The 228180-nt window shown below is 66.6% G+C and carries 207 protein-coding genes and 1 tRNA gene (2 of these 208 only partly in view); 108 read left to right on the plus strand and 100 right to left on the minus strand.

Annotated features, from left to right (window positions below; genetic code table 11):
- Both G0A00_RS02760 and ilvA read left to right on the plus strand, forming a co-directional pair.
- Positions 1-172, plus strand: the 3' portion of a protein-coding gene (locus G0A00_RS02760) for a hypothetical protein (protein ID WP_164178488.1). 566 nt of this gene lie to the left of the window's left edge; 172 of the gene's 738 nt are visible here — the last part of the coding sequence; its start codon lies off the left edge, out of view; it ends in the stop codon at positions 170-172.
- A gap of 61 nt (positions 173-233) precedes the next feature.
- Positions 234-1460, plus strand: a complete 1227-nt coding sequence (gene ilvA, locus G0A00_RS02765) for a threonine ammonia-lyase IlvA (RefSeq protein ID WP_164178868.1) — start codon at positions 234-236, stop codon at positions 1458-1460.
- Between the two features lie 52 nt (positions 1461-1512).
- Here ilvA and G0A00_RS02770 read toward each other — a convergent pair whose 3' ends face one another.
- On the minus strand, positions 1513-1896 hold the full coding sequence (locus G0A00_RS02770) for an Hpt domain-containing protein (protein ID WP_235952858.1): 384 nt from the start codon (positions 1894-1896) through the stop codon (positions 1513-1515).
- A gap of 135 nt (positions 1897-2031) precedes the next feature.
- Between G0A00_RS02770 and G0A00_RS02775 the strand changes: the two genes are divergently transcribed.
- The gene (locus G0A00_RS02775; protein WP_368667653.1) at positions 2032-3273 is read left to right on the plus strand and encodes a PP2C family protein-serine/threonine phosphatase; all 1242 of its coding nucleotides are present in this window, start codon (positions 2032-2034) and stop codon (positions 3271-3273) included.
- A 45-nt stretch (positions 3274-3318) separates the two neighbouring features.
- Here G0A00_RS02775 and G0A00_RS02780 read toward each other — a convergent pair whose 3' ends face one another.
- The gene (locus tag G0A00_RS02780) at positions 3319-3756 is read right to left on the minus strand and encodes an NUDIX hydrolase (protein WP_164178490.1); all 438 of its coding nucleotides are present in this window, start codon (positions 3754-3756) and stop codon (positions 3319-3321) included.
- 76 nt (positions 3757-3832) lie between these two features.
- Between G0A00_RS02780 and G0A00_RS02785 the strand changes: the two genes are divergently transcribed.
- The 8 genes from G0A00_RS02785 to G0A00_RS02820 all read left to right on the plus strand — a co-directional run bounded on the left by G0A00_RS02785 (position 3833) and on the right by G0A00_RS02820 (position 12817).
- Positions 3833-4828 (plus strand): Hsp33 family molecular chaperone HslO, encoded by a 996-nt coding sequence (locus G0A00_RS02785; protein WP_066103395.1) that lies wholly within the window; start codon positions 3833-3835, stop codon positions 4826-4828.
- Entirely contained in the window at positions 4825-5427 is a 603-nt protein-coding gene (locus G0A00_RS02790) for a CoA pyrophosphatase (protein ID WP_164178492.1), read from the plus strand. The genes G0A00_RS02785 and G0A00_RS02790 overlap by 4 nt, the downstream gene beginning before the upstream one ends.
- The gene (locus tag G0A00_RS02795) at positions 5424-6587 is read left to right on the plus strand and encodes a CCA tRNA nucleotidyltransferase (RefSeq protein WP_235952859.1); all 1164 of its coding nucleotides are present in this window, start codon (positions 5424-5426) and stop codon (positions 6585-6587) included. The genes G0A00_RS02790 and G0A00_RS02795 overlap by 4 nt, the downstream gene beginning before the upstream one ends.
- 9 nt (positions 6588-6596) lie before the next feature.
- Entirely contained in the window at positions 6597-7178 is a 582-nt protein-coding gene (locus tag G0A00_RS02800; RefSeq protein WP_066103389.1) for a LysE family translocator, read from the plus strand.
- Positions 7179-7219: 41 nt separating this feature from the next.
- The gene (locus tag G0A00_RS02805; protein ID WP_164178494.1) at positions 7220-9064 is read left to right on the plus strand and encodes an ABC transporter ATP-binding protein; all 1845 of its coding nucleotides are present in this window, start codon (positions 7220-7222) and stop codon (positions 9062-9064) included.
- 34 nt (positions 9065-9098) lie between these two features.
- Complete coding sequence (locus G0A00_RS02810) at positions 9099-10931, plus strand: ABC transporter ATP-binding protein (RefSeq protein ID WP_164178496.1); 1833 nt, start codon at positions 9099-9101, stop codon at positions 10929-10931.
- Positions 10932-10972: 41 nt separating this feature from the next.
- A complete protein-coding gene (locus G0A00_RS02815) occupies positions 10973-12190 on the plus strand; it encodes a class I SAM-dependent RNA methyltransferase (RefSeq protein ID WP_164178498.1) in 1218 nt (405 codons plus the stop codon).
- A gap of 111 nt (positions 12191-12301) precedes the next feature.
- The gene (locus G0A00_RS02820) at positions 12302-12817 is read left to right on the plus strand and encodes a murein L,D-transpeptidase family protein (protein WP_164178500.1); all 516 of its coding nucleotides are present in this window, start codon (positions 12302-12304) and stop codon (positions 12815-12817) included.
- 166 nt (positions 12818-12983) lie between these two features.
- Here G0A00_RS02820 and G0A00_RS02825 read toward each other — a convergent pair whose 3' ends face one another.
- Positions 12984-13541 (minus strand): CAP domain-containing protein, encoded by a 558-nt coding sequence (locus G0A00_RS02825; RefSeq protein WP_164178502.1) that lies wholly within the window; start codon positions 13539-13541, stop codon positions 12984-12986.
- Positions 13542-13771: 230 nt separating this feature from the next.
- Between G0A00_RS02825 and G0A00_RS02830 the strand changes: the two genes are divergently transcribed.
- A complete protein-coding gene (locus G0A00_RS02830; RefSeq protein WP_164178504.1) occupies positions 13772-14371 on the plus strand; it encodes a L,D-transpeptidase in 600 nt (199 codons plus the stop codon).
- 150 nt (positions 14372-14521) lie between these two features.
- A complete protein-coding gene (locus G0A00_RS02835) occupies positions 14522-14716 on the plus strand; it encodes a ferrochelatase (RefSeq protein WP_066106836.1) in 195 nt (64 codons plus the stop codon).
- Positions 14717-14833: 117 nt separating this feature from the next.
- Here G0A00_RS02835 and hemH read toward each other — a convergent pair whose 3' ends face one another.
- Together hemH and G0A00_RS02845 are read right to left on the minus strand one after the other, a co-directional pair.
- Positions 14834-15898 carry a ferrochelatase gene (gene hemH / locus G0A00_RS02840; protein ID WP_164178506.1) on the minus strand — a complete coding sequence of 355 codons (1065 nt, stop codon included), beginning with the start codon at positions 15896-15898 and terminating at the stop codon, positions 14834-14836.
- A gap of 51 nt (positions 15899-15949) precedes the next feature.
- Positions 15950-16810: an SAM-dependent methyltransferase gene (locus G0A00_RS02845; RefSeq protein ID WP_164178508.1), complete on the minus strand. Its 861-nt coding sequence runs from the start codon at positions 16808-16810 to the stop codon at positions 15950-15952.
- Positions 16811-16851: 41 nt separating this feature from the next.
- Here G0A00_RS02845 and G0A00_RS02850 point away from each other — a divergent pair, with 41 nt between their 5' ends.
- The 4 genes from G0A00_RS02850 (at position 16852) to G0A00_RS02865 (ending at position 19935) form a co-directional block, all read left to right on the plus strand.
- Positions 16852-17565 (plus strand): ComF family protein, encoded by a 714-nt coding sequence (locus G0A00_RS02850; RefSeq protein ID WP_164178872.1) that lies wholly within the window; start codon positions 16852-16854, stop codon positions 17563-17565.
- Between the two features lie 45 nt (positions 17566-17610).
- Complete coding sequence (grxC, locus tag G0A00_RS02855; RefSeq protein WP_164178510.1) at positions 17611-17868, plus strand: glutaredoxin 3; 258 nt, start codon at positions 17611-17613, stop codon at positions 17866-17868.
- A 113-nt stretch (positions 17869-17981) separates the two neighbouring features.
- Positions 17982-18422 (plus strand): MarR family winged helix-turn-helix transcriptional regulator, encoded by a 441-nt coding sequence (locus tag G0A00_RS02860; RefSeq protein WP_066103357.1) that lies wholly within the window; start codon positions 17982-17984, stop codon positions 18420-18422.
- 169 nt (positions 18423-18591) lie between these two features.
- A complete protein-coding gene (locus G0A00_RS02865) occupies positions 18592-19935 on the plus strand; it encodes a dicarboxylate/amino acid:cation symporter (protein WP_235952860.1) in 1344 nt (447 codons plus the stop codon).
- A 99-nt stretch (positions 19936-20034) separates the two neighbouring features.
- Here G0A00_RS02865 and ubiG read toward each other — a convergent pair whose 3' ends face one another.
- Positions 20035-20775 (minus strand): bifunctional 2-polyprenyl-6-hydroxyphenol methylase/3-demethylubiquinol 3-O-methyltransferase UbiG, encoded by a 741-nt coding sequence (gene ubiG / locus G0A00_RS02870; RefSeq protein ID WP_164178513.1) that lies wholly within the window; start codon positions 20773-20775, stop codon positions 20035-20037.
- Positions 20776-20826: 51 nt separating this feature from the next.
- On the opposite strand from ubiG, the gene pip reads away from it, so the two are divergent.
- Positions 20827-21825 (plus strand): prolyl aminopeptidase, encoded by a 999-nt coding sequence (gene pip / locus G0A00_RS02875; protein ID WP_164178515.1) that lies wholly within the window; start codon positions 20827-20829, stop codon positions 21823-21825.
- Positions 21826-21970: 145 nt separating this feature from the next.
- Positions 21971-23509: an ABC transporter substrate-binding protein gene (locus G0A00_RS02880; RefSeq protein WP_164178517.1), complete on the plus strand. Its 1539-nt coding sequence runs from the start codon at positions 21971-21973 to the stop codon at positions 23507-23509.
- A 33-nt stretch (positions 23510-23542) separates the two neighbouring features.
- Here G0A00_RS02880 and G0A00_RS02885 read toward each other — a convergent pair whose 3' ends face one another.
- The 3 genes from G0A00_RS02885 to hslV form a co-directional block, all read right to left on the minus strand.
- Entirely contained in the window at positions 23543-24220 is a 678-nt protein-coding gene (locus tag G0A00_RS02885) for a D-lyxose/D-mannose family sugar isomerase (RefSeq protein ID WP_164178519.1), read from the minus strand.
- Between the two features lie 244 nt (positions 24221-24464).
- Positions 24465-25772, minus strand: coding sequence for an ATP-dependent protease ATPase subunit HslU (gene hslU / locus G0A00_RS02890; RefSeq protein ID WP_164178521.1), 1308 nt, complete (start codon positions 25770-25772; stop codon positions 24465-24467).
- Between the two features lie 34 nt (positions 25773-25806).
- Positions 25807-26364, minus strand: coding sequence for an ATP-dependent protease subunit HslV (gene hslV / locus G0A00_RS02895; protein ID WP_066103337.1), 558 nt, complete (start codon positions 26362-26364; stop codon positions 25807-25809).
- 94 nt (positions 26365-26458) lie between these two features.
- On the opposite strand from hslV, the gene G0A00_RS02900 reads away from it, so the two are divergent.
- The gene (locus tag G0A00_RS02900) at positions 26459-27439 is read left to right on the plus strand and encodes an aminoglycoside phosphotransferase family protein (protein WP_164178523.1); all 981 of its coding nucleotides are present in this window, start codon (positions 26459-26461) and stop codon (positions 27437-27439) included.
- 121 nt (positions 27440-27560) lie between these two features.
- Here G0A00_RS02900 and trxA read toward each other — a convergent pair whose 3' ends face one another.
- The 8 genes from trxA to regB all read right to left on the minus strand — a co-directional run bounded on the left by trxA (position 27561) and on the right by regB (position 39424).
- Positions 27561-27881, minus strand: coding sequence for a thioredoxin (trxA, locus tag G0A00_RS02905; RefSeq protein ID WP_066103331.1), 321 nt, complete (start codon positions 27879-27881; stop codon positions 27561-27563).
- Between the two features lie 69 nt (positions 27882-27950).
- Complete coding sequence (gene addA / locus G0A00_RS02910; RefSeq protein ID WP_164178524.1) at positions 27951-31322, minus strand: double-strand break repair helicase AddA; 3372 nt, start codon at positions 31320-31322, stop codon at positions 27951-27953.
- Complete coding sequence (addB, locus tag G0A00_RS02915) at positions 31319-34264, minus strand: double-strand break repair protein AddB (RefSeq protein WP_235952861.1); 2946 nt, start codon at positions 34262-34264, stop codon at positions 31319-31321. Before addB ends, addA begins: the two co-directional genes overlap by 4 nt.
- A gap of 7 nt (positions 34265-34271) precedes the next feature.
- A complete protein-coding gene (locus tag G0A00_RS02920; RefSeq protein WP_164178526.1) occupies positions 34272-34946 on the minus strand; it encodes a nucleotidyltransferase family protein in 675 nt (224 codons plus the stop codon).
- Positions 34946-35902 (minus strand): aminoglycoside phosphotransferase family protein, encoded by a 957-nt coding sequence (locus G0A00_RS02925; protein ID WP_164178528.1) that lies wholly within the window; start codon positions 35900-35902, stop codon positions 34946-34948. Before G0A00_RS02925 ends, G0A00_RS02920 begins: the two co-directional genes overlap by 1 nt.
- Complete coding sequence (gene tsaE, locus G0A00_RS02930; protein ID WP_164178530.1) at positions 35895-36359, minus strand: tRNA (adenosine(37)-N6)-threonylcarbamoyltransferase complex ATPase subunit type 1 TsaE; 465 nt, start codon at positions 36357-36359, stop codon at positions 35895-35897. Before tsaE ends, G0A00_RS02925 begins: the two co-directional genes overlap by 8 nt.
- A gap of 60 nt (positions 36360-36419) precedes the next feature.
- Positions 36420-37913 (minus strand): PAS-domain containing protein, encoded by a 1494-nt coding sequence (locus G0A00_RS02935; protein WP_164178532.1) that lies wholly within the window; start codon positions 37911-37913, stop codon positions 36420-36422.
- A gap of 107 nt (positions 37914-38020) precedes the next feature.
- On the minus strand, positions 38021-39424 hold the full coding sequence (gene regB, locus G0A00_RS02940; protein ID WP_066103312.1) for a sensor histidine kinase RegB: 1404 nt from the start codon (positions 39422-39424) through the stop codon (positions 38021-38023).
- Between the two features lie 118 nt (positions 39425-39542).
- Between regB and G0A00_RS02945 the strand changes: the two genes are divergently transcribed.
- Both G0A00_RS02945 and G0A00_RS02950 read left to right on the plus strand, forming a co-directional pair.
- Positions 39543-40160 carry an SCO family protein gene (locus tag G0A00_RS02945; protein ID WP_164178534.1) on the plus strand — a complete coding sequence of 206 codons (618 nt, stop codon included), beginning with the start codon at positions 39543-39545 and terminating at the stop codon, positions 40158-40160.
- 66 nt (positions 40161-40226) lie between these two features.
- Positions 40227-40802 (plus strand): ActR/PrrA/RegA family redox response regulator transcription factor, encoded by a 576-nt coding sequence (locus G0A00_RS02950; protein WP_164178536.1) that lies wholly within the window; start codon positions 40227-40229, stop codon positions 40800-40802.
- A 96-nt stretch (positions 40803-40898) separates the two neighbouring features.
- Here the strand turns inward: G0A00_RS02950 and G0A00_RS02955 are convergent, their stop codons facing one another.
- Genes G0A00_RS02955 through G0A00_RS02965 form a run of 3 tightly spaced genes read right to left on the minus strand, consistent with a single transcriptional unit; the run spans position 40899 to position 42669 of the window.
- Positions 40899-41336, minus strand: a complete 438-nt coding sequence (locus tag G0A00_RS02955; RefSeq protein ID WP_164178538.1) for a GNAT family N-acetyltransferase — start codon at positions 41334-41336, stop codon at positions 40899-40901.
- Positions 41337-41383: 47 nt separating this feature from the next.
- Positions 41384-41986 (minus strand): HD family hydrolase, encoded by a 603-nt coding sequence (locus tag G0A00_RS02960; protein ID WP_164178540.1) that lies wholly within the window; start codon positions 41984-41986, stop codon positions 41384-41386.
- Between the two features lie 2 nt (positions 41987-41988).
- Positions 41989-42669, minus strand: a complete 681-nt coding sequence (locus tag G0A00_RS02965) for an FkbM family methyltransferase (RefSeq protein ID WP_157374015.1) — start codon at positions 42667-42669, stop codon at positions 41989-41991.
- A 147-nt stretch (positions 42670-42816) separates the two neighbouring features.
- On the opposite strand from G0A00_RS02965, the gene ahcY reads away from it, so the two are divergent.
- Together ahcY and G0A00_RS02975 are read left to right on the plus strand one after the other, a co-directional pair.
- Positions 42817-44202 carry an adenosylhomocysteinase gene (gene ahcY / locus G0A00_RS02970; protein ID WP_164178542.1) on the plus strand — a complete coding sequence of 462 codons (1386 nt, stop codon included), beginning with the start codon at positions 42817-42819 and terminating at the stop codon, positions 44200-44202.
- Positions 44203-44449: 247 nt separating this feature from the next.
- Positions 44450-45799 (plus strand): esterase-like activity of phytase family protein, encoded by a 1350-nt coding sequence (locus G0A00_RS02975; protein WP_164178544.1) that lies wholly within the window; start codon positions 44450-44452, stop codon positions 45797-45799.
- A gap of 61 nt (positions 45800-45860) precedes the next feature.
- Here the strand turns inward: G0A00_RS02975 and G0A00_RS02980 are convergent, their stop codons facing one another.
- Complete coding sequence (locus G0A00_RS02980; RefSeq protein ID WP_164178874.1) at positions 45861-47420, minus strand: sodium:alanine symporter family protein; 1560 nt, start codon at positions 47418-47420, stop codon at positions 45861-45863.
- 23 nt (positions 47421-47443) lie between these two features.
- Positions 47444-47881, minus strand: a complete 438-nt coding sequence (locus G0A00_RS02985) for a universal stress protein (RefSeq protein WP_164178546.1) — start codon at positions 47879-47881, stop codon at positions 47444-47446.
- A 268-nt stretch (positions 47882-48149) separates the two neighbouring features.
- Between G0A00_RS02985 and G0A00_RS02990 the strand changes: the two genes are divergently transcribed.
- Positions 48150-48491, plus strand: a complete 342-nt coding sequence (locus G0A00_RS02990; protein ID WP_066103286.1) for a DUF2853 family protein — start codon at positions 48150-48152, stop codon at positions 48489-48491.
- Between the two features lie 239 nt (positions 48492-48730).
- Here the strand turns inward: G0A00_RS02990 and G0A00_RS02995 are convergent, their stop codons facing one another.
- From G0A00_RS02995 to tsaD, 5 genes are all read right to left on the minus strand, one after another.
- On the minus strand, positions 48731-49123 hold the full coding sequence (locus G0A00_RS02995) for a DUF1761 domain-containing protein (RefSeq protein ID WP_164178548.1): 393 nt from the start codon (positions 49121-49123) through the stop codon (positions 48731-48733).
- Positions 49124-49192: 69 nt separating this feature from the next.
- Positions 49193-49612 (minus strand): EVE domain-containing protein, encoded by a 420-nt coding sequence (locus tag G0A00_RS03000; protein WP_164178550.1) that lies wholly within the window; start codon positions 49610-49612, stop codon positions 49193-49195.
- A 10-nt stretch (positions 49613-49622) separates the two neighbouring features.
- Positions 49623-49895, minus strand: a complete 273-nt coding sequence (locus G0A00_RS03005) for a YciI family protein (RefSeq protein WP_066103279.1) — start codon at positions 49893-49895, stop codon at positions 49623-49625.
- 2 nt (positions 49896-49897) lie between these two features.
- Positions 49898-50857 carry an NAD(P)H-dependent glycerol-3-phosphate dehydrogenase gene (locus G0A00_RS03010; RefSeq protein WP_164178553.1) on the minus strand — a complete coding sequence of 320 codons (960 nt, stop codon included), beginning with the start codon at positions 50855-50857 and terminating at the stop codon, positions 49898-49900.
- Positions 50854-51933 (minus strand): tRNA (adenosine(37)-N6)-threonylcarbamoyltransferase complex transferase subunit TsaD, encoded by a 1080-nt coding sequence (tsaD, locus tag G0A00_RS03015; protein ID WP_203595255.1) that lies wholly within the window; start codon positions 51931-51933, stop codon positions 50854-50856. The genes G0A00_RS03010 and tsaD overlap by 4 nt, the downstream gene beginning before the upstream one ends.
- Before the next feature lie 88 nt (positions 51934-52021).
- Between tsaD and G0A00_RS03020 the strand changes: the two genes are divergently transcribed.
- From G0A00_RS03020 to G0A00_RS03045, 6 genes are all read left to right on the plus strand, one after another.
- A complete protein-coding gene (locus tag G0A00_RS03020; RefSeq protein ID WP_164178555.1) occupies positions 52022-52822 on the plus strand; it encodes a uroporphyrinogen-III synthase in 801 nt (266 codons plus the stop codon).
- A 13-nt stretch (positions 52823-52835) separates the two neighbouring features.
- A complete protein-coding gene (locus G0A00_RS03025; protein ID WP_164178557.1) occupies positions 52836-54362 on the plus strand; it encodes a flagellar FliJ family protein in 1527 nt (508 codons plus the stop codon).
- An 18-nt stretch (positions 54363-54380) separates the two neighbouring features.
- A complete protein-coding gene (locus tag G0A00_RS03030) occupies positions 54381-55958 on the plus strand; it encodes a heme biosynthesis protein HemY (protein WP_164178559.1) in 1578 nt (525 codons plus the stop codon).
- A gap of 45 nt (positions 55959-56003) precedes the next feature.
- Positions 56004-56079, plus strand: a tRNA-Thr gene (locus G0A00_RS03035).
- A gap of 265 nt (positions 56080-56344) precedes the next feature.
- Positions 56345-56719 carry a CidA/LrgA family protein gene (locus tag G0A00_RS03040; protein ID WP_318246643.1) on the plus strand — a complete coding sequence of 125 codons (375 nt, stop codon included), beginning with the start codon at positions 56345-56347 and terminating at the stop codon, positions 56717-56719.
- Positions 56716-57432 (plus strand): LrgB family protein, encoded by a 717-nt coding sequence (locus G0A00_RS03045; RefSeq protein WP_066103263.1) that lies wholly within the window; start codon positions 56716-56718, stop codon positions 57430-57432. The genes G0A00_RS03040 and G0A00_RS03045 overlap by 4 nt, the downstream gene beginning before the upstream one ends.
- Positions 57433-57476: 44 nt before the next feature.
- Here G0A00_RS03045 and G0A00_RS03050 read toward each other — a convergent pair whose 3' ends face one another.
- Entirely contained in the window at positions 57477-58430 is a 954-nt protein-coding gene (locus G0A00_RS03050; RefSeq protein ID WP_083191177.1) for an SIS domain-containing protein, read from the minus strand.
- Between the two features lie 469 nt (positions 58431-58899).
- On the opposite strand from G0A00_RS03050, the gene G0A00_RS03055 reads away from it, so the two are divergent.
- Complete coding sequence (locus G0A00_RS03055) at positions 58900-59856, plus strand: Hint domain-containing protein (RefSeq protein WP_368667654.1); 957 nt, start codon at positions 58900-58902, stop codon at positions 59854-59856.
- Positions 59857-59934: 78 nt separating this feature from the next.
- Here G0A00_RS03055 and G0A00_RS03060 read toward each other — a convergent pair whose 3' ends face one another.
- The 3 genes from G0A00_RS03060 to G0A00_RS03070 all read right to left on the minus strand — a co-directional run bounded on the left by G0A00_RS03060 (position 59935) and on the right by G0A00_RS03070 (position 62922).
- Positions 59935-60912 (minus strand): hypothetical protein, encoded by a 978-nt coding sequence (locus G0A00_RS03060; protein ID WP_164178563.1) that lies wholly within the window; start codon positions 60910-60912, stop codon positions 59935-59937.
- Between the two features lie 140 nt (positions 60913-61052).
- Positions 61053-61913 (minus strand): dTDP-4-dehydrorhamnose reductase, encoded by an 861-nt coding sequence (gene rfbD / locus G0A00_RS03065; protein WP_164178565.1) that lies wholly within the window; start codon positions 61911-61913, stop codon positions 61053-61055.
- 22 nt (positions 61914-61935) lie between these two features.
- The gene (locus G0A00_RS03070) at positions 61936-62922 is read right to left on the minus strand and encodes a D-glycerate dehydrogenase (protein WP_066103247.1); all 987 of its coding nucleotides are present in this window, start codon (positions 62920-62922) and stop codon (positions 61936-61938) included.
- Positions 62923-63028: 106 nt separating this feature from the next.
- Here G0A00_RS03070 and G0A00_RS03075 point away from each other — a divergent pair, with 106 nt between their 5' ends.
- On the plus strand, positions 63029-63541 hold the full coding sequence (locus tag G0A00_RS03075) for an SH3 domain-containing protein (RefSeq protein ID WP_164178567.1): 513 nt from the start codon (positions 63029-63031) through the stop codon (positions 63539-63541).
- A gap of 265 nt (positions 63542-63806) precedes the next feature.
- On the opposite strand, the gene G0A00_RS03080 is transcribed toward G0A00_RS03075, so the two are convergent.
- Complete coding sequence (locus tag G0A00_RS03080) at positions 63807-65372, minus strand: 2-isopropylmalate synthase (protein WP_164178570.1); 1566 nt, start codon at positions 65370-65372, stop codon at positions 63807-63809.
- Between the two features lie 335 nt (positions 65373-65707).
- On the opposite strand from G0A00_RS03080, the gene G0A00_RS03085 reads away from it, so the two are divergent.
- Complete coding sequence (locus tag G0A00_RS03085) at positions 65708-68707, plus strand: calcium-binding protein (protein WP_164178572.1); 3000 nt, start codon at positions 65708-65710, stop codon at positions 68705-68707.
- A 42-nt stretch (positions 68708-68749) separates the two neighbouring features.
- On the opposite strand, the gene epsE is transcribed toward G0A00_RS03085, so the two are convergent.
- Positions 68750-69964, minus strand: coding sequence for an exopolysaccharide biosynthesis GT4 family glycosyltransferase EpsE (gene epsE, locus G0A00_RS03090; RefSeq protein WP_368667655.1), 1215 nt, complete (start codon positions 69962-69964; stop codon positions 68750-68752).
- 148 nt (positions 69965-70112) lie between these two features.
- On the opposite strand from epsE, the gene G0A00_RS03095 reads away from it, so the two are divergent.
- The 7 genes from G0A00_RS03095 to G0A00_RS03125 all read left to right on the plus strand — a co-directional run bounded on the left by G0A00_RS03095 (position 70113) and on the right by G0A00_RS03125 (position 86984).
- Positions 70113-70976, plus strand: a complete 864-nt coding sequence (locus G0A00_RS03095) for a glycosyltransferase (RefSeq protein WP_164178576.1) — start codon at positions 70113-70115, stop codon at positions 70974-70976.
- The gene (locus G0A00_RS03100) at positions 70973-72340 is read left to right on the plus strand and encodes an oligosaccharide flippase family protein (RefSeq protein WP_164178578.1); all 1368 of its coding nucleotides are present in this window, start codon (positions 70973-70975) and stop codon (positions 72338-72340) included. Before G0A00_RS03095 ends, G0A00_RS03100 begins: the two co-directional genes overlap by 4 nt.
- A gap of 216 nt (positions 72341-72556) precedes the next feature.
- Entirely contained in the window at positions 72557-79033 is a 6477-nt protein-coding gene (locus G0A00_RS03105) for a type I polyketide synthase (RefSeq protein ID WP_255455328.1), read from the plus strand.
- Between the two features lie 8 nt (positions 79034-79041).
- The gene (locus G0A00_RS03110) at positions 79042-80067 is read left to right on the plus strand and encodes a glycosyltransferase family 2 protein (RefSeq protein WP_164178581.1); all 1026 of its coding nucleotides are present in this window, start codon (positions 79042-79044) and stop codon (positions 80065-80067) included.
- A gap of 5 nt (positions 80068-80072) precedes the next feature.
- Positions 80073-84794: a MupA/Atu3671 family FMN-dependent luciferase-like monooxygenase gene (locus G0A00_RS03115; RefSeq protein ID WP_164178583.1), complete on the plus strand. Its 4722-nt coding sequence runs from the start codon at positions 80073-80075 to the stop codon at positions 84792-84794.
- A 1-nt stretch (position 84795) separates the two neighbouring features.
- A complete protein-coding gene (locus G0A00_RS03120; protein ID WP_164178586.1) occupies positions 84796-85452 on the plus strand; it encodes a 4'-phosphopantetheinyl transferase in 657 nt (218 codons plus the stop codon).
- A gap of 221 nt (positions 85453-85673) precedes the next feature.
- Positions 85674-86984 (plus strand): Wzz/FepE/Etk N-terminal domain-containing protein, encoded by a 1311-nt coding sequence (locus tag G0A00_RS03125; RefSeq protein WP_164178588.1) that lies wholly within the window; start codon positions 85674-85676, stop codon positions 86982-86984.
- A 93-nt stretch (positions 86985-87077) separates the two neighbouring features.
- Here the strand turns inward: G0A00_RS03125 and G0A00_RS03130 are convergent, their stop codons facing one another.
- The 6 genes from G0A00_RS03130 to G0A00_RS03155 all read right to left on the minus strand — a co-directional run bounded on the left by G0A00_RS03130 (position 87078) and on the right by G0A00_RS03155 (position 94875).
- Complete coding sequence (locus G0A00_RS03130; RefSeq protein WP_164178590.1) at positions 87078-88220, minus strand: CpsD/CapB family tyrosine-protein kinase; 1143 nt, start codon at positions 88218-88220, stop codon at positions 87078-87080.
- A gap of 245 nt (positions 88221-88465) precedes the next feature.
- Positions 88466-90589: an NAD-dependent epimerase/dehydratase family protein gene (locus tag G0A00_RS03135; protein ID WP_164178592.1), complete on the minus strand. Its 2124-nt coding sequence runs from the start codon at positions 90587-90589 to the stop codon at positions 88466-88468.
- 11 nt (positions 90590-90600) lie between these two features.
- Complete coding sequence (locus tag G0A00_RS03140; protein ID WP_164178594.1) at positions 90601-91560, minus strand: glycosyltransferase family 2 protein; 960 nt, start codon at positions 91558-91560, stop codon at positions 90601-90603.
- Entirely contained in the window at positions 91557-92765 is a 1209-nt protein-coding gene (locus tag G0A00_RS03145) for a glycosyltransferase (RefSeq protein WP_164178596.1), read from the minus strand. Before G0A00_RS03145 ends, G0A00_RS03140 begins: the two co-directional genes overlap by 4 nt.
- Positions 92762-93760 (minus strand): NAD(P)-dependent oxidoreductase, encoded by a 999-nt coding sequence (locus G0A00_RS03150; protein ID WP_164178598.1) that lies wholly within the window; start codon positions 93758-93760, stop codon positions 92762-92764. The genes G0A00_RS03145 and G0A00_RS03150 overlap by 4 nt, the downstream gene beginning before the upstream one ends.
- The gene (locus tag G0A00_RS03155; protein ID WP_164178600.1) at positions 93748-94875 is read right to left on the minus strand and encodes a Gfo/Idh/MocA family protein; all 1128 of its coding nucleotides are present in this window, start codon (positions 94873-94875) and stop codon (positions 93748-93750) included. The genes G0A00_RS03150 and G0A00_RS03155 overlap by 13 nt, the downstream gene beginning before the upstream one ends.
- A gap of 337 nt (positions 94876-95212) precedes the next feature.
- Here G0A00_RS03155 and G0A00_RS03160 point away from each other — a divergent pair, with 337 nt between their 5' ends.
- Positions 95213-95977 (plus strand): WecB/TagA/CpsF family glycosyltransferase, encoded by a 765-nt coding sequence (locus G0A00_RS03160; protein WP_164178602.1) that lies wholly within the window; start codon positions 95213-95215, stop codon positions 95975-95977.
- Here G0A00_RS03160 and G0A00_RS03165 read toward each other — a convergent pair.
- The 3 genes from G0A00_RS03165 to G0A00_RS03175 are packed head-to-tail and all read right to left on the minus strand — an operon-like array spanning position 95974 to position 100315.
- Positions 95974-96747 carry an SDR family oxidoreductase gene (locus G0A00_RS03165; RefSeq protein WP_164178604.1) on the minus strand — a complete coding sequence of 258 codons (774 nt, stop codon included), beginning with the start codon at positions 96745-96747 and terminating at the stop codon, positions 95974-95976. The two genes, G0A00_RS03160 and G0A00_RS03165, sit on opposite strands and share 4 nt — an antisense overlap.
- Positions 96744-98312, minus strand: coding sequence for a GMC family oxidoreductase (locus G0A00_RS03170; RefSeq protein WP_164178606.1), 1569 nt, complete (start codon positions 98310-98312; stop codon positions 96744-96746). The genes G0A00_RS03165 and G0A00_RS03170 overlap by 4 nt, the downstream gene beginning before the upstream one ends.
- Positions 98309-100315 carry an acyltransferase family protein gene (locus G0A00_RS03175; RefSeq protein WP_164178877.1) on the minus strand — a complete coding sequence of 669 codons (2007 nt, stop codon included), beginning with the start codon at positions 100313-100315 and terminating at the stop codon, positions 98309-98311. Before G0A00_RS03175 ends, G0A00_RS03170 begins: the two co-directional genes overlap by 4 nt.
- A gap of 289 nt (positions 100316-100604) precedes the next feature.
- On the opposite strand from G0A00_RS03175, the gene G0A00_RS03180 reads away from it, so the two are divergent.
- A complete protein-coding gene (locus G0A00_RS03180; RefSeq protein WP_164178608.1) occupies positions 100605-101192 on the plus strand; it encodes a serine O-acetyltransferase in 588 nt (195 codons plus the stop codon).
- Here the strand turns inward: G0A00_RS03180 and G0A00_RS03185 are convergent.
- Positions 101104-102399: a glycosyltransferase family 4 protein gene (locus tag G0A00_RS03185; RefSeq protein WP_164178610.1), complete on the minus strand. Its 1296-nt coding sequence runs from the start codon at positions 102397-102399 to the stop codon at positions 101104-101106. The genes G0A00_RS03180 and G0A00_RS03185 overlap by 89 nt on opposite strands.
- A 22-nt stretch (positions 102400-102421) precedes the next feature.
- Positions 102422-103816, minus strand: a complete 1395-nt coding sequence (locus G0A00_RS03190) for a hypothetical protein (RefSeq protein WP_164178611.1) — start codon at positions 103814-103816, stop codon at positions 102422-102424.
- A 308-nt stretch (positions 103817-104124) separates the two neighbouring features.
- Here G0A00_RS03190 and G0A00_RS03195 point away from each other — a divergent pair, with 308 nt between their 5' ends.
- The 5 genes from G0A00_RS03195 (at position 104125) to G0A00_RS03215 (ending at position 110932) form a co-directional block, all read left to right on the plus strand.
- A complete protein-coding gene (locus G0A00_RS03195) occupies positions 104125-105345 on the plus strand; it encodes a glycosyltransferase family 4 protein (RefSeq protein WP_164178613.1) in 1221 nt (406 codons plus the stop codon).
- Between the two features lie 119 nt (positions 105346-105464).
- On the plus strand, positions 105465-108251 hold the full coding sequence (locus G0A00_RS03200; protein ID WP_164178615.1) for a molybdopterin oxidoreductase family protein: 2787 nt from the start codon (positions 105465-105467) through the stop codon (positions 108249-108251).
- 82 nt (positions 108252-108333) lie between these two features.
- Positions 108334-109083, plus strand: a complete 750-nt coding sequence (locus G0A00_RS03205; protein ID WP_164178617.1) for a 4Fe-4S dicluster domain-containing protein — start codon at positions 108334-108336, stop codon at positions 109081-109083.
- A 2-nt stretch (positions 109084-109085) separates the two neighbouring features.
- Positions 109086-109979: a DmsC/YnfH family molybdoenzyme membrane anchor subunit gene (locus G0A00_RS03210; protein WP_164178619.1), complete on the plus strand. Its 894-nt coding sequence runs from the start codon at positions 109086-109088 to the stop codon at positions 109977-109979.
- Positions 109980-109981: 2 nt separating this feature from the next.
- On the plus strand, positions 109982-110932 hold the full coding sequence (locus tag G0A00_RS03215; protein WP_164178621.1) for an ester cyclase: 951 nt from the start codon (positions 109982-109984) through the stop codon (positions 110930-110932).
- 34 nt (positions 110933-110966) lie between these two features.
- Here the strand turns inward: G0A00_RS03215 and G0A00_RS03220 are convergent, their stop codons facing one another.
- The 4 genes from G0A00_RS03220 to G0A00_RS03235 form a co-directional block, all read right to left on the minus strand.
- Positions 110967-111392: a DUF805 domain-containing protein gene (locus G0A00_RS03220; protein ID WP_164178623.1), complete on the minus strand. Its 426-nt coding sequence runs from the start codon at positions 111390-111392 to the stop codon at positions 110967-110969.
- 97 nt (positions 111393-111489) lie between these two features.
- Complete coding sequence (locus G0A00_RS03225; RefSeq protein WP_164178625.1) at positions 111490-112116, minus strand: DUF1523 family protein; 627 nt, start codon at positions 112114-112116, stop codon at positions 111490-111492.
- 204 nt (positions 112117-112320) lie between these two features.
- Positions 112321-113541, minus strand: a complete 1221-nt coding sequence (locus tag G0A00_RS03230) for an aminopeptidase P family protein (protein ID WP_164178627.1) — start codon at positions 113539-113541, stop codon at positions 112321-112323.
- 447 nt (positions 113542-113988) lie between these two features.
- Entirely contained in the window at positions 113989-115464 is a 1476-nt protein-coding gene (locus tag G0A00_RS03235) for an NAD-dependent succinate-semialdehyde dehydrogenase (protein WP_164178629.1), read from the minus strand.
- Between the two features lie 101 nt (positions 115465-115565).
- Here G0A00_RS03235 and G0A00_RS03240 point away from each other — a divergent pair, with 101 nt between their 5' ends.
- Complete coding sequence (locus G0A00_RS03240) at positions 115566-116363, plus strand: alpha/beta hydrolase (RefSeq protein WP_164178631.1); 798 nt, start codon at positions 115566-115568, stop codon at positions 116361-116363.
- Positions 116364-116405: 42 nt separating this feature from the next.
- On the opposite strand, the gene G0A00_RS03245 is transcribed toward G0A00_RS03240, so the two are convergent.
- On the minus strand, positions 116406-116954 hold the full coding sequence (locus G0A00_RS03245) for a molybdopterin-dependent oxidoreductase (RefSeq protein ID WP_164178633.1): 549 nt from the start codon (positions 116952-116954) through the stop codon (positions 116406-116408).
- Positions 116955-117203: 249 nt separating this feature from the next.
- On the opposite strand from G0A00_RS03245, the gene G0A00_RS03250 reads away from it, so the two are divergent.
- Entirely contained in the window at positions 117204-119363 is a 2160-nt protein-coding gene (locus G0A00_RS03250) for an esterase-like activity of phytase family protein (protein ID WP_164178635.1), read from the plus strand.
- Between the two features lie 114 nt (positions 119364-119477).
- Here G0A00_RS03250 and G0A00_RS03255 read toward each other — a convergent pair whose 3' ends face one another.
- On the minus strand, positions 119478-120377 hold the full coding sequence (locus G0A00_RS03255; protein WP_203595257.1) for a LysR family transcriptional regulator: 900 nt from the start codon (positions 120375-120377) through the stop codon (positions 119478-119480).
- A 109-nt stretch (positions 120378-120486) separates the two neighbouring features.
- Between G0A00_RS03255 and G0A00_RS03260 the strand changes: the two genes are divergently transcribed.
- Together G0A00_RS03260 and G0A00_RS03265 are read left to right on the plus strand one after the other, a co-directional pair.
- Positions 120487-121518, plus strand: coding sequence for an NAD(P)-dependent alcohol dehydrogenase (locus G0A00_RS03260; RefSeq protein ID WP_164178637.1), 1032 nt, complete (start codon positions 120487-120489; stop codon positions 121516-121518).
- An 80-nt stretch (positions 121519-121598) separates the two neighbouring features.
- Positions 121599-122603, plus strand: coding sequence for an endonuclease/exonuclease/phosphatase family protein (locus G0A00_RS03265; RefSeq protein WP_164178639.1), 1005 nt, complete (start codon positions 121599-121601; stop codon positions 122601-122603).
- An 85-nt stretch (positions 122604-122688) separates the two neighbouring features.
- Here the strand turns inward: G0A00_RS03265 and G0A00_RS03270 are convergent, their stop codons facing one another.
- The 6 genes from G0A00_RS03270 to G0A00_RS03295 all read right to left on the minus strand — a co-directional run bounded on the left by G0A00_RS03270 (position 122689) and on the right by G0A00_RS03295 (position 128984).
- The gene (locus G0A00_RS03270) at positions 122689-123165 is read right to left on the minus strand and encodes an Hsp20 family protein (protein ID WP_164178641.1); all 477 of its coding nucleotides are present in this window, start codon (positions 123163-123165) and stop codon (positions 122689-122691) included.
- Positions 123166-123323: 158 nt separating this feature from the next.
- Positions 123324-124154 carry a serine protease gene (locus tag G0A00_RS03275; protein WP_164178643.1) on the minus strand — a complete coding sequence of 277 codons (831 nt, stop codon included), beginning with the start codon at positions 124152-124154 and terminating at the stop codon, positions 123324-123326.
- Complete coding sequence (locus G0A00_RS03280; protein WP_237220206.1) at positions 124151-124930, minus strand: serine protease; 780 nt, start codon at positions 124928-124930, stop codon at positions 124151-124153. Before G0A00_RS03280 ends, G0A00_RS03275 begins: the two co-directional genes overlap by 4 nt.
- Before the next feature lie 93 nt (positions 124931-125023).
- Entirely contained in the window at positions 125024-126328 is a 1305-nt protein-coding gene (glcF, locus tag G0A00_RS03285) for a glycolate oxidase subunit GlcF (RefSeq protein ID WP_164178659.1), read from the minus strand.
- 14 nt (positions 126329-126342) lie between these two features.
- Positions 126343-127431, minus strand: coding sequence for an FAD-binding protein (locus G0A00_RS03290; protein WP_164178661.1), 1089 nt, complete (start codon positions 127429-127431; stop codon positions 126343-126345).
- Between the two features lie 104 nt (positions 127432-127535).
- Positions 127536-128984 (minus strand): FAD-linked oxidase C-terminal domain-containing protein, encoded by a 1449-nt coding sequence (locus G0A00_RS03295; protein ID WP_164178663.1) that lies wholly within the window; start codon positions 128982-128984, stop codon positions 127536-127538.
- A 131-nt stretch (positions 128985-129115) separates the two neighbouring features.
- On the opposite strand from G0A00_RS03295, the gene G0A00_RS03300 reads away from it, so the two are divergent.
- From G0A00_RS03300 to G0A00_RS03310, 3 genes are all read left to right on the plus strand, one after another.
- Positions 129116-129526 (plus strand): CopD family protein, encoded by a 411-nt coding sequence (locus tag G0A00_RS03300; protein WP_164178879.1) that lies wholly within the window; start codon positions 129116-129118, stop codon positions 129524-129526.
- 2 nt (positions 129527-129528) lie between these two features.
- On the plus strand, positions 129529-130233 hold the full coding sequence (locus tag G0A00_RS03305; protein ID WP_164178665.1) for a DUF599 domain-containing protein: 705 nt from the start codon (positions 129529-129531) through the stop codon (positions 130231-130233).
- Positions 130234-130294: 61 nt separating this feature from the next.
- Complete coding sequence (locus G0A00_RS03310) at positions 130295-130648, plus strand: hypothetical protein (RefSeq protein ID WP_164178667.1); 354 nt, start codon at positions 130295-130297, stop codon at positions 130646-130648.
- Here the strand turns inward: G0A00_RS03310 and G0A00_RS03315 are convergent, their stop codons facing one another.
- Genes G0A00_RS03315 through G0A00_RS03330 form a run of 4 tightly spaced genes read right to left on the minus strand, consistent with a single transcriptional unit; the run spans position 130649 to position 137403 of the window.
- Positions 130649-132691, minus strand: a complete 2043-nt coding sequence (locus tag G0A00_RS03315) for a glutamine amidotransferase (protein ID WP_164178669.1) — start codon at positions 132689-132691, stop codon at positions 130649-130651. It lies immediately after the preceding gene.
- A 37-nt stretch (positions 132692-132728) separates the two neighbouring features.
- A complete protein-coding gene (locus G0A00_RS03320; RefSeq protein ID WP_164178671.1) occupies positions 132729-135530 on the minus strand; it encodes a DUF4159 domain-containing protein in 2802 nt (933 codons plus the stop codon).
- Entirely contained in the window at positions 135527-136405 is an 879-nt protein-coding gene (locus G0A00_RS03325; protein ID WP_164178673.1) for a DUF58 domain-containing protein, read from the minus strand. The genes G0A00_RS03320 and G0A00_RS03325 overlap by 4 nt, the downstream gene beginning before the upstream one ends.
- Entirely contained in the window at positions 136402-137403 is a 1002-nt protein-coding gene (locus tag G0A00_RS03330) for a MoxR family ATPase (RefSeq protein WP_066103111.1), read from the minus strand. Before G0A00_RS03330 ends, G0A00_RS03325 begins: the two co-directional genes overlap by 4 nt.
- Positions 137404-137460: 57 nt before the next feature.
- Between G0A00_RS03330 and G0A00_RS03335 the strand changes: the two genes are divergently transcribed.
- The gene (locus G0A00_RS03335; protein ID WP_203595258.1) at positions 137461-138063 is read left to right on the plus strand and encodes a DUF1285 domain-containing protein; all 603 of its coding nucleotides are present in this window, start codon (positions 137461-137463) and stop codon (positions 138061-138063) included.
- A 3-nt stretch (positions 138064-138066) separates the two neighbouring features.
- Here the strand turns inward: G0A00_RS03335 and G0A00_RS03340 are convergent, their stop codons facing one another.
- Positions 138067-138822 carry an SDR family oxidoreductase gene (locus tag G0A00_RS03340; RefSeq protein ID WP_164178686.1) on the minus strand — a complete coding sequence of 252 codons (756 nt, stop codon included), beginning with the start codon at positions 138820-138822 and terminating at the stop codon, positions 138067-138069.
- Positions 138823-138899: 77 nt separating this feature from the next.
- On the opposite strand from G0A00_RS03340, the gene G0A00_RS03345 reads away from it, so the two are divergent.
- Positions 138900-139529 carry a TetR/AcrR family transcriptional regulator gene (locus G0A00_RS03345; protein ID WP_164178688.1) on the plus strand — a complete coding sequence of 210 codons (630 nt, stop codon included), beginning with the start codon at positions 138900-138902 and terminating at the stop codon, positions 139527-139529.
- 3 nt (positions 139530-139532) lie between these two features.
- Here G0A00_RS03345 and G0A00_RS03350 read toward each other — a convergent pair whose 3' ends face one another.
- Positions 139533-140351, minus strand: coding sequence for a sulfotransferase family protein (locus G0A00_RS03350; RefSeq protein WP_164178690.1), 819 nt, complete (start codon positions 140349-140351; stop codon positions 139533-139535).
- Positions 140352-140487: 136 nt separating this feature from the next.
- On the opposite strand from G0A00_RS03350, the gene G0A00_RS03355 reads away from it, so the two are divergent.
- Both G0A00_RS03355 and G0A00_RS03360 read left to right on the plus strand, forming a co-directional pair.
- Entirely contained in the window at positions 140488-142065 is a 1578-nt protein-coding gene (locus G0A00_RS03355; protein WP_164178692.1) for a DUF5928 domain-containing protein, read from the plus strand.
- 20 nt (positions 142066-142085) lie between these two features.
- Positions 142086-142454, plus strand: a complete 369-nt coding sequence (locus G0A00_RS03360) for a histidine triad nucleotide-binding protein (protein WP_164178694.1) — start codon at positions 142086-142088, stop codon at positions 142452-142454.
- A gap of 184 nt (positions 142455-142638) precedes the next feature.
- Here the strand turns inward: G0A00_RS03360 and G0A00_RS03365 are convergent, their stop codons facing one another.
- Positions 142639-143565: an ABC transporter ATP-binding protein gene (locus G0A00_RS03365; RefSeq protein WP_164178696.1), complete on the minus strand. Its 927-nt coding sequence runs from the start codon at positions 143563-143565 to the stop codon at positions 142639-142641.
- A gap of 71 nt (positions 143566-143636) precedes the next feature.
- On the opposite strand from G0A00_RS03365, the gene G0A00_RS03370 reads away from it, so the two are divergent.
- The 6 genes from G0A00_RS03370 (at position 143637) to G0A00_RS03395 (ending at position 147698) form a co-directional block, all read left to right on the plus strand.
- Positions 143637-143816, plus strand: a complete 180-nt coding sequence (locus G0A00_RS03370) for a zinc-finger domain-containing protein (RefSeq protein ID WP_066103086.1) — start codon at positions 143637-143639, stop codon at positions 143814-143816.
- Positions 143817-143845: 29 nt separating this feature from the next.
- Positions 143846-144772 carry an AEC family transporter gene (locus tag G0A00_RS03375; RefSeq protein ID WP_066103084.1) on the plus strand — a complete coding sequence of 309 codons (927 nt, stop codon included), beginning with the start codon at positions 143846-143848 and terminating at the stop codon, positions 144770-144772.
- Positions 144773-144859: 87 nt separating this feature from the next.
- On the plus strand, positions 144860-145690 hold the full coding sequence (fghA, locus tag G0A00_RS03380) for an S-formylglutathione hydrolase (RefSeq protein ID WP_164178698.1): 831 nt from the start codon (positions 144860-144862) through the stop codon (positions 145688-145690).
- Entirely contained in the window at positions 145687-146136 is a 450-nt protein-coding gene (locus G0A00_RS03385; protein WP_164178700.1) for a YaiI/YqxD family protein, read from the plus strand. Before fghA ends, G0A00_RS03385 begins: the two co-directional genes overlap by 4 nt.
- A gap of 3 nt (positions 146137-146139) precedes the next feature.
- Positions 146140-146760 carry an HAD family phosphatase gene (locus G0A00_RS03390; protein ID WP_066103076.1) on the plus strand — a complete coding sequence of 207 codons (621 nt, stop codon included), beginning with the start codon at positions 146140-146142 and terminating at the stop codon, positions 146758-146760.
- Positions 146757-147698 (plus strand): alpha/beta fold hydrolase, encoded by a 942-nt coding sequence (locus G0A00_RS03395; RefSeq protein ID WP_164178702.1) that lies wholly within the window; start codon positions 146757-146759, stop codon positions 147696-147698. Before G0A00_RS03390 ends, G0A00_RS03395 begins: the two co-directional genes overlap by 4 nt.
- 28 nt (positions 147699-147726) lie before the next feature.
- On the opposite strand, the gene G0A00_RS03400 is transcribed toward G0A00_RS03395, so the two are convergent.
- On the minus strand, positions 147727-148965 hold the full coding sequence (locus G0A00_RS03400; protein ID WP_164178704.1) for an MFS transporter: 1239 nt from the start codon (positions 148963-148965) through the stop codon (positions 147727-147729).
- 163 nt (positions 148966-149128) lie between these two features.
- Between G0A00_RS03400 and zapE the strand changes: the two genes are divergently transcribed.
- Entirely contained in the window at positions 149129-150196 is a 1068-nt protein-coding gene (gene zapE / locus G0A00_RS03405; protein WP_164178706.1) for a cell division protein ZapE, read from the plus strand.
- A gap of 385 nt (positions 150197-150581) precedes the next feature.
- Here zapE and G0A00_RS03410 read toward each other — a convergent pair whose 3' ends face one another.
- The 3 genes from G0A00_RS03410 to G0A00_RS03420 all read right to left on the minus strand — a co-directional run bounded on the left by G0A00_RS03410 (position 150582) and on the right by G0A00_RS03420 (position 153875).
- Positions 150582-151820, minus strand: a complete 1239-nt coding sequence (locus tag G0A00_RS03410) for a folylpolyglutamate synthase/dihydrofolate synthase family protein (protein WP_164178880.1) — start codon at positions 151818-151820, stop codon at positions 150582-150584.
- 44 nt (positions 151821-151864) lie between these two features.
- Positions 151865-152818 carry an acetyl-CoA carboxylase, carboxyltransferase subunit beta gene (accD, locus tag G0A00_RS03415; RefSeq protein WP_066103064.1) on the minus strand — a complete coding sequence of 318 codons (954 nt, stop codon included), beginning with the start codon at positions 152816-152818 and terminating at the stop codon, positions 151865-151867.
- A gap of 169 nt (positions 152819-152987) precedes the next feature.
- The gene (locus G0A00_RS03420; protein ID WP_164178708.1) at positions 152988-153875 is read right to left on the minus strand and encodes a CPBP family intramembrane glutamic endopeptidase; all 888 of its coding nucleotides are present in this window, start codon (positions 153873-153875) and stop codon (positions 152988-152990) included.
- Between the two features lie 233 nt (positions 153876-154108).
- Here G0A00_RS03420 and G0A00_RS03425 point away from each other — a divergent pair, with 233 nt between their 5' ends.
- The 4 genes from G0A00_RS03425 (at position 154109) to G0A00_RS03440 (ending at position 157011) form a co-directional block, all read left to right on the plus strand.
- Complete coding sequence (locus G0A00_RS03425; protein ID WP_235952863.1) at positions 154109-154711, plus strand: dihydroxy-acid dehydratase; 603 nt, start codon at positions 154109-154111, stop codon at positions 154709-154711.
- 112 nt (positions 154712-154823) lie between these two features.
- Positions 154824-155600: a DUF6478 family protein gene (locus G0A00_RS03430; protein ID WP_164178710.1), complete on the plus strand. Its 777-nt coding sequence runs from the start codon at positions 154824-154826 to the stop codon at positions 155598-155600.
- Between the two features lie 13 nt (positions 155601-155613).
- Positions 155614-155988 carry a hypothetical protein gene (locus tag G0A00_RS03435; RefSeq protein ID WP_164178711.1) on the plus strand — a complete coding sequence of 125 codons (375 nt, stop codon included), beginning with the start codon at positions 155614-155616 and terminating at the stop codon, positions 155986-155988.
- A 108-nt stretch (positions 155989-156096) separates the two neighbouring features.
- Positions 156097-157011, plus strand: a complete 915-nt coding sequence (locus G0A00_RS03440; RefSeq protein ID WP_164178712.1) for a DMT family transporter — start codon at positions 156097-156099, stop codon at positions 157009-157011.
- An 11-nt stretch (positions 157012-157022) separates the two neighbouring features.
- On the opposite strand, the gene G0A00_RS03445 is transcribed toward G0A00_RS03440, so the two are convergent.
- From G0A00_RS03445 to G0A00_RS03465, 5 genes are all read right to left on the minus strand, one after another.
- Positions 157023-157721 (minus strand): GntR family transcriptional regulator, encoded by a 699-nt coding sequence (locus tag G0A00_RS03445; RefSeq protein ID WP_164178714.1) that lies wholly within the window; start codon positions 157719-157721, stop codon positions 157023-157025.
- Positions 157722-157767: 46 nt separating this feature from the next.
- Entirely contained in the window at positions 157768-158877 is a 1110-nt protein-coding gene (modC, locus tag G0A00_RS03450; RefSeq protein WP_164178716.1) for a molybdenum ABC transporter ATP-binding protein, read from the minus strand.
- A complete protein-coding gene (gene modB, locus G0A00_RS03455; protein ID WP_164178718.1) occupies positions 158874-159566 on the minus strand; it encodes a molybdate ABC transporter permease subunit in 693 nt (230 codons plus the stop codon). Before modB ends, modC begins: the two co-directional genes overlap by 4 nt.
- Positions 159567-160355 carry a molybdate ABC transporter substrate-binding protein gene (modA, locus tag G0A00_RS03460; protein ID WP_164178720.1) on the minus strand — a complete coding sequence of 263 codons (789 nt, stop codon included), beginning with the start codon at positions 160353-160355 and terminating at the stop codon, positions 159567-159569. It abuts the gene before it with no gap.
- Between the two features lie 69 nt (positions 160356-160424).
- The gene (locus tag G0A00_RS03465) at positions 160425-160820 is read right to left on the minus strand and encodes a winged helix-turn-helix domain-containing protein (RefSeq protein WP_164178722.1); all 396 of its coding nucleotides are present in this window, start codon (positions 160818-160820) and stop codon (positions 160425-160427) included.
- 220 nt (positions 160821-161040) lie between these two features.
- On the opposite strand from G0A00_RS03465, the gene G0A00_RS03470 reads away from it, so the two are divergent.
- The 5 genes from G0A00_RS03470 (at position 161041) to G0A00_RS03490 (ending at position 165618) form a co-directional block, all read left to right on the plus strand.
- Positions 161041-162171: an ABC transporter substrate-binding protein gene (locus G0A00_RS03470; protein WP_203595259.1), complete on the plus strand. Its 1131-nt coding sequence runs from the start codon at positions 161041-161043 to the stop codon at positions 162169-162171.
- A 121-nt stretch (positions 162172-162292) separates the two neighbouring features.
- Positions 162293-163213 (plus strand): branched-chain amino acid ABC transporter permease, encoded by a 921-nt coding sequence (locus tag G0A00_RS03475; RefSeq protein ID WP_164178724.1) that lies wholly within the window; start codon positions 162293-162295, stop codon positions 163211-163213.
- On the plus strand, positions 163210-164193 hold the full coding sequence (locus G0A00_RS03480; RefSeq protein ID WP_164178726.1) for a branched-chain amino acid ABC transporter permease: 984 nt from the start codon (positions 163210-163212) through the stop codon (positions 164191-164193). The genes G0A00_RS03475 and G0A00_RS03480 overlap by 4 nt, the downstream gene beginning before the upstream one ends.
- Entirely contained in the window at positions 164186-164935 is a 750-nt protein-coding gene (locus G0A00_RS03485; protein ID WP_164178728.1) for an ABC transporter ATP-binding protein, read from the plus strand. Before G0A00_RS03480 ends, G0A00_RS03485 begins: the two co-directional genes overlap by 8 nt.
- Positions 164932-165618, plus strand: a complete 687-nt coding sequence (locus G0A00_RS03490; RefSeq protein WP_164178730.1) for an ABC transporter ATP-binding protein — start codon at positions 164932-164934, stop codon at positions 165616-165618. Before G0A00_RS03485 ends, G0A00_RS03490 begins: the two co-directional genes overlap by 4 nt.
- Positions 165619-165729: 111 nt before the next feature.
- Here the strand turns inward: G0A00_RS03490 and carB are convergent, their stop codons facing one another.
- Positions 165730-169062: a carbamoyl-phosphate synthase large subunit gene (gene carB, locus G0A00_RS03495; RefSeq protein ID WP_164178740.1), complete on the minus strand. Its 3333-nt coding sequence runs from the start codon at positions 169060-169062 to the stop codon at positions 165730-165732.
- 287 nt (positions 169063-169349) lie between these two features.
- On the minus strand, positions 169350-170582 hold the full coding sequence (locus G0A00_RS03500) for a cyclopropane-fatty-acyl-phospholipid synthase family protein (RefSeq protein ID WP_164178742.1): 1233 nt from the start codon (positions 170580-170582) through the stop codon (positions 169350-169352).
- Between the two features lie 183 nt (positions 170583-170765).
- Between G0A00_RS03500 and aspS the strand changes: the two genes are divergently transcribed.
- Positions 170766-172547 (plus strand): aspartate--tRNA ligase, encoded by a 1782-nt coding sequence (gene aspS / locus G0A00_RS03505; protein ID WP_164178745.1) that lies wholly within the window; start codon positions 170766-170768, stop codon positions 172545-172547.
- A gap of 5 nt (positions 172548-172552) precedes the next feature.
- Positions 172553-173284, plus strand: coding sequence for a BglII/BstYI family type II restriction endonuclease (locus G0A00_RS03510; RefSeq protein ID WP_066103011.1), 732 nt, complete (start codon positions 172553-172555; stop codon positions 173282-173284).
- Positions 173285-173499: 215 nt separating this feature from the next.
- Here the strand turns inward: G0A00_RS03510 and G0A00_RS03515 are convergent, their stop codons facing one another.
- The 3 genes from G0A00_RS03515 to G0A00_RS03525 form a co-directional block, all read right to left on the minus strand.
- The gene (locus G0A00_RS03515; RefSeq protein WP_164178747.1) at positions 173500-174132 is read right to left on the minus strand and encodes an MT-A70 family methyltransferase; all 633 of its coding nucleotides are present in this window, start codon (positions 174130-174132) and stop codon (positions 173500-173502) included.
- Between the two features lie 180 nt (positions 174133-174312).
- Complete coding sequence (locus G0A00_RS03520; protein WP_164178749.1) at positions 174313-174789, minus strand: hemerythrin domain-containing protein; 477 nt, start codon at positions 174787-174789, stop codon at positions 174313-174315.
- Positions 174790-174874: 85 nt separating this feature from the next.
- The gene (locus tag G0A00_RS03525; RefSeq protein WP_164178751.1) at positions 174875-175594 is read right to left on the minus strand and encodes a response regulator; all 720 of its coding nucleotides are present in this window, start codon (positions 175592-175594) and stop codon (positions 174875-174877) included.
- A 199-nt stretch (positions 175595-175793) separates the two neighbouring features.
- Between G0A00_RS03525 and mce the strand changes: the two genes are divergently transcribed.
- On the plus strand, positions 175794-176198 hold the full coding sequence (gene mce / locus G0A00_RS03530; protein WP_164178753.1) for a methylmalonyl-CoA epimerase: 405 nt from the start codon (positions 175794-175796) through the stop codon (positions 176196-176198).
- 9 nt (positions 176199-176207) lie between these two features.
- Positions 176208-176501 (plus strand): DUF1467 family protein, encoded by a 294-nt coding sequence (locus G0A00_RS03535; RefSeq protein WP_066102995.1) that lies wholly within the window; start codon positions 176208-176210, stop codon positions 176499-176501.
- A 24-nt stretch (positions 176502-176525) separates the two neighbouring features.
- Here G0A00_RS03535 and G0A00_RS03540 read toward each other — a convergent pair whose 3' ends face one another.
- Both G0A00_RS03540 and G0A00_RS03545 read right to left on the minus strand, forming a co-directional pair.
- Positions 176526-177227, minus strand: coding sequence for an EI24 domain-containing protein (locus G0A00_RS03540; protein WP_164178755.1), 702 nt, complete (start codon positions 177225-177227; stop codon positions 176526-176528).
- Positions 177224-177802, minus strand: coding sequence for a nitroreductase family protein (locus G0A00_RS03545; protein WP_164178757.1), 579 nt, complete (start codon positions 177800-177802; stop codon positions 177224-177226). Before G0A00_RS03545 ends, G0A00_RS03540 begins: the two co-directional genes overlap by 4 nt.
- Before the next feature lie 150 nt (positions 177803-177952).
- Here G0A00_RS03545 and G0A00_RS03550 point away from each other — a divergent pair, with 150 nt between their 5' ends.
- Positions 177953-178210: a DUF167 domain-containing protein gene (locus G0A00_RS03550; protein ID WP_164178759.1), complete on the plus strand. Its 258-nt coding sequence runs from the start codon at positions 177953-177955 to the stop codon at positions 178208-178210.
- Here G0A00_RS03550 and G0A00_RS03555 read toward each other — a convergent pair whose 3' ends face one another.
- Positions 178211-178456 carry a hypothetical protein gene (locus G0A00_RS03555; protein WP_164178761.1) on the minus strand — a complete coding sequence of 82 codons (246 nt, stop codon included), beginning with the start codon at positions 178454-178456 and terminating at the stop codon, positions 178211-178213.
- Between the two features lie 242 nt (positions 178457-178698).
- Between G0A00_RS03555 and G0A00_RS03560 the strand changes: the two genes are divergently transcribed.
- From G0A00_RS03560 to G0A00_RS03615, 12 genes are all read left to right on the plus strand, one after another.
- Positions 178699-179409 carry a M48 family metallopeptidase gene (locus G0A00_RS03560; protein ID WP_164178763.1) on the plus strand — a complete coding sequence of 237 codons (711 nt, stop codon included), beginning with the start codon at positions 178699-178701 and terminating at the stop codon, positions 179407-179409.
- Positions 179410-179500: 91 nt separating this feature from the next.
- Positions 179501-179758: a DUF6455 family protein gene (locus G0A00_RS03565; protein ID WP_164178765.1), complete on the plus strand. Its 258-nt coding sequence runs from the start codon at positions 179501-179503 to the stop codon at positions 179756-179758.
- A 4-nt stretch (positions 179759-179762) separates the two neighbouring features.
- A complete protein-coding gene (locus tag G0A00_RS03570) occupies positions 179763-180092 on the plus strand; it encodes a DUF6455 family protein (RefSeq protein WP_203595260.1) in 330 nt (109 codons plus the stop codon).
- A gap of 3 nt (positions 180093-180095) precedes the next feature.
- Positions 180096-180350, plus strand: coding sequence for a DUF6455 family protein (locus G0A00_RS03575; protein WP_203595261.1), 255 nt, complete (start codon positions 180096-180098; stop codon positions 180348-180350).
- A 238-nt stretch (positions 180351-180588) separates the two neighbouring features.
- A complete protein-coding gene (locus tag G0A00_RS03580) occupies positions 180589-181593 on the plus strand; it encodes a TRAP transporter substrate-binding protein (protein WP_164178766.1) in 1005 nt (334 codons plus the stop codon).
- A 101-nt stretch (positions 181594-181694) separates the two neighbouring features.
- Positions 181695-182192, plus strand: coding sequence for a TRAP transporter small permease (locus tag G0A00_RS03585; protein WP_164178768.1), 498 nt, complete (start codon positions 181695-181697; stop codon positions 182190-182192).
- Positions 182192-183472: a TRAP transporter large permease gene (locus G0A00_RS03590; RefSeq protein ID WP_164178770.1), complete on the plus strand. Its 1281-nt coding sequence runs from the start codon at positions 182192-182194 to the stop codon at positions 183470-183472. The genes G0A00_RS03585 and G0A00_RS03590 overlap by 1 nt, the downstream gene beginning before the upstream one ends.
- A gap of 83 nt (positions 183473-183555) precedes the next feature.
- Positions 183556-185073 (plus strand): 2,3-bisphosphoglycerate-independent phosphoglycerate mutase, encoded by a 1518-nt coding sequence (gene gpmI, locus G0A00_RS03595; RefSeq protein ID WP_164178772.1) that lies wholly within the window; start codon positions 183556-183558, stop codon positions 185071-185073.
- Entirely contained in the window at positions 185070-186182 is a 1113-nt protein-coding gene (locus G0A00_RS03600; RefSeq protein WP_164178774.1) for a murein hydrolase activator EnvC, read from the plus strand. Before gpmI ends, G0A00_RS03600 begins: the two co-directional genes overlap by 4 nt.
- Positions 186183-186189: 7 nt before the next feature.
- Positions 186190-187554, plus strand: a complete 1365-nt coding sequence (locus G0A00_RS03605) for a S41 family peptidase (RefSeq protein WP_066102962.1) — start codon at positions 186190-186192, stop codon at positions 187552-187554.
- A 151-nt stretch (positions 187555-187705) separates the two neighbouring features.
- A complete protein-coding gene (locus G0A00_RS03610; RefSeq protein WP_164178882.1) occupies positions 187706-188188 on the plus strand; it encodes an RNA pyrophosphohydrolase in 483 nt (160 codons plus the stop codon).
- Positions 188185-188622 carry a hypothetical protein gene (locus G0A00_RS03615; RefSeq protein WP_164178776.1) on the plus strand — a complete coding sequence of 146 codons (438 nt, stop codon included), beginning with the start codon at positions 188185-188187 and terminating at the stop codon, positions 188620-188622. Before G0A00_RS03610 ends, G0A00_RS03615 begins: the two co-directional genes overlap by 4 nt.
- Before the next feature lies 1 nt (position 188623).
- Here the strand turns inward: G0A00_RS03615 and G0A00_RS03620 are convergent, their stop codons facing one another.
- The 3 genes from G0A00_RS03620 to G0A00_RS03630 form a co-directional block, all read right to left on the minus strand.
- Positions 188624-189898 carry a lytic murein transglycosylase gene (locus tag G0A00_RS03620; protein ID WP_164178778.1) on the minus strand — a complete coding sequence of 425 codons (1275 nt, stop codon included), beginning with the start codon at positions 189896-189898 and terminating at the stop codon, positions 188624-188626.
- Positions 189899-190042: 144 nt separating this feature from the next.
- Positions 190043-192373, minus strand: a complete 2331-nt coding sequence (gene rnr / locus G0A00_RS03625; RefSeq protein ID WP_164178780.1) for a ribonuclease R — start codon at positions 192371-192373, stop codon at positions 190043-190045.
- A gap of 168 nt (positions 192374-192541) precedes the next feature.
- Positions 192542-193615, minus strand: a complete 1074-nt coding sequence (locus G0A00_RS03630; RefSeq protein ID WP_164178782.1) for a Hint domain-containing protein — start codon at positions 193613-193615, stop codon at positions 192542-192544.
- Between the two features lie 218 nt (positions 193616-193833).
- Here G0A00_RS03630 and dapE point away from each other — a divergent pair, with 218 nt between their 5' ends.
- The 4 genes from dapE (at position 193834) to G0A00_RS03650 (ending at position 200938) form a co-directional block, all read left to right on the plus strand.
- Entirely contained in the window at positions 193834-194991 is a 1158-nt protein-coding gene (gene dapE / locus G0A00_RS03635; protein WP_164178784.1) for a succinyl-diaminopimelate desuccinylase, read from the plus strand.
- 326 nt (positions 194992-195317) lie between these two features.
- Positions 195318-196499 carry an aminotransferase class I/II-fold pyridoxal phosphate-dependent enzyme gene (locus tag G0A00_RS03640; RefSeq protein WP_164178786.1) on the plus strand — a complete coding sequence of 394 codons (1182 nt, stop codon included), beginning with the start codon at positions 195318-195320 and terminating at the stop codon, positions 196497-196499.
- A 22-nt stretch (positions 196500-196521) separates the two neighbouring features.
- A complete protein-coding gene (locus G0A00_RS03645) occupies positions 196522-199986 on the plus strand; it encodes a DNA translocase FtsK 4TM domain-containing protein (protein WP_164178788.1) in 3465 nt (1154 codons plus the stop codon).
- 370 nt (positions 199987-200356) lie between these two features.
- Positions 200357-200938 carry an outer membrane lipoprotein carrier protein LolA gene (locus G0A00_RS03650; protein ID WP_164178790.1) on the plus strand — a complete coding sequence of 194 codons (582 nt, stop codon included), beginning with the start codon at positions 200357-200359 and terminating at the stop codon, positions 200936-200938.
- Between the two features lie 57 nt (positions 200939-200995).
- On the opposite strand, the gene G0A00_RS03655 is transcribed toward G0A00_RS03650, so the two are convergent.
- Entirely contained in the window at positions 200996-201592 is a 597-nt protein-coding gene (locus G0A00_RS03655) for a lytic transglycosylase (RefSeq protein WP_066102933.1), read from the minus strand.
- 251 nt (positions 201593-201843) lie between these two features.
- On the opposite strand from G0A00_RS03655, the gene hspQ reads away from it, so the two are divergent.
- Entirely contained in the window at positions 201844-202170 is a 327-nt protein-coding gene (hspQ, locus tag G0A00_RS03660; protein ID WP_066102928.1) for a heat shock protein HspQ, read from the plus strand.
- A 70-nt stretch (positions 202171-202240) separates the two neighbouring features.
- Here the strand turns inward: hspQ and G0A00_RS03665 are convergent, their stop codons facing one another.
- The 7 genes from G0A00_RS03665 to G0A00_RS03695 form a co-directional block, all read right to left on the minus strand.
- Entirely contained in the window at positions 202241-203284 is a 1044-nt protein-coding gene (locus G0A00_RS03665; RefSeq protein ID WP_164178792.1) for a low specificity L-threonine aldolase, read from the minus strand.
- A complete protein-coding gene (locus tag G0A00_RS03670; RefSeq protein ID WP_066102922.1) occupies positions 203285-203755 on the minus strand; it encodes a YcgN family cysteine cluster protein in 471 nt (156 codons plus the stop codon).
- Positions 203752-204684: a bifunctional riboflavin kinase/FAD synthetase gene (locus G0A00_RS03675; RefSeq protein ID WP_164178794.1), complete on the minus strand. Its 933-nt coding sequence runs from the start codon at positions 204682-204684 to the stop codon at positions 203752-203754. Before G0A00_RS03675 ends, G0A00_RS03670 begins: the two co-directional genes overlap by 4 nt.
- 11 nt (positions 204685-204695) lie before the next feature.
- Positions 204696-206165, minus strand: a complete 1470-nt coding sequence (locus G0A00_RS03680) for a PLP-dependent aminotransferase family protein (protein WP_164178796.1) — start codon at positions 206163-206165, stop codon at positions 204696-204698.
- Between the two features lie 195 nt (positions 206166-206360).
- Positions 206361-207014: a YggS family pyridoxal phosphate-dependent enzyme gene (locus G0A00_RS03685; RefSeq protein ID WP_066102915.1), complete on the minus strand. Its 654-nt coding sequence runs from the start codon at positions 207012-207014 to the stop codon at positions 206361-206363.
- On the minus strand, positions 207005-208471 hold the full coding sequence (locus G0A00_RS03690; RefSeq protein WP_164178798.1) for a sulfotransferase: 1467 nt from the start codon (positions 208469-208471) through the stop codon (positions 207005-207007). Before G0A00_RS03690 ends, G0A00_RS03685 begins: the two co-directional genes overlap by 10 nt.
- A 109-nt stretch (positions 208472-208580) precedes the next feature.
- Positions 208581-209561 carry a porin gene (locus G0A00_RS03695; protein ID WP_164178801.1) on the minus strand — a complete coding sequence of 327 codons (981 nt, stop codon included), beginning with the start codon at positions 209559-209561 and terminating at the stop codon, positions 208581-208583.
- 397 nt (positions 209562-209958) lie between these two features.
- Between G0A00_RS03695 and G0A00_RS03700 the strand changes: the two genes are divergently transcribed.
- Entirely contained in the window at positions 209959-210339 is a 381-nt protein-coding gene (locus G0A00_RS03700; RefSeq protein ID WP_235952880.1) for a DUF3576 domain-containing protein, read from the plus strand.
- 83 nt (positions 210340-210422) lie between these two features.
- On the opposite strand, the gene G0A00_RS03705 is transcribed toward G0A00_RS03700, so the two are convergent.
- The gene (locus tag G0A00_RS03705) at positions 210423-211682 is read right to left on the minus strand and encodes a glycosyltransferase (protein WP_164178805.1); all 1260 of its coding nucleotides are present in this window, start codon (positions 211680-211682) and stop codon (positions 210423-210425) included.
- A 224-nt stretch (positions 211683-211906) separates the two neighbouring features.
- Here G0A00_RS03705 and leuS point away from each other — a divergent pair, with 224 nt between their 5' ends.
- Genes leuS through holA form a run of 3 tightly spaced genes read left to right on the plus strand, consistent with a single transcriptional unit; the run spans position 211907 to position 215986 of the window.
- On the plus strand, positions 211907-214477 hold the full coding sequence (leuS, locus tag G0A00_RS03710; RefSeq protein ID WP_164178807.1) for a leucine--tRNA ligase: 2571 nt from the start codon (positions 211907-211909) through the stop codon (positions 214475-214477).
- Positions 214464-214961 (plus strand): LPS assembly lipoprotein LptE, encoded by a 498-nt coding sequence (lptE, locus tag G0A00_RS03715; protein ID WP_164178809.1) that lies wholly within the window; start codon positions 214464-214466, stop codon positions 214959-214961. The genes leuS and lptE overlap by 14 nt, the downstream gene beginning before the upstream one ends.
- Entirely contained in the window at positions 214958-215986 is a 1029-nt protein-coding gene (holA, locus tag G0A00_RS03720; RefSeq protein ID WP_164178811.1) for a DNA polymerase III subunit delta, read from the plus strand. Before lptE ends, holA begins: the two co-directional genes overlap by 4 nt.
- Here holA and G0A00_RS03725 read toward each other — a convergent pair.
- The 6 genes from G0A00_RS03725 to pyk form a co-directional block, all read right to left on the minus strand.
- Positions 215983-216267, minus strand: a complete 285-nt coding sequence (locus G0A00_RS03725) for a YrhK family protein (protein ID WP_066102890.1) — start codon at positions 216265-216267, stop codon at positions 215983-215985. The two genes, holA and G0A00_RS03725, sit on opposite strands and share 4 nt — an antisense overlap.
- Positions 216268-216351: 84 nt before the next feature.
- Entirely contained in the window at positions 216352-217422 is a 1071-nt protein-coding gene (pheS, locus tag G0A00_RS03730; RefSeq protein ID WP_164178814.1) for a phenylalanine--tRNA ligase subunit alpha, read from the minus strand.
- A 225-nt stretch (positions 217423-217647) separates the two neighbouring features.
- Entirely contained in the window at positions 217648-218013 is a 366-nt protein-coding gene (gene rplT / locus G0A00_RS03735; protein WP_066102884.1) for a 50S ribosomal protein L20, read from the minus strand.
- A gap of 17 nt (positions 218014-218030) precedes the next feature.
- Positions 218031-218231, minus strand: a complete 201-nt coding sequence (rpmI, locus tag G0A00_RS03740) for a 50S ribosomal protein L35 (RefSeq protein WP_009504408.1) — start codon at positions 218229-218231, stop codon at positions 218031-218033.
- A 134-nt stretch (positions 218232-218365) separates the two neighbouring features.
- Positions 218366-218590 carry a hypothetical protein gene (locus G0A00_RS03745; protein WP_164178815.1) on the minus strand — a complete coding sequence of 75 codons (225 nt, stop codon included), beginning with the start codon at positions 218588-218590 and terminating at the stop codon, positions 218366-218368.
- Between the two features lie 174 nt (positions 218591-218764).
- Complete coding sequence (gene pyk / locus G0A00_RS03750) at positions 218765-220210, minus strand: pyruvate kinase (RefSeq protein ID WP_066102881.1); 1446 nt, start codon at positions 220208-220210, stop codon at positions 218765-218767.
- Positions 220211-220424: 214 nt separating this feature from the next.
- Here pyk and G0A00_RS03755 point away from each other — a divergent pair, with 214 nt between their 5' ends.
- The gene (locus G0A00_RS03755) at positions 220425-221162 is read left to right on the plus strand and encodes an N-formylglutamate amidohydrolase (protein ID WP_164178817.1); all 738 of its coding nucleotides are present in this window, start codon (positions 220425-220427) and stop codon (positions 221160-221162) included.
- A gap of 17 nt (positions 221163-221179) precedes the next feature.
- Positions 221180-221491, plus strand: a complete 312-nt coding sequence (locus G0A00_RS03760) for a DUF1244 domain-containing protein (RefSeq protein ID WP_066102879.1) — start codon at positions 221180-221182, stop codon at positions 221489-221491.
- 76 nt (positions 221492-221567) lie between these two features.
- Here the strand turns inward: G0A00_RS03760 and G0A00_RS03765 are convergent, their stop codons facing one another.
- Positions 221568-222722 carry an SRPBCC family protein gene (locus G0A00_RS03765; RefSeq protein ID WP_164178819.1) on the minus strand — a complete coding sequence of 385 codons (1155 nt, stop codon included), beginning with the start codon at positions 222720-222722 and terminating at the stop codon, positions 221568-221570.
- A gap of 209 nt (positions 222723-222931) precedes the next feature.
- Between G0A00_RS03765 and G0A00_RS03770 the strand changes: the two genes are divergently transcribed.
- Positions 222932-223558, plus strand: coding sequence for a glutathione S-transferase family protein (locus G0A00_RS03770; protein WP_164178821.1), 627 nt, complete (start codon positions 222932-222934; stop codon positions 223556-223558).
- Here the strand turns inward: G0A00_RS03770 and G0A00_RS03775 are convergent.
- Positions 223555-224346, minus strand: coding sequence for a helix-turn-helix transcriptional regulator (locus tag G0A00_RS03775; RefSeq protein ID WP_235952865.1), 792 nt, complete (start codon positions 224344-224346; stop codon positions 223555-223557). The genes G0A00_RS03770 and G0A00_RS03775 overlap by 4 nt on opposite strands.
- 86 nt (positions 224347-224432) lie before the next feature.
- On the opposite strand from G0A00_RS03775, the gene G0A00_RS03780 reads away from it, so the two are divergent.
- From G0A00_RS03780 to G0A00_RS03795, 4 genes are all read left to right on the plus strand, one after another.
- Complete coding sequence (locus G0A00_RS03780) at positions 224433-225518, plus strand: ABC transporter ATP-binding protein (protein ID WP_164178826.1); 1086 nt, start codon at positions 224433-224435, stop codon at positions 225516-225518.
- Complete coding sequence (locus G0A00_RS03785) at positions 225518-226435, plus strand: ABC transporter permease (RefSeq protein ID WP_066102865.1); 918 nt, start codon at positions 225518-225520, stop codon at positions 226433-226435. The genes G0A00_RS03780 and G0A00_RS03785 overlap by 1 nt, the downstream gene beginning before the upstream one ends.
- 226 nt (positions 226436-226661) lie before the next feature.
- Positions 226662-227471 (plus strand): ABC transporter permease, encoded by an 810-nt coding sequence (locus G0A00_RS03790; RefSeq protein ID WP_203595263.1) that lies wholly within the window; start codon positions 226662-226664, stop codon positions 227469-227471.
- Positions 227472-227514: 43 nt separating this feature from the next.
- Positions 227515-228180 carry the 5' portion of an extracellular solute-binding protein gene (locus G0A00_RS03795; protein ID WP_164178828.1) on the plus strand. The gene runs 360 nt beyond the window's last position, so only the first 666 of its 1026 coding nucleotides appear in the window; the start codon lies at positions 227515-227517; the stop codon falls past the right edge of the window.

Consider the following 228180-nt stretch of genomic DNA (forward strand, 5'->3'; position numbering starts at 1 on the left):
GGTGATCGGCGGCTCGCTGCTGGTCGAACTGCCGGCGCTGATCGACGATACGGCGGGCTCGATCATCAATCTGGTCTATGGGCTGGTGATCAACTGGTTCGCCACGATGATCGGCATCTCGATCCTCACCTCGCTTTACGGCCATTTCATCGAGGGGCGGCCGATCGACTGACCGAAACTGCGGCGTGTGAGGAGGCTTGCGCAAACGCCTTCGATGCGCCAAGTCGGTGGGCATGGATGAGTTTCTCGATCACGCCCGCGCCGCCACAGAAGAAATGCGCTCGGTCTTTCCCGAGACGCCGCTTCTGCGCAACGATCACCTGTCGCAGCTTCACGGCGCCGACATCTGGCTGAAGCGCGAGGATCTGAGCCCGGTGCGCAGCTACAAGCTGCGCGGCGCGTTCAACGCCATGCGCAAGCGCCCCGATGTCGAGACCTTTGTGGCCGCAAGCGCGGGCAACCACGCGCAGGGCGTCGCCTATATGTGCCGCCAGTTCGACAAGCGCGGCGTGATCTTCATGCCGGTGACCACGCCGCAGCAAAAGATCCAGAAGACCCGGATGTTCGGTGGCGAGAATGTCGAGATCCGCCTCATCGGGGACTATTTCGACGAATGCCTGAAGGCGGCGCAGGGCTATTGTGCCGAGATCGGCGGGCATTTCCTGTCGCCCTTCGACGATCAGGACGTGATCGAGGGGCAGGCCACCGTCGCGGTCGAGATCGAACGGCAGTTGGGCCGCGTGCCCGATCATCTGGTGATCCCGGTCGGCGGTGGCGGGCTTGGCTCCGGCCTGCTGAGCTATTTCGGCACCGACACGCAATATACCTTTGTCGAGCCGCAGGGCGGGGCCTGCCTGCGCGCAGCGCTCGAGGCGGGCAAGCCGGTGCCGCTGGCGGCGGTCGACAATTTCGCCGATGGCGCGGCGGTGGCGCAGATCGGCAGCAAGACCTTCGAGGTGCTGAAGGGGGTCGGCGTTGCCAATACGCTGACCATCAACGAAGACCGGCTCTGCACCTCCATGCTCGAGATGCTGAACGTCGAGGGGGTGGTGCTCGAGCCTGCGGGGGCGCTTTCGGTCGATGCGCTGAAGGATCTGGGGCAGGCGATCCGCGGCAAGACCGTGGTCTGCATCACCTCGGGCGGCAATTTCGACTTCGAGCGTCTGCCGGAGGTCAAGGAACGGGCGCTGCGCTACTCGGGCGTGAAGAAATACTTCATTCTGCGCCTGCCGCAGCGTCCCGGTGCGCTGAAGGATTTCCTGAACTTCCTCGGCCCCGAGGATGATATCGCCCGCTTTGAATACCTGAAGAAATCGGCGCGCAACTTCGGTTCGGTGCTGATCGGGATCGAGACCGCCGATCCGAAGAATTTCGACGCGCTCTTCGGCAAGCTGGACGCGCATGGCTATGCCTATCGCGACATCACCGACGACGAGGTTCTGGCGCAATTTGTCATCTGACTCGTCGTCAGATGATGTGGGCGCGCTGGGCGTCTTGAGCTGGCCGCTCGTTTCAGGCGACCAGCCGCACGGCAAGCTGATCCAGAAATTCCGCGCGTGAGCGGGCAAAGCAGTCGCGCAGCGCCGATAGGTCGACAGTATCGCCTTTGCCGGTGGCGGCGGCCTGCTCGCCGCTTTCGCACAGGGCCGACATCCGCGCGAAGCCAAGGTTCAGGCTGCTGCCTTTGAGAAAATGCAGCCTGTCCGCAAGATCGGGCACTTCCGAGGCTTGGGCAGGCAGAGCGTCCAGAACGCGCTGCACCTCGCGCAGGAAAAGCGCGACGATCTCATCAAAGTCATCGCCCCCCACCTCGCTGCGCAACTCGGCAGCGCGGGTCCAGTCGATCAGGGTTGGCGCGGCCGCCTGTCGCGCGGCGCCCTCGGGTCTGTCGGTCATCCATGCACCTCCGTCCGCAGAGGCTCGCAGCAAAATCTGAACGAAGTGTTTCGATCTCGGCGGGTCAGGTGAAACAGGGCGTTAACACCGGGGCTTTAGGGTCTGCCGCGCAGGCGGGTCTACAAAGGAAATACGGTGTCTCCCTATCTGGCGGAAAACCTCGAGGATCGAAGTGGTGAGGCTCCGATCCGTCGGGTTCTTGTGGTGGATGACAGTCCGCTGCAGCTGAAGATCCTGTCCTCTATGCTTGAACGCTGGGGGCTTGAGGTCTGGCAGGCGCAGGATGGGGCCGAGGCGCTGCGCATCTGCGCCGAAAGCCGCCCAGATGCAGTGTTGTCGGATTGGATGATGCCGGGGATGGACGGGCTGGACCTCTGTCGCCACTTCCGAACGCAATGCGGGGATCGCTACGGCTATTTCATTCTGCTCACCTCAAAAAGCGACAAGGCCGAGATCGCGCGGGGCTTGGACGCCGGGGCGGATGATTTCCTGACCAAGCCGGTGAATGCCGCGGAATTGCGCGCCCGGATCAACGCCGGCGCGCGGATCCTGAAGATGCAGCGGCAGCTGTCGGCAACCTTGGGCCATCTGCAGGCCGCCTATGACGCTGTGGATCGCGATCTGCAGCAGGCAAGGTTGATCCAACAGGCGTTGGTGCCCCGGCGTGCAAGGCGCATCGGGGCCTCGCAAGTCAGCCTGCTGCTGAAACCCTGCGGGCATGTGGGCGGCGATCTGGTCGGCAGTTTCTCTCATTGCGAGCGCAGCGTCGGTCTCTACAGCATCGACGTGTCGGGCCATGGCATCACCTCGGCGCTGATGACCGCGCGGATTGCCGGACTGCTGGGCGGCGACTTTCCCGAGCAGAACATCGCGCTGGAACGCATCGTGCATGGCACGCTCTTTCGCGCCCCGGAAGAGGTGGCGCGGCGCATGAATGAGCGTCTGGCGGCGGATCCGGGGATCGCCGAGTATCTCACCATGGCTTATGCGGTGGCCGATCTCGACAAGGGTAGGGTCGATCTGGTGCAGGCGGGGCATCCGCCTCCGCTGCTGCTGCGCGCCGATGGCAGCGCCGAGTTCGTCGGTCATGGCGGTCTGCCGGTGGGGTTGATCCCCGGCGCGAGCTACGAGCGGCTGCAGCTGCAACTATCGCCCGGTGATCGCCTGCTGCTCTATTCCGACGGGTTCACCGAGGCGCTGCTGCCGGGCGGCGGGATGCTCGATCAGGAGGGGCTGCTTGCGTTGGTGCGCTCGGGGGGAGGTCGCGGCACCGAGTTTCTCGACGATCTCTTCTGGCGCCTGACCCAGCGCATCGTCGCGGGCGCGCGGCTCGACGACGATGTCTCGGCCGCGCTGCTGGAGTTTGAAATGCCCTGAAACAGGCTCTGATACAGGCACTAGTCCGGGCCGAACCCTTGGATTTCAGACCAGAACGCGGCGCAGGAAATCGCGGTCGCCGGGGTTGCCGAGGATCTCGGCGGCAAGCTCGGGATTCATCCAGACCGCCTCATGCCCCGGCTCGCTGGGCGGGCCGAGCGGGCGGACGGGATGCGCCGCATAGATGATGCACAGCTTCTCTGCCCAAAGGTCGTATTCGGGCATGAAGGTGAAACGGCGGAACGCCCCGAGGCGGCGCGGACGGGCGATGCGCCAGCCGGTTTCCTCGAAAACCTCGCGGTGCAGCGCGGCGATGGGCGACTCACCGGCGTCGATGCCGCCGCCCGGAAGCTGGTATTCGGGCCATGGCTCTGCCTGATGGGTGACCAGAACCGCCCCGTTGCGCGGCAGGATCGCATAAGCGCCGGGGCGCAGCGTGTAACGCCGACCGGATTCGGGCGGCTCGCCGTATCGTGCAGTCATCGGTCCCCCTTGGTTCCCGTGTTTTTGCTGCTTATATGGGGCCGATATGCCAAGATCCGGCAGATAAGGAAACCCCATGACCATCGGCAGCAAACTTGCCTGGGACGATACCGTCCTGCCATTCCAATTGGATCACGCCGACATCCGGGGCCGCGTGGCGCGGCTTGACGGGGTGCTGAGCGGAATCCTGAGCCAACATGACTATCCCGAGGCCGTCGAAGGGCTCATCGCCGAGATGACCCTGCTGACCGCGCTGATCGGCCAGACGATGAAGCTGCGCTGGAAGCTGTCGCTTCAGGTGCAGACCCGCGGCGCGGTGCGGATGATCGCCACGGATTACTACGCCCCCGAAAAAGAGGGCGAACCAGCCCGGCTGCGCGCCTACGCCAGCTTCGACCGCGAGCAGGTCACCAGCGCCCCCGCCTTCGAGCAGCTCGAGGACGGCTATTTCGCCGTGCTCATCGATCAGGGCAAGGGCACCACGCCCTATCAGGGCATCACCCCGCTGGCGGGCGGTGCACTGGCGCGCTGTGCCGAGAGCTATTTCGCCCAGTCCGAGCAGATCCCGACCCGCTTCGAGCTGAACTTCGGCAATGTGCCGCAGGCCGATGGCACGTCGAACTGGCGTGCTGGCGGCGTGATGCTGCAGCACATGCCCAAGGCGTCGCCCTTCGCCAAGCCGCTCGTCGATGGTGAGGGTGGCAGCGGTGACAAAGGCGTGCTGCGCCCCGAGGACCTGCTTGGCGACGATGACGACGGTGAAAACTGGCGCCGCGTGAACTTCCACCTCGACACGGTGGACGAGCTGGAACTGATCGGCCCCGACCTGCCGCCGACCGACCTGCTGGTGCGGCTCTATCACGAGGAAGGCCCGCGGGTGTTCGACGCACAGACCGTGCGCTTCGGCTGCACCTGCTCGGAAGATCGCGTGCGCCAGTCGCTGTCGATCTACTCGGCGCGGGACATCGAGAAGATGACCACCGACGACGGCATCGTCACCGCCGATTGCCAGTTCTGCGGCGCGCACTACGAGCTCGACCCGGAAACGGTCGGCTTCGAGGCCAAGAAGTGAGCCGCGTCCGGGATCAGATCGATCTGCTGAAACGGGCGCTGGAGGAAACCTCCGGCGCGTCCTCCGATTTCGATCTGAACCCGGGCACGGTTTTGCCGGAGGGGCGCAAGCTGCGTCCCGCCGGTGTCCTCGCAGGGTTTGTCGCCTGCGAGCAGGGGCTGGAACTGGTGCTGACCAAGCGCAGTTCGCGGCTCAAGCACCATCCCGGCCAGATCGCCTTTCCCGGTGGCAAGGTCGATCCCGGTGACGAAGACGCCGTGGCCGCCGCCCTGCGCGAGGCGCGCGAGGAAGTCGGGCTGGCCGAAGGGCGGGTGGATGTGCTGGGCAGCCTGCCCGCGCATGAAACCGTGACCGGCTTTGAGGTGACGCCTGTCTTGGGTCTCATCATGCGCGATTTCGACCCGGTGCCAGAGCCCGGCGAGGTCGCCGAAGTGTTCCGCGTGCCGTTCGAACATATCGCCAAGCTGGACAATTACGCCATTCAGGGGCGGCGCTGGCGCGGCACCACCCGGCATTATTGGACGGTGCCTTACGGTCCCTATTACATCTGGGGCGCTACGGCGCGGATGCTGCGCGGGCTGGCGGAGCGCATGGCATGACGCCCGCTGACACCACGGTAACCGGCGCGTGGCTGACCTGCGCCTCGACGCAGGCGGTGCTGCGGATGCTCGAGGCGGGTGGCCATCAGGCCTATGTGGTGGGCGGCTGCGTGCGCAACGCGCTGATGGGCGTGCCGGTGAGCGATGTGGACATCGCCAGCGACGCGCGCCCCGAACGTGTGGTGGAGTTGGCCGAGGCTGCCGGGCTGAAGCCGGTGCCCACCGGCATCGAGCATGGCACGGTCACCGTCGTGGCGGATGGCGTCGGGCATGAGATCACCACTTTCCGCGCCGACACGGAAACCGACGGCCGCCGCGCGGTGGTGCGGTTTTCGGACGATATCGCGGAAGACGCGGCGCGGCGCGACTTTACCATGAATGCGCTCTACGCCGATGCGCGCGGGCTGCTGATCGACCCTCTGCAAGGGCTTCCCGACCTGCGCGCCCGGCGTGTGAGATTCATCGGCGAGGCCTCGGACCGCATCCGCGAAGACTATCTGCGCACGCTGCGCTACTTCCGCTTTTCAGCTTGGTATGGCGATCCTGAACAGGGGTTCGACCCCGAGGCGCTGGCCGGGATCGCGGGCAATCTCGATGGTCTCGATACGCTCTCGCGCGAGCGCGTCGGTCAGGAAATGCTGCGCCTTCTGTCCGCGCCCGATCCGGTGGCGGCCGTGTCGGTGATGGCGCAGGTGGGTGTTCTGGCCCATGTGCTGCCGGGCGCGAGCGCGAAGGCTCTCGGCCCGCTGGTGGCCGAGGAACAAAGACTGCTTGTGGCCCCTGACGCGCTGCGGCGGCTGGCCTGCCTTGGTGCCGCAGAGCCTGATCTGCGCCTGTCGAAAGCGCAGCAAAAGCAGCTTCACACCCTACAAAGCCTGATCGGCGAGATGCAGGGCCCGGCAGAGCTTGCCTACAGGCATGGGGCCGAGACCGCGCAGGATGTGCTGCTGCTGCGCGCCGCAAGTTTCGAAATGCCCGTGTCAGAGCCGGATCTCCGCGCGCTGGGCGTCGGCGCGGCGGCGAAATTTCCGCTCACCGCACGCGATTTGATGCCCGCGCTCAAGGGCCCGGCGCTGGGCGAGGCGCTGCGTGCCGCCGAGAAACGCTGGATCGCATCGGGTTTCACGCTTACCAAGGCGGAACTTCTGTCTGACGAGTAAGCGCACTGCATGACCCTCGACCCGCTTTATGCCTTTGTCTTCTTCGGGCTGTTCTCGCCCGGGCCGAATGTCATCCTGCTGACCGCCTCGGGCGCGCGCTTTGGCGTGAAACGCACCTTGCCGCATCTCTTTGGCGTGGTTCTGGGGGTCGGCATCACCGCCGGTCTCACCGGGCTCGGCATTGCCGCGCTGCTTCAGCAGATGCCGCGGCTGGAGTTTGCGCTGCGCATCGCGGCCAGCGCATGGATGCTCTATATGGCGTGGGGCCTCTGGACCGCCGAGCGCCGCAAGAAGGCCGAGGCGGCGCGTCCGATGACGCTGATCGAGGGCGCGCTCTTTCAATGGGTGAACCCCAAGGTCTGGGCGGTGGCGCTGGCCGCGGCCTCGGCCTACCCATCGGCGCTGGGACCGGTGGGCGAGGCGTTGCGGCTGGGCTCGGCGTTTTCGGGTCTGAACCTCTTTTGCTGTCTCTTCTGGACCTCGGCGGGCGCGCTGCTGACCTATCTTCTGGCCACCCCGGCGGCTTGGCGCTGGTTCACAAGGGCGATGGCGCTCGCACTGGCAAGTTTTTCCGTCATGGTGTTCCTGTAAGGCCTGACCTAGACCTTTGGTCAAAGTACAGGACCTGACCCATGTTTCGCCGTTTCGAGAGCATGGTCGATCCCTATGTGGACCATCCGCAGACGGACCGGCCCCCGACCAAGCTGCTGCCCTTCATGCTGGAGTATGCGCGGCCCTTCCGCCGTGTCTTCGTCTGGACGGCGCTGCTCTCGGTGGTGGTGGCGGCGGTCGAGATCGGGCTGATCTGGGCCATGGGCTGGGTCGTCGACATCCTCGGTGGAGAGCCTGCCGAGGTCTGGGACGCCCACGGCGGGCAGCTGATCGCGCTGGCGCTGTTCATCCTGTTCCTGCGCCCGCTCATTCAGGCGCTGGACGTGCTGCTGCTGAACAATGCGATCATGCCGAACTTTGGCACTCTGGTGCGCTGGCGGGCGCATAAGCAGGTGCTGCGCCAGTCGATCGGCTGGTTCGAGAATGATTTCGCCGGGCGCATCGCCAACCGCATCATGCAGACCCCGCCCGCCGCCGGAGAGGCGGTGTTTCAGGTTTTCGACGCCATCACCTTCTCGGTCTCTTACGTCATCGGCGCGGTGATCCTGCTGGGCGATGCCGATTGGCGGCTGGTGATCCCGATGCTGATCTGGCTGGGGCTCTATGGCGTGCTGATGCGCTGGACGATCACCCGCGTCGGCCCCGCGTCCAAGGCCGCCTCGGATGCGCGCAGCTTCGTCACCGGGCGCGTGGTGGATGCCTATACCAACATCCACGCGGTGAAGATGTTCGCCCACGACCGGCAGGAGCTGGACTACGCCAAAGAGGCGATCGAGGAGGCGCGGCAGACGTTTCAGGCCGAGATGCGGCTCTATACCGTGATGGATCTGGGTCTGATGATCCTCAACGGTCTGCTGATCGTCGGGGTGGTCGGCTGGGCCGTGGCGCTGTGGATGCAGGGCGAGGCAAGCACCGGCGCGGTGGCGGCGGCAACGGCGCTGACCTTGCGGCTCAACGCGATGACCGGCTGGATCATGTGGGCGCTGACCACCTTCTTCCGCCAGCTTGGCGTGGTGGCCGAGGGGATGGAGACCATCGCCCAGCCGATCACGCTGGTGGATGACGCGGACGCAAAGCCGCTGCGACTGGAGCAGGGCGAGATCGCCGTGACCGATCTGTCGCATCACTATGGCCGAGGGCAGGGCGGGCTCGACCGCATCAGCCTGACCATCCATCCGGGCGAGAAGATCGGTCTGGTGGGCCGTTCGGGCACCGGCAAATCGACCCTCGTGAAGCTGCTTCTGCGGTTCTACGACCCTGAATCGGGGAAAATCGAGATCGACGGGCAGGATGTCACACGTGTGACGCAGGACAGCCTGCGGCGGCAGATCGGCATGGTGCAGCAGGACAGCGCGCTGATGCATCGCTCGGTGCGCGAGAACCTGCTTTATGGGCGGCCCGAAGCCAGCGAGGTCGAGATGATCGCCGCGGCGCGGCAGGCGCAGGCGCATGAGTTCATCCTCGAGCTTGAAGACGGGCAGGGGCGGCGCGGCTATGACGCCCATGTGGGCGAGCGCGGCGTGAAGCTTTCGGGCGGGCAGCGGCAGCGCATCGCGCTGGCGCGGGTGATCCTCAAGGACGCGCCGATCCTGATCCTAGACGAGGCGACCTCGGCGCTGGATTCAGAGGTCGAGGCCGCCATCCAAGACACGCTTTACGGCATGATGGAGGGCAAGACGGTGATCGCCATCGCGCACCGGCTCTCGACCATTGCCGCGATGGATCGCATTCTGGTGATGGACGGCGGGAAGATCGTCGAAGACGGTGCACATGACGCGCTTTTGGCCCAAGGTGGCCTATATGCTGGATTCTGGGCGCGCCAGTCGGGCGGATTTCTTGATCCCGACACGCAAGGCCCCGCCTGATCCACCAAAGACCCAAGCAAAGGAGAGGGCCCGCATGAGCCTTTCCGACATCATAGACCCGTTTTCCCGCGCCCATACGCCGCCGCCGCAGACGCTGGGGCGTTTCGTCATGTGGGCGCTGAAGGGCGCATGGCCGGTGCTGATCCCGGCGGCGCTGCTCTCGGCGCTTGGTGGGGCCTTCGAGGTGATCACCGCCAAGCTTTTGGGGGATGTGATCGACCGCGCGCTTGGCGGCTCGGCGCAGACGGTGTTTGCCGAGCACTGGCCGTTCCTGCTGTTCTGCGCGGTGTTCTTCATCGCGGTGCGGCCCGGCATCGCGGGGCTGTCGGCCTATGTGCAGTCGGTGCTGATGCAGCCCAATGTCTTCAACCTGATCCTCAGCCGGGTGCACCGCTACACGCTGGGCCATTCGGTCACCTTCTTCGACAATGATTTCGCCGGGCGCATCTCGCAAAAAGAGATGCAGACCGCGCGGGCGCTGAACGATGTGATCTCCGAGGTGGTGCAGGCGGTGCTCTTTGCGCTGGCCTCGGTGATCGGCTCGATCTGGCTGGTGGGCTCGATCGACTGGCGCATCGCCATCGGTCTGGTGGTCTGGGTGATCGCCTATGGGTTCCTGCTGCGCTTCTTCATGCCGCGCATCCGGGTGCGGTCGAAGGCACGGGCGGCAGCGCGGGCGATGGTCACAGGGCAGCTTGTCGACACGGTGACCAACATCAAGACGGTCAAACTCTTTGCCCATGACGATTTCGAGGATCAGGCCGCGCTCGATGCCATGTCGACCTACCGCGAGCGCTTCATCTCTTTCGGCACCGTCGCCTCGGCTTTCCGCTTCTGGCTGATGGCGCTGGCAGGCACGCTGCCGGTGGTGCTGATCGGCGGCGCGCTGCTGTTCTGGGCGCGCGGCTTCGTCACCGCGGGCGACATCGCGGCCACCGGTGCCGTGGCGATCCGGCTCAGCCAGATGACCGGCTGGGTCAGTTTCACGCTGATGGGCATCTACGCCAATATCGGCGAGATCGAGGACGGCATCCGCACCATCACCCCTGATCACACGCTGCTTGATGCGCCGGATGCGCAGCCGCTGGCGGTACCGCAGGGACGGATCGAGTTCCGCGACGCGGGCTTTGCCTATGGCCGCGAGGAGGGCGGTGTCGAGCATATCGAGCTGAACATCGCACCGGGCGAGAAGATCGGCATCGTCGGGGCCTCGGGGGCCGGGAAATCGACCCTCGTGGCGCTGCTTTTGCGGCTCTACGACACGGAAAAGGGCGGGATCTTCATCGACGGGCAGAACATCTCGCATGTCACGCAAGAGAGCCTGCGGCGGCAGATCGGCATGGTCACGCAAGAGACCGCCATGTTCAACCGCTCGGCGCTGGACAACATCCGCTATGGCCGTCCGGGCGCAACCATGGAGGAGGTGATCGCCGCCGCCGAGAAGGCCGAGGCGCATAGCTTTATCCAGAACCTGCGCGACCACATGGGGCGCACCGGCTATGACGCGCATCTGGGCGAGCGCGGCGTGAAGCTTTCCGGCGGGCAGCGGCAGCGCATCGCTTTGGCCCGCGCGATCCTCAAGGACGCGCCGATCCTGGTGATGGATGAGGCCACCTCGGCGCTTGATTCCGAGGTCGAAGCCTCGATCCAACGCGCGCTGGAGCGGGTGATGGAGGGCAAGACCGTACTCGCCATCGCACACCGCCTGTCGACCATCGCCAGCATGGACCGGATCGTGGTGCTGGACGAGGGCCGCATCGCCGAGCAGGGCACGCATGACGCTCTGCTGGCGCAGGATGGTCTTTATGCGCGCTACTGGAACCGGCAGAGCGGCGGGCTGATCGACCCGCAGGAAGCGGCGGAATAGCGTGCTTGCGCGGCGGCCCCGTTTGAGGGCATGACGCCGCTATGGAACAGGTCACAATCGAACGGCTCGGGCATCAGGGCGACGGCATTGCCGCCGGTCCCATCTTTGTGCCCGGCACTCTGCCCGGCGAGACCGTCGAGGGCGAGATCACCGGCGGCGTCATGGATGCGCCGCGCATCGTCACGCCCTCGGAGATGCGGGTCAGCCCGCCCTGCCGCCACGCGAAAAGCTGCGGCGGCTGCCAGCTGCAGCACGCGCGACCGGATTTCGTCGCCGACTGGAAGCAAGGCGTGGTGCGCCACGCGCTGGCCGCGCATGGGATCGAGACCGAGTTCCGCGAGATCGCCACATCGCCCGAGGCGACCCGCCGCCGCGCGGGATTTTCCGCCCGCCGCACCAAGAAGGGCGCGCAGGTCGGCTTTCACCGCAAGCGTTCGGACGTCATCGTCGAAGTGCCCGATTGCCGTGTGGTCGAACCGAAGCTCGCCGCGGCGCTGCCGATGGTCGAGGCGCTGGCGGTGCTCGGCGCCAGCCGCAAGGGGGAGCTTTCGGTGCTGGTGACCACAAGCCTCGGCGGGCTCGATGTGGTTGTGAAGGGCGGCAAGGAGGCCGACGCGCAGATGCAGCAGGCGCTTTCGGAGCTTGCCCGCGCCTATGATTGCGCCCGTATCGCATGGGGCGAGGACGTGGTGCTGACCCGCCGCCCGCCGAACCAGAAGATGGGCCGCGCCGAAGTGGCGCCGCCGCCGGGTGCCTTCCTGCAGGCCACGCCGCAGGGCGAGGCCGCGCTGCTCGAGGACGTGCGCGGTTACGTTGAGGGCGCGAGCCATGTGGTCGATCTCTTTGCCGGATGCGGCACCTTTGCGCTGCCGCTGGCCGAGGCCGCGCGGGTGCATGCGGTCGAAGGCGAAAAGGCGATGACGCAGGCGCTGGATCACGGCTGGCGTCACGCGCAGGGCCTGCGCCATGTGACCACCGAAGCGCGCGATCTGTTCCGCAACCCGCTGCTGCCGCAGGAACTGGCGCGATTCGACGCCGCCGTGATCGACCCGCCGCGCGCCGGGGCCGAAGCGCAGGTGGCGCAGCTTTGCGAGGCGCGGATTCCGCGGATCGCGTTCGTCTCGTGCAATCCGGTGACTTTCGCCCGCGATGCGGCGGCGCTCTTGCGCGCGGGCTATGCGCTCGACGGGCTGCGGGTGGTGGATCAGTTCCGCTGGTCGACCCATGTGGAACTCGTCGCCGGGTTCAGCCTGCGCTAAGTAAGGCGGCTATTTGTCGGGAACTTCGATCAATTCTTGCTAACTCCACCTATCGCGATGCCGCTGCGTGAGCTATCATTGCGGCATAAAAAGAACGAGTGGACAGGCAAGATGTATATTGGCAGGCACTTAATGGTGCTGGCGGCAGTGTTGCTGCTTGCTGCCTGTGGCGGTGGGCAGCCAGAATCGCGGTTCAAGACATACCGTGGTCCAGCAGTGACTCATGTCGTCGTGCATAAGGGCGCGCGGAAGATGTATCTTCTGCATCACGATCAGATCATGAAGGTCTATAACGTTGGCCTCGGGTTCAGCCCGGAGGGCGACAAGAAGGTAGAGGGCGACGGCAAGACGCCGGAGGGCCTTTATTTCATTGACCGGCGCAATCCCAATTCGCGATTCCACCTCAGTCTCGGGATCGATTATCCCAACGCTGCCGACCGCGCCGAGGCCCGGTATCTGGGCAAGAGTCCGGGCGGAGACATCTTCATCCACGGACGTCCGGCTGCCTATCAGAACGGCATCTGGGATTGGACGTGGGGCTGCATCGCCGTCACCGACAGCGAGATGGAAGACATCTATTCGATGATCCGCACCGACAATCCGACACCGATTCTCATCATGCCCTGACACGGGCAGGCGAGGACATCCGACGGGCCGCCCATTGGGGCGGCCTTTTTGCTTTCTGAAAAGCCCGGCGCCAAAGCGTCAGCCCTAAATGGCGCGCGCCAATGCAAAAGGCCGCCCCAAGGGACGGCCTGTTACTCAATGTGTCGTCAGGGTCAGAGGCTGCCGATCAAAGACCGGCGGTCAGGGTGCCCGGCGTCGGCGCGAGGTCCGGTGCGCCCATCACCATGGTCCACCAGATTTTGCCGCCCGGCTCTTGGAACCACGAAAAGCCCATCTCGCGGGCGCTCGGGTCGAGGATGACGTCGCGGGTCGGCGCGTCTTCCATCCATGCCGCGAGGGTCTCGAGCTCCGACTCGTAGGTCTCGGAGATGTTCTCGCCCAGCAGACGGCCCGCGTAACCGACGCGCTGCACGCGGTCGATCGGCGAGGAGCCGTCCGAGCCGAAGTGCCACGGGCGGTTCTGCACCGACATGTCGCGCGAATGGGTGGCGGCGGCGGCGTTGAGCTTGGAGTTCAGCTGCACCGCGGGCACACCACGCGCCTGACGCAGCGCGTTGACCGAATCGAGCATGTTGTACTCGATCTTGCCGGAGTCCTTGTCGTCGATGCGGTAGACGCGCGGCAGCGGCTTGCCATCCGGGCCGAGTTGCGGCGGTGCCACCGACGACGCACAGGCCGCCGCTAGAAATCCGGAGGAAAGCAGTAGAAACGTGCGTCTGTTCATGTTGGCTGGCCTTCGCGTCCCGCTTGTTTTGCTCTTGCGTTTCCCACATAGCCCGCCGAGCGTACCGGATCAAACCCACATGCATGTGATCGCCGATACACACTGCCGTTTGATTTGCGACTGCGGCCACGCCGCCATATCATGGGGAACCTGTAGCGGCTCTCGGACGTAGGTCTGGCGAGCTGTCAAAAGCATATTTCACTAACGTGGCTCGAGAGGACAATCACGCCATGGCAAAGACTCCATATTCGCGTCGCGCCTTCCTTGCCGGGTCGGCTGCGCTTGCGGGGGCGGCGGCGAGCCCGGCGCTCGCACAGAGCTACAACGGGTCCGGCACGGTTGAGATGGAAGGCGATATCTCGAAGATCATCCGCCACAACATCTCGAGCTTCCGCACGCTCGACTGGCAGCCCTACTTCAGCAACCTGAACAAGGGCGCTGTGCTGGTCGATATTTCGTCGCGGGCTCTGCACTTCTGGGAACAGAACGGCACCTATCACCTTTATCCGTCGTCGGTTCCGCTGACCGACGATCTGACCCGCAAGGGCCGGACGCAGGTGGTTCTGAAAGACCCGAGCCCCGATTGGCGCCCCACGCCGTCGATGAAAGAGCGCAACCCCGAGTGGCCCGATTACGTGCCGCCGGGCCCGGACAACCCCCTTGGCACCCGTGCGCTGCACCTGAGCTGGACCTACTACCGGATCCACGGCACGCATGACACGCGCAAGATCGGGCGTCGCTCGTCGAACGGCTGCATCGGCCTTTACAACGAGCACATCGAGGCACTTTACGAGATGGCTCAGGTCGGGACGCAAGTGTTGCTGATTTGACCACAGGGAAAGAAGCCGAAAAAACTGATCATTAACTTGGGTTTGCAATATCGGCGGATTACTGCTTAGACATTGTGCACGAGGTAAGTCTTGGAGCTTGCCGTGGACAATTTTCAGACGACCGCGGCAGGCGTTTATCTGGAGGATAATATGAAAAAACTCGCACTCGCCGCCGCGCTCGCAGCTTCCGCAACTTCGGCAATGGCCGGTTCCTACGCCAAGGATGACGTGGTCATGGAACCCGTCGTCGTGGTCGAAGAGACCCAGGCATCGTCCTCGTCGGCAGGCATCGTGATCCCGCTGATCCTGCTCGCCGTCGTGGCAGCCGCCGCGTCGACCGACTGACACTAAGTCGCGAACAGTACAGGAAAAGGCGGCGCATCTGCGCCGCCTTTTTCTTTGCCTAGGTTCGGGATGCGGGGCTGCGGCAGGCGACAATCCCGCCGCGCCGCACGCCGGCGCTTACTTCAGCCAGCCCTGCAGGTTCTCGTCGATCACCGTGCTCAGCGCTTCGATATGCGCGGCATCATCGTTGAGGCAGGGGATATAGGTGAACTCTTCGCCGCCCGCATGTTCGAAGCTCTCGCGAATCTCTTCGTTGATCTCTTCGAGCGTCTCGATGCAATCGGCGGAAAACGCCGGGGCGATCACGGCGATCCGCTTCTTGCCCTCGTCCTTGGCGATCCGCGCGACCTCTTCCACGGTGTAGGGCTTGAGCCATTCTTCGGGGCCGAAAACCGACTGGAAGGTGGTGCGGATCTCGGTCTTGTCCCAGCCGAGCCGCTCGCGCAGCAGCCGCGTCGATTTCTGGCACTGGCAGTGATAGGGATCGCCCTGCATCAGATAGCGTTTGGGCATCCCGTGGTAGGAGACCACGAGCATCTCGGGCTTTTGCTCTTTCGCGGCATAGGCAAGCTCGACCGATTGCGCCAGCGCCTCGATATAGGCCGGGTGCTCGAAATAGGGATCGACCACGCGGGCGGTGGGCTGCCACGGCTCGTCCATCAGCGCCTTGAAGAAGGCGTCATTGGCGGTGGCAGAGGTCGCGCCGGCGTATTGCGGGTAGAGCGGGAAGAACAGGATCTTGCGGCAGCCCGCCTCGGTCATCGCCTTGACCTTGGATTTGGTCGAAGGGTTGCCGTAGCGCATGCAGAAATCGACCATGACCTGATCGCCGTAGCGCGCCTTCATCGACTCGGCGATGGCTGCGGTCTGCGCCTTGGTGATCGTCATCAGTGGGCTCTCGCCCAGTTCTTCGTTCCAGATCGACTTGTAGTTTGCGCCCGAGGAGAAGGGCCGTTTGCTCAGGATGATCAACTGCAGCAGCGGCTGCCATTTCCACTTCGGATAGTCGATGACGCGCTGGTCCGAGAGGAACTCGGACAGGTAACGGCGCATCGGCCAATAGCTGTAGTGATCGGGGGTGCCGAGGTTGGCGAGCAGGATTCCGACTTTTTCGCGTGGGAGCGCCGGGTGGTCGGCGGGGGCCTGGGCGGGACGGATCGGGCCTGGGGTCATGTCGTTCATGCGTTCTGTTCCCTCAAAGTCACGCGCTAGGTAACGCGAATTTAGAATGATTCAATCCTTAAGCGGGGTTTCCCTCGCACCGAGCGCGTCGGCGAGACGATGCGCCGCACTTCCGGGCCGCAGCGGCTTTTGCTGGCTCTCGTCGGGGGCCCAGCCGGTCAGCGTGACAAGCTCGAAGGTGGCGCGCAGCCGACCGTCCTCGCGGGCGTAGGTTTCGGCGTAGATCTCGGCGGCGCGCAGCAGCACTGCGCGGCGGGTGGGGCGGCGCAGCCGGGCGCCAAGCGCGTTGCTCTCTCCCATGCTGCGCAGGTCGCGCATCAGGTGCAGCGCCGAAGAATAGCTGACGTCCAGCGGCAGGGAGTCGGCCACCGGCAGGGCAAGCCCCGCGCGCTGCAGCAGCGCGCCCAAATCGCGGATCTCGCCCATGGGCAGGACGCGGGGCGAAAGCCCGCCGCTGATCTCGATCTCGGCCTGACCAAGCGCGGCGCGCAGTTCCGCCAGCGTTTCGCCTCCGAAAGCCAGCGTGATGTTCAGCCCGTCGGCGCTGAGCGCGCGGCGGCATTGGATCAGCTGACCCACCGGGTCGTTGGCCCAATGCAGCGCCAGCGCGTGGATCACCAGATCATGCGCGCCGACCTCAAGATCGAGCACATCGTCATCGGGGATGATCTTGGCCTCCGGCAGCAGCCCCTGCCAGACCTCGGGGTAGGGGGTCACGATGGCCGGAGATTTGAACTCTCTATTAACCATCATGAGCCGATCCTGCGCTTCATCGCGCGCGGCCTCATGCAGGAACAGCGCCCTCTGCAGATCGTCCGAACGGCGCGCGCGGGCCCGGTGCTGCGCAAGCGCGGCGCGGTCGATGAGCTGCGGGGCCGGTCTGTCGGTCGGGCGATTGGGCTGGCTGGACATGAAAGGTTGATAGGATGCGGCGCGAGCACTTGCAAACCTTGATGCGCGGCGCGCTGGCGCTGGTTTATCCGCCGCGCTGCCTGCTCTGCGGCGGGCTGGTCGAAAGCGATCACGGGCTCTGCGGGCCGTGCTGGCGCGACACGCCCTTCCTTGGCGGGCTCTGCTGCGATCTTTGCGCCGCGCCGCTGCCGGGGCACTCGCAGCAGGCCGAGAACTGCGACAGTTGCCGCGCCGAGGGAAGGCCGTGGGCGCATGGCAGCGCGGCGCTGCTGTATCGGGACAATGGCCGCAAGCTGGTCCTGATGCTCAAACATGGCGACCGCCATGATATCGCGCGCCCCGCCGCGGTCTGGATGGCGCGCCGCCTGCAGGGGCGGTTGCCCAAGGATGCGCTGGTGGTGCCCGTGCCGCTGCATCTGCGCCGCCATCTGCGCAGGCGCTACAATCAATCCGCGCTGCTGGGCGTGGCTCTGGGTAGGCTGCTGGGGCTGCAGCACGTGCCGGACGCGCTTTTGCGCCGCCGCGCCACCCCGTCGCTCGATGGAAAGGGGCGCGACGCGCGTTTTGCCACGCTGGAAGGCGCGATCATCGCCGACCCGCGCAACCGTGTCCCGCTCAAGGGCCGCAACGTGCTGTTGGTCGACGATGTGATGACCTCCGGGGCGACGCTTTCCGCAGCGTCTCTGGCCTGCAAAGAGGCAGGGGCGGCACAGGTCGTGGTCTCGGTACTGGCGCGCGTTGCAAAGGATACCTAAATCCCTGAAAGATGGGCTGCCAGTCAGCCGGAAAGGGAAACGCGTATGAAACCGATCGAGATCTACACCACCCCCACTTGCGGCTTTTGCGTCGCCGCCAAGCGGCTGCTGAACCAGAAGGGCGCAGAGTTTACCGAAATCAACGTCGCCGCCGAACCCGAGCGCCGCGCCGAGATGACCCAACGCGCCAATGGCGGGCGTACCGTGCCGCAGATCTTCGTGGGCGAGACCCATGTGGGTGGCTGCGACGAACTTTACGCCATGGAACGCGCGGGCAAGCTCGATCCGCTGCTCGCTGGCTGATAGAGGCGGGAAATGACTCAGGCATCGCTGCATATCAGGCCGCCGGCCCTTCCGGCGCAGACCCCCGCAAGCGGGCGTGCGGTGCCGTGTAAGTCCGGCGTGGGGCGGGCAGTATGAGCTCGCCCGCCGACGCCCTCGCCATCTCGCTGTTCAGCGAGTTGCTGACCGCTGACCAGTTGCTGCGCAACCGGCTGACCCGCGTGCTGCCGAACCGGATGGAAATCTCGCATTTCTCGGTGCTCAACCACCTCGCAAGGGTGCAGGGGGAACGCAGCCCGGCGCAGCTGGCGCGCAGTTTCCATGTGACGCGCGGCGCGATGACCAACACGCTCACCAAGCTCGAGATCGCGGGCTATGTGCACATCAGGCCCGATTGGGACGACGCGCGGCGCAAGATGGTCTCGATCAGCCCCGCTGGCAACCGCGCCCGCGAGGCGGCGCTGGCGGCCATGGCGCCGGTGATCTCGGAAATGGTGCGCGATCTGGGGGCCGACAAAGTGCGCGCGGCGCTGCCTGTGCTGCGCGAATTGCGCCTCAAGCTCGAGGCCGACTGACCCGCTTCGCTGACCTTGGGTCATGGTTTATGTGGAAATTCGCCGAAAAACTATGCAATCTGAAGGTGACCCGGCAGTGCCTGTTCACCTTTTCTTAACCTAGCGTCAGATTTTTCGCCTCCGGGTCCGCCTATTCGAAAGAATAGAACAGCGACATATGGAGGCCGAAATGAGCACTGCCAGCAAGAAACTCTCTTTGACGACCAAGGTGATGATCGGCATGGGTGCCGGTTTCGCGCTGGGCGTCATCCTCAACCTTCTTCAGATCGGCTGGATCAACGAGCACGTCGTCGGCGGCTTCTTCGGCATGGTGGGGCGCATGTTCGTCAACGCCCTGCAGATGCTGGTGGTGCCGCTGGTGTTCTTCTCGCTGATCTGCGGCGTGGCCGGGATCGGCGACATCCGCATTCTTGGCCGCGTTGGCGGCAAGTCCTTCGGGCTCTACCTGCTGACCACCGGCACGGCCATCGCGGTGGCGATCATCATCGCGCTGGTGGTGGCACCGGGCAGCGGCTTTACCATCGAGGGCGTGGACACCTCGGGCGTGACCGGCAAGGACGCCCCGACCGTCTGGGAGACCTTCGCCGCCATCGTGCCGCGTAACCCGGTCGCGGCCTTCTCCAGCGGCGAGATGCTGCAGATCATCTTTTACACCATCATTCTGGGCATGGCCGCGCTGATGCTGGGCGAGCGTTCGACGGCTTTCGTCGACGCCTGCGAATACATGAACGAGCTGATGATGAAGGTGGTCGAGGTCGTCATGGCCTTTGCGCCCTATGGCGTCTTCTGCCTGATCGCGAAAACCTTCACCGAGCAGGGCATCGGCCTTTTCCTTCCGGTGATCACCTATGTGGGGGTTCTGGTGGGCGCGCTGCTGCTGCATCTCTTCGTGACGCTGATGCTCTACCTCAAGGTCTTCTCGGGCCTCGATCCGATCATGTTCATGAAGAAGATCCGTCCGGCGCAAATCTTCGCCTTCTCGACCGCATCGTCGAACGCGACGATTCCCGTGACCCTGCGCGCTGTGACCGAGCGGATGGGGGTGAACAACTCCGTCGCTTCCTTCACCGTGCCATTTGGCGCGACGATCAACATGGACGGCACGGCGATCATGCAGGGCGTGGCCACGGTGTTTCTGGCCAATGTCTATGGCATCGACCTTGGCGTTGGCGGCTATCTGACGGTGATCGGCATGGCGGTTCTGGCCTCCATCGGCACCGCGGGTGTGCCCGGCGTGGGCATGGTGATGCTGACCATGGTGCTGGGGCAGGTGGGTCTGCCGATCGAAGGCATCGCTCTGATCCTCGGCGTCGACCGTCTGATGGATATGATCCGCACCGCGGTGAACATCACTGGCGACGCGGTGGTCACCGCGATTGTCGCCAAGACCGAGGGTCAGATCGACATGGACGTCTACCGCGATCCGACGGCGGGTGTGGTGATCGACGATCTGCACATCGACCCCGAAGCCGAGGCCGAGCTTGCGGCCCACGCACGGCGCCCGGCGGAGTAAGGACCCGGCGGAGTAAGGAAACGTACAACACTAGCCGCACAGCGCCTGCCCGCCCCCCCGGGCAGGCGCTTTTCGCTTTCTTAGGGTCGAAGTCTGGCCTCAGCTCTCGGGCTTCAGCGCCGCCGTGACGTAGTTCACCGTCAGGTCCCGGTCCGAGATCGACCAGCGCCAGCTCACCGGGTTGAAGACATAGCCCTTGCGGTCCACCGGCGTCAGCCCGGCCTTGCGCATGAACTCGTAAAGCTCGTCCTGGGTGATGAACTTGTTCCACTCATGCGTGCCCTTGGGCAGCCAGCGCATCACCCATTCGGCACCGACGATGGCCATGGCAAAGCTCTTGGCGTTGCGGTTGATCGTCGAGCACAGATGCAGCCCGCCGGGCTTCAGCAGCGCGCAGCAGGCATCGAGATAGGCCTGCGGATCGGCCACATGCTCGACCACCTCCATGTTCAGCACCACGTCGAACTGCTCGCCCGCTTCGGCCAGCGCCTCGGCGGTGGAGAAGCGGTAGTCGATCTCCAGCCCCGACTGTTCGGCATGGGTCTGCGCCACCGGAATGTTGCGCTCGGCGGCATCGACGCCGACGATTTCGGCCCCAAGACGGGCCATCGGCTCGCACAGAAGCCCGCCGCCGCAGCCGATGTCGAGAATGCGCAGCCCTTCGAAGGGACGCGGCGCGGAAAGGTCGCGATCATACTCGCCCGCGATCTGCGTCGTGATATAATCGAGACGCACCGGGTTCATCATGTGCAACGGCTTGAACTTTCCGTTCGGGTCCCACCATTCTGCCGCCATGGCTTCGAACTTGGCGACTTCGGACGGATCGACGGTCAGGGTCATATTTTCGGTATCCCGTTTCCTTTTGGGCTCAACAGCCAATATAGAGGTTCCATGGACAAATACCCGGGCCAAAAGAGCGCAGTGCAACATCTCTATCCCGCGATCGACCCGTTCGACCAGCGCATGCTCGACGTGGGCGACGGGCACAAGCTCTATGTAGAGCAATGTGGCAATCCGGCAGGGATTCCCGTGGTCGTGCTGCATGGCGGCCCCGGCGGCGGCTGCAGCCCCGCCATGCGCCGCTATTTCGATCCCGATGTGTACCGCGTGGTGCTTTTCGATCAGCGCGGCTGCGGGCGCTCCACACCGCATGCCAGCGTCGAGAACAACACCACCTGGCACCTCGTGGCCGACATCGAGCGCATTCGTCAGCTGCTCGAGATCGACAAGTTCGTCGTCTTCGGCGGCAGCTGGGGGGCGACGCTCTCGCTGGTCTATGCGATCAGCCACCCCGAGCGGGTGCGCAACCTCGTGCTGCGCGGCGTCTTCATGATGACGCAGGCCGAGCTCGACTGGTTCTACGGCGGCGGCGCGGGGCATTTCTGGCCCGAGACGTGGGCACGTTTCGAGGGGCTGATCCCCGAAGCCGAACGCGGCGATCTCATCGGCGCCTATCACCGGCGGCTGTTTTCGGGCGACCTGCGCGAGGAAGTGCGCTTTGCCCGTGCGTGGTCAAGCTGGGAGAACGCGCTGGCTTCGGTCTATTCCAACGGCCACGGCGGCGAGGCTCCGGCGGAATACGCCCGCGCCTTCGCACGGCTGGAAAACCACTATTTCGTCAACGCGGGCTTCCTTGAGGAAGACGGCTGGATCCTCAACAACGCCGACCGCCTGCGCGGCATCCCCGGTGTCATCGTGCAGGGCCGCTACGACATGATCTGCCCGCCGCGCCGCGCGTGGGAACTGTCGCAGGCTTGGGCCGGGGGCGAGCTGCGGATGATCCGCAACGCCGGTCACGCGCTTTCCGAACCCGGCATCAGCGCCGAACTGGTGCGGGTCATGGACCAGATCGCCTCGCTCGACAGTCTCGCCAGCGGCTTTGGCTCCTGACGGGGGCGGCGCGCCCGCTCTGCCTGAAATCCGCGCGCGCCGCGTGCCGCTGTCGCAGGTTTGACCGCGGGACTGTTGCACCGGGGCAGGCAGAGGTGCAGAGTGCTGAGCGCAAGTTTCACCCGCCTCAGGAGCGCCGCCGCCCATGACCGTCATCCGCCGCCGCCGCGTGCTGCAATCGGCCCTCGCCGCCGCCGTCCTCGGCGCGTCGGGTCTGGCTGGCGCAGGGGCCGTTGCGGGGGCGTCGCGCGGCGGGTATTTCCGCGCCGCCCTCGGCGGGGCACGCGGCACAGACAGCTGGGACGCGCGCACCCACACCGGCAGCTTCATGGCCGCCGCGGCGCAGGGCGCGGTCTTTGACACGCTGACCGAAGTGGGCGCCGATGGTGCGCTGCGCGGCGAGCTGGCCACCGGCTGGCGCGCCTCTTCCGACGCCCGCGTCTGGACCTTCGACCTGCGCCCCGGCGTGCGCTTCCATAATGGCAAACCCTTCGGCGCCGAGGACGTGCTGGCCTCGCTCGCGCTGCACCGCGACGCCGCATCCCCGGCGCGGCCCATCGTGGCCGAGATCGACGAGATGCGCGCCACCGCACTGCATCAGGTCGAGTTCACGCTGGCCACCGGCAATGCCGATTTCCCCTACCTGATGGCCGACTACCACCTGCTGATCTACCCCGCCGGGCAGATCACCGAGGCGATGACGCGCGGCATTGGCACCGGCCTCTACCGGGTCGAGCGCTTCGAGCCCGGCCGCCGGTTCATCGGCCGCCGCGTGGCCGAGCACTATAAGGACGGTCGCGCGGGCTGGTTCGATGGCGTGGATTTCCTCGCGCTGAACGATCCGCAAGAGCGGCTGGACGCGCTGCGCTCAAGCCGTGTCGATGCCATCGACCGGCTGCCCGCCGCCGAGGTGGCCGCGCTGCAGGCCGAGCCGCGCTTCACGGTCCAGAGCCTTGCGGGCAACCAGCATTACGGCTTTGCCCTGCGCACCGATCTTGCGCCCTTTGCCGATCCGCACCTGCGGCAGGCGCTGAAGGCGGCGGTGGACCGCGAGGCGATGGTCGCCGAGGTGCTGCACGGCCACGGCCGCATCGGGCAGGACAGCCCGATCGGTCCCGCCAACCCCTATTTCGCCGCGCTCGAGCCGCAGGCGTTCGACCCCGAGCGCGCGCGCTGGCATCTGGCGCAGGCGGGGCACGAGGGCGCCGTGCTGCCGATGCTGGTGTCGGAGGCTGCCTTTGATGGCGCGGGCCGGGCCGCCGAGCTGTACCGCGACAGCGCCGCGCAGGCGGGCATCACGCTCGATCTGCGGGTGCTGCCCTCGGACACGCAATGGCCGCGCGACAGCGCCGGGTTCCGCGCCGGTGGCTGGTCGGGCCGCGCCACCGAGGATTGGGCGTTCTCCACCGTGCTTACCGAAGGCGCGCCGTGGAACGCGACGCGCGGCGGCAGCGGGCGCTTCGGGCAATTGCTGCGCGAGGCGCGGGCCGAGTTCGACAGCGCCCGCCGCGCCGAGCTTTACGCCGAGATGCAGCGGCTCAGCCGCGACGAAGGCGGGCTGATCCTGCCGATGTACGCCAATCACCTGCAGGCGCATTCGGCGCGTATCGCGACGCCTGCGCGCGTTGGCGCCATGCGCGCGATGGACGATTCGCGCATGGCTGAACGCTGGTGGATGGCCTGATTTAGGGCCTCTGGCGCGCGACCTGAGACTGGCTCAGAGCTTGTCGTCGTAATCCGACACCAGCAGGTGCAGCGGTGCCACGTCTTCCTCAATGTCCGAAAACCGTCCCAGCGGCTCGGCAAAGATATTGTCGGTCAGATCGTCGTTCACCGTCGAGACCTCGCCGATCAGCACGTCGCTGCCCTCGCCCCAGAAGGCATGCCAAGTGGTCGGAAAGAGCGTCACCGACTCCCCCGGCGCCAGCTTCAGAAGGCCGCCCGCGGGCAGGCTGCGCTCCATCCCGTCACAGAGCACCGTGACCTGCGCATCGCGGTCGATCTCGCCCTCCGGCGTGGCCGCGAAAAGCTCCAGCACCAGCGTGCCGCCGCCGCGGTTGATGATGTCCTCGACCTTGAGGTCATGGCGGTGCATCGGGCTCAGCTGGTTCTGGCGCGAGATCATGATCTTCTCGGCGTAGAGCATGGCGCTGCGCTGGCCGAGATCGCTGCTGAGCCCGTTGCGGGTGGTGAAGAGAAAGAGCCCAAGCTCATCGAATTTCCCGCCGCCGTAGTCGGTCACGTCCCAGCCCATGCGCCGACGCTTGATCTCGCCATGCTCCGACGCCTTCAGCCCTTCCGGGGTGAGATAGGCGAAGGGCGGCAGCGCATAGCCATGGCTGCGGATGAACGCCTCGCTGGCGCGCAGGATCTCATTAACGTGGGAGCGTTTCATCGCGGGTCTCCTCCTTGCGGTGTTGGCGCGAACATACCCGCCGCCGGGGAGATGCGGTAGAGGCCGGACGCCTCCGGCGGGCGTATTTGAGAAAGAGAAGAAGGAAGGACCGCGCCCTGCTTCTTCTCTTTGAAAATACGCCGGGGGGTGTGGGGGGCTGGCCCCCCACTTTGAGAGAGCGGTGTGGGGGGCTGGCCCCCCACTGAAAGGCGCGACGCGGAGGGCGGGCCCCCGCGCGCCTGTCTTACAGCACGTAGCGGCTGAGGTCGGTCGAGCGGGTCAGCTCGCCGAGGTGTTTCTCGACGAAGGCCTCGTCCACGGTCACTTCCGTGTCCGGCTGGTCGGGGGCGGCGAAGCTCAGCTCCTCGAACACCCGTTCCATCACCGTATAGAGCCGCCGCGCGCCGATGTTCTCGACGCTCTCGTTGACCTCCGCGGCGATCTTCGCCAGCGCGCTGATGCCGCCTTCGGTGAAGGTGACGGTGACCTTCTCGGTGGCCATGAGCGCGGTGTACTGGCGCGTGAGCGCGTTGTCGGTCTCGGTGAGGATGCGCACGAAGTCTTCCTCGGTGAGCGCCCGCAGGTTCACCCGGATCGGCAGGCGGCCCTGCAGTTCGGGCAGCAGGTCCGACGGCTTGGCGATGTGGAAGGCACCCGAGGCGATGAAGAGGATGTGGTCGGTCTTCACCGGGCCGTGCTTGGTGCTCACGGTGGTGCCCTCGATCAGTGGCAGCAGGTCGCGCTGCACGCCCTCGCGGCTGACGTCGCCGCCGCGGGCTTCCTGCCGCGCGGTGACCTTGTCGATCTCGTCGAGGAAGACGATGCCGTTCTGCTCCACCGCCTCCAGCGCGGCCAGCTTCACCTGCTCGTCGTCGAGCAGCTTGTCGGCCTCTTCGCTGAGCAGCACCTCGTAGCTTTCGGCCACGGTCATCTTCTTGCGGGTGGTGCGCCCGCCGAAGGCTTTGCCGAAGATGTCGCCGAGGTTCATCATCCCCATGTTCTGGCCGGGCTGGCCGGGGATCTCCATGCCGGAGAAGGGCGAGGCGGTCTCGGCCACGTCAAGCTCGATCACCGTGTCGTCGAGCTCGCCGGTCTTCAGCTTCTTGCGGAACATCTCGCGGGTGCCCTCGCGCGCGTCCTCACCGGCGATGGCCGACAGCACGCGCTCCTCGGCGTTCTTATGCGCCGCGGCCTTCACGTCCTCGCGCATCCATTCGCGGGTCTGGGCGATGGCGGCATCCATGAGATCACGGATGATCTGCTCGACGTCGCGGCCCACGTAGCCCACTTCGGTGAACTTCGTGGCCTCGACCTTGATGAAGGGCGCGCGCGCCAGCTTCGCGAGGCGGCGCGAGATCTCGGTCTTGCCGACACCGGTCGGCCCGATCATCAGGATGTTCTTGGGATAGACTTCGTCGCGCAGATCGGCCGAGAGCTGCTTGCGGCGCCAGCGGTTGCGCAGCGCCACGGCCACGGCGCGCTTGGCGTCCTTCTGGCCGATGATGAACCGGTCGAGTTCCGACACGATCTCGCGGGGGGTCAGGTCTGTCATGGTCGTCCTTTCAGGCTCTGCCTCAGGCTCTGTTTCAGGCCGAAATGGTTTCAACGGTCAGCTTGCCGTTGGTGTAGACGCAGATGTCGGAGGCAATGGCCATGGCGGTGCGGGCGATCGTCTCGGCGTCGTCTTCATAGGCGTAGAGCCCGCGCGCGGCGGCGAGCGCGAAATTGCCGCCCGAGCCGATGGCGGCGATGTCATGCTCGGGTTCGAGCACGTCGCCGGCGCCGGTGATCACGTAGAGATCCTTGCCGTCGGTGACGATCAGCATCGCTTCGAGCTTCTGCAGGTATTTGTCGGTGCGCCAGTCCTTGGCCAGTTCGACGCAGGCGCGCTGCATCTGGCCGGGCGACTGTTCGAGCTTGCCTTCCAGCCGCTCGAGCAGGGTGAAGGCGTCGGCGGTGGAGCCTGCAAAGCCGCAGACCACCTCGTGACCGCCGGGGGCGATGCGGCGCACCTTGCGCGCGGTGCCCTTGATGACGGTCTGGCCGAGGCTCACCTGCCCGTCACCCGCGACGACCACCTTGCCGCCCTTGCGGACGCCAATGATCGTGGTGCCGTGCCAGCCCGGAAATTCCTGATCGGACATTGTCTTTCCTTTCATGCTGGGCGCCATATGGGGGCTGGAACTTCCCCTCGCAAGGCGCTGCCGTTGTGGGGGCAGATAGCGCAGGGGGCAGGGAATGGGAATGATCGCGGGGGATTTGGCGGCTTCGGCGCTGGCGCAGTGGCCGTCTCTTGCCGAACAGATCGGGCTGTCTCCTGCTGCGTGGCGCGCGGTGCCGCTGGCCCGGCGCGAGGATGCGCGGGTGGCGCGGGTGCTGTTGCGGATGATCGGGCCGGACGGGCGGCAACTGGTGCTGAAACATCAGGCGCGGCCGGTCGATCCGGACAAATTCGAGACGCAGGTCGCCGCGCATCTGGCCGCGCAGGAGGGCTTTGCCGAGGGCGTGCCCGCGCTGCTGGCGGTCGATCTGGAGGCGCAGGCCAGCGTGATGGAGTATGTCGCCGCAGAGCCGCTCTCGACACTGCTGGAGGGCGCGCCGCTGGCGCGGCAGGCGGCGCTGTTGCGGCGGGCGGGGGCGTGGCTTGGCGGCTATCACCGTGCGCTGCCGGGCGAGGCGCGCGTGTTCCAGCCCAAGCACACGATCCGCTTTCTGGGTACGGTGATGCAGGAGGTCGCCACGGGTGCGCGGCAGCTGCCCGAACCGGAGCGCTTCCTTGCCTGCGCCGAGGCTCTCTGCGCAGAGCAGGCGCGTTTTGAGGGGCGGCAGACGCTGACCGCGCAGACCCATGGCGATCTGCACATGCGCAACCTTGTGCTGGACGAGACGCGCTGCTGGGGCCTCGACTTTGCTGGCGGGCGCGTGGTGCCGGTGGGCCATGACATCGCGCGGCTGCTGACCGATTACGCCATCCTGCATGCGCCCAAGGAGGCTATTGCGGCGGGCGACGTGCTGCCCGACGCAGCGCTAGAGGGGTTTTTTGAGGGATACGGGCTGGTGGGCTCAGATGACCCTTCGGTGCAGCTTTTGCTGCGCAACCGGGTGCTGGCGGAATGGTGGGGGCTTCCCGCGCGCGCCGAGGATCTCGGGGTGGCGCAGGCACGGCGGTGGGGCGGGGTACAGGCGCTGGCGGCGCGAGTGTTCGGGCCACTGAGGTAGGCGCGGGCTAGGGCCTCCGGCGGGAGTATTTGTCGAAAGATGAAAGCTGCTGGGGAGCGGCGCAAAGAAAAATGCGCCCCCGCTTGGGAGGCGCATCTCTGTCTTAGAGTGCTGGGAAGGCTCAGATCGACTCGTTGATCCAGCTCTGCAGCGAGGCCTTGGGGGCCGCGCCGGCGCGGTTCGAGATCACCTGACCGTCCTTGAAGATGAACAGCGCGGGGATGCCGCGCACGCCCATCATTGCGGCGGTGTTGGGGTTCTGGTCGACGTCGACCTTGGCAACCTTGATCTTGCCTTCATACTCGGCGGCGAGCTCTTCCAGAGCCGGGCCGATCTGCTTGCAGGGGCCGCACCACTCGGCCCAGAAATCCACCACAACGGGGATGTCGGAGTTCTTCACTTCTTCGTCGAAGGTCGCGTCGGTGACGGGGACGGTGGCCATTGGGGTCTCCTTGCGGGTTTGGCAGCTTTATCGCTCGGAGCGCGAAGGTAGGCACGCCCCGGGGAGTCGTCAAGTTGGCGTAGTTCTGGCGAGGGCGGCAGACACAAGATCGTGTGGCAGGACCATCAGCTCCTGCGTTGCGGTCCAGATCAGCCCGGTCTCGATGCTGCGCCCGGGAAAGACCTGCGTCAAGGCGGCGGCATAGGCGCCCATCTGGCGCAGCAGCCCATCGGGCACATCCGCCGCGGCGCCGGGCACGGTGCGGTTCGATTTGAAGTCGAGCGCGATCACCTTATCGGGTGTGACCAGCAACCGGTCGATGACGCCATGGATGCGGCCCACAGGCTCTATTTCGGCAGATATCGGCACTTCGGCCAGCGCCTCGCCTTCAAAGATCGCGCGCAGCGCCGGGGCGGCAAGCACGGCGAGCGCTTCTGCGGCGACGCTCTCGGTGTCTTCGGGCAGATCTTCGGCGAGGGTCAGCACATGCGGCAAGGCCTCGGCGCGGGCCGCCTCGGGCAGCGGCGCGAGATGTTCGAGCAGCAGGTGCAGCACGGTGCCGCGCAGCTTGGCCTCTTCCTCGTCGAGCCCATCCATGCCCGACAGCGCCTTGGCGCCGCCGAGGTCCGAGGGCGAGCGGCTTTCGGGCAGGGGATCGGGTTTCTGCGCCGGGACGCGCAGATGCGGCGGCAGATCCGGCAGCACGGGCACCTGCGCCTCGACCCGCTCGAAGGGCAGGTGGGACCAGTCGGCCTGACCCAGCCGCAGACCCTCGCCCGTGCCCCAGCGGCCAAAATCATAGCCGGTGGTCTCGGCCCCGGCGCGCTCCATGCCCTGTTGCACCTGATCGAACCACGCGCTGCCGTCCTTGCCGAGGTTGCCGGCGGCGGCGACCACCAGCCATTTCTCGGCGCGGGTGAGCGCGACGTAGAGCAGCCGATCCCGCTCGCGCTCGGCGGCGGCCTTGGCACGGTCGAGCGCCTCGGACTGCACCTGCGGCTGCGACGCGGCGCTGGATTGCCAGACCATGCCCGAAGCCTCGCCCTCGCCCGAGGGCAGCAGGCGCTCGCGGATGGTCTTGGTGGGCTGGGCGCAGTCGGGCAGGATGACGATCGGCGCCTCAAGGCCTTTGGAGCCATGCACCGTCATCACCCGGATGCGGGCCCCGGCGCTGTCGGGCGCGCGTTTGATCTCGAGATCGTCGGACTGCATCCATTCGAGAAACCCGGTGAGCGAGGGCACGGTGCTCTGCTCGAAGGCCAGCGCCTGTTGCAAAAGCGCGTTGATCCCGTCCTCGGCCTCTTCGCCCAAACGCCCGAGCAGTTTCTGCCGCCCGCGATGCCGGGTGAGGATGCGTTCGATCAGATCATAGGGGCGCAGGAAGTCGGTCTTGCCGAGCAGGTCGTCCATCACCTGCAGCACGGCGGGAAACTCCTCGCGCCGCTCACGCAGGGCGACCCAGAGGTAGCTGCCCGGCGTGCGAGTGTGGGCGAGGTCGAAAAGCGCCTTCTCGGTCAGCCCAAAGAGCGGCGAGCGCAGCGCGGTGGCGAGCGAGAGGTCATCCTCGGGCGTGGCGAGGAAGGCGAGCAGCGCGCCGATGTCCTTGACCGCCAGTTCCGACATGACCTTCAGCCGGTCAGCCCCGGCGATGGGCAGGCCGCGCGCCTTGATGGCGCGGATGATCTCGGTAAAGAGCGTGCCGCGGCGACGCACGAGGATCAGGAAATCGCCCGCATGGGCGGGGCGGGCCTTATATTCCCCGGAAAAGCCGATCTCGACGGGCAGCGGTGTGCCGATGGTGTCCGCGATGAACCCGGCGATGCGATTGGCCAGCACCACCGTGTGATGCTGCGCGCCGATGCGATCTACCGGTTCGAACCACTCGGTGTCGTCCTCTTCGTCCTTCACCGGCGAGATATGCGGCCAGAGATCGACCCGCCCCGGCATCTCGGATTTGAACGCCTTATGTCTCTGATCCGGGGAAAACCCCGACTCTTCGCGCCCCTCGAAGGTGGCATCCACCAGCTTCAGCACCGGACCGGCGGAGCGGAAGGAATATTCCAGCATCATGCGCGAGAGCGGCGCGTCGGTGTCCTTCAGCCGTTCAGCGAAATCGTCGCACATACGGTCGAACTCGCGCGGGTCGGCGCCCTGGAACGAGTAGATCGACTGTTTCTTGTCGCCCACCACAAAGATGGTGCGCCGCACGTCGCCGCGCGCGCCTTCGCCTGCGGTGAACTCGCGGGCGAGCCGCTCGATCACCTGCCATTGCACCGGGCTGGTGTCCTGCGCCTCGTCCACGAGGATATGGTCGATGCCGCCGTCGAGCCGGTAGAGCACCCAATCCGCGACCCGGTCGTCGGCCAGAAGGTCACGGGCGCGGATCACCAGATCGTCGAAATCGAGCCAGCCGCGCAGCATCTTCTCCTGCTCGTACTCGGGCAGGAAGACCTGCGCGAAACGGTGCAGGGTGATCTCGCGCTTCACCGCATCGAAGGCGAGGCGGCTCTCGCGTGCGCTTTCGACCCGCTCGGCGAGTTGTTCCAACTTTGGCCAGTCGGGGCCCATCGCGTCCTTGCTGGCCTTGGTGGCCATGCGGCTGCTGACCGTGCCCTTCTGCGTCAGAAGCGCGTCTTCCAGCGCCAGCATCCCCGGCACGTCAGGCCCGGTGAAACGCTCCAGCTTCTTCGCGGCGGTCTGGTCGGTGCTTTTGCCCGCTTTCAGGATCGGCAGTACGCGGGCGATCAGATCGCTTTCGCTGCCCAGAAAGACCTGCGACAGCACGTCATCCTCGTCCATCTCTTCGGGCAGGCCGTAGAGCGCGCGAATGTCCTGAGGCGTGCGCGGCGGCAGGAAGGCGGCTTTGCGCGAGCAGAGCTCGGCGAGCAGCGATTCAGGCTCTTCGCCAAGGAAAGGCGCCATGGCCTCGACCAGCGGCGCGTGCCGCTCGGCCATGCGTTCCAGCACCTCGGCGCGCAGCATCTCGGCCGAGCGGTCCTCCATCTCGGTGAACTGCGGCGAGACCCCGGCTTCGAGCGGAAAGCGCCGCAAAAGGCTCGCACAGAACGAGTGGATGGTCTGGATGCGCAAGCCGCCGGGCGTCTCGATGGCGCGGGCAAAGAGCGTGCGCGCCTGCCGCAGACGCTCGGGCGGCAGCGCGCCCTCGAGCCCCAATTGCCGCAGCTCGGCGATCAGCGCATCGTCGTCCAGCATCGCCCAAGCGCCGAGGCGGCGGAACAAGCGGTTCTGCATCTCGGTGGCGGCGGCCTTGGTGTAGGTCAGGCACAGGATGTGCTCGGGCAGCACCTCGTCGAGCAGCAGCCGCGCCACCCGGTCGGTGAGCACGCGGGTCTTGCCCGAGCCCGCGTTGGCGGCGAGCCATGTGGAGGCATCCGGGCGGGCCGCCTCAACCTGCTTTTCGCTGGCCTCGTTGCGGCTCATTCCAGCATCTCCCGTTCGGCGGCGTCGATCACATCCCATTCGCCGAAACGCGAGAGGTGGTCGTAGTTGGAAAAATCATTCTCGCTGAGCATGGCGGCGCGGGCGGTATAGCCGCGATCGGGCTCGAACCAGCGGCCCATCAGGGTCTCGAACTGCGCCCAGACCTTCTGCGGCGGCACGTCGTCCAGAGGCGCCTCCACCTCGTTCGGATTGGCCGAAACAGAGACGAACACAGCGCGTTCGGCGTGGCGCGGGTGCAGGTTCTCGAAGGCACCGCGCTCGACCATGGCGGCCTCGAGCAGCAACTGCTTGTCGAAGTTCTTTTGCTGCGCGGCGGTGGGGGCGGCGCCGGTCTTATAGTCGTAAAGATGCGCGTTGCCGCGCTCGTCGATGTCGATCCGGTCAGCGGTGCCCTTGAGCGTGAAGCCAAGCGCCGGGATGTCGCTGCTGCCGCGCACCTCGAAATGCACCGGGCGGGCGAGCGCCTGCCGGGCCTTTTCGGTGCGCACGAACCACTCGGCGATACGCCCGATGCGCGCCTGCCAGACGTGGCGGGTGACCGGGAAGGGCAGCACCTCGGGATCGCCGATCACCTCCGCCGCCTTTGTGCGCAGCGCCTCGGGGCTGAGAAGCCCCGGATCAGAGACGGTTTCGCGCACGTATTCCTCGAACACCTGGTGAATGAGGATGCCGCGCAGCAGCGCATCGGGCGCGCGTTGCAGCGGGTTGAGCGGGCGCAGCCGCAGCACGCGCTTGGCGTAGATCGAATAGGGATCGCGGATCAGCGTCTTGATCTCGGTGACGGACAGCTGGCGCGGACGTGCCGCGACCGGCGGCACCGGCGAGGGGCGGGCGGCGGAAGGCGTTCTGATCGGCGCTTCGACCTGCCGCGCCAGCGCCAGCCAGTGGCGACCGCGCTCTTGCATGTCTTCCAGCGCCTCGGGGCCGTGGCGGGCGGGCAGGCCGTTCATCAGGTTCATCATGCGGTTGACCCAGCGCGCGGGCACCGTCTCGGCATCGTCGGATTTCAGCGCACGGGTCAGCCAGACCTCTTGCGCCGCCACCGCCTGCTGGAAGTCATGCGCCGCCAGACCGATGCGCCGCTCGGGCAGCAAGAGACCTGCCTTGTGCCGCATGCGGCGGTTGAGCCAAGGGTCTGCGCCGGGGATTTCCGGCCAGCTGCCCTCGTTCAGCCCGCCGAGGATCAGCAGGTCGGCGCCCATCACGCGCGCCTCGAGCGTGCCCCAGATCAGGATGCGCGGGTGCGGCGCGTCGCGGTCGCGCAGCTCGCCCTGTCCCAGCACCGCGCCAAAGAGGTCGGCATAGTCGCGCGCCGACAGGTCGGTGCCATGGGCGGCCTCGCCCTCGAGCGTTTCGACCACCTGCCGCGCCTTGCGACCCGCACCTTCTTTCCAAAGCTCCGACTCGCCCATCTCTGGACCCGCCGCGATCGCCTCGGCGCGCGCGCGGTGATGCGCCAGCCAGTCAGCCAGCGCGCGTTTGCCGCTCACCGGCGGATGGCAGAAGGTTTCGGCGACCCAGGCGGCCCAGTCCGGAAAGCCCGCCGCCTCGCCCCATGCGGTGATCAGATGCGCCTGCGGGAAGGGCCAGCTCTGGTCGCGGATATGCAGTTCCAGCTCGCGCGTCGCGCGCAGGTGGTTGTTGCGTTCCGAGCCGCTGTGGGTCAGCGGGTGCTTGAGCAGCGACAGCAGGCTCTCGGCGGTGAGGTCGCGCTGGAACAGCGCCGCGACCTGCCGCAGGAAGCGCCCCGGTGGGGTCAGCTGCAGCGGGATGCCGGCGCTGTCGTCGGGCAGGATGTCCCAACGGTCGAGCGCGGCGGTCACCTGCCGCGTCAGCATCCGGTCGGGGGTGATCAGCGCGGCGGTCACGCCGTCCTCGGCGGCCTGCCGCAGGCGCAGGGCAATGGCCATCGCCTCTTCGCGCTTCGAATTGGCCTCGAGCAGGGTCACATCCTGCGTCGCCTCGGGCAGATCGGGCAGATGCACACCTTCCGAGCGCCATTGATCGGTGACCGGCGCGGGGCGCAGGGCGAGCGAGACCAGCTTGTTGCGCGCGGGGCTGGGGGGCTTTGTGCCATCCCAATGCGGCAGGGTGGTGGGATCGAGCGCCAGCTCGTGCAGCAGCCGGGCAAAGCGGAACTGCGGGTGATCCTCTCCCGAGAGCGCATCGGTCAGCCCGCCCCAAACGGGGCCCGGCATGTCGAAATCATAGCCCGGCAGCACCAGCGCGCCCTGCGGCAGTTTCGAGACCGCGCACATCAGCCGGTGGGTGCCCCCGCGCGAGCCGGTGGACCCGGCAAGGATGATCGGGTGCTCGGGCGGGCGCTCTTCCCAGCTTTTCAGTCTCTGTTCCAGCGCATATCGGCGGAACGCGATGGTGTCGGGCGCTTCCTCACCCTGCTCGAAATAGCGCTGCACGATGTTCAGGAAACTGAGCGCGCGCTGCCAGTGGCCGGATTCGTCGCTGACATCCAGCGCGGCGATCTCGTCGGGCGAGACGCCCTCGTCCTGCATCTCGTCCATCAGCGTCGCAAGACTGTCGGCCAGATCGAAAAGCGCGGCGCGGGGGGCGAGATCGGGCTGGGCGTCGAGCAATTTCGACACCAGTCCCGTCAGCTCCAGCCTGCGCCGCAGCGGCGGTACCGGCGCGGGCAGATCGCGCAGGGCGGCAGGGTCGGCCATGTCTGTCAGCAGCCGGATGCGCGGCAGCAAGGTCGCGGGGCCTTGATCGAAGATCGCCTTCACCCGCCGCGCCATGCGGCTGGTGTTGAGGATCAGTTCGACCTTGGCCATCTCCTCGGGCGGGCGGCCCTCCATGCGGGCGCGCAGCCCGGCGACCAGCGCGGCGGGGAAGTCGACGCCGCAGGCAAGGCCATAGACGCGGGGGCCTTCGATAGGCTCGAACAAGGCGGGTTCAGACATGGCAGGCTTAGACATTCCGGGTCAGCATCTCTTCGGCGAGGGTGATGCCCTCGGGGTGGCCGACGTCGGCCCAATGGCCGGGATAGCTCAGCCCGTGCAGACGGCCCGCTTGGTTCATCCGGTTCCACAGCAGGTTCAGCGAAAAGACATCCTCCGGGATCTCGGCCAGCAGCTCGGTCTTGAGGATCTGCGCGCCGGTGTAGACGTGATCGCCCGTGCGGCTGAGCTGCCCGTCGCCGGAAATGGCGAAATCGCCGCCGCCCTTGCGGCCCACGGCCTGCCCCAGCGGCACGCAGAGCAGCAGCGCGTCCATGCGCGCGGGATCCCACGCCTCGGCCAGCAGGCGCAGCGGGTTCGGCCCGGCCCAGACCGCATCGGTGTTGAGCGTGAAGACCGGGCTCTGCCCCAGCAGCGGCAGCGCGTGGCGCAGCCCGCCGCCGGTGTCGAGGATGTCGGGCCGCTCGACAGAGACGTGCACGCCGGTCCCGGCGAGATGCTCCTCGACCTGTTCGGCGCGGTAATGAGCGTTGACCACGCGGGTCGGCAGATGCGCGCAGAGTGCCAGCGCGTGATCGAGCAGCGGCTTTCCGGCCACATCGATCAGCGGTTTCGGACGGTCCGCGGTCAGCGCACCCATGCGGGTGCCGAAACCCGCGGCAAAGAGCATGACGGCGTCAGGCATCAGGATTTCAGCCTTTCGAGGATCGCAGGGGTCGGCGCGGGCAGCGGCGCCAGCAGGGCGCGCAATTCGGCCAGCGCGGGATGCGCCAGATCGGTCTGCAGATGCGCCCAGACCCGGGGGATCAGGTCGATGTAATGGGGTTTGCGGCGGACCTGCGCCAGCCGCGCGAAAACGCCAAGGATGCGCAGATTGCGCTGCGCCCCCAGCAGTGCCAGCGCGGTACGCAAGGGCGCCTCGGGCGTGCCGGTTTCCGCGATATAGTGACGAATGCAGGCATGGGCGGTGTCTTCCGAGACATCGCGCCGCGCGTCCTCGATCAGCGAGATCAGATCATAGGCGCGGTGCCCCTGCAGCGCGTCCTGAAAGTCCAGCACGCCGGCGCGGGCGGCACCCTTGCGGTCGGGCAGCCAGAGGATGTTCTCGGCGTGATAGTCGCGCAGGATCATCACGTCGGTCTCTGGCGCGTGGGTCTCGATCAGCGCGCGCAGGCAGGCAATGGCGGCGTCGCGGGCGGCGGCATCGACGGGCGCGCCAGCGCGGGCGGCATAGACGTCGAAGGCCAGATCGGTGATGCCCGACAGATGCGCCGCGTCCGCCACCGGAAGATCGGCGGGGGCCGCATGGCGGTGCAGGGCGATCAGCGCGTCGGTTGCGCAGAGATAGAGCCGCTTTTCGCTCTGCGGATCGGTGGCGAGCCGGGCGATGAGACCGTCGCCGAGGTCTTCGAGCAGCAGCAGGCCGGGGGCTTCGGCCAGAACCTGCGGCGCGCTCAGCCCGAGCGAGGTGAGATGCCGCGCCAGCCGCGCAAAAAGCGCCACGTCGCCGTCGGGGTCTTGCATCAGGATGGCGGTTTGCCCGCCCATCGACAGGCGCGTGTAGCGGCGGGTCGAAGCATCCCCGGCGAGCGGCTGCGCCGCGGCAGCCTCCCACCCGGCGGCGCGCAGGAAATCACGCATCGAGAGCCTCCAGCAGCGCATCCCAGCGCGGGTCTTGCCAGCTCAGCGTCACCCGGCGGCTGTCGTCGCCGGTGACCTCGAAGCTGAGCGAGAGCGCGGCCTTGGGGGTCAGATCCTCCAGCCGGTCGGGCCATTCGACGAGGCAGATCGCGTCTTCGAAGGCCTCGGCGAGGCCCAGTTCGACCACTTGGTCAGGATCGGAGAGGCGATAGAGATCGGTGTGCCAGAGCTCGCCGGTGGGCACGTCGTAGACCTGCACCAGCGTGAAGGTGGGCGAGGGTACATCCTCGGGATCCTCCTGCAGCGACTGAATCAGGCAGCGGGCGAAATGGGTCTTTCCGGCGCCGATGCCGCCGTCGAGCAGCAGCACGTCGCCGGGACGCAGGCGCGGCGCAAGCGAGGCGGCCAGCGCGCAGGTTGCGTCGGAAGAGGGCAGGGACAGGGCGCGGGTCGTCATGGCGCGAAGATACCTTCGCCAGCCGCACGCGCAAGCGACAAGCGGTGTGCTTGCCAGAGGTCAGGCGGGCGCGGTCGCGCCGGTTTCCTCGGGGGCAAAGCGGACCAGCGTCGCACCGCCAGCCATCGGCGCGACGCGGCACAGCAGGCCGCCCCCGGTATGCAGCCGAAGGTGGGCTTCCCATGGCGCGCGCTCGCGCAGGCACAGGACGAAATCGCGTATCTCCCCCCAGACCGGACTGGGCGCGCAGAGCGCCTGCCAGCGCGCCGTCGCCTCGGCCACCGAAAGATCGGCGACACGGCTGTCGGGGTCATCGTCCCAAAGCGTGCGGTAGGCGGCATTGCACAGGCTGAGGGTGCCGTGATCGGAGAAGACCGCGACCGCATCTTCGAACTGGTCGAGCACCGAATGCGCCTGTTCGATCTCGCGCCGGAAGCGCCGGGTGAGCGAGATCTCGGAGCTGATGTCTTCGAACAGGAAGGCGATGCCGCCGTCGGGATGCGGACGCCCGGTGATCCGATAGGTCAGGCCAGAGGGCAATTCCCATGTTTCGACGTAGAGATCCGAAGCGGCGGCGGCGATCACCTCGGAAAGATGCTCGCGCCAGCTTTGGTAGTTCTTCGGCTCGGGCATCATGCGCCCCTCGCGCAGCGCGTCGAAGAAGCTCATCAAATTGGGCCGGGTGCTGAGAAACTCGGCCTCGAGATGCACAAGGTCGATGAGGGCCGGGTTGAACAGCGCCAGCCTGCGCTCGCGGTCAAACACCGCAAGGCCGATCGGCAGATGCGCGAAGATGCGGGTGAGAGTCTGTAGAAAGTTGCGCTGGGTGACCTCGGAATGAATGACCGAGTCGATATTCGTCGCCACATGCAGCCAGCCGTCGCAGGTGCGATGCGATTGCACCTCGTACCAAAGCTGCGCGCGGTCGCCGCGCGGGCCGACGGCGGTGCGGCTGCGGCGGGTGTCGCTGCCATCGGGGGCGGCAAGCTCGAAGGGCGCGGGACCATCGGGCGCGGTGCCGATCTGAGCGCAGACATCCTCATAGGCGGGATTGAACCAGCTGACCTGACCCAATGCGTCGCTCTGCCAGATCGGGCAGGGCACAAGCGCCATGGCGCGCCTTAGCCGAAGCATTTCCGCCTGATCGAGCCGCAGACGAATCTGATGCCCTGCGGCGAGGTAATCCGCCTGCACCGAAAGCCGCAGGGAATCCTTGGCGGGGAAAATGGAAAGCCGCGCCTCGGGGAAGAGCGGCGAGTCGACGCTCGCCGGTGTGTGCGGCGGCTGCTCCGGCAATGGTCCGAAGACCGGCTCGAGGCGCCGGATCAGCGTGGGCCAGACCAGATCCTCGTTCGGCTCGCAGTCGAGCATCTGCCGCGCCGCGCCGGTCATATCGGCGACTTGGCAGTCCACCAGCAGGATTTCCGTGTCGGCGCTGTTTCTGGCGATCGGGTCAATGTCACTTGCACGCCGCGATTTCGGCAGCAGGAACGAGCCGAAGAAGGCCGCGCCTCCGGCACCGAGTCCGATGGCCAATGCGACGGACGGGGTCATGACGATCTCCTCAAGGCAGGTCGTCCCCTATGCCTACGGGAGAACTGGTTAATAACCTCTTAATTCTCGGCGGATATGACGCCGGTTCAGAGCCGCTTCGGCAGGCTTCAAGGCTCGAACACGGGGTTTTCGCCAAGCATCGCGCCAAGGTCCTGCTCAGGCACAACGATCACCTCGCGCGGCCAGACCAGTTCGACCACGGCTCCGCGGCGGGTGCCGGGCGGCTCGGGGGCATTGGGATCGGAGGCATTGGCAAAGCTCAACTCCGCGCCCGAGCGTTCCAGCAGTGTCTTGGCGATGAACAGCCCCAGCCCCATGCCCTCATACTCGGGCCGCGCCTTGCGCTCGGCCTCCGAGCGGCGGCGGCGGATCATCGGCTCGCCAATGCGGCCGAGCAGATGCGGCGGGTAGCCCGGCCCATCGTCGATGATCCGCACGGTGATGCTGCGCTCGTTCCAGCCGGTCTCGATCCAGACCCGGCTGCGGGCGAAATCCACCGCATTCTGCACGAGGTTGCGCAGCCCGTGGATCACCTCGGGGCGGCGCAGCACCTGCGGCATCGGCCCCTCGGTGCCGGTGATTTGCTCAAGCTCGATGGTCTTGCCGCGGTTCTCATGCGGTTCGGCGGCCTCGCGCAGCACTTCGCTCAGCGGCGCGCTGCGCAGGTGCAGATCGTCCTTCCCGGCGCGGCCCATGGACCGCAGGATGTCGCGGCAGCGGTCGGCCTGCTCGCGGATCAACCGCGCGTCTTCCTGCAGGTCTGGCCGGTCGTCGAGATCATCAATCAGTTCCGCCGAGGTCAGTTTGATCGTGGCCAGCGGCGTGCCCAGTTCATGCGCGGCGGCGGCGACCACGCCGCCCAGATCGTTGAGCTTTTGCTGGCGTGACAGCGCCATCTGCGTGGCATTGAGCGCGTCGGACATGGCGTTCATCTCGGTGGTGACCCGGCGCGAATAGACCGACAGGAACACCAGCGCGATGGCGATGGCGACCCATTGGCCGAAGACGAAGAGATCGGGGATCTGCAGCACCTGCCCGTCGAATGTGTGCAGCGGCACATTGGCAAAGACCATGCCCGAGATCAGCACAAAGGCGGTGACGTTGAGCACGATGGTCGAGCGCAGCGACAGCATCACCGCAGAGACCGTCACCGGCCCCAGCACCATCACCGAGAAAGGGTTGTTCAGCCCGCCGGTGAGATAGAGCAGGAAGCACAGCTGCAGCAGATCGAACATCACCATCAGGAAGTTCTCGGCTTCCGACAGGCGTTTGGTTTCGGGAAAGATCAGGCTGGCGACGAGGTTGCCGATCACAGAGATGCCCACCGCGACGTAGCACAGGCCCAGCGGCAGCTGCAGGTCATAGATCGACTGCGCCACCACCAGCGCGGCGATCTGGCCGCAGATCGCCACCCAGCGCAGCAGGATCATCGTGCGCAGGCGGATGAAGGTGCTGCGCTCTTCGGTCCAGAGCAGCGCCTGCCCGGGTTCGTTCAGGTCGGTCTGGCTCATGCCCTTGCTTTCGTGTCTTGATCCTCTGCCGGCAATTGTTAGGTCTGGGGCGGGGATTTGCAATGCGATCCCGGGGTCCGGGCTTTGCCGCCGGGACGGGATCGTTCAGGGAGGCCACATGAAAACCGCACCGATCGTCGCCATCGCCGCCGCTGGCGGGCTTATCGCGCTGAGCGCCGGAATGTGGGTCGCCACGCAATGGGGCCGCGGCGACGACCGTTTCGCGCAGTGCCGCGCCGGGGCCGTGGCGGGCGACATCGGCGGGCCGTTCGAACTGTTGAACGCAGCCGGAGAGACGGTGAGCGATGCCGATGTGATCACCGAGCCGACGCTGCTCTATTTCGGCTATACCTTCTGCCCGGACGTCTGCCCGATGGACAATGCGCGCAACGCCGAGGCGACGGATCTTCTGGCCGAAGCGGGCTATTCGGTGACCCCCGCGATGATCACCCTCGATCCGGCGCGCGACACGCCCGAAGTGATGGGCGATTATGTCACCAACTTCCACGACAAGATGGTCGGCCTGAGCGGCACGCCAGAGCAGATCGACGCGGCGGCCAAGGCCTATAGGGTCTATTACAAGATCAATGACCCCGACGAAGAGTTCTATCTCGTCGACCATTCGGCCTTCACCTATCTCGTGCTGCCGGGGGAAGGCTTTGTCGATTACGTCCGCCGCGACGTGACGCCGGAGCAGCTCTCCGAGCGGGCCGCGTGCTTTATCGACCACATGTGAGCCGCCTTGGTTTGACCGCATCCCTCGGGCGGGATAAGAGAAATTCTCATACGGCGATATTTGCCGATGGATAACACGGGGGCCGCCGTGGCGGAACTTTCACAAGACGATCTGGGCGACGATCGCTCGCTGTTGCTTGTCGATGACGACGAGCCTTTCCTCAAGCGTCTCGCCAAAGCCATGGAAAAGCGCGGCTTCGAGGTCGAAACCGCCGAAACCGTCGCCGGGGGCAAGGCCATCGCCACCGCCCGACCGCCAGCCTATGCGGTGGTCGATCTGCGGCTTGAGGATGGCAATGGGCTCGACGTGGTGGAAGTGCTGCGCGAACGCCGCCCCGACAGCCGCATCGTGGTGCTGACCGGATATGGCGCGATCGCCACCGCCGTGGCCGCGGTGAAGATCGGCGCCACCGACTATCTGTCGAAACCCGCCGACGCCACCGACATCACCAATGCGCTGCTGTCGAAGGGCGACGACCTGCCGCCGCCCCCCGAGAACCCGATGAGCGCCGACCGGGTGCGTTGGGAGCACATCCAGCGGGTCTATGAGCTTTGCGACCGCAACGTCTCGGAAACCGCGCGGCGGCTGAACATGCACCGCCGGACGCTGCAGCGCATTCTCGCGAAACGCTCGCCGAAGTGAGGGAAGCGCCCTTTGGGCGCTGCCTCCGGCGGGGATATTTTTGTCTAGACGAAGAGGGCGCACGCCCGGACCGCGCGCGTCGGCGCTTGCGGCGTTTCAGACATCGAAGCGCTTGAGCACCTTGTCGACACGCGTACCGTCGTCGAGGCGACGGTCTCGAATGTGGCCGTATGTCTCGAACCCGCGGCTTTGATAGTAGATCAGCCCGCCTTCGTTGTCGGCGCGGATCTCGGCGTTGATCCAGCGGTATCCGGTGCCGCGGCAGGCCGCCCGTGTCGCCTCGAAGAGCGCCGAGCCGATGCCGAGCCGCGTGCGGCCCGGACGCGCGAAGCTGGCGATCTGCGCCACATCCGCGCCGAGCTTGGGGTGCGGCTCGACCCATTGAAAGCCCAGCATCGTGCCGCCCGCATCCTCGGCGATGTGCCAGATGGCGCGCTCGGTCTGCATCCAAGCGCGCAGTTCCGCTCCGGTGACGGGCCGTGTCATCGCGGTTGTGCCGCCCTGCGCGATCACCTCGTTCAGCAGTTCGGCCATGGGCCGTGCGTCCAGCGCACCGGCGCGGCGGACAGAGACCGGGGCGCTCACAGCTCGGCCAGCAATTCTGCGTGGCGGGCGGTATAGGCGCGGCGCACCTCGACCGGCGGGCGCAGGTGAATGTCGAGCCCCGCGATCAGATCCGCATCCGGGCGTTTGAAAAAGCGCGAGGCCTCGGCTTCGGAAAAACCGGCGATCTGCACCGCCTCCATCCATGCCGAGACATTGTCGGCCTTCTTGATCTGCTTCTTGAGGCGCAGCGTCGGGGCCGAGGGCAGGCCAAAGCGCAGGTGGATCGCCGCCTCGAGCCGCTTGTCGAGCTCCTTGTAGCCCGGACCCACCGCCGCCTTCACCGGCGAGATCATGTCGCCGATGACATACTCCGGCGCGTCATGCAGCAGCGCAAAGAGCTTTTCGGCGGGCGTCGCATTGGGGCAGAGGCGGCAGAACAGGGTCTCGACCAGCAGCGAATGCTCGGCCACGGAATAGGGGTAGTCACCATGGGTCTGGCCGTTCCAGCGCGCCACGAAGGCGAGGCCATGGGCGATGTCCTCGATCTCGATGTCCACCGGCGTGGGATCGAGCAGATCGAGGCGGCGGCCCGAGAGCATGCGCTGCCAAGCGCGGGGCTGTTTGGATTTGGGGGGCATCTTCAGACAGTCAGATCGGTTGTGGCGTAGACAAAATTGCCATGCAGCTTGCCGCGCTTTTCATAGCCGAGGCCGCGGAAACTGCGCTGGACCCATGTCTCATTGCCGTGGTTTTCGAGGATCAGGATCGGTTTGCAGCGGTGCAGCAGGTGATAGGCGCCCTTGAGCGCCTGTTTCTCATGGCCTTCCACATCCAGTTGCAGGATCGAGACCTTGCGGTCGCGGGGAATGGCGAAGTCAAGCATCGCCGTCTGCACCGTCGTGACACCGGGGCCGGGCGCGTCGGTGAAATGCGACAGCCCGCCGAGCGCCGCGCCCGCCGCGTCATGGGTGCGGAAGAGCATCTCTGCCTCGCGGTTCGACAGGCCCGCGTTGGTCAGCGTGACATTTTGCAGCCCATTGAGCGCAATGGTCTCACGCGCGCAGGCGCAGCTGCCGGGGTTGGGCTCGAAGGCCCAGAGCATCGCGCCGGGGGCCAGTGCCGCCGCGACGCCGGGCAGGAAATCGCCAAAGAAGGTTCCGGCATGGATGACGTCGCCGCCGCCTGCATGGGCGCGCATGAAGGCGATGGTCTCGGGCTCATAGACGCCGCCCGCCAGCACCGCCTTGGCGGCGGGGCGCGCCTCGAGCCCGGCGGGCACGCAGTAGCGTCCATATTGGTTGCTGGGATGTATCTGGTTCACACCGTGCCTGCCGCATGTCCGGCTCTGCTCCGGAACGGGCTCCGGGTTAGCCTTAGGTTTGCCGTGGATAGTGATCCACGTTGCGGGGTATCGCAAGGGATGCTACCTCGCTCAATGATCCCGAGATTTCAATTGGAGCGCCGGAACATGGCTGAAGACTATTTCGTCAAGGACATCGCGCTGGCCGAGTTCGGCCGCAAGGAACTTGATATCGCCGAGACCGAGATGCCGGGCCTGATGGCCTGCCGCGCCGAGTTCGGTGAAGCGCAGCCGCTGAAGGGCGCGCGCATCGTTGGCTCGCTGCATATGACCATCCAGACCGCCGTGCTGATCGAGACGCTGAAGGCGCTCGGCGCGGATGTCCGCTGGGCCTCGTGCAACATCTTCTCGACGCAGGACCACGCCGCCGCAGCGATCGCCGCGGGCGGCACGCCGGTCTTTGCCGTGAAAGGCCAGACGCTTGTAGAGCATTGGGATTATCTCGACCGCTCGTTCCAGTTCGCCGAAGGCGCGAACATGATCCTCGACGATGGCGGGGACGCCACGCTCTACATCCTTCTGGGCGCACGCGCCGAGGCGGGCGAGGATCTGGGTGTGCCGACCTCGGAAGAGGAAGAGGTGATCCACGCGCAGATCAAGAAGCGCATGGAGCAGAGCCCGGGCTGGTTCGCCAAGACCCGCGACGCGATCATGGGCGTCTCGGAAGAGACCACCACCGGTGTGCATCGCCTGTATGATCTGCAGAAGAAGGGCCTGCTGCCCTTCCCGGCGATCAACGTGAACGATTCGGTCACCAAGTCGAAATTCGACAACAAATACGGCTGCCGCGAGAGCCTCGTGGACGGCATCCGCCGCGCCACAGACGTGATGCTGGCGGGCAAGGTCGCCGTGGTCTGCGGCTATGGTGACGTGGGCAAGGGCTCGGCGGCCTCGCTGGCCGGCGCCGGTGCGCGCGTGAAAGTGACCGAGGCCGACCCGATCTGCGCCCTGCAGGCGGCGATGGACGGCTTTGAAGTGGTGCTGCTGGAAGACGTCGTCGCCGACGCCGACATCTTCATCACCACCACCGGCAACAAGGACGTGATCCGCATCGAGCATATGCGCGAGATGAAGAACATGGCCATCGTCGGCAACATCGGCCACTTCGACAATGAGATTCAGGTCGCTTCGCTGAAGAACCACAAGTGGACCAACATCAAGGATCAGGTGGACATGATCGAGATGCCCTCGGGCAACAAGATCATCCTGCTGTCGGAAGGCCGCCTGCTCAACCTCGGCAACGCCACCGGCCACCCGAGCTTTGTGATGTCGGCCTCCTTCACCAACCAGGTGCTGGCGCAGATCGAGCTCTACAAGAACGGCAGCCAGTATGAGAACAAGGTCTACATCCTGCCCAAGCACCTCGACGAGAAAGTGGCGCGCCTGCATCTCGACCGCGTCGGTGCCAAGCTGACCAAGCTCTCGGTGGAGCAGGCGTCCTACATCGGCGTGACGCCGGAAGGCCCGTTCAAGCCCGAGCATTACCGCTACTGATCTCGAGTCTGTTTCAGGCTTTTTGCAACGCCCCGCCATTTGGTGGGGCGTTTTGCTTTTGGGGCGGGCGGAGCGACGCGAGACGGGCGAGCGCCTGCCCGCCGGGACGGGCAGGCGCTCGCCCGGCGGCCTTCGGCCTTGATTCCGGGCGACTGGCACTTTCACCCCAGCGTCACATCACGGCCACGTGAGCTTTACGCAAGGGCGGTAGCAGCGGCGCATTGCAGCATCCCTGAGGAGATACACGATGCGCCTTTCGCTGTCCGTCCTTGCCCTCGCCAGCGCGCTTGCCGCGCCCGCCACGGCTCAGGAAGTCTTCCCGGCCAAGCTCGCCGGTCACGCCTACCTGCCCGCCCTGTCGCTGGTCGAGCCGCCGGCGGATGCGCCGCGCGATGCATGGCTGTCGGGCAAGTTCACCGGCGCCGTCCGCAACGCGCAGGCGATGAGCGTCGAGGGCAATACCGGCAAGAGTTACGGCAACCATGGCACCGGCATCTCGCTGCCGTTCATCGGTCAGCCGGTGCAGGGCATGTCGGGCTTTGCCATGACCCGCGCCGAGGATGGCAGCTTCTACACGCTGACCGACAACGGCTTTGGCTCGAAGCGCAACTCGCCCGACGCGCTGCTGTTCTTTCACAAGATGGCCCCGGATTTCGAGACCGGCAACGTCGAGCGCCGCGAGACCGTCTTCCTGTCGGACCCCGACCATAAGGTGCCCTTCCGCATTGCCTATGAAGGCACAGAGAGCCGGTATCTGACCGGCGCCGATTTCGACACCGAGTCGATTCAGGTGCTGGACGGCGAGGTCTGGATCGGCGACGAGTTCGGCCCCTATATCATCCGCGCCGGTCTTGACGGTGTGGTGAAAGAGGTCTTCGCCACCGAGCTCGATGGCAAGGAACTGCACGGGCCGGACACCTACAACGTCTTCGTCCCCGCCGAGGCGGGCAGCGACTATCAGGTCCAGCGCTCGGGCGGTTACGAGGGCATGGCGCTGCAGCCGGGCACGGATCTGCTCTGGGCGATGCTGGAAAAGCCGGTGCTGATCGAGGGCGGCGAGACCGAAGGCCCGTTCCTGCGGGTCATCGCTTTCGACCCTAAAGCAGGCGAATGGACCGGCGAGAGCGTGAAATTCCAGCTTGCCGAAGGCGCCACCGCGATCGGCGATTTCAACTTCATCGACGAGACCCGCGCGCTGGTCATCGAGCGCGACAATGGCGAGGGCGACATGGCGCAGGCCTGCGCCGAGGGCGCAAGCGACACTTCGGACTGCTACCCCAACCCCGCCAAGGTGAAGAACATCGTGCTGGTCGACATGAGCCAGACCGACGGTGAGGGCTTCATCCGCCGTATCGGCCAGATCGACCTGCTGAACATCGCCGATCCGGACGCCAAGGCGCTGGACGGCATGGGCGCGGGCGGAGAGACCTTCAGCTTCCCGTTCTTCACCATCGAGGACGTGATTGCCGTGGATGAGAGCCACATTCTGGTCGCCAACGACAACAACCTGCCGTTCTCGGGCGGCCGCGTGCCGGGCGAAGCGGCGCACAACGAGTTCATCCTGCTCGACGTGCCGGAGCTGCTGGCGGCGAAGTGATCGCCTGCAAAAGACAACGGGGGCACCTTGTGGCGCCCCCATCCGTAAGCTTTGGGAGGTCTTACGCGTAGCGCTTGATCTCGCCGGACTTCAGCCGCGCGTTGTAGCTGGTCAGTTCGCCTTTCACGATCGGCATCAGGAAGTAGAGGCCGAAGATGTTGACCAGCGCCATGGCGAAGATCGCGGCGTCCGAGAAGTCGATCACCGGGCCGAGGTTCATCGCCGCGCCGATGATCACGAAGATGCAGAAGATCACCTTGAAGATCAGCTCCTGTACCTTGCCTTCGCCGAACATATAGGTCCACGCCTTGAGGCCGTAGTAGCTCCAGGAGATCATCGTCGAGAAGGCGAAGAGGATCACCGCCAGCGCCAGCACGTAGGGGAACCACGAGATGGTCGAGCCAAAGGCCGCCGAGGTCAGCGCCACGCCCGAGACGTCGCCGACGGTTTCGACACGGCCCAGATCGGCGTTCCAGATGTAATTGCCGGTCTCGGGGTCGATCTGCATGACGCCGGTGATGATGATCACAAGCGCGGTCATGGTGCAGATCACCACCGTGTCGATGAAAGGCTCGAGCAGAGACACGAACCCCTCGGTGATCGGCTCTTTGGTGCGCACCGCCGAGTGGGCGATGGCTGCCGAGCCGACGCCCGCTTCGTTCGAGAAGGCGGCGCGTTTGAAGCCTTGGATCAGCGCGCCGACAAGCCCGCCCGCGACACCGGCACCGGTGAAGGCACCGTCAAACACCTGACCGAAGGCCCAGCCGATCTTGTCGAAGTTCATCAGCAGGATGATCAGCGCGGTGCCGACATAGAGCACGCCCATGAAGGGCACGACTTTCTCGGTCACCTGCGCAATGCTCTTCAACCCGCCGATGATCACCGCAAAGACGATCGCCGCAAAGATCACGCCGGTGATCCAGCCCGGATAGTCGCCGACGATATTGGCGATCTGCGCATGGGCCTGATTGGCCTGGAACATATTGCCACCGCCAAGCGCGCCCAGCACGCAGAAGATCGAGAAGAAGATTGCGAGGATCTTGCCGAGCCAGCCAAAACCGCGCTCTGTCATCCCCTTGCTGAGATAGTACATCGGGCCGCCCGAAACGGTGCCGTCGGGGTATTCGTTGCGGTATTTCACGCCCAGCGTACATTCGGTGAATTTCGACGCCATGCCCATCAGGCCCGCGAGGATCATCCAGAATGTCGCGCCGGGGCCGCCGATCGAGACGGCCACCGCCACACCGGCGATATTGCCAAGGCCGACGGTGCCCGAAAGCGCTGTGGCGAGGGCCTGGAAATGGCTGACTTCGCCCGCGTCGTTCGGATCGGAATATTTGCCCGAGACGAGCGCGATGGAATGCGGAAAGGATCGAAATTGAACAAAAGCGAAATAGAGCGTGAAAATGGTCGCGGCGATCACCAGCCAGAGCACGATCCACGGAAAGGATGTGCCGGGAAAGGGTGAGAAGATGAAATTCACGAAAGGCCCGGTGAGATTACCGACCGCTTCGTTGATCGCGGCGTCGATGCTGTGCGCGTCTTCCTGAGCCTGCGCAGGCGCAGCGGCAAGCAGGGCTGTCGCAGGCAGCAGAGCGGCACGAAGAATGTTTTGTTTCATAGACATGAGAGGTCTCCTTCGGCTCAGGGCACAATGACGGTTGGCACGGTGGCAATCTGTGCCAGCCCCAGCGGGACCGAGCCAAAGATGCGCGCCGTCATGGATTGCGTGCCGGAGCGGCCGACAAAGAGCATCGAGGCCTCCGCTTCGGTGGCGATCTCGGCCACCAGTTCGACCACCGAGCCGTATCGGATGCGGCAATCGACCTCGAGCCCGGCCGCCTTCACCTTGGCCATCGCCGGATCGAGGATGACCTCCTGCGCGCGTTTCAACTCCTCCTTGCGCCGTCCGTGCCGCTCTTCAAGCTCCTGCGGTGTGAGGAACTTGTAGGGCGACCATTCCAGAATATGGACAAGCAGCAATGCCGCATTGTCCTTCTTGGCCCGCGCGATCGCATAGTCGAGCAGGCCGTCATCACCTTCCTTATTCTCGTAGGCGACGACAAACGTCTCTGTTGCCATTGGATTTCCCCGGTGTGATTTTTCTGGGGCCGCGCCTGCGCGCCCTGTTGGCCGGGCCCTTTGGCAGATGCTTTCCCTAGGGTCTATGCTGCGGGCGACGTTACGCATTTGTCACGAAAAAAAGCAAAATGCCGCAGCTTCCCGCCTAGTGGCGCGGGGAGGAGGGGGAAATTTTCTCCTTTTTTTCAACAATGCGGCCTGACTATAGTCGGTCTTGCCGGGAAACGGCTGCTGTGGCCCGGTGCAACACGTCCTTTGGGAGAGCGACATGGGCAAGAGAGACGATCTGATCGAGAAATATGCCGAGGATCTGCGCAGCAAATGCGGCGTCGAGCCCGACATGGACCTGCTGACCAAGGTCACCATCGGCTGCGGCCCGTCGATCTATGACGCTGATGCCTCGACCGTTGCCTCCAGTCAGGATCACGAACTGGAAACGGTGAAAGACAACTTCCTGATCAAGAAGCTGGGGCTCGACGATGGGCCCGAGTTGATGGATGCGATCCATTCGGTGGTCGAGACCTACGGCCATTCCGAGCGCAACAAGTACCGCGCCGTGGTCTATTACCTGCTGGTCAAGCATTTCGGTAAAGAGGCGGTCTACGGCTGAGCGCATAGGAGCGCTGGATTTTAGACAGTTCGCCTTTGCCTCAGACGCTTTGCGATGGCATTTTCAGGGTCCGGCCAGAAGGTCGGATCCGGTTTCACCGCAGCGCCTGTGGGAGTGCGCGTGGGGTGGCAAGGGGTCCGGCGATGCGTCGGGCCCCTTTTCCGTTTCCAATCTCGATATCGGATCGCCTTGGGCTCATGCCCGGCAAGTAGCCCCGGAAACGAGCCCCGGCAAGTAGCCTAGAAGAGACCCAACACAAGCCCGATCACCGCGCAGCCAAAAGTCGCATAGCCGCCGTCGATCAGCGTCAGCTTGAAGGGCCGCTGGCCGTAGGCGTTGTTGATCATGATCCACGGCGCGATGAAGAAAAGGCCGATGCCCAGCCCCGCGACCAAACCGGCACCGGGGCTGGCGATGCCCGCCATATGAAAGATGTGCCGCATCATGCCCGCCACCAGCAGCATCGCGATGGCCGATAGCACGAAGGGCAGGGGGCTGCCGTTCTTCGGCTTGCCCGAAGCGTCGCACTCTATGCCCGAGGCTGCGAGCCACGGCTTCGACAGGCTCATGTACCAGCCCGCGCCGAAGAGCCAGCCCGCCAATGCCGCGACGATCACGCTGATCAATTCCATCATGGCCTCCTTCGCTGTCGCGGGAAGCCTGCCGCAAAGCGGGCGTGCTGCCTAGCGGCAATCGCGGGATCAGGCCTTTAGGCCGCCTTTGGCGCAGATGTGCTGGAACTCGGCCTCGGTCACCGGCTGCACCGACAGGCGCGATTGTTTGATCAGCGCCATCTCGGCCAGCGCCGGATCGCCCTTGATCTCGTCGAGCGTCACCGGGGTGGGCAGTTTCTCGACGGCCTTGATGTCCACGCATTCCCAGCGCGGGTCATCGGCCTTGCTGTCGGGATGCACCTCGGCGCAGATCTCTACGATGCCGACGACGGCCTTCTCCTTCTGCGAATGGTAGAAGAAGCCGCGATCCCCAAGCGTCATCTCGCGCATGAAGTTGCGGGCCTGATAGTTGCGGACGCCGTCCCATTCCTCGCCCGCCTCGCCCTTTGCGACCTGATCATCCCATGACCAGGTCGAGGGCTCGGACTTGAAGAGCCAGTATCTCATCGCAGCATCCTCAGCCGATGACTTTTTTCCACGCGGTCAGGGTGACGCTCTCGAACAGACCGGCGAGCGCATAGGGGTCCTTGTCGGCCCACTCCTGCGCGGCGGCCATATCCTCGACGTCGAGGATCACCAGGCTGCCCGCCATCTCGCCCGCATCATCCAGCAGCGGACCGGCCTGCGCGACGACGCCGGTGCGTTCGATATAGGCGAGGTGTTCGGCGCGGGTGTCCTTGCGGATCTGTAGGGCACCGGCTTTGTCCTTGGCGATAAGTGCGACGAGCATGGTCATTCCTCCTTCAGGGGTCTGGAAAGAAGCTCATCCAGAGCTTCGGCAATGGTAACGCGTCCCTCGGTCAGACCGGCGACAACGGCAGAGATCGGCATGGCGATCCCCTCGCGCGTGGCCAACGCAGTGACCGCGCGTGCGGTTGCGGCGCCCTCGACCGTCACCGACGGATCGAAACCCTCAGCGCGGCCCAGCGACTGGCCATAGCGATAGTTGCGCGACAGGTCCGAGGTGCAGGTGAGCGCCAGATCGCCAAGGCCCGAAAGCCCTGTAATCGTCTCTGGTTTCGCCCCCAGATGCACCGCAAGGCGGGTCATCTCGGCAAAGCCGCGGGTCATCAATGCGGCGCGGGCGCTGTCGCCCAGACCGGCGCCGATGCAGGCGCCGCAGGCGATGGCCATGACGTTCTTCAGCGCGCCGCCAACTTCGGCCCCGGTGACATCAAGGCTGCGATAGAGCCGCAGCGTCTTGGTCGAGAGCACATGCTGCAGCACCAGCCCGGCCTCGGCATCCTCGCAGGCGAGCGTCAGCGCCGTCGGCAGGCCGCGCGCGATGTCGGCGGCAAAGCTGGGACCGGTGAGAATGGCGGGCAGGGCGCCCGGCTTGGCGTGGGCGATCACATGGCTGGGGCCGGTGGTGGTGGTCAGATCAATGCCCTTGCAGCAAGCGACCAGCTTTTGCCCTTCGAGAGAGCTGTCAATCGACCCTAACACGGCGGAAAGCGTCTGCATCGGCACCGACAGAAGCAGCGTTTCCGCTTTGGCGGTGCGCGGCAGATCGGCGGTGATCTCGATGCTTTCGGGCAGGGTGACGCCGGGCAGGCGCGCGGTCTGGCGGGTGCGGGCCATCTCGGCCATCGTCTCGTCGTTGCGGCCCCAGAGCATCACCTTGCGGCCATCACGGGCCAGCGCCACGGCCAGAGCGGTTCCGAACGCGCCAGCGCCAAGCACGCCGATCATGCTTTGGCGCCTTTTTTGCCAGAGCCAAGAAGCGGTGCTGCCGATTTGTCGAGCGGCCAGCGCGGGCGCGCCGCCAGCGTCATGTCCGAGCGTTCGCCCGCCGCCAGAAGCTCGCCGCCCGCATAGGCGATCATCGCGGCGTTATCGGTACAGAGCCGCAGCGGCGGCGCGGTGAAACTGACGCCATGCGCGTCGCACAGGCTCTCGAGCGCCCCGCGCAGAGCCTTGTTGGCCGCGACACCGCCCGCCACGGCAAGCGCGGGCTGGGCGGGATTTGCTTCGAGATAGAGCCGCAATGCGCGCTTGGTCTTCTCGGCCAGCACGTCGCGCACCGCCGCCTGAAACCCGGCGCAAAGATCGGCCCGGTCCTGAGCGTGCAGCCCGCCCTGTTCGTCGATCAGCTTGTCGCGCATGCGCAGCAGCGCGGTCTTCAGACCCGAGAAGGACAGATCGCAGCCCTCGCGATCGAGCAGCGGCCTCGGGAAGCGGAAGCGTTTCTCGTCGCCCTTTTTTGCCTCTTCCTCGACCGAAGGGCCGCCGGGCTGCGGCAGGCCAAGCAGGCGTGCGGTCTTGTCGAACGCCTCGCCCGGCGCGTCGTCGATGGTGCCGCCAAGCCGGGTGAACTCCTGCGGGCCGCGCACTACAAGGAACTGGCAGTGCCCGCCCGAGACCAGCAGCATCAGATAAGGATAGGCCAGATCATCGGTCAGCCGCGGCGTCAGCGCATGGCCCGCGAGGTGGTTCACCCCGATGAGCGGCTTGCCGGTGGCTGCGGCGATGCCCTTGGCCATCATCACGCCCGACAGCACGCCGCCGATCAGCCCGGGGCCAGAGGTGACGGCAATGGCGTCAAGCTCGCCCACGGGCACACCGGCCTGCACCAAGGCCTGTTCCACCGCCAGATCGAGCTTTTCGGCATGGGCGCGGGCCGCGATCTCGGGCACCACGCCGCCAAAGGCCGCATGCAGTTCGGCCTGCCCAAGCACCACCGAAGACAGGATCTCCCGCCCGCGCAGCACCGCCGCCGCGGTGTCGTCGCAGCTGCTTTCCAGCCCGAGGATCGTCAGTTCAGCCATCAGCGCGTCCGTTGCATCCCTTTGCTCTTGCAGCTACCACCACAGAAACGCTGCCACAATCCCAGCCCTTCTGAATACAGGAGCAAGGATGCCCGACACCCAGCCTCTCCTGCTGCTCACCCGCCCGCGCGCGGCCTCCGAGCGGTTCGTGCAGGAGCTGGCCGAGGACGGCATCACCGGCTTTACCCCCGTTATCAGCCCGTTGATCGAGGTCGAGCCCACGGGCCCGCTGCCGCCGATGGAGGGGATCACCGGGCTGATCTTCACCTCTGCCAACGCTGTGCGCGCTTATGCCGAACTGGGCGGGGTGCCGCTGCCACTGTGCTATGCGGTGGGTGAGGCCACGGCGCGGGCGGCGCGTGATCTGGGCATGGTGCCGCGCGTGGCCGGGGGCGATGCCGAGTCGCTGCTTGCGGCGATCCTCGGCGACGCGCCGGGCGGCCAGCTTTTGCATCTGCGCGGCACCCATGCGCGCGGCGATCTGGCGGCCCGGCTGGGCGCGGCGGGCCAACCTTGCCTTGAGGCGGTGATCTACGACCAGCCGACTCGCCCGCTGACCGCCGAGGCGATTTCCGCGCTGCAGGGCAGGCTTCCGGTGGTAGTGCCGCTTTTTTCACCGCGAACTGCCCGGATTTTTGTGGAAGCCGCAGCGGCCGTTAGCGCAACCGCGCCGCTTTTCGCCGCATACATGAGCGCAGAGGTGGCCGCAGCTTGCTCTGGCCACTATGTTCTCGACTCAGACATTGTTTCGCGACCCGATGGCCGGCTGATGCGTAAGTCGGTGGGAAAGCTCCTAGAATGCGCGCGACCGCTTGTGGAGCGCGGCGGGTCTGTGGGAAGTTATCAACGTGACGCAGGGTCCGGCAGGGACCCGCGCGCGACAGATTGAAAGGGTGGACCGCGTGGCCGACGAGAAGAAGCCAAAGACCGGCGTCGATGAAAATACGGAACGGGACGAGGGCCTGACGCCCGAGACCGAGCCCACCCAAAGCGAGATCTCGGAGGGTGAGACCCCCGAGGAGAGCGTGACCGCATCCACCGGCGACGACACGCTGGCCGCCGAGGTGCAGAACGCCTCCACCAATGATACCGAAGACGCGGATGCGGACGACACGCTGAGCGAGGCCGAGACGGTTGGCGAAGGCGATCCGCTCTCTGGCGATGATACGCTGGCGGTCTCGAACGAAGACGACACGGTCGCGCATGAGCCGGCGAACTCGATGGAATCCATCCATTCGGTGGGCGAAGCGGTCGAACTTGACGCGGATGAGGACACGCCCACGCAGGCCGAGGACACTCTGGGGTCCGCTGGTGCCGACACTGTCGTGGTCGAGGAAGAGCGGATCGACCCCGCCTCCGACCCGATGGCGCGCGAGCCTGTCTCGCCCGAACCCGCCGCCACCGTGGCGCCGCAGGTGATCCAAGAGAAGGTGATCGAGCGCAAGGGTGGCTTCGTGCCCATGGTCGTCGGCGGCATCATCGCCGCGGCGCTTGGCTGGGGCGCGTCGGCCTATCAGTCCGGCACCTTCCCCTTTGGCGACGCCTCGGGGGCCTTCGAGGAAGAGACCCGCGCCGCATTGGCCGATCAGTCCGAGCAGATCGACGCGCTCGGCGCGACGCTCGAGGACACCGCCACGCAGGTTGGCGGCATCGACCTTACCGATCTGGAGAATTCCGCCGTCGATCTCGGCCAGCGCATGGCCAATGCCGAGGGCAGTGCCGCCTCGCTGAGCGAGCAGGTGGCGCAGCTGCAGACCCGGATCGAGGACATGCAGAACCAATGGCTTTCGGAATCGGTCTCGCCCGAGGCCATGGCGGCCTATGAAAAGGCGCTGGCCGATGTGCGCACCGCGATCGAGACGCAGCGCGCCGAGGTCGAGCAGATGACGCAGGAGGCCATGCAGGCCCGCGAAGCCGCGTCGGATGAGGCGCTGACCGCCGAGTCGCGTTCGGCGCTGGCCGATATCGAGACCGCGCTGCGCGACGGGGCCCCCTATGCCGAGGCGCTGGCCACGCTGCAGGAAAACGGCGTCGATGTGCCCGAGGGGCTGAGCGCCCCGGCGGGTGACGGTGTGCCGACGCTTTCGGCGCTCGAGGCCGACTTCCCGCCCGCCGCGCGCGATGCGCTTTCGGCGGCGCGCCGGGCCGAGGCGACCAATGAGGACACCACCAGCCGCGTTGCCACCTTCTTTGCCAACCAGCTTGGCGCGCGCTCGGTCGAACCGCGCGCGGGCGACGATCCCGATGCCGTCCTGTCGCGCGCCGAAGCGGCGCTGCGCTCGGGCGATCTTGGCGCGGTGTTGAGCGAGGTTGCGGCATTGCCCGAACCCGCGCAACAAGAACTGTCGGACTGGGTTGCCAGCGCCGAGACGCGCAAGGCCGCACTCGACGGGGCCGATGCCGTCGCACAAACTCTGAACCAGAACTGAGGGTAAGGGCTCGTTTTCATGCTTTGGTCACTTCTGAAAATCGTTCTCTTCGTCGCCGCCGTCGCGGCGCTCACCCTTGGGGCTGGCTACCTGATGGAAAGTCAGGGCGGGGTGCAGATCACCGCCGGCGGAATGGAATTCACCCTTGGGCCGCTGCAGTCGGTGATCGCCGCCATCGTGCTGGTCTTCGTGCTGTGGGTGGTCTTCAAACTGGTGTCGCTGCTCATCGCGATCCTGAAGTTCATCAACGGCGATGACACCGCGCTGTCGCGCTATTTCGACCGCAACCGCGAGCGCAAAGGCTATCAGGCCATGTCCGAAGGCCTGCTGGCGCTGGCCTCGGGCGAGGGCAAACTGGCCATGGCCAAGGCGCAGAAGGCCGAGCGCTACCTGCACAAGCCCGAAGTCACCCATCTGCTGACCGCGCAGGCGGCCGAGCTGACCGGGGACACGCGCAAGGCCGAAGAGGTCTACAAAAAGCTCATCACCAACGAGCAGACCCGCTTTGTCGGCATCCGCGGCATGCTCAAGCAAAAGCTGGCGAAGGGCGACACCGACACCGCGCTCAAGCTGGCGGAACGCGCCTTTGCGCTGAAGCCCAAGCATGAGGAAATTCAGGACGTTCTGCTGCAGCTTCAGGCGCAAAAGCACGATTGGCAGGGCGCGCGCAGAACGCTCTCGGCCAAGCTCAAGCACGGCGCGCTGCCGCGTGACATCTACCGTCGCCGCGACGCGGTGCTGGCGCTGTCGGAAGCCAAGGACATCATGGATGAGGACAAGCCGATCGAAGCCCGCGAGGCGGCCATCGCCGCCTCCAAGGGCTCGCCGGACCTCATCCCCGGTGCCTCCATGGCGGCGCGCTCCTACATCGCGCAGGAAAAGCCCAAGCTCGCCGCCCGCATCCTCAAGAAGGCATGGTCGGTGCAGCCGCATCCGGACCTCGCCGCCGCCTTCGCCGAGATCGCCCCCGACGAGACGCCGCAGGCGCGGATGAAGCGGTTCGGCACGCTGACCTCGGTCAAGCCCGACCACCGCGAGACCCGTCTGCTGAAGGCCGAGCTTGCGCTCGCCGCCGAGGATTTCCCCGAGGCGCGCCGCGCCGTGGGCAACCTCGCCGAGACCGAGCCCGATGCCCGCGTGCTGACCGTCATGGCGGCGATCGCCAAGGGCGAGGGCGCTGGCGAGCAGGTGGTGCGTGGCTGGCTGGCCAAGGCGCTGGTGGCGCCGCGCGGCCCGCAGTGGGTCTGCGACAAGTGTCACCACGTGCACGCCGAATGGGTGCCGGTCTGCGACAATTGCGAAGGGTTCGACACGCTGAGCTGGCGCAACCCGCCGCATTCCGACGTGGCTCCGGCAGGTGCCGAGATGCTGCCGCTGATCATCGGCGCGCTCGAGGATAAGACCGACGAGCCGACGGCAGAGCCCGAGGCCGAGGCGCCCGAAGTGCTGACCCCGACGCAGGAGGCTCCAAAAGAAACGCCGGCTGAACCACCGGTCGAGACCGCTGGCACGGACGCGGAGAAACGCCCGGATGTGCCGGACGCCGAGACCGTCGACGAGCCGGCCCAGACCGCCGAACCCGAGAAGGCAAAATAGGCCTTTTCCTAGGGCGGCCCCGGTGCTAAGAGGCCGCCCACCAGTGCCGCTGTAGCTCAGCTGGTAGAGCACGTCATTCGTAATGATGGGGTCGGGGGTTCGAGTCCCTTCAGCGGCACCAGTTCTCTTCGGAGACCGGATCAGAAGGCCACCCGCGCGGGTGGCCTTTTGCGTTTTGGGGGCTCTGCCCCCGTCCGCTGCGCGGACTCCCCCGGGATATTTTCGCCAAGAGGAAGGAGGGGAGGCAACGCGGCGCTTTGGTCATCGCGGAGGCATCTTGATGCCGTCATGGGCAGTTTCGGTGGCCGAAGGCGGCGGCGCTCTCGACTTGGCCGGACGTTCCCCCTAACGCAGCGGCACGCAATACACTCACGAGGACAAGTCACGTGCCCGCCATTGTCACCGGAATCATCGCGCTGCTGCTGTTTCAGCTCGGCGGCGAAGTCCTCTCCCGCATGTTCTCCCTGCCGCTGCCCGGCCCGGTGCTGGCCATGGTGGCGTTGGTCGTCGGCATGGTGCTGTCGCCTAAATTGCTTGAGCTGATCCGCCCGGTGGCGAGCTTCCTTTTGCAAAACCTCTCGCTGCTCTTTGTGCCGGTGGGCGTGGGCGCGGTGGCGCGGCTCTCCGAGCTGTCGTCCAATGCGCTGGCGCTGGGAGCGGCGCTGATCGGATCGACGCTTCTGGCGATCTGCGTCGGCGCGCTGACCTTCGAATGGGTGGCGCGGCTCACCGGCAATACCGACGAGGAGGAAGACGCATGACCGATCCGCTGCTCGTCTGGTCGTATCTGGAAAGCGGCCCGCTGCTGTGGCTGACGGCGACGCTGGTGGCCTATTGGATCGCCGACCGGATCTTCCGGCTCAGCCGCGGCAAGCCTTGGTTCAATCCGGTGATGCTTTCGGTGATCCTGCTGGGCGCGCTGCTGATGGCCACGGGCACGCCCTATGAGACCTATTTCGAAGGCGCGCAATTCGTCCACTTCATGCTTGGCCCGGCGACGGTGGCGCTGGCGCTGCCGCTGCACGCCAACCTGCGCCGGGTGCGCAAGGCGGCGCTGCCCATGGCGCTGGCCCTGCTGGCTGGGTCTCTGACGGCGGTGGTCTCGGCGCTTGGGCTGGCAAAGGCACTGGGGGCGGAGGGGCAGCTGCTGGCCTCGCTGGCGCCGAAATCGGCCACCGCGCCGGTGGCGATCGGCATTTCGGAAAAGCTCGGCGGCGACCCGGCGATGACCGCGGTGCTGGTGCTGCTGACCGGCATGATCGGGGCGATCGCGGTGACGCCGATGCTCAATGCGCTGGGGCTGCGCGACTGGCGTGCGCGCGGCTTTGCCACGGGTGTTGCCGCGCATGGCGTCGGCACCGCGCGGGCGCTGCAGGTGCATCCGACCGCCGGGGCCTTTGCGGGCATCGGCATGGGGATGAACGCGGTGCTGACGGGCATTCTCGCGCCGCTGGTGCTGCATCTGTTCGAGTAGCGCGGTCAGAGCTTGAGACCCGGCAGCACTGGGTCAGGGCAGGATCAGGCCACGCCCGCCCGCAGCGCGTCATGGATGTGCAGCAGCCCGACCAGTTGCCCGGCCTCGTCGACCACCAGAAGGACCGTGCGCTTCTTCTCGTTGAGGATGCCAAGCGCCTCGGTGAGCAGCATCTCGGGCCGTGTGGTGAGCGGGCCGGGGGTCGCCACATCGCCCGCGCGGCGCTCCAGCAGCCCCTCCATGTTGCGGCGCAGGTCGCCGTCGGTGATGATGCCGCTCAGGCTGCCGCCCTCGACCACCGCAGCGACGCCAAAGCCCTTCTGCGACATGGTCACCAGCGCTTCGCTCATCGGGGTTTCCGGGCGCACCACGGGCAGCTCGTCGCCCTTGTGCATCACCGCCGAGACCCGAAGCAGCGCCGCACCCAGCGAGCCGCCGGGGTGGAAATGCGCATAGCTTTCCTTGCCGAACCCACGGTTGCTCATCAGCGCCACGGCAAGCGCATCGCCAAGCGCCATGCACAGGGTGGTCGAGGTGGTGGGGGCCATGCCGATGGCGCAGGCTTCGGGCGCGTCGGGCAGCAGCAGCAGGTGCTGCGCGGCGCTGGCCAGCGTGCTGCCCGCGCGTTTTGTCACCGCGATCATCGGGATCGAGAAACGGGCGCAATAGCCGATCATATCGGCAAGCTCGCGGGTCTCGCCGGAATTGGAGATCAGGATCACCGCATCCGCCGAGGTGATCATCCCCAGATCGCCGTGGCTGGCCTCACCGGGGTGCACGAATTGCGCCGGGGTGCCGGTCGAGGCGAGGGTGGCGGCGATCTTTGCGGCCACATGGCCGGATTTGCCCATGCCCGAGACAATGACGCGGCCCCGGATGTGCAGCAGCAGATCGACCACAGCGTCGAAATCGGCGGGCAGCTCGTCGGCGAGCCGGGTCAGCGCTTCGGTCTCGGTGGCGAGGACGGCGCGGGCGATGTCGGACGGGGTTTCGGGCATGATCTTCCCTGTTGTGACCTGCGCGCGTGTTAGCCCGCAAATGCGGGCTTGTCCAACCTCGGGCGGGGCGGGGCGCGTGCCGGATCAGGGCGCAGGTGCAGAATCACGCGACGGAAGTGTCATAGAAGATCTGCGGCGCAGCTGGCGCGGCGGCAACGGCTGGGGGTTGTATCGGGGGGAACCCTGTTCCGCCAGCGCAAGAAACTGACACAAATTGAGTCAGTTTCGGCGGGAGGAGGGTTGCGCAACGGACTGGAGAAGCAAGCCCGACATTGCTATTTTGCTATGTATAAAAAAAAGAGCAGGATTACAGGGCATGACAACGGCCAATCAGGGCACGTTCGTTATCTCCTGGTCACGGACGCGCATAGACGGCCTGAAGGCCGCGCCTCCGTCGGCCCTGCAAGTTGGGGCCGCTTGGGCTTGGTGTGGTGAGTTAGTAAAGGTCGCGGGGCCCTCGGGTCCCGATGTGTTTGACCGGGAAGACGGTGAAGCAGAGCTTCGGGCACGGGCGGCGCAGATGGTGCGCGGCCTCGTGAGCGATGCCATGGCGGATCAACTGGCGGATCGCCGGACGCCTTCGGAACATTCACAAAGCGATATCTCTGCGACGCGCCGGGCCGGTGGCGTTGTGACGACGGGCTCTAGCTTTGTCGTCACCGATGGATTGAAGAGCTACACGGTGACCGAGATCGAGGTCGCCGACAGCCCGCGGCCTTTGTTGATGTTCGTCGGGGAGATCCCGCCGCGCGACAAGGATATGTGGATCGTGTTCAGCACGCTCGAGCCGAGTTTCCGGCGCGATCGCGCGCGCCCGGACGAGGGCGGGGTGATCTGCTTTGCGGCGGGGACACGTATCCTGACGCCGCGCGGGCTTGTCGCGGTCGAGCACCTGCGCGAGGGCGACAGCGTGCAGACCAAGGACGACGGCATTCAGCCGGTGCATTGGGTCGGCAGCCGCAGGATGAGCGGCGCGCGCCTGCATGTGATGCCCGATCTGCGCCCGGTGCTCATCCGTGCGGGCGCCTTTGGGATCGAGCGCCCGGACGATGAGTTTCTCGTCTCTCCCGAACATCGGATGCTGATCCGCGGCGCGGTGGCGCGGGCGCTGTTCAACACCGATGAGGTTCTTGTGGCCGCCAAACATCTGGTCAACGGCAGCACGATCCGCCGGGACATCGGGCAGCGCGAGGTGACCTATGTGCATCTGCTGCTGCCGCGGCACGAGATCGTCTTTGCCAATGGCGTCGAGACAGAGAGCTTCCATCCCGCCAACACGGCGCTTTCGAGCCTGTGCGACGATGACCGCGTGCGGCTCATGAGTCTTTTGCCGGGCATTGCCGAGCGCCCCTGTCTCTATGGCACACACGCACGCCGCAACCTCAGCGCGCGCGAAGCGGCGCTGCTGATGAAGGAAGCGGCCTGATCCGCACGCCATGCCGGTCTCAAGATAGAGTTGGCATGGCGCTTGGATCGACTTTGATGGCGTCTCTGGCGGAGTCGGTCAGGCAAAGCCTCCGCCCACATCAGAATGCAGCCAATCCGGCCAAGACACACCGTGATGTGCCGACTCCGGTACATGCGCATCGGAAGTGCCATCGAACTGGCCCTGATGCGCGCCGAAGTCGACCGGCGAGTCGCCGTCGAACAGCGCACCGTGAAGCGCGGCGTATTGGCTTTCGATGAACTGAAGCTCCTGCGCCATCATCTCGGCATGTGTCTGCTCCGCATGGAACTGCGCGGCGGGGCCAGAGGCGGTCTGCACGCCATCCCGATGCCCAGCAGCGCCCGAGAAATCGAAAGTATCCGGCTCGTCCGCATCCTCGTCGAGGAACCGCAGCATCAGATCCCGCGCCTCGGTGGAAAATGCTGGCGCGGTGCTGGCGGCAAGCACCTCGGTGCCTGCCTCGGTCGAAAGCACGCTTGCGCTTGGGGACAGCGGGTCTTCGACCGGAGCGCGCGGCACATGGCCGGTCGCGTCCAGACCCATATCCTCCAGCGGGCCATCGACCGAAAGCTGCATGATCTCGGGCAGCCGCTCGGTCCAGCCGATGCGCCAGCTTTCGCCATAGCCGCTTTGGTCGGTGGCCCCATGCGAGTCTCTGTCGTCGCCCGCCTCATTGCGGTCCGGCATATAGCCAAGGCTGATCGCGGCGTTGCGCAATCCGCGCACGCTGCCGTCGGCCTCTAGCCGGAACAGCGCGAGCTTCGACTTGCGGCCAGTGGTCAGCTCGGCCCGCTCGTGGGCCAGCGCATCATATTCGAGGCCGTAAAATTGCTCGGCCTCCGTTTCGGGCATGAGGGTGAGCCGCGCAGCATCGCGCGGATCGGTCATACCGTAGCCAAAACTGCCGACGGCAATGCCGGCATCGACCAGCGCAAGATCATGAGCCTGCGCGAGTTCAAGGTTCAGGGACTGGACGCCGTTGCCCATGCCCCCGGCCCGCCAAGAGGACGGGACGATGTCATATGTCGGTTCCATGGTTCACTCTTCTTCCGCCACCCATGCGATGACGCCACAATCGCGCAGAGCGGCGGCAGAAGAGGTGCGGGAAGATGGCCGAAAAGCGGACATTCTCCCCGTTTTTACACGAACTTGAGTGGGCCCTGAGACCCCGCCGATCAGGCGTCCTGCGGTTTGCTCTCCAACTCGCGCAGGATATCCGCCAGACCGTTGCGCCAGTCCGGGCGCGGCAGCCCAAAGGCGGCCACGGTGGCGCTGTTGTCCATCCGCGAGTTGCCGGGCCGCTTGGCCGGGGTCGGGAACTCGGAGGAGGGAATATCGGCGACCTCACAGGTGATCCCGGCCTGAGCAAAGATCTCGCGGGCGAAATCGGCCCAGCTCACATCGGGCGCGCCCGAGAGGTGATAGGTGCCGGATTTTTCCGGCGCCTCGATCAACTGCTCGGCAGCGGCGAGGCAGAGCACCGCGATATCTGCCGCCGGGGTCGGCCCGCCGATCTGGTCGGCGACGATGGTCAGGCGGTCGCGCTCGGCGCCGAGCCGCAGCATGGTCTTCACGAAGTTCTTGCCATGCGCCGAGACCACCCAAGAGGTGCGGATGATCGCATGGGGTCCGCCCGCGGCGCGCACGGCCTCTTCGCCCGCCAGCTTGCTGCGCCCATAGGCGCCCAGCGGGGCCGTGGGGGCGTCGGGGAGGAAGGGCTCATCGCCGGCGCCGTCAAAGACGTAATCGGTCGAGATATGCACGAAGGGGATGCCAAGATCGGCGCAGGCCTTGGCCATCGCGCCGGGCGCGGCACCATTGACCAGCGTGGCGGTCGCTTCGTCGGTTTCGGCCTGATCGACAGCGGTATAGGCGGCGGCGTTGATCACCACATCGGGGGCCTCGGCGCGCACGGCCTCGGCGCAGTCTTTCGGGTCGGTCAGGTCGACCTCATCCCGTGCCAGCGCCACAACGGGTGCGCGGCGCTGCAACTCGCGGGCCACCTGACCGGTGCGGCCAAATACCAAAACTCGCATTTCTATTCCTTGTCTCTCTGTCTCAGAGCATCGCCGGGACAACCTGATCCGGCGGGCGGTGCCCGTCGGCAAAGGTCTTGACGTTGATGATCACCTTCTCGCCCATCTCGATGCGGCCTTCCAGCGTCGCCGAGCCCATATGCGGCAGCATCACCACATTGGGCATGTTCACCAGTTCCGGGTTGCCGCGGATCTTGTGCTGGTAGACGTCGAGCCCGGCCCCGGCGATCTCGCCCGCCTTCAGCATCCGGGTCAGCGCGGCCTCGTCGATCACCTCGCCGCGCGAGGTGTTGAGCAGCACCGCCGAGGGTTTCATCAGCCGCAGCCGCCGCGCGTTGAGCAGGTGGAAGGTCGAGGGCGTGTGCGGGCAGTTGACCGAGATCACGTCCATCCGCGCCACCATCTGGTCGAGGCTCTCCCAATAGGTCGCCTCGAGGCCCTCTTCGATCTCCGGCCTCAGGCGGCGGCGGTTGTGATAGTGGATCTGCATCCCGAAGGCCGAGGCACGGCGCGCCACCGCCTGCCCGATGCGGCCCATGCCGAGGATCCCCAGACGCTTGCCGCCGAGCCGTGTGCCGAGGAAGGCAGTCGGCGCCCAGCCGGCCCAATTGCCTTCCTGCATGGTGGCGAGGCCTTCCTGCATGCGGCGCATCACCGCCAGCATCAGACCCATCACCATGTCGGCGGTGTCATCGGTCATCACGCCGGGGGTGTTCGAGACCATGATGCCACGGGTGCGCGCGGTCTCGACGTCGATATGATCGACCCCGGCGCCGTAATTGGCGATCAGCTTGAGCCGCGGACCGGCCTGCGCGATCAGCCCGGCGTCGATCTGATCGGTCAGTGTGGGCACCAGCACATCGGCCTCAGCCATGGCGGCGGTCAATTCTGCGCGAGTCATCGGGATGTCCTCGGTTCGCAGTTTGACGTCGAAAAGCTCGCTCAGGCGGGTTTCGACCGCCTCTGGCAAACGTCGCGTGACGACAACAGTCAGGCGTTTCTGCGGCATGGCGGGTGGGGCCTCCCTTTCCTTACGCTCTGCGCTTTGGCACAGTGTCCCATGCATGCACGGGGCACAAGAACCCCGGCGGAAAATCTCGAGCAGGACAGACACGATGGTCAGGACTTCTGTGTTGGCGGGGCTGCTTGCCGCCCTGCTTTGCGGCCCGGTCACGCCGGCGGTCGCACAGGCGGCCGAGGAACGCGGGCCGGTCACCAACCTTCCGTTGCCGCGCTACGTTTCGCTCAAGACCAGCGAGGGCAACGCTCGGCGCGGCCCGTCGCTCACCCACCGCATCGACTGGGTCTACACGCGGCGCGATATGCCGCTGGAGATCGTCGCCGAATACGGTCACTGGCGCCGGGTGCGCGACAAGGACGGCGCGGGCGGCTGGATCCATTATGCGCTGCTCTCGGGCGTGCGCACGGTGCTGGTCGAGGAAGACATGCTGGAGCTGCACGCCCAGCCCGATCCCGAAACGCCGGTCGAGGCGAAGCTGGCGCTCGGCGTGATCGCCCAGCTCGAGGCCTGCAACGCGGACTGGTGCCAGCTTTCGGCGGGCGGCTATGAAGGCTGGGCCCCCAAGAGCGCCATGTGGGGCGTCGCGCCGGACGAGATTCGGGAATAACGGGCGCCAAGTCGCCCGGAAACAAGGCGAAGCCGCCGGGCGAGCGCCTGCCCGTCCCCTCGGGCTGGCGCTTTTTCACCGTCTGGAAACGGCCAGATTTCGCGCGGATTTGGCAGGCATAAAGCGCAGACCCCAGAATCTGTGGCGCCACCCCACGGGCAGGCGCTCGCCCGGATCGCGAAACACCCGGAAAAGCGATGTCGCAAACGAAAAATCGCGCCGCAGGGGCGGCGCGATCTTCTGATCTTCAGGGATGGGCGATGGCTCAGCCAACGTCCTTGTAGCTGATTTCCTTCTGGTCGCTGCCGGTCTTGCTGCGGCGCACATGCAGGCGGTTGAGCGCGTTCACATATGCCTTGGCCGAAGCATAGACCGTGTCGGTGTCCGCCGACTGGCCGGTGGCGATCTTGCCGTCCTCTTCCAGACGCACCGACACCGTGGCCTGCGCGTCGGTGCCTTCGGTCACCGCGTTCACCTGATAAAGCTGCAGCCGGGCCGAGTTCGGATAGAGCGCGCGCACCGCCTTGAAGGTGGCGTCGACCGGGCCGTCGCCTTCCATCACGGTGGATTTCTCTTCACCGCCCACTTCCATCTCGAGCGTCGCCTCGGCCGGACCGCCGGTGCCGCAGACGACCTTGAGCGAGACGATCTCGAGGTGATCGGCGCCATCGGTCATCGCCGCCGTCACCAGCGCGAGGATGTCCTCGTCGAAGACCTCTTTCTTGCGGTCGGCGAGGTCCTTGAACCGCACGAAGATGTCCTTGAGCTGGTTATCGCCCACATCGACGCCGAGATCCTTGAGCTTGGCGCGCAGCGCGGCGCGGCCCGAGTGCTTGCCGAGCGGCAGCGAGGTGCCCGCAAGACCCACGTCCTCGGGACGCATGATCTCGAAGGTTTCCTTGTTCTTGAGCATGCCGTCCTGGTGGATGCCGGACTCATGCGCAAAGGCGTTCTTGCCGACGATCGCCTTGTTGTACTGCACCGGGAAGCCCGAGACCGTCGCGACGCGGCGCGAGATATGCATGATCTTCTTGGTGTCGATATGCGTCTCGAACGGCATGATGTCGCCGCGCACTTTCAGTGCCATGACGACTTCTTCGAGCGCGGTGTTGCCCGCGCGCTCGCCAAGGCCGTTGATCGTGCATTCGATCTGCCGCGCACCGGCTTCGACGGCGGCAAGGCTGTTCGCCGTCGCCATGCCAAGGTCGTTGTGGCAGTGCGTGGCAAAGATGATCTCGTCGGCGCCCGGCACCTTATTGATCAGCATGCGGATCAGTTCCGCCGATTCCACCGGCGCGGTGTAGCCCACGGTGTCGGGGATGTTGATCGTGGTGGCACCCGCCTTGATGGCGATCTCGACCACGCGGCAGAGATAGTCATGCTCGGTGCGGGTGGCGTCCATCGGCGACCATTGCACGTTGTCGCAAAGGTTGCGCGCATGGGTCACCGTGTCGTGGATGCGCTCGGCCATCTCGTCCATGGTGAGGTTCGGAATGGCGCGGTGCAGCGGCGAGGTGCCGATGAACGTGTGGATGCGCGGACGGTTGGCGTGTTTCACCGCCTCCCAGCAGCGGTCAATGTCATTGAGCTGGGCGCGGGCGAGGCCGCAGATCACCGAGTTCTTGGAGCGTTCGGCGATCTCCGAGACGGCGCGGAAGTCGCCTTCGGAAGCGATCGGGAAGCCCGCCTCGATGATGTCGACACCCATATCGTCGAGCAGCTCAGCGATTTCGAGCTTTTCGTCATGGGTCATGGTCGCGCCGGGCGACTGCTCGCCGTCACGGAGGGTCGTGTCGAAGATATACACGCGGTCTTTGGCTTGGTCGGTCATTTTTCGGATCTCTTGAGTCGTCGTCCTGGAAAGGGTTCGCCGGCGCGAAACGGTCCTCCTCTGAGCGGTCGCGCCGAGATGCGCGCTCAGAGGCGGATTAGGACTAGACGCAGGCCAAGCGCAAGCGCCGCGCCAAGGGCACGTGCTGCTGCGGGGATATGGCCGAGTGTCATCATGGCCGCGACTATACGCACGAAGCCCGAAATGAAAACCGCAAAAATCCCACTCTGAGCCGGAAAGTTACGCTGCGGCGCAGCGCCAGTGCGCAGGCCGCTTGAGTGGCGGCGCAGGCTGCCCATATGGTTGAGCAAAGGTATTTTGTTCGGGGGAGTTTGATGTTCCGGCGTTTGTTGAAGGCGGCCATTCTTGCCGCTGGCTGGCCGCTTGCCGCGCTTGCGCAAGAGCGCGAGGTCTATGTGTTCGGCAATTCCCTCGTGCATTTCCTCGGGCAGGAGGCGCATAGCAACACGCCCTACTGGCTGAGCCGTCTGGCCGAGGCGGGCGGGGGCGAGCTTGCGCTCGACGGGCAATGGGGCTTTCTGCGCGACTTCTCGGATGGGCTGCCGCCGGAACCGAACTGGAGCATTCCCGGCGTCGCCAACAACTGGGACCCGGGCCGCGGCAGTTTCGGGGATGCGGGCTATGATGCGGTGCTGATCACCCCGGCGAACTTTTTGCAGTATCAGGCCGCCGACGCACCCTATCCGGGCAACAATCCCGGCAACACCAGTCCGCTGGATGCGATTCTCACCGTGGCCGACTGGATCGAGGGGCATGCCCCCGGCACGCCGCTCTGGGTTTATGAGGGCTGGCCCGACATGGCCTCGGTGGCCGGGGATTACCCGCCTTCGGCGCGCGGGCTGCGCAAGTACCACGACTTCACGCTCGGCACCTATGGCGTTTGGTATGACGATCTGCTGGACAAGCTGCGCGCCGCACGGCCCGAGCAGGACCTGCATCTGATCCCGGTGGCGCGGGTGATCGCCGGTCTGCTCGGCGATGGCGGGCTGCTGCAGGATCTGCCGGTCGAGGCGCTTTACGTCGATGACGCGCCGCATGGCACGCCGTCTCTGTACTTCCTCGCCGCCATGGTCAGCTACAGCGCGCTCTATGGCGCGCCGCCGCCCGCGGCCTATGTACCGCCGTCCGAGATCGCGCCCGAGATCACCGCCGCCTATGGGCAGATCGCCGAGCAGGTCTGGCAGGCGGTCTCTGACCTTGCGCCGCGCCAAAAGGCCGCCGCAGAGACCCCCGAGCCGCAGATCCAGACCGCCGCTGCCGAGACCACCCCCGAAACGACCCCTGAGACCGCCGAGACCACGCCCGAGGCCGTTCCGGAAGCACCGCTGCCGCAGCGCCCGGATCTTGCGCTGCCCGATCCCGGCGCGCGTCCCGAGGGGGACCCGGCGCTGGCCATGGGGCTCAACGGGCTGTCGGATTGGTCCACCCAGATGCCCTTTGTCGACTTGATGAAATCGGCGCGCGAGTGGATCGGCCATCTGCCCGGCCAATGGGGTGGGGTCGAGATCGCGGCGCTGCGGGCGCAGGGCGTGCTGGACGAGAACGGCTGGCCGCTGCGCATTCCCGAAGGCGTCGAGCGGCTCGAGGCGCTCTTGCTGACCGATCAGCCCGAGGAGGCGGTGTCGCTGCGCGGCACCTATGTGGTGCTCTGGCAGGGCAAGGGCGATCTGCAGATCACCGGGCGCGCCAGCCGGGTGCGGATGGAAGAAGGCCGCGCGCTTTTCGATTATGCGCCGGGGGAGGGGTCGGTTGGCATTTCGATCTCGGCCACCGATCCCGACGATCCGATCCGCGACATCCATGTGGTGCGTGAGGATCAGATGCAGATCTTCGAGGCAGGGGCGCAGTTCAACCCGCATTGGCTGGCCCGCATCCATGATCTGCGCAGCCTGCGGTTCATGGACTGGATGATGACCAACGGCTCGCCGGTGATGGGCTGGGACGACCGCCCGCGCAGCAGCGATTACACATGGACCGCTTGGGGCGTGCCGCCCGAGGTGATGATCGAACTGGCCAATGAGATCGGCGCCGACCCGTGGTTCACCCTGCCGCATATGGCCGATGACGAGTACGTCCGGCGCTTCGCCGAACTGGTGAAGGCGCGGCTCGACCCGCGGCTCAAGGCCTATGTGGAATATTCCAACGAGGTCTGGAACTTCGTCTTTCCGCAGGCGCATTGGGCCGCGCAGCAGGCCGAGGCGCGCTGGGGCCGCTCGGAATCGGGCTGGATCCAATTCTATGGTCTGCGCGCGGCGCAGGTGATGGACATCTGGTCAGAGGTTTACGGCGATGAGGCCGAGGACCGTCTCGTGCGGGTGGTCTCGACCCACACCGGCTGGCCGGGCCTCGAGGAGCAGATCCTCACCGCGCCGCTGGCATTTCTCGCGCTCGGTCATCAGCCCGCCGAAAGCTTCGATGCCTACGCGGTGACCGGCTATTTCGGCTATGAGCTGGGTGGCGAGGAGATGGCGGGGCAGGTCGAGGACTGGCTGTCGCGCGCCGAGATGCAGGCGCAGGAGGACGGCGAAGCGCAGGGGCTGCGCCGGGTCGCCCTGCGCGAATACGTCAAACGGCACCGGTTCGACGCGGCCATGCTGCCGGTGGCCATGGCGCTGCAGGACGGCGCGCTGGCGGAACTGACCGGCGAGATCTTTCCCTATCATGCCGAGGTGGCCGAAAAGGCGGGGCTGCGGCTGGTGATGTATGAGGGCGGCACCCATGCGGCGGCGCAGGCCGAGCGGGTGCAGGACGAGCGGCTGACCGCCTTTTTCGAGGCCTTCAGCTACACGCCCGAAATGGCCAAGCTCTATGAACAGCTGCTGAGCGGCTGGGTGAACGCGGGCGGCACGCTGTTCAATGCCTTTGTCGATGTGGCACCCGCCTCGCAATGGGGCAGCTGGGGCGCGCTGCGCCATCTCGACGACGACAACCCGCGCTGGGACATGCTGATGAGCTACAACGCCTCGGGGCCGACCGGCTGGGAAGACCGTGCGGCAGGGACTTTCGACGATGGTCTGATTCTGCGCGCCGATGCGGAAGGCGCGCGGCTCGAAGGGTCCGAGCGGTCCGATATCCTGCTCGGCGGCGCGGGGGATGATGTGCTTGTCTCCGGCGGCGGCAGCGACAAGCTGCACGGCGGGGCAGGGCAGGATCATGCGCTGCTGCCGGGGGCGCGGGGTGACTATGCGTTCAGCCGCGACGCGCAGGGGCGGCTGCTGGCCGAGGGGCCGCGCGACCGCATCACGCTTTTTGCCGTCGAGACGCTGTCCTTCGAGGAGGCACCCGAAACCGAGCTGCCGACCTCGGGGTTCTGAGCCGCAAATCTCTTCGAAGAGGTTTGCAATTGCCTTCGAAGGCTATTGCCCGCTGCGAGACCGCCGGATCTCGCGCACCAGCGTTTCCGCCCCGAGGCTGGCGCGGAAATGCGCCTCCACATGGGCGCGGCCCGCCACGCTGAAACGCTCGGCGCTCTCGGGGTTCTGCGCCAGATCGCGGATCGCCCGCGCCAGCGCCGTGGGATCCTTCGGCGGCACCAGCTTGCCGGTGTGCCCCGCCTCGATCAGTTCGTTCACGCCGCCCGCGTCGGTGCCGATCACCGGCACGCCGCAGGCCATCGCCTCCATATAGGCCACGCCAAGCGGCTCGTGCCACGAGGCCAGCACGAAGACATGCGCCGCCAGCAGCTTCTCTTTCACCTCACCGGCGTCGATCGCCCCCAGCAGCTTTACGTGGTCCTGCAGCCGCAGCTTGCGCAGATGTGCCTCCAGAACCTGCCGGTAGCCGGTGCCGCCCGCGTCATCCTCGCCAGCGATCTCGAGCCGTACGTCGACGCCCTGATCCAGCAGCTGGCGAATCGCCGACATCAGGTCCTGATGGCCCTTCACCACATTGAGCCGCCCACAAGAGAACAGCCGGATCGGGCGGCCCTTCTGCGGCGGCTCATAGGGCGTCTCGCGGCGCAGGATCTCGGTATCGACCCCCATCGGCCGGATTTCCATATGCGGCGGCAGATGCCCGTGCAACTGGCTCTGGACCTCATCCATCAGGCGATGGGTGATCACCGTCGCAAAGGCCGCGCCGCGCCATTTCATCTTCTGGCCATGGCCGTAATCCGACAGCGGCCCGTGCAGGGTCAGCGAATAGGGCACACCGCCAAGCCGCCGGGCCAGCGTCGCCACCAGCGCGGCGCGGCCACAGCTGTGCACATGCACATGGTCGAGGGAATGTTCTTCGCAATAGGCGCGCAGTGTCTCGGCGGCCGAGAGCGTCACGGCGATATCCGGGGCAAAGCGCGGGCCTTCGCGCAGCAAGTCACGCGGCAGGCCGCGTCCGATCAGCTTGGCCAGCGCGCCCGCGGCACCGAGCGGCCGGACCTCGCCAAGGTAGGTCGTGCGCGCGATCGCATCCTGCGACCAGCTGTGCGCGATCAGCGCGGTCGGCGGCAGCCGCGTCGACAGAAGATGCACCTCGTGGCCCATCGCCTCGAGCGCGCGCACTTCGCGCCAGTAGAAAATATGCGTCTGCCCCGGGAATTGGGGCACGAGATACCCGATCCGAAGTTTCTGCGGCACTCGTCCCCCCAACTCTCCCAGAGGATCCACGAATCCGCCGGTGAACACGTTACACTTGCTTATGATCATTCTTTGGCCACAGTTGACTGGCAATTCCACCCTGCCACGGTGCAGGAAGTGCTGATGTGTGGCGTCCTTGGTACGGATCATGAGTGTTCACGAGTCTTCTCTTCCCGGCAATCCGGCGCTTTCCGTCATTCTGCCAGCCAGCAATGAAGGCGCGGTTATCGCGCGCTGCCTGAGGGCGCTGCTGGCCTCGGACTGGACCGCCGCAGCCCCGCCCGAGATTGTGGTGATCGCCAATGGCTGCCGTGACGACACCGCGGCGCAGGCGCGGGCGCTGATGCCCGAGGCCGAGGCGCGCGGCTGGAGCCTGCGGGTGATCGAGATCTCGAAGGGATGCAAGCTCGGGGCACTCAACGCCGGTGATGCGGCGGCGCGGGGCAGGTTGCGGGTCTATCTCGATGCCGATGTCACCATCAGCCCGCCGCTTCTGGCGCAGCTGCAAGACGCGCTCGCCGGGCCGGGGGCGCGCTATGCCAGCGGCACGCTTCGGATCACCGGCGAGGGCTGGGCGGCCCGCGCCTATGCCCGGATCTGGCGGCAGGTGCCCTTCATGGCGCGCGGCGTGCCCGGCTGCGGTGTCTTTGCCGTCAATGCCGAGGGCCGAGCCCGCTGGCAGGAGTTTCCCGACATCATCTCGGACGATACGTTTGTGCGCCTCAGCTTCACCCCCGCAGAGCGCAGCGCAGTGCCCGCCACCTATGAGTGGCCGATCGCCGAGGGGCTGGCGGCGCTGATCCGCGTGCGCCGCCGTCAGGATGCGGGCGTCGCGCAGGTCGGCACGCTGTTCCCGCGGCTGCTGCGCAACGACGACAAGCTGCCTTTCGGCGCGGGCGGCAAGCTTCGGATGGCGCTGCGCGACCCGTTGGGCTTTGCGGTCTATTCGGGTGTGGCGCTGATGGTCCGGCTGACGCCGCAACGGGCACCGGAATGGAGCCGCGGGCGATGAGCACGGCGATCTGGCAAAGATTCTCGGGCAGTTCCCTCTCGGCCCGCGCCCTGCGCTCTTCGGTGCTGACCGTCGGCAGCTTCGGCTTTTCGCAGGCGCTGCGGCTGGGCGGCAACCTGATCCTCACCCGGCTGCTGTTCCCCGAGGCCTTCGGTCTCATGGCGCTGGTCTCGGTCTTCCTGATGGGGTTGGTGCAATTCTCGGATGTGGGCGTCACCCCGGCGATCCTGCAAAGCAAGCGCGGCGACGACCGCGATTTCCTCGACACCGCATGGACGCTGCAGGTGCTGCGCGGCATCGGCCTGTGGCTGACCGCCTGCGCGCTGGCATGGCCGATGGCGCAGCTCTACGACGAGCCGCAACTGATGCACTTTCTGCCGGTTGCCGGGCTGGCGCTGCTGATCGCGGGCTTCCGGCCCACCCGCATGGACACCGCGAACCGCCACCTGATGCTGGGCCGGGTCACGCTGCTGGAGCTTGGCACGCAAACGGTTGGTGTCGGCAGCGCGGTGCTGCTGGCATGGGCCACCGGGTCGGTCTGGGCCTTGGTGGCCTCGGGTCTGCTCAGCACGCTGTTCGAGCTTATCGCCAATTCGCTGCTGCTGGCCGGGGGGCGCAACCGCTTCCGCTGGGAGCCCGAAGCGCGGGCCGAACTGGTGAATTTCGGCAAGTGGATTTTCCTGTCGACGGTCTGCGGCTTCTTCTTCAGTCAGGGCGACAAGCTGCTGATCGGCAAATACCTCAGCCTCGAGCGCTTTGGCGTCTACAACATCGGCTATTTCCTCGCCTCCTTCCCGATGCTCCTTGGCGGTATCGTGACGCGCAAGATCCTCATCCCGATCTATCGCGAGACACCGCCACGCCAGAGCCGCGAGAACTTTTTGCGGCTGCGCAAGATGCGCTTTGCCGTGACCGGCCCGCTGCTGGTGCTGGTGGCGAGCTTTGCCGTCAGCGGCCACTGGCTGGTCGATCTGATGTATGACGAACGCTATCTGGCGGCGGGCGCGGTGACGGTGATCATCGCCTGCATGCAAATGCCGCAAATCGTCGTGCAGACCTATGATCAGGCGGCGCTGGCGGCAGGCGACAGCCGCAGCTTCTTTGTACTGGCGCTGGCGCGCGCGGTGCTGATGATCGGCTGCATTCTCGTGGGGCTGGAAACCTACGGGCTCATCGGCGCGTTGCTGGGCTATGGGGCGGCGTTCCTGCTGTCTTATCCGGTGGTTGTCTGGCTGGCCCGCCGCATGGGCGTCTGGGATCCGCTGCACGACCTGTGCTTCGCACTGCTTGGCGCGGCTCTGGCGCTGCTGGCGGCGGCGCTCAACTGGCCCGCGATCAGCGCATTGGTGGCCTCGGGAGCCTGAGTCTCCGTTCGGGGACCCGCCGGGTCATCCGGCGAGGTCATTGCCGGGGCGCAGACAGGCGGTGCGGGCACTGCTAAGGTGCGATACAGGGACAGTGGCGCGACAGGGCGTGGTTTGTTGCCGGATGGGGGCCGGGCACGCCAATTTGCGCCCAATTTTCTCCGTATTCGGCCTTTACCACGCGGGATGTCGCGGGTTTGCGAGTGAGGATTGGTTTTGGACGTTCAGCACGACATTGCACGGACCTCGGCCAACCCCGAAGCCGAGACCGACATCGCCATCGTCGGCATGGCCGCGCATCTTCCCGGGGCCGCCGACATTGCCGCCTATTGGGACAACCTGCGCGAAGGCCGCCGTTCCATCCGGCGTTTCACCGAAGAGGAGTTGCGCGCCGCGGGCGAGGATCCGGGTCTGCTGCGCCACCGCGACTATGTGCCCTTCGGCGCGCCGCTCGACGGTTTCGAGATGTTCGACGCCGAGTTCTTTGGCTTTGCCCCCAAGGACGCGGCGATCATGGATCCGCAGCACCGGCAGTTCCTTGAAACCGCATGGGAGGCGCTGGAAAGCGCCGGTCACGTGCCGGAAAATTTCGAGGGGCCGGTCGGCGTTTTCGGCGGCGTCGGCATGGGCAGCTATTTCTACGTCAACCTGTGCTCGAACCCCGAACTGGTGGACAGCACCGGCATGTTCCTCCTGCGCCATACCGGCAACGACAAGGACTTCCTGACCACGCGGCTGAGCTATGTGCTCGATCTGCACGGGCCCTCGGTCAACGTGCAGACCGCCTGTTCCACCTCGCTTGTCGCCACGCATTTCGCGGTGCAGGCGCTTCTCAACGGCGAATGCGATATGGCGCTGGCGGGCGGCGTGACGATCGAACTGCCGCAGATGCGCGGCTATCTCTACCGCGAGAACGAGATCCTCTCGCCCGACGGCGAATGCCACGCCTTCGACCACCGCGCGCAGGGCACGGTTTTCGGCTCTGGCGCCGGTGTGGTGGTGCTGCGCCGTCTGGCCGATGCGCAGCGGGACGGCGATCACATCTGGGCGGTGATCAAGGGCTCTGCCATCAACAACGACGGCGCGGGCAAGGCGGGCTATCTGGCGCCTTCGGTGGACGGTCAGGCCCAAGCCATCGCCGAGGCGCAGGCCGTGGCGGGCATCAGCGCCGATACGGTGGAGTATGTCGAATGCCACGGCACCGGCACCTACCTGGGCGATCCCATCGAGGTGGCCGCGCTGACGCAGGCCTTCTCGGAAAGTGGCTCTAAACAGGGCCATTGCCGCATCGGCTCGGTCAAAACCAACATCGGCCATCTCGACACCGCCGCCGGTGTGGCGAGCCTGATCAAGACCTCGCTGGCGCTGCATCACGGGCAGATGCCGCCCTCGCTGGGCTTCGAGGCACCCAACCCGGCCATCGATTTCGAAAACTCTCCCTTCGTGGTGAACGACAGGCTCACCCCATGGCGGCGCAGCGACCATCCGCGCCGCGCCGGGGTCAACTCGCTGGGCGTCGGCGGCACCAATGCGCATGTGGTGCTGGAAGAGGCGCCGCTGCGCCCCGCCTCCGAACAGAGCGATTGGCCGTTCCAGATCCTCACCCTTTCAGGGCGCAGCAAGGCGGCGCTGGACGAGAACGCGAAACGCCTCGCCGCGCATCTGCGCGCCCACCCCGAGCAGCCGCTCGCCGATGTGGCCTTCACGCTCAAAGAGGGCCGCCGTGCCTTTGAAAAGCGCCGTATCGTCGTGGCCGAGAGCCATGAAGAGGCGGCGCGCCTGCTCGAAGAAGACAGCCCCCGCCGCGTGCATTCGCATAGCGCGCTCGATCGCCCCGACGTCGCCTTCCTGTTCCCCGGCGGCGGTGCGCAATACGCCGGGATGGCGCGCGATCTTTACGAAACAGAGCCTGTTTTCGCCGATTGGATGGATCGCGGCCTGACCGCGCTTGCCGAGATCACCGATGCCGACATCCGCGCGCTCTGGCTGCCGAAACCCGACGCCAAAGCCGCCGCCGATGAGGCGCTGAAAAAGCCCTCGCTGCAGCTGCCGCTCATTCTGATCTGCGAGGTGGCGCTGGCCAAGCTCTGGATCAGCTGGGGCATCACCCCCGCCGCGCTCTCGGGCCATTCCATGGGCGAGAACACCGCCGCCTGTATCGCCGGGGTGATGAGCTTTGAGGATTGCATCGGCCTCGTGCATCTGCGCGGGCGGCTCTTTGACACGGTGCCCGCGGGCGGCATGCTCTCTGTCAGCCTTCCGGCGGAAAAACTGCAGGGCTATCTTGGGGATGATCTCGATCTCGGCGCGGTCAATGCGCCCGAGCTGTCGGTGGCCTCTGGCCCGGCAGAGGCTCTGAAAGCCCTTGAACAGAGACTGAAAGCAGAGGGTATCGACTGCCAGCGCATCGCCATCGACATTGCCGCGCACAGCCGCATGCTCGAGCCGATCCTCGACCAGTTCCGCGCCTATCTGCGCTCCATCGACCTCAGCCCGCCGCAGATCCCGCTGACCTCGAACCGCAGCGGCACGTGGATGACCGACGCAGAGGCCACCAGCCCCGACTATTGGGTCGAGCATCTGCGCGGCACCGTCCTTTTCGCCGATTGCGTCGCCACGCTGGCCGAGACGCAGACCCGTGTCTTCCTCGAGGTCGGGCCGGGCAAGGCGCTGTCGTCGCTGGCCCGCCAGCATCCCGATGTGCCGGGTCAGCAGGTGCTAAGCTCGCTGCGCCATCCCGACGAGCAAATCGGTGACGACCGGTTCATGTTCGAAGTGCTGGGCCGCCTGTGGGCGCTGGGCACAGAGATCGACTGGGGGCAGGTCTGGGGCGATGCCCGCCGCAATCGCGTGGTGCTGCCCAGCTACGCCTTCCAGCGCGCGCCCTATTTCATCGCGCCGGGCAAGGCGCAGACCGCCAGCGCGCCGCAGTTCCTGATGCGCAGCGATGACATCTCGGGCTGGGGCTGGGCGCCGCACTGGCGGCCGCGCGCCGCCGAGACGCCGGTCGATGTGACCGACGATCTCGCCAGCGCAGAGCCGCAGGTGTGGCTGATGTTCATGGACGAGGCCGGGCTCGCCGCGCGCTGCGCCGCGCGTCTGACCGCCGCCAGGCATGAGGTGATCGAGGTGCGCCCCGGCGATGCCTTCACGCGCCTGTCCGACCGCTCTTATATCCTGCCGCCCGAACGCGGGCGCGAGGGTTATGATCTGCTGCTGCAGGACCTGTCCCTGCGCGGCCACGTGCCGACCCGCATCGCGCATTTCTGGCTGGTCACCGAGGGCGAGAGCCATCGCCCCGGCTCCAGCTTCTTTCACCGGGTGCAGGAGCAGGGGTTCTATTCGCTGCTCTTTCTCGCGCAGGCCATCGCCGAGGAAAACCTGCCGCGCCCGCTGCCGCTGACCGTGCTGACCACCGGCGCGGCGAAGCTGCGGGACGAGGCCTTCGTGCATCCCGGTAAGGCGACCATCGCCGGTCCCGCCCGCGTCATTCCGCGCGAACTGCCCGGGGTGAGCGCGCTGACGCTGGATCTGGTGCTGCCAGAGCCCGCGCAGGGCGGGCTGCTGACCCGCCGCAAGGCCGAGGCGGCGCGCGAGGCCGCCTTCACGCAGCTGACCGATCTGGTGCTTGAGGATCTGCTGGCCGAGCCCAAGGATGCCAGCGCCGCGCTGCGCGGGGGGCGCCGTTTCGAATGCGCCATGAAGCCGGTGCCGCTGCCGGAAGGCGCGCCGCAGCCGGGGCCGGGCACCTATCTGCTCACCGGCGGCTTTGGCGGCATTGGCCTGTCGCTGGGCATGGCCTTCGCCCAACATGGCGCCAAGCTGGTGCTCGTCGCCCGCCGTGCGCTGCCCGCACGCGCGGACTGGCCCGACTACCTCGCCCGCCACGCGCCGCAGGATCCGCTCGCCCGCCGCATCCGCGCGGTGCAGGCGCTGGAAGAGGCCGGGGCCGAGGTCTTGGTCATCGCCGCCGACGTCTGCAACCGCGCGCAATTGCAAGCGGTGCGCGAGGCCGCCGAGGCGCGCTTTGGCCGGATCACCGGGGTCATCCACGGTGCCGGGGTCATCGACGACGCGCCGCTGCTGACCAAGACGCCCGCCTCGGTCGAGGATGTTTTTACGCCCAAGATCCACGGCACGCAGGTGCTGGGCGAGGTCTTCCCCGATGGCGCCTGCGACTGGATGGTGCTGTTTTCCTCTTCCTCCACTGTCACCGCGCCCGCGGGGCAGGTGGATTACGTCGCCGCCAACGCCTATCTCAACGCCTTCGCCGAGGCCCGCGCCGGGGGCAAGACCCGCGTCACCGCGATCAATTGGGGCATCTGGAACGAGGTTGGCATGGCCGCCGAGGCGGTGGCCGCGCGCAATGGCGATCTGCCCGAGCCGCCGGTCGAGCCCACCGGCCTGCCGCTGCTAGGCGACGCCACGTTCGACGCCCATGGCAACCGCCTCTTCACCAGCACGCTGTCCGCCGATGACTGGATCATCGACGAGCACCGCACCCGCGCCGGGGACGCGCTGCTGCCCGGCACCGGCTATCTGACCCTTGCCGCCCACGCGCTGAAGGCGCAGCGCGAGGAACAGCCCTTCGAGATCCGCGATCTGTCGTTCCTGCGCCCGCTGCGCGTAAGCGAGGGTGGCCGCCGCGATATGCGCCTGCGCCTGACCCGCAAGGACGAAGGCTATGGCTTCGAGGTGCTGGCCGATGCCACGCTGGGCGGACGCCGCGGCTTTGCGCTCACCGCGCAGGCCACGCTGGCGCTGCTGCCCATGGCGCGCCCGGCGCCGCTTGATCTTTCGGCCATCCGCGCCCGCTGCGCCGCGCCGATGCGCGCGCCTCAGGGCAGCAAGCTGGTGGCCGCGCAGGAGGTGCAACTGGACTTCGGCCCGCGCTGGAAGGTGCTGGACGCGCGTGCGCTGGGGCAGGGCGAGGGCATCGCCGAGCTGTCGCTCGCGCCCGAGGCGGCGCAGGACGGCTGCCTGCTGCATCCGGCGCTGCTGGACATCGCCACTGGCTGGGCGATGGAGTTGATCGAGGGCTGGCAGCCGACGCATCTGTGGGTGCCCGTCTCATACGCCCGCGTCCGTGTGCACGCGCCACTGCCGGATCGCATCGTCTCGTGGGTGCGCAACGCCGCAGGCAACCGCGCCGAGGCCGAGACCGCCAGTTTCGACGTCACGCTCTGCGCCCCCGATGGTGCCGTGCTGATGGAGGTCTCGGGCTTCACGATCCGCCGCCTCGCCTCGCCCGATCTGCTGCAGAGCCCGCCGCGGCTCACCGCCGCCGAGCTTGAGGTCGACGAGGGCGGTGCCGCGCAGCCGCTCTCTGCCGCCGAGGAACGGCTGGCCCATAACCTCAGCCAGGGCATCCTGCCCGCCGAAGGGGTCGAGGCCTTTACCCGCGCGCTGCAGCTTGGGCTGCCGCAGGTTGTGGTCTCGTCGATGGATCTGGATCAGCTGACCCGGCAGACCGCCGCCTCGACAGCCGAGAAAGCCGAGGGTCAGAAGTTCGACCGCCCGCAGCTCGACGGCGATTTCGTCGCGCCCGAGGGCGAGATCGAGCGCACGCTGGCGGGCTTCTGGGAGGATCTGCTGGGCGTGCAGAACGTCGGGGCCGAAGACAGTTTCTTTGACCTCGGCGGCCACAGTCTGATCGCCGTGCGGCTCTTTGCCATGGTCAAAAAGGCCTTCCGGGTCGATTTCCCGATCTCCGTGCTGTTCGAGGCGCCGACGATCCGCACATGCGCCGCGCTCATCGCCGCGCAGACCGGGCGCAGCGGCGATAGGGGCGAAACAGCCGATGCAAAACCCGCCGCGCCCGAGCGCCGCTTCACCCATCTGGTGCCGATGCATGACGGCGAGGGCGGGCCGCGCACGCCTTTCTTCCTCGTGGCGGGGATGTTCGGCAATGTGCTCAACCTGCGCCACCTCGCGCATCTGCTGGGCGCTGACCGTCCGTTCTATGGCCTGCAGGCCAAGGGGCTTTACGGCGGCGAGGCCCCGCATGACAGCATCGAAGCGACGGCCCGCGACTATATCGCCGAGATGCGGCAGGTGCAGCCCGAGGGCCCCTATATGGTCGGCGGCTTCTCGGGTGGCGGCATCACCGCCTATGAGATCGCCCGCCAGCTTGAAGCGATGGGCGAGGAGGTCTCGCTCTGCGTTCTGCTCGACACGCCGCTGCCCACGCGCCGCCCGCTGGAGCGCGCCGACCGGCTGCGCATCCAATGGCAGGAAGCCAAGGCCAAGGGCGCGCTTTATCCGCTGATCTGGGCCCGCAACCGCATCCGCTGGGAGATCGCCAAGCGCCGCGCCAGCGCAGAGACCGCCACCCAGCACGCCTTCCACAATGCCGAGATCGAGGCCGCCTTCCTTGCCGCCGTGGCGCGCTATGAGGTGCGGCCGTGGCAGGGCAACCTCGTGCTCTACCGCCCGCCGCTGGTCGGCAAATGGCGGGTTGGCGGCGGCCGCATGGTGAACTCTGAACGCGCCTATGTGCTGGAGGATAACGACTGGCGTCAGTTCGTGCCGCATGTGGCGGTGCATGAGGTGCCGGGCGATCACGATTCCATGGTGCTGGAGCCCAATGTGCGGGTGCTGGCGGCGCAGATGCGGCAGGCCATCGCCGAGGCCGAAGCGGGCCACCTCGGCAGCGCCGTGCTGCCCTTCGCCAGCCCCCATGCGGCGGAGTAGGGCCACCCATGTCCAACCTGTCTGACCTGCCCAGCGTCCTTATCGTCTCGCTCAACTACCGCACGCCGCAGATGACCCTGCGCTCGGTGCGTGCGGCGCTGCGCGCGATGGCGGGGCTGCGGGCCGAGCTTGTGATCGTCGACAACGACAGCGCCGACGGGTCTTACGAGGTGATGAAGCAGGCGCTCGATACCGAAACCTGGGCGCAGGGCGCGCCGCTGCGGCTGATCCGCTCGGAGCGCAACGGCGGCTTCGGCGCGGGCAATAATATCGGAATCCGCGCGGGCCTGACCGACGGCAGCCGGCCCGATTACGTCTATCTGCTGAACTCCGATGCCTTCCCCGCGCCAGAGGCGATCCGCGCGCTGCTGGCGCATCTCGAGGCGCATCCCGAGGCGGGCTTTGCCGGCAGCTACATCCACGGCGAGGATGGCGCGGCGCATATGACCGCCTTCCGCTTTCCGTCGATCGCCTCCGAGTTTGAGGGCGCCATCCGCTTTGGCCCGGTCTCGCGGCTGCTGCGGCGCAAGGCGGTGCCGATGCCTGTCCCCGCGGGGACGCAGGCGGCGGAGTGGCTGGCCGGGGCCTCGATCATGATGCGGCAGAGCGTGCTGGATCAGATCGGCCTCTTTGACGAGGCCTTCTTCCTCTACTTCGAGGAAACCGAGCTTTGTCTGCGCGCCGCCCGCGCCGGACATGCAACACACTATGTGCGCGGCAGCGAGGTGATGCACATCGGCTCGGTCTCCACGGGGATGAAGCGCTGGTCGCGGATCCCCGGTTTCTGGCTCGACAGCCGCTGGCACTATTTTTCCAAGACCCGCGGGCGCGGCTATGCGGCGGCGGCGACGCTGGCGCATCTGGCGGGCGGGCTCATGTGGCGGCTGCGCCGGGTGCTGCAGCGCAAACCACGGGTCGATCCGCCGCATTTCCTGCGCGACCTCGCGTGGCATGACCTCAAGGCACTGGTCCGGCCCGGACCGGCCCGCGCTGTCCCCGCGGGGACAGCCCGCAGAGCGGCGAAAGTGGAGTGAACGTGATGGCCAAGTTTTCTTCTGTCGTGATCGGCAATGAATCCCTGCTGGTGCACTGCGGCGCCAAGCTGCTGCAGGCCGGGCACGAGATCAAAGCCGTGGTGACCCGCAACGCCGAGATCGCGGCATGGGCGCAGGCCGCCGGGCTGGCGACCGTCGCCCCCGGTGCCGGGCTGGAGGGCCGCCTGCCGCGCGGTTTCGACTACCTGCTCTCGATCTCTAATCTGGACATTATTCCCGCCGCCGTTCTGGCGCTGCCAGGCAAGGGCGCGGTGAACTTCCACGACGGTCCGCTGCCGCGCCACGCCGGGCTCAACGCGCCGGTCTGGGCGCTGATCGAGGGCGAGACCCGCCACGGCATCAGCTGGCACATGATCGAGGGCGGCGTGGACGAGGGCGATATCCTTGCCGCGCGCGGCTTTGACATCTCGGCCAGCGACACGGCGCTGACGCTGAACGCCAAGGCCTTCGAGGCCGGCATCGACAGTTTCGACGCGGTGATCGAACAGCTTGCAAACGGGCTGAAGCGGCTGCCGCAGGATCTGTCGCAGCGCAGCTATCACGCGCTGGCCGACCGCCCTGCGGGGCATGGTCTGCTGGATTTCACCAAGCCCGCCACCGATCTGGCGCGGCTGGTACGGGCGCTGGATCACGGCGGCTATTTCAACCCGCTGTCGATGCCCAAAGTGTTTTCGAACGGAGCGTTCTGGAACGTCGGCACGGCCAAGGGGATCGAAGGGCGCGGCGCGCCGGGAGAGATCCTCGAAGCCACCGACGACCATCTGACCGTGGCCTGCGGCAGCGGCGCGCTGCGGCTGGCGCATTTCTCTTATCCCTGCGGGGCTTTGGCCCCTGTGGCGCTGGTCGGCACGCCGGGCGGCACGATGCAGGCGCTACCCGCCGAGGACCGCGCCCGCATCGACACCGCGATCCGTACCGTCGCGCCGCATGAGGCGCATTGGCGGGGCAAGCTTGCGGCGCTGCGGCCTTTCGAGATGCCGGGGCTGGGCAAGGCGTCGGGCGAGATCACCAGCCGCCCGCTGTCGCTGGGCGAGGCCGATCTGGCCGCCACCGTCGCGACCTTTGCCGCGCGGCATGACGAGCATGGGGCCTGCGATATCGCCGTCTCGGGCATCATGCTGAACAGCCTCGCGCTGAGCGGCATCATCATGCCTTGGGTGCCGCTGCGGGTCGAGGCCAGTGGCGATGCGGCGGCGCTGCAGGCGCAGATGGCCGAGACCATCGCCGAGGCGCGCAAGCGCAAGGGTCTCGCCAAAGACCTGCCCGCCCGCGCGCCGGAACTGACCGGCGCACCGCAGGTGCCGCATCTGGGGCTGAGCCTTGCGGGCGGCATGATCCCCGGCACGGTGCTCACCGTAGAGGAGACCGCGGGCGGCGCGCTGCTGCATGCGGACACCGGGCGGATCAGACCGGCGCAGGCCGAGCTGATCGCCGCCCGGCTGGAACTGATCGCCGCGCAATTGGCCCAAGGCGCGCAGCCCGCATCGCTGCCGGTGCTGCCCGAGGCCGAGCGCGCCATGGTGGTGGACCTGTGGAACGCCACCGGGGTGGAGCATGACCGCAGCCTGACCATGCAGAGCGCCTTTGAGGCGCAGGTGGCGCGCAGCCCCGAGGCCATTGCGCTGGTCTTTGAAGGGCAGAGCCTGAGCTACGCCGACCTTGACGCGCGGGCCAACCGCGCGGCGCATGTGCTGCAGGGCATGGGGGTGGGGCCGGGCGTCGTGGCGGGGCTGTGCACCCGCCGGTCGGTCGATCTGCTTGTCGGCGCGCTGGCGATCCTCAAGGCGGGCGGGGCCTATCTGCCGCTCGATCCCGCCTATCCGGCGGACCGGCTGCAGCACTATATCTCGGACAGCCGCGCCCCGGTGATCGTCACGCAATCGGCGCTGGCGGGAACGCTGCCCGCGCATGGCGCGGATTTGCTGCTACTCGACGCCGATCCGCGGCTGGCGCAGGCCCCGGCGACGCGCCCCGAGGTGACCAGCGCGCCCGAGGATATTGCTTATCTCATCTACACCAGCGGTTCGACCGGCACGCCCAAAGGGGTGATGGTCGAACAGCGCAACGTGGTGAACTTCTTCACCGGCATGGACGCGGTGGTGCCGCATGTCCCCGCGGGGACATGGCTCGCCGTGACCAGCCTCAGCTTCGACATCTCGGTGCTGGAGCTGTTCTACACGCTGGCGCGCGGCTTCAAGGTGGTGCTGACCTCGGACGAGGATCGCGGGCTGATCTCGAACGGGCCGATGCCGCTGTCGGACCAGCGCATGGAGTTCTCGCTCTACTATTGGGGCAATGACGATGGCGTCGGGCGCGACAAATACCGACTGCTGCTGGAGGGCGCGAAGTTCGGCGACAAACACGGGTTCTGCGCGGTCTGGACGCCCGAGCGGCATTTCCACGCCTTCGGCGGGCCGTACCCCAACCCCTCGGTGACCGGCGCTGCGGTGGCGGCGGTGACAGAGAATTTGGCCGTGCGTTCGGGCTCGGTCGTCTCGCCGCTGCACCACCCGGCGCGGATCGCCGAGGAATGGGCGGTGATCGACAATCTCACCAACGGCCGTGCCGGGCTGGCGCTGGCCTCGGGCTGGCAGCCCGATGACTTCGTGCTGCGGCCCGAAAACACGCCGCCCGACAACAAGCGCGCGGTGATCGAGAATATTTCCCAAATTCGGGATATGTGGTCCGGCAAGCCCGTCGCCTTCCCGCGCAAGGATGGGACGCTGTTCGACGTGGTGACGCAGCCGCGCCCGGTGTCGAAAGACCTGCCGCTCTGGCTGACCGTCGCGGGCAACCCGCAGACGTGGAAAGACGCGGGCACCCATGGCTGCAACGTGCTGACCCACCTGCTGGGCCAGAGCATTGACGATGTGGCCGAGATGATCCGCCTCTATCACGCGGCGCTGCGCGAGGCCGGGCGCGATCCGAAGGATTTCACCGTCACGCTGATGCTGCACAGCTTTGTCGCAGACACCCGTGATGAGGCGCGCGAGATCGCCCGTGGGCCGATGCGCGAATACCTGCGGTCGGCGGCGGCGCTGATCAAGCAATACGCATGGGCCTTCCCGGCGTTCAAACGCCCGAAAGGGGTGAACAACGCCTTCGATCTGGACCTCGACATTCTGGAGCCGGACGACCTCGAGGCCATTCTCGATTTCGCCTTCGAGCGGTATTTCAACGAAAGCGGACTCTTCGGCACGGTCGAGGACGCGCTGGAACGGACCGAGCAGCTCAAACGCATCGGCGTGGGCGAGATCGCCTGCCTGATCGACTATGGCATCCCCGTGGATAGGGTGCTGGAGGGGCTGAAGCCGCTGGCCGAGGTGGTGAAGCGGGCGAATGTGGCGCCGGAACTGGCCGAGGATGATTTCTCGATCGCCGCGCAGATCCTGCGCCACGGGGTCACTCATATGCAGTGCACGCCCTCGATGGCGCGGATGATCGCGATGAACGACGAGGCGCGCTTTGCGCTGTCGAAGGTGGATCATCTGTTCCTTGGCGGCGAGCCGCTGCCCGGCGCGCTGGTCGAGGAGTTCGGGCGGATCACCGAGGCTTCGGTGACCAATATGTACGGGCCCACCGAGACGACGATCTGGTCCTCGACCGAAGATGCGCGCGCCGCCGAGGGTGTGGTGAACATCGGCCTGCCGCTGGCCAACCAGCAGCTTTACGTGCTGGACGAGGCGCAGCAGCCGGTGGGCGTGGGTGTGCCCGGCGAGTTGTGGATCGGCGGCGAGGGTGTGACGCGCGGCTATTGGGGCCGCGAGGAGCTCACCGCCGAGCGCTTCGTGTCCAACCCGTTTCACGACGGCCGCATGTACCGCACTGGCGATCTGGTGCGGCGGCGGATGGATGGGCGGATCGACTTCATCGGGCGCGTCGACAATCAGGTGAAGCTGCGCGGCTATCGGATCGAGCTTGGCGAGATCGAGGCGGTCATGGAAGCGCAGCCGGGCATCGCGCAGGCCGTGGTGGTCGCGCGTGAAGACACGCCCGGCGATCTGCGGCTGGTCGGCTATTACACCGCGCCCGCGCCGGTGAACGACGCGGCGCTGCGGGCCGAGATGGGCAAGGGGTTGCCCGCCTTCATGGTGCCAGCGCATTTCGTCGCGCTGGAGAGCTTCCCGCTGACCCCGAACAAGAAGGTCGACCGCAAGGCGCTGCCCGCGCCGGTGGCGCGCAAACCCGTGGCTGCACCGCGTCCGGCCGCGCCCGCGCCCGCGCAACCTGCGGCAGCCAGTGCCGCGCCCGATAAAGCCAGTGGCGCCGATACCGGCAAGGTGCAGGCCGCGATTGCCGAGATCTGGCAGGCGGTGCTGGGTGTGCAGGGGATTTCGGGGCGCGACAATTTCTTCGAGCTGGGCGGCCATTCGCTGCTGGCGGTTCAGGCGCATCGTGCGATCCGCGACGATCTGGGCGCGCGGGGGCTGTCGATCACCGATATCTTCCGCTTCCCGGTGCTGGAGGATCTGGCCGGGCGTGTCGCCACTCTTGGCTCGGGCAGCGGTTCCGGCTCCGCCTCTGGCAAAGCGCCGCGCCCGAGGGTCGCCGCCCCGGCGCCTGCGGCGGCGAAAGCGGTTGCGCCCGAGCCCGTCGCCGAGACGGCCAGCGATGCGGCCCCGGCGCAGCCGATGAACGAACGCGCCCGCGCAAGGTCCGACGCAATGGCACGGCGGCGCGAGATGCGCGCGCGGCGCAGCGCCTGAGATGGCCGGGGCCGCCGATCTTCGCGACCTGCTGACCCGCGCGGCGCTGCCCGAGGGGGTGGTCTGGGCGGTCTCGGAGCCGACCGAAGATCTGTCGGAGCTTTACCCCGTCGAGCGCGAGGCGATGTCCCGCGCGGTGCCTGCAAGACGGGCGGAGTTTGCCGGGGGGCGGCTCGCGGCGCGGGCGGCCCTGCGCCAGCTTGGCCTGCCGGATCAGGCGATCCCCAAGGCCGAGGACCGCGCGCCGGTCTGGCCCGACGGGGTGGTGGCCAGCATCACCCATGCCGGGGGCATCTGCCTTGCGATGGCGGCGCGGGCGCAAGACTGGCGCGCGCTTGGCATCGACCTCGAGCTTGATGCGCCGATGGAGCCGCGGCTCATTCCGGCGATTGCCAGCGTGCCGGAGCTTTCCCGCCTCAGCCCGCTGCCTTTCGAACGCGCTGGGGTGCGGATCTTCAGCGCCAAGGAAGCCGCCTATAAGGCGCAATACCCGCTGACCCGCAGCCTGTTCGGATTCGAGGCGATGGAATCGCTGCTTCCTGATCCTCGGCTGCGAATGGTGGCGGAAATGGGGCTGGGGCGCGGCACCCTATTTCCAATGCTTCAGATCGCCGAATTGGGCCTTATTCTGTCCGTATGCGCCGTTTCGCACGGGTGATGCGCGGAAAACCCTCACTTTATGACCTAAATGTGTTCGTGATCCCGGTTCCGGACACGAAGTGTTTCCCAAAACGCCCCGAATAAACGTGGCATAAACGGGGCATCTTCGGTAATTTATGACGTGAAAGAGGCGTCTTTGCCGCTGGCCCTTGTTTGTTTCTGCCAGCGCGGGGCACCGCTTTTCGAGCACAGCGGGGGCGCTTTGCGGGAGTGTAGTTTATGAACCAGTTCCAATCGTTTGACGAAGTGTTGTCCGCACTGCGCCGCCGCTTCGGCCTGATCTTTCTGGTGTTCGTTCTGGGCCCCGGGATTTCCGTGTTCTTCGCGCTGAATCAGCCCAAGCTCTATGAAGCGACGGCAGTGGTTCAGATCGAAGACGCGCAGGTCGCGCCCACCACCACCAACCCCGCCACCGTGTCCGAGGATGCCTCGCGCCGGGTGCAGCTGATCGAGCAGCGGATCATGTCGCGCGACAACCTCGTGCGGATCATGGAAAAGCATAACCTGTTCAGCAACATCCCCAATATGACGGTGAACGAGCGCGTGTTTAACATGCGCAAGGCCGCCACGATCGAAGAGATCCAGTCGGGCAACCCGGCCTATGGCCAGCCGCGCATGCCGTCGGGGCTGATGATCACCGTGCGCCTTGATGATCCGCAGAAGGCCGCCGATCTGGCGAATGAGCTGATGCAGTCGGTGATCGACCAGTCGCGCAACCGCAGCGAGACGCGCGCCCGTGACGCGCTGGCCTTCTTCGAGGCCGAAGAGTCGCGGGTCGAGACGCAGATCGAGGCGATGGATGCCCGTATCGCCGACTTTAAACAGAAGAACTCCGAGGCGCTGCCGTCCGGCCTTGCCGCGATGCGGGACCAACTGGCGACGCTGGAGGACAACAAGCTTGATCTCGACCGGGACATCGTTGCGCTCGACGCCAATTCCTCGCGGCAGCGCGAAGATGTGCTGACCCGTCAGCTGGCACTGCTGCAAGAGCAGAAGCAGCTGATCACCGCGCGCATTGCCTCGCTTGAGGACACCATCCGCCGCGCCCCCGAGGTCGAGCGCACGCTCAACGGGCTGGAGCGCGAGCGCACCCAACTGCAGGACCAATACAGCGTTATCACCCGCCGCAAGGCGGATGCCGAGATGGGCCAGATGCTGGAGGATCGTCAGCAGTCGGACCGTTTCGAAGTGCTGGAAACGGCGCTGGTGCCCGAGGTCGCGGCCTCGCAGAGCCGCCGCAAGCTGGTGGCTGTGGGGGCCATTGCCAGCCTCTTTGCCGGGCTGATCACCGGCTTTGTCGCCGAGATGATGAACCCCGCGCTGCGCACCGCCAGCCAGATGGAGCGCGTGCTGGGCGTGCAGCCTGTGGTGGCGATCCCGCCGGTGAAGACCCGCCGCGACCGCCGCCGCAAGGGGCTGGGCATTGTGGCGCTGCTGCTGGCTCTGGCGGCGCTGATCTTTGGCATCCTGCGCGTGCTGGGCGACCGGCTGCCGCTGATCGAGCGGTTCCTGCCGCGCGTCGGGGCCTGATCCGCCCACGATTGAGTTTCCGGATGTGAAAAGAGCCGGGCGAGAGATCGCCCGGCTCTTTTTCGTTGGGTCTGTGCGCGCAGCGCGGCGCGCTCAGTACTGGTATTTCTTGAGCTCCGTGCCCTCGGCCTTGTTCAGCACCATCCCCAGCAGCGGCGTCGAGGTGCCGAGCCTGCGCTCGACCTCGCGAATCTCGCGCTCGGTGGTGATGCCGCCGCCGACCACCAGCAGCACGCCGTCGATCTGCGGGCGGAAGGCCAGCACGTCGTCATAGTAGAGCGCGGGCGGCAGGTCGAAGAGCATCACGTCCGGCTGCAGCCGCGCCTCGATCGAGGTCAGCACTTCGGCGGTGGCCGGAGCGTTCAGCAGTTCGGCGGCATAGGGCTCGATAACCTCGTTGAAGCCGAAGGCGATGTCATGCCCGGCGTGGATGTGGTTCTCTCCCATGCGCATCAGATGCGCCTCGGGCGAGATCGCGCCGCGCAGCAGCGCACCCATGCAGCCCGGCGCGCGGACGCCCATCGCCTTGTGCAGCGACGGGTTGCGCAGGTCGAGGTCCATCAGCATCGCGCGCAGACCCTCCTGCCGCGACAGGCTGATCGCGAGGTTGGCGGCGGTGAAGGTCTTGCCGCATCCCTTGCTGGGCGAGGTGATGCCGACGCGGGTCCAGCCGTTCTCGGCCAGCGCCTGCGTCAGCCGTGTGCGCAGCACGTCAAAGGCGGCATGGGCCGGATCTTCGCGGTTGGCGGTGATGATGCGGTTGCGTTCGAGATGATCGCTGTCGATCTCGAAGACCGGAAGCTGATCCCACAGCAGCGTGGCCTGCGGTGCCGGACGCCGGGTGACGGCGCGGCGCGGCGGGCGGGCCGGTGCCTCCGCAACGGGCGCGGCAGGCGGAACGGGCTGAGCGGGGGCAAGCTGTTCGGCAGCGGCAGCGGCAGCGGGAGCAGCGGCAGGGGTCCGAAGGCTGGCAAGCTCGCGCCGCGCGGCCTCCATCTCGGCCTGCTCGCGTTCGGCCTGCTCTTGCGCGGCCCGTTCTCTCGCGACCTGTAGGCGCTCGGCCTCTTCGGCCTGACGGCGTGCCCGGTCCTGCGCGGCGGCACGGGCCTCTTCGGCGTCGCGGTCGGCACGGCGGCGGGCGAGACGCTCTTCACGGCGCTCGAGCGGAAGGATCGGGGGATCCTCCGGCGTCTCTTCGCTCCGCTTCCGACGGCGGAATCTCCGGCGTTCTACCATACTCGTCTCTCCGCACCGCACGGGCAGGGGCGCTGCCGGATCCGTTCCGGCGGCGCGTCTCGCACCTGCCGTGGAACTATACCGCTCTTTGTCCTGCCTTGTCTCGCTGGGGCCGCTGGGCCCCGGCGCGCGCACTCGATATTTACCTTCATCCCCAGAACACCATTCGATTCGGTCAAGAATGAGGTGAAATTGCGGGGATTGTTCACGATCCGTGGCAGCCCCATCCGTCCGACTCGGCGTGCCTAGAAGCCAAAGAGATTGGCCTGCGTGATCGCCTTTTCAAGGAAGGCGGCGCGATCCGCCTCGGGCTGCCAGCCGAGCACGCGCTTGGGCTTGTCGTTGACGAACGGCGAGAAATGCGCCCGGCTTTGCCAGTCGGCGCGCGAGGGGCGCACCAGCCCGCGCTTGCGCAGCGCGTATTTCTTCAGCCCGTATTTCACCGCGTCGCTGGCGTAGAAGACGTTGAGATTGCCAGAACTGACGCGGATGCGCGCGCCCAGCGTTTCGTGGATCGCGTTGAAATAGTCGCGGGCGCTCAGCATCGGCTCGCCCACGAGGTTGAAGCTCTCGCCCACCGCGCCGGGATGTTCTCCCATCCGCATCAGCCCCTCGGCGACATCGTCGATCAGCACGAAGGGCAGGATGTTCTTGCCCGGCCCCCAGATGCGCACCGCGCCCGCGCCATGCCAGCGCCCGATGCCCCAGTGCTGCAGCGGCCCGCCATGGCCGACCACGATGCCGGGGCGCGCGATGGTGACGGGCAGGCCGCGCTCGCGGTGCAGCTTCATCAACTGCCGTTCGCATTCGGCCTTGGAGCGGGCGTAGAGATTGCGGTCCGACATATCCTCGGGAAAGCGGGTCTCTTCGGTGATCTGCACGCCCGGATCGGACATGTCGTAGCTGGCGATTGTGCCGGTGTAGACGAGGCGCTTCACCCCGGCTTTCTCGCAGGCCATGGCGATGCGGGTGGCGACACCGACGTCGTTCACCAGCGCCTCGGCCCATGTCTTTTCCAGCGAGCGGGCAAGGTTATAGACCACGTCGATGCCCTGCATCGCCTCGGTCAGCGCATCGAGATCATGCAGCGAGACGCCCACCGTCTCGACTTGATCGGGCAGATCGGGGAAGGGTCCGTGGCGCCCGCGCGACAGCACCCGCACGTCGTGGCCCTCTGCCACCAGTTTGCGGGTCAGCGCGCGCCCGATGAAGCCGGTGCCGCCGATGACCATGGCGGTGGGCTGCGGCTTGCGGCTCTGGACGGCGGGAGCCTTCACCTCCAGCGCCTCGGGCGGCAGCTTGGCAATGGCGTCGTCGATGGCCTGCATCACCTGCACCGCGCTCTCGGCGGAAAAGCGGGCGTCCTGCGGCTTGCCCCGCGCCAGCGCGCCATAGACAGCCGCGCACATGCCCCGGAAGCTTTGCGCATAGGGGCCTTTCTGGTTCAGCGAGGCGGTCTGAACGGCGGCGTTGCGCAGGCCCTCGCGCAGATGCTGCCAGCCGAGGTCCATCTGCCTGCGCAGCGGGTTCACGATGAGGTCCGAGGCGTTCTCGCGGTCCACCACCAGCGTATCGGCCGCATAATCGAGCCGTGCCCGCCCCGAGGAGCCGCGCAGGGTGACCGAGCGGTCGTCGACCGTTTCGACCATCGACAGGCTGAAGGTGATCTCGACACCGCCCGCGCGCGCGAGGATGCGGAAGCCCTGCGGGCGCGGATCATCGCCGGGCAGGGGGACGGGTTTCGTCGCCTTGGCGTAGAGCACCTCCAGCGGGCCGAAGAGATCGACGGCAAAGGCGAAGGGATGCGGCCCCAGTTCCAGCAGCAGGTTCTTGGGCTCGCGCAGCAGCCACAGGTTGAACGGCCCCGAGCGCAGCGGTGCCAGCGGCAGCGCCCAGCTGATCTCGGCCTGCGAGACGCGGCCATAATCGCCCGCACCCAGCGCCTCTTTCATCCGCACATAAGAAGGCAGGCCAAGGAAGTTGTGCCCGGGGTGAAAGCGTTTGCCCGCCGCCTCGGCAGCGGCGGCGATGGCGCGGGTTTCCTCAAGGCTCACCGCCACCGGCTTTTCCACCAGCACGTGCAGCCCGGCCTTCAGGCATTGCTGCGCCAAGTCGGCATGCAGATGCGGCGGGGTGAGGATATGCACCGCGTCGCAGGCACCGCTTTCGATCATCGCCTCGACGGTGCCGAAGACCTGCGCGCCATGCGGCAGCGCCAGCCCCTCGGCGGCGGGCTGCGAGAGGTCGCAGACAGCGGCCACCACGGCGTCCTCGGTCGCGGCCAGCGCATCGGCGTGCCAGCTTGCGATATAGCCTGCGCCGATGAGGCCGACGCGAATGGGTTGCGGCTTTGACCAAGGTTGGGGCATGGCGGGGGTCCTTACTTATACTCGATCAGGCGCATCGGGGCCTGCCGCAGGCGCCGCCAATGGTAGGTGGCCATGCCGACGAGATTGGGAAACTTCGAAAGGGTGAGCAGCAGCGCGTGGCGGCGCGCCTCGGGGACGGGCAGCCCTTCGCGGCGCAGGCCGCGCGCGGTGCGGGCCCAATTGAGCGGATAGGCGGCGAGCACCAGCAGCGCCAGCGGCCCGACGATCAGCAGGCCGAGCAGGAGCAGCAGCGGCAGGCCAAGCGCATAGACCAGCGCGCGCTTGCGCTCTGTGGTGAAATACTCGGGGTGCAGATGGCCGACCTGCGCAAAGCCGTGGCCGGTGCGCACGGCCCGGCGCCACCATTGCGAGAAGCGGGTCATCGCGGCGTCGTGGCGGGTCATCTCGTGGGGGATGCGTTCGAGCGTCCACCCGGCCTTGCGCAGGCGGATGCAGAACTCGTCATCCTCGGCGGCGATCACCGTGGGATCGAAGCCGCCAACCTCGGCGAAAGCCTCGGCGCGCACCATCATATCGCCGCCGCAGGCGAGGATCTCGCCCGCCGGACGGCGCCATTCCACATCGCAGAGCTGGTTGTAGAGGCTGGCGTCGCGGTGAATTTCCGAGCGCCAGCCGGTGACCATGCCGATCTGCGGGTTGGCCTGAAGATGGGCGCGGGCGGCCTGCAGGTAGCCCGGCACGAGGGCGCAATCGCCGTCGATGAATTGCACCAGCTGCGGATCGTCCAGCGCGGCATATCCGGCGTTGCGCGCGCGCGCGGCGGTGAAGGGCGTGGAAAGGTCGAGCTGGACAATGCGCGCCCCGGCTTTGCGCGCGGCCTCGACGCTGCCGTCGGTCGAGCCGCTGTCCACATAGACCAGGTGCCGCGCCTGTCCCTGCACCGAGGCGAGCGCCGCGACCAGCCGTGCGCCCTCGTTGCGGCCGATGAGAACCACGTCCATCTCGCTCATGCCGCGCCCTCGCCGAAGAGGGCCGAGAGCTTGGCAGCCTCGGTTTTGATGTCGAACTCGGCGATCACCTTGGCGCGGCCCGCGGCGCCCATGCGGCGGCGCCCGTCGGGATCGCTCAGCAGGCTGTCGAGCGCTGCGGCCAATGCGCCCGCCTCTCCGGGCGGCACCAGCAGGCCGCTTGCGCCGTGCTCCACCAGTTCCGGCACCCCGGCGATGCGGGTGGTGACCACGGGAAGCTGCGCCGCCATCGCCTCCATCAGCACCACCGGCACGCCTTCGGCGAAGCTTGGCAGCACGAAGATGTCGGCGGCGCTCAGCGCCTCGGCGACCTCGGCCTGCGAGCGGTAGCCAAGGAACTCCACGCATTCGGCAAGGCCCAGTTCGGCGGCCTTGCGTTCGAGCGCGGTTCGCTCCGGCCCGTCGCCGATCAGCCGCAGGCGCAGGTCGGGATAGCGGGGGGCGAGATCCGCCAGCGCGCGCAGCAGCACCGGCACGCCCTTCACCCCGGCGAGCCGCCCGACGAAAAGCAGGCTCTGCCCGCTCTGCGCGGCGGGGGCATAGCGTTCGGGGTCGATGCCGCAATGCACGATCCGCAGCTTGGGCCAGTCGGCGGCATCGGCGAAACACATCAGTTGCGCGCGGCAATAGGCGCTGATGCAGGCGACAAACCGGGCGCGGCGGGTCTTTTCGTCGATGCGCCAGTGGTGCGGCTCGAAGAAGATGTCGGGGCCGTGGATGGTGAAACTGTAGGGGATGCCCGAAAGCTCGGAGGCCAGCATCGCGACGGTGCAGGACGCCTTGGCGATATGATTGTGCAGATGCTGCACGCCAGCCGCAGCCAGATGGTCGGCGAGCACGCCCGCCTCGGCGAAATAGATGAGGTTGTAGGCGCGGCCCTTCAGCCCCTTGGGGGCCGTCCGCCATGCCAGCGCCAGCGCGCGCAGGTAGCGCGAAGGGCTGCGCAGCCAGCGGGCATGGGCGCGCAGCAGCCGCAGCGGGGCGCGGCAGGCATCGAGCACCTTGAAGGTTTGGGCATGTTCGGCGCGCTGCTCGGGGCCGACCAGATGCTCGGCCCCGGTGGTGCGGATCGAGCAGGTCAGCACCTCGTGACCCATGGCGCGCAGCGCCGCCACCTCGCGCTGGATGAAGGTATCCGACGCGCGGGGATATTCGCCGGTGAGATAGGCCAGCTTGGGGCGGCTCATTCGCGGCCCTCCTGCAGCGCGCGGGCCATCAGCGTCTCAAACCGGGGCAGCGAGAGCGGGCCAAGCGCCGATAGAAGCGCGCGGTCCGGGTAGCGCAGGGGCATCATCCGCGCCTTCAGCGGTGCGACGCGCAGCAGTCCCGGCAGATGTGCCCTGAGCGGCGACAGGATCCGCGCCGCCGCCAGCCACAGCGGCCACGGCAACGGCAGCACCAGCTTGGGCCAGCCCGACCCCGCATGGGCGCGCAGAAAGCGGGTGCGGTCGGGGCGGTCGGGATCGACGATATTGAGCACCTGCGTGGCGCCGGGTGCGCGGCGCGCCGCCTGCAGCAGGCGCTTGGCCACATGGCCGACATGGGCCAAGGGCAGCTCGCCTTTGGTGCCGACGCGGATCAGCAGCGGCCCCAGCGCCGGGCCTAGATGGGCGTTCCACGTGCGCCCCTCGCCAAAGATCGCGCCGGGGCGCAGGATCCACAGCGGCAGACCGGAGGCGCGGCAGAGGTCCTCCTGCGCCAGCTTGCCCGCGACATAGGGATCGCGCGCGGTCTGCACGGCCTCGAGCGGCAGTTTCTCGGTCACCGCGTCGCCGGGGGAGAGCCGCGCCGTGTCGTAGACGGCGATGGAGCTGACGAGCACGAGGTGCAGCGGCAGCCCGTTGAGCGCCTGTAGCAGATGCCGCGTGCCGTCGATGGTGGCCGCCTCGACCGCCTCGGCATCGCCGCCCAGATGCGCGGCGGCATGGATCACCGCGCTGCAGCCCTCGGCGGCCTTGCGCAGCGCGGATACGCAGGCGGGATCCGACAGATCGGCGCGACAGAGCGTGACGCCTTTCATCTGCGCCCAGCCCTCGGGCGGCGCCGCGCGCAGCACCGCGACCACGTCGATCCCCTGCGCACGCGCCTCGGCCAGCACCGCGCGCCCGACGAAGCCGGTGGCGCCGGTGAGCAGGATGCGCGCCGTGCCCGCGCCCACCGTCTGGCCGCTCAGCGCGCCCATGGCATCGGCTCCAGCGGTGCGCAGCGCGTGGTCATCACCTGCGCGCCCGCGTCTTCGCCTGCGTTCTGGATCGCCAGCGTGACCTCGGTCAGATGCAGCGCGAAATCCGCCGACAGGCGGCACGGGCGGTTCTCGCGCAGCGCGTCCAGCATCTCGGCGGGGCCAAGCATGAAGTTCATCGCCGCCGCGCCCCAGCGTTTCACCTTGGGGTGGGTGGGCTGTTTCAGCCGGATGCGGCGCGGGAAGGGGCTTTCCACCAGCCGCCGACGCAGGGCGCCGCGCTTGGCGAATTTCACTTTGGCGGCATTGTCCCACGAGGCCTCGCAGCTGAGCACGCCGCGGTCGCCGAAGATGCGGATGCCGTGGCCATGGCTGGCGACGATCGAACAGGTGAGTCGGGTCACCGGACCGTTCTCGAAGAACAGCGTGGCCACCGACAGGTCGGGCGCGGTCGGGCCGAGGCCTGCCTTGTCGGGCAGCACTTCGGCAGAGGCCGCGACGACCTTGCGCACCGTGCCGAACCAGCCGATCAGCCACGTCAGGTAATAGCCCGCATGTTCCAGCGTGCAGCCGACACGGAACTCGTCCTCATAGGGCCACGGCGCGCCGCTCTCGCTGGTCCAGCCCTGATAGGGCGCCTGCGGGATGAAACCGTCGTCAAGCTCGGCGTAGATGGCGCGCGGCGTGCCTGCGGTGCCCGCGCGCAGCGCGTGGCCCAGGGTCTGCGCCGCCTCGCCCAGCACCGAACAGGGCGCCGAGGCCAGCATCACGCCTCGTTCTGCGGCCAAGGCGTGCAAGGCGCGCGCCTGTTCGATTTCCATGGCGAGGGGCTTTTCGCAATAGACGTGGTGCCCGGCCTCCAGCAGCCGCCGGTTCAGCGCATAGTGCTCTGCCGGGTTGGTCAGGTTGAGCACGATGCAGTCGGCGGGCAGGGCGCTTATGAAGGCCTGCAGGTCCGGCTCGGCGCGCAGCTTCCAATGGGCGCAGAAACGGCTCAGGCGGGCGGCGTCGCGGTCATGCACCGAGTGCACGGTGATGCCCTCCATCGCCTGCAGTGAGCGCAGGTAGAGATCCGCGACGAAGCCGCAGCCGAGCAGTGCGACCTGTCCCGTCATCGGCACCCTGCCAAGCGGCGGGGCGCACCGGCGCATGGCGCGGGGCGGGGGACGGGAAACAGCATCATTCGGCAACCTGGTTACGGATCATGAAAACGACGTCACGGTCATTCATCAGAGAAATTTGACCGAAATTCGGCGCGTTGCAGGAGAGTTTGCCGCTTTGCCGGGAAATCGGCGGATTTGCTTTGCGGGTGAGGCACAGCGGCCACGGTCGCGGGCAAATTGGCACCGGCAACTAGGATACCCCTTCGGCTTGCGGCAGGGTTCGCGCCGGGAGCAGAGGTGAGACCCAAGCCCGGGCCAAAGGGGAAAAGACGCGCCGATGGATCCGCGCATGGAATTCAAGATTGCCGGATACCGGGTGGCGGTCAACGTGCCGACCTGGGCCGCGCTGCAGGCGCGGGTGACCGAAAGGCTCGCCCAGCGTCAGGGCTTTGCGCTGGCGACGATCAACCTCGATCACCTTGTGAAACTGCGCACATCCGCCCCGTTCCGCGCCGCCTATGCGGCGCAGGATTTCGTTGTGGCCGACGGCAATCCCATCGTCTGGATGTCGCGGCTTGCGGGGCGTCCGGTCGAGCTGATCCCGGGCTCGGACGCGATCCTGCCGCTGGCGCGGATCGCCGCGCGGCTGGGAGTCGGCGTGGCGCTTGTCGGCAGCACGCCTGCGGCGCTGTCGCGCGCCAAAAGCTTCCTCGAACGCGAGGTGCGGGATCTGAGCGTCGTCGCGACGATCTCGCCGCCCATGGGATTTGATCCCGAAGGGCCCGAGGCCGAGGCGGTGTTCGAAGAGATCACCGTTGCCGGTGCGGGCCTGTGCTTTGTCGCGCTGGGCGCGCCCAAACAGGAAATCTTTGGCGCGGCGGGACGGCGGCTTGCGCCGGGTGTCGGCTTTGCCGGGATCGGCGCTGGGCTGGATTTCTTTGCCGGAACGCAGGCGCGGGCCCCGGAATGGACCCGGCAGATGGCGCTGGAATGGCTGTGGCGCGCGGCAAGCAACCCGCGGCGGTTGGGCCTGCGCTACCTGCGCTGCCTTGCGATCGTGCCGGGACAGACTGTGCGGGCGCTGCTGCTGCGGCTGTTCTCGAAACAGGCCTAAAGCGTGATCCGGCGCGCGCGGCGCCTTTGAAAACGCAGCGCATCCTTCAGCTTGCCCTTCACGCCGCGCGGCGGCAGCACCTCGCGGTCCATCTCGAAGACAGCGCCGGTCAGCGCCGGATCGGCGTCGAGCGCCAGCGCCACGCCCCAGCGCGCCGCCTGCTCGGGGGCGATCCCATCCGGAATGCCCATCGCCGTGTTCAGCATGCCGGGCATCCAGTCGCCGATGACGATCTGCGGGAAGCGGTCCGACAGATCGGCGATCAGCGCGCGGGTGAAGATGCGCGCCGCACCCTTGGAGACGGAATAGGCCGAGGCCGCGGGCAGCGGCGCGAGATCGGCGAAGGTGGCGACGTTGAGGATGCGTCCGCGCCCGCTCTCCACCATGTCCTGCAGCGCAGCGCGGCTGCAGGCGATGGTGCCGCCAAGGTTGGTGGCGACCGTTTGCATGAAGCTCGTCGCGCTTTCGTCGAGGATATCGCGGCGCGGATAGCTGGCGGCGTTGTTGATCAGCAAGACCACGGGTCCAAGCTCGGCGCGGACGCGGGCGAAGGCCTGATCGACCTCTGCCGGGTTCGAGACATCGCAGGCGAAGAGGTGGAACCGGCCCGGCTCGGCACGGGCGCGGGTTTCCTCCAGCGCGGCGCGGCGGCGGCCAAGCCCCGCAACGGTGAAGCCGCGGCGGGTCAGCTCGACCGCCATGGCGCGGCCAAGGCCGGATCCGGCCCCGGTGATCACGGCGATGCCTTCGGAGGGGCGAAGCTGGGTCATCGGCGGGTTTCCTTGAGCAGCGAGTCGGCCACCCGCAGGGCGTTGGCGGCGATGGTCAGCGAGGGGTTCACCCCCATCGAGCTGGGCATGAACGACGCATCGGCCACGCGCAGGTTGCGCAGCCCATGGGCGCGGCACTCGGCATCCAGCACCGAGCGGGCCGGGTCGCTGCCGAACCGCAACGTGCCCGAGGGATGGCCGAAGTTCAGCTCTGGCGAGACGCCAAGAAACGCGCGCCGCTGGCCTTTCAGGGCGCGGCTGATGGCACGGCGAAACGCGCGGCGGCGCTGAAGCAGTTCGGGGTGCAGCGTGTAGTCGATCGACAGGCGCTGCGGCTGCGCCGGATCATAGGTCACGCGGTTCTCGGGATAGGGCAGGTCTTCGAGCAGGCCGACAAAGATCTGCGCGTGACCGAACAGCTGCGCGGCAATGGCGGCGGGCAGGCGGGTCAGTTGCGACGCACCGGGCAGGTGGCGCAGCTTCGAGCGGGCCAGCATCCGGTTGAGGTAAAAGACAATTTCGCCATAGGAGGCGCGGATGCCCATGGCCTGCACAGTGCCCATCCGGGTGCCGCCCGCATGGTAGAGATCGCGCAGCGAAATGGCCTTGGTGGCCCCCGCGTCGGGCGTGCCGCGCGGCGGCCAGAGCGCGAACATCTCGTTGAGGTGGAACATCAGGTTGCGTCCGACGAGGCCCGAGCCGTTGGCCGCCCCCTCGGGCCATGCCTCGCAGGCTGAGGCCAGCAGCAGGCGCGGCGAGTTGAGCGCCCCGGCGGCCAGTACGTAGCTGCGGGCGCGGACCACATGGGTCTCGCCGTCGCGGCGCAGTTCCACACCCTCGACCGTGTCGCCCGATCCCAGCAGCCGCGTCACCTCGGCCCGGTCCAGCAGCATGGCGTTGCCGGTCTTCAGCGCCGGTTCGACCCCGGCAGAGCGCCCGTCCATCTTGCAGTGGCGCGGGCATTTGGTGCCGAGGCAGTTGAGGCAATCGGGCGTGCGCGCGATGGCGGTATGGGCGTGATAGGGATGCAGCCCGGCGCGCTGCAGCGCCTCCATCAGCGCCTCTTCGGTGCTGGTGAGCGGCGGCGGCCCTTCCAGCGGCAAAGGCGGCTCTGGCGAGAGCGGATCGGGAGTGCCGTGGATATGGTAGAGCCCGGCGGCGCGGTCGTACCACGGGCGCATGGCGTCAAAGCCCACCGGCCAGCCGCCCGCCGGATGGGGCAGGCCGGGCAGATCGTCGAGGTCGTGCCGCTCGGGCCGTTCCAGCGTGGCCGCGTAGAACACCGAACTGCCCCCCGGCCCGGCCCCGAGCGGCGCGTAGAAGGCGCTTTCGACCCCGTCCACCGTGGCGTGCAGCGGCTCGGGCCAGAGCCCGCGCGCCAGCCGCGCCTCGGGGATGAACACCTCGGACAGGCCGTTGCGGGCGCTGCGCTGCCCGGCGGGGCCGCGTTCGAGGAACAGCACCTTCTGCCCCGCCTCGGCCAAGGCCCGCCCCAGCGTGCCGCCGCCGATGCCGGTGCCGATGACCACGGCATCCCAGAGCGTTTCGGTCAGCGGATGGCTCACAGCCCGGCCACCTTGGTGCCGAAGATCGGGCCAAAGAGATCGCGCAGCGCCAGCGCGGCGGCGTTGGTGATGTGGTTGTTGTCGAAATACCAGCCCTGCCCATCGTGCAGCGCGTGGCAGGCCTCGGCGTCGCAGAAGCGCGGCCACGTGTCGATCCAGCGGATCTGTCCGGCCTCGGCCATGGCGCGCCACGGCGCTTCCGCCTCGGCGCTGCGCTGCGCCAGAGCGCTGCGCGGCACGTCCGGTGCGGTGACCGGGGTCTTGGCCAGCGGCCAGCCCGCATGGGCGGCCTCGCGTGCGGCGAGGCGGCTGTCATAGCCGGGGATCTCGGGCGGCTGGCGCAGCACCACCACCTCGGGCACGAGGCCGCGCAGCTCGGCGACGGTGGTGCGCTCCGCCTCGGCAAGGATGCTGGCTTGCGGCACCCCGGCGGGGGTCGGCGCATCGGCGGGGGTGACGGTGATCCTATTGCCCGCGTCGAGGCCGATGCCGCTGCCATGGGCGTAATAGGTCCAGCGTCCGATCAGCGCCACGCGCTGCAGGCTGCTTAGGCTGGGCAGCGCCTGACGGATCTGCAGATTGGCCTGCGTGCAGGCGTAATCCTGCGCCGGGGTGGCGGCGCTTTCACTTTTGCGCAGGCCAAAAAGCGGCGGACAGCCCGCGCGCCAGATGATCAGACCGGGCACATTGGCCTCATGCGCGGCCAGATCGAGCCCCTCTTTGAAGGCGCGCACATGGCTGTCGCCCCAGACCAGCACCTGCGGCGCGCCCTCCGGGCCGATCGGGCAGGTCTCGATCCCCATGAGCGGGCCGCTTTCGGGGGTGGTGCAGCGGCTCCAGTCCTGCAGGAAATCCGCCGAGGCGGCGATATGCGGGCGCACCGATGGGCCGAACCGCTCTGCCAGACCGTTGCCGAGGTAGAGCCAGCCGCCCACCGCCAGCGCCGCCGCCGAGGCCAGCGCCGTGCCGCCGAAGACCAGCGGCGGGGCGAGGCGGGCGCGGCGAACGGGCGTTTCGATGAACCGCCAAGAGAGCCACGCCAGCACCACCGACAGCGCGATCCATGCGGCGGCCTCGAGCGGGCCGCTGTAGCTGCCGCGCAGGTAGAGCGAGAGCGTCACAACCGGCCAGTGCCACAGGTAGAGCGAGTAGGAGATGCGTCCGAAGAACAACGCCACCGGATGCGACAGCGCGCGGTTGACGGGGTTTGCGCCGGTGCCACTGGCGATCAGCAGCACCGCGCCCAGCACCGGCGGCAGGGCGAGCAGGCCGGGGAACATCGGCCCCGCCGGGATCAGCGTCACGCTTACTGCGATGAGGGCCAGCCCGGCCCAGCTGAGCGCCGCGCGGCCGCGCCAGACGCGCCCGGTCTCCAGCCCCCAGATCGCCAGAAGCACGCCCGACAAAAGCTCCCACGCGCGGAACGGAAAGAGGTAGAAGGCCGCGCCCGGATGGCTGGGCGTGGCAAGGATCGACGAGACCAGAGACGCGCCCCAGACCGCCACGAGCGCCATCAGCAGCACTTGGCGGTGCCGCGACAGCAGCGCGATCAGCAGCGGCAGGAAAAGATAGAACTGCTCTTCGACCGCCAGAGACCACGTGTGCAGCAGCGGCTTCATCTCGGCGCCCGTGTCGAAATAGCCCGCTTGTTTGTAGAAAAGCACGTTCGACAGATAGACCGTGGCGGCGATCAGCGACTTGCCGAACTCGCGAAACTCGAAGGGCAGCAGCAGCGCGGCACCGAGCGCGGCGGTGACCAGCGCCATGGCAAAGAAGGCCGGGGCGAGGCGGCGGAAGCGGCGCAGGTAGAAGGCGCCGAGGCGGATGCGCCCTTCGGCCTCATGCTCGCGCCAGAGGATGCCGCCGATCAGAAAGCCAGAGATCACGAAGAACACGTCGACGCCGGTGAAGCCGCCGCCGAGCCACGGCAGGCCGAAGTGATAGAGCACCACCGCCAGCACCGCGACGGCGCGCAGCCCGTCGATGTCGGGGCGGTAGGGCATCGGAGTGTGCAGCGGCTGTCGCGCGCCCGGTCCGGGCGGTGCAGCGTTGGAAAGTGGGGCGGGTTCTGACATGAGAAAACCGGGTCTCGACAATGACATAATCGCCTCACGCCCCCGCATGAGCCCCGCATGAACACAGCGCCGACTATAGCGGCGGCGCTGTCCGGGCTGCAAAGGAAAAGGCGGCTCGGGGTATCCTAGCCTCATAAGTGTTGCGAAACTGCGAGCCGAGGGCAAAAATGTCGGCTGGTCGGGCAGACCTGTGGCGTTTGAGTGGGGTGGGGCCGTCATGGCAGGTGAAAGGATTTCGGCGCAGGTGCCGGACTGGACGCGCGAGGATTTGCGCGGGGTCTGGGATCCGGGGCAGAAGCTGCTGCGCGCCATCCGCCGTTACAGCGCCGCGCGGGCGCGGGGCGGGGTGTTTGGCAAGCTGGCGTCGAAATACTGGGTGCTGGTGCACCGGGTTTGGTCGGTCATCACGCAATGCGAGATTCATCTGGGCACCGAGATCGGTGGCGGCCTGCGGATGCCGCATCCGCAGGGCATCGTGGTGCATTCGGACGCGGTGATCGGGGTCAACTGCCTGCTCTTTCATCAGGTCACGCTGGCCGGGGCGGTGACGCTGGGCGGGCATGTAGACGTGGGCGCCGGGGCCAAGCTGATTGGTCCGCTGACCGTGGGCGATCACGCGGTGATCGGCGCCAATGCCGTGGTCACGCGCGATGTGCCCGCCGGGGCGGTGGTGGCCGGGGTTCCGGCGCGGATCATCTCGTGGCAGCCCGAGGCGGTCACAGGAGATCCGGCGGCGCACCCGGGCTCCCCTGCAGAACCCACTCATAAACCTGCGCGATCTGCTGCGCCTTCCGGCTCCATGTGAAACTCTGCTCGACGCGCGCGCGCGCCGCATCGGCCATGGTGGGCAGCGCCGAGGGATCGCGCGCCAGCCGCTCGAGCGCGGCGGCAAATCCGGCGACGATCCCGGCGCGATCCTCGCAGGGCAGCTTGAAGCCGGTGCCGGGCGTGACCAGCTCGCCCGGGCCGGCGTAATCGACCACCATCGGCACCACTCCCAGCGCCATCGCCTCGAGCACGACACCGCCGCCGAACTCGCGGATCGAGGGGAAGGGCAGCAGGTGGCAGCGGCAGAGCACATCCTGCACCGCGCGGTGATCGAGCCAGCCGTGGAAGGTGACCGCATCGGCGATGCCCAGATCCGTCGCCTGCGCTTCGAGCGTGGCGCGCATCGGCCCGTCGCCGATCATCTCGAGCACCATGCGCCCGTCGCGCAGCAGCGGCGCGGCGGCCTCGAGCAGCATGTCCGGCCCTTTATAGGGCACCAGCCGCCCAACGAATGCCGCGCGCAGCGGTCCCGGCGCGGGGGTGGCGCGCTTGTTGAACCGCGCGGGGTCGATGGCGTTTTCGGGCAGATAGACCAGCTTGCCTGCATGGCGCGCGGGCACTTCCGAGGCGGTGTGCCGCGAGCCGGCGAGGATCGCGCTGGCGTGGCGCAGCGTGGCGCCGCGTCCGGGCATCAGCTTATAGGCGCCGCGCAGGTAGCTCAGCCATTCCCGCTCGCGCCGCCGCTCGGCGTCGAAACCCTTGGGCCATGGCACGCCGCCGTTCAAAGGCCCAAGCACGAAGGGCACGCCCGCGCCGGCGCAGCGCCCGGCCAGCGGCGAGGCGGTGGTGGGGCTGAGCGGGGTGATGCGGTGCACGATGTCCCACTCACCCGCGGTGATCTCGGCGCCGAAGCGCTGCCAGACCAGCCGTTCGAACCACGGATAGCTCAGCGCGCTGATCGCCTGCACCATGGTCCAGCCCTTGCCCTCGCCCATGCGCAGAGCCTCGGCGAGCTTCCACATCGGGCGGGCGAAGGCCTCGGAATCGATCGCGGTGAACTCGCGGCCCTCGGTCAGCCCGGCGCGCAGCAGTGCCTCGCGGTTGCGCACCTGCGTGACCAGATGCACCTCGGCCACTTCGCGCAGCGCATCGGCCAGCGACCAGCCGACCAGCGGCACGCTGACCCACTCGGGGTTGGCGGCCTCGGCGATGGCCAGAACACGGGGTTTGCGGGAGGAGGACATCACAGGGAGCGTGGGCATCAGGTCAGAGGATGGACTGCCATTTCAGCGCTCGCGACTGCTCGACCGAAGCGCGGTTCAGCCGCCCTGCGCGCAGCGCCTCGGCGTAGCCGGTGAGCGAGCCTGCGACGAGCCATGTGAGCGGCGTGAGCGTGGCGTTGGGCACCATGTCCGACAGGTTGATCGCCAGCAGCAGCGACAAGGGCGCGATGAAGGGGGTGATGATGTCGTTGTTCGCGGCGGTGCTTTCGCGCCAGAGCAGGATCAGCGGCAGCAGGATCAGCCCGAACTCGGCAAGGAAGCCGACCCAGCCATAGACGCCGATGACGATGATCCAGCGCCCGTCGGTCACCGTCAGGATATTGCCGCTGACCGGGTCGAGGATGTGGTTGCGTCCCCAGCTGCCCCAGCCGAAGACGGGTTTCTCGTAGGCGCGGTCGAGCAGCGTGTTTTCATTGTCGAAGCGGAAGTCGAGCGAATAGGCGCGCTCCTGATCGATCTTGGCGATCTGATTGAGCAGGCGCTCTTCGGGGATCAGATGGGTGCCCTTCATCACCGGGTAGGTGATCGCGACCATGCCGATCAGGATGGCGACGCGGATTTGCCCCAAGCGGCTCAGGAACAGCACCGAGGGGATCAGCACGATGGCAAAGATCAGCGCCCCCAGCGATTTCGCCAGCACGAGGATCAGCGTCAGCCACAGCGCGATCATCAGCATCTTGCCGTTGCGCTCGGTCCGCCACAGCGCCCAGGCCGAGACGGTGGCTGTCATCATGAAGAAGGCGACCCAGAGCCCATGGTAGAGGAACACCACGGGCCGGTAGCCGTCAGAGCGCACCGATTGGGCAAAGAGGTGCTGGTAATAGCCGTAGACCCAGTTGTTCAGCTGCGGCGACATGCGCAGCTCGATCAGCATTGGCAGCGTATAGACCACCCCGCCCCAGATCAGCGCCACCAGCAGCCGCCGCTGCGAGCCGCCCTGCACGAGGAACTGCCGCGCCAGCAGGAAGGGCAGGACGATCAGGAACTGTTGCAGCACCAGCGCCACCGCGTCCTTGATGCCCAGCCCCGGCAGGCCGATCTGGCCGAAAAACACCGGCTCGGTGTTGGTCACCACGGTCATCACCGGCGAGACCACATAGGTGATCAGCAGCACCTTCCCCATCATCGACTGCGGCAGCAGCCCGCCGGGCATCCCATAGCGCCAGAGGCAAAAGGCAAAGGCGGCGAGCGCCGGGATATTGTGCTTGGTCAGCGGCGGGAACATCGGCAGGTCGAAGACCGCCGGCGGCTCGGGCAGGAACAGATAGCCCACCAGCAATGCCAGGATCAGCGCCCGGTCGGGCGCCATGCGGCGGAACAGCACGATCGTCACGATCGGCCAGAGCGCCAGCATCAGAAAGGCAAGAGGGTTGGGCATACCGGGTCGCGATGCTCGTGAAACGCTTACTCTGGACAGGGACGGGCGGCACCCCCATGCCGCAAGACCATCCGCTCAACATATCAGTCCCGCGTGGCGCTGTCGCCTGCCACCGGAGCCTTGCCCTGCTCTAGCTGGCAGAATTGGCACAATCATGGCGGAGCTTGGGCCGGGGGGAGGTGTTTTGCGGCGCCGGGGTTTATTTAATCTCAGCAAAAGTCACCGGATTGTTCCCATAGCGCCGCGGTAACGCCCGATTGTTCGCGCAGGATTTGGGGGAAATCCGGCTGACGTGTAAAACGAGACCCATGGCCCAACGCGCTCTCAAGATCGCCTATCTGAGTGATTTCTCGCCGCTCGACCGGAACCTCTATTCCGGCGGCAACGCGCGGATTCACGATGCGCTGCGCAACCACGCCGGAGAGGTGACCATCCTGCCCACCGGCTGGGGCGCCGCCGAACCGCTGCGCCGCGCGATCCTGCGCCTGCCCGACGCGCTGAGCCTGCGGCTGCGCTGGCGGGCCCAGATGGCGCTGTCCTCGGTGGTGGCGCGCAATATCGAGGCAGCGCTGCGGCGCGAGCGTTTCGATGTGCTCTTCGGGGCCTATGCGTTTCAGGCCCTGAAAGACCTGCGGCTGCCCTATCCGATGACCGTCGCCTATACCTCCGATGCCACGCATAGCGTTTACCGCTGCTCGGAGATCGGGCAGGCCCACCCCGGCATGATCCCCGGCGGGCGACTGTTCGACGCTTGGGTCGAGCGCGCCGAGGCCGAGGTCTTTCGCCGCGCCGACCTGCTGCTCTGGCCGTCGCAATGGCTGATGGACGCGGCGCAGGCGCGCTATGGCCTGCCCGACGACAAGGCGCAGCTGGTGCCTTGGGGGGCCAATATCGCGCCGCCTCCGGCTCCGGCGCCGCGGGCGATCGCGCGCTCGAAGCCGGTGCATCTGCTGCTGGTCGGGCGCAACTGGTGGGCCAAGGGCGGGCCGCTGGCGCTCGAGGTCACCGCGCTGCTGCGCGCACGCGGCATCGACGCGAGGCTGACGGTGATCGGCTGCGTGCCGCCCGAAGGCAGCGCCCCGCCGCATGTGGAGGTGCACCCGCAGCTCGACAAATCCGTGCCCGCGCAGGCGGCGCTGTTCCAGCAGCTCTACGCCCGCGCCCATTTCGTGGTGATGCCGAGCTTCGAAAGCTACGGGTTCGCCTTCTGCGAGGCGTCGGCGCATGGCGTGCCCTCGCTGTGCCTGCGCATCGGCGGCGTGCCGGTGCGCGATGGGATCAACGGCTTTGCGCTGCCGCCGGGCAGTGGCGCCGAAGAGTTCGCCGCGCGGATCCTCGGCTGTCTCGATGCGCCCGGCCGCTACGCGGATCTGACGCGCAGCACCCGCGCCGAATACGAGCAGCGGCTGAACTGGGACGCATGGGGCGCGCGCGTTGCCGAGCTTCTGCAGGAACAGGTGGCCCGCAGACAGGGCGTTTCGCAGACCGCGCCCTCCGAGGCGGCGGGCGCCGCGCTCGCCGTCGGCTGACCGCTTCGGGCGCCGCTTCGCCGGTCGCGGATCGGTGATCGGGAAAGTTCTGGTCAGGACGGGGGCCTGTGCCCTAGCGTCGTGTCAGGCAACGCATTTTACCCGCAGCTTGGACCCGCATGGCGCAGACCGAACGGCAGCTCGACACTTCTCCGCGGATCTCGGACGAGATCCGCAAGACCACCTGCTACATGTGCGCCTGCCGCTGCGGGATCGACGTGCATCTCAAGGACGGCGCGCCGGTCTATATCGAGGGCAACCGCGATCATCACCTCAATCGCGGCGTGCTCTGCGCCAAGGGCGCGGCGGGGCTCAAGCAGGTCACCTCTCCGGCGCGGCTGCGTGCGCCGATGCGCCGGGTGGGTCCGCGTGGATCGGGCGAGTTCGAGGAGATCAGCTGGGAGGAGGCGCTGCAGACCGCCGTGGACTGGCTGAAACCGCTGCGCGAGACGGCGCCCGAAAAACTCGCCTTCTTCACCGGGCGCGACCAGTCGCAAAGCCTCACCGGCTGGTGGGCGCAGCAATTCGGCACGCCCAATTTCGCGGCGCACGGCGGCTTCTGCTCGGTCAATATGGCGGCGGCGGGGATCTATACGCTGGGCGGCAGCTTCTGGGAGTTCGGCAGCCCCGATTGGGAGCACGCCAAGTTGCTGCTGCTGTTTGGCGTGGCCGAGGATCATGACAGCAACCCGATCAAGATGGGCCTGTCGCAGCTCAAGGCGCGCGGCGCCAAAGTGGTGTCCATCAACCCGGTGCGCTCTGGCTATAGCGCCATCGCCGACGAGTGGGTCGGCATCACCCCCGGCACCGACGGGCTGCTGATCCTGTCGCTGGTGCACGAACTTTTGCGGGCCGGGCGGATCGACCTGCAGTTCCTCGCGCATTTCACCAATGCGCCGGTGCTGGTGGACTGCGATCCGAAGTCCGAAAGCTATGGCCTCTTCCTGCGCGACGCCGAGGGGCGGATGCAGGTGATCGACGCCCAGACCGGTCGCCCCGCGCCTTGGGATGCCGAAGGGGTGGAGCCCAAGCTGACCGGCCATCTGCGCCGCGCCGGGATCACCCACCGCTCGGTGATGCAGATGATCGCGGCGCGCTACATGGTGCCGGAATATGCGCCCGAGGCTGTGGCCGAGCGCTGCGGCCTGCCCGCCGAGCGCATCCGCTGGCTGGCCGCCGAACTCGCGCGCGCGGCTTTCGAGGCGCCGGTGGAGCTTGACCAGCCGTGGACAGATTTTCGCGGTCGGGCGCATCGTACGATGCCGGGGCGCCCGGTGGCGATGCACGCGATGCGCGGCGTCTCGGCGCATTCCAATGGGTTCCAGACCTGCCGCGCGCTGCATCTGCTGCAAAGCCTTTTGGGCGCGGTGGAGACGCCGGGCAGCTTCCGCTTCAAGCCGCCCTATCCGAAACCGCCCGAGGCCCATCCCAGACCGCATGCGCAGGCCCGCCCCGGCCAGCCGCTGGACGGCCCGCCGCTGGGCTACCCGCTCGGCCCCGAGGATCTGGCGGTGGATGAGACGGGCGCCCCGCTGCGCATCGACAAGGCGTTCAGCTGGGAGGCGCCGCTTTCGGTGCACGGCATGATGCATATGGTTATCGCCAATGCGGTGGCGGGCGATCCCTACCGGATCGACACGCTGTTTCTCTACATGTCCAACATGGCTTGGAACTCGGCGATGAACACCGCCGGCACGATGGAGATGCTGACCGCGCAGGACGAAGCGGGCGACTATCTCATCCCGCGCATCATCTACTCGGACGCCTATCGGTCCGAGATGGTCGCCTATGCCGATCTGATCCTGCCCGACACCACCTATCTTGAGCGGCACGACTGTATCTCGCTGCTCGACCGCCCGGTGTCGGAGCCGGATATGGCCGCCGACGCGATCCGCTGGCCGGTTGTGGCGCCGGACCGCGATGTGCGTCCCTTCCAGTCGGTGCTGCTGGATCTCGGCGCCCGGCTCGGCCTGCCGGGCATGTGGCAGGATGGCGCGCCGGTCTATGGTGATTACGCCGATTACATCACCAACCACGAGCGCAAGCCCGGCATCGGCCCGCTCGCTGGGTTCCGTATGGGGCCGCACGGGCTGCAGGACGGGCGCGGCACACCCAATGCGGCGCAGCTGGACAGCTATATCGCACAGGGCGGCGTGCACGGCATCCCGGTGCCGCCCGAGGCCGCCTATTACAAACCGTGGAACCGCGCGTATCAGGACTGGGCGGTAGCGACCGGCCTGCTGGAAAAACCCGCGCCCTATCTGGTGCAGCTCTGGTCCGAGCCGCTGCGCCGCTTCCAGCGCGCCGCCGAAGGGCAGGGCACGCGGCAGCCTCCCGAGGCGCTACGCTTGCGCATCGCCGCCGCCATGGAGCCTCTGCCGACGTGGAGCGCGCCGCTGTCGGAGGGCTTCGAGGATCCAGCCGAGTATCCGCTGCATGCGATCACCCAGCGGCCCATGGCGATGTATCACAGTTGGGGCAGTCAGAACCCGTGGCTGCGGCAGATACACGGGGTGAACCCGCTCTATGTCCCCGGTGTCTGGTGGCGCGAGTTGGGGCTCTCCGAAGGCGACTGGCTGCGCGTCATCTCCGCCCATGGCGAGATCACCGTGCCCGCCGCCCGCATGGAGGCGCAAAGCGAGGGGGTGGTCTGGACGTGGAACGCCATCGGCAAGCGCAAAGGCGCATGGGGCCTCGATGCGGCGGCACCCGAGGCCACCAAGGGCTTTTTGCTCAATCACCTGATCCCCGAACTTCTGCCCGAGCGCGGTGATGGCCTCCGCTGGTCGAATTCCGACCCGGTCACCGGTCAGGCGGCATGGTTCGACCTGCGCGTCCGGCTGGAAAAAACGCCGCCGCCGCCCGAAGCGCAGCCCGCTTTCCCGCCGCTCTGGCGGCCCACCTAGGCGCTTCGTCTAGACCCAAATATCCCGGGGTCCGGGGCAGCGCCCCGGTCCTTCGCCCGCCACTCAGACGAAACGCCGGATCATGACAGACCACCCCGACCACACGCACAAACAACTCGGCCTCGTGATCGACCTTGATACCTGCGTCGGCTGTCACGCCTGCGTGGTGGCCTGCAAGGGCTGGAACACCCAGAGCCAGCCAAGCCCGCTGTCGGATCAGGACCCCTATGGCGCCGATCCTTCGGGCACCTTCCTCAACCGCGTGCACAGCTACGAGGTGACGCCCGAGGCCGGTCCCGCGCAGCTGGTGCATTTCCCCAAGTCCTGCCTGCATTGCGCCGATGCGCCCTGCGTCACCGTCTGTCCCACCGGGGCCAGCTACAAGCGGGTCGAGGATGGCATCGTGCTGGTCAACGAGAGCGACTGCATCGGCTGCGGGCTTTGCGCTTGGGCCTGCCCTTATGGCGCGCGCGAGATGGATCCGGCGGCGGGGGTGATGAAGAAATGCACGCTCTGCGTCGACCGCATCTACAACGAGACCCTGCCCGAAGAGGACCGCGAGCCCGCCTGCGTGCGCACCTGCCCAGCCGGGGCGCGGCATTTCGGCGATCTTGCCGACCCCGAAAGCGAAGTCAGCCTGCTGGTCGAGGAACGTGGCGGGATCGAGTTGATGCCCGAACAGGGCACCAAGCCGGTCAACCGCTACCTGCCGCCGCGCCCGCGCGATGCGTGGCAGGGCGAGGTGGACGTGCTGGCGCCCTTCCTCGAGCCGGTGGCCGAAGAGCCGCGCGGCCTGCTGGGCTGGATCGACCGCACGCTTGCGAGGCTCTGACCATGCATCCGGCCCCCTCGCTACTGGTCTTCACCACTCTCTCGGGTCTCGGCTTCGGCCTGCTGTTCTGGCTCGGCATCGACCTCTCGCCGCCCACCGGCTGGACCGCCTTCGCCTTCCTCGCGCTGGCCTATGCGCTGGCGCTTGCCGGGCTCGCCGCCTCGGCCTTTCATCTCGGGCACCGCGAGCGCGCGCTCAAGGCGTTCAGCCAGTGGCGCAGCAGCTGGCTCTCGCGCGAGGCTTGGGCGGCGGTGATCACGCTGCTCTTGGGCGGCGGCTACGGTCTGACGCTGCTCATCGGCACCCCGGTCCTGTCGCTCGGCTGGCTTGCCGCGCTGGCGGCTTTGGCCACCGTCACCGCGACCGCGATGATCTATGCGCAACTCAAAACCGTGCCGCGCTGGCACCACAGTTCGACCCCGGTGCTGTTTCTTAGCTATGCGCTGGCGGGCGGCGCATTGCTGGTGGGGCAGGTGCTCGCGGCGTTGGTGCTGCTGCCCCTCACCGGCGCGCTGCAGGTCTGGGTGTGGATCGATGGCGACAGCCGCTTTGCGCGCAGCGCCAGCACCCTTGCCAGCGCCACCGGCCTAGGGCCGCAGGGCACGCCCCGCGCGCTCTTTGCACCGCATACGGGCGGCAATTACCTGACGCGCGAGATGGTCTTTGTGGTCGCCCGCCGCCATGCACTGAAGCTGCGGATCATCGCGCTGCTGCTGGCGGTGCTGCTGCCGGTGGCCGGTCTGCTCGCACTGTTGCTGCTTTCCCTGCCCGGCGCGGCGCTGCATCTGCTGGCCCTCATTTCCCTTGTCTCGCATGTGGCGGGCGTGCTTGTCTCGCGGTGGTTGTTTTTTGCTGAGGCCGAACATGTGGTTGGCCTCTACTACGGGAGTCGTTGAGTGTGCCGTTTCTCGCCGGGTTCGATACGCGCTGGCCGGATGTGGCCGCCTATCTCTCCGCGCTGATCGGCGATCTCGACGAGGCCCGGCGGCTCGACCGTCTCGCGGAGTATCTGGCGCCAGAGGTGATCTCGCACGAAGGACTTGGCGCGCTTGTGGAACCCGAGGTGCTGGGCGCGGATCTGGCGGCGCGGGCGGCGGCGCTGAGCGGTGCGGGCTTGCTCTCCGAAGAGCGCCTCTGGCAGGCGACGGCGCAGAACGCCTTTGTCGCCGCCGAGCGGTTTCATGTCACGGCGCGGCACGACGGGGCGGGGCTCTACGGCCCGCCGTCGCGCGCGCCCGTGCAGTTCACCCAGATGACCGAGCGGCATTGCGTGGCAGGGCAGCTGCACGAGCAATGGGTGCTGCGCGACGAGGCGGCGATCCTGCGGCAGATCGGCGTCGATATGCTCGAAGGCGCGCGCTGGCGGCTGGCCGCCGCGCCGCGCGAGACCCGCCCGCCGCGCTATACCGCGCGCGGCAACAACAGCCCGTGGGGCGCGGCGCTGACCGATCTGCTCGAGCGGGTGATGGACGGCGAACTGGCGGTGATGGCGCAGGAGTATGATCCGGCTGCCGAGCTTTTTCTTCCCGGCGCGGAGACCGGCTGCGGCCCGCGCGAGGCCGAGACCTTCTGGCTGGGGCTGCGCGCGGCCTTCCCCTCGGCACGGTTCGAGGTGGACCACGCGCTCGGCGTCGAGGACCCTCTGTCGCCGCCGCGGGCCTGCCTGCGATGGTCGCTCAGCGGCGCTCATGACGGCCACGGCGCTTTCGGCGCCCCCACCGGTGCGCCGGTGCACATCCTTGGCATGACGCAGGTGGAGTTCGGCCCCGATGGCCTGCGCCGCGAATGGACGCTCTACGATGTGCCCGGCGTCTGGGCGCAGATTCTGCGCGCCACCGGCACCGCCTGAGGGTACTTAGACAGGTTTGATCAGGGAGGTTTGATCAGTTTGGCGGCGCGACGGCTCCGAGGGGCTCTTCACCGAAGCGATTGCGCCCCGGCGTGCCCTTCGAAGCAAGCCAGACGATCAGCACAATGATCCCGATCAGCGGGATCAGCGCCAGCCAATACCACCAACCGCTGCGGTCGGTGTCATGCAGCCGCCGGACGGTGACCGAAATGTAGGGCAGCACCACCAGCAGTCCGAAGACCGACGAGAACGGCGCGAATTGCGTCTGCGACGACACGGCGGCGCTGGTTTCGGTGGTGACGGTGGTGGTCTGCCCGAAGAGCGCCAGATCCAGCAACCCCAGCAGCAGCCCGCCGCCATAGACGAAGAGCGCGAACCACCAGAACTCCGAGCGGGCGGCGCGGCCCGAGAAGGTCACATATTTGCTTAGGCAGGTCTTTACGGCTTGGGTGAACCCCATGGCGGTGCCTCCGTTCCTGTTTAGGCTTTGTTTCGGCGCAATCTAAGACACCTTAGAGCCGAAAGCCCCCTGGTGCGAGCCTTGTGCAAGTCGGGCCTCAGCCCTTCTTCTTGCCGCCAAAGAACCCGCGAATGCGCCCGCCCGCCTCGTCGAGATTGTCGCCCATCTCTTCCAGCGCCGGGTCGATCCGGGCGCGGCGGAACCGCCGCCAGCGCACCCAGACCGCCCATGCGAAGGCCGCCAGCAGCGTCAGCACGATGATGTTCGTCCAAGGAATGATGCGCACGTCGGGCCCGTCCACCGGGCGGATCGAGACGGCGTTGGGGTAGATCGACAGGAACTCGTTGCGCCAGCCGTAATGTTTGATCGCCACCCATTGCGGCTCCGAGGCGCCCGAGCGCAGGTCGTTGGCCTCGGCCTGCAGGTTCGAAGTGTCGAACTTGAAATAGGGCGGCCAGCCCCAGCTGGTGTCCTCGTTGCGGTAGACCATCACCTTGTCGTTCGCCAGACGGGTCTGGATGAAGAACACGTCGCGCCCGCCGGTTGCGGCGGCGCTCTTGCTGCCCGCCTGACTCCAGAACCAGCGGTTCACCGAACCCGGTGTCTCGCGCTTCTCGTAGGTGTCGGTGATGCGGGCGATGTCATGCTGCGGCAGCGTGTAATGCAGGAAGGCGCCGACGAGCAGCCAGAAGAGCACGATGAAGGTCCATTTCACATAGGTCACGGGGGCTCTCCTGATGATGCGGCGCGCAGGCGCGGCGCGCCTTCTCCTCAGGTGACCTGTCGGCGCAGGAAAATCAACCGTCTGGCGGCAAAACAAGCCAAGCTCCGCCGCTGCACAGCCCGCGCGTCCTACTTCCTCTTGGCGAAAATATCCCGGGGGTGAGGCGCGCAGCGCCGAGGGGGCAGCGCCCCCTCGGACCAACCCCTAGCCGACCACGTTGAACGCCGGGCCGTAGGGATAGCCGGTGATGTTCTCCGCGCCGTCCTCGGTGATCACCAGAATGTCGTGCTCGCGGTAGCCGCCCGCGCCGGGCTGGCCTTCGGGGATCGTCAGCATCGGCTCCATCGACACCACCATGCCGGGCGCCAGCACCGTGTCGATGTCCTCGCGCAGTTCCAGCCCGGCCTCGCGGCCATAATAATGCGACAGCACGCCAAAGCTGTGGCCATAGCCGAAGGTGCGGTACTGCAGCAGATCGCGCTCTGACAGGAAGCCGTTGAGCGTATGTGTGACCTCGGCGCAGCTCACCCCCGGCTTCAGCAACGACAGGCCAAGCTCGTGTGTGGCGACATTGGCTTCCCAGATGGCCAGCGAGGCGGCATCGACCTCGCCGACAAACAGCGTGCGTTCAAGCGCGGTGTAATAGCCCGAGATCATGGGAAAGCAGTTGAGCGAGAGGATATCCCCCCGCTGCAGCGCCCGCGCGGTGACCGGGTTATGCGCGCCGTCGGTGTTGAGCCCCGACTGGAACCACACCCATGTGTCGCGATACTCGGCATCCGAGAAACGCTTCGCGATCTCCAGTTCCATCGCGTCGCGCCCGGCCATGGCGATGTCGATCTCGCGCGCGCCCTCCCGCACCGCCTCGCGGATGGCATAGCCGCCGATGTCGGCGACCTGCGCGCCATGGCGGATGAGTGCGATCTCGGCGGGGGATTTCATCATCCGCTGGCGCATGGTGGCGGGGGCGATATCGCGGCTCTGCGCCGGCGCGAGGAACTCATCGAGCAGCGCCTTCTGCGCCAGCGTCAGGTGGTCGCCCTCATAGCCGATCACCTTGCCGCTGCCGGTGACCTGCCGCACCGCGCGCCACAGGTTGTTCCGCGCCCAGTCCGTATAGGTGATGTTATCGCCATGGCAGCGCCGCCACGGCTGGCCAGCGTCGATGCCGGCACTGATCGTGACGCTCTCGGAGGCGGTGACCACCAGCGCGTAGGGCCGCCCGAAGCTGCAATAGAGAAAGCCCGAGTAATAGGCGATGTTGTGCATCGAGCTGAGCACGCAGGCGTCGATGCCCTGCGCCGCCATCTCGGCGCGCAGCCCCTTGAGCCGGGCGTCATATTCCTCGGGCGCGAAGGGCAGCGGAGCCTTCTCGCCGTTGTGGAATCGGTAGCTGGCGGGGCGGGTGTTCACTTGGTGGTCCATATGGCCCTCCTTTGGATGCGGAGGGGCGGAACCCGACCCTGCCGCAGAGACAAAGCAAGGTCCCGGCGTTCAGGACGGTTGTGTCTTTGGATGATGGGAACTCACCCGGTGACAGGGCGTGCCAAACGGCACCGGCGACGCCATCGCCTGCCCGACGCCGAAGATGCTGCGGGCTGGCGGTTTTGGCAAGAGCGCTGTTTCACGTGGAGCGTTCCGCTGCGTCCACCAGAGGCTGGTGAGGGGCGCGACGCTGAGGGAGCCGGGCACGCGTCGGCCTGTGGGATGGCGATGCGGCCTTCGGGGTCTGCACTTTATCGCAGCCACATCCGCATGATGCCTGTGCGGTCCCTGCCAACGCAAAAGCGCCAGCCCGTGGGGACGGGCCGGCGCTTGCCCGGCGGCTTCGCCTCGATTCCGGGCTGGCTTATGAGGGCTGCCCGAGCCGCCTCATACGCTCAGGCAGACGTATTTCATCTCGAGGTAATCCTCGATGCCGTGGTGGCTGCCCTCGCGGCCGAGGCCGGACTGTTTGACGCCGCCGAAGGGGGCAAGCTCGGTCGAGATGAGGCCGGTGTTGACGCCGACGATGCCATATTCCAGCGCCTCGGCGACCTTGTATACGCGGCTCAGGTCGTTGGCGTAGAAGTAGGAGGCAAGGCCAAAGATCGTGTCATTGGCCATCTCGATCACCTCGTCCTCATTCTCGAATTTGAACAGCGGCGCGAGCGGGCCGAAGGTCTCTTCGGTGGCGAATTTCATCTCGCGCGTGGCGCCGGTGACGATGGTCGGACCAAAGAACTGCCCCTGCAGCTCATGCGCCTCGCTGCCGAGGATCACCTTGGCGCCCTTTTCCTTGGCGTCGGCGATATGCTCTTGTACCTTGTCGATCGCCTTGGAGGTGATCAGCGGGCCAAGATCGGTGCCCTCTTCCAGCCCGTCGCCGACCTTGAGCTTGGCCACCTCGGCGGCGAGCTTCTCGGCGAAGGCATCATAGACCCCGGCCTGCACGTAGATACGGTTGGCGCAGACGCAGGTCTGGCCGTTGTTGCGGAACTTGCAGGCGATGGCACCCTGCACCGCTTCGTCGAGATCGGCGTCGTCGAAGACGATGAAGGGCGCGTTGCCGCCCAGCTCCATCGAGCATTTCATCACCTGATCGGCGCCCTGCCGCAGCAGGATGCGGCCCACTTCGGTGGAGCCGGTGAAGGTCAGCTTGCGCACCTTGGGGTTTTCGCAGAACTCCTTGCCCGCTTCCGAGGCCGAGGAGGTCGGCACCACGTTGAACACGCCCGCCGGGATGCCTGCGCGCTTGGCCAGAACCGCCAGCGCCAGCGCCGACAGCGGGGTTTCCGAAGCCGGGCGCGCGACGAAGGAACAGCCCGCCGCCAGCGCCGGACCGGCCTTGCGGGTGATCATCGCGTTGGGGAAGTTCCACGGGGTGATCGAGGCGGCAACGCCAATGGGCTGCTTGAGCACCATGATGCGCTTGTCGCGGGCGTGGCCGGGAATGGTCTCGCCGTAGACCCGCTTGGCCTCTTCGCCAAAGAACTCGATGAAGGACGCACCATAGGCGATCTCGCCCTTGGCCTCGGCCAGCGGCTTGCCCTGTTCGGCGGTCATGATGGTGCCTAGATCGTCTTGGTTCTCCATGATGAGGTCGAACCATTTGCGCAGCACCTGCGCGCGCTCTTTGCCGGTCCATTGCGCCCAGCTTTTCTGCGCGATGTAGGCGCCGTCGATGGTGCCGGCGATCTGGGCGCGGCTGAGGTCGGCGACCTTGGCGATCACGTCGCCGCGCGCGGGGTTGGTCACGTCAAATTCGCCGTCGGCGCCGGTGATCCATTCGCCGTTCACGAAGGCGCGGGTCTCGAGCAGCGTGGGATCCTTCAGCAGCCCGGGAAGGTTGGTGGTCTGGTCGAGCATGAGAGCCTCCTTGATTCGTATCGCGCGCTCCGCCGCGTTTTCTGCTGCGGCGGTCGGCGCATCTGTTATTCCCGAGTTTAGTACGAGAACGGAGAAAGACGATGGACCTTAGCGACGCATATGCCAATGCAGCTCATATCGAGGGGGCGGCGGATTACCCGCCACGCTGGTCGGTGGCGGCGGAGGTCTTTCGGGGCGAGATGCGGGCTGCGGGGCGGCTGCGCAGCCTCTCCTATGGCGAAGGCGAGCGGCAGGCGCTCGATCTGTTCCTGCCCGAGGCCACGCCGCGCGGGCTCGTCGTTTTTGTGCATGGCGGCTATTGGCTGAAGTTCGACCGCTCGGTCTGGTCGCATCTGGCCGCCGGACCGCTGGCGCAGGGCTGGGCGGTTGCGATGCCGTCTTATGATCTCTGCCCCGACGTGCGGATCAGCGAGATCACCCGGCAGATCGCCGCTGCGGTCACCGTGGCGGCGGGCGAGGTGGCCGGGCCGCTGCGTCTGACGGGGCATTCCGCCGGGGGCCATCTGGTCGCGCGGATGCTGGCGCCGGGCCTGTTGCCTGCCCCGGTGGCCGAGCGGATCGCTGGCGTGGTGCCGATCTCACCGCTCTCGGACCTTGCGCCGCTGATGCAGACCGACATGAACGCCGGGCTGCAGCTGGATGCGGCGGAGGCCGAGGCCGAGAGCCCCATCCATCAGCCCGCGCCGCAGGTGCCGGTGACGGTCTGGGTCGGCGGTGACGAGCGTCCGGTGTTTCTCGATCAGGCGCGCTGGTTGGGCGAAGCGTGGAGCGGGGGCGACTGCGACGTGGTGATCGACCCGGGCCTGCATCATTTCAACGTGATCGACGGGCTGGCCGAGGCCAGCAGCCCGCTCTGCCGGGCAGTGACCGGAGACTGACGCAAGCAAGGGCGCGCGTGCCGCGCCCTCACTCTGCCCGCTTTATTCTGCCAGTTGCACGATCTGCAGAAGCTGCCAGACCGTCATATTGTGCACCGGCTCGATGTCCAACTCGGGGTGTTCATCGTAGGGGAACATCACCCAAAGCGGGCCGTTGTTCTCGAGCGGGAAGGGCTCGCCGTTCACCCGCGTCGTGACGATCGGATAGGCGTCGGTCAGATATTGGGCGTTCTCGGTCAGGTCGATCTTTGCGTGATAGCCGTCGTCGGCGACAAACTCGATCATCCCGCCGTTTGCAGGATCGGGCAGACCCGCTTCTTTCAGAACGTCGATCAGCAGCGGGCCGCTGAAGCTCTGCTCTTCCCAAGTCCATTGGGTTTCGGTGCTGAACTCATGCTGCGGGAGCGCTTCCAGCGCCTCGCGGTCGAGCGCGGTTTCCACGCCCTCTGCGGTGATCACCGTGAGCAGGGTTTCCGACGCCAAAGCAGGGACGGCGATCCCCGAAAGCGCGATAAATGCCGAAAATGCGGCAGCCGTTTGCCGGAGGCTGGAAAAGCAGGCCAAAGGCGGGATGGGAAATGCAATCGACACATCAAATCTCCTTCGTGACTTCAAAAGTTTAGGGCCAAGACTCGAGCCATGGAACGGGGCGCCGCGCCGCACCCATTAATTGTTGTTAATTCCCCTAGGCGTAGCCTGATTCTTCGGCATTTTGAGGGCCTTCCGAGAGGCTGGGTAGGCAGGTATTTGCCGTAGCGTCATCAAGGCGTCATACGGACATCACGCGCGCGTTACATTGCGGCCCCATGGCGGTGCGGACCGATAACAGGGGGACGTCACATGACCATCCGCACGCTGTGCCTGACCTCGGCGCTGGCGCTTTTCGCCGGTGCCGCGCAGGCCGAGATGAATTTCAACCGCATTGCCAGCTTTGCCACGCCCGAGAACATGGCCGAAGGCGAGGACCGCGCGCGCGTGACCTCGGCCGAGATCATCTACGCCTCGGAAGACGGCAACACGCTGGTCTATACCGACAGCCCGCTGGGCGTGATCGGCCGTATCGACATCACCGACCCGCGCGCGCCGAAGCCGCTGGGTAACATCGAGATGGGCGGCGAGCCTACCTCGGTGGCCGTTGCGGGCGACACCGCTTTTGTGGGTGTGAACACCTCCGAGAGCTACACGGCGCCTTCGGGCAAACTCGAGATGGTGAACATGCAGAGCGGCGAGATCGTCGGCGAGTGTGACCTTGGCGGCCAGCCCGACAGCCTCGCGCTGTCCAAGGACGGCAGCTTTGTCACCGTGGCGATCGAGAACGAGCGTGACGAAGACGCCGGCGATGGCCGGGTGCCGCAGATGCCTGCGGGCTATGTGGCGATCCTCGACGTGGTGGATGGCGCGGCGCAGTGCGACAGCCTTGTGAAGGCGGATGTCACCGGCCTTGCCGAGATCGCGCCGGAAGACCCCGAGCCCGAGTTCGTCGATGTGAACGGCGCCGGTGAGATCGTGGTCACCCTGCAAGAGAACAACCACATCGTGGTGCTGAACAAATCGGGTGAGGTGCTCAGCCACTTCTCGGCGGGCAGCACGGACCTGACCGAGATCGACGCCACCGACGAGCGCGGCGCGCTGATCTTCACCGAGAGCCAGGAAGGTCGCCTGCGCGAGCCCGACTCGGTGCAATGGCTGGATGACGAGCACTTCGCCATCGCCAATGAGGGCGACATGGACGGCGGCTCGCGCAGCTTCACGGTCTTCAACAAAGACGGCACCGAGGTCTACGACAGCGGCAACACCTTCGAACACGCGGTGGTTCAGGTCGGCCACTACCCGGACAAGCGCTCGGACGCCAAGGGTGCCGAGCCCGAGGGTATGGAGTTCGCGACCTTTGACGGCACGCCCTATATGATCCTGCTGTCCGAGCGCGGCTCGGTCGCGGCGGTCTATGACATGACCGACCCCGCCGCCCCGGTGCTCAAGCAAATGCTGCCCTCGGGCATCGCCCCCGAAGGCGCTGTGGCCATCCCGCAGCGCAACCTGCTGGTCACCGCCAACGAAGAAGACCTGATCGAAGACGGCGGCGTGCGCGCCCATGTGATGATCTACGAGTATGCCGAGGGCGCGGCGATGTACCCGACGCTGACCTCCGAAGGCGCGGATGAGCTGATCGGCTGGGGCGCGATCTCGGGCATGGTCGCGGGCGATGACGGCATGGTCTACGCGGTCAACGACAGCTTCTACGGCTTTCAGCCGCGCATCTTCACCATCGACCCCTCGTCGAAACCGGCACGCATCACCAAGGCGCTCGACGTGACCCGTGCGGGCCGTCCGGCGCAGAAGCTCGACCTCGAGGGTATCACGCTCGACGGCGAGGGGGGCTTCTGGCTCGCCTCTGAGGGCAATACCGCGAAGCTGATCCCGCATGCGCTCTATCACGTGAGCGCCGAGGGGGAGATCGAAGAAGAAGTCGGCCTTCCGGCAGAGCTGCTGGCGCAGGAGAAGCGCTTTGGCTTCGAGGGCATCACCATGGTGGACGGCACGCTTTGGATGGCCGTGCAGCGCGAGTGGACCGGCGATCCGGAAAACCACGTGAAGCTTGTCTCCTACAATCCCGAGACCAAGGAATGGGGCGCCGTGCTCTATGCCAAGGCCGCGCCCGAAAAGGGCTGGGTCGGACTGTCGGAGATCACCGCGCATGGCGATTTCGTCTATGTGGTGGAGCGTGACAACCAGATCGGTGCCGCTGCGGTCACCAAGAAGGTCTATCGCATCCCGCTGGCAGAGATGGTGGCGGCCCCGCTGGGCGGCGATCTGCCGGTTGTGAGCAAGGAAGAGGTGCGCGACCTGATCCCCGACCTCAAGGGCTGGGGCGGCTATGTGGTCGACAAGGTCGAAGGGCTCGCCATCGCAGAGGATGGCACCGCCTATGTCTCGACCGACAATGACGGTGTCGATGACAGCTCGGGCGAGACCTTCTTCTGGAGCTTCAAGCTCGACTGATTCGGCGTCTTGTTGAGCTTGAAGGGCGCCGTGCGGGAGACCGTGCGGCGCCTTTTCTATGCGTTGCGCGGCGTGGGAACGTCGCGCCATGCGTATTTTTAAAGAGAAGAAGCGTCAGGGGCTGCGCAGCAGCGGTGGGATCAGCTCGGCCAGCAGGTCGAAGACGAGGCGGATGCGGCGGGAGCTGTGCAACTCGCGGTGCGCGACCAGCCAGACCGGGAAAGGGATCTCGAGGTCCGGCAGCGCGCGGCGCAGGCGCGGGTCGGCGTCGCCGAGACCAAGCGGGCCGACACCGATGCCGAGACCGGCGCGGGTCATCTCCCAGTGCACGAGGTGGCTGGAACTGATCAGGGGGAAATTCGCCTCGGTGACCGGGATGCCGAGGCCCTTCAGAAAGCTCATATGCGGGCCGGGATCCTCGAAGGCGATGAATTCGGCCGCTGCGAGATCGGGCAGCGCCTTGAGCGGCGGCAGCTTAGCGAGATAGGCCTTTGTGGCGTAGAAGCTGCCGCGATCCTCGGCGATCTTGCGGGCGATGAGGTCGGGCTGTTCGGGGCGGGCGTTGCGCAGGGCGATATCCGCCTCGCGCCGCTTGAGATCGCGGATGGCGTTGGAGGCGAGCACCTCGATGGTCAGCCCCGGCGCGGCGGCGCGGATCTGCGGCAGCACCTGTGGCAGCAGCCAGCCGGCGTAGATCTCGGAGGCGGTGATCGTCACATGACCCGCGATCTGCTGCTGCTGGCCCGAGGCGACGCGCGACAGGTGCTCTGCCGCTTCGCCCATGGCCCGCGCGTGTTCGGCCAGTTGCAGGCCCGCCTCGGTCAACTGCAGCCCGGTCCCGTGCCGTTCGAAGAGCGTGAGGCCAAGCTCTGCCTCCAGCGCCGCCACCTGCCGCCCCAGCGTCGGCTGGCTCATCCCCAGCGCGCGGGCCGCCGCGGAGAGCGAGCCTTCCTCGGCGGTGGCCAGAAAGCCCCGCAGCCGGTTCCAGTCGAAACGCAATCCCTGCCAATCCATGCGTATTTGTATGGGGTGTCTGCGATATGGGTCAATATTCATGCGTCACCGCAGCGGGTAACTTGCGGGCATCTCGTCTCATCGCATCTCGCTTCAAGGAAGGCCCGTCATGAAAGCCGTCACCGCCCGCCGCTATGGCCCCGCCGAAACCCTGCGTGTCGAAGAGCTGCCGCGCCCCGTGCCGGGGCCGGGGGAGGTTCTGATCCGCGTCCATGCCGCCTCTGTCACCACCGCCGACTGGCGGCTGCGCGCGGCGGCGTTTCCCGGCGGGCTGGCGCTGATCGGGCGGCTGGTGGCGGGCCTGTGGAAGCCGCGCCATCTGGTGCCCGGTTCGGACGTGGCGGGCGAGATCGTCGCGCTGGGCGCGGGGGTGCAGGGGTTTGCCGTGGGGCAGCGCGTGCTGGCGGTGCTCGGCCACGGCGGCCACGCCGACTATGCGCTTGCCAAGGCCAGCGGCGCGCTGGTGCCGATCCCCGTGGGCATTGGCTATGACGCTGCCGCCGCGCTGCCTTTTGGCGCGCTGACCGCATTGGAGTTCCTGCGCGAGGTGGCGCGGGTGCAGCCCGGGCAGCGCGTGCTCATCCTCGGGGCCTCGGGCGGGGTCGGGGCCTATGCGGTGCAGATCGCCGCCGCACTGGGGGCCGAGGTCACCGCGGTGGCGGGGCCGGGGCGCAGAGAACTGCTCATGGGGCTCGGCGCGTCGGAGGTGCTGGATTACACCTGCGAGCGCCCTGGCGGGCGGTTCGATCTGATCTTTGACACGGTGGGCGCGCTGGACTGGCCGCGCAGCCGCCGCCTGCTTTCGCCGCAGGGGCTGTTCCTGCCGCTGAACTTCGGCCTGCGCGAGCTGTGGCATCTGCTGCGCGCCAAGCTCGCGGGTGGCCCGCGGCTCCGGCTTCATGTCAGCGGCGACAGCCGTGCCGCGCTTGAGGCCCTGCTAGAGATGTGGCGCGCGGGGCAGCTGACGCCGGTGATCGGGGCGCGCTTTCCGCTCGCGCAGATCGTGCAGGCCCACCAATTGGTCGAGACCCGGCACCGGGCGGGCGCGGTGATCCTGCAGGTGGCTGCGGAGTCGCCCGGATCCGCAAGCGGCGCTATGCTGGCGGAGAAAGCCACGCGCCTGCCGGATCAGGTGGCGTGACGCATCCGGGGTTCACAGCGCTGCCATAGAGCCATTGTTCTATAACAGCGATCTTGCCGTCATATCTGGGAGGGGACGTGATGAAGGTGATGAACTGGAACATCGAATGGATGAACAACTGGTTCTCGGGAAATCACGAGCCCAGATGGGGGAGCGGGTCGCTGAGCGCCGAGGAGGCGCAGCGTGTGGCCGAGAAGGTTGCGCGGGTGATCCGGCGCACCAGTCCCGATATCCTCTGCGTGCAGGAAGGGCCGAGCGCCGCGCAGGAGATGCAGCTCTTTCTCGACGATCATCTGTCTGACGGTGGCGCGCCGCTCTACGAGGCGCTGATCGGCAAGGCGGGCGGGGCGCAGAAGCTTTATGTGCTGCGCAAGCTGGGCGGTGCCGCCGAGATCATCGACCATGCCACCGACCCGCTCACGCTGGCGCTGGAAGACGTGTGGCGGGCGGATGTGGACGGTGACCTGCTGCTGCAGCCCTATGATTTCACCCGCGTGCCGATGGTTGTGGATGTGAAACCGGCGGAGGGCGTGCCCTTCCGGATCGTGGTGCTGCACACGAAATCGAAATATGTGCACAACGGGCAGGTGCTGTTCAACGATCCGGCGCGGCGGCAGGAGTTCATTGCCGCGGCGATGAAGGCACGGCGGCGGATCGCGGCGGAAGGCTTTCGCCTGAGAACCTATCTCGATGAGCTCATCAAGGCGAATGGCGACGAGCGGGTGATCGTCACCGGCGATTGGAACGACGGCCCGGGCCCCGATTTTTTCGAGCGGCAATATCTGTCGCACAATATCGCGGACATCGTGCTTGGAAGCACCTTCTACCCGGAACTGATCTTTCAACACCCGATCCTGAGACATGTCTCTCCGGCGCTGCAATTCACCGCGCGGTTTGACGATTTCGTCGACAACGTGCGGGACCGGCCGCTGCTGCTGGATCATTTCGCGGTCTCGCCAGCACTGGCCGCAGAGGTCGTGGACGCGGGGATCGCGCATGATGCGTTCGAGGATGAGATCGACGGATCCGGTTCGGCGCGGGTGCAGCGGGCCAGCGATCACCGTCCGATCTGGCTGGAGATTTAGGGCGCGGCCAGAGTGCCCGCTCACCAGAACATGCAAAAAGGCCCCGGTGCGTCCACCGGGGCCCTAGGGCGTCAGAGTGCGGTGATCAGTTCACCGACTTGCTGTCGACCACGTCCTTTTCGATCGCTTGGGTCCGCTGCGGGCGGGCGATGGCGATGCGGCGGGGTTTCAGCGCCTCGGGAATTTCGCGGCGCAGGTCGATGTGCAGCATGCCGTTCTCGTGGGTCGCGCCTTCGACGCGCACGTGATCGGCAAGGGTGAAGCGGCGCTCGAAGGCGCGGGTGGCGATGCCACGGTGCAGATAGCTGCGGCCTTCGCCCTCGTCGGACTTCTTGGCCGAGACCACCAGCGCGTGATCCTTCACCTCGACCGACAGATCCTCGTCGGCAAAGCCGGCCACGGCGATCGAGATGCGGTAGGCATCGTCGGCGGTCTTTTCAATGTTGTAGGGCGGATAGCTGGGCTGGGCCACGTCACTGGCCAGAACCCGGTCCATCATGTCGGCGATCTGGTCGAAACCGACGGTGGCACGATAGAGCGGGGCAAGATCGAAATGTCGCATGGGAATCCTCCGTTGAGCGATACCATCAAGTCGCGCCTTTCCTTGCGGAACAGGCGCTTAGGTTGGCCGGAGCCCTGTCTCAGGCGCCCCGGCAAACTTCAGATGGGGAGGGATTTTGCCGCTTTCAAGACCCTCGCGGCCCGGTCTGACAAACGCCGCTAGGGCCGCACGAAGCGAGCCCCGGTGCCATCGCGCCCGCCGCCCACGGTGATGCGCCGCGCGCCGCTGCTGGCGATGGGCCTCGCATCTTCATTGCGCAGCCGCGCGGCAAGCGCGGGCACCAGCGCCGAGATGCCGGGACCGAAGGCGGTCGCACCGCCAGAGGCCGAAATCCCCGAGGCCGAAATCACCGACAGGATGCGCAGCCGTCCGTTGTCGCGGTAAAAGACCGGCGCGCCGGAACTGCCGAAGGTCACATCGCAGTCGAACCCCAGCACGTCGTCGGCGTAATGCGCGGTGATGGCGCAGGACGGCTCGCGCGAAAGCACCTCCTCACGTCCCTGCCCGTAGGAAAGCACCGTCACCTCGGAACCGTCGGGCAGGTGATCGAGCAGCCGGAAGGGATCGGCCTCGGCGATGGTCACCGGCGCCTCGAGCTTCAGCAGCGCCACATCCAGCGCCACCATCTCATGGCTCGGCTTGGCGCGCCTTGCATAGCGCTCCGGCGTCACCCAGCGGCGCACGCGCTGCGCGACGATCTGCGTGCCGTGGTGGTACCCGGCGCGAAACGTCAGGCTTTCGGGCGGGCGCGGCGCGCCGTTTTCCTCAAATAGGCAATGGGCGGCGGTCAGCACGATGTCGCGCGCAATCAGCGCGCCGGTGCAGATCGAGTCCTTGCCCTCGACCCGGCCCACCGCTTCCCAGCCGAGTAACTCGCCACGCCGGTCGAGCACGTCGAAATTGGCACCGCCCCCTTCCGAGCCGGATTGCGCGCCCGCAAGCGCGGGCAGGCCGATCAGGGCGGCTGTCAGCAGGTAACGCAGCCTCATGGTTTGATGAACTTCGCGCCGGTGTCGCGGCGGCTGCCCGCGCTGAGCGGATTGAACACGTCATCCTCGTCAAGCGCCCCGCGCAGCCGCGCCAGAGGCGTATCAAGGCCGGTGGCCAGCGACACCGGCTCGCCGCCCGCCTGCGCCTTGGCCGAGATCACCGACACGATGCGCGGCGTGCCTTCGGCAAAGGAAAACACCGGCGATCCGGAACTGCCGAAATCCACCGAGCAATCGAGCACCAACATGCTGTCCTGCTTGTCGAGAACGCCGCAATAGTCCTGCAGCGAGGGCGCCTCCGAGCGGTCATGCGCGTAAGACACCACGCCCAGTTCGTCACCGGCCTCGGGCAGCGGGCCAAGGCCGAAAGGGGCGATGGCGCTGTTGCGGATCGGCAGCTGCAATTCGATCACCGCCACATCGTGCCGCACGCGCTCGGGGCTGGCGGGGGCCATGAAATCGTAATCTTCCAGCGCCACCGCGCGGCGCACCCGGCGGTAGGCGGCGGCTCGGCCATTGCGCCAGCCCGCAAGGAACTGGATCTGCTCGACCGGCACACGCGCGCCAGTGCTGGCGTCGAACAGGCAATGCGCCGCGGTCAGCACGAGGTCAGGGGCGATCAGCGCGCCGGTGCAAAAGGCTTTGCCGCCGATCTCGAGCCGACCGACGGCCTCCCAGCCCCGGCCATCCTCGCGGCTTTCCATGGAGAAGAGACCGCCGCTCTGTGCAAAGGCCGGCATGGCCAGCAGCAAGAGCAGCGCAATAAGGTATTTCACGCCGGTGACTCCCTGTTCGCCCCATCACGCTAGGGAACGTCTGAGGCGAAATTTGGGCGCAGGGCCGCTTTGGGCCGGTCCTCAGTCCGGGCTTCAGTCCACCTCGGCCAGCGCCCTCGGTTTCGGCCCGCCGGTGGCCCAGTCCAAAAGCTCCACCGTATGCACCACCGGCACGCCGGTGCCCGACCCGATCTGCATCATGCAGCCGATATTGCCCGCGGCGATCACTTGCGGCGCCTTCGCCTCCAGCGTGGCGACCTTGCGCGCGCGCAGCTGTTGCGAGATCTCCGGCTGCAGCAGGTTGTAGGTCCCGGCGCTGCCGCAGCACAGGTGGCTGTCGGCGGGTTCCACCACCTCGAAACCGGCCCGCTTGAGCAGGTCCTTGGGCGCGGATTTGACCTTCTGCCCATGCTGCAGCGAGCAGGCGGCGTGATAGGCCACGCGCAGGTCTTTCGGCGCGCCCGCCAGCATCTCGGCGGGAATCTCCAGATCGCGCAGCAGCTCGCTGATGTCCATCGCCTTGCCCGACACCTCCGCCGCCGCCGCCGCCAGCGGGCCATTGCGGAACATATGGCCATAGTCCTTCACCGTGGTGCCGCATCCCGAGGTGTTGATGACGATGGCATCCAGCCCCGCGCCGTCGATCTCGGCCTTCCACGCGTGGATGTTGGCCTCGGCAGAGCCATGCGCCTCGGCCTCGCGCCCCATGTGGTGGGTGAGCGCGCCGCAGCAGCCCGCGCCCTTGGCCACCACCACCTCGCAGCCAAGCCGCCGCAGCAGCCGGATGGTGGCGTCGTTGATGTCGGTGTTCAGCGCCTTCTGCGCGCAGCCGGTCATCAGCGCCACGCGTTTGCGCTGCGGCGCGGTGGCGGCAAAGCTCTGCGGATCGTCGTTGCGGCTGACCGGCGGGATGCGCTTGGGGGCCATCTCCAGCATCGCCTTCAGCCGCGCGTCGGGGATCAGCGCGGCAAAGGGCCGGCCCAGCTTGGCCGCCGCCAGCGCGAGGCGGAAGCGCGTGGGGTAGGGGATGATCCGCGCCAGCACCCAGCGCAGCGCCCGGTCGTGCCAGGGGCGGGTGTAGTTTTTCTCGATATAGGCGCGGGCATGGTCCACCAGATGCATGTAATGCACGCCCGAAGGGCATGTGGTCATGCACGACAGGCACGACAGGCAGCGGTCGATATGCTTGACGGTCTTCTCGTCCGGCACCCGCTCGTTCTCGAGCATGTCCTTGATCAGGTAGATGCGCCCGCGCGGGCTGTCGAGCTCATCGCCCAGCACCGCGTAGGTCGGGCAGGTGGCGGTGCAGAACCCGCAATGCACGCAGGAGCGCAGGATCTCGTTGGAGCGCTCGATGGCCGGATCGCGCAGCTGGTCGGGGGTGAAATTCGTCTGCATGTCTCTTCCTCGGCTCAGGCCATCAGGCCGGGGTTGAGCACCCCGCGCGGATCGAAGCGGGCGCGCAGCCCGGCGCTCAGCGCGGCGACCGGCGCCGGCTCGGGGTGGAAGGCGGGGGCGGCACCGCTGCCGCGAAGGCGCGTGGCATGGCCCGCGAAGGCCCCCAGCCGCGCGCGCGCATCCGTGCCCTCGGGCAGCAGCGCCCAGATCAGCCCGCCGCCCCAGTCGTATAGCAGCGCCTCGGCGCCAAGGGTCGCGGCCAGGTCCGGCGCGTCCGAGGGCTTGCAGGAGATGCGCCAGACATCCCCGGCGCGGCCCTGAAGCGGTGCCACATCGCGGATCCCGGCCCAATGCGCGGCGCCGTCTTCGGCCACATCGCCCGGAGTATCGGCAAAAAGCGCGCGCAGCTGCTCCAGCCGGTAGGCGACGGATTTCTCGAACCCCTCGATGCGCAGCGACGTCTGCCCGGCGGCGGGATCATGCGCCGCGCCGGTCACGTCGAAGGGCGAGCCGAGCGCTTTCGACATGGCCGCCACGGCTGCCACATCCGAAAGCCCCTGCAGCACCAGCGTGGCCGAGGTTTCGGGCCGGGGCAGCACCTTGAAGCTCACTTCCGTGAGCACGCCCAGAGTGCCATGGCTGCCCGCCATCAGCTTCACCAGATCATAGCCGGTGACGTTCTTCATCACCCGCCCGCCGTTCGACACCACAGTGCCCGCGCCATCGACAAACCGCACGCCAAGCAGGAAGTCGCGGCAGGCGCCCGAGGCGATGCGCCGCGGCCCCGAGGCGTTGGCAGCGGTGATCCCGCCAATGGTCGTTTCCCCAGTGCGCCCCAGCAGCGCGCGCAAGTCCGGCACTTCGAAGGGCAGTCGCTGGCCTTCGGCGTCCAGCGCGGCTTCGATCTCGCCAAGCGTCGTGCCCGCCTTGGCCATCAGCGTCAGCGCGCCGGGCTCGTAAAGCGTGATGCCGCTCAGCCCGCCGGTCTCCAATGCTTCACCCTCCGCCATGGCGATGGCGCGCGTGCCGCCGCCACGGATCGACAGGGCGCCATTCGCACCGGCAATGGCCTCGGCAAGCTCTGCCTCGGTCTCAGGTCTCATGCATCTTCCTCTTGGCAGAAATATCCCGGGGGTGCGGGGGCTGGCCCCCGCTTCATGCTGCGTGCGGGGGCTGGCCCCCGCTTTTTAGTGTGTGCGGGGCGCGCTCATTCGGCGGCCAGAGCCGCGCTGCGCCGCGCTTCCGAGGCGTCCAGCGGAAACACTTTGGCGGGGTTCAGCAGCCAGCCCGCGTCAAAGACATCCTTCACCGCCATCTGGGCCTCGAGATCGGCGGGCGCGTATTGCGTGTGCATCAGGTCGCGCTTCTCGATCCCCACGCCATGCTCGCCGGTCAGGCAGCCGCCGACTTCGACGCAGAGCTTCAGAATCTCCGCCCCGAGCCGCTCGCAGAGCTGCAGCTGGCCTTCCTCATTGGCGTTGAACAGGATCAGCGGGTGCATATTGCCGTCCCCGGCGTGAAAGACATTGGCCACCTTCAGGCCGAACTGCTCCGACAGCTCGCCGATGCGGCGCAGCACATAGGGCAATTCCGAGACCGGGATCGTGCCGTCGAGGCACATGTAATCGTTGATCTGCCCCATGGCGCCGAAGGCGGATTTGCGGCCCAGCCAGATGCGGCCCGCCTCGTCCTCGTCCTTGGCTTCGCGCAGCTCCACCGGGTTGTGGCGCTTGGCGATTTCGATGATCTTCTCCAGCTGTTCGGCGATCTCCGCCTCCGAGCCCTCGACCTCAACGATCAGCAGCGCTTCGCACATCGGGTATCCGGCGTGGGCAAAAGCCTCGCAGGCCTCGATGCAGGGGCGGTCCATGAACTCGATGGCCACCGGCAGCACACCCGCCTTGATGATGTCCGACACGCAGGCCCCGGCGACCTCGTTCGAGGCAAACCCCATCAGCACCGGGCGCGCGCCCTCGGGTTTGCGCAGGATGCGCAGGCTGGCCTCGGTGACCACGCCAAGCTGCCCCTCCGAGCCGCAGATGACGCCCAGAAGGTCCAGCCCCGGCGCATCCAGATGCGCGCCGCCCAGTTCGATCACCGTGCCGTCCATCAGCACCATGGTGACGCCCAGCAGGTTGTTGGTGGTCACCCCGTATTTCAGGCAATGCGCACCGCCCGAGTTCATCGCGATATTGCCCGCGATGGCGCAGGCCAGCTGCGACGAGGGGTCGGGCGCGTAAAAGAAATCCTCTTCGGCCACGGCACCGCTGACCGAGAGGTTGGTGCGGCCGGTCTGCACGCGGATCACCCGGTTGGCGTAATCGGTCTCGAGCACCTGGTTCATCCGCGCCACGCCAAGGATCACCGAATCCGCGGTGGGCAGCGAGCCCCCGGCGAGCGAGGTTCCCGCACCGCGCGGCACCACCGGCACGCCTTCTTCGTGGCAGATCTTCAGCACCGCCGAGACCTCTTCGGTGCTCGACGGCAGCACCGCGCAGAGCGGCGGGCAGCGATAGGCGGTCAGCGCGTCGCACTCATAGGCGCGGGTTTCGGCCTCCTCCGAGATCACCGCAGTGGCGGGCAGCACCTCAAGCAGGCGCGCGACGATCCGCGCCTTGCGGGCGAGGATGCTGGCATTGGGGGCTGGCATCTCCATCGGGGTCTCCTCCTCGAAATTGGTAAACTCATATAACCAATTCCACCCGAGGCCAAGAGATTTTGCCACAGCCCTTGCAGAGCCGCGTTGCGCCCCTTGCGCGGCGCGCGGGAATGGTAGCAGGTAAGCCCATGGACTGGCTGAAGATCATACATATTCTCTGCGTCATGGGGTGGATGACCTCCATCTTTGCCGTGCCGCGCGCGCTGATTTACTGGAAGCGCGATTACGCCACGACCGGCGCCTTCGGCCCGCTCGGCGATCTGACCTATCGGCTCTACCGCTTCTCGGCGGGGCTGGCGGTGATCGCGGTGATCACCGGGCTCTGGCTGGGCGTGCTCTGGGGCTTTCCGGCATGGCTGCACGCCAAGATCGGCCTCGTGCTGCTGCTGGCGGCGCATTACATCTGGACCGGCGTTCTGGTCGGTCGCGCCAAGCGCGGCGAGTTCCGCGAGTCGGATATGTTCCTGCGCATCTTCAACGAGATCAGCGTGGTCGGCACGATCGCCATCCTGTGGCTGGTCGTGGCCAAGCCGTTCTGACCATGGGTCCTTGGCTCGACACGCTCACCTCGTTTTCGCCGGTTGATTTCGCCGGTGTTGCGCTGCTGCTGATCTGCTGGCTGGGCGGCTCGTGGTTCATCGAGAATCCGCCCAAACGCCGCCCGTCGGTGACCGTGCTGATGGCGCGCTACCGGCGTCAGTGGATGAAGCATTTCGTCACCCGCCAGCCGCGCATCTTCGACTCGCAGATCGTCGGCAGCCTGCGGCAGAGCACTGCGTTCTTTGCCTCCACCTCGATGATCGCCATCGGCGGGATTTTCGCGCTTTTGGGCAATCCCGAGCAGGTGCGCGGCGTCGCTGAGGATCTCTCGGCGGGGGGCGACGCGCCTGCGATCGTCTGGGAGGCCAAGCTGCTGCTGATCCTCGTGTTCGCGGCCAATGCCTTCCTGAAATTCGTCTGGTCGAACCGGCTTTTCGGCTATTGCTCGGTGATGATGGGCGCCACACCCAACGACAACAGCGCCACCGCCTATGCCCGCGCCGCCAAGGCCGCCGAGATCAATATCTTTGCCGCGCGCAGCTACAACCGCGGGCTGCGCTCGGTCTATTTCGGCATCGGATCGTCGGCATGGCTGCTGGGGGCTTGGCCGCTGGTGGTGGCGGCGCTGGTCACGCTTGGTGTGATCCTGCGGCGAGAGTTCACCTCGCAGTCGCGCGAGGTGCTGCTGGCGGCTGAGGACGAGTAGGCAAAAGCCTTCGAAGGCTTTTGCAAATCTCTTCGAAGAGATTTGTGCCATACTGCCGCGCATGAAACCCGTCTTTGTCCTGCTGCTCAGCCTTGCGGCGACGCCGCTTGCCGCCGCTGACCCCGAGGTGCTGGCGGCCGAAGCCCGCCGCGCGGGGGAGGGTTGGAGCTTTGCGGTCACGCTGGCCCATCCCGATACCGGCTGGGAGCATTACGCCGATGGCTGGCGGATCGAGGATGAGGTGGGCACCGCGCTCGGCACCCGCGTTCTGGCGCATCCGCATGAGACCGAGCAGCCCTTCACCCGCAGCCTGTCCGGTGTCGCTGTCCCCGCGGGGACAGCGCGCGTCTACATCCGCGCGCGCTGCCTGATCGATGGCTGGAGTGACACCCGCCTGCCGCTGGATCTGCGCTGATCAGCGCCTCCCCTCGCGCAGCCACGCCCCGACGATGAAGCCCGCCGCCAGCAGCAGCGTCAGCCACGCGGGAAGCAGCGGAATGCGGGTCACATCCATGGTCTCGAACGCCTCGCGCGGGGTGATGCCCATCCAGCCGCGACCGGCGGCGGGACGCCCGGCGCTGATCGTGCGGATGTTGGGCAGACCGTCTTCGATCCGCGCCTCGCCGCCGCGCAGCGAATCCACCACCGGCTGCAGCGCCTCGCCACTGGCGATGGTCTGCTCGAACTCGCGCGGTGCCGCCGGTCCGAGGCCGATGACCGCTTCCTGCTCGCCTTCCTTGAGGCGGTAGAGCCCGATTTCCGGCCCTTGATAGATCGCCTCAAACCGCCCGGGCGAAACCTCTTCCAGCGGCACTTGCTCTTCGGTGCCATCGGGGCGGGTCACGGTGACCGCGCCGACGCCCTCTTCCAGCGTGCGGCGGATGATGCGCATGGACTGGCCGGTGGCCTCGGCCCAGAGCGCCTCTTCCTCAAGCTCGGGCTCTTTCATCATCCAATGCGCCAGACGCCGCAGCAGGTCGAGTTGCGGCCCGCCGCCCTCGAAGCCGCGCGACCAGAGCCAGGCCTGATCGGAGGCGATGAGCGCCACGCGCCCCTCGCCAACCCGGTCGAGCACCAGCAGCGGCTGGTCTTCGGCGCCCGACATCACAACCTCCGCGCCCTCGTTCGGCGTCACCTCGACCTGCCGCATCCAGCGGCCCCAGCTGTCCGCGCCGGTGAGCCCGGCGGTGACCGGGTGACGCTCGCCAAGCTCGGTGACCGTCGGGCGGTAGCCTTCGTCGATGACACGGGCGGTGGGCTCGGCGGGCAGGATCTCGGACAGGGGCGAGCGGTAGATGGAATCGGCGCTGGCGAAATCGGGGCCGGCGGCGACCAGCACGGCGCCGCCGTTCTCGACGTAGTTGCGCACGTTGTCGAGGTAGATGGCGGGCAGGATGCCGCGGCGCTTGTAACGGTCGAAGATGATCAGGTCGAAATCCTCGATCTTCTCGAGGAAGAGCTCGCGCGTCGGGAAGGCGATGAGCGACAGTTCAGTCACCGGCACGCCATCCTGCTTTTCCGGCGGGCGCAGGATGGTGAAATGCACTAGGTCGACGGAGCTGTCTGATTTCAATAGGTTACGCCATGTCCGGCTGCCGGAATGCGGCTCTCCCGAGACCAGAAGAACGCGCAGGCGGTCGCGCACGCCGTTGATCTGCACCAGCGCTGTGTTGTTACGGTCGGTAAGCTCGCCCGCGCCCTCGGGCACGGTAAACTGGATCACGTTGAGCCCGCCATGGGGCAGGGTGACCGGCAGTTCGATGTCCTGACCGAGCGGCACGCGGAAGCTTTCGGGCTCGGCGCCGTCGACCGAGATCTGCAGGTCCGTCTCGCTTTCCCGTGGCGCGGCGCCATCATCCTCGACCCGCAGCGTCAGGGTGACCGGCTCGCCGAGGATGGCGAAGGCCGGGGCGTTCTTGACGATCAACCGGCGGTCCCAGTCGGTCTCGCGCCCGGTGAGCAGCAGGTGCAGAGGCGCGGGAAGTGAGGGCGCGCGTTCCAGATCGTGCAGCCGCCCATCCGACAGCAGAAAGATACCGGCGATGCGGCCGCGTGGTTCTTCGGCCAGCGCCTCCGACAGGGCGGTCATCAGCAGCGTGCCGCTGTCGCCATCGCCATCGGGCACGGTGATGCGCCGCACTTCGGTGTTGGGCCGGGCGGCGAGCCGCGCTTCCATCGCGTCGGCGGCCTCGGAGGTGGTCTCCAGCCGGTCGCCAAGGCGCTGCGAGGCGCTCTGGTCTTCGAGCATCAGCACGATGTCCGAAAGCGGCGCGCGGTCCTCTTCCTGAAACGACGGTTGGGTGAGGGCCGCCACCAGCACCAGCCCGGCGCAGAGCCGCAGCGCCCAGCCGGGCATGCCGCGCCAGAGCGCCAGCAGCACCGAAGCCAGCGCCAGAACGCCAAGCCCGGCGATCAGCGGCCAAGGCAGAAGCGGGTCGAAGACGATTTCGCCGGTCATGAAGCCTGCCTGTTCATTGTCCCATATGCCGCGCGCATCATTGGCCGAGCCTGTCGAGCAGCGCCGGGACGTGCACCTGATCCGATTTGTAGTTGCCGGTCAGCACATGCATCACGAGGTTCACCCCGAAACGGTAGGCGATCTCGCGCTGACGTTCGCCAGCAAAGCCCGAACCGATGCGCACCAGCGGGTTGCCGCGCGGGTCCACCGCCCATGCGGCGGCCCAATCGTTGCCGCCGATGACCACCGGGGTGACGTTGTCGTTAAGGTTGCGGAAGGGCATGCCCTCGATCAGTTCGGCATCGGGCGGCGCGGCCTCGACCCAGACGTCGCGGCTGGTGTAGCGGCCGGGGAAATCCTGCAGCAGATAGAAGGTGCGGGTGAGCACATGGTCCTGTGGCACCGGTTCCAGCGGCGGAATGTCGAGCGGGGCGGCGATCTCACGCAGCTTGCGGCCCTCGGGCGAGGCGGCGCCAAAGCCCGCCACATCGGCGTCGCGCGTGTCAAAGAGGATCATCCCGCCCGAGCGCAAATATTCGTTGAGCTTGGCATAGGCGGCGGGCGAGGGCGTGGGCTGCGACGGCACGATCGGCCAGTAGAGCAGCGGGAAGAAGGCGAGCTCGTCTGTCTCGAGATTGACCGCCATGGGATCAGAGGGCTCGACCGAGGTGCGGAAGAACAGCGTGTCCGACAGGCCACGCAGCCCGGCCTGCGCCAGATCGTCCACCTGCGCGTCGCCGGTGATCACATGCGCCAGCGTCAGCTCTCCGGTGGCGGCCTCGGCAAAGGCGTCCGCCTCGGCGCTGCTGCGCTGGCTCTGCTGGGCCTGTGCGGTTCCGGGCGCAGCGAGCGCACCGAGTGCCAGCGCCAGAAGCACCGCGGCGGCGGTGCCGCTGGGCCGGGCGCCGCGCAGCCGTCCGGACAGCGCCAGCGAGGCGATGACATCGGCCAGAAGCAGCGCGATGGCGAGGGCCAGCAGCCAGCCCGCGAGCGGGGTTTCCTGCGGGCGGCTCAGCCCTTCGACCGGCACCGTGTCGGGCCAGGTGGCGGGCTGCAGAACGGTCTCGGCGGTGACGACATTGCGCGCAAGGCTGCGCTCTTCGCCCTGATAGAGGCCGGGGCGCAATTCGGGGCCGAGCGGATCGGTGAGCAGCGTCTCGCCAGCGACGCCGGGCAGGGTGCCCGCGTCGGTGACCGCGCCGAAACCGTCGAGCACGCGCAGGGGCTGCCACATGGTGCCTGCAAGATCGGCGGGCTCGGGCGTCGCGGGCATGGCCGAGATCGCCAACCGCTCGAGCATCTGCACGAAAAGACCCGAGAGCGGCAGCGTCGACCATTCGGCATTGGCGGTCACATGGAACAGCACCACTTGCCCGGCGCCGACGCGCTTGCGGGTGACCAGCGGGGTGCCATCGGTGAGCTGCGCGATCACCCGGTCGGCCAGCGTCGGATCGGGCTGCGCCATAACCTGACTGGTGACGCTGACATCCTCGGGGATCTGCAGCCCTTCGAACGGGCTCCCGGCGGGGAAGGGCGCTAATGTCTTGGGCTCGCCCCAGCTCATCGCGCCGCCGACCGAGCGCCCACCCGCGCGCAGGCGCACGGGCATCAGCGGGTCTTCGCGGTCGCGCGACAGGTTGGAGGCGGCGAGGCGCGGCCCGGCGAAGCGCAGCAGCGTGCCGCCGTTCTGCAGCCATTCGGTGACCCCGTCGGTTTCGGCGGGGCTGAGCGTGGCCACATCCGCAAGCGCGATCACGTCGGGATTGGCGGGCAGCACGTCGGTCAGCGCGCCGTCGAGGATATCGACGTCCTGCTCCAGCGCCTTGTGCAGGTAGTAGAGCGGCGACAGCAGCTCCAGCCCCTCGCGGTTCTCATTGCCTGCGATCAGCGCCACTTCGCGGCGGCGCAGGCTGTCATCGGGCAGGCTGACCGCGCCAGCGTTGCGGGCGCCGTCGATCTCGAACCTTGTGATGCGGGCGCGCAGTTCGGCGGGCAGCGAGAGGTCGAGCGTGCCCTCGGTGGCGCCAGCCTCGAAGGTCAGCGGCGCGCGCACAAGAACGGCGGGGTTGCCCGCCGGGTCGAGCCCATGCCCGGCGATCGAGATCTCGCGTTCCGCACCGCCATGCAGGCGGCGCGCGGTGATCTGAACATTGCCGTCGGCAAAGGTGGGGGGCAGCAGGGCGGTGAGGTTGCGCGGGCTTTCGAAGACGGTGACCTGCCCGTGATCCATCAGCGCGTTCAGCAGCGGCTCGCGGCTGTCGCGGGCGAGCCCGTCGGACATCCAGTAACTGTCGAAATCCTGCTCGGGCAGCAGCGCCATGGCGCGGGAGGTCTGGGCGTCGCCCGGCTCCCAGGGTTCGGGCTGCAGGCCGCCAAGACGGCTGCGCAGCACGGCGGCCTCTTGGAACTGCGGCGCCTCGGGTTCGGTCAGGCGCAGGATGGCCACGGGGCGTGTCTCGCGCTCGGCCCGTGCCAGCAGCGCGTCGAGCGCCGCCTCGCGGGCACGCCAGTCCGAGGCCGAGGACCAGCTGGCATCCATCACCACCAGCAGCGGCCCGGTGCCCGCGGCCTGCGCGTCGTCTTCGGGGTTCAGGATCGGCCCGGCGAGGCCGATGATCACCGCCGCTACCGCCAGCATCCGCAGCAGCAAAAGCCACCACGGCGTGCGGTCGGTGACCTGATCGTCATCCTTGAGACCCAGCAGCAGCACCACGCCGGGAAACAGCCGGCGGATCGGCGCGGGCGGCACCGCGCGCAGGATCACCCAGAGCACCGGCAGGGCCAGCAATCCAAGCGACAACCAAGGGGCCGTGAAGCCCAGGGGGCCGAGAACGGTCATCCGTGCCCTCCGTCCATCGCGCGGTACACCCACAGCAGGGCGTTCTGCGCGCTGTCACTGGTATGATGGCATAAAAACTGCCAACCCGTTAAGCGGGCAAGATGTGCAAGCCGCGCCTTACGCTCGGCCAGCCGTTCCAGATAGCGCTCGCGAAGGTCGCCCGCCTTCAGCGTCTCATGCGCCAAGGTCTTGCCGACGCTTTCGAAAATCGTGCGCCCTTTGAACGGAAAGCTTTCCTCCGAGGGGTCGAGCACCTGCAGCAGCACACCGCGCACGCCGCGGTCGGCGGCTTTGGTCAGCGCCGCCTCGACGGGGTCCAGATCACTTAGGAAATCGGACACGAACATGGCGCGGGCGTGGGGGATCATGCCGCGCGCCTCGGGTTCGGAATAATCCTCGGTGCCGTCTTCGCTCATCGCCTCGGCGAGCCGGAGGATCTGCACATCGCCATTGCGCGGCGGCAGCGACCAGCCGGTGAACCCCACACGCTCGCCGCCGCGGATCAGCAGGATGGCCGCCGACAGCGCGATCAGCCGGGCGCGGTCGCCCTTGCTTGGCAGGTCCTTGTTCGACGAAAACCGCATCGACGCGCCGGTATCGACCCAGAGCTGCACGCTTTGCGCGATTTGCCATTCGCGCTCGCGCACGAACTGCTCGTCGCCACGGCCCGAGCGCCGCCAGTCGATGCTGCGGTAGGTGTCGCCGGGGCGCAGCGGGCGGTATTGCCAGAAGTCATCCCCCAGCCCCGAGCGGCGGCGGCCGTGTTCGCCCAGCAGGACGGTGCCCGCCAGATGCTCGGCCCTTGCGAGCAGCGCGGGAAAGCGGCTGGCCTCTTCCTGTGCGCTCTGCCGGAGCTGGGCAATGGGCGTGATCAAGCCGCAGCCTCGGAGGGCGTGAGCGTGGCGCAGACCTCGTCGATGATCGCGCCCAGATCCTCGCCGCGGGCGCGGGCCGAGAAGGTCAGCGCCATGCGGTGGACCAGCACCGGGCGGGCCATGTCGATCACATCCGAGGGCGAGGGCGCGAGACGCCCCTGCAGCAGCGCACGCGCGCGCACGGTGAGCATCAGCGCCTGCGCGGCGCGCGGGCCGGGGCCCCATGCCACGGTGTCGCGCACGCGGGCCGAGGCCGAGGGATCGCCGGGACGGAAGGCGCGCACCAGATCGAGGATCATCTCGACCACCGCATCGCCCACGGGCATCCGCCGCAGCAGGTGCTGCGCGGCCATCAGCGCGGCGGGATCGAACACCTGATGCGCCTGCGCCTCTTCGGTGCCGGTGGTGGCGAGCAGGATGTCTTTCTCGGTCTTGCGGTCGGGATAGGCCACGTCGATCTGCACGAGGAAACGGTCAAGCTGCGCCTCGGGCAGCGGGTAGGTGCCCTCTTGCTCGATCGGGTTTTGCGTGGCGAGCACGTGGAACGGCAGATCCAGCGTGCGGGTTTCGCCGCCGATGGTCACCGATTTCTCCTGCATGGCCTGCAGCAGCGCCGACTGGGTGCGCGGCGAGGCGCGGTTGATCTCGTCGGCCATCAGCAGCTGGCAGAAGATCGGCCCCTGCAGGAACTTGAAGGCGCGGCTGCCGTCGGCGGCGGTTTCCAGAACCTCCGAGCCGAGGATGTCGGCGGGCATCAGATCGGGGGTGAACTGCACGCGGTTGCCATTGAGGCCCATCACCGTCGAGAGCGTTTCCACCAGACGCGTCTTGCCGAGGCCGGGCAGGCCGATGAGCAGCGCGTGACCGCCGCAGAGCAATGCGGCAAGGGTCAGGTCCACGACCCTCTCCTGTCCGATGAAGCGCCGGGTGATCGCCGTCTTGGCTTCGGCGAGCTTTTCTTCCAGCGCCTCAATCTCGGCAACCAGGTCTTCGGCCATGGGGGAGACTCCCTTGCGTAAATCCTTTACCAAGCGAGTGTATCGCGGGGGTGGAAAATGGCAAAAGTAATGCGCACACAAAATTACGTGACTCCCTCTGCCGAGGGCATAGCTGCTGCAGCGCGCGCCGCTTCGGGGCGTGGGCTGCCGCCCGTGGAGCGGTGGAATCCGCCGTTCTGCGGCGATCTCGACATGCGAATTGCCCGTGACGGCACGTGGTTTTACCTCGGAACGCCGATCGGACGCTTCGAACTGGTGAAGCTTTTTTCGTCGATTTTGAGAAAAGACGGCGAGAAATACTTCCTCGTGACCCCGGTCGAGATGGTCGGGATCACCGTCGATGATGCGCCGTTCGTCGCCATCGACTTCGAAGCGGAAGGCGCGGGCAGCGATCAGGTGCTGACCTTCCAGACCCATGTGGGCGATTTCGCCGTGGCCGGGCCAGAGCATCCGATCCGCGTGGTGCGCGATCCGCAAAGCGGCGAGCCGTCGCCCTATATCCACGTGCGCGCCAACCTTGAGGCGCTGATCGACCGCAAGAGTTTCTACCGGCTGGTCGAGCTTGGCGCCCATCACGAGCATGAGGGCGCGCGCTGGTTCGGGCTATGGTCGTCCGGGGAGTTCTTTCCGATGATTCCGTCGCAGGAGCTTGAGGGCTGAGGCTCAGGCCTCGATGCGGCGCATGAGGCCATGGGCCAGCGCGGGCGACAGGCGCATCACCCGGCGCAGCAGCTTGGTCTTGCCGATCCAGATCTCCGCCTTGCCCGCCTCCGCTCCGGCAAGGATCGCGGCGGCGGCCTCGGGCGCGGGCATCTTGCGTTCGGCCCTGCCGCGCGACAGCGAGGTGTTCACCGCCGGAAGCAGCGCCTCGCAAATGCCGATGTGCAGCCCGGCATCCTCGGCCTGATAGCGCAGGCTGCGGGTGAAGCTGCGCATCCCAGCCTTGGTGGCGCAATAGATCGGCGCATCGGTTTTTGGCGCGACCGCCAGCCCCGAGGTGACATTGACGATCCGCGCGCCTTTCTGCGCGGCAAGCCGGGGCAGCAGGGCGGTGGCGATCTGCATCGGCGCGATCATGTTGATCTGCACCTCTTCTTCGATGCCGACGTCGTGGTTGCTGCCGTCGGTGAGCAGCGGGTAGCTCATCACCGCCGCGTTGTTGATCAGCACCGAGCAGTCGGGATGCGCATCGGCCACCCAGTTCACCACGCCGCGCGGAATCTCGGGATCGCCGAGATCCGCCTCCAGCCCGTCGAATCGCGGGCCGAGCTTGCGTGTCATCTCCTCCAGCGCGGCGGTATTCCGGGCAACGCCAAGCACGCTCGCCCCTTCGGCGACCAGCGTTTCGGCCATGGCGCGGCCAATGCCGCGCGTCGCGCCGGTCAGCAGAACTTTGCGGCCTTTCCAGTAGGCGGACATGGCGGTTTTCCTTTGTGCGAGCTTTGGGCCGCGATAGAATGCGAGCATTCCCTCAGGTTTCATACTCGCATTCCGCCATGACCCAAGCCGCCGCGCTATCCCCCCGAAAAACACCGCGTCAGACCCGGTCGCGCGCCTCGGTCGAGGCCATGCTGACGGCGGCGGCTCAGATTCTAGAGGCGGGCGGGATCGCTGCGCTGACCACCAATGCGGTGGCTGAGCGGGCAGGGGTGAGCATCGGCACGCTCTACCAGTATTTCCCCAACAAGGAGACGATCCTTGCGGAACTGGTGCGGCGGCAGAAGGCGCAGTTCTTCGAAGATATGGGACAGGCCGTGGCGGCGGCGCATGATCTGGACCTGCGCGAGGCGGCGCGGACGGTGCTGCACGCCTCGATCCGTCACCATGCCCGCGCGCCGGTGCTGTCACGCGAGCTGGAAAAGGCAGAGATGCAGCTGCCGCTCGGCCCGGATGTCTGCGCGGCGGGATCCGAGGTGGATGCCGCGATGGTGGCGCTGCTCACGCATTTCGCGGTGCCGCAGCCCGAGGTCGCCGCGCGCGATCTTTCGGCGCTGTGCCGCGGCATGGTGCATGCGGCGCTGTTTGCCGAGGATTGCGACCTTGAGGCCATCGAGGCGCGGCTGCGCCCGGCGGTCTTTGGCTATCTGGGGATCGCGCCCGATGCACCCGCGCCCGAGGGGGCCTGAGCCTCAGTCGCCCAGCTTGGCATGCACCTCGTCGAGGTCGATCTCGCCGATCGGCAGCTTGTTCGCCGGGTTCTCGAAATCATAGCGGAAGAGATCGAAGTCGCGCTTGTAGATCTCATAGACGAGATGCATCGACAGATCGTCGAAGTAATCCTCGACCGGATGCGCGCGTTTCGGGCCATGGCCTTCGGATTCGTTGAAGCGGGGGATCGCTGAAAGGTCGACCGGGTGGCGCGTCTGCACCTTGTCCAGAACGCTCTGCATGCCCTCGTTGAACTTCTCGGTCCAGAAGATCTGATCGTAGCGCCCGCCGTTGACGATGAAGGTCGAGACATGCCCCGAGACCGACGACCAGTGAATGTCGGGCTCCATCGGGCGGCGCCAGCGGATGCTGTCACGGGCGAACAGCAGGAACCGGCGGAACGAACGGATCTGGTCGAACTCTTCCTTGCCGTCCTCGCCGCCGACCTCGATCCCGTATTTCTGCACCAGCATCGGCACCATATTGCCGCGGTAGCGGTTGCCGTTGCGCTGGACGCCGCAGATCTTGTCGAAGAAGCTCGACAGGATGCGCGTGTAGGGATTGCGCACGCAGGTGAAGGCGGGGGCGTTGCGCGTCTTCACATTGGCCTTGATCGGGTTCTGGCTTTCGTCGCGGTTCCATTTGTGCAGCCCGCGCTCGGCGTCGTGGATGTCGCCGTTGAAGAACGCGCCATGATCCGAGTAATACATGATCTGGCCGATGGTCGAGCAGGCGCATTTCGGCACGACCCGGTAGATCATGCTCTCGCTCTCTGTCATCCAGGTGCCCGGAAACCCCATTGTTCTCTCTCCCCGCCTCGGCCCGGCTTGTCGCAGGCTCCATGGACATGCAAAAAAGCAAAAGACATCGGCCTGTTCAATGTCTTCGCCGGGGTAAAGGTGAAGAAGCAGGCGAAATTTGGGCGGACCTCATCCTTTGGCGAAGATTGCCTTCATACTGCTGTGCCACAAGGATCCGGATGCGATCATCAAGCAGGCGCAGAGCTTGACCGCCGCTGGCGACTGCATGGCGATCCATTTCGATGCGCGCGCGCCGCAGGCCGATTACCAGAAGATTCGCGACGCGCTGGCCGAAGATCCCAACGTGACCTTCGCGCGGCGCCGGGTGAAATGCGGCTGGGGGGAATGGTCGCTGGTGCAGGCCACGCTGAACGCTTTGGCGGCGGCATGTGAGGCGTTCCCACGGGCGACGCATTTCTACATGCTCTCGGGCGATTGCATGGCGATCAAATCGGCCCAGCACGCGCATGAGTTTCTGGACGCGCGCGAGGCCGACTACATCGAAAGCTTCGACTTCTTCAAATCCGACTGGATCAAGACCGGCTGGAAGGAAGAGCGGCTGATCTACCGCCACATGTTCAACGAGCGCACGCAGAAGCGCCGGTTCTATGCAATGTTCGAGGCGCAGAAGCGGCTGAGGCTGACCCGCCGGATCCCCGCCGATCTAGAGGTGATGATCGGCTCGCAATGGTGGTGTCTGCGGCGGCGCACGGTGGAGGCGATCCAGAGCTTCATCGCGGGGCGGCCTGACGTCATGCGCTTCTTTCGCAGCACGTGGATCCCCGACGAGACCTTCTTTCAGACGCTGGTGCGCCACCTCGTGCCCGAGCGCGAGATCGACAGCCGCACGCTGACCTTCCTGATGTTCTCGGACTACGGGATGCCGGTCACCTTCTATAATGATCACTATGATCTGCTGCTGGCGCAGGACTTCCTTTTCGCCCGCAAGATCAGCCCCGACGCGCAGGATCTGCGGCGGCGCTTGGGGGTGCTCTATGCCACCGAGGGGGCGCAGTTCCGGGTCTCGGACGAAGGCCGCTCGCTCTATCGCTTCCTAACCGACAAGGGGCGCATCGGCCGCCGGTTCGCGCCGCGCTTCTGGGAAACCGAAAGCTCGCTGGGGCGCGAGCGCGAATTGCTGATTGTGGTCAGCAAGAAGTGGCATGTGGCGAAACGGCTGATCGGGCATATTCGCGACAAGACCACGCTGCCCTGTGTCGATTACCTGTTCAACGAGGAAAGCTGCCCGCTGCCCGATCTGGGGGGCGTGCAGTCGACCATGGACAAGCGCCACCGCCACCGCCGGGCGCTGATGCGCATGCTCTTCGATTATTTCGGCGAAGAGAGGATGGTGGTCTGCATCGACCCCGGCAGCCTCGATCTGATCGAGGATTTCTGCCGCGACCGCGCGGTGACGCGGCTGCTGCAGCTTGATTGCCAGTTCTCGGACGCCTTCCTTGCGGGCCATGCCACGCGCATCGGGCTGGCCGGGGAACGCACCTCCGAGGCGGCCATGGCGCGGCTGATCCCCACCATCCGCAACGACATCGAACACGAAAGCGATCAGCTGCGCGACGCCAATCTTCCGGGCCACCTGCATCTGCGCGAGCAGGACCCGTTCGAGGCGCAGGTGCGCGCGCTGGTGCAATTCCTGTCGGTCGCCCCCGAGACAGCCCGGGCGATCGCCTCCGACGAACAACTCTTTTGCGACTGAGCAACCCATAGAGGACCCCCATGGCCTACAGCTACGACGATCAGAATATCTTCGCCAAGATCCTGCGCGGCGAGATCCCCAACAGCACCGTGCTCGAGACCGAGCACAGCCTTGCATTCCGCGACATCCGCCCGCAGGCGCCGACGCATGTGCTGGTGATCCCGAAGGGCGCCTATGTCTGCTATGACGATTTCGCTCAGAACGCCTCGGACGCCGAGATCCTCGACTACACCCGCGCCATCGGCAAGGTCTGCGAGATGGAGGGCGTTGCCGCCGATGGCTTCCGGATGATCTCCAACGCCGGCGTCGACGGGGTGCAGGAAGTGCCGCATCTGCACGTGCATATCCTTGCGGGCCGTCCGTTGGGACGGATGCTGGAAAAGGGCTGAGGCGCTCTATTCTGGCGGGTCGGCACGGGCGGCAGCGCCCGGACCGCCTCCGGCGGGCGTATTTTCAAAGAGAAGAAGCCGGACCGGGAAGACCCCAGACCGCAAAAGGGCGGCGCCGTTGGATCGGCGCCGCCCTTTCATCTTTCCGCAAATACTCCCGCCGGAGGCGTCTCAGGGACTGCGCTCAGGCAGCGGGGCGGCTGCGGGTCAGTTCGAGGAAGACATCTTCGAGGTCGGCCTGCTCGGTCCGCACGTCGCGCAGGCTGATGCCATGTGCGCGAACGAGGCCCAGCACGTCCTCGGCCGAGGTCTCGCGGCTGCGGTAGCTGAGTGCGATCAGCCCGCCGTCGCGGATCTCGGCGGTGATGCCGGGCGCCTCGGGCAGAGTCTCGGGCATGCTCTCGGGGGTGATCACCATGGTCTTGGCGTCGATCCCGCCCAGCAGGTTCGCGGTGCTGTCGCGGGCCACCAATGCGCCGTGGTTGATGATGGCGATCTCGTCGCACATCTGCTCGGCTTCCTCGAGGTAGTGGGTGGTGAGGATGATGGTCATGCCGCGCTCGCGGTTGAGACGGCGAACGTTGCGCCAGAGCATCTGCCGCAGTTCGATGTCGACCCCGGCGGTGGGCTCGTCGAGCACGAGGATATGCGGATGGTGCACCAGCGCCTTGCCCAGCAAGAGCCGCCGCCGCATCCCGCCCGAAAGGGTGCGGGCATAGGCCTCGGCCTTGTCTTCCAGCCCGACCATTTCGAGGATCTCATCGGTGGTGCGATCGGCCTTGGGCACGCCGTAGAGCCCGGCCTGCACCTCCAGCGCGGCGCGCGGGGTGAAGAAGGGATCGAGGTTCAATTCCTGCGGCATCACCCCGATCGAGGCCCGCGACTGGCGCGGGTTGCGGTCCTGATCCCAGCCCCAGATCGACACTCTGCCAGCGGTTTTCGTGACCAGCCCCGCGAGGATGTTGATCATCGTCGATTTGCCGGCGCCATTGGGGCCGAGCAGGCCGAAGATCGAGCCCTGAGGCACGTTCAGATCGACGCCCTTGAGCGCCTGTTTGCCGCCGGCGTAGGTCTTGGTCAGCCCTTCGATGCGGATCGCGTCGTCGCTCATGCGCCTTGCTCCTGTGCGTGACTTGTCTCATAACGCAGGTAGTGCAAAGCCAGTGAAAAGGGAACCGGAGCATGACCACCGAGGCGCCCGAGACCAAGCTCGTCGACAGCTACCGCATCGCCTGTGACGGCGGCGAGGGGGCGCTTGGCCACCCGCGCGTCTGGCTTTCGGTCTCGCATGAGACCGGCGTTGTGGAATGCCCCTATTGCGATGCGCGCTACGTGCATAAGGATTTCGAGGGCAAGGTCTGAGCGCCCGCCGCGCCCGCTGACCCTCATTCATGATTGCCGTCCTTCTCAAGGTCCTGCCGTTCTTCGCGCTGATCGGCCTCGGCTACGGGGCCGCGAAAGTGCGGTTCTTTTCCGAAGAGTCGGTGGCGGCGATCACCCGCTTCGTCTTTTACTTCGCGCTCTCGGCGATGCTGTTCCGCTTCTCCGCGACGCTGTCGTTCTCCGAGATCTTCGATCCCAATGTCGCGTCGGCTTATCTGCTGGGCACGGCCGCGGTCTATTCGGTGGCGACCGTGGCGGGATTTTTGCGGCGGCAGGACGTGCAGACCACCGCGATCGAGGCGCAATCGGCCTCGATCGGCAACACCGGCTTTCTCGGCGTGCCGATGCTGGCGGTGCTGCTGGGCCAAGAGGCGGTGGGCCCGATCATCCTGATGCTGTCGGTCGATCTGATCGTCTTCTCTTCGCTTCTGGTGATCCTCGTGTCGGGGGCGCGCGGCGGCGGGCTGTCGCCGGCCTTGCTGGGCACGGTGGCGCGCGGGCTGATCAACAACCCGATGATCGTGTCGATCGTGGCGGGGCTGGCGGTGTCGGCCAGCGGCCTGCCTATGCCCGCGCCGGTGGAATCCTTCCTCACCACGCTGGGCAATGCCGCGACGCCGGGTGCCCTGTTCGCCATCGGGGCCTCGCTGGCCACCAAGAGCGCCGAGCGGCTGGCGGTGGCGGGCTGGATCAGCTTTTGCAAGCTGGTGCTGCATCCGGGCTTTGTGGCGCTGGCGGCCTATTTCGTCTTCCCGGTCACCCCCTATCAGGCGGCGGTGATGGTCTCGGCCTCGGCGCTGCCGGTGGCGGGCAATGTCTTCATCCTCGCCCAGCATTACGGCATCGCGCCGCAGCGGGTCTCGGCGGCGATCCTGATTTCCACCGCCGCGAGTATCCTCACCGTCAGCGCGGTGATCGCTTGGGTGCATCCCTAAGCACGCAGTGCAACCTGCGCCACGTTCGTCGGCCTTGCGCCAGCGGCGCCCGTCACGGTAGCCCTTGCGTCAAACAGGAGTACCGCCATGGAAACCAAATCTGAAAACCGCTGCTTCGGCGGCACGCAGGGCGTCTATACCCATGCGTCCGAGGCCTGCGGCTGCGACATGACCTTCGGGCTGTTCCTGCCCGAACTGGCCAAGGACATGGAGGTGCCGGTGCTGTGGTACCTTTCGGGCCTCACCTGCACCCATGAGAACGCCATGACCAAAGCCGGGGCGCAGGCCTGGGCCGCCGAGGCGGGCATCGCGCTGGTCTTTCCCGACACCTCGCCGCGGGGCGAGGGCGTGGCCAATGACGAGGCCTATGATCTGGGGCAGGGCGCGGGCTTTTACGTCAACGCCACCCAAGACCCTTGGGCCCCGCATTTCCGCATGTGGGACTATGTGGCCGAGGAACTGCCCGCGCTGATCGGCACCGAGTTCGCGCTGGATATGGACCGGCAGGGCATCACCGGGCACTCGATGGGCGGCCATGGCGCGCTGACGCTGGCGATGAACCTGCCCGGGCGCTTCCGCTCGGTGTCCGCCTTCGCGCCGATCGCCAACCCGACGCAGAGCGACTGGGGCCGCAAGCAGCTGGGCGCCTATCTTGGCGAGGACGAGAGTGCATGGGCTAAGCATGATTCGACTCTGCTGATGCGTGAGACCGGCTTTGACGGGCCGGTGCTGATCGATCAGGGCGGCGACGACCAGTTCCTGCATCTGCTGAAGCCCGAGGCGCTGGCCGAGGCGATGGCGGCAAAGCGGCAGGAGGGCAGCTTCCGCATCCAGAAGGGCTATGACCACAGTTATTTCTTCGTCTCGTCCTTCATGGAAGAGCATGTCGCTTTCCATGCCGAGGCGCTGCTGGGGTGACGCTCTATATCGACGCCGATGCCTGTCCTGTGAAGGAAGAGGCCGAGCGCGTGGCGACCCGCCATCGTCTGCCGATGGTGCTGGTGGCCAATGGTGGGTTGCGCCCTTCGCGCAACCCGCTGGTGCAGGTGGTCACCGTCTCTGCCGGACCGGATGAGGCCGACAAATGGATCGCCGAGCGCGCGGGAAAGGGCGACGTGGTTGTCACCAATGACATTCCGCTGGCGGCGCGCTGCATCGAGGGCGGCGCGCGGGTGCTGCGCCCGGACGGCGAGATTTTCACCCCCGGCAACATCGGCGCGCAGTTGGCGATGCGTGACCTGATGCAAGATATCCGCGCTTCGGATCCATTCTACTCAGGCGGGAAAGTCAAAAGCTTTACAAAGAACGACCGAAGCCGTTTCCTAAATTCGCTAGAGCGCGAGGTACGCGCTGCAGGGGACTAGGAAATGACTATCCAAGCCGTCGTCTTCGACATCGGCAATGTGCTGATCGAATGGCAGCCAGAACGATATTTTGATCGCCTCATGGGAGAGGACAGGCGGCGCGCCATGTTCTCTGAGGTGGATCTGCACGAGATGAACGAGCGCGTCGACGCAGGGCATGACTTTCACGACGAAGTCTACGCCCTCGCCGAGCGTCACCCCCGGTGGCGGGACGAGATCCGCCATTGGCACGACAATTGGATCGAGCTTGCGAGCCCGGCGATCCCGCGCTCTGTCGAGATCCTGCGGACGCTGCGCGCCCGTGGCGTCACGGTCTTTGCCTTGAGCAATTTCGGCATCGGCACCTTTGAGGTGGCGCAGAAGGTCTATCCCTTCCTGTCGGAGTTCGATCAGCGGTTCATCTCGGGCTACATGGGCGTGACCAAGCCCGACGCCGAGATCTACGCAAGGCTTGAGGCAGAGACGGGCGTCGCGCCCGAGCAGCTGCTGTTCACCGATGATCGCGACGACAATATCGCAGCCGCCGCCGCGCGCGGCTGGCAGGTGCATCCGTTCCGTGGACCCGAAGGCTTTGCGGCCTGTCTCGTCGGCCACGGGCTCTTGCCGGAGCGCGATGCCGCATGAGCTATACCCTTGGCGTTATCGCCGCGGCGATTCCGATCATCGCCGCTTTGCCGGTCGTCGCCGAGCTTCGCCGCCGACCGCTCACCGATCTGCGCCGCTCGCAGGCGCCGGGCAAATGCGTCCGTCTCAGCCATGGCCGGACGCACTATCAGTTGCAGGGGCCCGAGGATGGGCCGCTGATTGTGTGCATCCATGGGCTGACCGCGCCATCGGCGGTGTTCCACGCGTTGACCCGGCATCTGGTGGCGCAGGGCAAGCGGGTGCTGATCTACGATCTTTACGGGCGCGGCTTTTCCGACCGTCCGCGCGGAGCGCAGACCCCGGCCTTCCTGATGCAGCAGCTCGAAGAGCTTCTGGCGGTGCTCGACCTCAAGGGGCCGATGACCATGCTGGGCTATTCGCTTGGCGCGGTGGTGGCGTCGGCCTTCACCGCCGAGAACCCCAAGCGCGTGTCGCGTCTGATACTGGTCGCGCCTGCGGGCATCGAATCGGATCTGTCCTCGATGGTCGACTGGACGCTGCAGCATCCGATCTGCGGCAGCTGGCTGTTCCACATGGTGTTTCCCAAGGCGCACCGGCAGAACGTGATCGAGGGCTCTGACAATCGCAGCGAAGTGCCCGAGATCGACCAGTTGCACCTAGATGAGCTCAAACGGCGCGGCTTCGTGCGCTCGGTTCTGTCGAGCCTGCGCGGCTGTCTGCAGGAGCCGCAGGAAGCCGTGCACCAGCGCATCGCAAAGCTGAGCGTGCCGGTGATGGCGATCTGGGGGGCGCAGGACCGGATGGTGCGTGCGGGGGCGGTCGAACAGCTCGACGCGTGGAACCCGCGGGTCGAGCAGGACATCATCCCCGACGCGTGGCACGGCTTGCCGCACACGCATGCGCGTGAACTGGCGGCGCTTATGGCCGATCATGATGCGGCGATGAAGCGGGCCTGAGCGGCCCGCTTCGGCGTTTCCTTGGGGCTCAGACCGGCTGTGTCGCCGCGAGACGCGGGCTCTCGCGCACCGGCAGGTGCAGCACCGCGCTCAGCGCGCCGACACCCACGCCGATCCACCACACCAGCGTGTAGTCGCCGTAGATGTCGTACATCCGCCCGCCCAGCCAGACGCCGAGGAAGCCGCCAAGCTGGTGGCTGAAGAACACGATGCCGTAGAGCGTGCCCATGTAGCGCAGCCCGTAGAGATGCGCGACGAGGCCCGAGGTCAGCGGCACGGTGGCCAGCCACAGTGCGCCCATGACGACCGAGAAGACCAGAACGCTGACCGGGGTGATCGGCAGCATGATGAACAGCGCCGCGACGATGGTCCGCCCGGTGTAGATCATCGCCAGCAGATACTTGCGCGGCCAGCGCTTGCCTGCCCAACCGGCCAGCAGCGTGCCGCCCACATTGGCCACGCCGATCACCGCGATCGACACCGCGCCGAGCGCCGAGGTGGTGGTCACCCCGATGTTGTGCAGCACGCTTCCGGCGGCGATCGGGCTGCAAAGCTCGGTCACGAAGGCCGGGAAATGCGCGGTGACGAAAGCCAGCTGATAGCCGCAGGAGAAGAAGCCGAGGAAGATCAGCGAGAACGAGGGATCGCGGAACGCACGGTTCAGGATCGTGCCCATGCTCTCTTCGATCTCGGCCTTGCTGGCCGCGGGCGCGCGCATCAGCGGCAGGAACAGCAGCACCGCAAGGATCGCTGCGGTGAACACGAGGAACACTTCCTGCCAGCTCATCATGCTGAGCATCCATTCCGCAACCGGCGCGCCAAAGATCTGCCCGGCGCTGCCTGCCGCGGTGGCGATGGCAAGGCTCATCGAGCGGTTGTCATCCGAGGAGGCGCGGCCCACGACGGCGAGGATCACGCCAAAGCCGGTGCCCGCGACGCCAAAGCCCACCAGCACCTCGTACATCTGGTGCTGCAGCGGACTGACCGCAAAGCTCGACAGCACGAGGCCCGCGGCATAGATCACCGCGCCCATGACGATGGCCTTGCGGTCGCCGATCTTCTCGGCCAGCGCGCCAAAGATCGGCTGGCCGATGCCCCATGCGAGGTTCTGGATGGCGATGGCCAGCGAGAACTCGGCGCGCGGCCAGTGGAACTCTTCGGCGATCGGGATCTGGAACACGCCAAAGCTGGCGCGGATCGCGAAAGAGATCAGGATAATCAGGCAGCCCACCACGAGGACGGGCGTGAAAAGAGGGGTGCGGGTCATTTGGGGAGGCTCCTGCTGCACCGCCGCACCCTCGCGGCATTTGAACGCAGGGTCAATTCGGCTTTCGTGATTTGTGGCATCACGTTGCCTGATGTGTGGGCAATGGGTTGGCAGGGTTTCGCGGGCTCTACACAATCGCGCTGCGGCGCGCTATGGCGCTTCTATGACCACGCTGATGGACCTCTACGACGAGCGTGTGGCGGATGGCCACCTTCTGCGCGACCCGGCGCAGGAAGAGGCGTTGCCGCACTTCGAGCGCATCCGTGCCGAGCTTGCCAAGCCGGTGAAGAAATCGCTGTTCCGCCGCAAGGAGCCGGAGCCGCCCAAGGGGCTCTACCTTTGGGGCGGGGTCGGACGCGGCAAGTCGATGCTGATGGACCTCTTCGTCGACAGCCTGCATGTGCCGGTGCGCCGGGTGCACTTCCATGCCTTCATGCAGGAGATGCAGAGCGAGCTGCACCGCCTGCGCGAGCAGGGGGTCGAGGATCCGGTGGTGCCGATGGCCAAGAAGGTCTCGGACGCGGTGAAGGTTCTGGCCTTCGACGAGATGCAGATCACCGACATTGCCGATGCGATGCTGGTGGGGCGGCTGTTCGAGCAGCTTTTCGCGGCGGGGACCGTGGTGGTGACCACCTCGAACCGGGTGCCCGACGATCTTTACAAGGACGGGCTCAACCGGCAGCTCTTCCTGCCGTTCATCAAGCTGATCAAAGAGCGGCTCGAGGTGCGTGAGCTTGCCTCCGAGAAAGACCACCGGCAGGACCGGCTGAAGGGGGCGCAGGTCTATTTCTGCCCCGTCACCCCTGAGACCCGCGCCGAGATCGACCGCGTCTGGCGTGAGCTGACCCATGGCAACGAAGAGGCGCTGACGCTGCACATCAAGACCCGCAAGGTCGAACTGCCGCGCTATTGGAACGGCGTCGCACGGGCGCGGTTCTACGATCTCTGCGGCCAGCCGCTTGGCCCAGCGGATTATCTTGCGCTGGCCGATGCGGTGCGGGTGCTGGTGATCGAGGACATCCCGCGGCTCGGGCGCGGCAACTTCAACGAGGCGAAACGCTTCGTCACGCTGATTGATGCGCTCTATGAGGCCAAGGTGAAACTGATCGTCAGCGCGGTGGACGAGCCCGAGAGCCTCTACGTGGAGGGTGCAGGCGCGTTCGAGTTCGAGCGTACCGCAAGCCGCCTGCGCGAGATGCAGGACGCGGATTGGGGCAAGCCGATCGACTGAGGCGGGCGGACCGGTCGCTTCCTAGCACAACGCAAAAAGAAGGGTCCCGAAGGACCCTTCAATACTGCTCGTTTTATAAAGTCTTCTGCCTGCGATAGAAATTCCACTTCCGGCCCAAGTAAGGGGCCGTGGGCAAGGCAGAGGTGTCGGTGGTAAGCCGCATCAGATGGTCGATGCCGCCAGTCCTGTCCCTGTAGCGCTGGCTTGGATCAGCGCCGTCCCGTAACGCTCTGTCTGTCCCGTCGCTCGCACCGCGCAGATTGTGGTGAAGCTAAACCTTGTACCCTAATCCTAGGTGAGCGGGAAACAATCCGTCAAGATATAGTTGGTTAAACGAACCCTAAGAGTCCATTTTTCTCGCACCACCACCAATGGTGCCTCTACGTCAGCCGTTTTCGCGCAGAACCGTGCCCGCGAGGTAGAGAGATCCGCAGATCAGGATGCGCGCGCGGGGCTCTTCGGCGGTGATCGCAGCAAGGGCGGCGGGCACATCCGCAGCGGCATGGGCGCGCAGCCCGGAGGCGCGTGCGGCGCGTGCGGTCTCTTCGGCCTCCAGTGTCGCCGGGGCGTCGGGGATCGACACGGCGGTGAGACTGTCGGCCACGCGCGCCAGCGGACGCAGGTAGCCGCCCACATCCTTGGTGTTCAGCATGCCGCAGATCAGATGCGTGGGCCGCCGCGGCATCCGCGTCAGGTGCTCGGCCAGAGCCTCGCCAGCCGCCGGGTTGTGCCCGCCGTCGAGCCAGAGTTCCGCCAGCGGTGCCGCTTTCAGCAGCGGGCCGTGGGTGAGGCGCTGCATCCGCGCGGGCCAATCCGCCGAGGTGACGGCGGCCTCGCAGGCCTCTTCGCCGAAGCCGAGGTGGCGCAGTGCCGCCAGCGCAGCGCCGGCGTTGGCCAGCTGATGGCGTCCGGGCAGGTTCGGCAGCGGCAGATCCAGAAGACCGGTCTCGTCCTGATAGACCAGCCGCCCGCGTTCCTCGGTCACATGCCAGTGCTGACCGTGCGCCAGCAGCGGCACGCCGAGCTTTGCAGCGCGGGCCTCGATCACCTCCATCGCTTCCTCGGGCTGCGGGCCGACGACGCAGGGCACGCCGCGCTTGAGGATACCGGCTTTCTCACCGGCGATCTCGGCGAGGGTCTCGCCAAGGTACTGCTGGTGGTCGAGCGAGATCGGCGTGAGGATCGTCAGCGCGGGCTTTTCCACCACATTGGTGGCGTCGAGCCGCCCGCCAAGGCCGGTTTCCAGCAGCGTGTAATCCGCGGGCGTGCGGGCAAAACCCAGCAGCGCGGCGCAGGTGGTGATCTCGAAATAGGTGATCTGCTCGCGCTGGTTCTTCTCCCAGCATTCGTCGAGCACGGCGCTCAGCGCGTCTTCGGAGATCAGCTCACCCGCCAGCCGGATACGCTCGTGGAACCGCACGAGATGCGGCGAGACATAGGCGTGCACGCGCTTGCCCTGCGCCTCCAGCCCGGCACGGATCATCGCCTGCGTCGAGCCCTTGCCGTTGGTCCCGGCAAGGTGGATCACCGGGGGCAGGGCGCGCTCGGGATGGTCCAGCGCCTCGAGCAGCCGCCAGACGCGGTCGAGCGTGAGGTCGATGATCTTGGGGTGCAGCGACATCATCCGGTCGAGGATGGCGTCGGAACTGGCGGCGCTGCTCACGCTGGTCACTTGGCGGATTTCTTCTTCTTGTCAGCTTTTGCCTCTGCCTTGGGCGCGGCTTCGGCAGGCGCGTCGGCAGCGGGCGAGGGCAGATCACCCGCGACGGCGGGCGGCATGCCCATCAGCATGCGCAGGATGGTGGTCAGCTCGCCGCGCAGCTCGCGGCGGTCGGTCACCCGGTCGAGCATGCCGTGCTCGAGCAGGTACTCGGCGCGCTGGAAGCCCTCGGGCAGCTTTTCACGGATGGTCTGTTCGATCACCCGCGGACCGGCGAAGCAGATCAATGCGCCCGGCTCGGAGATCTGCACGTCGCCCAGCATCGCGTAAGAGGCGGTGACGCCGCCGGTGGTCGGATGGGTCAGCACGACGATATAAGGCAGGCCCGCCTCGCGCAGCATCTGGATCGCCACGGTCGAGCGCGGCATCTGCATCAGCGACAGGATGCCTTCCTGCATCCGTGCGCCACCGGCGGCAGAGAACAGGATCAGCGGGCGCTTGAGCTTCACCGCTTCTTCGGCTGCGGCGACGATGGCGTTGCCGACATACATGCCCATGGAGCCGCCCATGAAAGTGAAGTCCTGCGCGCAGGCCACCACCGGGGTACGGTTGATCTCGCCGGAGGCGACGAGCATCGCGTCTTTCTCGCCGGTCGAGCGCTGTGCGGCCTTCATCCGGTCGGGGTATTTCTTCTGGTCGCGGAACTGCAGCGGATCGGCGATCGGCTCGGGCACGGCGACCTCGTTGAACACACCGCCATCGAACAGCGCGTCGAAGCGCGCGCGGGGGGTGATGTTCATGTGGTGGCTGCAGTTGGTGCAGACGCCGAGATTGTCCGTCACCTCACGGTGAAACAGCATCGTCCCGCAGGAATCGCATTTGGTCCACAGATTGTCGGGGACCTCGCGGCGCGAGAAGATCGAGTTGATCCGGGGACGGACGTAGTTGGTGATCCAGTTCATTGCGGTGCTGCCCTTGTTTTCCGAGCGTGCCCTGCGGCGTCAGGGGCTTTGGGTTGGCGCTGACTTAAGCAAGCGGCAAGGGAAATGCAATCACGGCCTGCTTTCCACGCTGGTCGGGGCGCAGGCAGGGAGGCAGGCAGGGGGGGGCAGGTCGGGGTGAGCCGGGGCTTCAGCGGCGCAGCGCGAGCCGCGCGGCAAGCCAAGTGATCAGCAGGGTGATCAGATCAAGCGGCAGCATCCGCATCAGCATCGTGGCGTCATCCAGCGCGAAGGGCCAGCGCATCAGCGCAAGGCCCGACATCTGCCCCTCGGGCGCAACCAGTGCCAAGGCCACAAGATTGTTGGCAAAATGCAGCGCCATCGCCGGACCCAGCGTGCCCGAGCGCGCCGTCAGATCGGCCGCGGCAAGGCCGAAGAGAAAGGCCCAGAGCGCCACATAGATTGCCGCGCTGCCATAGGTTCCGGGCGCGTAGTGCCCCAATGCAAACAGCGCCGAGGGCAGGCTGAGCCAGACCCAAGGCTGTGGCAGCCGTGCGGCAAGCTGGGTTTGCAGATAGCCGCGAAAGAACAATTCCTCGCTGGCGGTCTGCAACAGGATCGCCGGAAGCGTCAGCGGCAGAAGCGCCAGCCAGCGCAGCGGCGCGAGCCCCGGGGTCAATGGCGTGCTTTGTGCCCAGATGGTGACCGCCGCCGCGACCAGCGCCGCCGCGCCCGCCGCCAGCCCGACACGGATAAACTGATGAAGCGCCACGGGCGGCGGGCCGATAAGAGTGATCGCGCTGCGCCCGTGCAGCGCCCGCGCCGCGGCGATGGCCCCAACGCCCATGGTGACCATTGAGGCCAGCAGCAAGAGCATTCCCGCCGGCGCATCGGCGCGGCGGATCGCATCGGCCAGCGCGCTGTCGCTGCCCGGCGGCAGGAAAAGCGTGACGATGGCAAAGAGCATCTGGCCCAGCACAAAGCTCACCGCGATCGCGACGCACAGCCCGAGGGCGAGGCGCCAAAGCTCCGGGCGGCGGGCGGTGGCGGTCAGCATGACGAAGGGGCGATAGCTCATCGCTGTGACCCGTGCCGCGATCTAGGCCGCGGCGCGTCATTGTCGGTGAGCGAGCCCAATATCGTGGCTCTGGTTGGAAAAATGGTCGAGAGAAACACTCTGGTTGTCCGATTTTTGCCAAGTTTCCAGCGCGCGGCGGATTCTGTCAATTCCCGGGCGCGTGACGTGAAGGTGAACTCCGGGCTTTCATTCTTGTGCAGTCGCAGGGGCTTCGCTAACCCAAGGGGATGATTTTGAGCCCCGCAAAACCCCGCGCCCGGCGCTGGCGATCCTCTGTGCTGCTGCTGGCGGCGGGCCTTCTGGCTGCCTGCGAGGGGCAGCTCGGCACCTCGCCGACGCCGCTCCGGCAGGCGCAGTTCGAGGGCGGCGCCATCGTCGTCGCGGGGCCCGAGGGCTATTGCATCGACCCGGTCACGCTCGAGCGGCGGGCAGGGCAGGGCTTTGCGCTGCTTGCCTCGTGCCAGATCCTGAGCGGCGGCGAAGGTGCGGTGGTCGAGCCGATGATGCTGACGGTGACCATCGGCTCGGCGGGTGCTGGGCACCGCTTGCCATCGCCCGAGGTCATGGCCGCCGAGGCGGGCCAGTCAGAGATTTCCGGTGGCGGCGTGCGGGACGGTCTGTCGCTGGTGCATCTTGCGGCAGGCGGCAACCGGGTGCTCGACGCAGGTGATCCGCGCTATTGGCGCGGGGCTTTCCATCAGAACGGTCGCTTGGTGATCCTCGCGCTCTATGCGCCGAAGGGCAGCGCCTTGGCGGGTTCGGACGGGGCGGGGATGCTGCAGGCGGTGCGGGCCCGGATCGCCGCGCTCAGCCCCGAGGCGACCGCGCAACGCTGAGCCGGTCACGCGCAGCGCCCCCGTTTATTCGATCTTCGGGATTTGCCATAACAACGCGGGCAGTTGCCCCGGCATCGGGGCCAAGGAGACGCGACGCTATGGGACAGGGCAGATGAGCGAGAAGACCAGCAGCCGCTTGGCGCGCCGCGCGCTGCAGGCGATCGTCCTGCGCCGCTGGACACGGGCTGCCGCCGCCGCGCCGGACACGCCGCTTCCCGAATTGCGCAACCTGCGTGGCGCGGCCCGCCGCCTGCGCCAGCAACTCGACAGGCTGCTTTACGTGGCCGAGGAACGGCTGGCGCTGCCGCTGATCGGCAATCAGAGCTTTCCGCGTCCGGCGGATGCCGATTGGGCATGGCGGCCCGAGCTTTGGCGCGGCCCGCTGCCGCAGCCCGGCATCGCCTCGGTGCCCGGCAAGGCGCCGCTTGGCGAAGAGGCAACGCTGTTTCACGATTGCCCGCGCTCGGAGATCACGCTGCGCCAGATCCGCAACCTGCGCGAATCCGATCTTGCGCCCTACGGGCTGCGGCTCGACGTGTTCCGCTTTCGTGGCTCGTATCTGTCGCTGGCGGTGACCCTGCCGCAGGAGGCCTGCGAGGGGCTCACCCGGCGGCATCTGCTCCGGGTTGAGACCATCGCCGAGATGGAAAAGCCGCTGGAGCTTTTTGCGCGGCTGAACATCCGCCACGGGCCGAACACCGAGCAGGTCGTGCGGGAACTGCCGCTGAACGCCGAAGAGATCAACGTCGAGTTCGACCTTGCCTATACGCGGCTGAACGAGAAGCGGGTCGATGCCATGTGGCTTGACCTGATCTTCGAGGGGCCCGAGATGAACGAGGTGATCCTGCGGGACCTCACCTTCAGCCGACGCCCGCGGGCGGAACTATGAGCCGGGGATGCAGATGAGTGACTACACGCTGACCAAGACGCGCTTTCGCGAGGGGATATGGCAGGGGCTGCTGAGCGGTCCGGCGGACGGCCAGCCCGAGATCTCGGTCACTCTCGAAGGGGCGGCGGTACGCGCCGTGACGCTGGCCGCCATGGGCGCGCCCGGACAATGGGCGCTGGATGTGCCGGTGCCGGTCGAGGCGGTGGGCGACGGGGTGCAGACCTTCATGATCCACGAAACCGGCTCGCACGAGATGCTCGACAGTTTCACGCTGATCGCCGGAGAGGCTCTGGGCAGTGACTTCCGGGCCGAGATGTCGCTGTTGCGGGCGGAACTCGACATGCTCAAGCGGGCGTTCCGGCGCCATTGCCTCGAGACCGGCGAATAGGGCCGTACGAAACGGGTCTGCGGGCCCGTCCGCAGGTTGACCTTCCGGGTGCCAGTGGCCAGTCTGCGCAGGATTTTATCCTTTCGGCGCGTCGCCGCGGAGTCCCCCATGTCCCCCTTGCGCGGCATTGCGCTGAAACTCACCTCCGTGGTGCTCTTTGTCATCATGTCTGCACTTATCAAGGCCGCCTCGGAGCAGGTGCCCACGGGCGAAGCGGTGTTCTTCCGCTCGTTCTTCGCCATTCCGGTGATCCTCGGCTGGCTGATGTGGCGCGGAGATCTGGGCTCGGGGCTGCGGGTCGCGAGCCCGTTGGCGCATTTCCTGCGCGGCATCGTTGGCGTCGGCGCCATGGGCTGTACCTTCGCCGCGCTGGGGCTGCTGCCGCTGCCCGAAGTGACCGCGCTCGGCTATGCCGCATCGCCGCTCACCGTGCTTTTCGCGGCGCTGCTTCTGGGCGAGAAGATCCGGCTTTTCCGTACCTCGGCGGTTCTCATCGGTTTGCTTGGTGTGACCATCGTCATGGCGCCGCTGCTGACCGTCTCTGAGGTGAGCCCGGCGGTGCTTTGGGGGATCGGCTTTGTGATGACCGCGGCGGTGCTGCGGGCGCTGGTGCAGATCCACATCCGCCGCATGGTGCAGAGCGAACAGACCTCGGCCATCGTGTTCTATTTCTCGCTGACTGCGACGGGGCTGTCGCTGCTGACCCTGCCGTTCGGCTGGGTGATGCCAAGCCCGACCGAGGCCGCCATGCTGATCGGCGCGGGGCTTTTGGGCGGGGTGGCGCAGATCTGCCTGACCTCGGCCTACAGGGGGGCAGAGGCCGCGCTTCTGGCGCCGTTCGACTATGCGTCGATCCTCTTTGCCATTCTCATCGGGTACGCGGTCTTTGGCGAGGTGCCGACGCCGCTGATGCTGCTGGGCTCGGCGGTGGTGATCGCCTCGGGCATCGCCATCATCCTGCGCGAGCGCGCGCTTGGGCTGAAGCGTTTCAAGGCGCGCCCGGGGATGACGCCACAGGGTTAGGCAGGCGCGGTTTAAGCGGGGTCGGGCCGCTTGGGCTCGTCGTGCAGAAACTCCGCCAAGAGCCGCTTCGCCTGCTGCAGGTGATAGCGCATCGCCGCCGCCGCGCCGTCGCCGTCCCGCATGGCGAGGCAGTCGACGATGGCGGCGTGCTGTTCGATCGCGGCCTCGGGAGAGGAATCATAGGTGCCCATGGTGAAATGCACCCGGTCTGTGCAGCGCTTCCAGCGCTCCAGTTGCGGCCAGAGGCTGCCATAGCCAGCCGCCTCGCACAGGGTCAGGTGAAAGCGGTCGTCGAGGCGCAGCAGGTCCTGCGGCCCGCGGGCGCTGACCAGCTTCTGGCGCATGATCTGCTCGCGCAGGTCGGTCAGCAGCGCCGTGTCGGCGATCTCGGCCACCCGGCGCAGGATCGCGACCTCGGTCTGCTCGCGCAGGAAAAGGGCGTTGCGCACGTGGATTTCCGAGATCGCCCGCACCCGGACGTCGGTCGCGGTGAGGCGGGCTACAAGCCCTTCGACCTCGAGCAGCAGCGCCGCGGCTTCGATTGATTCACGTGAAAAACTGGTGGTCTCGGCAAGCTCGGTCAGGTTCAGCCGCAAACCGGGGCTGAACCGATTTCGCGAGATCGCATCCCGCAGGGCCCGGACCAACTCATGCGCGGGTGAAAGATCGCACGCGGGGGCCGGGGAGAACTCCTCCCGGAAATCCATCATTACAAGATCACCATTTACACAGGTGAATGCTAACCCGAGGGATCGATTACGACAATGGCGTTCGCTTTCGCGCCGGACCGCCGATGTCTTCGGGCGCGACGGCGACGCTTTTCATCACCGCGTGGCAGGGTACACCCGGCGCCAGACCGAGCGCTTCGGCAGAGCGGCGGGTGATCCGGGCAAGGATGCGTCCGGCGCCGGTGTCGAGCGAGACCATCATGCCCGGCCCGTCGCCAGAACGGATCTCATGCACCCGGCCGCTGACGATATTGAGCGCCGAAAGGCCCTCTGGGCGCTGTCGGGACAGGATCACCTCATGCGCCGCGATGCGCACCCGCACTCGCGTGCCCGGCGCGGCACCAAGGCGCGGGATCAGCAGAGGCGTGTCGCCCGCGCGCAGTTCGGTCAGCCCGTCCTCGTGGTGACAGGCCACATGGGCGGTGAGCAGCGCGCCAGCGGCTCGTGCGCCGAGCGGGGTGACCGCCGGATCGCCCAGCACCTCGGCGGCGGGGCCCTGCCGCGTTACCCGGCCCTTTTCCAGCGCCACGACGGTGGTGGCCAGCCGTGCGACTTCGGCGGCGGAATGGCTGACGAAAAGGATGGGCACCGAGGCGGCGTCGCGCAGCCGCTCGAAATAGGGCAGGATCTCGGATTTGCGGGCCTCGTCGAGCGAGGCCAGCGGCTCGTCGGCAAGGATCATGCGCGGCGCCGACAACAGGGCGCGCCCGATCGCGACGCGCTGCTTCTCACCGCCCGAGAGCGCGCCGGGGCGGCGCGACAGAAGCGGCCCGATGCCCAGCATCTCGACCACGCCGTCGAAGCTGGCCGGGGAGGCGCCCCGCGGCGCGAACCACTGGCCGTAGCGCAGGTTCTGCCGCACGGTGAGATGCGGAAACAGCCGCCCTTCCTGAAAGACGTAACCGATGCGGCGGCGGTGCGGCGGCAGCCATAGGCCCTGCGCGCTGTCCATCAGCACCAGATCGCCCGACGCCACGCGCCCGGCCTCTGGGCGCAGCAGCCCGGCGACGGCGTTGACGATGGTGGTCTTGCCCGACCCCGAGCGCCCGAACAGCACGGTGATCCCCGGCGGCGCCTCGAACCGCGCGTCAAGCTCGAACCCCTCGAACCGGTGCTGCAAGGCGACCGACAGCGTCATGCGCCCGCCACCCGCCGTTGGGCCCGCCGCGCCAGCCATTCCGACAGCAGCAGCGCCGACATCGCCACAGCGACCGAGACCGCCACCAGCCGCAGCGCCGCGCCCTCGCCGCCGGGCACCTGCAGAAACGCATAGATCGCCGAGGGCAGGGTCTGGGTCTGGCCGGGGATGTTCGACACGAAGGTGATCGTCGCGCCGAACTCACCCATCGCCTTGGCGAAACCGAGCACCGCTCCGGCGATGATACCGGGGGCGATCAGCGGCAGCGTGACGGTGACAAAGACCCACGCGCGCGGCGCGCCCAGCGTTGCCGCCGCCTGTTCGAGCTTGGGATCCACCGCCTCCAGCGACAGGCGGATGGCGCGCACCAGCAGCGGAAAGGCCATCACCCCGGCAGCCAGCGCCGCACCGGTCCAGCGGAAGGCAAAGACCACGCCGATCTCTTTCAGCACCGAGCCCACCGGCCCCTGCGTGCCGAAGGTCAGCAGCAGCAGATAGCCTGTCACGACGGGCGGCAGGATCAGCGGCAGATGCACCAGCCCGTTGAGCAACTGGCGGCCCGGAAAGCGCCAGCGCGCCAGCGCGTAGGCGGTGAACACCGCCAGCGGCAGCCCGCCCAGCGTGGCCCAGAAGGAGACCCGCAGCGAAAGCTGCACCGCCTGCCATTCCTCGGGGCCGAGCCAGTCCATTCAGCCGCCCGTCTTCGCAGGACCGGCCACGACGAAACCCTGCCGTTCAAAGGCGGCGCGGGCCTCGGGGCCGTGCAGATAGTCGAGGAAGGCCGACTCGGCGGGCGTGTCGCGGGTGGCGATATCGGCGACCGGGTAGATGATCGGGGGATGGCTGTCTTCGGGAAAGGTGCCGATCACGCTGACGTTGTCGTCGGCGGCGGCGTCGGTGGCATAGACGATGCCGAGCGGCGCCTCACCGGTCGAGACCAGCGCCAGCGCGGCGCGCACATTGTCGGCCTGTGCCACGTCGGGGGCGGTCTGCTGCCACAGCCCGAGGCTCTCGAGCGCGGCCTTGCCGTAAATGCCTGCGGGCACCGCATCGACCAGCGCCATCGCGAGCCGCCCGCCCTCAAGCAGCGCTTGCAGGTCGAGGCCCGGGTCGATCTCGACCGGGGCGGCATCATTCCCATGCGCGATCAGCACGATGGAATTGCGCAGCAGGTCGCTGCGCGTCCCCGGCTCGAGCAACCCTTCGGCCTCCAGCGTGTCCATCCACGGCTCATTGGCCGAGATGAAGATATCCGCGGGCGCGCCCTGCTGAATTTGCCGGGCCAGCGCCGAGGAGCCGGCGAGCGAAACGGTGATCTTGTCGTCTGATCCGGCCTCATAGGCGGCTTTGATCTCGTCCATCGCGTTCTTCAGGCTGGCGGCGGCAAAAACCGTCACCTCATCCGCCTGCGCCGCAAAGGGCAGGCTGGCAAGCAGGGCAGACCCCGCGAGGCGGGCAAAAAAGCGGGAAAAGGGCATAGGGGAAAATCCTGAGGGCCTGATATGTTTGGCAAAACATATCGCAATCAAGGACCGCCCGGGCAAGCGTTATTTCCCCTCGGGAATATCGGGCGGGCCGTCTTGCCCACGCAGCAGGCTTTGCAGCGTCTCGATCCGGTCGGCCCCGGCTTCGGCAATGGTCTCTTCGAGCGCGCGGTAGTTGGCCAGCACCTCCTCGCCGGTCCCGGTAAGATGCGCGCCGCCGCCCTTGGTGCCGCCGCGGCTGCTGGCCACAAGCGGGTCGCGGAACGCATGGTTCATTTCCTCGACGAGACTCCACGCGCGCTTGTAGCTCATGGCCATGGCACGGCCCGCGGCGGCAATCGAGCCGGTCTCGCGGATGTGTTCCAGCAGGTCGGCCTTGCCGGGGCCGAGCATGGCGTCGGTGCCGAAGAGGATGCGCAGCCGCAGGCGCGGCGCGCAGTCTGGAGGTGTCTCGCTCATGCGCAAGTCATCCCGCATCCAAACGAAGCTGGCAAGCGGCGGATCGGGCTGCGCATCCGGGTATTTCGGGCGTTTCGGGCGCGCCGGTGCAACGATCCCGCCTTGACGCGCGCGCCGCGTTCACGCCCACTTGTCTTTCCCCGACGTCTGTCCAAGACTGGCCGCAATCAAGAACGGCAGCCCGCAAGAGGCCGCCCGAAGGGACAACAGGGAGATACCCATGCTCAAACAGCTTCTCGCCTCGGCGGCGCTCGTCGCCTGCGCGACGGCAGGTTCCGCCGAGACCAAGGTCGGGCTCATCACCACGCTTTCGGGCGGTGGCGCGGGCCTTGGCATCGACACGCGCGACGGCTTCATGCTGGCGATCGAGGAAGCGGGCCGCGACGATCTGGAAGTGGTGGTCGAGGACGACCAGCAGAAACCCGATGTGGCGGTGCAGATCGCCGACCGGATGATCCAGTCGGACAAGGTCGACGTGCTGACCGGCATCGTCTGGTCGAACCTCGCCATGGCGGTGGTGCCCTCGGCGACGGCGCAGGGGCTGTTCTACCTCTCGACCAACGCTGCACCGGCGCAGCTGGCGGGCCGCGGCTGCAACCCGAACTATTTCTCGGTGTCGTATCAGAACGACAACCTGCACGAGGCGGCGGGCGCCTATGCCACCAGCGCCGAGTTCAAGAACACTTTCATCCTCGCGCCCAACTACCCGGCGGGGAAGGATTCGCTCAACGGCTTCAAGCGGTTCTACGAGGGTGAACTGGCGGGCGAGATCTACACCAAGCTCGGCCAGACCGACTATGCCGCCGAGATCGCGCAGATCCGCGCCTCGGGCGCAGACAGCGTGTTCTTCTTCCTGCCCGGCGGTATGGGGATCTCTTTCCTCAAGCAATATGCCGACAGTGGCGTGGATCTGCCGCTGGTCGGTCCGGCGTTTTCCTTTGACCAGAACATCTTGCAGGCGGTGGGCGACGCGGCGCTTGGCGTGAAGAACACCTCTTCGTGGAACAAGGACCTCGAGAACGAGAGCAACGCGCATTTCGTCGAGGCCTATCTGGCCAAATACGACCGCCTGCCGTCGCTCTATTCGGCGCAGGGCTATGACACCGCGCTGCTGCTGCTCTCGGCGCTGGATAAGGCCGAGGTCAGCGACAAGGACGCCTTCCGTGCGGCGCTGGAAGAGGCCGATTTCGCCTCGGTCCGCGGTGAGTTCGAGTTCTCGGCCAGCCATCACCCGATTCAGGACATCTACGTCCGCGAGGTGGTGAAGGAAGGCGATATCCTCACCAACAAGATCGTCGGCACGGCGATCGAGGATCGCGGCCACGCCTATGAGGATGAGTGCAAGATGTGACCCTGCCGGGCGCGGCCCCTCGGAGCGATCCGGGGCAGGCCGCGCCCGACCTTGGTACATCTCGGTACATATGCCGGGCGCGCGGACCACGGCCCGCCGCTGACCTGAGACGGACTAAAGAATGACCCCCATCCTCATCGCCGAGCAGGTGCTGAACGGGCTGCAATCCGGCGTCATGCTGTTTCTCATGGCCGCAGGACTGACGCTGATCTTCGGCGTCATGGGGTTGATCAACCTCGCCCATGGCTCGCTCTACATGGTCGGCGCTTTCGCCGCAGCCGCGACTGCCGCGGCCACAGGCTCGTTCGTGCTGGCGCTGGTTGCCGCGCTGGCCGCCGCCGCCGCCGCGGGCGCAATGGTCGAGCGGCTGGTGATCCGGCGGCTCTATGACCGCGACCACCTTGATCAGGTGCTGGCCACCTTCGCGCTGATCCTGATCTTCTCGGAAGGCACGCGCTGGATTTTCGGATCCTTCCCGCTCTATCTCGATATCCCCGAGGCGCTTTCGGGGCCGGTCACCCTGCCGGGCGGCATCCAATACCCGCTTTACCGGCTGTTCATCATCGGCATGGGCCTTGTGGTGGCGGCGCTGCTGTTCTGGCTGATCGCGCGCACGCGGCTCGGCATCCGCATCCGCGCCGGTGAGAACGACCGCGAGATGATCGCCGCGCTCGGCGTCGACATCGCCCGGCTCTACACGCTGGTCTTTGCCCTCGGCGCGGCGCTGGCCGGACTGGCGGGCGCGCTGGTGGGGGCGATCCAGTCGGTGCAGGTGGGCATGGGCGAGCCGGTGCTGATCCTTGCCTTCGTGGTGATCGTGATCGGCGGCATCGGCTCGATCGAAGGGGCGCTGATCGGCGCGATCCTCGTCGGGCTCACGGATACACTGGGCGGCATCTTCCTGCCGCAGATCTTCGGGCTGTTCATGGACCCCGCCGCCGCCACGCAGACCGGGGCGGCGCTGGCCTCGATGGCGATCTACGTGCTGATGGCGGCGGTTTTGGTCTGGAAACCCACCGGCCTCTTCGGGGCGAAATCATGAGCCGCGAACGTATCCTCGGCGCGGTGGTGCTGCTGGCGCTCGGCCTCGTGCCACTGGCGGCGCATGTCATGGGCGAGCCCTTTACCATCACGCTGGCGACCCGCGCAGCGATCCTCGCGCTGGCCGCGGTGGGGCTGAACATCGCGCTGGGGATCGGCGGGCTGGTGAGCCTCGGCCACGCGACCTTCTTTGGCATCGGCGGCTATGCCATGGGCATCCTCGCCAGCCATGTGCAGAACTACGAGCCGATGGTCGAATGGCCGTTCCTCTTCGAAGGCTCCACCTTGATGCCCTTCATCTGGCTGGTGGCGGTTCTGGCCTCGGCGCTGGCGGCATGGCTCATTGGCCTCTTGGCGCTGCGCACCTCGGGCGTCTACTTCATCATGATCACCCTCGCCTTCGGGCAGATGTTCTACTTCTTCTCGATCTCGTGGAGCGCCTATGGCGGCGAGGATGGGCTGTCGATCTACGTGCGCAACGGCTTTCCGGGGCTGAACACGCTCGACCCGATCCAGTTCTTCGGCCTGTGCTACGCGGTACTCTGCGTGGTGCTTCTCGGCGCGCATCTGCTGGCGCGCAGCCCTTTCGGCCTCGCGCTCGGCGCGGCGCGGCAGAGCCCCGAGCGGGTGCGTGCGGTGGGCCTCGACCCGAAACGCCTGCGACTGGTGGGCTTTGTCATCTCCGGCGCAATCACTGGTCTGGCGGGGGCGCTTTTCGCCGATCTCAACCGCTTCGTCAGCCCGACGATGTTCAGCTGGCAAACCAGCGGCGAGATCATGGTCTTCATCATCCTCGGCGGCGTTGGGCGGCTCTTCGGTCCGGTGGTGGGCGCGGCGGTCTTTGTGATGCTGGAGCATTTCCTCGGCGATATGTCCGAGTTCTGGCACATATGGCTGGGCATCCTGCTGCTGGCGGTAGTGCTCTTTGCGCGCGGTGGTCTGGTCGGGCTGCTGGTCGGGCGGGGGAAGGCGCATGACTGAGCCGGTTCTGGAAACCCGCGGGCTGGTGAAATCCTTTGGCGCGCTGCGCGCCTCGGACGGCATCACGCTCGACCTGCGCCCCGGAGAGATCCACGCGGTGATCGGCCCCAATGGCGCGGGCAAATCGACGATGATCAAACAGCTCTCGGGCAATATCGCGCCCGATGAGGGCACGGTGCAGTTCCTCGGGCGAGATGTCACCGGGCTCAGTACCATGGCCCGCGCGCGCATGGGACTGGCGCGGACCTTTCAGGTCTCGGCGCTGGCGATGGAGGACACGGTGCTGCAGAACGCGCTCTTGGGCGCGCTGGGGGCGACGGGCTCGCCCTATCGGTTCTTCCGTCCTGCGCTGAAACGGGCCGAGCTTAGGGACCGCGCCATGGCCGCGCTCGAGCGCATGGGGCTGGCCGATCACGCCGCCACCGTGGTCAGCGAGCTCAGCCACGGCCAGCGCCGTCAGCTTGAGGTCGCGGTGGCGCTGACCCTGCAGCCCAAGGCCTTTTTGATGGACGAGCCGATGGCGGGGCTGGGCGGCGAAGGCTCCAAGCAATTGACCGGCGTGCTCTCGGCCCTGCGCGCCGAGGCGCCGATCCTGCTGATTGAACATGACATGGACGCGGTGTTTGCCCTCGCCGACCGCATCTCGGTGCTGGTCTACGGGCGCATCATCGCCACCGGCACGGTCGATGAGATCCGCCGCAGCCCCGAGGTGCGCGATGCCTATCTGGGGGATGCTGTATGAGCCTGCTGGAACTGCACGACATCACCGCCTCTTACGGGGCTTCGCAGGCGCTCTTTGGGGTGTCGCTGGAGATCGAAGAGAGCGAGGTGCTCGCGCTCATGGGCCGCAACGGCATGGGCAAAAGCACCACGGTGCGCTGCCTGTGCGGGATGATGCCCGCCGGGGGCACGCGCCGCTTTGCCGGGCAGGACATCGCGAAACTGCCCTCGCACAGGGTGGCGCGGCTGGGGGTGGGACTGGTGCCCGAGGGGCGGCGCTGCTTCCGCGATCTTTCGGTGACCGAGAACCTCATCGCCGCGGCGCGTCCCGGCGCATGGGATCAGGCGCGGGTCGAGGCGCTGTTCCCCCGGCTCGCCGAACGGCGCGGGCAGGTGGCGGGGACGCTTTCGGGGGGCGAGCAACAAATGCTGGCGATCGGGCGCGCGCTGATGACCAACCCGCGGCTCTTGGTGCTGGACGAGGCGACCGAAGGGCTTGCGCCACTGGTGCGGCAGGAAATCTGGGACGCGCTGGCAGTGCTCAAGCGCGACAGTGGGCTGTCGATCCTCGTGGTGGACAAGGCGCTGGCGGAACTGGCGCAGGTGGCTGACCGCGCGGTGATCCTCGAGCGCGGGAAATCCGTCTGGGACGGGGTGTTCGCCGAGGTGAAAGGCGAGGTCGCGGAGCGCTATCTCGGGGTGTGAGGACGCCCGGCGGCTGCGCCTTGATCCCGGGCGGGGTATGGTGCGGTGGCGGACCGAAAGAAAAAGGGGCGGGAAAACTCCCGCCCCTTTCAGAACCTTGATCCCGCTGGCTTACGCCTGCAGCGACTTCACGACCAGCTCGCCTTCTTCGCGGGCCTTCATCGCCAGTGCAGCGGCGTGGGCACCTGCGGCGGTGGTGTAGTAGGGGATCTTGTCATAGAGCGCGACCGAGCGGATTTCGCGCGAGTCCGAGATCGACGCCGCGCCTTCGGTGGTGTTGAGCACCAGTTGCACGCCGCCATCCTTTAGCAGATCGACCACATTCGGACGGCCCTCGTAGACCTTCTTGACCACCTCGCAGGTGATGCCCGCTTCTTTGAGGAAGCTGGCGGTGCCGACGGTGGCGAGGATCTTGAAGCCAAGGCCAGCGAGCGTCTGCGCGGTCTCGATCATCTGCGGGGTCTTGTCCTCGTCGCGGATCGAGATGAACACCGCGCCGCCGGTCGGCAGATGCGTGCCTGCGCCCATCTGTGCCTTGAGGAAGGCGCGCGGGAACGAGCGATCCCAGCCCATGACTTCGCCGGTCGAGCGCATTTCCGGCCCGAGGATCGTGTCGACGCCGGGGAAGCGGGCGAAGGGCAGCACCGCTTCCTTCACCGAGAACCACGGCATGTTCGGGTCGGCCAGCGTCATCGGATCGGCCAGCGGCAGCGCCGTGTCGTAATCGGCATCCGCCGGATAGGCTTCGCGCAGGGGGAAGGCCGAGAGCTTCTCGCCCGCCATGATGCGCGCGGCGATCGAGGCGATGGCGCTGTCGGTTGCCTTGGCGACGAAGGGCACGGTCCGCGAGGCGCGCGGGTTCACCTCGATGAGGTAAATCTCGCCGCCCTTGATGGCGAACTGCACGTTCATCAGGCCCACGACGTTGAGCGCCTTGGCCAGCGCTTCGGTCTGACGCTTGATCTCGTCGATGATGTCGGCCGAGAGCGAGAAGGGCGGCAGCGAGCAGGCGCTGTCGCCAGAGTGCACGCCAGCCTCTTCGATGTGCTGCATGATGCCCGCCACATGCACGCCCTCGCCGTCGCAGAGCGCGTCGACGTCAAGCTCGATGGCGCCCGAGAGGTAGCTGTCGAGCAGCACCGGGCTGTCACCGGAAACCACCACGGCCTCGGCGATGTAGCGTTCGAGGTGTGCCATGTCGCGGACGATCTCCATCGCGCGGCCCCCCAGCACGTAGGAGGGGCGGATCACCAGCGGGAAGCCGATCTCGTCGGCGATGGCCAGCGCCTGCGCGTCGGTCGAGGCGATGCCGTTGCGCGGCTGCTTGAGGCCAAGCTGGTTGACCAGAGCCTGGAAGCGCTCGCGGTCTTCGGCGAGGTCGATGGCGTCGGGCGTGGTGCCGAGGATCGGGATGCCCTCTGCCTCGAGCGCATTGGCCAGCTTCAGCGGGGTCTGGCCGCCGAACTGCACGATGACGCCGTGCAGCGTGCCATTGTCCTGCTCGACCCGAAGGATTTCCATCACGTGCTCGAAGGTCAGCGGTTCGAAATACAGGCGGTCCGAGGTGTCGTAGTCGGTCGACACGGTCTCGGGGTTGCAGTTGACCATGATGGTCTCATAGCCCGCGTCGGTCAGCGCAAAGCAGGCGTGGCAGCAGCAGTAGTCGAACTCGATGCCCTGACCGATGCGGTTGGGCCCGCCGCCGAGGATCACAACCTTCTTGCGGTCCGAGGGGCGCGCCTCGCATTCCACCTCGCCCATCATGGGCATCTCGTAGGTCGAATACATATAGGGCGTCTGCGCCTCAAATTCGGCGGCGCAGGTGTCGATGCGCTTGAAGCTGGCGACGACGCCAAGCTCGGTGCGGCGCTTGCGCACGTCCTTTTCGGCAAAGCCGGTGAGCGCGGCGAGGCGGGCATCGGTGAAGCCCATGATCTTCAGCGCGCGCAGGCCTTCGGCATCGGTCGGCAGACCGTTCTGACGCACCTGCTCTTCGGCCTCGACGATCTCGCGGATACGGGCGAGGAACCACGGGTCGAACATGGTCACGCCGTGAATCTCGTCATCCGACAGGCCGTGACGCATCGCCTGCGCGATGGTGCGCATGCGGTCGGGGGTCTGCTGGCTGATCGCCTTGATCACTGCCGATTTCTCGGGAGCGCCGGGGATGTCCACCTCGTCAAAGCCCGACAGGCCCGATTCCATCGAGGTCAGCGCCTTCTGCAGCGATTCGTGGATGGTCCGGCCGATCGCCATCGCTTCGCCCACCGATTTCATCGCGGTGGTGAGATAGGGCTCGGATCCGGGGAACTTCTCGAAGGCGAATTTCGGGATCTTGGTGACGACATAGTCGATGGTCGGCTCGAAGGAGGCCGGGGTCACCTTGGTGATGTCGTTGTCCAGTTCGTCGAGCGTGTAGCCCACGGCCAGCTTCGCGGCGATCTTGGCAATCGGGAAGCCGGTGGCCTTGGATGCCAGAGCCGAGGAGCGCGACACGCGCGGGTTCATCTCGATCACGACCATGCGGCCATTCTCGGGGTTCACCGCCCACTGCACGTTGGAGCCGCCGGTCTCGACCCCGATCTCGCGCAGCACGGCGATCGAGCCGTTGCGCATGATCTGATATTCCTTGTCGGTCAACGTCAGCGCCGGGGCCACGGTGATCGAATCGCCGGTGTGCACGCCCATGGGATCGACGTTCTCGATGGCGCAGACGATGATCGCGTTGTCCGCCTTGTCGCGGACGACCTCCATCTCGAACTCTTTCCAGCCCAGCAGCGACTCGTCGACGAGGATCTGGTTCACCGGCGAGGCATCCATGCCCGAGCGGCAGTAATGCATGTAGTCTTCGCGGTTATACGCAACGCCGCCGCCGGTGCCGCCGAGGGTGAAGGCGGGGCGGATGATCGCTGGCAGGCCGACGGTTTCAAGCGCATCGAGCGCGATCTGCACGCCAGCGTCGAGATCGGCCTTGCCGTCGGGCTTGGTGGGGGCGGTGACGATGGTCGCCGCCGGGTTTTCAAGGCCGATGCGGTCCATCGCTTCGCGGAACAGGGCGCGGTCTTCGGCCATCTCGATGGCTTCGCGCTTGGCGCCGATCATTTCGACGCCGAATTTTTCCAGAACGCCCATTTCCTCGAGCTTGAGCGAGGTGTTGAGGCCGGTCTGGCCACCCATGGTGGGCAGCAGCGCGTCGGGGCGCTCTTTTTCGATGATCTTGGCGACGACCTCGGGGGTGATCGGCTCGATGTAGGTGGCATCGGCGAGCCCGGGGTCGGTCATGATCGTGGCCGGGTTCGAGTTCACCAGAATGACCCGGTAACCTTCTTCGCGCAGCGCTTTACAGGCCTGAGCACCGGAGTAGTCGAATTCGCAGGCTTGCCCGATGATGATGGGCCCCGCTCCGATGATCATGATGGATTTGATATCGGTTCTTTTAGGCATGGGGGCACCTTTATGTCATGTCGATCACGGTCGGGCAGGGGGCAGCACGCGACGGAGTCGCCGCTCCCCGCAAATTGTCGTGCGTTATAGACAGAAGCTTTGCCCACGCAACCCCAGATCCGCCTTGTTTTCCTCCTCAGAGCAAAACTCGGTGACAGCCGCGCGACATCACAGGTGTCGCGGCGTCATGTCGCCGGGTCTCTAAGACCTTCGTCTGGCGCGTGGAATCAAAGAAGCGGCCCGCCCGCTGTGGGAAGGCGCTGCACTGTGCCGAAGGCGGCACGAAATCACTGCGCGGCGTGCAGCAGTTCCTGCGCGTCGTGGCCGTAAAGATAGTCGCGCGTCGTCGGCACGGCATACTGCTTGTGCGCGATCTGCAGGTGGAAGACGCCTTGCCGGGTCTCCTCGAAGGCCGCCTCGCAGACCGCGAGATAAAAGCGCCACATGCGGATGAAGCGCTCGTCATAGCCCAGCTCGCGCACCTTCGGCAGCGCCGCTTCGAAACGCCGCCGCCAGTGGTTGAGCGTCGGGCCATAATGGCCGCGCAGCACCTCGACATCGGCTGTCCAGAGACCGGATTTTTCGACGGAGGCAGAGACCTCCGAAAGGCTGGGCACATAACCGCCCGGGAAAATATATTTGTCGATCCACGGAGAGGTGGGCACCGGCGGCGCGGTGTGGCCAATGGTGTGGATCAGCGCCACGCCATCGGGCTTCAGCACGTCCTGCACCTTCGCGAAATAGTCCTGCAGATGCGGGAAGCCCACGTGCTCCAGCATGCCGACCGAGACCACGCGGTCGAATTTGTCCTCGATCTTGCGGTAATCGAGCAGGCGGAACTCGGTCTTGTCGGCCAGTCCCGCCGCTTCGGCGCGTTGCTTGGCGGTGGCCAATTGGTTCTCTGACAGGGTGACGCCGGTGACATGCACGCCGTAGTCGCGGGCCAATGTCAGCGCCATGCCGCCCCAGCCGCAGCCAATATCCAGCACCTTCATGCCCGGCTTGAGCAGCAGCTTATGGGCAATGTGGTCTTTCTTGGCGCGCTGCGCGTCCTCAAGGCTCATGTCCGGGTCGCGGAAATAGGCGCAGGAATACTGCATGTCCTCGTCGAGAAAGAGCCGGTAGAGGTCGTCCGAGATATCATAATGGTGCTGAACGTTCGATTGCGAACGCAGCGGATTGTTCCGCTGTTCGAGCCCGCGCAGACCCACACGCATCCTGTCCATCGCAACGAACCATGAGGGCATCTGTCCGGATTGCTGATTGCGGATCAGCAGCGCGAGGAAATCGTAGAGCTTGTGCGGGGGACAGTCGATGCGGCCATCCATGTAGCCCTCGCCAAGCGCCATCACCGGATGCTGGCACAGATCCTTGATGATCGACGTGTCGGTGATCGTGACCTCGGCTTCGGGGCCGCCGCCCGGTCCGAACTCATGCAGCGCTCCGTCGGGGGCCGTGATCTTCAGCCGACCCTCAACGATCAGCCGTTTCAACATTCTTTCGAGTATGGATACCCACATAATCAGACCCCCTTAACTCGGATTTGTTTGAAAACGGTTGAAAACGTTTGGAATCGAAAAAAGGTTCCCAGACGTTACAACGCGAACGAAATATGGCAAATCCCAGTGGCGTCCCTTGACTTCCCCACGCTCTAGCGGTGTATCGGCGCCTAACTTTCCAGCAGTTTCCGAAGGGCAAGACCCATGCATGCCTATCGCAGCCATACCTGCGCAGATCTGACCAACGCCAACGTCGGCGAAACCGTCCGCCTCTCCGGTTGGGTGAACCGCATTCGCGATCACGGCGGCATCCTGTTCATCGACCTGCGCGATACCTACGGGATCACGCAGGTGCTCTGTGACCCCGACAGCGCCGCCTTCGCGGATGTCGAAAAGGTCCGCGCCGAATATTGCATCCGCATCGACGGCGAGGTGAAAGCCCGCGATCCCGAACTGGTGAACCCCAAGCTGCCCACCGGCGAGATCGAGGTGTTCATCCGCGAGATCGAAGTGCTGGGCGCCTCGAACGAACTGCCGCTGATGGTGTTCGGCGAGCAGGAGTACCCGGAAGAGACCCGCCTGCGCTATCGCTACCTCGACCTGCGCCGTGAGAGCATGCAGCGCAACATGACCCTGCGCTCGGATGTGGTCGCCTCGATCCGCCGCCGCATGTGGGACAAGAACTTCCGCGAGTTCCAGACGCCGATCATCACCGCGTCCTCGCCCGAAGGCGCACGCGACTTCCTCGTTCCGTCGCGTCTGCACCCGGGCAAGTTCTACGCGCTGCCGCAGGCGCCGCAGCAGTTCAAGCAGCTGATCATGGTGTCGGGCTACGACAAATACTTCCAGATCGCGCCCTGCTTCCGCGACGAGGACCCGCGCGCCGACCGCTCGCCCACCGACTTCTACCAGCTCGACATGGAGATGAGCTTTGTCACCCAGCAGGACGTGTTCGACACGATCTCGCCGGTGATCGCGGGCATCTTCGAAGAGTTCGGCGGTGGCCGGAACGTCGATGCGCCCGGCGAGTGGCCGCAGATCTCCTATCGGGACGCGGCGCTGTGGTACGGCACCGACAAGCCCGACCTGCGCAACCCGATCAAGATGCAGGACTGCTCCGAGCACTTCCGCGGCTCGGGTTTCGCGATCTTCGCCAAGCTGCTTGAGCAGGAAGGCACCGAGGTCCGCGCCATCCCCGCGCCCACCGGCGGCTCGCGCAAGTTCTGCGACCGGATGAACGCCTTCGCCCAGAAAGAGGGTCTGCCCGGCATGGGCTACATCTTCTGGCGCGATCAGGGCGAAGGCATCGAGGCCGCAGGCCCGCTCGCCAAGAACATCGGCCCCGAGCGCACCGAGGCGATCCGCCAGCAGCTTGGTCTGGATGTCGGCGACGCGGCCTTCTTCCTTGGCGGCAAACCCTCGAGCTTCGAGCGTGTGGCGGGCAAGGCGCGCGACGTCATCGGCGCCGAGCTGAAGCTGACCGACGAGAACCGTTTCGCCTTTGCCTGGATCGTCGACTTCCCGATCTACGAGAAGGACGATGAGACCGGCGATATCGACTTCGAGCACAACCCGTTCTCGATGCCGCAGGGCGGTATGGACGCGCTGAACGGCGATCCGCTCGACGTGCGCGGCTTCCAGTACGACCTTGCGTGCAACGGCTACGAGCTGGTCTCGGGCGCGATCCGGAACCACAAGCCGGACGTCATGCTGAAGGCCTTCGAGATCGCTGGCTACGGCGAGGAAGAAGTGAAGAGCCGCTTTGGCGCGCTCTATCAGGCCTTCCACTACGGCGCGCCGCCGCACGGTGGCTGCGCTGCGGGCATCGACCGGATCGTGATGCTGCTGGCGGATGAACAGAACATCCGCGAGGTCATCATGTTCCCGATGAACCAGCGCGCCGAGGACCTGATGATGCAGGCCCCCTCCGAGCCCAGCTCGGACCAGCTGATGGAACTGTCGCTGCGGGTCATCCCGCAGGAGTGATCCAGATGCTCGAGACGCTCAGATCCCGCGGCTTCGATGTCGAAGTGCGCAACCATGCCGCGGCGATTCTGAGCGTCGACTTCCCTGAAGAAACCGCCGAACTGGTCGAGACGCTTTCGGAGTTCAGCATCGAACTTTCCGAGCTAATCGCCGGTGGCGGCGGCGAGTCGGGGCAGACCCAGCGCTTGCGGCGCGCGCTCAGCGCCCGCGGCTGGGAGAAGCACAACTTCCTTGTCCAGACCATCGTCGACGGCGTGGAGCGCGATTCGATCTCGCATGAGATCGACCACGTGCGCCGCGCCGGGGCGGGGCGGCTGGCGCTCGAGATCGAGTGGAACAACAAGGACCCGTTCTTCGACCGCGATCTCGAGAATTTCCAGCGTCTGCACGCGCAGTCGGCGATCTCGCTGGGGATCGTGGTCACGCGCGGCTCGACGCTTCAGGACCGCATGCTGCCGCGCATCCGAAGCTGGCTGGAAGCGAACGGGTTGCAGTCGGAGGAAGACCTGCAGCGGCTCGGCATCGGCGATCGCACCGCCAAGCAGCGCGCCGCGGTCGAGGCGCAGGTGGCCAAGGGCATGACGTTCCCCGAAGCCTTTGCGCGCAAGTTCGTCGCCGACAAATTCGGCACCGCCACCACCCATTGGTCGAAACTCGAAGAGCGCGTGCGCCGCGGCGTCGGCAATCCCTGCCCGCTGGTGCTGATCGGTCTGCCGGACGCGATTCTTCAGGGCTAGGGGCCGGATTTTTCTGGGATCGAAGCGCTGATCCGCCCGGAACAAGGCCGAAGGCCGCCGGGCGAGCGCTGGCCCGTCCCCACGGGCTGGCGCTTTGTCATTTCAGCACGGTGTTCAGGTGTCGCGCGGACTTGGCTGGCATAAAGCGCAGACCACAGCCGTTGCAGCGCCACCCCACGGGCCCGCGCTCGCCCGGCTCGCGTCGCGCCGCGACGTTACTCCGCCGCGACGCCCGAGTTGTAGGAATAGGTTTTCCACGTCGGCTTGTAGTCGGCGTCGGCCTGATTGCCCCAGACCGTCCAGCCGTCGCGCACACCGCGGCCGAACATCTCCAGATACGGGCCTTTGGAGCAGCTTTCGATCAGCTCATATTGCTCGTCTGGCTTGCGCGAATGCTCGCGCTTGCGGGTCTGCATCATGTTGACCTGCGCGCGCTCTGGGGTTTCGACCTGCGCGGCCTTGCCGCGGGTGCCGAAGAGCAGCAATTCGGTCACGTTGCGGAAGTAGAAGCCCACGCCGCGCCCGTCAGAGCCGCCATCCTTGCGGATTTTGTGCCAGACGATGTTCGATTTATACTCGAAGCCCCAAGAGCTTAGCACCTGCAGACCCTCGGGCAGCAGCGCGTTCGGCACCCAGAGGTAGCACTGCGCCGCGTCCTGCAGGTGATCGGCCACCGGCAGCGCACAGATTTCCTCGAGCGTCATCGTCGGGTAACGCGCAAGACGCTTGTGCTCGGGGGCGACTTTTCCGGTACGATTGGTGAAACGCCACGGCGGGTCCGCCATGACGGTCCCAAACCGATCATTCCCCAGAAATTCGGATAAATGTTGCGCTGCGCTTTGAGTCATTGACGAAATATAGCCTTCCAGACGCCCCCTTGTCACGCGGCTTTCGTGGCTTGCATGGCGCATTTGCATGTTCTGCGGCATTGCGAACAAAAATGGAACAGCTTGAAGACAGATCGTACATGAAAAAGGGGTGCGACGCCGCAGCGTCACACCCCCGAATGGCGCCTCAAAGGCTTGAGTTCAGTCTTCGAGGTGGTCGGCCTTTTTCTTCTCGATAAGGCCAAGCTCCTTTTCCTTGCGGGTGAGGAAACGCTTGCCGTAGGCGTCGTTGTCTTCCTCGCCGACGACCTTGCGGGCGCGGGTGAAAACCTCGTCCTCTTCTTCTTCCATATGGTGCTCGTAGTCGTGTTTGAGCGTGCGGAAACGGGTGAGCCAGCCCGAGGACGACATGTCCATCTCGTTCAGCTCTTCGAGGATTTCATCCATCTCGGCGTGTTCATGCACCGAGTGGCGGGCGGCGTCCTGACCCCAGGTCTCTTTCATCAGAGCCGAGTAGAACTCTTCCTCTTCGGCGGCGGAATGGGATTTGATCTCGCGGTAGAACTCTCCCCAAGCTTCGCGCCGCTCGGGGCTGTCGCCCTCGGTCTTGTCGATGCGGTCCAGCAGGGTGCGATGGTGTTCATGGTCCTTGGTGATGGCGTCGTAGATCGAGGTCATGTGGCGCTCCGCGTGCAGGTGGCTGGGTGACTAGGTGTTCGGCCCAGCAACGCGGAAAGACGGGCAGGGGTTCCCCGCGATAACCTCAGATCGCCATGCGCCTGTCGAGCCGTTCGCGCAGCACCTGCGCCAAATGGGCCAATGCACTCTCCACCGGTCGCTCTTCTGAGCGGGCCTCGGCAAGATGCGCCGCGGCAGTCTCGAGCGTGGTATCTCCCGCGCTGCGGGCCAAGCCGCCAAGGAATTGCGCCAGATAATCGGCAAGCTGCGGCGCTGGCGTCCCGTCGAGCAGGCTTGCCGCATGGGCGATATCGTCTTGATACGCCAGCGGATCCGGGCGGATCGGATCATCGGGCACCAGCCTGACGCCGCCGGGTCGGCGACCGGGCGGCAGCGCCGCGATGATGGCATTTTGAAAGTGCAGCAGGCTGTGCAGGGGTTTGTCGAGGAACCCGTCGGCGCCCGCAGCCTCGACCAAGGGTTCGGCGAAAGGATCGCCACTGGTGCCCAGCAGCACCGGCAGGCGCGGGCTTTGTTCGGCGAGGTCTTTGATAAGCTCGGCGCCCGACCCGTCCGGCAGGCCAAGATCGACCACCGCGATGGTCGGCCTGTAGAGCGACAGGTGCCGGCGCGCGGCCTGCAGGCAATCGGCGCGGCGGATGCGGGCCCCGCTGCGCAGCGCCATCAGGCGCAATGCGTCGCAGGCATAGCGGCTGTCCTCCACCGCCAGCAGCGTCATCCCCAGCAACGGTCGGGTCGCGGTGGGGCGGGGAGGTTGTGGCGGGAGGCGGTCACTGTCACTCATGGTTGGCACTCATGGTTGTCGCTCATAGTCACTGTCCCTCTAGGTCACACTCGCTGCTGGCATTGACGCAGATACTCACTGGTGGTCTTTGCCATCCTGACGCGCCGTAGCTAATGGGCGGTTAATGGACGCACCCGCTTGCGGCAGGGGGCTCGGGCGCGCGATAACCGGGCGACGCGAGGATTCGAGGGAGAGTGTCATGATCGGTCGTCTCAACCATGTCGCCATTGCCGTGCCCGATCTGGAGGCGGCCTCGGCGATGTACCGCGACACGCTGGGTGCAAAGGTCGGCGCGCCGCAGGATGAGCCGGACCACGGCGTGACCGTGGTGTTCATCGAACTGCCCAACACCAAGATCGAATTGCTCTATCCGCTGGGAGACGAGTCGCCGATTAAGGGCTTCCTCGACAAGAATCCCTCGGGCGGCATCCACCATGTCTGCTACGAGGTGGATGACATCCTTGCGGCGCGCGATCACCTGAAAGAGCAGGGCGCGCGGGTTCTGGGCAATGGCGAGCCGAAGATCGGCGCGCATGGCAAGCCGGTGCTCTTCCTGCACCCCAAGGATTTTCAGGGCACGCTGGTCGAGCTGGAACAGGTCTGAGGGCGCATCATGGCGATCACATCGGGCATCGTTCTCTTCGCGGTCATCTGGTTCATGACCTTCCTGTGCGTGATTCCCCTGCGGCTGAAGACGCAAGGCGACGTCGGCGAGGTGGTGCCGGGCACCCACGCGGGCAGCCCGGAGGTGCATAACCTCAAGCGCAAGGCATGGATCACCACGGGGATCTCTGCCGTGCTATGGGCGATCTTCGCCTCGATCATCCTCAGCGGGATGATCAGCGTGCGCGACATCGACAGCTGGATGTTCAACCGCATGGGGCCGCCGGTGACGGCTGGCGACTGAGCCGCCAGCCTCCCAGACCTGCCCTCAGCCCACGGGCCGTTCGCCGTGGATCCGGTGATAGATGTGGGTGAATGTCGCCGCCCCGAGGATCGGGATCAGCAGGTTCACCAGCGGTACCGAAAGCGGCAGCGCCATCAGCACGCCCGCGACCCAGATCGTCGGCAGATGGCGGCGGCGCAGCACGGCGGCTTGTTCGCGCCCGACCCGGCGCATGGCGGCCAGCGTGAAATATTCCCGCCCCAGCAAAAAGCCGTTCAGCCCCCAGAAGATGAAGGGCGCGAAGGGCGCAAACAGCACGTAGAGCACCAGCGCCACGAGGTTGGCGGCGATCATTACACCGAGAAAGCTCAGCGTGTCGCGCAGCGCTTCGCCCCAGCTCACTTCCATGGCGGGGCCGAGCGCGGGGTAATGCCGGTCTTCGACCGCCTGCGCCACGTCGTCGAGAAAGAACGAAGTGATGGCCGAGGCCACCGGCACCATCAGCACCACCGACAGCAGCAGCATCAGCGGCACCGCGCCCCAGCTGATCGCGGTGTCGACCCATGTCACATCGCCAATCCACGGCAGGGTGACGGTGTCGCCGACCAGCCAGCCCACGACGGTGACGAAGATGAAATAGATCAGCACGAAGAGCCCGACCGTCAGGCCGAGCCCCTTGATCAGCACCGAGCGAAAGCGCGCGTCGCCGATCTGTCCTATGGCGGCGAGGAAAGACGCCGGAATCATGCGTCCATCCACGTGGTGATCGCGTCTAGGTCGGGGCGCGGGCGCTCCGGCGGGGCTGAGGTTTCGGTGCCGATATGGATGAAGCCCGCGACGCTTTCGTTTGCGGCGAGCCCCAGCGTTTCCTCAATGAATCCACGGTCATGCGAGGCCCAGCCGGTCAGCCAGTTGGCCCCCCAGCCCGAAGCCAGCGCGGCATTGAGCAGCGCGAGGCAGACGGCACCGGCGGAATAGGTCTGTTCGAGCGGCGGGATCTTCGGGCTTTCCTTTTGCACCTCGATCACCGCCACGCAGAGCGGGCTGTCGGCGAAGGCGGCGCGTGCCTTGGCGGCTTGATCCGGGTCCACGCCGAGCGCCTCTGCGCGCGGGCCGATGGCAGCTGCCAGCCGGTCGAGCGCGCCGCGCTCCAGCACGATGAAGCGCCACGGCTCCAGCTTGCCGTGATCCGGCGTGCGCGCGGCGGCGGTGAGCAGCGGCAGCAGCGCCTCGCGGTCGGGGGTGGGGCCGGTCAGGGTCTTGGCCGGGCGCGAGCGCCGGCTGAGCAGGAAGTCCATGGCCTGCGGATTGGGGGTGGGCATCGCCGTCTCCTCGTTCAGTCGCCTCCTATGTCTGCCTTTGGCGGCGCGGTTTCAACCGGTTGCGATGCGCGCCGAGCCCGGGTGTGGCGCGGGATGCGCCGGGCGCGATGACTTGATAGGAAGAGCGGAAAAGCTGCGAGGAGCCCCATCATGGCCAAACCCGACCTCACCCATCTCGCCGCGCCCGGGGCGGTGCTGGAGGTCCGCGTGACCCCAAAGGCCTCGCGCAACGAGATCCGCGAGGAGGACGGGCAGATCCGCATCTATGTCACCACCGTGCCGGAGAACGGAAAGGCGAATGACGCCGTGGTCAAACTGCTGTCAAAGGCGCTGGGGGTGCCGAAATCCCGGCTGACGCTGATCCGCGGCGCGACATCGCGCGACAAGGCCTTCCGGGTCGAGGGCTGATCACTCGTCGGTGTCGCTGCCCTGCCTTGTATAGACGCCCTCGGGAAGGCTGATCGCGGCGGCGAGGTCGCGCATCTGCGTCATCGAAAGCGTGATTTTATTCACCCTGTCGGTGCGGGGGTCATATTGCTCGACCGTGACGCATTCCTCGAAGCTCGAGACGACCACGTCTTCCTGAAGATGCGGTTCGCCCTCGTCCACGAGGGTCACAACGGTGGCGTCGAATTCGTGCTCGATACTGAACATGGTCTCAGCCTAGACGCGTAATGCACCGGCAGACAATCCGGAATTTTGGTCGCGTCACGGAAACTTGCGCAGGCGGGGCCGGACGGTGCCCCGCGCGGCGCAGAGCCCAGCCTGCATGGGTCCGGCGGCATTGGGGCGATACGTTTAAGGCACAATGCTGCCATCTGTTGACGGCCGCACTGGCGCGCCCCGCCGGTGGCCCCTATCGTGACCCTATGTCCAGACCCGGAGCGAGCCGCCACATGCGCCGAATTCTGCCCCTTCTGTTTGTCCTGATCTCTGCCTGTACGGCGGTGCCGATCTCGTCGGTGCCCGGGGGCGGCGATCCGCTTGCCGGGACCGGGTCGCGCGCCGCGCAGCAATTCGTCGACGTGGTGGACCGGGTCGAGCCGGTGGCCGAGCAGCAGTGTCGGTCGATCTCTTACAAAGGGTCGAACTGCGATTTCCTGATCGTGGTCGACGACCGCCCGGACGAAGAACCCAACGCCTTTCAGACCCGCGACAGTCAGGGCCGCCCGGTGCTGGCGTTCAACCTCGCGCTGATCCGCGAGGCGCAGAACGCGGACGAACTGGCCTTCGTCATGGGGCATGAGGCGTCGCATCATATTCTTGGCCATCTCGACCGGGTGCAGGAAGATGCCGCAATCGGCGCGATCATCTTTTCGGGCATCGCCGCGATGACCGGCGCCGACGAGGCCTCGGTGCGCAGCGCCGAAGAGTTCGGCGCTTCTGTGGGTGCGCGCACTTTCACCAAGAACTACGAGCTGGAAGCGGACGAGTTGGGCACGGTGATCACCATGCGCGCGGGCTTTGACCCGATCCGCGGTGCGCGGTTCTTCGAGCGTCTGCCCGATCCCGGCAACCGCTTCCTCGGCACCCATCCGCCGAATTCCGCGCGAATCGACGCCGTGCGCCGCACTGTCGCGGCGGTTCAGTCCGGCGGCGGGGTCTGACGTTGATGTGCATCAAGGGCGGCAGCTGCAGCCTTTGATAGGATCACCCCGAGGAAACGGCCATCAGGGCCGAACAACGGGGAGATATGCCATGCCCGGAGCAAGGGATTTCAAACGCCACGCCGCGCTGGTCGACCATATGGCAAGCGCTGTGGGGGTCGATCTTGAAGAGCAGATGATGCGCGGCAAGCTCAGCTTCAGCGCGCTGGAGGATGCGGTATTTGCCTGCACCGGCTGCACCCATCCCGATACCTGCGAACATTGGATCGCCGCACAGAAGGGCAAGGCCGACGCCACGCCTTCCTACTGCCGAAACGCCGATCTCTTCCAGCAGCTTGCAGGGAGGTAAGGCGATGATCTCTGCCTGCATGAAACGCGGTCCGCGCCCGATGCCGCTGGGTGATGAGCGCGCGCATTTCTGGCGCGTGCAGCGGATGGCCCGCGCCACCGGCGTTGATCTGGTGGCGGCGCAGGATCATGGGCTGCTGCCGCAGAGCGACTGGGCCGCGATGGTCGGGCGCTGCCGGGGCTGCCTCTGGGCCGAGGGCTGTGACCGCTGGCTTGGTCATCTCGAACCGATGGAGGCCGGATCCGAGGGCAATGCGCCGCGGGCCTGCCCCGAGGACTGCGTGAACAGCCGCACATTCGCGGCGCTGCAGGGTGAACTCGTCCAAGAGGTGTGAGCGATGCTTGGAGACACGGCGCGGCATTTCTGGATGACCCGCAGCGTGGCACGGGTCATGGGCGTCAACCTCAGCGCGGCGCTGCGCGAGGGACGCCTGAGGGCCGAAGAATATGAGGTTATGGTGGCCGCCTGCCGCGGCTGCGCGCTGGTCGAGCAATGCGAGAAGTGGCTGGCCGTCCAGCATAATGTTGCAAAGGCGCCGCCGCCGGGCTGCCGCATCGCGGGACCGCTGACGCGGCTGAGGCGCCTTCACTGAGCTAGGTGCACTTTTTTGAGAGGGGAGTGCATCCGACTGCGGCCCGTTTCCTGGCAAGCGGGCCGCTTTTTTCTGGCCGGGGGATGCGTCGGCTTATCTTGGCGCGAAAACTCTGCCCAAAAACTGCCCACCGCCGACCTGCTGCGCGCCGCCGCTGCCGCTCACAGCGCGTTCACTTTGACTTGCGCCCGCTCCGCCCGGTAGCTAGTGCCGTCGAAAATTTCTGGAGAACACCCGTATGGTCACGACCCGCTTTGCCGGCGCCGCGCTCGCGCTCGCCCTTTCGCTTGTTTCCGGTGCCGCCTCGGCGCAGGAATTCGTGGCCAAGATCGGCCATCTCGAGAGCACGGCGCAGAGCCGTCACGTGCACCTCGAGAAGGTGGCGGAGCTGGTCAAAGAGCGGACCGGTGGCGCGGTCGAGCTGCAGATCTTCCCGCAGGGCCAGCTGGGCAACCAGCGCCAGATGAACGAAGGCGTGCAGCTTGGCACCATCGAGGGCACCGTGGCCCCCGCCGCCTTCCTTGGCGGTTTCAACCCGGCGGTCTCGATCCTCGATATCCCCTATCTGCTGCCCGAGGATGCCGCCGAGGCGCAGGCCCTGCGCGACGGTCCCTTCGGTCAGGCGCTGCTCGATACCTTCGCCGACAAGGGCATGGTGGCGCTGATGCTCTGGCCCAACGGCAAGAAGCAGTTCACCTCGAACAAGCCGCTCGACAACCTTGCCGATTTTGCCGACCAGAAGTTCCGCGTGATGGACAGCTCGATCCTCATCGAGCAGTTCAACGCGCTTGGTGCTTCGGCCATCGCGCTGCCCTTCGGCGAGCTTTACACCTCGCTGCAGACCGGCGTCGTCGACGGCGAAGAGAACCCGCTCGACACCATCAAGAACATGAAGTTCTACGAAGTGCAGGAGAACGTGGTGATCTCGGATCACGGCGCGATGGAAGATGTGGTGCTGTTCAACCCGATGTTCTGGGAGAGCCTGACGCCCGAGTATCAGGACGTGATCAAGGGCGCCTTCGCCGAGGTCATCCCCGAGCTGACCGCGCATAAGGCCGCCGCCGTGGAAGAGGCGCTGCAGGTGATCAAGGATGCGGGCACCAATGTGCGCGTGGCCTCGCCCGAAGAGCGCGCCGAACTGCGCGAGCTGACCTGGGGTCCGGCGTCGGAGGCGTATCTCGCCAAGGCCGGTGACGCAGGCAAGGCGCTGCTGACGGCCTATGAGGAAGCCACCGCTGAATAAGCCCGTGCCGCGCACGTAGATTTATCAAGACCTTCAAAGGCGCCCGGATCTCCGGGCGCCTCTTTGCAAGCCGCCGCCCGAAAAAGACCCGGAGACCGCCCATGACATTCCTCAACCTGCTGCGAAGGGTCGAGCGCACGATCCTCGTGGTGCTGTTCCTGACCATGGTGGCGCTGTTCTTCGGCTCGGTGGTGATGCGCGAGTTTGGTGGCACCATGGCCAGCCGCTTTGCCTGGATCGAGGAAGCGGTGCGGCTGATGAACCTCTTTCTGGTGTTCCTCGCGCTCGGTCTCGCGCTGGAGCGGGGCAAGCATGTGGGCATCACCAACCTGCGCGACAAGCTGCCCGAGCCCGCGCGGCGCTGGCTGCTGCGCCTGATCGACACGGTGGGGCTGCTGTTCTCGCTCTACGTGGCGTGGCTGGGCGTACAGATGGTGCAGTTCGTGCTCAAATCCGGCCAGACCTCGCCGACGCTGGGCATTCCCATGGGGCTGATCTACCTCGCGCCGGTCATCGGCTTTCTGCTGCTGGCGCTGCGCTACGGGCTGAGCCTCTTTGGTGTGATCGACCGCTTCGCGGCGCAGGCGGAGGCTGAGTGATGCTGATCCTGATCCTGCTCCTTGCGGTCGCGCTGCTGCTGACCGGGTTCGAGATGCTGCTGGTGCTGGGCGTGCCCGCGCTGGCCTACAAAGAGATGTTCTACGCGCGCCTGCCCGACCCGGCGATCGTGCAGAAGATCGTCGGCGGCATCGACCATACCACGCTGCTGGCCATCCCTTTCTTCATCTTTGCCGCCAACCTGATGGGCGCGGGCCAGATCGCCGCGCAGCTGGTCAACGTGGTGAAGGCCCTCGTCGGCCACACCCGCGGCGGCATCGGCCATGTGGTGGTTGGCGGCTCCATGGCCTTTGGCGCGGTCTCGGGCTCGGCCCCGGCCACCGTCGCGGCCATGGGCCGGATGGTCTACCCCGAGATGAAGCGGGCAGGCTACTCCGACAAGTTCAGCCTCGGCCTGCTGGTCGCCAGCGCCGAGACCTCGCTGCTGATCCCGCCCTCGATCACCCTCATCGTCTATGGCTGGATGACCGGCACCTCGATCTCGCGGCTCTTCGCGGGCGGGCTGGCGGTGGGCATCGTGCTTGGCCTCGCCTTCGCGCTCTTCGTCTGGCTGGAAGCGGGCAAGGGCGGCGTCAGCCGCGAGCCGCGCATGCCGTGGTCCGAGCGGCTCTGCGCCATCTGGCAGGCGAAATGGGCGCTGGGGATGCCGGTGATCATTCTGGGCGGCATCTACTCAGGCATCATCACCCCGACCGAGGCGGCGGCGGTCAGCGTGGTCTATGCCATCGTGGTCGAGGCGGTCATCCTGCGCAGCCTGACCTGGCGCGACCTCTTCACCATCACCGAACGCAGCGCGATCAACACCGCGATCATCTTCGTGCTGCTGGCGATGGGCGGGCTGATCTCTTTCTTCGTGACGCTGGCGCAGGTGCCGAACGGGATCATCTCGCTGCTCGACTCGGTGGACGCGGGCTGGATCACTTTCCTGATGGTCGCCAACCTGTGCTTCTTCATCGCGGGCATGTTCATCGACCCGAACTCGGCCATGCTGATCCTTGTGCCGCCGCTCTTTCCCGTGGCGCAATCGCTGGGGATCGACCCGGTGCATTTTGGCATGATCGTCACGCTGAACATCTCTCTGGGGATGATCACGCCGCCCTTTGGGCTCGACATCTTCGTGGCCTCCTCGACGCTGGGCAAACCGGTGACGCAGATCATCGCCGGGGTCTGGCCCTTCGTCGTGGTCAACGTGATCGTGCTGCTGCTGATCACCTACCTGCCGCAGATCTCGCTCTTCGTGCCGAAACTCATCTTCGGCTGAGCCTCTCGGCGCGGCGGCTCTCCACATCGCCGCGCCGGGCTGCTACACCGCTCGTGACATTGAGAGCATGAGGGCGTTGCAGCATGACCACTCCGAAACCCGTTGTCCTGACCATCCTCGACGGCTGGGGGCTGCGCGACGAGACGGTGTATAACGCCCCGGCGCTGGCCAAGACGCCGACCATGGACAAGCTCTATGCAACCTGCCCGCATGCCACGCTGATCACCTTCGGGCCGGACGTGGGCCTGCCGTCGGGCCAGATGGGCAACTCGGAAGTCGGTCACACCAACATCGGCGCGGGCCGGGTGGTGGCGATGGATCTGGGGCAGATCGACCTGTCGATCGAGGATGGATCCTTCTTCAAGAACGAGGCCATTTTGAACTTCGCCTCCAAGGTGAAAGACGCGGGCGGCCGAGCGCATCTGATGGGCGTGGTCTCGGATGGCGGCGTGCATGGTCATATCGAGCACATCAAGGCGGCGGTGAAGCTGCTGGTGGATCAGGGGCTCGAAGTGGTGCTGCATGCGATCACCGATGGCCGCGACGTCGCACCGAAGTCGGGCGAGGGGTTCATGAAGGACCTTGCGGGTAGCCTGCCCGAAGGCGCCAGCATCGGCACGGTCATCGGCCGCTACTACGCCATGGACCGCGACAACCGCTGGGAGCGGGTCGAGACGGCCTATGACGCGATGATCACGGGCGAGGGCGAGAGCGCGCCCGATGCTGTGACCGCCGTCAGCCAGAGCTACGCCAAGGACAAGACCGACGAGTTCATCCCCGCAACCGTCGTGGGCGGCTACGAGGGGCTGAAGGCGGGCGACGGTTTCTTTTGCCTCAACTTCCGCGCCGACCGCGCGCGTGAGATCCTCGCCGCCATCGCGGCGCCGGACTTCGACGGGTTCGAGCGTGAGACGCCCGAGCTTTCGGCGCTGCTCGGCATGGTCGAATATTCCGACAAGCACAACGACTACATGACCACCGCCTTCCCCAAGCGGGTGATCGTCAACACGCTGGGCGAATGGGTGGCCAAACAGGGGCTCAAGCAGTTCCGCCTCGCCGAGACCGAGAAATACCCGCATGTCACCTTCTTCCTCAACGGCGGCAAGGAGACCCCGGAGGAGGGCGAGGACCGTTTCATGCCCAAGTCGCCGAAAGTGGCGACCTACGATCTGCAGCCCGAGATGTCCGAGCCCGAAGTGGCCGAACGCTTCGTCGATGCGATCGAGAAAGGCTATGACCTGATCGTCACCAATTTCGCCAACCCCGACATGGTCGGGCATACCGGCGATCTCGATGCGGCGATCAAGGCCTGCGAGGCGGTGGACGAGGGGCTCGGCAAGGTGGTCGCGGCGCTCGAGAAGGTCGGCGGCGCGATGGTGGTCATCGCCGACCACGGCAATTGCGAGACCATGTGGGACGACGCGACCGATGGTCCGCACACGGCGCATACGACGAACCCGGTGCCGGTGATCCTCTTCGGCGGGCCCGAGGGCGCGACGGTGCATGACGGCATCCTTGCCGATGTCGCCCCGACGCTGCTGCAGTTGATGAACCTGCCGCAGCCCGAAGAGATGACCGGGGCGAGCCTGATCGACAAATGAGAGCCGCCGCGCTGATCCTCTGCCTTCTGGCGAGCCCTGCGCTGGCGCAGGCCCCCGGCGATGCCGCACGGGCGGCGGCGCGGGCGCTGGAAGAAGCCTCGGTGCAGCTTGATGCCGCCGAAGGCTCGCGCGACCGTGTGCGGGCGCTGACCCAGACCGTCACCGCTTATGAGGACGGGCTCGCCGCACTCCGAGATGGGTTGCGCGAGGCCGCCGTACGCGAGACCGAACTGAGCCGCCGTCTTGCGGCGCAGGACGAAGAGATCGCGCAACTTCTCGGCGCGCTGTCGAGCCTCGGCAGCACCGTCGCCGCCGAGGCGCTGCTGCATCCGGCGGGGCCGGTGGGTTCGGCGCGGGCGGGGATGCTTCTGGCCTCGGTGACGCCGGGACTGGCGCAGGAGGCCAAGGCGCTGCGCTCTGATCTCAACGAGGTCGCCGAGTTGCGCGCGCTGCAGGAAAACGCGGCGCAAACGCTGCGCGAGGGGCTGGCAGGCGTGCAGCAGGCCCGCACCGAGCTTAGTCAGGCGGTGGCCGACCGAACCGATCTGCCGAAACGCTTCACCGAGGACCCGGTGCGCACCGCCATCCTGATCTCGGCCACCGAGACGCTCGATGGGTTCGCCTCCGGTCTGGCGCAGATCACCTCGGACGAGGCGCCGAACTCGCTGCCGCCGGTGGATGAGCAGAAGGGCGCGCTGGAACTGCCGGTGCGCGGGCAGGTGCTGCGCGGCGCGAATGAGGCGGATGCGGCAGGGGTCAAACGCCCCGGCATCGTGATCGCGACGCTGCCGCAGGCGCTGGTCACCACACCCACCGCCGCCACCGTCCGCTACTCTGGCCCGCTGCTCGATTACGGGCTGGTGACCATTCTCGAGCCGCAGCCCGACCTGCTGTTCGTGCTGGCCGGGCTGGACGAGAGCTATGCAGAAACCGGCGAGATCCTGCCCGAGGGCGCGCCGGTGGGGTTGATGGGCGATGCGGCATCTGACAGCGCGTCACTGTCACGTGAAGGTTCCGGCGCTGGACGCACGGAAACCCTGTATATAGAGGTAAGAGAGGGCGACGCCCCCGTGGACCCGCTAGAATGGTTCGCCAGCGACAAGGGATGATCTGAGGATGAACAAGTTTCTGATGGCCGCAGTGGGCGGCACCGTGGCAGGCGTTGTGGCGACGACGCAATTTGTCGGCCCGCTGCTTGCACAGGAGGCCGAAAAGAACACCTCCGTCTACGAGCAGCTCGACCTCTTCGGCGACATCTTCGAGCGCATCCGTGCGCAATATGTGACCGAAGTGGACGACAAAAAGCTGATCGAGGCGGCGATCAACGGCATGCTCACCTCGCTCGACCCGCACTCCAGCTACCTGCCGCCGGACGATGCCGCCGACATGCGCGTGCAGACGCGCGGCGAGTTTGGCGGTCTGGGCATCGAAGTGACGCAGGAAGACGGCTTCGTGAAGGTCGTCTCGCCGATGGACGGCACGCCGGCGGATGAGGCTGGCGTCGAAGCGGGCGACTTCATCACCCATGTGGACGGCGAGTCGGTTCTGGGCCTGTCGCTCGACGAGGCGGTGGACAAGATGCGCGGGCCGGTCGGCTCCGAGATCGTCATCACCGTGGTGCGTGAGGGCGAAGAAGAGCCCATGGATATCTCGATCATCCGCGACACCATCACCCTGACTGCCGTGCGCTCGCGCCTCGAAGGCGACACCGTGGTGCTGCGCATCACCACCTTCAACGATCAGACCTATCCCAACCTCGCCGAGGGGCTCGCCAAAGAGGTCGAGGCCGCTGGCGGCATGGATAAGGTCAACGGCATCGTCGTCGATCTGCGCAACAACCCCGGTGGTCTGCTGACGCAGGCGATCAAAGTGGCCGATGCCTTCCTCGACAAGGGCGAGATCGTCTCGACCCGTGGCCGCAACGCCTCCGACGGTGACCGCTACAACGCCACCGAGGGCGACCTCTCGGAAGGCAAGCCGATCGTGGTGCTGATCAACGGTGGTTCGGCTTCGGCATCCGAGATCGTGGCTGGCGCGCTGAAGGACCACCGCCGCGCTGTGGTCGTCGGCACCAAGAGCTTCGGCAAGGGCTCGGTTCAGACGGTCATGCCGCTGCGTGGCGATGGCGCGATGCGCCTGACCACCGCGCGCTACTACACGCCCTCGGGTCGCTCGATCCAAGCGCTTGGCGTCTCGCCCGACATCGTCGTCGAGCAGCGTCCGCCCGAGCCGGAGAGCGATGAGGACGGCCCCGCAGTCTTTGGCCGCTCCGAGGCCGATCTGCGCGGCGCGCTGGACAACGACAGCCTGACCGAGGACGAGATCCGTCAGATCGAGGAAGATCGTGCCAAGGCCGAGAAGGCGGCGCAGTTGCGTCAGGACGACTACCAGCTGGCCTATGCGATCGACATTCTCAAGGGCCTCAGCGTTCTGGGCGACGAAGCCGCGCTGATGCAGCAGGCGCAGGCCGCCGACAAGTAAGCCGCCCTCTCGGGCGAGACGAAAGGCGCGTCCTTTGGGGCGCGCCTTTTGCTTTGGCCGCTTAGGGGATGCGCGCGCTCGGCTGCCCTTTCAAAACGCTTTGTCCGGCGATAGCGTGCCGCCACACACCAAGGAGTCGCCGATGAAGACCATGAGCCCCGAAGAGATCGCCGCGCTGCCCTACCGCCGCAATGTCGGGGTCATGCTCGCCAATGCTGCGGGGCATGTCTTCGTCGGCCAGCGCATCGACAGCGAGGTTCCGGCTTGGCAGATGCCGCAAGGCGGGATCGACAAGGGCGAGGAGCCGCGCGAGGCGGCGCTGCGCGAGCTCGAAGAAGAGATCGGCGTCAGCCCCTCGCTGGTCACGGTCGAGGCCGAGACCGACGGCTGGATCGCCTATGACCTGCCGCATGACATCGTGCCGCGCATCTGGAAGGGACGCTACAAGGGGCAGGAGCAGAAATGGTACCTGCTGCGCTTTCAGGGCAGCGACGATCAGGTGAATATCGCCACCGAACATCCCGAGTTCTCGCAATGGTGCTGGCTGCCCGCCGATGAAGTGCTGGAGCAGATCGTGCCGTTCAAACGCGCGGTCTATGAGCAGGTCATCGCCGCCTTCAAGGATAAGCTGTGATCCGCACGCTGCTGCTGGCGCTGATGTGCTGCGCCGCCAGCCCCGCGCTGGCGCTGAAATGCCTGTCGCCCGATGTGGCTCGCGATGTGCGCGCGGCGGCGGAGGGCGAGTCGTCTTGGCTGGCCGTCAATGGCATGCTGGAGACCGGCCCGGTGCCGCGTCACGGCGGCGAGGTTCCGGCGCGCATCTGGGGCTGGGCCTTGGGCGAGGAGGGGTTCACGCGGCCCTTCGACAGCCGCATCACACTCCGTTCTGTGTGTTTCGGCCCGTGGTGTGGCAAGGCCGCCAGCGGCAAGCTGGCGGCGCTGCTGAAGCGCGAGGGTGACCGCTATGTGCTGATCACCGATCCCTGCGGCGCCAATCTCTGGCCCGAGCCGCGCAAACGCCAGATCGAGACCCTGCGTCGGGCCTGCCTCGAGGCGGGCTGCAACTGACCTAGCGCAGCCGCCGCAGCACCTCGAGCGAGGCGTAACCGTCGGGCACCACACCCACTGCGCGCTGATAGTCGCGCAGCGCCTTGATGGTCATCGGGCCGATCCGCCCGTCGACGCCCGAAGGATCGAAGCCCGCCTGCTTGAGCCGCATCTGCAGCTCCTTGCGCTCGCCGCTGGTCAGTGCGCGCTCGTCATCGGGCCAGTCCGACAGGATCGGCGCGCCGCCCATGATCCGGTCCGCCAGATGGCCGACGCCGATCACATAGGCGTCGGCGGCGTTGTAGCGCGAGATCACCTTGAAGTTCTTGAAGGTCAGAAAGGCCGCGCCCTTGTGCCCGGCGGGCAAAAGCAGCCGCGCCGTGCCAAAGTCGCGCACCGGCTGGCCGTCCATGCCGACCACGCCGAGCCGCGCCCAATCCGAAGGCATCCGCGCGGCGTCGCCATCGGCAAGCCCATAGTCGAAGCCCTGCGGCAGCTGCACCTCTACGCCCCACGGCTGGCCGTGGATCCAGCCGCTCTCGGCGAGGTAATTGGCGGTGGAGGCAAGCGCATCGGCGGGATCGTCAGACCAGATGTCGCGCCGCCCGTCGCCGGTCCAGTCCACCGCAAGCGCACGATAGGACGAGGGGATGAACTGCGTGTGCCCCATCGCCCCGGCCCAGCTGCCGGTCATCTTCTCGGGCGTCGTATCGCCGTGTTGGATGATGCGCAGCGCGTCAATGAGCTGGCCTTCGAAGAACTTGCCGCGGCGCGAGCCATAGGCCAGCGTAGCCAGCGCCGGGATCACCGGATGCGTGCCTCGGTGGCTGCCATAGGCGCTTTCCATGCCCCAGATCGCCACCACCACCTGCCGGTCGACGCCGTAGCGCGCCTCGATCTGCCGCAGTAACTGGTCATGGGCGATCATCGCGGCGCGGCCATTCTCGATCCGGCTCTCGGAAACGGCGGACTCCAGATAACTCCACAGCGTCTTGGTGAACTCGGCCTGATTGTTGATCTTCGCCAGCGCGTCGGTGTCGAGATGCGGCGCGCGGAAGGCGGCGTTCAACGTGGTGTCCGAGATCCCCTCGGCGCGGGCGCGGCTGCGGAACCCGTCGAGCCAGTGCAGATACTCGCGGTCGACCGTGGCCTTGGGCACCACCTGCACCGTATCAAAGGCGGCGGGGCGCGGCGCGGGACGCTGCGAGGCAAGGGGGGCGGAAAAGTCGGCAAGTCGGTCGGCGGCGGCCTGACTCGCCGTCAGGCACAGCGCGAGGCCGAAAAGGCTCGGTTTCATGGGGTCACCTGCTGCTCGTTTTTTATGAACAGAAGGCTATCGCGAAATGCATGATTTGCGAAGCGGGCAAAGGCGCGGCGGGCATGATCCCGCCTTTGCCGGGATGCAGGCCGCCGCGCCCTTACGTCAGTTCTTGGCTGCGCGTCAGCGCTCGGTCTTGCGCGTGCGGCTGACCTTGCGCGCGGTCTTGGCGCTCTTTTTGCGCTCGGCCACATCCTTGCGCCGCGCCGGACCTTTGCCCTTGGGCCCCTTGCCGCTGCCTCTGCCACCGGGGGTCTTCTTGAACCGCCCGTAGCCCGCAGGCTTGCGATGCCGCGGTGCCTCGACCGCCTCGCCAGCCAGTTCCAGCAGTTCCAATCCGATGCCGCCGGTCACCGGCGTCACGTCCACCAGCTTCACCCGCACCCGCTGGCCCAGGGTGATCAGCGTGCCGGTGTCGGCGCCCATCAGCGTGCCGGCCTCGCGGTCGAAGTGGAAGAACTCGTTCCCGAGGTTGCGGATCGGCACCAGCCCGTCGGCGCCGCTTTCGTCGAGCTTCACGAAAACCCCGAATTTGGCGATGCCGCTGATCCGCCCGCCGAACTCTGCGCCCACGCGTTCAGACAGATAGGCGGCGAGATAGCGGTCGGTGGTGTCGCGCTCGGCCATCATCGAGCGCCGCTCGGTGTCCGAGATATGCTCGGCGGTCTGCTGCAGCCGCTCGATGTCGGTCTGCGACAGGCCGTCATCGCCCCAGCCATGCGCCGAGATCAGCCCGCGGTGCACGATGAGGTCGGAATAGCGCCGGATCGGCGAGGTGAAATGCGCGTAGTTCATCAGCGCGAGGCCGAAGTGCCCGAAGTTCTCGGGGTTGTAATAGGCCTGCGTCATCGAGCGCAGCGTGGCGAGGTTGATCAGTTCCGCATCCTCGCGCCCCGCCGCGTCATGCAGCAGCTTGTTGAGATGCGCGGTCTTCAGCACCTGCCCCTTGGCAAGGTTGAGCCCCGCCGCCTGCGCCGTCTCGCGCAGCGCATCGAGCTTTTCGACCGGCGGCTCTTCGTGCACGCGGAACAGCAGCGGCGTGCGCTTGGCGATCAGCGTCTCGGCGGCGGCCACATTGGCCAGCACCATGAACTCTTCGATCAGCTTATGCGCATCCAGCCGGTCAACGAAATTGACCGAGGTCACCGTGCCATCCTCGCCCAGCACGATCTTGCGCTCGGGCAGTTCCAGATCCAGCGGCTGGCGGCGGTTCCGGGCGTCGCGCAGGGCGTAATAGGCGGCATAGAGCGGGCGGATCACATCCTCGAGCAGCGGCCCGGTCTTGTCGTTGGGCTGGCCATCCATGGCCTGCTGCACTTCGGCGTAGTTGAGCGAGGCGGGCGAGCGCATCAGCCCGCGCACGAAGCTGTGGCTGCGCTTGTTGCCCTCGGCGTCGATCACCATGCGCACGGCGATACAGGCGCGCGGCACGCCCTCATGCAGCGAGCACAGATCGCCCGACAGCCGGTCCGGCAGCATCGGCACGACCCGGTCGGGGAAGTAGCTGGAGTTGCCGCGCTTCTTGGCCTCGCGGTCCAGTTCCGAGCCGGGCAGCACGTAATGCGCCACATCGGCGATGGCGACCCAGATCACATGGCCGCCGGGGTTCTTCGGATCCTCGTCCGCCTCGGCAAAACAGGCATCGTCATGGTCGCGCGCGTCGGCCGGGTCGATGGTCACCAGCGGCAGCTCGCGCAGGTCGGTGCGGCCCTTGAGGCCCGCGGGCTTCATCCGGTCGGCTTCCTCCAGCACCTTGGGCGGGAAGGCGTCGGGGATGCCATGCTGATGGATGGCGATGAGCGAGACCGCCTTCGGCTCTGAAGGATCGCCAAGGCGCATGACGATGCGCGCCTTCGGCAGACCCATGCGCGAGGCGCGCGGCCCGGCCTGTTCAGCCTCGACCAGCTCGCCCTCCTGCGCGCCGGCCATGGCGTCGGGACCGACCAGCCATTCCTTGTCCGCCCCCTTGTCGATCGGCACGATGCGTCCGCCCTCGGGGCCCTTGCGGAAGATGCCGACGATCTTGCGCGGGCTGACGCCGATCTTGCGAATGAGCCGCGCCTCGTAGTTGTGATCTTCCTCATGCACCACCTGCAGCTTGGCGAGGATGCGGTCGCCCTCTCCAAGCGCCGGGTCGGTGGCGCGCGGGACCAGCAGCACCGCGGGCTCGACGCCCTCGCCATGCCACTCCAGCGGCTGCGCAAAAAGATCGCCGTTCTCGTCGGGCGCCTTGACCTGCAGCACGGTCACCGGCGGCAGCCGGTCCGGGTCGCGGTAGGTCTTTTTGCGCTTTTCCAGATGCCCCTCGGCCTCAAGCTCCTTGAGGACGCGCTTGAGGTCGATCCGCGCAGCCCCTTTGATGCCAAAGGCTTTGGCAATGTCACGTTTCGCGGTCTGGGTCGGGTGCGCCATGATCCAATCGAGGATCTCGGCTTTCGAAGGCAGTTTGCTCATGCCGCAGCCGTAGCACGCGCCGCGGCCAGCGTCATCGCCATTCTGCGCCGTCCCAAGCCCGCGTGCGCGCCCGCCCGCCGCTTCGTCTAGACAAAAATATCCCGGGGGAGCCGCGCGTTGCGCGGCGGGGGCAGCGCCCCCATAAACCGCATCCCCGCAAGGCGCCTCTCAGGCCGCGCGTGCCTCGACCAGCGTCACCGCCTCGAAGGGGCCCAGCACCTGATGCCCGGCGCGGTGCTGCTCGGGGATGGCATCGCGCGGCATCTCCGCCAGCAGCGAGGCCGCCAGCCGCGCCGGATCGCGGCGCAGCCTGCCCACATAAAGGCTTTCGGCGGCCAGCCCGGCGGCGAGCAGCGTGTCATGCGCGGGCAGCAAAAGCTGGTGGTAGCACAGCAGCGGCCCGCAATCCTCGGCCTGCCCGGCAAAGCCGTGGGTCAGGCTGTGCGCGGGCACCAGAACCGCTTCGCGCCCGAACAGATATTCCACCTCCGAGCCGCCGATCAGCAGGCGCTGGTGCGGCGCCACGAGGATGTCGCGCTGCAATCCAAGATAGGGCGCGCGCAGACGCACCGGGCTGAAAGAGCCGCGCGCTGGCACCAGCCGGTGCACGGTTTCCAGCACGGGCACCGTGCGGCCGTCGCCGGTCAGCACGCTATCGCCGCGGCGGATGCTTTCGAGACGGCGATAACCGTTCGGCGTTGCGATCGGGGTCGAGCCCGCCAGCGTCGGCAGCGGACCCACCGGCTCGATCTCGTCGGAGAAGGCAAAGAACAACAGGTCCGGTGCGATGGTGCAAAGCTCCGGATGCAGCGCCAGCGTGCGGAGATTTTCATAGTTGGGCGACGGCGGCGGTGCCAGTTCGCGCAGCTCGATCGTGCCGCTTTCCGGGCGTTCGACGCTCAGCCGGGCCCAGCGGCGCGGCGCGTCCCATGCCAGCGTCAGCCGCAGCGTTTCGGCGCGCCCATCGCCGGGGTGGGCGATCACCGTGTGGAAGATCTCGCCCTCCCGGCTGGCCACCAGAACGATGCTGCCGCCGGGCAGGACCTGGACCGAAAGGCTCGCCGCCAGCGGGAAGCCGCGTTCATAAGACATCAGGATCTGCGGCCTAGCCTGTGGCGAAAGCCGTGTTTCGAGCAGCAGCGTGCCGCGCTCCATGCGCCCGCCGGGCACGTCCAGCGCGGCGGCGAAGGCCGGTCTGTCGATCCAGCGCGCCTCGTCCGAGGCGATGGCGATCCAGCTCATCCGGGGCTGCTCATGCTTTGGGGGTGCCTCGCAATTTTGTCCCCGCGGGGCCGCCGCGTGCGACCATGCCAAAGGGGCTTTTTTCCCAAGCTAGCACCGCCGCCGCCGCGCCGTCAGCCGCCCACCGCCGGCGCCATGGCGCGCTGCGGCCTTTTCATCACATTTGCACGCGCCGCGACCTCGGGGTAGCCAGAGGCAAATTGCTCGGAGATGCGCCCATGACCACCGACCCCAAGCCCCTCGATCCCGTCCAGTTGACCGCCGATCTGATCCGCTGCCCGACGGTCACCCCCGAAGAGGGCGGCGCGCTGGTGCTGCTGCAGGGCTTGCTGGAGGATGCGGGCTTTGCCTGCACCCGCGTCGACCGGGGCGGCGTCGCCAACCTCTTCGCGCGCTGGGGCGAGAAGAGGCATGCCAAAAGCTTTGGCTTCAATGGCCACACCGACGTGGTGCCGGTGGGCGATCTCGCCGCTTGGACCGTCGATCCCTTTGGTGCCGAGGTGAAGGACGGCGTGATGTATGGGCGCGGCGCGACCGACATGAAATCGGGGGTCGCCGCCTTTGCCGCCGCCGCCGTGGATTTCGTGAAAGAGACCCCGCCCGAGGGTGCCATCGTTCTGGCGATCACCGGCGACGAAGAGGGCGATGCGGTCGACGGCACGACGGCGCTGCTCGACTACATGGCCGTCGAGGACGAGCGCATGTCGATCTGCATCGTTGGCGAGCCGACCTGTCCCGAAAAGATGGGCGACATGATGAAGATCGGTCGCCGCGGCTCGATGAACGCCTTTTTCACCGTGACCGGCAAGCAGGGGCACTCGGCCTATCTGCACCGTGCGCTGAACCCGATGCCTGCCATGGCGCGGCTGATGGACCGGCTGTCGAGCCATGTGCTCGACGAGGGCACCGACCATTTCGACCCGACCACGCTGGCGGTGGTGACCATCGACACCGGCAACCCCGCAACCAATGTTGTGCCCGCGCAGACCCGCGCCACGCTCAACATCCGCTTCAACGACACTCACACCGGTGCGTCGCTGTCGGAGTGGCTGCGCGAAGAGGCGGCCAAGGTCGATGCCGAGTTCGGCACCAGCACCGAGGTCGCGATCAAGATCTCGGGCGAGGCGTTTCTCACCCCGCCGGGGGCTCTGTCGGATCTCGTGGCGAAGGCCGTGGAGGCCGAGACCGGCCGCACGCCGGAACTGTCGACCACGGGCGGCACCTCGGATGCGCGCTTCATGCGGCATCACTGCCCGGTGGTCGAGTTCGGCCTCGTGGGCAAGACGCTGCATCAGGTGGATGAGAACGTCGAGGTGGCGCAGATCGGCCAGTTGAAGGCGATCTACACGCGGATGCTGCGCGACTATTTCGCCTGACACGCCGCCCCATATCCGGCCTCATGTCGGGCCCCGTGTCCCGCCCCTGCCGCGCGGCCGACACGGGGCAGGGGGCCGGGCCTTCCGCAGGCCCACCTCGCCAAGTCGGCGTCGCACAACCTTGCAACTGATCTTCGGCTAAGCCTGCGCGCTTCCATGCGAAATCCCGGCAGCCCGAGACAGTCGCGAAATATTTTGCTACGCTGCGGCATTCGCGCCACAGCGCTTTGACCACGTGGAGTTCCGGTAGACGAAGCGTACCGCCTTGCGTATCCTTACGGCAAAACGGGGCGTATACGATCCCGGACCATAGAGGCAGTACTGGCATGTTCCCCGAACGGTTTTCGAACCTTCCGGCTTACGCGTTCCCGCGCCTGCGGGCGCTCATCGACTCATTCGAGCCGGGTGGTGAGGTCATTCACATGACCATCGGCGAGCCCAAGCACCCCTTTCCGGCCTTCGTCGGAGAGGTGCTGGCCGCGACCGTGCAGGAGTTCGGCCAATACCCGCCCAATGACGGCACCGCCGAACTGCGCGCGGCCATCGCCGCATGGCTGGCGCGCCGCTACGGCGTGAACATCGACCCCGACACCCAGCTTTCGCCGGTCAATGGCACGCGCGAGGGGCTCTATAACGCCGCCATGGCGCTCTGCCCCGAGACAAAGAACGGCCAGCAGCCGGTCGTGCTGATGCCGAACCCCTTCTATCAGGTCTACGCCGTGGCAGGGCTCTCGGTCGGCGCAGAGCCGGTCTATGTGAACGCCACCGCCGAAACCGGCCATCTGCCGGATATCGTGGGGCTGCCCGAGGACCTGCTGGCGCGCACGGCGCTGATCTACATCTGTTCCCCGGCCAACCCGCAGGGTGCGGTGGCGAGCCGTGAGTACTGGCAGGAGCTGATCGGGCTTGGCGAAAAGCACGATTTCCAGATTCTCGCCGACGAGTGCTATTCCGAGATCTACCGTGGCGAGGCCCCCGTGGGCGCGCTGCAGGTGGCGCATGAGATGGGTGCCGACCCCGAGCGGGTGGTGATCTTCCACTCGCTGTCCAAGCGTTCGAACCTGCCGGGCCTGCGCTCTGGCTTTGTGGCCGGTGGCCCCGAGAGCCTGCGCCGGATCAAGCAGCACCGCGCCTTTGCGGGCGCGCCGCTGCCGCTGCCGGTGCAGCGCGTGTCGGAACAGGTCTGGGCCGACGAGGCGCATGTGGAAGAGAACCGCGCGCTCTATCTGGAAAAATTCGAGCTGGCGGACCGCATCTTTGGCAATGTGCCGGGCTATATGCCGCCGCAGGCAGGCTTTTTCCTGTGGCTGCCGGTCGAGGACGGCGAGGCGGCGGCGCTGAAGCTCTGGCAGGAAACCGGCGTGCGGGTTCTGCCCGGCGCCTATCTGTCGCGCGACACCGCGGATGGAAATCCGGGGAAGGGGTTCATCCGGGTCGCCCTTGTGGCGAGCCGTGACGAGACCGAACAGGGGCTGACCCGCATCCGGGACTGCCTGTACGGGCAATAAGAAAAAACGACGAGGCGAGGCAATGGCATATCAGGTGAAAGGGCGCGACCCGCTCTTCGACAGCAACATGCAGGCCGCAATCGAGAAGCGGGGCAAGGAGCTTGGCGGTTTGGCCCTGATTGTCCTTGGCCTACTGGCGGCGGCGATGATCGGGTCCTACACGCCCGATGATCCCTCGTGGCTGTCGGCCACCGATGCTCCGGTGCAGAACTGGCTGGGCCGTCTTGGCGCCTCGGTCTCGGCGCCGCTGTTCATGATCGTCGGTCTGGGCAGCTGGGGCCTCGCGCTGGTGCTGCTGGTCTGGGGCGTTCGCCTTGCCCTGCATCGCGGTGACGAGCGCGCGCTGCCGCGCGTGGTTTTCGCGCCGATCTGGATCGCGCTGGCCTCGATCTATGCCGCGGGGCTGGAAACCGGGCCGGAATGGACCCACAGCTTCGGCCTTGGCGGGCTGTTCGGCGATATGATGATGGGCACCGCGCTTGGCATCCTGCCGCTCAGCGCCGGTTTCGGTCTGAAGCTGCTGACGGTCCTGCTGGGCGTTGGCCTGCTGGCGCTTGGGGCCTTCGTTCTGGGCTTCACCAAGGACGAGTTGCAGAGCATCGGCCGCTTCCTTCTGGTCGGGCTGATCATGTCCTACGCCTCGCTGCTGAGCCTGCTCGGCCGGGGTGCGGGCGGGGCGATGCAGGCCGCGCAGCGCGCGCAGGCCGCGCATTCCGACCGCCGCGCGCGCCGCGCCGAAGAGGCTGCCGAGGCCGAGGCTTGGGCGGCTGCGCAGGATGGCTATGCCGAAGATGACCACGCTCTGCCCGAGCATGCTTATGCCCAGGACTATGTCCAAGAGCCCGCACCGGCCCCGGCCCCGCAGCGCAGCAGCTCGCGGGTGCGCCGTGCCGCGCCGCCGCCGCTGGAGCTCGAGCCCGAAGAGCCCGAGCTGCTCGACGAGGACGACGCCTATGCCTACGCGCAGATGCAGGCGTGGGAAGAGGCCGCCGCCCCAGTCGCTCAGGCCCCGGTTGCTCCTGTTGCGCCGCCGCGCGCCGCGCCCGAGCCTGCCAAAAAGCCCGGCCTTCTGGCGCGCATCACCCGCCGCGCCGAGCCCGAGCCCGACTATTATGACGACGAGGTGGAGCTGCTCCCCGTGGAACCCGACACCGGCGAAGACCGTATCCGTGCCAAGATCGCCCATGCGGTGAAGACCCGCCGCCGGGGCATTGCGCCGACCTTCGGTGCAAGCCGCTCCGAGGATCCCAGCAAGCCGCTGACCAAGGGCCGGGGCCGTGGCCCGCAGCCGCTGATCTACAAGCCGACGCAGATGCTGCGCGCCGAGCCGCCGCTCACCGCCGCGCAGGCCGCCGAGCAACTGCCGCCCGAGCCGCCGCTGACCGCCTCGCGCGCGGTACCGCAGGCGCCCGAGCACCGGGCCGAGTACACGGCGCAGCCGCAGGGTTATGCGCAGCCCGCTGGTCCTGCGCCCTTCACCCATGCCGAAGACCCCTATGAGGCGGACAACTTCGACGACTACCGCGACTTCGACGATTACGGTGACGAGGCGCCTGCTGCGTTTGATGCGCAGCCGCAGCCCCGCGCCGACGCACCCGCCCAGCCGGCCCGTCAAGCCTATGCCGAGCCCAGCTACGCCGAGGATGACCACGGCGCAGAGAGCTACGGCGCGGAAGACTACGCCGACGGCTTTGAGGCGCAGGGCTACGATGCTGGCTATGATGCTGGCTACGATGATGGCGGCTACGATGCCTCCGCGCAGGACCAGTTCGACGGCGATGACGAGGATGACGACGGCTACGACGTGCAAAGCTGGTCCGCCGAGCCGGCGCAGATGCAGATGCCGCGCCCCGCGATCCCGGTGATGCAGCCCAAAAAGGTGGTGCAGAAGGCCGAGCCCAAGCCGATGCAGCCCTCGCGCCGCGCACAGGAAGAAGCGCAGCCCGGCCTCGGCTTCGACGACAAGGCGGTGGATTACGAACTTCCGCCGCTGCACCTGCTGGCCAATCCCGAGAACATCGAGCGCCACGTTCTGTCCGACGAAGCGCTGGAAGAGAACGCGCGGATGCTGGAGACGGTGCTCGACGATTATGGCGTGAAGGGTGAGATCGTCTCGGTTCGCCCCGGCCCCGTGGTCACCATGTACGAGCTGGAACCCGCGCCGGGCCTCAAGGCCAGCCGTGTCATCGGGCTTGCCGACGACATCGCCCGCTCGATGTCGGCGCTGTCGGCGCGTGTCTCGACCGTGCCGGGCCGCTCGGTGATCGGCATCGAACTGCCGAACGACAAGCGCGAGATGGTGTCCTTCCGCGAGATCCTCTCGAGCCGCGACTACGACAATGGCAACCAGCGCCTGCCGCTGGCCCTCGGCAAGGACATCGGCGGCGACGCGGTGGTGGCCAACCTCGCCAAGATGCCCCACCTGCTGATCGCCGGGACCACCGGCTCGGGCAAGTCGGTGGCGATCAACACGATGATCCTGTCGCTGCTCTACAAGCTCACCCCCGAGGATCTGCGGCTGGTGATGATCGATCCCAAGATGCTGGAACTTTCCGTCTATGACGGCATCCCGCATCTGCTCAGCCCCGTTGTGACCGACCCCAAGAAGGCCGTCGTGGCCCTCAAATGGGTCGTGGGCGAGATGGAAGACCGCTACCGCAAGATGTCGAAGATGGGCGTGCGCAACATCGACGGCTACAACGGCCGCGTCGCCGAGGCGCTCAGCAAGGGCGAGATGTTCAAGCGCACGGTGCAGACGGGCTTTGACGACGAGACCGGCGAGCCGGTGTTCGAGACCGAAGAGTTCGAGCCGCGCAAGATGCCCTATATCGTGGTCATCGTCGACGAGATGGCCGACCTGATGATGGTCGCGGGCAAAGAGATCGAGGCTTGCATCCAGCGCCTCGCGCAGATGGCACGGGCGAGCGGCATCCACCTGATCATGGCCACGCAGCGCCCCTCGGTGGACGTGATCACCGGCACGATCAAGGCCAACTTCCCGACCCGGATCTCCTTCCAGGTGACGTCGAAGATCGACAGCCGCACCATCCTTGGTGAGATGGGCGCCGAGCAGCTCCTGGGCATGGGCGACATGCTCTACATGGCGGGCGGCGCGCGCATCACCCGCTGCCACGGCCCCTTCGTGTCGGACGAGGAAGTCGAGGAGGTGGTGAACCACCTCAAGGCCTTCGGCCCGCCGGAATATGTCTCGGGCGTGGTGCAGGGCCCCGACGAGGAGAAGGCCGACAATATCGACGCGGTCCTCGGCCTCAACACCGGCGGCAACACCGATGGCGAGGACGCGCTCTACGATCAGGCGGTGGGCATCGTCATCAAGGACCGCAAGTGCTCGACCTCCTACATCCAGCGCAAGCTCGGCATCGGCTACAACAAGGCTGCGCGCCTTGTGGAGCAGATGGAAGACGAGGGCGTCGTCTCGGCGGCGAACCACGTCGGCAAGCGCGAGATCCTCGTGCCCGAGCAATAATCGGCGCTGCGCTGGCCCGGCTGGCGCGCCATGCGTATTTGAAAAGAGAAGAAGCCCGGGGGTGTGCGCTCCTGGGCTTCTTTCTTGGGCTTCTTCTCTTCCAAAATACGCCGGGGGAGCGTGGCCCGCAGGGGCGCGCGGGGGCGGAGCCCCCTGTTCGGGCCTCAGTGCGCGCTTCGGTGTGGGCCTGAGTGCGGGCCGAAGCGCGGGTTTGGGCGAAGTGACGCCGTTTCGGGGCGGCGGGGCACCGGCAAGCCTTTGATCGCGCGTCCGGGCGCCCTAGATAGGCTGCAACGCCTGCCTGCTATCGCATAACACCGAAAGGGCGTGCGATATGGATGGCAGACCCCGAGCAAGAGGACCAAACGGAATGATCCGCACTTTCATCGCCGCGCTCACGGCGCTTGTGCTCACCACGCTGCCGGCGGCGGCGCAGAAGCTCTCGCTGGGCGAGGTGTCGCAATATCTCAATTCGATCCAGTCGGCGCAGGGCCAGTTCACCCAGATCAATGGCGACGGCTCGATCTCTACCGGCACGATCTCGATCAAGCGGCCGGGCAAGGTGCGCTTTGAATACAAGCCGCCCGAGCAGGCGCTGGTTCTGGCCTGGGCGGGGGCGGTCTATGTCTTCGACAAGAAGCTGGGCGGCCAGCCCGAGACCTACCCGCTGAGCCAGACGCCGCTGTCGATCATTCTGGCCAAGAACGTCAACCTTGGCCGCGCGGGGATGGTGACCGGCCACAGCTACGACGGCACCGCCACCACGGTCACCGCGCAGGACCCCGAGCACCCGGACCGCGGCTCGATCCAGATGAAGTTCACCGGCAATCCGGTGCAGCTGCGGCAATGGGTGATCAACGATGGCAATGGCTCCAAGACCACGGTGGTGCTGGGCGCGCTGGCGGATAAGAACCTGCCCAACTCGGTGTTCGACGTGAACCGGGTGAAGTAAGCGAAAGGCCGGGCAGAGCGCCCGGCCTTTTCAGTTTCGGGGGAGGGCCGCAGCCGCTTACCAGCGGCGCGCCTGCCGGCAGTTCGCCAGCTGCACCTCATAGACCACCGCCCGGTTACCCACGTCCTCGGCCACGCGCATCAGCCAAGACTTGCCGTTGTAGGTGCCACGGGCAAAGCCGGTGCGGCCCTCGTGGTAGGCGAGATACTGGTTGCGCGCGTCGCGCAGGCTGATGCCCAGCCGGTCGCGGCTTCCGGACATGTACCAGCCCATGAAGTCGGTCGCGTCGCGGATGTCATCGCGATCGGCGCGCCATTTGCCGGTGGCTTCCACATATTCGTCCCAGGTGCCGTCCAGCGCCTGACTGTAGCCATAGGCCGAGCTTTGCCGGCCATAGGGAATCACCCCGAGCGCATAGCGGAACGGAGTCCGCGCGTCCGAGATGAACTTGCTTTCCTGATAGATCGTCGCCATCTGCACATGTACCGGAACGCCCCATTTGCGTTCGGCGGCACGGAAGGCGCGGATGTAATTCGGGCGCTCACGGATGATGGCGCATGCGTCCTCGAGGTTGTTCGGTGCCCGTCCGGCACCGCCACCTCCGCAGGACGCGGCCAATAGAACCAGTGCCGCCGCGCGAAGCCATCTGCTCATCTGCCTCTCGCTTTTTCTGCTCTTGTGGTGTTTTTTGTCTTTTATTGACGATTATTTTAGCTCAAAGCCGGCCCCGTTGGAATCACAATTCCTTCAATCCCGGGAACTCCGGGACATGCGCGGGAATTGGCCACCACGGCGGTTTGCCGCCGAACTGTCGGCCCGCAGGCCACAGTGTGTTTCCGAGCAAATGGGGCTCGGTGTTGGACAAGTTGCCCAAAAAATGTCAAAAATTGTTCTCAGAGGTATCCATGCACACACAGCGCGCGAAATATCATCTGGGCCAGGTCGTCCGCCATCGCAAGCACCCGTTCCGGGGTGTGGTCTTTGATGTGGACCCCGAGTTCAGCAACACCGAGGAGTGGTATGAGGCCATTCCCGAAGAGGCGCGCCCGAGCCGCGAGCAGCCGTTCTACCACCTGCTGGCCGAGAACGATCAGAGCTTCTACGTCGCCTATGTGTCCGAGCAGAACCTCATCGCCGATTACTCGGGCGAGCCGGTGGAGCACCCGGATATTCCCGATCTCTTCGGGGCGTTCATCGACGGCAGCTACGAGCTGCACTTCCAGCTGAACTGAGGCAAGAGCCTTCGAAGGCTCTTGCAGATTTCTTCCCAGAAATTTGGCCCTTGGGGCCGTGGCCTGCGGATCAGACCGCCTCGCGCACAGCGCTCAGGAAGGCACTGACGTCCTCGGGCTCCAGCGACCAGTCGCAGACCAGACGCCCGGTCAGCAGCTCGCCGCCGTCGCCTTCCAGATCCCCCGAGACGTAATATGTCGCCCCCGCCGCCTGCACCTTGCGGTGCGCGTCGCGCGGCATCTCAACGAAGGCCATGTTGGCATAGCTCTCGGTCAGCACCGTCACGCCCAGTTGCTCCAGCCCCTGCACCAGCTGCTCGCAGCGGGCATTGGCGCGCTCGGCCAGATCCTTCCACAGATCGCCTTCGAGATAGGCGTCCATCTGTGCCGCCAGATAGCGGTGCTTGGAGAAGAGATGCGCGCCGCGCTTGCGGCGGTACTCGAACTCCTGCGCCTTCTCGGAATCGAAGATCACCACCGCCTCGACGCCCATCAGCCCGTTCTTGGTGCCGCCGAAGACGCAGATGTCGACGCCGGACTTCCAGCTCATCTCGGCGGGCGTGGCGCCCAGTTTCACCGCCGCATTGGCGAAGCGCGCACCATCGAGATGCACCGGCAGCCCATATTCGCGGGCCACGGCGGTCAGCGCGCGCAGCTCTTCGAGCGTGTAGAAGTTGCCCTTCTCGGTTAGCTGGGTGATCGACACCGGCCCGCGCTTGGGGCCATGCACGCCGCGGTTCTGCTCGCCCTCGATCGCCGAGCGCAGCGCCTCGGGGGTCATGCGGTCCTCGCCCGGGACCAGCGTCAGCTTGGCGCCGCCCATGTAGAACTCGGGCGCGTTGCACTCGTCTTCGTGGATATGCGCCACCGGCGAGCAGAACACCGTGGCGTAGGGCGGGCAGAGGCAGGCCAGCGCCAGCGAGTTGGCCGCCGTGCCGGTGGGCACCAGATAGACCGCCGCCGAGGGCGCCTCGAAAAGCGTGCGGATGCGTTCGGCGACCTGCATCGACAGCACGTCGGCTCCGTAGCCCAGCGTATGGCCGGTGTTGGCGCGGGTCAGCGCGTCCAGCACCTGCGGAGGAACGGGGCCGGAATTGTCGGAGGCAAAGAACATTCAGGTGGGCTCCTCGATAATGTGGTCTTCCCAATCGTCCTCGCCGACCTCGAATTCGGGGACGGTCCGGCCCCGCATCGACACGCCAGCGGCATGCACCGTCTCGGGATCGCCCGAGATCAGCGGGTGCCAGTCATAGAGCGGACGCCCTTCCCAGAGCAGCCGGTAGGCGCAGGTTTGGGGCATCCAATAGGCGTGTTCGTCGATGTTGTCGGGACGCAGGACGATGCATTCGGGCACGAACTGGTGCCGGATTTCATACTGCGAGCAACGGCAGCTGGAATCGTCGAGCAGACGGCAGGCGACACAGGTCAGCGCGACCTCGCCGGTCTCTTCGTCCTCGAGCTTGTTGAGGCAGCATTTGCCGCAGCCGTCGCAGAGCGCTTCCCATTCGGCCTCGCTGAGTTTGCTCAGCGGCTTGCTCTCCCAGAAGCGCGGGGCGAGGCCCTTGCGGTCGATCGGGTCGCTCATAGCGCCTCCAGAATGCGCCGCGCCTCGGCGCAGTCGAGATCCATCTGCGCCACCAGCGCGTCGAGCCCGTCGAACTTCAGCTCGGGGCGCAGGAACTCCACCAGACCGACCGAGAGGGTCGCGCCGTAAAGATCGCCGGAAAAATCGAAGATGAAGGTTTCGAGGTTGGCGCTGTTGACGCCAAACATTGGCCGCACGCCCAGCGAGGCGGCGCCGTGATAGCTGCCCTTATGCGGCCCGTCGAGCACGTCGACCAGCACCGCATAGACGCCGAAGCGCGGCGGATGCAGCCCGTCGATCGACATATTGGCCGTGGGGTAGCCCAGCTTGCGGCCCAGCTGCTGGCCGCCGCCGACCTCGCCCTCGATACGGTGCCAGTGACCAAGCTGCGCCGCGGCCGACCGCGGGTCGCCCTCGGTCAGCGCCTTGCGGATCGCGGTGGAACTGATCTGCGCGCCGTCCTGATCCAGAATCTCGGCCACGGTCACGCCAAAGCCCATCTCGGCACCGAAACGCTGCAGGTCACTGACCTTGCCCTTGCGGTGTTTGCCAAAGCAGAAATCGGCTCCCACCACCACATGGCTCAGACCCAGACCTTCGGTCAGCACGTCGCGGGCGAACTCTTCGGGGGTGAGCGCGGCGAGCGCGGCGTTGAAATTCAGCTCAAACAGCCGCTCGACACCCAGTTTCTCCAGCCGCGAGGCCCGGGCCTTGGCCGACATCAGCCGGAACGGCGGGGCATCGGGGGCGAAGAACTCGCGCGGGTGCGGCTCGAAGGTGAGCACGCCGAAGGGCGCGCCATTGCCCTTCTCGCGGGCCATTTCGATCACCGCGCGGTGGCCAAGATGCACGCCATCGAAATTGCCGATGGCGACGCTGGCACCCCGGTCCCGGGGCTCGGTGAACTGGTAATCACGAATGGTCCGCATGGGGCAAAGCCCTAGCCCTCCCTGCGGGGACGTGCAAGCGCCTGTGCAATGCGCTGCAGCCCGGGCGCGATGCGCTCCGACGGGATCGAGCTATAGCCTAATCTATAGAAGTTTCGCGGCGCATCCGGGCTCTGGAAGAATGGCGCGCCGGGCTCGATGAGAACGCTTTCGCGCTGCAGCTCGGCGGCGAGCGCTTTGGTATCCACGCCGCGCGGCGCGCGCATCCAGAACGACGAGCCGCCATGCGCTGCGACGCCCGCGATCTCCAGCCCGTTGCGGGCGATCTCGGCCTCCATCACCTGCCGCCTTTCGCCGAGCGCGCGCCCGATTCGCCGCACGAGGCTGTCATAGTGACCAAGGCTCAGGAAATGCGCGGCGGTGCGCTGGATATGGCCGGGCGGGTGGCGCAGCACCGAGGCGCGCAGAGCGCGTGCCTCGCGGATGAAGGGCTCGGCGCCGACGAGATAACCCAGCCGGAGACCGGGAAAGAGCGACTTCGAAAAGCTGCCCACATAGACCACCCGGCCGTCGCCATCGAGGCTCTTGAGCGCCGGTGTGGGCGGCTGCAGATAGGCCATCTCGAACTCATAGTCGTCCTCGACAACCACCGCGCCCAGATCGCGCGCCCGCTCCAGCAGCGCGCGCCGCCGCGCCAGCGGCAGCGTGGCGCCGCTGGGGCATTGGTGGCTGGGTGTGGTGAAGATCACATCGGTGCCCTCGGGCACCGCCTCGGGCGGCAGGCCTTCGCTGTCCACGGCAATCGCGCTGCGGGCGCAGCCGGTCTGATCAAGCAGCACGCGCAGCGCCGGATAGCAGGGGTCTTCCACCGCGGCGCGGCGCTCGGGGCTGAGCAGGATCTGGCTGGCCAGCCACAGCGCGTTCTGCGCGCCCAGGGTGATCAGGATCTCTTCGGGGCGGGCCTGAATGCCGCGCCGGGGCAGGGTCTGACGGGCGAGGAATTCCACCAGCTGCGGATCGTCGCGGTCATAGTAATCCTGGGTCAGCGCGCCGAAGTCCCGCGCCCCCAGTGCCTGCACCGCGCAGAGCCGCCAGTTGGCGTGATCGAAGAGCTTTGGATCGGCCTGACCGTAGATGAAGGGATAGCGGTAGCTCGCCCAGTCGGCGGGCCGCTCGGGCACCGCACCGGCGGCGAAACGCCGCCCCATGGCGCGCTGCCAGTCGACGCGCTCGGCGCGCGGCGTCTCGGGGAAGTCCGGCGGCTCCGGCGCGCCCTCCGAGATGTAATAGCCCGAGCGGTCGCGCGAGGTGAGATAGTCCGAGGCCAGAAGCTCGGTATAGGCCAGCGCCACGGTGATCCGGCTGACCCCGAGATGTGCCGCCAGCTTGCGGGTCGAGGGCAGCTTTTCGCCGCGCCGGAAGCGGCCCGACAGGACGCCCTCGGCCACCATCTGCTGAATGCGCGCCTGCAGCGTGCCCTGCCCGTCGGGGCGCAGGAAGAAGGTCTCGACCGGGATTGCCATGGGGACATCTCCTCCGGCAGCGCTGGGGCGGAAAGGCGGCAGGGGGGGGCGCTGCCCCCCTCGGCGCGGCGCGCCTCACCCCCCGGGATACTTCAGTCTAGACGAAGCGTGGAAGGCGGCTGGCTTCGTCTAGACCCAAATATCCCCGCCGGAGGCAGGCCGTCCACCGCAGCCATAGCGGCGCCGGGCAGGGGCTCAGCTGTAGTCGCGTTCGCCGAAGATCGCCGAGCCAACGCGCACATGGGTGGCGCCAAGCGCGATCGCCTGTTCGAAATCCGAGCTCATGCCCATGGACAGGCCATCAAGCCCGTTGCGTTCGGCGATTTTGGCCAGAAGGGCGAAATGCAGGCTCGGCGTCTCATCGACCGGGGGGATGCACATCAGCCCCTTCAGCGGCAGATCGAGATCGCGCACCTCTTTGATGAAGGCGTCGGCCTCGGCGGGCAGGATGCCGGCCTTTTGTTCTTCCTCGCCGGTGTTCACCTGCACGAAGAGATCGGGACAGCTGCCCAGTTCCTGCGCGAGCCGCGCCAGCGTGGTGGCGAGCTTGGGCCGGTCCAGCGAGTGGATCGCCGAGAAAAGCTGCATCGCCTGCCGCGCCTTGTTGCTCTGCAGCGGGCCGATGAGATGCACTTTGGCGTCCGGGAAACGCTCTTGGAAGGCGGGCCATTTGCCTGCGGCCTCCTGCACCTTGTTCTCGCCGAAGAGCCGGTGGCCCTCTTCGAGCACCGCCTCGACGCGCGCGTTCGGTTGCACCTTGCTGACCGCGATCAGCTGCGCCGAGCCGGGGGCTCTGCCTGCGTCGCGCTCGGCTTTGGCGATGCGGGTCTTGATGTCGTTCAGTCCCATGGTTCCTCTCCCCAGGCCTCGATGAAAGGCGCCAGTTCGGTTTCGTATTTCTTCCACGCCTGCGCCGAGCCGCGATAGATCGGCTGCCGCGCCTGGCTGACGCTGAGCGTTTTCACCTGTCCGGCCGCCTCATGCGACGAAAGGCAGGCCTCATCCCAAGGCAGACCCGCAGCCGTCACCAGCGCGCGGGTGTGCGGCTCGGGATCGGCGACCAGATCTTCATAGCGAATCTCGTGGATGCGCCCGGGCAGCGCGTCCTTCCAATGGGCGACATTGGCGCGGAAGCGTTTGATCGCGGTGGCGATCAGCGGCAGGTCGTTGGCGTAGCGGTGGCTGCCCGTGGCGAAATGGTTCTTGTAGATCGACAGGGCGATGTCGCGCGGATCGCGATGCACCACCACGATGCGCGCGCCGGGCAGCGCGTGGTCGAGCAGCCCGAAGATCAGGTGGCAGAGGATCGACTTGTCGGTGATCACGCCGCTCCGGCGACCGCTGTCGCGCGCGGCAAGGCGCAGGTATTGCTCGGCAAAGGCGGCAACGCGGGCGGGGGGCTCGTCGGCGAGCCGGCGCATCTGCTCGCCGGCACCGAAATGCCCATAGGCCAGCTTCAGCGCGTGACCAAGCTCGCCGCCAGCGGTCACCTCGGGATGGGCACCGAGAATGCGCTCGACCAGCGTCGTGCCCGAGCGCGGCATGCCGGTGACGAAGACCGGGCGCAACTCCGGCTCGGCGGGCGCGCCGGGCGCGAGCCCCTCTTGCGCGGCGCGCACGGCGGCGAACTCGCGGGCCTGCGCGGCGCTGTCGAAGGGCGCGGCCTTGGCCTGCAGCGCGTTGGCGCGGCGCAGGTAGCCAAAGACCTTGGCGGTTTGGCCGGTCTCTTCCATCGCCTTGGCCAGCGCAAAGCCCAGATGCATCCGCTGCGCGTCCGGCAGATCGCTGCGGGCCCAGAGCTTTTCCATGGCGCGCAGCAGCGGATCGCCCGGCTTCAGCGTCTTGCTGGCGAGGAAGATCCGGTAAAGCTCGGCGGCATTGGGGTGGCGCTTGATCAGCGCGCGAAAGATCGTCTCGGCCTCGTCGAACCGTCCCAGAAGCTGCAGGTAATGCGCCTTGTCCGCGCGCGGCTTGATCGCCTTGGGATCAGCCGCGATCTGCCGGTCATAGGCTGCGAGCGCCTGCTCGGGGCGCCCGAGGGCGCGGTAACGCTCGACCGCAAGGGCGGTGACCTGAGGCTGATCGGGCGCAAGCTCGACGGCCCGGTCGAGGTGGCCGAGACAGGCGTCGCGGTCGCCCTGCTGATAGCAGATTTGAGCCAATTGGAAGGCGAGATCGCCGCGGCGTGGCTCCATGGCCAGCACCTGTTCCAGCGCTGCGCGGGCCTCGCCGAGTTTGCCTTTGGCAAGGGCGGGGCGGACCGAGTTCAGCAGGCTGGCCGTACGCGCGGCCGAGAGTGGCAGCATGGGGATGTCTCGTCTTCAGATGCGCTGCGCCCGTTCTGCCCGGTGCAGGCGCAAAAGAAAAGAGCGGGCCGAAGCCCGCTCTTCCCTATCAGACTAATCTCAGGAGAGATTAGAAGGACATTGCCAGGCCGAGCGACCAGGTGTCGTCGTCCGAGCCGTCGGTGAATTCGCTGTAGCCGTAGCCGAACTGTGCAACGAGACCGCCGCCCAGGTCGTAGTTGGCTGCCAGGCCGTAGCCTTCCTGCTCACCAGCGTCGTCGAAGTCGTACTTGCCGTAGTTCAGGCCGACCGAGAAGGCGTTCATCGAGTAGCCGAAGCCGAGGCCCCAGTGCTCGCCGTCCGACACGAAGCCGTCTTCGCCGTCGATGTCGCTGTAGGTCGCGCCAACTTCAAAGCCGCCTGCGAAGCCTGCGGTGACGCCGAGGCCCCACACTTCGGCCCACTCGTCGAGCTTCAGGTAGCCGAGGCCTGCGGAGAGGTCGACACCCGACAGTTCTGCCGAGTAGCCAACGCCTGCCGACCACAGGGTCTCGCCGGAGTCTGCGCGGCCAACGTCTTCCGGCTTCGAGCCGTCTGCGATCTGCTCAGCCGACACCGAGAAGGTGAACGCGTCGTAAGCGTAGTCGAAACGAGCGATCTGACCGTCGGAGCCGTTCACGCCGCCGTCGAACTCTGCGCCGTCGTTGAAACCAGCGTGGATGGTTTCGTCGTCAGCCAGCGAGCCTGCGCCGCCGAGGTTCATCTCGGGAACGATTTTGTCGTATGCCGAGTCGGTGTCGCCCATGGTCAGGGTTGCGCCGCCGTAGGACACGAACAGAGCTTCACCGCCCTGATCCCACGGGTCCGAGAAGGGGTTGTCGGCTTCGTCGAGGTCGATGTTCGCACCGAAGACCAGGCCGTTGTCGGCTTCGCCGGACATGGTGAAGGTCAGGTCGATGTCGGTGAAGAACTGAGCTTCGTCGTTCGCCTGGTCGGTGGTCTCACCCGGGTTGTAGATACCCATCTCGGCGTAGCCCGAGATCGTAACTTCTGCCGCGGCGACGCCTGCGGTTGCAACCAGCGCGGTGGAAGCAAACAGAATCTTTTTCATTGTTTCCCTCATGTGTTCTAAGGCACGTACCAATCCGGGTAGCCCGGCCTTGATGGGAGCTTCTATGCGCTTTGGCTGGCCGATCTGGCAACCCGCAGGTGCGGGCAGGGCCCCATCAAGCAAATCAGTGATGCGCAATTGCCACAAAAATATCACGGACCTTTCAAGGCGCTGCCGGTGCCGAGGCGGGCTTTGGCGGGCCCGGGATTGACCGCTTGTGATACGCGGTGCCGACGAGTATGCAGGGGCAACCAACCGGACGGTCAGGAGCTTTGGTTTCATGGAATATAAGCGGTTTGCGAAGGGGCTTTCGCTGGCAGCGGTGGTGCTCGGGCTGACGGCCTGCAGCCAGCAGACATCCACGCAGACGGTACAGACCCGCTCGGCCGACGAGATCATGGAAGCGGAGATCTACAACGGACGCGGCGCGCCCGAGTCGACCGTTTGGGACATTTTTAAGTCCAAGCCCGACGCGGGCCGAGTCGGCGCGGTGAACAAATACATCTGGAACGCCTCGCTCGAAGTTCTGGACTTCCTGCCGGTCGAATCTGTCGACCCCTTCACCGGGGTGATCACCACCGGCTACGGCACCCCGCCGGGCGGCGGCACCGCCTATCGCGCGACGATCCTCGTCTCGGACCCGGCGCTGGACGCACGTTCGCTCAATGTCGCGCTGATGACCCGCTCGGGCCCGGCCAGCGCCTCTACGGTGCATGCGGTCGAAGATGCGATCCTGACCCGCGCACGGCAAATCCGCGCGGTCGACAGCCGCATCTGAGGCAGCGCTTCAGCAGATTACAAAGGCCCGGAGAACGCTCCGGGCCTTTTCTTTTGCATAGAGCCAATCGTGGGCGGCGCGCCTCAGTCCCGCGGCGGGCGGGGCCGCATCTCTCCCAGCCGGGTCACCCAGTCGACGTGGCGCGGCAGGCAATGGCTGCGCAGATCGTAATGGGCGCGGACATGGGCGCGGGCCGCGGCGCCAAGGCGGGCGCGGGTGTCGGGATCGTCGAGCAGCGTACAGAGCCGTTCGACCAGCGCGTCGCGGTCGAAGAAATCCACCATCCAGCCGGTTTCCCCCTCGGTCAGCGCCTCGCGCACCGGCGCGGTGTCGCTGGCGAGGATGGCGCAGCCGGCGCTCATCGCCTCAAGCAGCGACCAGCTCAGCACGAAAGGGTAGGTCAGATAGACGTGCACCCGGCTCACCTGCATCATCGCAAGGAAGCGGTCATAGGGCACCCGGCCAAGGAAATGCACCCGCGCCCAATCGGCATCGGGGATCTGGCCGCGCACCTCGTCGATGTAGATCTGCTTCCAGCTCTTCCCGCCCGGGGCCTTGGCGCCATAGCTCACCTCGTCGCCGCCGATCAGCGTGACATGCGCATTCGGGCGGCGGCGCAGGATCTCGGGCAGGGCGCGCATGAAGACGTGATAGCCGCGATAGGGCTCTAGGTTGCGGTTGATGAAGGTGATCACCTCATCGTCGCGGGTCAGCACGGTGCCGCCCTCAAGCTCGAGCCGCGCATCCGGATTGGGCACCACCAGATCGGTGTCGATGCCATCGTGCGCGACGGTCAGCCGGTCCTGCCAGCGCTCGGGGAAGGTGCCCGCCTGAAAGCCCGTGGGGCTGATGCCCGCGTCCATGACTTCCTCGTGCATCCGGTTGTTGAGGTTCTTCATGCGGATGCGCTGCGCCTCGCTCAGCGAGGCGGGTTTGCTGAACTCGGGGTCGAAGTCGATGAACTCCGGCGTGGTCAGATGGTAGAGCTCGCAATAGAGCCCCAGCCGCGCCTCGGGCCAGACGTCTTTCAGAAACAGGCTCTCGCCCCAGCCGTGGTGGGCCAGAATCACATCTGGCTCATAGCCGCTCTGCCGCAGTTGCAGCGCCGCGTTGCAGCAGCTGACGCCGCGCAGCACCTTGGTTTCGAAATCTGTGAGATAGGGGTGGATGCCGCGGGTGCTGCTGCCGCGGATCTCATAGGGGATCACTTTGACGCCATTCCAGACCGTCGGCTTTTTGACCTTCGGGGTCAGCGCGGTGACCTCATGGCCGAGCCGAACCAATTCCGGCGCGAGGTGCTTGTATTGGCCGGGGAAATTCTGGTGAATGCAAAGTATTTTCATGGTCTTCGGTCATCGGTCCCTAAACGGGGGGCACTTTTCCACGCGGCGAAACGCGAACCAATGTGAAACGCCGCATATGGGTCTTTTGACGCCAAGAGGTTGCTGAAATGTCGCCGTCAGCCGCTGCCAGCCGGGAGAGGGCACTGGACGCCCGCCGGGGCCTGCCCTATCACCCGGCAAGACCCATCCGCACCGACCCCATCCGCTCTGAGGGACAACAGATTATGTCGCGCTACGACCCCGCCACGATCGAGCCGAAATGGCAGGCCGCCTGGGAAGAGGCCCTGACCTTCAAGGCCACCCGCTCCGCCGACAAGCCGAAATACTACGTGCTGGAAATGTTCCCCTACCCCTCGGGGCGCATCCACATCGGCCACGTCCGCAACTACACGATGGGTGACGTGATCGCCCGCTACAAAAAGCAGAACGGCTTCAACGTGCTGCACCCGATGGGCTTTGACGCCTTCGGCATGCCCGCCGAGAACGCCGCGATGGCCTCGGGCGGTCACCCCAAGGACTGGACCTATTCCAACATCGACACGATGGTCGCGCAGATGAAACCGCTGGGCTTCGGCCTCGACTGGTCGCGCATGTTCGCCACCTGCGATCCGGAATACTACGGCCAGCAGCAGGCGCTGTTCCTCGACATGCTCGACAAGGGGCTCGTCTACCGCAAGAACGCCGTGGTGAACTGGGATCCGGTCGACATGACCGTGCTCGCCAACGAGCAGGTCGAGAACGGTCGCGGCTGGCGCTCGGGCGCGCTCGTGGAGCGCAAGGAACTCACCCAGTGGTTCTTTAAGATCTCGGACTTCTCGGGCGAGCTGCTCGACGCGCTCGACACGCTCGATGATTGGCCCGCCAAGGTGAAGCTGATGCAGGCGAACTGGATCGGCCGCTCGCGCGGTCTGCAGTTCTCCTTCGACACGCAGGGTGCCCCCGAGGGCTTCGACAAGATCGAGTGCTACACCACCCGGCCCGACACGCTGCACGGCGCGTCCTTCGTCGGCATCTCGCCGGACCACCCGCTCGCCAAGGAACTGGAGCAGGGCAACCCCGAGCTTGCCGCGTTCGTCGCCGAGTGCCGCCGCATGGGCACCTCGGAAGAAGAGCTGGAGAAGGCCGAGAAGCGTGGCTTCGACACCGGCATCAAGGTGCGTCACCCGTTTGACGACAGCTGGGAACTGCCGGTCTATATCGCCAACTTCATCCTCATGGATTACGGCACCGGCGCGATCTTCGGCTGCCCGGGCCACGACCAGCGCGACCACGACTTCTGCTCGAAGTACGGCCTGCCGATCGTGGAAACCTTCGTGCCGCTCGAGGGTGAGATCGACATCCAGGCAGAGCCCTTCGTTCCCGCCAAGACCGAGAAGGTGCGCTACACCCGTCTCGTCGCCGGGGAAGAGGTGCAGACCGGCGAAGAGGGCGTCAACGCCGCCGTCGACTTCTGCGCGTCGAAAGGCATCGGCGAGGGCGTGACCAAGTACCGCCTGCGTGACTGGGGCCTGTCGCGCCAGCGCTACTGGGGCTGCCCGATTCCCGTGGTCCATTGCGAGGCCTGCGGCGTGGTGCCCGAGAAGAAGGAAAACCTTCCGATCGCGCTGCCCTACGACGAAGACGGCACGCCGATCGACTTCTCGGTGCCGGGCAACCCGCTCGACCGTCACCCCTCGTGGCGTGACTGTGCCTGCCCGTCCTGCGGCGCCCCGGCGCGGCGCGAGACCGACACGATGGACACCTTCGTCGATTCGAGCTGGTACTTCGCCCGCTTCACCTCGCCGCGCGCCGAGACGCCCATCGACATGGCCGAGGCCGAGTATTGGATGAACGTCGATCAGTATATCGGCGGCATCGAGCACGCGATCCTGCACCTGCTCTACTCGCGCTTCTTCGCCCGCGCGATGCACATCACCGGCCACCTGCCCGAAAAGAGCAAGGAGCCGTTCAACGCGCTCTTTACCCAAGGCATGGTGACCCACGCGATCTATCAGACGCGCAACGCCGAAGGCCGCCCGGTCTACCACTACCCCGAGGCGGTGGAGCTGAAGGACGGCAAGGGCTTCCTTGCGGACGGCACCGAGGTCGAGATCATCCCCTCGGCCAAAATGTCCAAGTCCAAGAACAACGTGGTCGACCCGGTCGCGATCATCGGCCAGTACGGCGCCGATACCGCGCGCTGGTTCGTGCTGTCGGACAGCCCGCCCGAGCGTGACGTGGAATGGACCGCTTCGGGGGCCGAGGCGGCGTCCAAACACCTCGCACGGGTCTACCGCATCGCCGCCGAGATCGCCGAGTCGGACGCGCCCGAAAGCGCAGAGGACAAGGCGCTGCTGCGCGAGATGCACAAGGCGATCCACGATGTGACCATGGGCGTCGAAAGCTTTGGCTTCAACGCGGCCATCGCCAAGCTCTATGCCTTCACCGGCGTGCTGGGCAAATCCAAGGCCGGCAGCGCAGCCAAGCGCGAGGCGGCGAAGGTTCTGGCGCAGCTGATGTCGCCGATGACCCCGCACCTGTCCGAGGAAGTCTGGCAGCTGCTCGGCGGCGAAGGGCTGATCGCCACCGCGCCTTGGCCCAAGGCCGACGAGGCGATGCTGGTCGAAGACAGCGTGACCCTGCCGATTCAGGTCAACGGCAAGCGCCGCGGAGAACTGACCGTTCCCAAGGACATGCCCAAGGAAGAGATTGAAAAACTCGTCCTCGCACATGATGCTGTGGTGCGGACCCTCGAAGGGGCCGCGCCGAAGAAACTCATCGTGGTGCCGGGCCGGATCGTCAATGTGGTCGCCTAATCGTCGAACCTTTCTCGCAGCCTGCGGCGCGCTTGCGCTCGCGGGCTGCGGATTCACCCCGGTTTACGGGCCGCAGGGGGGCGGGCAGGCGCTGCTCGGTCAGATCGCGCTGAGCGATCCGGACAGCCCCAACGCCTATCTCTTCAATCGGCGGATCGAGGAGCGGCTGGGCCGTGCGCCAATCGGCGCGCCCTATCAGCTTGAGACGACGATCCGGACGGACAGCACCGGGCAGGGCTCGCTCGCCGACGGCAACACCACACGCATCCGTCTGGTCGGAGAGGTCAGCTTCAAGCTGCGCGACACGGCCAGTGCCGAGACGCTGACCGAGGGCTCCACCTCGTCGTTCACCGGCTATTCCACCACCGGCTCGACCGCGGCCACAGAGGCCTCGGAACGCGACGCCGAAGAGCGGCTGATGATCACGCTCGCCGACCGGGTGATCGACCGGCTGATGCTGGTCGCCGCAGACCTGCCGCAATGAAGCTGTCCGGGCGCGACGCACAGGCCTTCTTCCGCAAGCCGGATCCCACGCGGTCCGGCGTGCTGCTGTTCGGCGAGGACGCCATGCGCGTCGCCCATCGCCGACAAGAGGTGATCGCCGCTCTGGTCGGTCCCGAGGCCGAGACGGAAATGCGGCTCACCCGGATGTCGGGCGGGGATCTGCGCAAGGATCCGGCGATGCTGCTCGACGCGGTGAAGGCGCAGGGCTTCTTTCCCGGCCCGCGCGTGGTGTTCGTGGAAGAGGCGACCGACGGGCTCGCCAAGATCATGGGCGCGGCGCTCACCGACTGGCGCCCCGGCGACGCGCAGATCATCGTCACCGCCGGTCAGCTCACCGCCAAATCCGCGCTGCGCAAGCTCTTCGAGGCCGCGCCCGAGGCGCTGGCCATCGGCATCTACTCCGATCCTCCGGGCCGCGACGAGATCGAGGCCGCGCTGACCAAGGCCGGGCTCACCCAGGTCGATCGGGCCGCCTTCGATGCGCTCGATCATCTGGCCCGCGCGCTGGAGCCGGGCGACTTCCGGCAGGTTCTGGAAAAGCTCGCACTCTACAAGCTCGACGATCCCGCGCCGCTGATGCCCGAGGAGGTCGCCGCCTGCGCGCCCGCCTCCATCGAGGCAGAGCTGGACGACATCCTGCATGTGGTGGCCGAGGGCCGCTCGCCCGAGATCGGCCCGCTGATGCAGCGGCTGGAAGGGCAGGGCGTGGCGCCGGTGACGCTGCTGATCATGGCCATGCGTCACTTCCGCGTGCTCTACACGCTGGCCTCGGCGCCGGGCGGCCCGCAAGCGGGCGTGCAGCGCCTGCGCCCGCCGCTCTTCGGCCCGCGCCGCGACCGCATGCTGCGTCAGGCCTCGGGCTGGAACGCCGACCGGCTCGAAGACGCGCTGTCGATGTTGATGGAGACCGATCTGTCGATCCGCTCCGCCGGGGCTCGCGCGCCCGCCATGGCACTGGTCGAGCGCAATTTCGTGCGCCTCGCATGGCTTGCCTCGCGGCGCTAGCCGCCCTTTTCCCGCTCGGCCAGCGTCTCCAGCTTGCCCATCTGCCAGAGCTTGATCTCGCGCGCCAGCCGCAGCGTGGGCTTCACCATGAACAGCACAGAGCCCACGGTGAAGAACCAGATTGCGATGGTCTCATACTGCTTCCAGAAGAACAGCACCGAGCCGATGGTGAAACAGACCGCCGCGCCGAAATCGACGAGCGTGTGGGCAATCTCGAAAAGCGCATAGACGCGCCGCGTGTCGGCGTTGCGCTGCCGGTTGGCGTGGTTGAACAGCTTCATGGGCCAGAAGATGGCGCGCCGCCGACAAAGGAAAAGGCCCGGCGCTGGTGCACCGGGCCCTCTGGTCCTGCCAAGCAGCGCGCTTTAGCGCGACAGCCCGCCGTGCAGCGTCGGCACGTCCAGCGAGGCGAAACCGTAGTTGCGCAGCCAGCGCAGATCGGAATCGAAGAAAGCGCGCAGGTCGGGGATGCCGTATTTCAGCATGGCGATCCGGTCGATGCCCATGCCGAAGGCAAAGCCCTGCCATTCGCTTGGATCGATGCCACCGGCCTGCAGCACCTTGGGGTGCACCATGCCCGAGCCCAGAACCTCCAGCCAGTCGTCGCCCTCACCCACGGTGACCGAGCCGTCTTTCCACTGGCACTGGATATCCACTTCGGCAGAGGGCTCGGTGAAGGGGAAGTGCGAGGCGCGGAAACGGGTCTTCACCGAGCGGCCGAAATAGGCCGAGAAGAACTCTTCCAGCACCCACTTGAGGTTCGCCATCGAGATATCCTTGTCGATGGCAAGCCCCTCGACCTGATGGAACATCGGCGTGTGGGTCTGGTCGTAATCGGCGCGGTAGACGCGGCCCGGGCAGATGATCCGCGTCGGCGCGCCGCCCGCTTCCATAGAACGGATTTGCACCGGCGAGGTATGGGTGCGCAGCACATGCGGCGGGCGCTCGTCGCCGTCGGCGCGGTGCATGTAGAACGTGTCCATCTCGGCGCGGGCCGGGTGGTGGCCGGGGATGTTCAGCGCGTCGAAATTGTACCAGTCGGTCTCGACCTGCGGGCCTTCGGCCACGGCAAAGCCCATGTCGGCAAAGATCGCGGTGCATTCTTCCCAGACCTGGCTGACCGGGTGGATGCTGCCGACGCGGCGGTTGCGGCCGGGCAGGGTGACGTCCAGCCACTCGGCCTGCAGACGCTCGTTCAGCGCCGCATCGGCCAGCGCCGCCTTCTTGGCGCCGAGCGCCGCGTTGATCTCATCCTTCAGCGCGTTGAGCTTCGGTCCCATGACCTGCCGCTCTTCGGGGCTCATCTTGCCCAGCTCGCGCATCTTCAGGCTGATCTCGCCCTTCTTGCCAACGGCCTGCACCCGCAGATCCTCAAGCGCGGGTTCATCCGCCGCCTTGCCAATCAGGTCGATATACTTGTCGCGCAGGTCGTCCATTCGGGGCCTCTTCCGAGCATCTCTTCGGGGTCGTGCAGTACCGGCTGCGCGGGCTCTGCGCAAGGGCAGGGGCGCGCGGCTCTTCCTCTTGGTGAAAATATCCCGGGGGAGCCGCGCATCGCGCGGCGGGGGCAGAGCCCCAAACACGTCACAGCCCAGCGAAAGCGCAAAAGAAAACGCCGCCCCCGAAGGAGCGGCGTTTCGAAACTCAGCCGTTGGCGCCTATCAGGCGGCCAGCGCGCCTTTCGCCTGGTCGACGATGGCGTTGAAGGCTTCCGGCTCGTGCACGGCGAGATCCGCCAGCACTTTACGGTCAACTTCGATGCCAGCCAGGTTCAGGCCGTTGATGAACTTCGAGTAGGTCAGAGCCTCGTCATGCGCGCGAACGGCAGCGTTGATACGCTGGATCCACAGAGCGCGGAAGTTGCGCTTGCGGTTCTTGCGGTCGCGGGTCGCGTACTGGTTCGCCTTATCGACGGCCTGTGCTGCAACCTTGAAGGTGTTCTTACGACGGCCATAGTAACCTTTGGCTGCCTTGATGACCTTCTTGTGACGGGCGTGGGTGACTACACCACCTTTGACTCGTGCCATGGATCAGAACTCCTTGTTCAGCGGTCGTAGGGCATGTAGCCCTTGACGATTTTTGCGTCGGGAGCCGACAGCGTGGTGGTGCCGCGAGCGTCGCGGATGAACTTCGTGGTGCGCTTGATCATGCCGTGGCGCTTGCCGGCCTGACCAGCCACGACCTTGCCGGTCGCGGTGACCTTGAAGCGCTTCTTGGCGCTCGACTTTGTCTTCATCTTGGGCATTTTCGTCTCCTTAACGAAGTGCGTTCAGCGCGACTCGGCATGCCACAGGAGCCGGCCGCGCGGTTAGAGGCGCCCCTATAGGCGGGAGCGGGCTGCGGTGCAAGCCCTTATCGGTGGGAAGGGGCGGCGCGCGGTCAGCGGATCAGCGCGCCGATCACGCCATAGATTGCGTCTTCGATCTCGGCAAGCCCATAGCCGCCGGGGCGCGAGACCTGCGCACGCAGCACAAAGCCAATGCCAAGCGCCAGCAGCAGAGCCCCGGCCCATGGCCGCCGCCGCTCGGCCCAAGCGGCCACCAGAAACGGCAGGCCGAACCCGGCAAGCAGCAGGCCAAGCACGAGGAACTGATCTGGGGTCACGCCGCTGCGGCCTTTCGCGGAACTGATCAAACGGACACATGCCTTTGCCGGCACCGATCAGAGTCTAGCGCGGCGGCGGCGCAGATCAAAACGCAGCGGCGCGCGCCGGGAGGGGCGCGCGCCGCGAAAGCTTAACGGTGATTTGCGACCGGTTCGTTGTAACCGGGGCCGCGCTTACTCGGGATCGGTCGAATAGATCAGCCGCTCGTCGCAGGGGGCGACGCGCAGGATGTTGGTGGTGCCCGACATGTTGAAGGGCACGCCCGCGGTCACGATGATATTGTCCTCGGTTCCCGCATAGCCCTGCGCCCGCGCCGCGCGCGCGGCGTTGACCACCGCCTGCTTGAAGCGCTCAAGCTCGCCGGTCATCACGCAGTTGGTGCCCCATGTCAGCGACAGCCGCCGCGCCGTGCCGCGCAGCGAGGTCATCGCGATGATCGGCACCCGCGGACGCTCGCGCGCCACCAGAGCCGCGGTGGTGCCCGAGGAGGTGAAGCAGCAGATCGCCTTCACGTTGGCGGTCTCGGCGATCTCGCGCGCGGCCGCAACGATGCCGTCGGCGACGGTGTTGCGGGCGATGTTGCGCGAGTTCTCCATGACCTCGGTGAAGGTCGGGTCCTTCTCGACGCTGATTGCCACGTTGTTCATCGTGGTCACCGCCTCGACCGGATATTGCCCGGCGGCGGATTCGGCCGAGAGCATCACCGCGTCCGAGCCTTCGTAGATGGCCGTGGCCACGTCCGAGACCTCGGCGCGGGTGGGCATCGGGCTCTCGATCATCGATTCGAGCATCTGCGTCGCGACGATCACCGGCTTGCCCGCGGCGCGGCACTTGCGGATCAGCCGCTTCTGGATCGGCGGCACCGCCTGCACCGGCAGTTCCACACCCAGATCGCCGCGCGCCACCATGATGCCGTCGGACACCGCGAGGATCTCGTCAAAGGCCTTCACCGCCGAGGGCTTCTCGATCTTCGACAGGATCGCGGCCCGCCCGTCGCAGAGCTTGCGCGCTTCTTCCACATCCTCGGGACGCTGCACAAAGCTCAGCGCCAGCCAGTCGACGCCAAGCGCCGCGGCGAACTCGAGATCGGCCCGGTCCTTCTCCGACAGCGCCGCCAGCGGCAGCACCACGTCGGGCACGTTGACGCCCTTGCGGTTCGAGATGGTGCCGCCCGCCTCGACGACGCAATTGGCGAAATCCTCACCGCATTCCTCGACCCGCATGCGGATCTTGCCGTCGTTCACCAGCAGGTGCGCGCCGACGCCAAGCGCCTGAAAGATCTCGGGGTGGGGCAGGCAGACGCGCTTTTCGGTGCCCGGCGTCTCGTCGAGGTCGAAGCGGAAGGTCGCGCCCCATTCCAGATCTTCCGAGCCATTGGCGAATTCGCCCACGCGCAGCTTCGGCCCCTGAAGGTCGGCCAGAATGGCGATCGGGCTGTCCAGATCCTTCTCGACCTGCCGGATCGCGCGGTGCAGCTTGGTGATGTCCTCGTGGCTGCCGTGGCTCATGTTCAGGCGGAACACATCGGCCCCGGCCTCATGCAGCGTGCGGATCATCTCGTAGGTGTTGCTCGCCGGGCCAAGCGTGGCCACGATCTTCACTTTGCGCAAACGTCTCATCTGGAACTCCTCGACCTCCTGCCGCGACCCGGCGGGCCGCTTTGCTGTGGAGTTGCGTATTCTCACTCAGCGTAGTGGTTCAAAGTTAAACTATCCACCACCCGCAACGGTTCGGTTATCGCTAACAGATGCGCCTTTTATTGTCGAATTCCCTTCGCGGCGCAACTGATCTAGACATGGCACGCCAGAGATGACGGCAAAGTGCAAAGCGATCATGACCCATACTCCCTACCATATCGAAGGCGCCGAGCGGAAAGGCAGGTTCGTGGTCACCTGCGATCACGCGACACATACCGTGCCGGACGAGCTTGGGGGAACCCTCGGGCTGCCCGAGGCCGACATGGCGCGCCACATTGCCTATGATATAGGCGCGCTGGGGGTCGCCCGCGCGCTTGCCGAGGCGCTGGAAAGCCCCTTGGTCTGGAGCGATTTTTCCCGCCTCGTGATCGACCCCAACCGCGGCGAGGACGATCCCACGCTGCTGATGCGGCTCTATGATGGCTCGGTGATCCCCGGCAATCGCCACGCCGGGCCCGAGGAACGCGCGCGCCGGATCGAAGCCTACTGGCGGCCCTATCACAATGCGGTCGAAAGCCTGCTTGAGCACCGTCCCGAGGCGGCGCTGGTCTCGGTGCATTCCTTCACGCCGCAGTTGCGCGGGCGGCTGCCGCGCCCGTGGCACGTCGGCATTCTGCACGCATGGGACGCGCGCCTGTCGGACGCGCTGCTTGAATTGCTCGCCGCGCAGCCCGATCTGGTGGTGGGACGCAACCAGCCCTATCCGGGCCATCTGCCGGGGGATTCGATGCACCAGCACGCGCTGAACCATGGCCGCCACAACACGCTGATCGAACTGCGCAACGATCTGATCGAGCGCGAAGAAGATCAGGCCGATTGGGCCGCCCGGCTGGCACCGCTGCTGAAGACCGCGCTGTCCCGCGCGCCCGACTGACTTGAGAGGAGACCAAAATGGACGACCAGACCCGTATCGAGCTTGAAGCCGCTGCCTTCCGCCGCCTGCGCCAGCACCTGATGGAAGACCGCCCCGACGTGGCCAACATCGATCTGATGAACCTCGCCGGGTTCTGCCGCAACTGCCTGTCGCGCTGGTACGAAGAGGCGGCCAACGAACGCGGCATCGAGATGAGCAAATCCGAAGCCCGCGAGATCTTCTACGGCATGCCCTACGACGCGTGGCGTGCCCAGCAAGACGCGGCCACCCCCGAGCAGAAGGCCGCCTTCGAAAAATCCTTCGCCGAGAACGTCACCAACAAGGGCTAAGCTCCGCCCTTCGTCTAGACGAAAATATCCCACGGGGGTCCGGGGGTGTGAAACCCCCGGTCCCGCCCTCTCGGCCTCAGCCCGCCGCCGGGAACTTCTCGGGGGTCTCTTCGGGAATCTTCCCGGCGATCCACCGCGCAAACTCGAAGTTCGGCCGTTCGAGGTGTGACAGCGCGCCGGGCTTGGCAAAGCGCGATTGCATGCCTTTCCACACCCGCTCGGTGCAGCCCCGGTCCTCGTCGTTCACCGCGTCGAGCAGACCCTTCAGCGCCTCGAAATGCGCGGCGGCCTCGGGATCGGCGACGAAATCCGGGTGCAGCCCGCCACCAAACAGGATCTTCACGTGCCCCGGCCCGTCGGGCGTGAGGCTGAGATACCAGAAATAGCCCGGCGTCAGGGTGATCAGCAGCGCCGGGTAGACCGACAGCAGCCACGTCCGGTAGCGCGCGTCGCCCTGCAGTTCGGTGTTGCTTGGATGGGCGATCGACAGGGCGATCGAATCGTCCTTCAGGATGTGGTGGTAGTTGAACCCCTCGAAGCCCTCCGGGCAGGTCATCTTCCGCAGGTCCACCGCCCCGCCGATGGTGCCGCCGTGGCACATGGGCAGGTGGTAGCTCTCCATGAAATTCTCGGCGAGGATCTTCCAGTTGGTGTCCCAGCGGTGCTCTTCGCGGAAGGTCTCGACGTAGTCCTCCATGCGAAGATAGCCTACCAGATCGTCCATCTCGCGCAGGCTTTCGGCGGGTTCGGGCAGATCCGGGTCGAGCGTGACCATGATCCAGCCCTTCCAGTCGACGCAGCGCACGGCGGGGAGCCGGGTCTGGTCCTTGCAAAAGCTGCTGTTGAGCTCCATCGCCGGGGCGCCGCGCAGCGTGCCGTCGAGGTTGTAGCTCCACGCATGATAGGGGCAGGTGATCACCCGCGTGGTGCCGCGTCCCTCCAGCAGCACCGACATGCGGTGGCGGCAGACGTTCGACATGGCGCGCAGGTGGCCCTCGCGGTCGCGCAGCACGAGGATCGGCTCACCAGCGATCTCCATCGTCAGGTAATCGCCCGGCGCCTTCAGCGCGTCGGTCCGGCCCGCGCAGAGCCAGCTTTTGGCAAAGACATGCGTCTCTTCGAGCGCGAGGAAGCTCTCGGAGGTATAGACCGAGACCGGCATCGCCTGCGCCTCTTCGAAGGGCACGGCGGTGTTGGCGCGCAGCTCGGCGGCGGGATCGTGGATGGTCATGCAGCGCCTCCAGAGGCACGCCGCAAGGGGCGTTAAGAAACTGTTGCGGGACGGCGCGCACCACGCCCTCAAATCGCAGTCCAGTCAAGTGAAACCAGCACCGGCAGGGGGATCATCACGCTTTGTGATCGGGGGAGGCACCAAACAGCGTTTGACCGTCCCCGCGGGGACGGCAGACACTGGGCGCGGACAAACTCAGGATGACCGACATGACGAAGATCACCCTCTACGGCCACCCCGACAGCGGCCATGCCTGCAAGGTGGCGCTGGCGCTTTCACTGGCGGGGATCGCGCATGAGACGGTCTTCGTCGACATCTGGGCCGCGCCCGAGACCCGCCCGCCTGCGTTCCTCGCCGCCAGCCCGCTGGCGCAGGTGCCCGCGCTGGTGCTCGAGGATGCGGCGCTCACCCAATCGGGCGCGATCCTGCTGGAGATCGCGTCGCGCTGGCGCGTGCTGGGGGGCGACAGCCCCGAGGGGCTGCGCCGCGGGGCGGAGCTTCTGATGTGGGAGGCCAACCGCATCGGCATGTGCCTGCCGCAGCTGATCGAGGCACGGCGTCCCCACGGGGACAGCTTTCCGGATGGGGCGGTGGACTGGCTCACCGGGCGCTACGAGACCGACCGCGAGAATTTTGACCGGCTGCTCGGCGAGGGTCCGTTCTTCCACGGCGCCGCGCCGGGCCTCGGCGATTGCGCGATCTGGGGGTATGTCCAATGGCTCGAAAAGGCCGGTGTCACCCCCTCGGCATCCATGGCGACATGGACCCAGCGGATGCAGGCGCTGCCCGGCATGAAAAGCGCCGAAGCGTTCTTTCCGCAGCCCCAGACCGCCTAGTCCGACAGCAGCGGCAGGATCAGCGAGAACAGCTCGCCCTGAGAGGAGATGCCGCATTTGCGGTAGAGCTGCTTGCGAAAGACCTTCACCGTCTGCGGGCTGATCTCCAGCCGCAGGGCAATCGACACGGTGCTGTGTCCCCGCAGGATCAGCAGCGCCACCTCGGCCTGCCGCGGGCTGAGACTGATGCCGTGTCGGCTCTGCAGGGAGGCGATCAGCCGCCCGGTCACGGCAGCGTCGGTGTAGTCGCCAGAGGACGACAAGCTCGACCATTGCTTGTCGCACAATCCGCAGGCAATGGGGGCTATTTTTTGGGCATAATCGAGGTCGCGCGCGGAAAAGCTCTGCCCGGAAGAGGCGTCGCGCCCAAGGCAGACATGCACGGATACCCCCTCGGCCGGGTAAGCCACATAGGCGATCTCGTCTATCAGCGTGGTGCGCTGATAATAGGCCGCAAAATACTCGTTTCTCAGGAAGGCATCGGGGGCGATGTCGCGCAGCCGATAGAGCCCGGCGGGGACTTTTCGCACGTGCAGGTCGTGGAACGGATCGAGCAGGTAAGCCCCTGAAAGATAGTCTTCTTCCAGACGTTCATGGACCCGCTTCTCGCGCGATTGCGTGAACAGAACCTGTGGTTTCCGGGACTGGAAATAGGCGAGCATCGTGGTGTTGTCGATCTCGAAGCTGCGCGACAGCCACAAGTAGAGAGCGGCCGGGAAATCCTCGTCTCCAAGGGCCGCGATGGTGCGCCCCAGATGGGCCTCGGCGGAGTTCGGCAGCTGCAGCATCATACCTCCTTGGGGGTATATACCCCCTGATCGGCCAGTTCTTAGCGTGATCCTCCAGAAACCGGGGGTATAGGCAAGGAGATTCGATGCCTGTGGACGCAACTTCACCGACGGCAAACGCGGTCGAGATCGACAACGTGGTGAAGCACTACGGCACGTTCACCGCGCTGCATGGCGTGTCGATGCAGATCGGGGAGGGCGAGTTCTTCACGCTGCTCGGCCCGTCGGGCTGCGGCAAGACCACCTTGCTGCGCTGCATCGCCGGGTTCGAGGACGTCTCGGAAGGGGCCATCCGCCTGCACGGCGAGGATATCGCGCCGCTGCCGCCGCATAAGCGCGAAGTGAACACCGTCTTCCAGCAATACGCGCTGTTTCCGCATATGACCGTGCTGCAGAACGTCATGTTCGGCCTGCAGCGCCGGGGCTGGAGCGGCTCGGACGCCAGTGCCCGCGCCAAGCAGGTGATCGAACTGGTGCAGCTGGGCCAATTCGCCGAGCGCCGCCCCGGCCAGCTTTCGGGCGGTCAGCAACAGCGCGTGGCGCTGGCCCGCGCGCTGGCGCCGCGGCCCAAGGTCCTGCTGCTCGACGAGCCGCTTTCGGCGCTCGACCTGAAGCTGCGGCAGGCGGTGCGGAGCGAGCTCAAGGCGATCCAGCGTGAGACCGGCATCGCTTTCGTCTTCGTCACCCACGATCAGGAAGAGGCGCTGACCATGTCCGACCGCATCGCGGTGATGTCGGCAGGCCATGTGCAGCAGATCGGCTCCCCGCGCGAGATTTACGAGGCGCCGTCGAACCGCTTCGTGGCGGATTTCATCGGCGAGACCAATCTGCTCGACGTGACCGTGCAGCATGTCTTCGAGGACCGGGCCGAGATCCTGCTTCCGGGTGGCACCGCGCTGGCCTGCCCGGCGGCGCTGGGCGCGCGGGCGGGGCAGGGGCATCTGTCGCTGCGGCCCGAACGGCTGGGGCTCTGCGCGGCGGGGCAGGGGCAGTTGCAGGGCACGGTCGAGGATCACGTCTACCTCGGCACGGACACGCAGTTGCACACCCGCCTGTCGGATGGCGAGGCGCTGGTGCTGCGGGTGCAGAACGGCGCGGGCGTCATTCCCGAGCGCGGCGCGCAGGTGGGCATCGAGATCGAGGCAGGCGCAGCGCGTCTGCTGTCGGACTGATGGCGGGCGGCGCGCCGGCGGGCGCTTCCAACTCCGAGATCTACAAGGGCAACGGGCCGAAGCTGCTGCTTCCGGCGTGGGTGTTCATCGGCATCTTTCTGGTGATGCCGGTGGGGATCATGGCGGTGTACTCTTTCCTCACCAAAGAGTTCCGCGGCGGCGTCATCTGGGAGTTCACATGGGCCGCCTACGATCAGTTCTTCCTCAATCGCGGGCTGTTCGGGGACGAGCCGCCGAGCATCGAGTGGACCTATATCGGCATCTTCTGGCGCTCGATCTGGCAGGCGGGGCTGGCCACGGTGCTGTGCCTGCTGATCGGCTTTCCCACGGCGTGGTTCATCGCCACCCGCGCGGCCAAGGAACGCTCGGTCTGGCTGTTCCTGATCACCGTGCCCTATTGGGTGAACCTGCTCATCCGCACGGTGTCGATGAAGTTTCTGATCCGCGACACCGGCCCGCTGAACGAGTTCCTGCTGGCGCTGGGGGTCATCGACGCGCCGCTGGCGCTGGTGAACACCAATTTCGCCGTGCAGCTGGGGCTTTTCTACAGCTACCTGCCGTTCATGGTGCTGCCGATCTACGCCGCGGTGGAGCGCTATGACTTCTCGCTGTCGGAGGCGGCGGCGGATCTTTACGCGAGCAGTTGGCAGACGCTGCGGCTGGTGATCCTGCCGGTGGTGAAGCCGGGGATCGTGGCGGGCTGCATCCTCGTCTTTGTGCCGTCGCTGGGGGCGTTCCTTGCGCCGGACCTGCTGGGCGGGGCCAAGACCTTCATGATCGGCTCGCTGATCGAAGAGCAGTTCAAGGGCGCGGCGGGCAACTGGCCGTTCGGGGCGGCGGCCTCGATGATCCTGCTGACCATCGTCATGGGCGTGCTGCTGATCCACGCGCGGGCGCAGACGAAGGGGGAGCGGTGATGGTGGCTCTGGTGCACCGCAAGCCGGGCGAGCGTCGGCCCGTGGGATGGCGCTGCGGCCTTGGGCAAAGGCGCTTTATGGAGGCCAAATTCTGCGTCGTCGGAGCATCGCGCGCGGATGACAAAGCGCCAGCCCGCCGGAACGGGCCGGCGCTCGCCCGGCGCCTTCGGCTTGATTCCGGGCGGCTTGGCGCGGCCCTTCGTCCGCAACTCGGGGGGGCGTTCTGATGGCCAAACCCGTCGACCTGCGCCGCTTCACCGGCTTTCGCGCGATCACATGGCTCTGCCTTTTCGTGCTCTATGCGCCGCTGGTGATCGTGGCGATCTACAGTTTCAACGACAGCACTTCGATCACCCGCTGGGGCGGCTTCTCGCTGAAGTGGTACGTGGATGTCTTCACCGGCCCTGAGGCGCCAAAGTTCCGCGACGCGGCGATCAACAGCTTTACCATCGCCATCGGGGCGGCGATCTGCGCGACGCTGATTGCCACCGCCGCCGCCGTCGCGATGAACCGGGCCGGGCGCTTCAAGGGCAAGACCGCCAGCCTCGCGCTGATCAACCTGCCGCTCATGGTGCCCGAGATCGTCACCGCCGTGGCCTCGCTGGTGTTCTTCATCACCATCGGCTTTCAGACCGGGCTGCTGACCATCTTCATCGCCCATGTCGTGTTTTGCATCCCCTTCGCCTATCTGCCGATCTCGGCGCGGATGCAGAGCGTGCCGGACATGTACGAGCAGGCGGCGATGGACCTTTACGCCACCCCTTGGGAGGCGTTCCGGCTGGTGCTGCTGCCGCTGATGGTGCCGGGGATCCTCTCGGGGTTCCTGCTGGCGTTCATCATCTCGCTCGACGACTTCCTGATCACGAATTTCGTCAAAGGCGCAGGGGTCGAGACCCTGCCCACGGCGATCTTTGGATCGGTCAAACAGGGCATCAAGCCCAACATCATGGCCATATCGACCCTGCTTCTGGGGGTCTCGGTGGTCTTCGTCACGCTTTCCTGGATCATCGGGCGGGCGGGGCACTCGAAACGATAAAAATCAAGAAACCATCCAACAGACCAACAGCGGAGATCCTGACATGAAGACCTTCCTCACCACATCCGTGCTGGCGCTGTCGCTGGCAACCGGCGCAAGCGCCGAGGGCAAGCTCTCGCTCTACCACTGGTTCGAGTACATCCCGCAGGAATTGCTCGACAAATTCGCCGAGGAGTATGACGTCGAGGTGACCATGGACACTTTCGACAGCAACGAGGCGCTGCTGGCCGCGCTGAAGGCGGGCAAGATGGGCAGCTACGATCTGGCCGTGCCGGGCGACTATATGGTCAAGATCATGGGCGACGAGGGCATGCTCGACACCTTCGAGCCGGGCGAGCTTAGCAACTTCGGCAACATCGAAGACAAGTGGCTGGACGTCGACTTCGATCCGGGCCGCAAGTCTTCGATCCCCTATCAGTGGGGCTCGACCTCCTTCTCGGTGAACAAAGAGGTCTACGATGGCCCGCTCGACAGCCTGTCGCTGATCTTCGAGCCGCCGGCGGAACTGAAGGGCAAGATCAACGTGCTCGACACCTCGGGCGAGACGCTGACGCTGGCCTCGCTCTATCTGGGCATCCCGCAGTGCAGCTCGGACCGCGAGCAGCTGAAGGCGCTCAACGCGCTGGTGCAGGCCGCCAAGCCCGACTGGGCGAGCTTTGGCTCTGACGTGGCCAAGGACGTGCTGGTCTCGGGCGATGCGGCGGCTGGC

Origin of the sequence: Salipiger sp. PrR002 (genome assembly GCF_010500775.1) — a bacterium.
GTDB lineage: Bacteria > Pseudomonadota > Alphaproteobacteria > Rhodobacterales > Rhodobacteraceae > Salipiger.

Coding starts and splice junctions, on each gene's coding strand:
- ilvA (WP_164178868.1), top strand. CDS start 234: ATGGATGAGTTTCTCGATCACGCCCGCGCCGCCACAGAAGAAATGCGC.
- G0A00_RS02770 (WP_235952858.1), bottom strand. CDS start 1,896: ATGACCGACAGACCCGAGGGCGCCGCGCGACAGGCGGCCGCGCCAACC.
- G0A00_RS02780 (WP_164178490.1), bottom strand. CDS start 3,756: ATGACTGCACGATACGGCGAGCCGCCCGAATCCGGTCGGCGTTACACG.
- G0A00_RS02785 (WP_066103395.1), top strand. CDS start 3,833: ATGACCATCGGCAGCAAACTTGCCTGGGACGATACCGTCCTGCCATTC.
- G0A00_RS02795 (WP_235952859.1), top strand. CDS start 5,424: ATGACGCCCGCTGACACCACGGTAACCGGCGCGTGGCTGACCTGCGCC.
- G0A00_RS02800 (WP_066103389.1), top strand. CDS start 6,597: ATGACCCTCGACCCGCTTTATGCCTTTGTCTTCTTCGGGCTGTTCTCG.
- G0A00_RS02805 (WP_164178494.1), top strand. CDS start 7,220: ATGTTTCGCCGTTTCGAGAGCATGGTCGATCCCTATGTGGACCATCCG.
- G0A00_RS02810 (WP_164178496.1), top strand. CDS start 9,099: ATGAGCCTTTCCGACATCATAGACCCGTTTTCCCGCGCCCATACGCCG.
- G0A00_RS02815 (WP_164178498.1), top strand. CDS start 10,973: ATGGAACAGGTCACAATCGAACGGCTCGGGCATCAGGGCGACGGCATT.
- G0A00_RS02820 (WP_164178500.1), top strand. CDS start 12,302: ATGTATATTGGCAGGCACTTAATGGTGCTGGCGGCAGTGTTGCTGCTT.
- G0A00_RS02825 (WP_164178502.1), bottom strand. CDS start 13,541: ATGAACAGACGCACGTTTCTACTGCTTTCCTCCGGATTTCTAGCGGCG.
- G0A00_RS02830 (WP_164178504.1), top strand. CDS start 13,772: ATGGCAAAGACTCCATATTCGCGTCGCGCCTTCCTTGCCGGGTCGGCT.
- G0A00_RS02835 (WP_066106836.1), top strand. CDS start 14,522: ATGAAAAAACTCGCACTCGCCGCCGCGCTCGCAGCTTCCGCAACTTCG.
- hemH (WP_164178506.1), bottom strand. CDS start 15,898: ATGAACGACATGACCCCAGGCCCGATCCGTCCCGCCCAGGCCCCCGCC.
- G0A00_RS02845 (WP_164178508.1), bottom strand. CDS start 16,810: ATGTCCAGCCAGCCCAATCGCCCGACCGACAGACCGGCCCCGCAGCTC.
- G0A00_RS02850 (WP_164178872.1), top strand. CDS start 16,852: ATGCGCGGCGCGCTGGCGCTGGTTTATCCGCCGCGCTGCCTGCTCTGC.
- grxC (WP_164178510.1), top strand. CDS start 17,611: ATGAAACCGATCGAGATCTACACCACCCCCACTTGCGGCTTTTGCGTC.
- G0A00_RS02860 (WP_066103357.1), top strand. CDS start 17,982: ATGAGCTCGCCCGCCGACGCCCTCGCCATCTCGCTGTTCAGCGAGTTG.
- G0A00_RS02865 (WP_235952860.1), top strand. CDS start 18,592: ATGAGCACTGCCAGCAAGAAACTCTCTTTGACGACCAAGGTGATGATC.
- ubiG (WP_164178513.1), bottom strand. CDS start 20,775: ATGACCCTGACCGTCGATCCGTCCGAAGTCGCCAAGTTCGAAGCCATG.
- pip (WP_164178515.1), top strand. CDS start 20,827: ATGGACAAATACCCGGGCCAAAAGAGCGCAGTGCAACATCTCTATCCC.
- G0A00_RS02880 (WP_164178517.1), top strand. CDS start 21,971: ATGACCGTCATCCGCCGCCGCCGCGTGCTGCAATCGGCCCTCGCCGCC.
- G0A00_RS02885 (WP_164178519.1), bottom strand. CDS start 24,220: ATGAAACGCTCCCACGTTAATGAGATCCTGCGCGCCAGCGAGGCGTTC.
- hslU (WP_164178521.1), bottom strand. CDS start 25,772: ATGACAGACCTGACCCCCCGCGAGATCGTGTCGGAACTCGACCGGTTC.
- hslV (WP_066103337.1), bottom strand. CDS start 26,364: ATGTCCGATCAGGAATTTCCGGGCTGGCACGGCACCACGATCATTGGC.
- G0A00_RS02900 (WP_164178523.1), top strand. CDS start 26,459: ATGGGAATGATCGCGGGGGATTTGGCGGCTTCGGCGCTGGCGCAGTGG.
- trxA (WP_066103331.1), bottom strand. CDS start 27,881: ATGGCCACCGTCCCCGTCACCGACGCGACCTTCGACGAAGAAGTGAAG.
- addA (WP_164178524.1), bottom strand. CDS start 31,322: ATGAGCCGCAACGAGGCCAGCGAAAAGCAGGTTGAGGCGGCCCGCCCG.
- addB (WP_235952861.1), bottom strand. CDS start 34,264: ATGTCTGAACCCGCCTTGTTCGAGCCTATCGAAGGCCCCCGCGTCTAT.
- G0A00_RS02920 (WP_164178526.1), bottom strand. CDS start 34,946: ATGCCTGACGCCGTCATGCTCTTTGCCGCGGGTTTCGGCACCCGCATG.
- G0A00_RS02925 (WP_164178528.1), bottom strand. CDS start 35,902: ATGCGTGATTTCCTGCGCGCCGCCGGGTGGGAGGCTGCCGCGGCGCAG.
- tsaE (WP_164178530.1), bottom strand. CDS start 36,359: ATGACGACCCGCGCCCTGTCCCTGCCCTCTTCCGACGCAACCTGCGCG.
- G0A00_RS02935 (WP_164178532.1), bottom strand. CDS start 37,913: ATGACCCCGTCCGTCGCATTGGCCATCGGACTCGGTGCCGGAGGCGCG.
- regB (WP_066103312.1), bottom strand. CDS start 39,424: ATGAGCCAGACCGACCTGAACGAACCCGGGCAGGCGCTGCTCTGGACC.
- G0A00_RS02945 (WP_164178534.1), top strand. CDS start 39,543: ATGAAAACCGCACCGATCGTCGCCATCGCCGCCGCTGGCGGGCTTATC.
- G0A00_RS02950 (WP_164178536.1), top strand. CDS start 40,227: ATGGATAACACGGGGGCCGCCGTGGCGGAACTTTCACAAGACGATCTG.
- G0A00_RS02955 (WP_164178538.1), bottom strand. CDS start 41,336: ATGGCCGAACTGCTGAACGAGGTGATCGCGCAGGGCGGCACAACCGCG.
- G0A00_RS02960 (WP_164178540.1), bottom strand. CDS start 41,986: ATGCCCCCCAAATCCAAACAGCCCCGCGCTTGGCAGCGCATGCTCTCG.
- ahcY (WP_164178542.1), top strand. CDS start 42,817: ATGGCTGAAGACTATTTCGTCAAGGACATCGCGCTGGCCGAGTTCGGC.
- G0A00_RS02975 (WP_164178544.1), top strand. CDS start 44,450: ATGCGCCTTTCGCTGTCCGTCCTTGCCCTCGCCAGCGCGCTTGCCGCG.
- G0A00_RS02980 (WP_164178874.1), bottom strand. CDS start 47,420: ATGAAACAAAACATTCTTCGTGCCGCTCTGCTGCCTGCGACAGCCCTG.
- G0A00_RS02985 (WP_164178546.1), bottom strand. CDS start 47,881: ATGGCAACAGAGACGTTTGTCGTCGCCTACGAGAATAAGGAAGGTGAT.
- G0A00_RS02990 (WP_066103286.1), top strand. CDS start 48,150: ATGGGCAAGAGAGACGATCTGATCGAGAAATATGCCGAGGATCTGCGC.
- G0A00_RS02995 (WP_164178548.1), bottom strand. CDS start 49,123: ATGGAATTGATCAGCGTGATCGTCGCGGCATTGGCGGGCTGGCTCTTC.
- G0A00_RS03000 (WP_164178550.1), bottom strand. CDS start 49,612: ATGAGATACTGGCTCTTCAAGTCCGAGCCCTCGACCTGGTCATGGGAT.
- G0A00_RS03005 (WP_066103279.1), bottom strand. CDS start 49,895: ATGCTCGTCGCACTTATCGCCAAGGACAAAGCCGGTGCCCTACAGATC.
- G0A00_RS03010 (WP_164178553.1), bottom strand. CDS start 50,857: ATGATCGGCGTGCTTGGCGCTGGCGCGTTCGGAACCGCTCTGGCCGTG.
- tsaD (WP_203595255.1), bottom strand. CDS start 51,933: ATGGCTGAACTGACGATCCTCGGGCTGGAAAGCAGCTGCGACGACACC.
- G0A00_RS03020 (WP_164178555.1), top strand. CDS start 52,022: ATGCCCGACACCCAGCCTCTCCTGCTGCTCACCCGCCCGCGCGCGGCC.
- G0A00_RS03030 (WP_164178559.1), top strand. CDS start 54,381: ATGCTTTGGTCACTTCTGAAAATCGTTCTCTTCGTCGCCGCCGTCGCG.
- G0A00_RS03045 (WP_066103263.1), top strand. CDS start 56,716: ATGACCGATCCGCTGCTCGTCTGGTCGTATCTGGAAAGCGGCCCGCTG.
- G0A00_RS03050 (WP_083191177.1), bottom strand. CDS start 58,430: ATGCCCGAAACCCCGTCCGACATCGCCCGCGCCGTCCTCGCCACCGAG.
- G0A00_RS03060 (WP_164178563.1), bottom strand. CDS start 60,912: ATGGAACCGACATATGACATCGTCCCGTCCTCTTGGCGGGCCGGGGGC.
- rfbD (WP_164178565.1), bottom strand. CDS start 61,913: ATGCGAGTTTTGGTATTTGGCCGCACCGGTCAGGTGGCCCGCGAGTTG.
- G0A00_RS03070 (WP_066103247.1), bottom strand. CDS start 62,922: ATGCCGCAGAAACGCCTGACTGTTGTCGTCACGCGACGTTTGCCAGAG.
- G0A00_RS03075 (WP_164178567.1), top strand. CDS start 63,029: ATGGTCAGGACTTCTGTGTTGGCGGGGCTGCTTGCCGCCCTGCTTTGC.
- G0A00_RS03080 (WP_164178570.1), bottom strand. CDS start 65,372: ATGACCGACCAAGCCAAAGACCGCGTGTATATCTTCGACACGACCCTC.
- G0A00_RS03085 (WP_164178572.1), top strand. CDS start 65,708: ATGTTCCGGCGTTTGTTGAAGGCGGCCATTCTTGCCGCTGGCTGGCCG.
- G0A00_RS03095 (WP_164178576.1), top strand. CDS start 70,113: ATGAGTGTTCACGAGTCTTCTCTTCCCGGCAATCCGGCGCTTTCCGTC.
- G0A00_RS03100 (WP_164178578.1), top strand. CDS start 70,973: ATGAGCACGGCGATCTGGCAAAGATTCTCGGGCAGTTCCCTCTCGGCC.
- G0A00_RS03110 (WP_164178581.1), top strand. CDS start 79,042: ATGTCCAACCTGTCTGACCTGCCCAGCGTCCTTATCGTCTCGCTCAAC.
- G0A00_RS03115 (WP_164178583.1), top strand. CDS start 80,073: ATGGCCAAGTTTTCTTCTGTCGTGATCGGCAATGAATCCCTGCTGGTG.
- G0A00_RS03120 (WP_164178586.1), top strand. CDS start 84,796: ATGGCCGGGGCCGCCGATCTTCGCGACCTGCTGACCCGCGCGGCGCTG.
- G0A00_RS03125 (WP_164178588.1), top strand. CDS start 85,674: ATGAACCAGTTCCAATCGTTTGACGAAGTGTTGTCCGCACTGCGCCGC.
- G0A00_RS03130 (WP_164178590.1), bottom strand. CDS start 88,220: ATGGTAGAACGCCGGAGATTCCGCCGTCGGAAGCGGAGCGAAGAGACG.
- G0A00_RS03135 (WP_164178592.1), bottom strand. CDS start 90,589: ATGCCCCAACCTTGGTCAAAGCCGCAACCCATTCGCGTCGGCCTCATC.
- G0A00_RS03140 (WP_164178594.1), bottom strand. CDS start 91,560: ATGAGCGAGATGGACGTGGTTCTCATCGGCCGCAACGAGGGCGCACGG.
- G0A00_RS03145 (WP_164178596.1), bottom strand. CDS start 92,765: ATGAGCCGCCCCAAGCTGGCCTATCTCACCGGCGAATATCCCCGCGCG.
- G0A00_RS03150 (WP_164178598.1), bottom strand. CDS start 93,760: ATGGGCGCGCTGAGCGGCCAGACGGTGGGCGCGGGCACGGCGCGCATC.
- G0A00_RS03155 (WP_164178600.1), bottom strand. CDS start 94,875: ATGACGGGACAGGTCGCACTGCTCGGCTGCGGCTTCGTCGCGGATCTC.
- G0A00_RS03160 (WP_164178602.1), top strand. CDS start 95,213: ATGGAATTCAAGATTGCCGGATACCGGGTGGCGGTCAACGTGCCGACC.
- G0A00_RS03165 (WP_164178604.1), bottom strand. CDS start 96,747: ATGACCCAGCTTCGCCCCTCCGAAGGCATCGCCGTGATCACCGGGGCC.
- G0A00_RS03175 (WP_164178877.1), bottom strand. CDS start 100,315: ATGCCCTACCGCCCCGACATCGACGGGCTGCGCGCCGTCGCGGTGCTG.
- G0A00_RS03180 (WP_164178608.1), top strand. CDS start 100,605: ATGGCAGGTGAAAGGATTTCGGCGCAGGTGCCGGACTGGACGCGCGAG.
- G0A00_RS03185 (WP_164178610.1), bottom strand. CDS start 102,399: ATGTCCTCCTCCCGCAAACCCCGTGTTCTGGCCATCGCCGAGGCCGCC.
- G0A00_RS03190 (WP_164178611.1), bottom strand. CDS start 103,816: ATGCCCAACCCTCTTGCCTTTCTGATGCTGGCGCTCTGGCCGATCGTG.
- G0A00_RS03195 (WP_164178613.1), top strand. CDS start 104,125: ATGGCCCAACGCGCTCTCAAGATCGCCTATCTGAGTGATTTCTCGCCG.
- G0A00_RS03200 (WP_164178615.1), top strand. CDS start 105,465: ATGGCGCAGACCGAACGGCAGCTCGACACTTCTCCGCGGATCTCGGAC.
- G0A00_RS03205 (WP_164178617.1), top strand. CDS start 108,334: ATGACAGACCACCCCGACCACACGCACAAACAACTCGGCCTCGTGATC.
- G0A00_RS03210 (WP_164178619.1), top strand. CDS start 109,086: ATGCATCCGGCCCCCTCGCTACTGGTCTTCACCACTCTCTCGGGTCTC.
- G0A00_RS03220 (WP_164178623.1), bottom strand. CDS start 111,392: ATGGGGTTCACCCAAGCCGTAAAGACCTGCCTAAGCAAATATGTGACC.
- G0A00_RS03230 (WP_164178627.1), bottom strand. CDS start 113,541: ATGGACCACCAAGTGAACACCCGCCCCGCCAGCTACCGATTCCACAAC.
- G0A00_RS03235 (WP_164178629.1), bottom strand. CDS start 115,464: ATGCTCGACCAGACCACCAACCTTCCCGGGCTGCTGAAGGATCCCACG.
- G0A00_RS03240 (WP_164178631.1), top strand. CDS start 115,566: ATGGACCTTAGCGACGCATATGCCAATGCAGCTCATATCGAGGGGGCG.
- G0A00_RS03250 (WP_164178635.1), top strand. CDS start 117,204: ATGACCATCCGCACGCTGTGCCTGACCTCGGCGCTGGCGCTTTTCGCC.
- G0A00_RS03255 (WP_203595257.1), bottom strand. CDS start 120,377: ATGGATTGGCAGGGATTGCGTTTCGACTGGAACCGGCTGCGGGGCTTT.
- G0A00_RS03260 (WP_164178637.1), top strand. CDS start 120,487: ATGAAAGCCGTCACCGCCCGCCGCTATGGCCCCGCCGAAACCCTGCGT.
- G0A00_RS03265 (WP_164178639.1), top strand. CDS start 121,599: ATGAAGGTGATGAACTGGAACATCGAATGGATGAACAACTGGTTCTCG.
- G0A00_RS03270 (WP_164178641.1), bottom strand. CDS start 123,165: ATGCGACATTTCGATCTTGCCCCGCTCTATCGTGCCACCGTCGGTTTC.
- G0A00_RS03275 (WP_164178643.1), bottom strand. CDS start 124,154: ATGAGGCTGCGTTACCTGCTGACAGCCGCCCTGATCGGCCTGCCCGCG.
- glcF (WP_164178659.1), bottom strand. CDS start 126,328: ATGCAGACGAATTTCACCCCCGACCAGCTGCGCGATCCGGCCATCGAG.
- G0A00_RS03290 (WP_164178661.1), bottom strand. CDS start 127,431: ATGAGACCTGAGACCGAGGCAGAGCTTGCCGAGGCCATTGCCGGTGCG.
- G0A00_RS03295 (WP_164178663.1), bottom strand. CDS start 128,984: ATGGAGATGCCAGCCCCCAATGCCAGCATCCTCGCCCGCAAGGCGCGG.
- G0A00_RS03300 (WP_164178879.1), top strand. CDS start 129,116: ATGGACTGGCTGAAGATCATACATATTCTCTGCGTCATGGGGTGGATG.
- G0A00_RS03305 (WP_164178665.1), top strand. CDS start 129,529: ATGGGTCCTTGGCTCGACACGCTCACCTCGTTTTCGCCGGTTGATTTC.
- G0A00_RS03310 (WP_164178667.1), top strand. CDS start 130,295: ATGAAACCCGTCTTTGTCCTGCTGCTCAGCCTTGCGGCGACGCCGCTT.
- G0A00_RS03315 (WP_164178669.1), bottom strand. CDS start 132,691: ATGACCGGCGAAATCGTCTTCGACCCGCTTCTGCCTTGGCCGCTGATC.
- G0A00_RS03320 (WP_164178671.1), bottom strand. CDS start 135,530: ATGACCGTTCTCGGCCCCCTGGGCTTCACGGCCCCTTGGTTGTCGCTT.
- G0A00_RS03330 (WP_066103111.1), bottom strand. CDS start 137,403: ATGGCCGAAGACCTGGTTGCCGAGATTGAGGCGCTGGAAGAAAAGCTC.
- G0A00_RS03335 (WP_203595258.1), top strand. CDS start 137,461: ATGGCAAAAGTAATGCGCACACAAAATTACGTGACTCCCTCTGCCGAG.
- G0A00_RS03340 (WP_164178686.1), bottom strand. CDS start 138,822: ATGTCCGCCTACTGGAAAGGCCGCAAAGTTCTGCTGACCGGCGCGACG.
- G0A00_RS03345 (WP_164178688.1), top strand. CDS start 138,900: ATGACCCAAGCCGCCGCGCTATCCCCCCGAAAAACACCGCGTCAGACC.
- G0A00_RS03350 (WP_164178690.1), bottom strand. CDS start 140,351: ATGGGGTTTCCGGGCACCTGGATGACAGAGAGCGAGAGCATGATCTAC.
- G0A00_RS03360 (WP_164178694.1), top strand. CDS start 142,086: ATGGCCTACAGCTACGACGATCAGAATATCTTCGCCAAGATCCTGCGC.
- G0A00_RS03365 (WP_164178696.1), bottom strand. CDS start 143,565: ATGAGCGACGACGCGATCCGCATCGAAGGGCTGACCAAGACCTACGCC.
- G0A00_RS03370 (WP_066103086.1), top strand. CDS start 143,637: ATGACCACCGAGGCGCCCGAGACCAAGCTCGTCGACAGCTACCGCATC.
- G0A00_RS03375 (WP_066103084.1), top strand. CDS start 143,846: ATGATTGCCGTCCTTCTCAAGGTCCTGCCGTTCTTCGCGCTGATCGGC.
- fghA (WP_164178698.1), top strand. CDS start 144,860: ATGGAAACCAAATCTGAAAACCGCTGCTTCGGCGGCACGCAGGGCGTC.
- G0A00_RS03390 (WP_066103076.1), top strand. CDS start 146,140: ATGACTATCCAAGCCGTCGTCTTCGACATCGGCAATGTGCTGATCGAA.
- G0A00_RS03395 (WP_164178702.1), top strand. CDS start 146,757: ATGAGCTATACCCTTGGCGTTATCGCCGCGGCGATTCCGATCATCGCC.
- G0A00_RS03400 (WP_164178704.1), bottom strand. CDS start 148,965: ATGACCCGCACCCCTCTTTTCACGCCCGTCCTCGTGGTGGGCTGCCTG.
- zapE (WP_164178706.1), top strand. CDS start 149,129: ATGACCACGCTGATGGACCTCTACGACGAGCGTGTGGCGGATGGCCAC.
- G0A00_RS03410 (WP_164178880.1), bottom strand. CDS start 151,820: ATGATGTCGCTGCACCCCAAGATCATCGACCTCACGCTCGACCGCGTC.
- accD (WP_066103064.1), bottom strand. CDS start 152,818: ATGAACTGGATCACCAACTACGTCCGTCCCCGGATCAACTCGATCTTC.
- G0A00_RS03420 (WP_164178708.1), bottom strand. CDS start 153,875: ATGAGCTATCGCCCCTTCGTCATGCTGACCGCCACCGCCCGCCGCCCG.
- G0A00_RS03430 (WP_164178710.1), top strand. CDS start 154,824: ATGAGCGAGAAGACCAGCAGCCGCTTGGCGCGCCGCGCGCTGCAGGCG.
- G0A00_RS03435 (WP_164178711.1), top strand. CDS start 155,614: ATGAGTGACTACACGCTGACCAAGACGCGCTTTCGCGAGGGGATATGG.
- G0A00_RS03440 (WP_164178712.1), top strand. CDS start 156,097: ATGTCCCCCTTGCGCGGCATTGCGCTGAAACTCACCTCCGTGGTGCTC.
- G0A00_RS03445 (WP_164178714.1), bottom strand. CDS start 157,721: ATGATGGATTTCCGGGAGGAGTTCTCCCCGGCCCCCGCGTGCGATCTT.
- modC (WP_164178716.1), bottom strand. CDS start 158,877: ATGACGCTGTCGGTCGCCTTGCAGCACCGGTTCGAGGGGTTCGAGCTT.
- modB (WP_164178718.1), bottom strand. CDS start 159,566: ATGGACTGGCTCGGCCCCGAGGAATGGCAGGCGGTGCAGCTTTCGCTG.
- modA (WP_164178720.1), bottom strand. CDS start 160,355: ATGCCCTTTTCCCGCTTTTTTGCCCGCCTCGCGGGGTCTGCCCTGCTT.
- G0A00_RS03465 (WP_164178722.1), bottom strand. CDS start 160,820: ATGAGCGAGACACCTCCAGACTGCGCGCCGCGCCTGCGGCTGCGCATC.
- G0A00_RS03470 (WP_203595259.1), top strand. CDS start 161,041: ATGCTCAAACAGCTTCTCGCCTCGGCGGCGCTCGTCGCCTGCGCGACG.
- G0A00_RS03475 (WP_164178724.1), top strand. CDS start 162,293: ATGACCCCCATCCTCATCGCCGAGCAGGTGCTGAACGGGCTGCAATCC.
- G0A00_RS03480 (WP_164178726.1), top strand. CDS start 163,210: ATGAGCCGCGAACGTATCCTCGGCGCGGTGGTGCTGCTGGCGCTCGGC.
- G0A00_RS03485 (WP_164178728.1), top strand. CDS start 164,186: ATGACTGAGCCGGTTCTGGAAACCCGCGGGCTGGTGAAATCCTTTGGC.
- G0A00_RS03490 (WP_164178730.1), top strand. CDS start 164,932: ATGAGCCTGCTGGAACTGCACGACATCACCGCCTCTTACGGGGCTTCG.
- carB (WP_164178740.1), bottom strand. CDS start 169,062: ATGCCTAAAAGAACCGATATCAAATCCATCATGATCATCGGAGCGGGG.
- G0A00_RS03500 (WP_164178742.1), bottom strand. CDS start 170,582: ATGTGGGTATCCATACTCGAAAGAATGTTGAAACGGCTGATCGTTGAG.
- aspS (WP_164178745.1), top strand. CDS start 170,766: ATGCATGCCTATCGCAGCCATACCTGCGCAGATCTGACCAACGCCAAC.
- G0A00_RS03510 (WP_066103011.1), top strand. CDS start 172,553: ATGCTCGAGACGCTCAGATCCCGCGGCTTCGATGTCGAAGTGCGCAAC.
- G0A00_RS03515 (WP_164178747.1), bottom strand. CDS start 174,132: ATGACTCAAAGCGCAGCGCAACATTTATCCGAATTTCTGGGGAATGAT.
- G0A00_RS03520 (WP_164178749.1), bottom strand. CDS start 174,789: ATGACCTCGATCTACGACGCCATCACCAAGGACCATGAACACCATCGC.
- G0A00_RS03525 (WP_164178751.1), bottom strand. CDS start 175,594: ATGAGTGACAGTGACCGCCTCCCGCCACAACCTCCCCGCCCCACCGCG.
- mce (WP_164178753.1), top strand. CDS start 175,794: ATGATCGGTCGTCTCAACCATGTCGCCATTGCCGTGCCCGATCTGGAG.
- G0A00_RS03535 (WP_066102995.1), top strand. CDS start 176,208: ATGGCGATCACATCGGGCATCGTTCTCTTCGCGGTCATCTGGTTCATG.
- G0A00_RS03540 (WP_164178755.1), bottom strand. CDS start 177,227: ATGATTCCGGCGTCTTTCCTCGCCGCCATAGGACAGATCGGCGACGCG.
- G0A00_RS03545 (WP_164178757.1), bottom strand. CDS start 177,802: ATGCCCACCCCCAATCCGCAGGCCATGGACTTCCTGCTCAGCCGGCGC.
- G0A00_RS03550 (WP_164178759.1), top strand. CDS start 177,953: ATGGCCAAACCCGACCTCACCCATCTCGCCGCGCCCGGGGCGGTGCTG.
- G0A00_RS03555 (WP_164178761.1), bottom strand. CDS start 178,456: ATGTTCAGTATCGAGCACGAATTCGACGCCACCGTTGTGACCCTCGTG.
- G0A00_RS03560 (WP_164178763.1), top strand. CDS start 178,699: ATGCGCCGAATTCTGCCCCTTCTGTTTGTCCTGATCTCTGCCTGTACG.
- G0A00_RS03565 (WP_164178765.1), top strand. CDS start 179,501: ATGCCCGGAGCAAGGGATTTCAAACGCCACGCCGCGCTGGTCGACCAT.
- G0A00_RS03570 (WP_203595260.1), top strand. CDS start 179,763: ATGATCTCTGCCTGCATGAAACGCGGTCCGCGCCCGATGCCGCTGGGT.
- G0A00_RS03575 (WP_203595261.1), top strand. CDS start 180,096: ATGCTTGGAGACACGGCGCGGCATTTCTGGATGACCCGCAGCGTGGCA.
- G0A00_RS03580 (WP_164178766.1), top strand. CDS start 180,589: ATGGTCACGACCCGCTTTGCCGGCGCCGCGCTCGCGCTCGCCCTTTCG.
- G0A00_RS03585 (WP_164178768.1), top strand. CDS start 181,695: ATGACATTCCTCAACCTGCTGCGAAGGGTCGAGCGCACGATCCTCGTG.
- G0A00_RS03590 (WP_164178770.1), top strand. CDS start 182,192: ATGCTGATCCTGATCCTGCTCCTTGCGGTCGCGCTGCTGCTGACCGGG.
- gpmI (WP_164178772.1), top strand. CDS start 183,556: ATGACCACTCCGAAACCCGTTGTCCTGACCATCCTCGACGGCTGGGGG.
- G0A00_RS03600 (WP_164178774.1), top strand. CDS start 185,070: ATGAGAGCCGCCGCGCTGATCCTCTGCCTTCTGGCGAGCCCTGCGCTG.
- G0A00_RS03605 (WP_066102962.1), top strand. CDS start 186,190: ATGAACAAGTTTCTGATGGCCGCAGTGGGCGGCACCGTGGCAGGCGTT.
- G0A00_RS03610 (WP_164178882.1), top strand. CDS start 187,706: ATGAGCCCCGAAGAGATCGCCGCGCTGCCCTACCGCCGCAATGTCGGG.
- G0A00_RS03620 (WP_164178778.1), bottom strand. CDS start 189,898: ATGAAACCGAGCCTTTTCGGCCTCGCGCTGTGCCTGACGGCGAGTCAG.
- rnr (WP_164178780.1), bottom strand. CDS start 192,373: ATGAGCAAACTGCCTTCGAAAGCCGAGATCCTCGATTGGATCATGGCG.
- G0A00_RS03630 (WP_164178782.1), bottom strand. CDS start 193,615: ATGAGCTGGATCGCCATCGCCTCGGACGAGGCGCGCTGGATCGACAGA.
- dapE (WP_164178784.1), top strand. CDS start 193,834: ATGACCACCGACCCCAAGCCCCTCGATCCCGTCCAGTTGACCGCCGAT.
- G0A00_RS03640 (WP_164178786.1), top strand. CDS start 195,318: ATGTTCCCCGAACGGTTTTCGAACCTTCCGGCTTACGCGTTCCCGCGC.
- G0A00_RS03645 (WP_164178788.1), top strand. CDS start 196,522: ATGGCATATCAGGTGAAAGGGCGCGACCCGCTCTTCGACAGCAACATG.
- G0A00_RS03650 (WP_164178790.1), top strand. CDS start 200,357: ATGATCCGCACTTTCATCGCCGCGCTCACGGCGCTTGTGCTCACCACG.
- G0A00_RS03655 (WP_066102933.1), bottom strand. CDS start 201,592: ATGAGCAGATGGCTTCGCGCGGCGGCACTGGTTCTATTGGCCGCGTCC.
- hspQ (WP_066102928.1), top strand. CDS start 201,844: ATGCACACACAGCGCGCGAAATATCATCTGGGCCAGGTCGTCCGCCAT.
- G0A00_RS03665 (WP_164178792.1), bottom strand. CDS start 203,284: ATGTTCTTTGCCTCCGACAATTCCGGCCCCGTTCCTCCGCAGGTGCTG.
- G0A00_RS03670 (WP_066102922.1), bottom strand. CDS start 203,755: ATGAGCGACCCGATCGACCGCAAGGGCCTCGCCCCGCGCTTCTGGGAG.
- G0A00_RS03675 (WP_164178794.1), bottom strand. CDS start 204,684: ATGCGGACCATTCGTGATTACCAGTTCACCGAGCCCCGGGACCGGGGT.
- G0A00_RS03680 (WP_164178796.1), bottom strand. CDS start 206,165: ATGGCAATCCCGGTCGAGACCTTCTTCCTGCGCCCCGACGGGCAGGGC.
- G0A00_RS03685 (WP_066102915.1), bottom strand. CDS start 207,014: ATGGGACTGAACGACATCAAGACCCGCATCGCCAAAGCCGAGCGCGAC.
- G0A00_RS03690 (WP_164178798.1), bottom strand. CDS start 208,471: ATGCTGCCACTCTCGGCCGCGCGTACGGCCAGCCTGCTGAACTCGGTC.
- G0A00_RS03695 (WP_164178801.1), bottom strand. CDS start 209,561: ATGAAAAAGATTCTGTTTGCTTCCACCGCGCTGGTTGCAACCGCAGGC.
- G0A00_RS03700 (WP_235952880.1), top strand. CDS start 209,959: ATGGAAGCGGAGATCTACAACGGACGCGGCGCGCCCGAGTCGACCGTT.
- G0A00_RS03705 (WP_164178805.1), bottom strand. CDS start 211,682: ATGAAAATACTTTGCATTCACCAGAATTTCCCCGGCCAATACAAGCAC.
- leuS (WP_164178807.1), top strand. CDS start 211,907: ATGTCGCGCTACGACCCCGCCACGATCGAGCCGAAATGGCAGGCCGCC.
- lptE (WP_164178809.1), top strand. CDS start 214,464: ATGTGGTCGCCTAATCGTCGAACCTTTCTCGCAGCCTGCGGCGCGCTT.
- holA (WP_164178811.1), top strand. CDS start 214,958: ATGAAGCTGTCCGGGCGCGACGCACAGGCCTTCTTCCGCAAGCCGGAT.
- G0A00_RS03725 (WP_066102890.1), bottom strand. CDS start 216,267: ATGAAGCTGTTCAACCACGCCAACCGGCAGCGCAACGCCGACACGCGG.
- pheS (WP_164178814.1), bottom strand. CDS start 217,422: ATGGACGACCTGCGCGACAAGTATATCGACCTGATTGGCAAGGCGGCG.
- rplT (WP_066102884.1), bottom strand. CDS start 218,013: ATGGCACGAGTCAAAGGTGGTGTAGTCACCCACGCCCGTCACAAGAAG.
- rpmI (WP_009504408.1), bottom strand. CDS start 218,231: ATGCCCAAGATGAAGACAAAGTCGAGCGCCAAGAAGCGCTTCAAGGTC.
- pyk (WP_066102881.1), bottom strand. CDS start 220,210: ATGAGACGTTTGCGCAAAGTGAAGATCGTGGCCACGCTTGGCCCGGCG.
- G0A00_RS03755 (WP_164178817.1), top strand. CDS start 220,425: ATGACCCATACTCCCTACCATATCGAAGGCGCCGAGCGGAAAGGCAGG.
- G0A00_RS03760 (WP_066102879.1), top strand. CDS start 221,180: ATGGACGACCAGACCCGTATCGAGCTTGAAGCCGCTGCCTTCCGCCGC.
- G0A00_RS03765 (WP_164178819.1), bottom strand. CDS start 222,722: ATGACCATCCACGATCCCGCCGCCGAGCTGCGCGCCAACACCGCCGTG.
- G0A00_RS03770 (WP_164178821.1), top strand. CDS start 222,932: ATGACGAAGATCACCCTCTACGGCCACCCCGACAGCGGCCATGCCTGC.
- G0A00_RS03775 (WP_235952865.1), bottom strand. CDS start 224,346: ATGCTGCAGCTGCCGAACTCCGCCGAGGCCCATCTGGGGCGCACCATC.
- G0A00_RS03780 (WP_164178826.1), top strand. CDS start 224,433: ATGCCTGTGGACGCAACTTCACCGACGGCAAACGCGGTCGAGATCGAC.
- G0A00_RS03785 (WP_066102865.1), top strand. CDS start 225,518: ATGGCGGGCGGCGCGCCGGCGGGCGCTTCCAACTCCGAGATCTACAAG.
- G0A00_RS03790 (WP_203595263.1), top strand. CDS start 226,662: ATGGCCAAACCCGTCGACCTGCGCCGCTTCACCGGCTTTCGCGCGATC.